The sequence below is a fragment of the Eubacterium sp. 1001713B170207_170306_E7 genome, from assembly GCF_015547515.1.
Taxonomy (GTDB): Bacteria; Bacillota; Clostridia; order Eubacteriales; family Eubacteriaceae; genus Eubacterium.
The window spans coordinates 288357-519042 of record NZ_JADMVE010000002.1; the positions used below are offsets into that span (position 1 = coordinate 288357).

Consider the following 230686-nt stretch of genomic DNA (forward strand, 5'->3'; position numbering starts at 1 on the left):
CGATTCGTCAGGAATATCATGACGAGTTCGGCATTGAGCTGGCGGAACGTGAGGTAACCAGCGCGGCCCTGTATCCTAAGGTGTTTAAGAATTATGTGAAATTTTACCAGGATTACGGCGATTTCATGCGTATGGATACACATGCTTTCTTCTATGGCCTGAAGGAGGGGGAAACCGCTGAGGTTGAGGTGGATAAAGGGAAACGCTTCATTATCCGTATGGTCAAGATGGGCCAGCCCAACGAAGAAGGCTACCGTCCTGTGCTCTTTGAAGTGGACGGTTTCCGGCGTGAAATCTATATCGAAGACAAACGAAGCCTCTTCTCCAAGGAAAAGAGCACCATGCTCAAGGCGGATAAAAATAATCCAAAGGAAATCGGCTCCGGTATTCCGGGTACAGTTCTGAAGGTATTGGTGAACGAGGGCGAAGAAGTGGCCGAAAATCAGCCGCTTATCATCGTCGAAGCCATGAAAATGGAAACCGAAATTGTGGCGCACGCCGCGGGAAAAATCAAAGAAATCTATGTCTCCGAAGGACAAAGTGTCCAGTCCGGCGAATTGATCATCACAATGGAATAAAAATAAAATCCGTTTCTGCCGTGAAATGGCGGGGACGGATTTTTAATTGGAGACGCTACCCTTCAAGGGAGGTGCCGGTCTCCTTGAGATAATTCAATAGCTCTTTAATCAGCTCCTGACGGCGCAAAATACCGATAAACACGTTCTGGTCATCGACCAGCGGGACAAAATTCTGGTGGGTGGCCATTTCAAGAATGGTCTCAAAGGAATCATCGACCCGTCCAGCCTCAGCCTTTGTTTTGAAATCAATGTCCTTAACGGTAAAGTCCTTCAGGGTGATCTCGGGGTGCTCCAGGCTCAGAGCCAGTGTGCGCAGAAGATCGCCCTCGGAAATGGTACCCACATACTGGCCGCGCCTGTTAATGACCGGCATGGCTGTGTAGCTGTTTTTCAGAAACAGGTCATAGGCTTCATCGAAGGATTGATGGTTATATAAAAAAATGACGTCACTTTTGGGGATCAGATAAAAAAGATGATTTTTCATAGAAGTGCTCCTTTGCTTCAATCAAAAAATTAAAACCGGTTCCATATCTTTGTACGATGGAACCGGTTTTAATTTTTTGGTTCAGTTTGCATTTCTGGTGGTCTCACCCCTTTCCTGTGGATTTTATCAATTCACTCGGATAGATTCTTTTTCAAATAAAGTATGATGAACTTACCAGTATACCTCGACTGCGAGATTGTGGCTTCTAATTCTTTTATTTGACGTTCGCTACAATACTGTAGAAACACTTAAAGTAATCTTCTCTGTAATTGATTATGATATTATTATACCACGTTTCCCAAATTTGTAAACGTTATTTTTGTAAAGAAGTGTATCAAAATTGTAAAATGAAAAAAACTTGTTCGAATGCGGTTATAACTTAAGATAAAATAGTGTATAATAAATGCATACTACATATGGGGATAACAACGGTATGGAAGAACTACGTTTATATATACAATCGAGAATAACAATCAGCAGCGTCATCGAAGTTATCATTATTACTTTTTTAATATACAAGGTTTTGATGTGGATACGCGGTACCCAGGCAGAGCAGGTGGCAAAGGGAATCATTATTTTATTGATTCTGTCCCCACTTAGCAACTGGCTGGGTTTTGCGACGTTGAACTACTTAATTAACAGCATGTTTACCTTTGCGTTCATTATTTTTGTGGTGGTGTTTCAGCCCGAACTGCGCTCCGCCCTCGAACAGCTGGGAAATAATAAAGCCTTTAAGCAGGTTTTCAGGAAAACCAAACGCGATAAGGACAGGATACTGAGCGATATTGGTGAGATCAGGCAGGCTGTGGGAAACCTCTCAAAGGAGCGGATCGGCGCGCTGATCGTCTGCGAGATGAACACCGGGCTCAACAACATTGTGGATACGGGCATCGAGCTGGACTCAGATATCAGCCAGGAGCTCATTGAGAATATTTTCACGCCGAACAGGCCGCTGCACGACGGTGCCATGGTGGTGAAGCTCTGGGCCAACCAGATCCGGGCCGCGGGCTGTCTGCTGCCTCTATCCGACAACCGTTATCTGGGCAGTGAGCTGGGAACCAGACACCGGGCTGGCCTTGGAATCTCGGAAAAATCCGATGCCATTACCATTATCGTTTCAGAAGAAACGGGCACCATTTCATATACGGAAAAAGGGACGCTGACCCGGAATATGACACCGGAGATGGTGGAGCAGCTCCTGACAGACCGTTTTATGGCAAAGGATGACGAAAATGACAGTGAAAAAGGATTCTTTAAATTCCGAGGGAAAAAAGATGGCAACGAAGAAGACAAAGAAACAGATATCGATCAATGAAAAAACCATAAGGCTGCTGAGCTCAGCGGTCCTGGCCATTATCCTCTGGCTGTTCATCAACGGGAACAGCAATGATATTGTGCCCCAGGATATCAACGCAATTCCAGTCACCTTTACAAATATTGAAACGCTGCAGGAAAAACACCTGGTGCTGGAGGATAACCGGAATTATTATGTGAATCTGCGCGTGCAGGGCACTGATCGGAGCCTCCAGGAAATCAATACCAATGAGATCACCGCAGAGGTCGATTTAAAGGACATTGATAAAAAAGGTGAGTACAACCCTGAGATTGTAATTAAGGGGCTGTCCAATTCCGTTATTCTGAAGGAGGTCAACCCAAGTACGCTTCATCTGGTGGTGGACAATGTTATCGAGTCTGAAAAAGATGTGGAGGTCGTTACCCAGGGTAAGCCGGGGAATGACAATGCGGTTATTTCAGCTACCAGCACGGATAAGGTTCAGGTAACCGGCGCGGAAGACCGCATCGCAGCCATTGATAAAATCGCGGTTACAGCCAATGTGAACGGCCTGACAGAGGATACCTCCAGAATGCTGGAGGTGACGCCCTACGATAAGGATGGAAACATCGTCAGTGGCGTTGAATGTGAACCGGATGTTGTCCGCGTCAATATCGAGGTGGGCAAGACAAAGTCTGTGAGCATCACCCCGCCGACAACGACAGGCAGTCCTCAGTCTGGCTACAAGGTAACCAGCGTGACCGTTGACCCGACCCAGAAGATGGTCGGCGCCAAGCAGGAGGTGCTGGACACCATTCAGAACATTCAGATTGATCCGGTAGATGTTTCAGGAGCCAATAAAGCTGTGACCAAGGAGGTCGCGCTGAAGCTGCCAGACGGCGCCTCTTTTCTGGATAACGGTGACAAGGCCACGGTCACTGTCAATATCGAGCCGATTATTGAAAAGAGCTTTACGATCAGCAGTATTGAAACCCGCAACGTGGGCCAGGGGTTCACTGCCGCCAAGGTAAAGGATTCTTCGGTGGTGGTAAAGCTGAGCGGTACGGCTACCGAGCTCAACAAGCTGACCGCAGATAATATTAAGGCCTTTGTCGATCTGAACGGTCTGGGAAAGGGCGACCAGGAGGTCGTTATTCAGATATCCCTCCCCACCGACCAGATTAAGAGTATTACGCCAGCCCGCACAACGGTCACCATTGAATAAAAAAAGTAAAAAGATCGGCGCCGATCAGCGCCGGTCTTTTTGGATTTTATAAGGATTAAAGCTTGTAAATCTGCAAAGGTTTTAATATGGATTTAACAGGAATATTGATTACTTTATCTTGAAAAAGGAGAGCGGTTAATTTATAATTAGTTAATGCACCTAAAATGATGCTAAAATCATACCAAATTTTTAGGAGGAATTTATAGTGGAAAGAGTTTACAATTTTTCTGCCGGTCCATCTGCTTTGCCGGTAGAAGTGCTTGAAAAAGCCGCAGCAGAAATGCTCAACTATGGTGGAACCGGAATGTCTGTCATGGAAATGAGCCACCGCTCTGCTGCATTTGCTCAAATTTTGGCTGACGCCAAAGCGTTGTATAAGGAATTGATGGGCGTGCCGGACAATTACGACATCCTGTTTTTACAGGGCGGCGGTTCTACACAGTTCGCCATGATCCCGTTAAACCTGATGACAAACACCGGCAAGGCGGACTTTGTGATCACGGGCAACTGGGCGAAAAAAGCCTTCCAGGAAGCCGGACGTTATGGTGACGCTCAGGCGGTTGCGTCCTCTGCGGATAAGACCTTTTCTTATATCCCGAAGCTGGACGCCTCAACCTTCAGAAAAGATGCGGATTACTTCTACATCTGCGTGAACAACACCATTTACGGAACGCGCTTCAGACCGGACAATCTGCCGGAAACAGGTGATGTGCCGTTGATCGCGGACATGTCTTCCAATATTTTGTCTGAAGTGTATGATGTGTCTAAGTTTGGCCTGATCTTTGCAGGCGCTCAGAAAAATATGGGACCGGCCGGCGTGGTTGCGGTGATTATCCGCAAAGACCTCGTTGGACACGCAATGGACATGACCCCAACCATGTTAAATTATCAGACACATGTGGACGCAGACTCCTGCTACAACACCCCGCCGTGCTATGGTATTTATATCTGCAAGCTCGTTTATGACTGGGTAAAAGCACAGGGCGGCGTTGCAGCCATGGAAGCCTTTAACAAAGAAAAATCCGCGAAATTATATGATTTCCTGGATAACAGCGCCATGTTCAAGGGGACGGTTGTTGCGGAAGACCGCTCGTTAATGAACGTGCCTTTTGTCACCGGCAACGAAGAACTGGACGCCAAATTTGTTAAGGAAGCCAAAGCGGCCGGCCTTGAAAACCTGAAGGGCCACCGTACAGTCGGCGGCATGCGCGCCAGCATTTACAACGCAATGCCAATGGCAGGCGTCGACGCACTCATCGACTTCATGAAGAAGTTTGAAATGGAAAACAAATAGGCAAAACAAAGCAAGGATATGGAATTTTTGAAAAATCGGCAATCCTTATAAGAACATTCATTGACAGCACGCTGAGCACCGGCGCCCGTTTTGCAGGCGCACCAAATACTGCGTGTAGTAAAGCCTGGGTAGTGTCGAAGTAGGCCAGGATTTGCTGCAGCTGAATTGAAAGGTAATTACAAATGAATTTTGAAGTACAAACCCTCAATAATATCTCTAAAAGAGGTCTTAAGTTATTAGATGAAAACTACACCGTTGCAGATGCTGTAGAAGCACCTGATGCCATTCTCGTGAGAAGTGCCAAAATGCACGATATGGACATTCCTGAGAGCGTTAAGTTTATCGGCCGCGCAGGCGCGGGCGTTAACAATATCCCAATCGATAAATGCTCTGAACAGGGGATTGTGGTCTGTAATTCTCCGGGAGCCAACGCCAACGCAGTTAAAGAGCTGGTGGCGCTGGGGATGCTGATGTCCTCCCGTAAGGTAGTGGACGGCGTCGAATGGACAAAGACACTGCTGGATGAAGCCGGCGATGTCGGAGCAGCGGTGGAAAAGGGAAAGAAGGCCTTTGTCGGGCCGGAATTGTACGGTAAAAAAATGGGCGTTGTCGGCCTGGGCGCTATCGGGGTACTGGTAGCCAACATGGCAGTAGATTTTGGTATGAAGGTCTACGGCTTCGACCCCTACTTATCCATTGAACACGCTTGGGGATTAAGCAGAAAAGTAAAAAGGTCCACAAGCAAGGAAGCAATCTTTAAAAATTGCGACTATATTTCCTTACATATACCCTTCATGGAAGAAACCAAGAACTTTGTGGACGCAGACATTTTAAAAGAAACGAAAAAAGGCCTGCGCCTCATGAATTTTGCCCGCGGTGGTCTGGTTGACGACGCAGCCATCAAAACTGCGCTTGAAGACGGAACCGTTGCCGCATATGTTGTGGATTTCCCAAATGAAGAAACCTTAAAGATGCCAAATGTGATCAACATTCCGCATCTCGGTGCCTCCACACCGGAAAGTGAAGAAAACTGCGCGGTTATGGCTGTAGAAGAACTGCGCGAATACCTCGAAAATGGTAACATTGTAAACTCTGTAAACTATCCAAACTGCAGCATGGGTGTATGCAGGAGCGTACACCGCATCACCGTCAATCACCGAAACATTCCGAACATGATCGGTCAGATCACTGCTGTGCTCGCGGGACACAACATTAATATTTCTGACATGACCAACAAAAACCGAGGTGAATGGGCGTATACCATGATCGACGTCGACAGCGAAGTGGGCGATAACGTGAAAGAAGCGTTAAAAACCATTGAAGGCGTCACCCGCGTCCGTGTTTTAAAATAAGGATAAGGAGAACGCGATATGGCAACTATCAGACCCTTTAAAGCCGTTCGTCCTGTTCCGGAAAAAGCCGCTGATGTGGCAGCTCTTCCTTACGATGTCTATAATCGTGAGGAAGCGGCTGCTGCCGTTTACGGCAAGTACGACTCTTTTCTGAGAGTTGACCGTCCGGAGAGTACCCTGGATCACCGCATGAATATGTACGATCCCTTTGTATATGAGCAGGCAGCCAAGAACCTTCAGAAGCTGTATGACCGTAAGGTCATTGCCCAGGATGAAACGCCGAGCCTTTATCTTTATGAGCTGGTTATGGACGGCAGAAGCCAGGCTGGCCTGGTCACCTGCACGGCCATCGACGAGTATCTGAACAACACCATTAAAAAACACGAGCTTACCCGTGAAGACAAGGAGCAGGACCGCATTAAGCATGTGGACGCCTGTAACGCCAACACGGGCCCTATCTTCCTGACCTACCGCGGACAGGAGGACATCAACGGCGTGATTGCCGAAACCATGAAAAACAAACCGGTAGTTGACTTTACAGCCGACGACGGCGTCATTCACCGAGTCTGGGTCATCGACGACGAGGAAACCATTAACCGTCTGGTTGAGGATTTCAAAAAAGTCGGTAATTTTTACATCGCCGACGGACACCACCGCTGCGCTTCTGCCGTGAAGGTGGGCCTTATGCGCCGCGAGGAGCACCCGGATTATACCGGTGACGAAGAATTTAATTATTTCCTGTCTGTACTGTTTCCGGATGAACAGCTTGCCATCATGGACTACAACCGTGTGGTGAAGGATCTGAACGGCATGACCGCTGATGCGTTCATCGCCGCGCTGGAAAATCAGTTTGACGTGGAGGATAAGGGGACAGAGCCGGTCCGCCCGCCTGCTAAGGGCACCTTTGGGATGTTCCTTGAGGGCAGATGGTATCTGCTGACCGCCAAAGAAGGCACTTATGCTGCCGACGACCCGGTTGGCAGCCTGGACGTGGCGATTTTACAGAATAATATTCTGGTACCCATTTTAGGCATTGAGGATATCCGTACCGATAAGCGCATTGACTTTGTCGGCGGTATCCGGGGCCTTGGCGAGCTTGAGCGCCGTGTGGGCGAGGATATGAAGGTGGCTTTTTCAATGTATCCCACCGCCATTTCTGAGCTCATGGCCATTGCGGACGCTGATCTGCTCATGCCACCAAAATCCACCTGGTTTGAACCCAAACTCCGCAGCGGGCTCTTTATCCATAACCTGGATTAGGAAAACGCTCGAGGAGGTTTATCAACCATTATGGGGAAAATCAATTTAGGCATCTTGCCGAAGCTTTTGCTGGGGATTCTGATCGGGATACTGGTCGGGTCCCTCGGCAATCTTTTTAATGTAAGCGGTGCGCCGGCCTTTCGCCTGGTCATCGAGCTTGCAGCGACATTTACCGCGCTGTTCAGCACCTTTTTACAATTTTTGATCCCGCTTCTGATCGTCTCCTTTGTGGCAGTCGGTCTGGCAGATCTTGGCCAGAAGGCCAACAAACTTTTTCTTGTTACGCTGCTTTTGGCTTACTGCTCTACGGTGCTTGCAGGCCTGCTGGCGTATTTTTTTGGATACGCCGTTCTCCCGCAGTGGATCAGTCCCATCAGCAGTATGAATACCAGCGGAACGGATTTTTCACCCTTGTTTACCATCAGCGTTGATCCGGTGTTTGGTGTTATGACCGCGCTGATCCTGGCCTTTGTGCTGGGAATCGGTCTGGCGAATATCAAGGGGGAGGGCTTGTTGGGCTGTCTGAAGGATTTACAGCAGATTATTACCCTCACGTTAAAAAAGATCATTATCCCGCTCATTCCGGTTTATATCGCCACGCAGTTTTCCGGTATCGCCGCGTCGGGAGAGCTTTTTTCAACCATCAGGATGTTTATTATGCTTTTTGTTATGATTCTTGTTTTCCAGTGGGTTTATCTTCTTGTCCAGTTTGGTCTCTCGTCGCTTTTGGCGGGAGAAAACCAGTTCAAAAAGATCAAAAATATCATTCCAGCCTATTTTACCGCGCTGGGGACCCAGTCGTCAGCGGCTACCATTCCGGTTAACCTGGAATGCGTCTATAAAAACAGGGTCACTAAGGACGTGGCGGATTTTTGTATTCCGCTGTGCGCCACCATTCACCTGGCGGGCGACACAGTCTGTCTGGTGCTGGGCACCATGGGCATTATGCTGGCCAGCGGAATGTCGCCGGATTTTGGCCTTTACCTGCCGTTTATTCTGATGCTGGGCGTTACCATGGTGGCGGCTCCGGGCGTTCCGGGCGGCGGTGTCATGGCGGCTCTTGGCATTATCGGCTCCATGCTTGGCTTTACTGAAAGCATGCAGTCGCTTATTATTTCACTGCACTTTTCCCAGGACAGCTTTGGAACAGCAGCGAACATTATGGGAGATCAGGCCATCGCCTTTGTGGTAGACGCTGTGGATCAGAAGCACAGTGAAAAGCAGGTGAAGACCTGAAAGCGAAAACCTGTGGGCGCATCGTCGGTGCGCCTGCGGGTTTTTTAGATTTTTGGAGAGACTTTGCCAAGATTTTCTTGAAACAGCCGCTCATATCCGCTATACTTACTAGGTTACTGAAACTTACAAGGAGAAATGAAATGAAGGAAAAAGAAAATGTAACGGCCAGTGTCGGCAATATCTTTAAGCTTGACGGCCGTGTACCGGTATCAAAGGCCATTCCCTTTGGCGTACAGCATGTACTGGCCATGTTTGTGGCCAATATCGCGCCAATCCTCATCGTGGCTAACGTGGCGGGGCTCAGCGAGGACCAGAAGGCCATGCTGGTGCAGAACGCCATGTTTATCGCCGGGATTGGAACCCTGGTGCAGCTTTATCCGCTGTGGCGGCTGGGAGCCCGCCTGCCCATTGTCATGGGCATCAGCTTTACTTTTGTCACCATTCTGAGCTATGTTTCGGCTACCTACGGCTATGCGGCCGCCATGGGGGCGGTGCTTGTCGGCGGCCTGATCGAGGGGACGCTGGGGATTTTCGCTAAATACTGGCGCCGGATTATCTCGCCCATCGTGGCGGCCTGTGTGGTCACCTCGATCGGGTTCTCTCTGCTGATTGTGGGCGCGACCTCCTTTGGCGGGGGCAGCGGCAGCGCGACCTTTGGCTCAGCCCAGAACCTGATCTTGGGAAGTGTGACACTGGTGTGCTGCCTGCTGTTCAATATTTTTGCGAAATCCTACTGGAAGCAGCTGTCTGTGCTGTTCGGCCTGGTGGTCGGCTATATTCTCGCGGTCTTTATGGGCGCGGTGGATTTTTCGGATATGAGCAGTGTGGGCGTGATCGCTCTGCCGCAGTTCATGCCCTTTGTGCCAGAGTTTAATCCGGGCGCCATCATCGCTGTGACGCTGATCTTTCTGGTTTCAGCGACTGAAACCATTGGCGATACCTCGGCCATGACAGTGACCGGACTGGGCAGAGATGTGACGGACCGTGAAATATCCGGCTCGCTGGCCTGCGATGGTTATATGAGCGCTATCTCTTCGCTGTTTGGCTGTATGCCCATTACCTCCTTCAGCCAGAATGTCGGCCTGATCGCCATGACGAGGGTGGTCAACCGCTTTACCATCATGACCGGCGCCTGTGTGATGATTCTGGCCGGGCTGGTGCCTGTGGTGGGCAAGCTTTTTGCCACCCTGCCCGAGGCGGTGCTGGGCGGCTGTACGATCATGATGTTTGGTACCATTGTGGTCAGCGGGATTCAGATGATTACCCGCTGCGGCTTTAACCAGCGCAATACCATCATTGTGGCCCTGTCCCTGAGTGTGGGCATCGGCTTTACCGAGGTGCCGGAGATTTTCAGTATCTTCCCTCAGATGGTTCAGCAGGTGTTTGCCAATAACTGCGTGGCCATTGTCTTTGTGGTCGCCATTGTCCTGAACCTGGTACTGCCAAAGGACATGGAGCTGAAAGCCCCTGTGGAAAACAGCGGAGAGAATCCGGAAACCGCAGCTGAATAGAAAAATCCCTCTGCCGGAGAATAAGGCGGAGGGATTTTTTTAATCTTTATCATTTCTTTAAACTTTATAAAAGCTAACCAAAAGGGTAGCGATTATAATAGGGATAACAAATCAAAAGGAGTGACCTGAAATGCTAAGGATTGACAATGTTTCAAAAACCTATGGCGACAAAAAAATAAAAGCCGTTGACAATATTCACTTTGAGGTGAAGCCGGGGGAAATTTTCGGCTTTGTGGGCCCCAATGGCGCGGGCAAGACCACGACCATCAAAATGATCGTGACCCTGCTGAGACCGGACAATGGCCGGATTTTTATCAATGGTGTGGACAACAGCCAGGATATTATGGGCGCTAAGCAGCAGTTCAGCTATGTGCCGGATAACCCGGAGCTTTTTGAAAAGATCAAGGGGATCGAGTATCTGAATTTTATGGCTGACGTTTACCAGGTATCGGAGGCGGACCGGGTGGCCCGGGCGGAACGGTACCTGAAAATTTTTGAGCTCGACAAAGCAGTGGGCGACCCCATCAGCTCCTACTCTCATGGAATGAAGCAGAAAATCGCCCTGATCGGTGCGCTGATCCACGACCCGAATCTCTTTGTGCTTGACGAGCCCATGGTTGGGCTGGACCCCAAGGCGTCCTTTGAGCTGAAAAAGATCATGCGGGAAATGTGTGACCGCGGAAAATCGGTGTTTTTCTCCACCCATGTGCTGGATGTCGCCGAAAAGCTCTGCGACCGGATCGCCATCATCAACAAAGGACAGATCATCGAGATCGGTACCATGGATGAAATCCGGGCGAAGGTGGGCAGCAGGGAATCACTGGAAAATATCTTCCTGGAGTTGACGGAAAAATGAAAGAAATCATCGGTTTAACCAAACTTTTTATCAATACCAATCTGGGCCTGTCCCTGATCCGGTATAACCGTAAAAACAATAAAAAGGCCTTTTTTAAGCAGGTTGGGCTGCCGGCCCTGGTCCTGGTGGCGATGCTGCCGCTTTACGGCTTATACGTGGCCTATATGGCCATGATGTACACGGGGATGGTCGCCATCGGCCAGGAATCAGTCCTGCTGCCCATGGCCTATACGCTCGTCTCAGTGGTCATCATTTTCTTTGGGCTCGCCTATATTATGGCGGAGTTTTATTTTTCCGGCGGGGTCGAAATGCTGCTGCCGCTGCCCATCAAGCCGAGGAACATCATCATTGGTAAATTCGGCAGTATTATTTTTATGGAGGTACTGCTGTCCGCGGCGATGATGCTGCCTCCGGCGGTGGTTTACGGCATGGGCCAGGGAATGGGGATCCTCTATTATATGCTGGCGCTGATCGTCATCATTATCCTGCCGATTCTGCCGCTGGCCCTTGAAACCCTGCTGATTATGCTGCTGATGCGCAGCAACAGCTTTAAAGGCAAGAAGGATGTTTTTCAGATTGTGGCTCTCTTTGCGGTGCTGGCCTTTTTCTTAGGCTTGCAGATGTACCTGTCGCGTGCGGCTGGCAGCAGCGACAATCCCATGGATATGGTCAACAGCATGCTGGCGGACAATGGTTATCTGCTCAAAAGTATTATCAGTGTATACCCGGTCAGCCTGCTGGTGGCTCAGAGCCTGAACAGCATAACGCTGACAGGCATGCTCAGCCTGCTGGGGCTGGTGGCCCTCACTGCGGCGGCCTTTGTCCTGATGGTTTTTGTGGGGGAACGGGTCTATGTGAAGGGGCTGATCTCGGGAAAGGAAAGCGGCAAGGGCAAAAAGGCCCTGTCTGCAACGAAGCTGCAAAAAGCTTTGGCTCACCGGTCGGCTCCGGCGCTGGCAGTGTTCAAAATGGATATGCGGCTTCTGCTGAGGACACCGATTTACTTTTTTAATAATGTATCGGTCGTGGTGGTGGTGCCGCTGGTATTTCTGATGTCCATGTTTTTCGGAAGATCCGGCGGTATGGATATTATGGCTCTGGCCTCAGGCTTTTATACGGCTGCGCCCGATGCCGTGAACCTGATTTTAATTGCGGTTTTCATGTTTTTCGGGAGCGTGGCCTGCACCACGGCCTCAACCTTTTCCAGGGAAGGCAAAAATATCTGGCTGACCTGTATTGTGCCGGTACGCCCGCTGGACCAGATGATCGGGCGCGGGCTGAGCGCGCTCTGTATCCAGCTTCTGGGCATTGTCTTTACGCTGATCCTGATGGCCTTTATCATGCCCCTGCCCCTTGGTACCGTGATCTTTTCGCTGGTGCTTGGAACCATTGGCTCCTTCCCGCTGCTGGCCTTTGGCCTGATCGTGGACATGATGCGTCCGCTGCTCAACTGGGACAACCCGCAGAAGGCGGTCAAGAACAACATGAATGTCATGATCGCCATGATGGTGGGCTGGGTCTATATGCTCCTGATCCTGGGAATCTCCGCCGCGGCTGGCCTTTTCATCGCGCCGGCTCTCGGCTATGGTATTTTCATGACGGTATCCATTGTTATCAGTGCTTTGCTGCTGCTGGTGGTTAAAAAGCACCTGGAAGAGCGTATGCAGATGATGGAGGTGGAATAAGGAGGATTATAAAAGCGCCTGACGTTTCTCAGGCGCTTTTTATTTACGCTTCTTCAGCTTTTAACCTTTTTACAATGGCGGTCCGGGCCACGCCGATCATGTAAAGAGAGCCGACAAAAACGTTGATGCGGTCCCTGGCGCTCAGGTCGATGCTGTCCACGGCGGCTTCGATGGTGTCGTAGAAATTGACGTTTTTGCCGTACTCACGGTGGATCAGTTCAGCCATTTTATCGGCCGGCAGGGCACGGTCGTTTTCCGGCGTCAGGGCGTGGACATCTCCGGTGACGGGCATGAGGTATTTGAGGGCCAGGTCGATATCTTTATCGGCCAGCATACCAAAATAAAGGTTGATTTTATTGCCCGGGAAATAGGTTTTGATATTTTTGACAAAATACTCAATGCCGTTGGGGTTGTGTGCGCCGTCGATCAGAATGATGGGATCGCGGTGAAGGATCTCAAAACGCCCGTGGAAGGTCACTTCCGCCAGCGCTGTGATGATCGCCTTAGTGGGAATGGCGTAGCCTTTTTTCAATAAAATTTCCAGGGTATCCAGCACGGTCAGGCAGTTTAAAACCTGGTGCTCACCCAGAAGCTTCAGCTCGAACGTATCCAGTCCGGCGATGCCGCCGGGCTTTTTATATTTCAAAAGCTGTCCGTCAAGGCTCTCAGAAACCCGGCAGATGTCCGCAGGGTTGACGACTGTATAGGGCGTTCCAAGAGATTCGGCATAGCCTGTGATGACGTCCTCGGCCTCTTTTTCCTGAGGATAGACCACCACAGAAGTGCCCTCCTTAATAATGGCGGCCTTTTCACCGGCGATTTTGCCGATGGTGTCCCCCAGATAATCGGTATGGTCCAGGCTGATGCTCATAATGACCACCGCCTCTGGAGCAGGAATGATGTTGGTGGCGTCCAGACGTCCGCCCATACCCACCTCGATGATACAGAGGTCCGCTTTTTTTTTGCAGAAATATTCAAAAGCCAGGGCGGTTTCGATCTCGAAGCCGGTGGGATGCGGCTCACCCTTTGCCACCAGAGTGTCGCAGGCGGCCTGGACTTTTTGGGTTACCTGCATCAGGTCGTCATCCGGAATGGGGACGTTGTTCAGCTGGACCCGCTCGTTAAAGGTTTCGAGGGCCGGAGAGGTGTAGAGCCCTGTGATGTACCCGGCGGTTTTGAGAATGGTGGAGAGCATGGTGCTCACCGAGCCCTTGCCGTTGGTGCCCGCCACATGGATACATTTCAGCTTTTCCTGCGGGTTGCCCAGCTCACCGAGCAGCAGGCCGATGCTTTCAAGGCCCAGCCGGATGCCGAACTTCCCGTTGGATTCTATAAAGTCAATGGTTTCCTGTACGTTCATGTTTTCGTCTTTTCTCCTTGGTTACCGGCAGGACTTGACCCGGTTCTCGGTAATGATGATGTCAACGCTCTTGTCGTGGGGCTCCATGGGGATCTCGTCATAGATAAAATCCTCGCGGATCAGGGCGACGGTTTTGCAGTCGGGCCGGATGGTTTCAAGAAAGCGGTCGTAGTAGCCGCCGCCAAAGCCCATGCGGTTGCCGGCTTCGGTAAAGGCCATGCCAGGCACCAGCACCAGGTCCAGTTTTTCGGGCGTGACCACACGGCGGCAGTCGTCCTTAACCTCCAGAATCCCATAATGCCCTTCCTCCAGATCGCCTGGGAAGTCCAGAATTTCGGACAGGATAATGGTGTGGTCGGCGGTGTTGCAGATCGGCACGACCACGTGCTTGCCTTCGCCCAGTGCCTTTTGGATCAGGCTGTGGGTGTGGATTTCAGTGCCGAAGCTCACGTAGAGCATCATCCAGTCCGCATCTTTGTAAGCGTCGGATTGAATGAAATTACCAATGATCTGCGCGTCGATTTCCTTTGAGTAAATGTCAGAACGTTTCTTTAAGGTTTCCTGACGAAAAGCTTTTTTATCCATAATTTCTCCTTTGTGGTTATAGCTGCGTTTTCTCCCATTATATCATCTCTTTTGCACGGTTGATAGAGAAAAATTTTTGCATCGCCGGGCTAAATGCGCTATACTTATTTATGAATGAGAAAAACGGAAAACGGGACTTGAAAAAGTAATGAGGGGATTGGAGAAATGAAAAAAAGAAAATTACTGGCCTGTGAGACGATTAGGGATGAAGTCGAGCTCATCAAGGAAAAATGCGGGGTTGATATTGAAACCGTCTGGATGGACAATACGCTGCATGCCTATCCCGAAAACCTGAGGGACGCCCTTCAGGCAGAGATCGACAAAATCGGGGAGGACGCCGACGAGCTTTTGTTTGCCTACGGCAACTGCGGCAATGGTCTGGTGGGGCTGAAAAGCAGCTACCCGACCATGATCATTCCCAGATACGGGGACTGCATCGACATGTTTTTGTCCAACCTTGATAACCTGGAGCGGGTGCGCACCACCACCTACTTTCTGACCAGGGGCTGGCTGGACGGCAAGCAGAGCCTGGAGTGGGAGATCGACTACAATTACAAGCGTTTTGGCGAAAAGCGGGCTCATAAGATCATGGATATGATCTACCGGCATTATAAACACCTGATGCTCATCGACACTGGCGCTTATGATCTGGAGGCCGCGAAGCCGAGGGTCGATAAGATCGCTGCTACCATCAAGCTGGAGCCGGTTGTCCGGCAGGGGGACATCAGTCCCATCGAAAAGCTACTGACCGGCGACTGGGATGAGGAACACTTCTGCGTGGTTCCGCCCGGGCGTGAGACCACCTATCATGATTTTGACGGCGCGAGCTTACGTTTGCCTTGCTAAATTTTGGCTTTTTTGTTACAATTTAAATATATCTGTTACAATACTTTCAGATTTCGATGTTTTTTAAAGTTTTTTATAAGTAAAATGACCTATAATAAGACAGCAGAAATAAATATATGTAAATTTTTATGAGGGCTGTGTAATAATTTGCACCCGGACAGGTGCAGATGAGAGGGAGAATGTTAATGGGAAAAAGAAAAAAGGAGCATCATTTTTTTTCGATGCTGAAAAGTATTTTCAGAGATACGGCTCAAAGCATTGAGCGGAACAATCTGATGAGTATCGCCTCCATTCTTTCAGTCGTCGCGGCTCTGATCATTCTGGGGATTTTTGTGATCTTCACGGTGAATCTTCAGCACATTACCGAAAATGTGGAATCGGCCATGGAGCTGCGCGTTTTTATGAAAACAGAATATACAGAGGACCAGAAAACCTCGGTTGAGACGGCCCTGCGCGGCAACAGCCAGGTGACGGGGATCTCTTTTGAAAGCAAGGATGAGGCCCTGGAAAAATTTTCCTCAAGCCTTGACGATTACTCGGGCCTTTTAAAGGGCTATGACAGCAATAACAACCCGATGGCCGCCTCCTTTATTGTACAGGTGCAGAACCCTGAGGATCTGGAGGGTGTCAAGAGCTTTGCCGAGGGATTGACGTCCCAGGGAGTCGATTATGTCAAATATGGTGAAGAATACGTCAATGCGCTGGTAAGCTTCAGCAAGTTCAGCAATACACTGTGTATTGTCATACTGGCGGTGCTCTCAGTCATTTCGATCTTCATTATCTATAACACCATCAAGCTGACCTGCTTTGCCAGAAGAAGGGAAATCGGGGTCATGAAATACGTGGGCGCAACCGACTGGTATATCCGCCTGCCCTTTATACTGGAGGGAACCTTTCTCGGATGTCTCGGGGCGCTGGTGGCCATGCTGATCATACGCACCGGCTATTACTACGCCATTGCCTATGTCACCAACGTGGTCAATATGCCGATGAACAGCGATCTGGTATCCCCGGCGCTGATCATGGGACCGATTTTTGTATTTTGCCTGGTGTATGGTATCATTATCGGCGCCTTTGGCAGCCTGTTTTCAATCAGAAAATTCTTAAAAGCTTAGAGCAAAGTGTGTAAAATTGAGTACAAAGAAGGAGAGATGAGTAAGATCTATGAAGAAAAAATTGTGTGGTTTTCTGGCAGGATTATTATGCGTTTTGATGTTATGTAACCCGGTTTTTGCTGAAGGAAATGACGCGCTGATGGCTCAGTTAAAAGACAGTGTGCAGCGCATTAAGGATATGTCGTCCCAGATGGAGGCGACAAAAACGACAATGGCTGAAATTGAAAAGCAGATCAATGAATCCAATGCGGCCATCGACGCTATCAACGCGCAGATCGCGGATCTGGACGCCCGCATGGCGGATCGGAAGGCACAGATCGCCGTGCTGCAGGAGCAGCAGAACAAACAGGAAAAGGAACTGGAGGAACGCCTCCGCGTAATGTATATGTACGGCAATGACGGCTACCTTCAGGTGTTGTTCTCCTCCAACAATTTCACGGACTTTATCGCCCGGGCCGACATGATGAAAAATGTCATGCAGGCGGATAAGGACGCGGTAACAGCCCTCGAAAATACCAAAAAAGAGCTGGAAGAAAAAAATGCCGGTCTGGAAGCCGATAAAGCGGCAGCCGAACAGGCAGCGGCTGTTCAGAATGAAGCCAAGGAACAGCAGAATCAGCTTTTAGCCAAGAATCAGGCGCTGATTGACGAATACAAGGCAGGCATCGCGGCCGAACAGGCGGCAGCCGACAGCATCGCCCAGCAGATGGGCGGCGAAAAGGCCAGCGATTTTGTGCAGACAGGCGAGTATTACTGGCCCATCTCACCGGACAACTCCCAGGCCTTTGACATCAGCAGTCCCTTTGCCGGGCGTATCCACCCCATTACCGGCGAATGGTCCAACCATCAGGGCGTCGACGTGGCGGTCAGCTACGGCACACCGATTCTGGCGGCTGGCGACGGTACGGTCTCCATCGCAGGTGTAAATGGCGGCTACGGCAACTGCGTGGTCATCAACATGGGGACGGACGGCAGCGGCAACAAGCTGGCCACCCTGTATGGACACATGTCTTCAATCGCCACCTCAGTGGGCGCGACAGTCTCCAAGGGCGACATCATCGGCTATGTGGGCAGCACCGGCAATTCCACTGGCCCGCACCTGCACTTTGGCTGGATGGTCAACGACAATTTTACCGATCCACTGGCCTATTATCCGGGTCAGAAATGGAATTATGTCGAGTAGGCGTCAGGCTTCATCAGACGTCATTTCGTCCAGAAGCTTTTCGGCCAGGCGTTTGTAATGAAGGCTCTGCTGAAACAGCAGCAGACACATCAGAATAGAATCCGTCGGCTCCATACCGGAGCCGGCGGTTTTTTCTTTGGCGTTTTCGGCGATGCGGCGCGTCTCATCCTTCAGAGCGCTGAGCTGTCCGGCCTGGCTGTCCAGAAATTTCTGATAAACGAACTGGAGCTTTTCGTGGTTTATGGCCTCCCCGTCCTTGAGGAAGCTGAAAAGCGTTTTGATATCCTCCATGGAGGTGACCTGCTTGAGCTGGTAGATTAAAAGCATGAGCAGGACATGATCCACCGTGTATTTTTTCTTCTGTGCCGGGCTTAAAAGCTTGTTTTTGGTGTAGTTGTTGATCATGGTTTTGGTCAGCAGCTTGTCGTCGGGCCTGCGCTTGGTCGGGGCCAGGTACTTTTCAAAGAGTGTGATGAGCTGGTCCATATAAAGATCCAGGTCTGGAATATCCTTTATAGGAACCTGACTGTCAAGCTGCAGGCTGTCGATCAAGTCAAAAATCTGTTCATCTGTCATGGGAGCGCCTCCTTATTCTTCCTGTTTATTTTACGCTAACGCCACCCAAAAAACAACATCAAAAACGTATTTGACATTGTATACAGGTTGTGATATATTTTATAGAACACAATACATAGTTTTTAAAACTACATAAGGAGTGACATAAAATGATTGAAAAATTCAGAGACCCGATGAGTGCGCTGACCCACCTGATCGGAGCCGTTTTATCCGTGGTCGGAACCATTGCCATGCTGATCCTTATCGTGGTGGAAAAGGAGGTTAATGCCCTGACGCTGACCTCAGTGCTGGCCTTTGGGCTTGGGCTGATCGCCCTGTACACCACCAGCTTTACCTACCACGCCATCCACGGCTCACCTGAAAAGATCATGCGGATGAAAAAGACAGACCATTCCATGATTTTTCTGCTCATTGCCGGCTCCTACACGCCCTTCTGCCTGCTGTGCCTGACCGGTGTGATCCGGGTGGCGCTGATGACCGCGATCTGGGCCGTCGCAGTGATCGGGGTGCTGATGATGGTGTTCTGGATCAATATGCCCAGATGGCTTAATACCGGGCTCTACATCTTTATGGGCTGGTTCGCGCTATTTGCCCTCAAGCCACTCTACGACGCGCTGCCCACCGGCGGTTTTGTCTTTTTGCTGCTCGGCGGCATCATGTACACGGTGGGCGGAGTCATGTATGGCCTTAAAAAGCCCAATATATGGCCGGAATTTGGCTTTCATGAGGTGTTCCATGTCTTTGTCATACTCGGCAGCCTCTGCCATTATTACGCGGTTTTCCGGTATATTTTGATGCCGGCCTGAAGGATATTGTAAAGCGTTCCGCACTGAATACTGTGTCCAAAATTTCCATAACAACGCATAACCACTAACTTCTCGAAGTAGGAATACTTATTTGAATGTGCAATAAGTATTTTATATAAACGAAGTTGAATAAAAATAAATATACATTTAAAAATGCCTAATCGGAGTTAATGCTTATGCAGGTTTTGGAGACTTACCTCCAGATGTTGGTGGCTATGCGTTGTTATGGGATGATTTTGGGAATAATTTTTGCTGATGATGAAAAAAACCGTTCTGCCGCGTTTTAAGACAGGGCGGTTTTTGTATTTCAGAAAAGGTTTTCTGGATTAAAAATGCTTGTTAAGGGTAAATAACTTATCTGTTTTGTGTTAAAATAATAACAGCATTGTAAAATCTTAGGAAAATCTTCATAATTTGGATTGTATTTTCTTAACTTTTATGGTGTATTATAAAGGTAAATCAAGTTTAATACAGGGGAGCTGAACATTAAATGAACAAACCAACACACCTGATATTTGGAGAAATTATCTGGAAATACCTTGACGAAAATTATGGAATCACATTAAACCGCGCCGGTTTCCTGCTTGGAAATATCGCGCCGGATCTGACCTTCAGCTTTGTTTTTCACCCCCATGAGAGGAAGTATGCCTCCGAGCATCTGAGAGTTGCCATCGACGCGGCCATCCAGGCCGGCGACATCATGGACTTTGACGCCGGGTTCTTTTTGGCAGAACGCCTTGGCAGCATCTGCCACTATTGCGCGGACTTTTTCTGCGAGGCTCACACCGAGCGCTATGAGGGAAATCTGAAGGAACATATTCTGTTTGAGAAAAGACTGTACCGCTACTGTATGCTCCACGAGAAGGAGCTGGGCGAGACCATGCGGCAGCCCCGGAGCTTTTCCGTTTCCGGTACCGGGGACATTTTCCGCAAAATCGAGGAAATGAACGATGCCTATCTGGCCGGAAGGCCTTCCTATCGTGCCCAGGCCGAGGGCGCCCTGTCGGCCTGCCTCCAGACCGTCGGCACCATAATGACCACGCGCTATTACACGGCCTTTAATGTGGAACCGGGCTTTTTAGTCCACTAAAAAAACCTGCGAGATGCATCGCAGGTTTTTTTGTTTGGTTGGGATTATTTCATGGCTTCTTCAATGGCAACCGCAACCGATACGGTGGCGCCGACCATTGGGTTGTTACCCATGCCGATGAGGCCCATCATTTCAACGTGGGCTGGAACAGAGGAGGAGCCGGCGAACTGTGCGTCGGAGTGCATACGTCCCATGGTATCGGTCATACCATAGGAAGCTGGGCCGGCGGCCATGTTATCCGGGTGGAGGGTACGTCCTGTACCGCCGCCGGAGGCAACGGAGAAGTATTTTTTACCCTGTTCGAGGGCTTCTTTTTTGTAGGTGCCGGCAACCGGGTGCTGGAAACGGGTCGGGTTGGTGGAGTTCCCGGTGATGGAAACATTCACGCCTTCGTGGTGCATGATGGCAACCCCTTCCTGAACGTCGTTGGAACCGTAGCAATTAACCGCGGCGCGTTCACCGTCGGAGTAAGCGGTCTTTTCCACGATGTTCAGCGTGCCGGTCGCATAGTCATAGTCGGTTTTAACATAGGTAAAGCCGTTGATGCGGGCGATGATCAGAGCAGCGTCTTTGCCCAGGCCGTTTAAAATAACGCGCAGTGGTTTTTTACGAACCTTGTTGGCGTTCCGGGCGATCCCGATGGCCCCTTCGGCAGCTGCGAAGGATTCGTGGCCGGCCAGGAAGGCAAAACAGTCGGTTTCTTCACGCAGCAGCATTGCGCCCAGGTTACCGTGGCCTAAACCAACCTTGCGCTGTTCGGCGACAGAGCCTGGAATACAGAAAGCCTGTAAGCCCTCGCCGACGATTTCAGCCGCGTCGGCAGCTGTTTTCGCACCGCGCTTGATGGCCAGTGCAGCGCCCAGCGTGTAAGCCCAGCAGGCATTTTCAAAACAGATTGGCTGAATGCCTTTAACGATACCCGCAACGTCAATGCCCTTTTCATCGCAGATGGCTTTGGCTTCTTCTAAAGAGGCAATGCCGTTTGCTTTTAAGACTTCGTTGATTTTGTCGATTCTTCTTTCATAACTTTCAAATAATGGCATCTCAGAACCTCCTATTCGTTTCTCGGGTCGATGTACTTAGCAGCACCATCGAACTGTCCATACTGGCCGGAAGCTGCGTCCATGGCTTCTTTCGGATCCATGCCCTTTTTGATGTTTTCCATCATTTTGCCGAGCTGTACGAAAGCGTAACCGATGATTTCGTCTTTTTCGTTTAAAGCGACCTTTGTGACATAGCCTTCTGCCATTTCCAGGTAACGCGGTCCTTTTGCCAGTGTACCGTACATGGTGCCAACCTGGCTTCTGAGGCCTTTGCCCAGGTCTTCAAGGCCAGCACCGACCGGAAGACCATCTTCAGAGAAAGCGGTCTGAGTACGGCCATAAACGATCTGTAAAAACAGCTCGCGCATGGCGGTATTGATGGCGTCGCAGACAAGGTCTGTATTCAGGGCTTCAAGAATTGTTTTACCCGGCAGGATTTCAGACGCCATCGCGGCGGAGTGTGTCATGCCAGAGCAGCCGATGGTTTCAATCAGGGCTTCCTGAATGATACCGTCCTTTACATTTAAGGTTAATTTACAGGCACCCTGCTGAGGGGCGCACCAGCCTACACCATGTGTTAAACCGGAAATGTCTTTAACTTCTTTTGCCTGTACCCATCTGCCTTCTTCAGGGATTGGGGCACAGCCGTGGTTTGCATTGCTGGCTACGCAGCACATACTATTTACTTCATGAGAATATTCCATTCGCTAAACTCCCTTCGAATTTTTCCTACAGTTATTATAATATGGGTGTCTCAAAAAAAATATGGTAATTTTTTGTCATTTCGCATTTTTTGTCCCAGCGGGACAAAAATGTAGAAAATGAAAACGGCTAATAGAGTAAAATCTAGCCATTCTTAGAAAATTGAAGTTTTTTTGTGAAAAGTTATCTGTAATAGACAAAAAGTTGGGTTGATGTTCGTTTAAAGGTAAGGTACAATAAATCTAAATGTAAATTTACTAAAATTTACCCGAAAATCGTGTTAAACAAGATGAAATTTGTATAGATGAAAAGAGGTAATGGGATGGATTATATTCACAAATTTAGCATCGGTCCGGTGGAAATGGACAAAATGCTCGAAGAGTATCATCAACTGCGAAAAACCCGCCGCTACTGCGCGGCTTGTCCCAACTACAACAAATATTGGTCCTGCCCGGACTATGCCTTCGACGAGGCTTTGTTTTTAAAGGAATTCAAATATATGTATCTGATCGCCAGAGAATATGAAATTCCGAGGGAAGACCGCCAGAAAATTTTTGGGATTCAGCCGGTGGCCGAGTACTGCAAGCAGGTCATGCAGGCCATGAAGGTTGAATCCTGGAAGGATCTTCTGGATCTGGAAGCCGAATTTCCGGGAACGTTGTCCTTAATGCCAGGCAACTGTCATGTCTGCGATATTTCCGGTGAGGGCTGCGCCAAGCCGAAGGGACAGAAGTGCCGCCATCCGGAGCTTATGCGTTTCTCGCTCGAATCCCTGGGCTTTGACGTGGACGCCATCTGTAAGTATGAAATCGGTGTGCTCCTGCTCTGGCCAAAGGAAGGCCATCTGCCGGAAAAACTGTGCGCGGTCATGGCGCTTATGAGCAATGAAAAGATTTCAATGGACGCGATTAAAGCCCATTTTCCGGACGCCAAAAAGAGCTGGCTGCGTTTTTCAGACACAGCGCCCGAAGCCCGGAACGAGGTGCGTCCAAGCGTTAAACGCCAGGAAAGCTGGATCGACAACATGAAAAAGCAGAATCTTGAAAAAGCAGAGGATCCTGCCTACAAGCCGCAGAAGAGCTGGATTGGCTTTAAAAGCGAAGCTCTGGACAGCGGTGAATATGTCAAGGAACGCCCCTGGCGGGAGGAAGCACCTGAGGAAGCCCCGGCAGCGCCTGAAGAAACCGCGGCGCTGGCCGAGGAAATGATTGAGTCCAGCGCAGAACCCGTGCCGGATGCCGAACCGGAGGCCGCCGCGGCGGAACCACTGGCTCAGCCCGACACTACATCCTCTGAGGACGAGGAGGACGCCAAATACAAATGGCTCGGTTTTAAACGGAGCGTCGAGGAAGCGGAGGAAGAACTAAAAAAACGTCCGATTCCCAAATTTAACGTGCCTGAGGAAGAAGAAAAAGAAGAAAAACCGGAAGAAAATGCTGCGGCAGAACCGGAAGCAGCAGCGGAGCCCCCGGTGGCAGAACCCGCCCCGCAGGCCGCGGAAGCTCCGGCAGCCGCAGTGCCAGAAGCGGAACCTGTTCAGCCAGCGGCAAAGCCGCAGCCTGAACCCGCCCAGGCACCCGAACCCGTTGAGGAAGAGATTGAGCTGCTGGATGCCTCCAGTGTGGCCAATGTGCTCAGCGCTGCCATCGAAATCGCCAAGGATGTTGTCGGCGACGATTTTATCCCGGATGAGGCGCCTGTATTTAATGACCCTGCGCCCGCTCCGCAGGCCTCGGACGCAGATTCGGCTCCGGCAGAGGAAGAGGATGACTCCAAGTACAAGTGGCTGGGCTTTAAGGCCACAAATCTGGACGAGGACGACGGCCTTAAAAAGGGCGGTTGGAAGAAAAACTATTAAGCTGAAGGAGTGGTAACATGGATCAGGCACTCATTCTGATTGATTATACCTATGATTTTGTAGCGCCCGACGGCAAGCTGACCGCCGGCGCGCCCGCCCAGGCCATTGATGATAATCTGGCCGCCGCCGTCTCTGAGACCCTTGAGGCCGGCGGCATGGTTTTTGTGGTGAACGATCTGCATCTGGAAAACGACGAGACGCATCCCGAAACCAGGCTGTTTCCGCCCCATAATCTTTTGGGAAGCCCCGGCAGAGCGGTGTATGGAAAGACCGCTGAGCGGCTGAGAAGCTATCAGGCGCTTGAAAACAGGCAGGTTTTTTACATGGACAAGCTCCGCTACTCGGCCTTTGCCGGGACCGCTCTGGATATCCTGCTCAGGCAGAACCAGATCTGGAACCTGGAGCTGGCTGGCGTGTGCACAGACATCTGTGTTCTGCACACGGCCATCAGCGCCTATAATCTGGGTTATGCGGTCACCGTTCACAGAAACCGTGTGGCGAGTTTTAATGCCGAGGGCCACAAGTGGGCGCTGGAGCATTTCAAGTCATCACTGGGATTTACAGTAGTATAAAGGAACAAGGAGATAAGCAATGTTATATTATAAAGCAGATATCGGCGTGATCGGCGGTTCCGGTCTCTATGAGCTGTATCCGGACGTTAAGAAGATTGAGGTGGATACACCCTACGGCAAAACCTCTGACGCCATCAGCCTGGTGACCGTTGGCGATAAAAAGGTGGCCTTTATGCCAAGACACGGCAAGGACCATACCCTGAACCCATCCGAGATCAACTATCGGGCCAACATCGATGCTTTTGCCCAGCTGGGAATCCGGGCGCTGATCTCACCCTGCTGCGTGGGCTCGCTGCGTCCGGAGATCGCACCCGGCGATTTTGTGGTCACCGACCAGTTTATCAACATGACCTCAGGCCGCAGGGATACCTTTAACGAGTCCCCCAATGTGGTGCATCTGAGCTCAGCCGATCCCTACGATTCCGGCCTGCGCCAGATTGCTCTCGAGGAAGCGGAAAAACTGGGCATCAAAACCCACGACGGCGGCACCATTGTCGTGATCAACGGACCGAGGTTCTCAACCCGTGCCGAAAGCCGCATGTTCGCCATGATGGGAGCTGACGTGGTCAATATGACCCAGTATCCGGAGGGGTACCTGTGTCTGGAAAAGGGCATTCCGGTTGTCAACATCGCCCTGATCACAGACTACGACGCCGGACTGGAGGGCCGCCCGGATATCAAGCCGGTACAGGCTGAGGATGTGGTGCGCGTGCTCGAGGATAACAACGACCGTGTAAAACAGCTGATTTTTAAGATGATTGAACGCATATAAAAAAAGATACCTCCCTTAAAATATAGGTGAGGCCAGATTGTCAAAGCGTTAGCGCAGCACGAGACTGCGCCTTTTATCCAGATAAGGAAAAAGGTCCAGGCGCTGCGGATAACGGTCAGGAATCGTGCCGTTTTACTGGAACAGCCGGACAATGGAGAGATCAGGCGTTAACTTCAGTGAAGAAAATGCAGATGTGAGTGCAGTACTCGCAGGACGCTTTTTCTTACTTAGGTAAAAGGCTTTGTCTCACAGTTTTTGACATTCTGCCCTCCCTTAACCAAGGGAGGCTTTTTCAGATACCGAGAAAGGAAGAATGATGAAACCTGTTTATTATGAAAACGGCGCTTTAAAAATGCTTGACCAGACTCTGCTGCCAACCGAGGAGGTAACGCACAGTTACACCGACTACCGTGAGATTGCCGTCGCCATTGTGGATATGATTGTCCGCGGCGCGCCGGCCATCGGCGTGACTGCCGGGTACGGCGTTTATTTTGGCGCGTTGGAATTTGAGAAGCTGCCGCAGCAGGCCTTTTTAAAAGAAATGGAGACTGTCTGCCAGGTGCTCCGTGCAACCCGGCCGACCGCGGTCAACCTGTTTTGGGCAGTGGACCGGATGGAAGGCGTGATCAAGGCCAACGCGGAAAAAACACCGGTGGCGATCACGGCGCTTTTGAAAGCCGAGGCGGACGCCATCTGCGCCGAGGATATCCAGATGTGCCGGGATATGGGCGCTTACGGCGCAGAGCTGATCCACCGCAAGGATACCATCCTGACCCACTGTAACGCAGGCGCCCTCGCCACAGCCGATTACGGGACAGCCCTCGGTGTTGTGCGCGCCGCCTGGGAGGCAGGGAAAGAAATTTCCGTCTACGCCGATGAGACAAGACCCTTTCTGCAGGGAGCCCGTCTGACCGCCTACGAGCTGCACAAGGACGGCATTCCGGTCACGCTGATCACAGACAATATGGCTGGCTGGATGATGAAGCAGGGAAAGATTGACTGTGTGGTGGTAGGTGCGGACCGCATTGCCCGAAATGGCGATGTGGCTAACAAGATCGGAACCTACAGCGTGTCCATTCTGGCAAAGGCTCACGGTATTCCCTTCTACGTGGCGGCGCCGACCTCAACCATTGATTTTAATATGTGGTCTGGCGAGGATATTGTCATTGAAGAGCGGGATACCCGTGAGATCAGCCATATCAAGGGACAGCAGATTGCCCCGGACGGCGTGCGCATGGAAAACCCGGCCTTTGACGTCACCCCGCATCAGAATGTTACGGCCATCATCACCGAGAAGGGCGTTGTGTATCCGCCCTTTGACCTGAGCATCCCCAGGCTTCAGAATGAATAGGAGAGACGAATGAAATACAGTATGTTTTCGTGGTTTGGCTACTTCATGCCCTTTGAGGAGCGCATTGACGTGATCAAAGCCGCCGGCTTTGACGAGGTCATGATTTCCTGGGAGGACGAGTGCGAGCCCTACCATCTGGAAAAAGAAAAATTTCCAGACATTGTGCGGAGCAAAGAGCTTGGGATCACCAATATTCACGCGCCCTTTATTGGTTATAACGACATTTGGGAAAAGGAGCCTGCACAAACCAGAGAGCTTTTAGAAACCTTTGTCAGCTTTGTGCGGGACTGCCGAACCTTTGAGATTCCGGCTGTGGTGGTGCACACCAATGATCTGGACCTCGGCCCCTATAAGTGGGAAAACGGCCTAGCCTTTTTCTCAGCGCTGGCGGAGGCCGGAGAGAAGTACGGAGTGGATATCGCAGTCGAAAATGTGTCGCGCCCGTTTTTGCTGAAAGGCCTGCTGGACGCCATTCATACCGACCATTTTGGCATGTGCTATGACAGTTCCCATGATTATATGCTGCACTGCGGCAGAGGAAAGATCCTCAAAACCTATAAAGACCGCATCAAGGCGCTGCACCTGTCCGATAACGACCTGCACATCGACCGGCACTGGATACCGGGCGAGGGAGAGATTCCCTTCGGTGAGGTCATGCCGGAGATTTTGAGTACGGGGATCGACTTTATCTCCTACGAGGTCATTGCCAGCGAAGAATGGAAAAAGCGGGAGCCCCTTGATTTCTGCCGTGCGGTTCGCAGCAGTCTGGACCTGGATAACAATAATTTCTAATTGCACAATTCGGGGATTTGTGCTAAACTTCAATTAACAACTTAATGATGCTGTTTTGTTAGAGGAAAGCGGTTGAAATCCGCTACAGCCCCCGCTACTGTAATTGCAGACAAGATCCTCATAGACCACTGTCAGGCGTATCCTGATGGGAAGGGAGGATGGAGAAGGAAGCAAGAGTCAGGACACTTGAAGCAAAGCAATATAATCACTTCGGAGGGAAGCAGAGGATTGTATGTCACAAATAATCCGGCCTTTCCTTTGGGGTCGGTTTTCTTTGTTTTAAGCAGTTTTAAATTTTTGGGAGGGACCAATGAAAAAGAGAGTATTGAAAAGTTTGCTGATGGCCCTGGCCTGTGCGGCGCTGTTATCTGGCGCGGCGGGCTGCAGTTCAAAGGATCAGGGGAGCGGCAGCGTGTCCGGCGCAGTGACCGGAGACACCGCTTATCCCGTTTCCATTACCGATGATCTGGGAAATAATGTGGAAATCGAAAAGGAACCCACAAAGATCGTTTCTCTGTCGCCCGCGAATACCGAAATCCTGTTCGCGCTGGGTGTGGGAGACAAGGTGGTCGGAAAGACAGATTACTGCAATTATCCGGAGGAAGCCGCCCAGGTGGCAACCATCGGTGATTACAATAACCCCAATGTGGAAAAGATTATTTCTTTGGCGCCGGACGTTATTCTGGCGGGTGATCTGATCAGCGATGACGTCCGCAGCCAGCTTGAAGCCACGGGCGCGAAGGTCATTACCTATACACCGATGTCAGTAGACGCGGTGGAAAGCACCATCATCAACACAGGTAAGGTGGTTAACACCAATGATAAGGCCAGGGAAATCACTGACAGCATGACGAAAAAATACGAAGAAATCAAGGAAAAGGCAGCGGCGGCTGACCCGCAGAAATCCGTTTTTATTGATATCGGTGGTTACTACAGCGCTGGGGACAACTCCCTGCTGGGCAACATGCTCAAGGATATTAACGCCAAAAACATTGCCTCCGACGCCGGCACAGACTGGCCGCAGCTGAGCGTTGAACAGATCATCGCAAAGAACCCGGATGTCTATGTGTCCTTCTTTACCACACCGGACGAAATTAAAAAGGTACCGGGCTTTGACCAGATCAATGCGGTTAAGAATAACGCCATTGTCTACTATGAAATGCTTTCTCCGGACAGCGACCTGATCCAGCGTCCAGGACCCCGTATTGTCGATGGACTGGAGCTTCTGGCTACAGCGGTCTACCCGGACCAATTTAAGTAAAAAGACTTCTCCGCAGGTGCCAGCCGCCTGCGGAGGTTTTAAACAGACGGTTAAGGAAGAGGACGGATGAAAATAAAGTTAAAAAAATACGCGATGCCCTTATCCATTGCAGGGTGCCTGATCTTAATTTATTTATGCACCATCGTAGGCATTACCTCCATTCCCTTTGGCGAGGCCAACCGGATTTTGCTGCATGAAGTCCTGCACCTGCCTGTGAATATGGATGGCATCTCTGCCGGCAACATTGCGATTATCTGGAATGTCCGGCTGCCACGGGTCATTCTGGGCTTTCTGACAGGTGGGGCGCTGGCGGTCTGCGGCGCAGCCTACCAGGGGATTTTTAAGAATCCCATGGCGGATCCTTTTATTCTGGGGGTTTCCTCCGGCGCTGCGCTGGGCGCTTCCATCGGCATTGTCATGCATTTTTCAACAGGCTTCCTGGGATTGAACGGAATCGCTGTTTTGGCCTTTGTAGGCGCCTTTCTGGCGATCTTTTTAGTGTACAACATTTCAAAGGTCGGGAGAAAAGTGCCGGTTGCGTCCCTTCTGCTGAGCGGGATCGCCGTGAGCCAGTCGCTGACGGCTTTTATGTCCCTGCTTATGATTTTCAATGTTCAGAGCATGAATCAGATTATGTTCTGGACCATGGGCAGTCTGAACGGTAAGGGATGGAGCCAGGTAATCACTGTTTTGCCTTACGTTATTATCGGGTGCCTGATTTTATTCACCACGGTCCGGGAGCTGGATATCATGCTTCTCGGTGAGGATGCTGCCACACAACTGGGTGTCAATACCGACCACCTGAAGAAAAAGGTGCTGGTTGTCTCATCGGTGATCACCGCGGCGGTGGTCTCTGTGACCGGGATTATCGGCTTTGTCGGCCTGGTGGTGCCGCACATTGTGCGGATTTTATCCGGGCCCAAGCACCGGATTCTGCTGCCCTTTTCACTGGTATTCGGCGGCACCTTCCTCATTATCTGTGACACGCTGGCCCGGACGGTTTCCTCACAGGAAATCCCCGTCGGGATCATCACCGCTGCCTTTGGCGGCCCCTTCTTTATTTACCTTCTGCGTAAATCGAAGAAAGGAGGCACCCGATAATGGAAAACTCAGTCATGCTGAAATTTGAAGGTGTCCATACCGGCTACGGGGATAAGGAAGTCATCAAGGGCTTTACAGCGGATATCCACAAGGGTGAGTTTGTCGGCCTTATCGGCTCAAACGGCACGGGTAAATCCACACTGCTCAAATGCCTGTCCGGCCTTCTGCCGATCACTGGCGGCAGGATTGTGGTCAAAGGTAAAGACAACGCCGGGCTCAAACAGCGTGAACGCTCTCAGATGGTGGCCGTAGTGCCCCAGTCCTTTGATATCGACTATGACTTTACGGTTGAGGACATTGTGCTCATGGGCAGGAACCCTTATCTGAGCTATAAGGACCGCGAGGGCGCAGAGGATTACCGCATTGTGGAGCAGGCCATGAAGATGACCAAGACGCTGGGCTTCAGAGGCCGCATGTTCAATGAGCTCAGCGGCGGCGAAAAGCAGCGTGTGATCATCGCGCGGGCCATTGCACAGGAGCCGGACATTATTCTGCTGGACGAGCCCACCTCCGCGCTGGATGTGCACCATCAGATTGAGGTGATGGAATTAATCGACCAGCTCAATAAAAATGACCATATGACTGTGGTGGCTGTGCTTCACGATATCAACCTGGCATCCCGGTACTGTAAACGCCTGATCATGATTCAGGACGGCCGGGTAGTGGCGGACGGGCCGCCGGCGGACGTGGTCATTGAGCGGAATTTAAAACAGCTTTATAATATGAAGATGCTGGTGCGGGAAAACGCGGTTTTTGAGAAGCCGGAGATCGTGCCCATCCGTGTGCTGGAGGGCGAGGAAGCCCGCAATCCGCTTCACATCCATGTGATCTGCGGCGGCAGCGGCGCCTCAAAGGTCATTGAGGAGTTGGACGACATGGGACACTGGGTAACCGCCGGCGTCATCAATGAGGGCAGCGACGACTGGCTGGTCTGTAAGTCGCTGAATCTTGATATTGTCGGGGAACGGCCTTTTACGACCATCTCCATGGAAAAGCAGCGGGAAAACTTAAAGCTGATGCAGGACGCCGACATCGTTCTGGTTGCAGATGTGCCCTTTGGACTTGGCAACGTCAATAATCTGGAGGGTCTGGAGACCCTGGACGCGGAGATTTACCTGCACGCAAACTGCCTGAATAACGATTTTACCGAGGGCAGGCTGGAAGCCTGTCTGAATAAGATACGCGCGAGAAAAACCGTGGTCGAAATCGGAGACCACGACGCGTTTTTAGAATTGCTTCAGCAACGTTAGAAATTGGGATAACCTGGGAGATTGTGCTATGAATACTTTTATGCTGGCAGGAGTCAGCAGTAATGTTGGGAAAACAACCGTGACCATGGGGGTGATGTCTGCCCTGTGCAAAAGGAACGGTTCAGTGGTTCCCTTTAAAACCGGACCGGATTACATTGATCCGATGTTCCACACCTTTGTCACTGGAAAGAAATCCACCAACCTGGACACCTGGATGGTGGATCGGGAGACCATCCGGTCCTTGTTTTACCACAAGCTGTCCGAGGATTCCATCGCGGTGATCGAAGGGGTCATGGGACTCTATGACGGCCACGGGCTGGAAACCGATGTGGGCAGCAGCGCTTACCTGTCAAAGGTGGTGGACGCGCCGGTTTTTCTGATCATCGACGGCCGGGGCATGTCCAAAAGCGCGGCGGCCATGGTCAAGGGTTATGTGGATTTTGACCCGGAAACCCGGATTGCCGGTGTGATCATCAATAAGATTGCTTCGGAATCTCACTATCAGCTTTTAAAGGAAATGATTGAGACCTGCACGGGGGTTCCTTGTGTTGGCTATTTTCCGAATTGTCCGGATATTGTCATGAACAGCCGGCATCTCGGCCTTATTCCGGTGGACGAGCTTCAGGGCCTCCGGGAGCAGGTGGAAAAGGCGGCGGCGCTGGCAGAGCAGCATATTGATCTCGACAGGATGTTAGCGCTCAGCCGCAGAGAAGCCATACCGGACGTTCGGGAGGACCCCTTTGACGCCTGTGCGGGCCGTTACGCAGATTTGACCGTAGGCTTCGCTAAGGACAAGGCCTTCAGCTTCTATTATGAGGATAATTTCAACGCGCTCAGAAAGCTGGGGGTCCGGCTGGTGCCCTTCAGTCCCCTTGAGGACAGCGGACTGCCCGAGGGTCTGGACGCCCTGTACATCGGCGGCGGTTTTCCGGAAATGTTCGGGCGAGACCTTGAGAAGAACCACGCCTTCAGGGAGAGTATAAAAAACGCTTTGGAAAACGGCCTTCCCTGTTTTGCGGAATGCGGCGGCCTGATGTATCTCACAGAGAGCATGGAAATGCTGGACGGCGAAAAATACCGGGCGGCAGGCTTTTTTAAGGCGGACACAAAGATGACCAAGCGGCTTCAGCGGTTTGGTTATATTGACATTGACACCGTGATCCACGGCACGCCCATACAGATTAAAGGGCATGAGTTTCATCACAGCCTGGTGCATGAGAGGGAGCCAATCCCCACGCGTTACCAGATTACCAAGGGAGACCGGAAATGGACCTGCGGCTTCTGCAGGAAAAATACCCTTGCCGGGTACCCGCACATTCATTTCTACAGCAACCCGCAGTTTTTGCTGGCGCTGTTAGACAAAGCCGAAAAAATCAAGAGGTTGGAGGAACAGGACAGTGAGAACAGTAACGGTTAAATCGCCGGGCTCCTGCGGAGAATTTATCCAGGGAATCTATCACGAACAGCCGTGCCTCGTATCCTGTCCCATTGATCTTTACTCCAATATCCGCATTGTGGAAGGGCCGGCCACCCGTATGCTCGACACCAAGGCGGTACAGATGCTGGAGCTGATCTTTTCAGAGTACAGCATTCCAAGGGAGGAGAAGCACCATATCAATATTCAGATGTCCTCGGAAATTCCCATTGAAAAGGGCATGGCCAGCAGCACCGCAGATATCGCCGGGATTGCCAGGGGCCTGAGCGCTTATTATGATCTGGGGCTCAGCGATAAAACCATTGCGGAGCTCTGCGTGTTCATCGAACCGACGGACAATATCATGTTTGAGCGGCTGAATCTTTTCAACCATGTGTGCGGCGACGTGCTGATCAATTTTGAGGCGCAGCTGGAAGCGCAGATATTGATCGTCGAGTTCAAGGGCGCTGTCAACACCATGAATTTTCACCGCCAGCAGGATGGCTACACACGTGAGGAGGTCGCGCGGTTCGGAGAGGTTCTGGAGCTTTTTAAACAGGGGCTGCGGGATAAAAGCCTTGACGCCATCGGACGCGCCTGCACCGAAAGCGCCAGGCTGAACCAGAAAATCCTATATAAACCCCATCTCGAGGCATTGGCGGCCTTGTCGGAGGCATTCGGCGGGCACGGGGTTATCACAGGCCACAGCGGCACGGTAATCGGCGTGCTGTACAGCGAGGAGGCCTTTGACTACACTGCTTTTATGCAGCGATTTTTGAACGTTGTCCCCAAACAGGACTACGACGCGCTGTTTTTGAAGAATATCATTCCCGGAGGCCTGAAGGTTTCCATAGAGGATTGAGCGGCGGCCTTTATTTTGGGCTTCAGCCATTTATGAAGCGGGTTTACCGCGCAAACAACGAAAGGAAAACTAAATGACAGCTTATATCAACAACCCGAAAGAAATTGAGAAAAGAAGCTTTGAGATTATTACCGAGGAGCTCGGCGGAAAGACCTTTCCGCCGGAGATCGCGGATATTGTAAAGCGTGTGATCCACACCACCGCTGATTTTGAGTACGCTGACCTGATTGAATTTAAGAACAACGCAGTCGAAAGCGGCCTGAAAGCCCTTGCGGCCGGCAAAAAAATCTATGCGGATACCAGCATGATCAAGGTAGCCGTCAACCGCAAAGCGCTGGCGGACCACCAGCTTGAAATTGTCAACTACGTTCACGACGAGGATGTGGCAAAGGCCGCCAAGGAACGGGGCGTTACCCGTTCAACCGTGGGCATGGAAAAAGCTCTGGACGACGACAGCGTCGGCATTTTTGCCATTGGCAACGCGCCGACTGCGCTGTATAAGCTCATTGAGTTCATCAAAGAAGGAAAAGCGAAGCCAGATTTAATCGTGGGCGCTCCCATCGGTTTTGTGGGCGCGGCAGAATCCAAGGAAGCCCTTGACGAGCTGGACGCCCTGGCGGTTCCATACATTCGCATTAACGGCAGAAAGGGCGGCAGCCCGGTGGTTGCGGCGATTTTAAACGCCATGCTCTATAAATTAGGACGGGATTGGTAAGAGGAAGAATGAAAGGTATATTTTATGGTTTGGGCGTCGGCCCTGGAGATCCGGATTTACTGACAGTAAAGGCACACAAAATTCTGCAGTCGGCAGATGTGATCATTACACCGACTAAAAAGATGGGAAAACCAAGCATCGCTTACCGTATTGTGGAAAGCCATATTACCGACCATACGCGTGTTGTGGAAATGTCTTTCCCAATGCTTTCCCTGAGCGCAGAACGTGAAACCCTGGAAAAGCAGTGGAAGGAAAACGCCGACGAGATTGAAAAAATTCTGGAAGAGGGAAAAAGCGTTGTCTTCTTGACCCTTGGCGATCCGATGGTGTTCAGCACCTATTCCTATGTGATGGAATACCTTCTGGAGCGGGGCGTTGAGGTGATCACCCTTTCCGGCGTGCCGTCCTTCTGCAACCTGGCGGCTCAGATCAATGTTCCGCTGACCCAGGGTGAGGAATCGCTCGGGATCGTGGCAATGACACAGCCCATTGAGGAAATACAGCAGATTCTGGACGCGCACCGCAACATTGTTATTATGAAGGTCAGCGCGGACAATAAACGTCTGGCTGAAGAGCTGGAAAAACGCGGACTGGAAAATTCCTTTGTGCTGGTATCCAATATCGGTATGGAAAATCAGACCATTATCCGCGATATTGAAGTGCTCAAGGGCGATATTCCTTATCTGTCCACTCTGCTGATCAAAAAGGATTACGACATCACACTATAAACAGGATTAAGAAAAAAGGAGGCCGATGCAGAAATCGGGGTGCCCGGGGCACAAACGGTGCTGCAAAGGCCTCTTTTAGCGAGGATAATATGCTGGAAAAATATATAGAAAAAGGCGGCAAGCGGCTGCGCTATGGCTACACCACAGGCTCCTGCGCCACAGCGGCGGCAAAGGGCGCGGTGTCCATGCTGCTGGGTGGTAAAAAGCTTGAAACCATTGGCATTGACACCCCAAAGGGGTGGCCGCTGACCATCGAGCTGTTTGACTGCGAAATCGGTGAGAACTGGGCTTCCTGCTCAGTGATCAAGGATGGCGGCGACGATCCGGATATTACAAACGGCGTTAAAATTTTTGTGAAGGTGACCCAAAAGGCCGAGCCCGGTATTGTTTTTAAAGGCGGCCGGGGCGTCGGTAAGGTTACCCTGAAGGGACTGAGCCTGCCAGTGGGAGAGCCGGCCATCAATCCGGTTCCCCGGGAGATGATCACCCGTGAAATCATGAAAGTGATGAAGGACTACGAAGCGGCGGGCGGCTATGAGGTAGAGGTCTCCATCCCGGACGGTGAGGTTCTGGCTAAACGGACCTTTAATCCCAAGCTTGGGATTGTCGGCGGCTTGTCCGTCGTGGGCACCTCCGGTATCGTTGAGCCCATGAGCGAGGATGCGCTGAAGGAATCCATGCGGCTGGAGCTGTCCATGCTCAAGGCGAAGGGCGTTGATGAGATCATCTTTGTTCCCGGTAATTATGGCAAGGATTTTGTGGAATCACTTCACCTGAATACCGAGGTACTTGTGAAAACCAGCAATTTTATTGGCTTTATGCTGGAGGAAGCAGAGCGGATGGGCTTTAAAAAGATTCTCTTTGTCGGGCATTTGGGAAAGCTGGTAAAGGTGGCAGGCGGCCTGTTCAACACGCACAGCGCTGTGGCGGACGGGCGGATGGAAATTCTGGCGGCGCACTGCGCGCTTCTTGGCGGCAGCCAGGCTTGCGTGGAAAAAATCATGAACAGCACCACCACCGACGAGGCCGTAGACTACCTGCTTGAGGAAAAACTTCCGGGTTATTTTGACCACCTGGCCGAAGCGGTTAAAAAACGTTGCGAGGCAAAGGTTTATGACAATATAGAAATTGAGACAATCATTTTCTCAAAGGCGCACGGACTTTTAGGAGAAAGCGCCAAAGCAAAGGACAGGGTGAAAGCGCTATGTATAAATTAAAAGTAGTGAGCCTGGGGCCGGGAAACCCCGATTATATTCTTCCCATCGCTAAAAAGGAAATTGCCGCGGCGGAGGTGATCCTGTGCGGAGAGCGTCATCTGGAAAGCTTTGACGCCACAGGCAAGGAAGTCATGATCATCGGCAGGGGAACGCCTTTATCCGAGCTGATGCAGCGTGTAAAGGAATATTATCCGGTCCGGAAAACAGCCGTTGTCGTGTCGGGTGACTGCGGCTTCTACAGTCTTTTGACCTACACGAAAAAGAATGTTCCGCCGGAGGATATTGAGGCTATTCCGGGGATTTCATCCTTACAGTACCTTTTTGCCAAAATCGGCATGACCTGGCAGGACGCCGAGATGATGAGCCTGCACGGCAGGGATCAGGATTTACTGAAACGGGTGGCAACCGGAAATAAGGTCGGTATTCTGACCGATGGTGAGCACAATACAGCCTATATTGCCAAAAAGCTGAGAGAAAACGGTTATGGGGAAAAATTCCTCTATGTTGGGGAGGATCTCTCCTATTCAGACGAACGGATTACAAGATTAACAGTGGAGGAGGGCCTTGGCTTTAAAGAAAAGGGCATGGCCGTAGTGGTGATTGCAGATGAGTAGAGTAGCAGGATATAAAGATGAGGATTACATCCGGGGCAAAGCGCCGATGACAAAGCGGGAGGTTCGGATTCTGACCATCTCTTTATTGGGTATTCAGGAAAAGGATATCGTGGTTGATATTGGCGCTGGTACCGGCGGCCTGACCATGGAGGCAGCTTACGCGGCAAATGAAGGCAGGGTTTACGCGGTTGAAGCCAAAGAGGCCGCGCTGGAGCTTGAGAAACAGAACATTGAGAAATTCGGCGCAGATAATGTGACCATCATTCCGGGAAAAGCGCCGGCTGTGCTTGAGAAAATCGAAGAAAAGGTCGATAAGGTCATCATCGGCGGTACCGGCGGACAGCTCGAGGAAATCTTTATCTGGTGCAGGGAGCATCTGAATCCGGGCGGCAGACTGGTAGCCAACTTTGTCACTATGGAAAACGCCTCTTTGGCCACAACCCTGATGCGCAAGTACTTTACCGACGTGGATATGATTCAGGTAGGCGTCAGCCGGGGCGAGTTTATCGGCGGCCTGACCATGCTCAAAGCCTCCAATCCGATTTTTATTATTACCGGGAGTAGGGCTTAAGGGCGGCTGCAGCTCCAAAAAGTATAAATTTTAATACACAAGAACAAAAGAATTTATGTTTACGGTGAAGCGTCAAAATGGTATGATATAATAAAGTATACAATATAATAAAGCATACGGCAGCTGCCGGCTGCTTAGAATAACAGAGAGGAATTGAAAATTATGGAGAACTATTTCCAGCCTGAAATCGAGTGTGCCTCGCGGGAACAGATCCGGGCCTGGCAGGATGAACGTTTGGTTGAGACGGTTAAGCATGTTTATGAAAACGTCCCCTATTACAAAAATCTGATGGACGAAAAAAAGGTGACCCCTGATGATATAAAGGGCGTGGATGATTTACACAAGCTGCCGTTTTTGACAAAGGATGACCTGAGAGAGGCGTATCCCTATGGCCTTCTGGCGGAGCCCCTTGAAAACTGTGTGCGTATCCAGTCTACCAGCGGCACCACCGGACGGCGGGTCGTCGCTTTTTATACCCAGGACGACATTGACCTCTGGGATGAATGCTGTGCCCGTGCCATTGTGGCGGCCGGCGGAACCAAGGAGGACGTGGTGCACGTCTCCTATGGCTACGGTCTGTTTACCGGCGGCCCCGGCTTAAACGGCGGTTCCCACAAGGTGGGCTGCCTGACGCTGCCCATGTCCTCAGGGAATACGGAACGACAGATTCAGTTTATGCGGGATCTGGGCTCCACGATTCTCTGCTGTACGCCATCCTATGCCGCATTTCTGGGCGAAACGGTTTGTGAAATGGGCCTGCAGGATGAAATCAAGCTGAAAGCCGGTATCTTTGGCGCAGAAGCCTGGAGTGAGGAAATGCGTCAGGATATTCAGAATAAGCTTGGCATTAAAGCCTATGACATTTACGGGCTCACTGAGATCTCCGGTCCGGGCGTATCCTTTGAGTGCTGTGAACAGACCGGCATGCACATCAATGAAGACCACTTTATCGCTGAAATCATCGACCCGAACACCGGTGAGGTGCTGCCGGACGGCGAAAAGGGCGAGCTGGTATTCACAAGCATTACCAAAAAAGCCTTCCCGCTGCTGCGCTACCGCACCCGTGACATCTGTGTCCTGAGCCGTGAAAAATGCTCCTGTGGCAGAACTCATGTCAAGATGACCAAGCCAATGGGCCGCAGCGATGATATGCTCATCGTAAAGGGCGTGAATGTGTTCCCATCCCAGATTGAAACAGTGCTCTTAAACAAGGGCTACCCGGCAAATTATCAGATCATTGTCAGCCGTGAAAACAACAGCGATAAGCTGGATGTTCAGGTGGAAATGACCCTTGAAATGTTCTCTGATAACCTGAGAGAGGTTTCTGCCAGAGAAAAAGAACTGGTGGATGCACTCAAGGCCATGCTTGGCATTTATGCCAATGTTCAGCTGGTTGCGCCGAAGTCCATTACCCGCAGCGAGGGCAAGGCAGTCCGCGTCATTGATAAACGTAATTTATATTAAACGAGGTGTAAGTGATGACTATTAAACAGATTTCTGTATTTGTGGAAAACAAAGCCGGCCAGTTGTCGAAATTTGTGGATGTTCTGTCCGAAAATGATATCGACATGCGCGCTCTTTCCCTTGCCGAAACCAAGGATTTTGGCATTGTCCGTGTCATTGTGGACGATTCCTATAAAGCGTCGACGGTCCTGAAAGAGGCAGGCTACATCTTTAAACTGACGCCGGTACTGGCAGCCGCTGTTCCGGATGAACCGGGCGCGCTGAAAAATATTCTGAAGATTCTGGGCGATAACAGTATTAATCTGGAATACACCTATGCTTTTATCACGCGCAAAAAGGATCTGGCCTACATGATCCTGAGAGTGGAAAACAATGAAAAAGCCATTGAGGCGCTTTCCAGAAGCGGCGTGAAGCTGCTGACCCAGGAAGACCTGGAAGAGCTTTAAAATTAAACAAAGCATTAAAAAACCGGGGCGTAACTAAAAGTTACGTCCCGGACTTTTTTTGCGCTGCTTAAGCGTCGGCCTTTCCGGTGGAACCGAAAAGATCCATTTTTACTTTTACGATATCTTTAATGGCCTGTGTGCCAGGAGCCAGTAATTTACGAGGATCAAAACCTTTGCCTTCAAGGTCTTTGCCGGTTTCGATGTATTTTCTGGTTGCTTCGGCAAATACGAGCTGGCATTCGGTGTTAACATTGATCTTGGCTACGCCTAAATCAATGGCTTTCCGAACCATTTCGTCCGGAATACCGGTACCACCGTGAAGTACGAGCGGCATTTCGCCGGTTTTTGCCTGGATTTGGGCTAAAACGTCGAAGTTTAAGCCCTGCCAGTTTTCCGGGTATTTTCCGTGGATATTGCCGATTCCGGCGGCTAACATGGTTACGCCTAAATCAGCGATTTTTTTACATTCTTCAGGATCAGCGAATTCGCCGGTTCCGATAACACCATCTTCTTCGCCGCCGATAGCACCGACTTCCGCTTCCAGAGATAAGCCCTTGCCGCGGCAGATTTCAACCAGTTCTTTTGTTTTTTCGATGTTTTCATCGAAAGGAAGATGAGAACCGTCAAACATGATGGATGAGAAGCCGGCTGCGATACAGGCCTTTGCACCTTCGTAGCTGCCGTGATCCAGATGCAGGGCAACCGGAACTGAAATATTTAATTCGTCCAGCATACCGTTAACCATGTTGGTGACTGTTTTATAGCCACACATATATTTTCCAGCACCTTCAGAAACCCCCAGGATAACAGGTGATCTCTGTTCGTTGGCCGTCTGAAGAACCGCTTTGGTCCATTCAAGGTTATTGATGTTGAACTGTCCCACACCATAATGGCCTGCTTTTGCTTTGTTAAGCATTTCTTTTGCTGATACTAACATAATCGAATGATCCTCCTAAAAATTTGAGTTTAACTAACTGTCTAAATTATATATTAAGTGCAAAAAAGTCTCAAGAGCTATACGAATTTTTCCAGTGCGAAAACCCGGGTTAATCATTTGCAGATTTTATTAAAGCGGTTTCATCGCAGAGGATCAGGACGTCTTTTCCTTAATTTCATCGGGCTGCTCTGAGTATAGAAGCTTCAATTTGTTCTCTGAATACTCATAGGTATGCCTGTAGGTATTTTCAATAATTTTTCCCAACAGGGCGGTGTCATTGTTTGTGACAGCTTTCGCAAGCTTATCCATATCGCCGTATAAAAGCCGGTCAACACGATCATAATCGTCGTTGCTGACAAAGGTTTTAAGGATAACGCCATAGGCCAGCTTAATCTTCAGATGCTCATAGATATTCTGCATGGCCGGGGACTGGATCGATGTGATCAGAGTATCGGTTAGGACGGTGGTGACGCCGCGGCTGTAACGTCTGCTTTCCAGAAAGTTGAGAATATATTTTTTATCCTCCTCAGTCATGGATTTGAAGGCGTCAAAAGCGATGGCCTTGCAGGAGTAGCGCAGAATCTGAAGGCTGCTCAGATATTCGTCAAGCTGACCGAGGACCTCTTGCGAATGGGGACGCTCAAAGACGATTTGTGTACCCTTTCCATTAAAGGTTCTGGTCAGACCGAGGGAGTTCAGGATCGACAGGGCCTTGCGAACCGTAACCGGCGATACGCTGTAAGTTCTGCGCAGCTCTGATTCGGAAGGAAGGAAATCGCCGGCCACGTTGCCGGATTTTTCGCTCTCCCACATAATGTCACTGGCAATCCTTAAATAGAGCGGTGTCGGCGCGTTGTCGATAAACCAGTTGAAATGCTCGGCCTCCGCGGGCGCAGGCGCGTTGGCTATATGGACAGCGTCAAAGCGTTTGCTGATTTCATTGAGCCCCTGGAGCAGCAGGTGGTGAAAATGTTTAAAATTCTGCTTAGCAGCGTAATCCAACAATTCTTTGTACCAGCCCTTAATGTCTTTTTCAGAAAGCCCCTCATGGAGCGTATGGCCGGTAAAGCTGCTGTGAATGGAATCAATCCGGACAAAATCACAAAGCTGCTCAAAAAGCTCGATGACAAAAGGATTGTCTGTTCGTCTCAGGATATTGCGGACAAACCGGCAATGAAAAGCGAACATTTCAATCGGGTTGGCAGAATCCAGGTTTTCGGCCATCTCATAAAGAGTCCTGTAATCCTCGCGGCTGCATCTTGAAACGCCATATGTCGTGATGCTGGGTAAGAGAATGGAAAGCATCCGGTATATGTCACTGATGCCATGACGCCGGTTTTCAAAGCGTTTTTCATAGGCGCCGCGGTGCTCCGGCAGGCGGCTGTCAAAAATTACCTGAGCGTTTTTACCATGGGAGCAGAATATAAGATTATTCTCCTGCAGCAGACGCAGGGCTTTTCGAACGGAATTGCGACTGGCACCCATTTGTTTGCTGATTTTAGGCTCAGATGGCAGGGGGTCACCCAGTTTTAATTTGCCGTTGTAAATATCATCCTCAATCTTTTTGCAAATAAATAGATACAATGGAATTTCTTTTTTCAAAACACAATCTCCTTTGGGGGTATTTTAACAGTATAACACCATTCAGTAAAACATACATCTAAATTGAGAAAAAATTATAAAGAAATCCCGTTTTATTTAACCTTTACCATATCGGCATTAGATGTATAAAGCTTCGGAATCAGGTATACCCTTTTTGAAGAGAATTAAACATAGAAAAAATATCTTTAAGGGAGCAAAAGTCTGAAAAGATTCTAAAACAGGTTTTTTACATTGAAAATCCGGGTAAAAATAAAAAAACAAATAAATAAGGATATAATTGGTTGAATTAAAATGATAACTTCAATTGCAGATAAAAAGTTTTTAAATAAAGAGATTGCTTTGACGGAAGATTCGATTTATAATAAAGTATATATATTGGGAAAACTAAATAGAAATTGCGGCATCCGGAAAGTGCTGGCACACTTATCCGGCTTGCGCAGGTGCACAACCACCATACACAACGGCCCTGGGGGGCACGTACCGCATTACTTATTATAGGCTATTTTTGTGCTAAAAACAAGAGGACAGCCTATAAATAAGTGGGCTTATTTGTGTTAGCATTTTATAAAAGTGTCATATAACTGTGCATGGTTGGTGTAATCCTGCACAGTTTTTTGTTTGGTTTTCCCTGAAATTATAGGAGAAGACAATGGAATCAAGGTTAGATCAAAAGGCAATCGGCCAGCGTATCCGGCAGCGTAGAACATTTTTAAATATGAGCCGTGAGGATCTGGCGCGCAAAATTGGGATTACACAGACTTTTTTAACAGACATCGAGTTGGGAACCAAAGGCTTTTCCTTAAAAAGCCTTGAGCGTTTCTGTGAGGCGTTAAAAATGTCTTCGGACAGCATCCTGTTTGGCAAGAGCTTGGATGAAAAAGAAAAACATACCGCACTGCTCGATATTCTGGAGCACTGCCCGGATGAAAAAAAGGAATACGCAGAAAGAATGATGATGCTCTTTTTAATGAGCCATGAAACAACAAACCAGTAAAGCGATATAAAACGACCGGAATCTGGGAAGAGACACCGGTTTTTTTATTGCCTGAAATCCGAGTACAGAAAATATGTGAATTATTCGGCAGAATTGGCAAAAAACTGCTTATTTCCCCTAAAAAGGGGTAGCGCCTGAGTCGGATTGGTGATATAATTGGAAACGAAAATCGAATAGGAAAGACTAATGTAAAATCTGTTTTGGATTCTTTCGTTTTTGCCCCGGTAAAAACAAAGGATAGAGGGAATCTGGTGAAAATCCAGAGCGATCCGGTCACTGTAATTCGTTAAGTCTCCTTATGATGCCACTGGAATGAAAACCGGGAAGGCGAGGAGAATATAATGCGATGAGTCAGGAAACCTACTGAACAGAGTGCTAATAATTACCTCCAGGGAAAAGGGAACTTAGTAACGTTAATTTAATTGTAATATCCGCAGTAAACAGCGTGGATAGATAATTCTGTTGACAAACCTCTTTTTTTTACGGAGACGTAATAAAAAAGAGGTTTTTTATTTTTTAAATGAATGAATTGATTGAAGGAGAAGGATTGAAATGAAGTTAGTTGTAGTTGGGATCAATCATAAAGACACACCTCTGGAAATCAGGGAAAAGGGTGCTTTTATCAAGCGGACCGTAAAGGAAGGCATCGCAGGCCTTCTGGAAGAAGCGTGCATCGAAGAGGTGATCATTCTTTCTACCTGTAATCGAAGCGAAATTTATGTGGCGACCCGCGACGTGGAAGCGGCAGGCCAGGTGCTGAAAAGTTTTTATACCGAGGAAAAATCCAGAGAGCTGGAAAATTACCTGTTCTGTGAAAAGGGGAGAGACGCCATCCTTCACCTTTACCGGGTGGTGACCGGACTGGATTCGATGATTCTTGGAGAGGACCAGATTCTGGGGCAGGTAAAGGATGCCCTTGAGCTGTCCCAGTCTGTGCACGGCTGCGGTAAATATTTAACCAAGGCTTTTCGGGAAGCCGTCACCTTTGCGAAGAAGGTCAAAACTGTTTATAAAATTTCAGAAACCCCGCTCTCTCTGAGCTCGACAGCGGTTAAGCATGTTAAAAGAACCTATGAGGACTACGCGGATAAAAAGGTGCTGATTATCGGTTCGGGAAAAATGGGACTTCTGGCGCTGCGTTATATGGCGGCAGAGGGCTTTAACAATGTCTATATGACCAACCGGACCTACCATCCGGGAGACGAGTACCGGGATATCTATGAGGGTGTCAACATGATCCGCTACGAGGACCGCTATGAGGCCATCGGGGAGATCGACGTCATTATCTCGGCGACGGCCTCGCCCCATGTTGTCTTAAAACGGGAGCTCATGCCAGCGCGCCAAAAACCGCTCATGGCCATTGATCTGGCGCTGCCCAGGGATATTGATGAAGGCATCTCGGAAATGGAGGCTGTCGAGCTGCTGACCATTGATAATTTCAAGGACATCATTGACGAAAAGATGCACTACCGCGAAAAAGTAGCGGAAAAGATCGCCCTTGAGATCGAAGAGGAAATCGACGGGCTCATGGTCTGGATCACCAAGTCTAAGGTGGACAACATGGTGGGGCATTTTAACCAGGTTTCTGGCCAGCTGGCAGACGAGACCATTGAAATCCTCAATAAGCGCTATCAGTTTGAGGGGAAGGATAAGGAATTTCTGGAAAAAATTGTCCATTCAAAATTCCGTGAGATGGTCATGCCGTCCATCAAGCAGCTTAAAACACTGGACAGCGAAGATGATATCCTGCGTTTTGAAAAAACGCTGGCTTTTCTGTTTTCCGGGGGTAATGCGGAGGCGCCCCAATGAGAGGGCCGGTTCTGCTTAACTTTACCGGAAAAAAGGCCCTTGTCATCGGCAGTGGAAAAGTAGGAATGCGCCGGGCCGAAACCCTAGCCGGGTATGGGTGTTTTGTGACCTGTGTGGATAAAAATATGGAGATACCAGAACACCCAGCAGAGAATATCCGCTATGTTAAAGCCTACTGCCGGATTGAGACAGCCCTTGACGGCATGGACCTGGTAGTGGCGGCGACAGACCAGCGCGACCTGAACGCGCAGATTCTTGAAAACTGTAAGCTGCGGGGCATCTGGTGCAATGTGGCGGATGACCCTGAGCGTTCTGATTTTATTTTTCCCTCAGTGGTAAGGCGCGGCGATTTGACAATTGCGGTCTGCACCGACGGCGCCAGCCCAACGCTGACCACCCAGATCAAAAAAGAGCTGGAGGAAAAATATGACGAAAGCTACGCTGAACGTCTCAGACTGCTGAAACAGCTGCGGCGGCATATCTTAAAAACAGCGCCTTCAGCGGCGGCTAAAAAGAGACAGCTTAAAGAACTGGCCGAATTGACCATTGAAGAATTGCAGAGAGAAGTGGAGAAAATATGAAAATAATTGTAGGCTCAAGAGGCAGCAAGCTGGCTGTAGTCCAGACAAACTGGCTTCTTGAGGAATTAAGAAAAGCCAACCCGGCGGTGGATTTTGAACTCAGGATCATCAAGACAAAGGGCGATAAAATCCAGCACAAAGCCCTTGATAAAATTGGAGATAAGGGCATTTTCACCAAGGAGCTGGAGGATGCCCTCATAAGCGGTAAAATCGATATGGCGGTTCACAGCATGAAGGATATGCCTTCCGCGCTACCGGAAGGGCTGATCCTCTCAGTACCGCCCATGCGTGAGGACCCGAGAGACGTTCTGCTGACGCCGCATAAAATAAAATCCGTCCAGGAGCTGCCCCAAAACGCCGTCATCGGCACTGGAAGCAAACGCCGGATTTACCAGCTGAAAAGTATCCGAAAGGATTTTGAGGTGGTAGGGATCCGCGGCAATATCGATACCCGTATCCGGAAAATGCAGGAGCAGAAGCTGGATGGAATCATTCTGGCGGCGGCAGGCCTTAAACGCATCGGCGCTTATGAAAGCGCGGATTACACCTGTGTTCCCCTTGACCCGTGCCAGTTTGTATCAGCGCCTGCCCAGGGAATTCTGGCCGTGGAAATCCGTGAGGATAACGAAACCGTCAAGGGATTGATGGAAACGGTCAGTAACCCGGTTACCAAAGCCCAGATGACGGCCGAACGCCAGTTTCTGATCAGCTTAAACGGCAGCTGCCATATCCCCATCGGCGCATACTGTGATGTGGAGGATGAAAAGCTGACCCTCTATGGCCTTTTCGGCAATGAGGACGGCACAATTTTATACAAAGGACAGACAGAGGGAACCCTTGGCGAGGAAGCCGATATGGGAGACCGTCTGGCAAAGGAGCTGAAAGCGATGGTAGAAGCAGAAATAAAGCCGGGAACAGTTTATCTGGCAGGCGGCGGCTGCGGCGACAAGGGGCTGATCACCGTCAAGGCCATGGAAAAATTAAAAACCTGCGACGCAGTGGTTTATGACGCGCTGGTCAATGAAGAATTTTTGAAGTGGACAAGACCGGAGTGTGAAAAGATTTATGTCGGCAAGAGAGCCGCCAACCACGCACTGCCCCAGGATGAGATCAACGCCCTGCTGATCCGGCTGGGCAAGGAAGGGAAAAATGTTGTCCGGCTGAAGGGCGGCGACCCTTACGTTTTCGGACGCGGCGGCGAGGAAGGCGAGGAGCTTTACGACGCAGGCGTTCCCTTTGAAGTGATTCCGGGCATTACCTCGGTTATCGGCGGTTTGGCTTACGCGGGTATTCCCATAACGCACAGAGACTGCGTTTCATCCTTCCAGGTGGTCACCGGCCATCTGAAATCTGAAGAATCTGAGCTGGACTGGCCGGTGCTGGCAAAATCCAAGGGAACCATCGTGTTTTTGATGGGCGTTAAGAACCTTGAGAAGATTACCGCAGAGCTGATGAAAAACGGCATGGATAAAAATACGCCGGCAGCGGTGGTGCACCGCGCCTCCACCCCTTACCAGCGGGTAGTGGAAGGCACGCTGGAAACCATCTACGGCATTGCTTCAGAAGCTAAGATCACCGCGCCCAGCCTGATCGTGGTGGGCGATGTGGTGACCAAGCGCGAAAAGCTGCGCTTCTTTGACAGCAAGCCGCTCTTTGGCAAAAACATCGTGGTAACCCGCTCCAGAGAGCAGAGCTCCAAAATGGTGGAACAGATTACAGAGCTCGGCGGCAATGCCATTGAGTACCCGACCATTAAAATTGAGCCGATTCCGGAAAATGTCACCGCTTTGGCCGAGAACTTCGGAAGCCTGGATGCCTACAGCCATATTATTTTTACCAGCACCAACGGCGTTGAGATTTTCTTCGACGCGCTGAAGGCCTCCGGCCGAGATACGAGAGCCCTTGGAAGCATCCATGTAACGGCCATCGGCTCCGCGACGGCGGCGCTGCTTGCAGAACAGGGCATCACCGCGGACTTTGTGCCGAAAAAATACGTTGGCGAGGAGCTGGTTGACGGCTTGATGCCGCTTTTGACAGAAGCATCGCGGGTATTGATTCCCCGCTCCAAAAACGCGCGGATTTACGTGGTTGAGGAGCTGCGCAGGGTGTGTCCGGTGGATGAGTTCCAGATTTACGAAACGGTCCGTGAGGACAATACCGACGTCGATGTGGCCGAAATGCTGAAAAATAAAGAGATTGATTACATCACCTTTACGAGCTCCACAACCGTACAGTATTTTGTGGAAAAAATTGGTGATGAAAATGTGGAATACACTAAAAACGCAAAATGCGTTTCGATTGGACCCGTGACCTCAGATAAAATGAGAGAGCTGGGTTTAACGGTCGATGTCCAGGCAGAGGTTTACACCATTGCCGGAATGATTGAAGCGATTCTGAATATGGAAAAATAAAGAGAGGAAGTTGATTATTATGTTACCAACCCGATTGAGAAAAAACGCAGCGGTTCGTGATCTGATCCGCGAAACAGAGTTATCCATGCGCGATGTGGTTTATCCTTTGTTTGTGGTTGACGGAGAAAACATCAAGCGTGAAATCCCATCCATGAAAGGACAATACCATCTGTCGCTCGATATGCTGCCAAAGGAACTGGAAGAGCTGAAAGCGCTGGGCGTCCGCTATATTATCCTGTTCGGCGTGCCCGATGAAAAGGACGCGGAGGCGACGCCCGCCTTTGTGGATGACGGCATCATCCAGAAAGCCATCCGTCTTGTCAAGGAAAAGGACCCGGAAATGTACGTTATCACCGATGTGTGTCTCTGCGAGTACAAGAGTGACGGCCATTGCTGTTTCTTCCACGACAACGGTGACATCAAGCGTGACAAATCACTGGAAACCCTGTGCAAGGTAACCGTGAGCCACGCAAAAGCCGGCGCGGATATGGTAGCACCCTCCGACATGATGGACGGCCATATCGAAGCCATGCGTAAAGCCCTGGATGACGCAGGCTTTGAGAGTATTCCGATCATGGGTTACTCTGCCAAGTTTGCCTCCACCTTCTACGGCCCGTTCCGCGACGCGGCAAATTCCGCTCCGGCCTTCGGCGACCGCAGAAGCTACCAGATGGACCCGGCCAACAGCGAGGAAGCGCTGAAGGAAGTGGTGCTGGATATTGATGAGGGCGCAGACATCGTTATGGTAAAGCCCGCGATGCCTTATCTGGATATCATCGCAAAGGCCAAGGAATTATCTTATCTGCCAATGGCCGCCTACCAGGTCAGCGGCGAATACGCCATGATCCGCAATGCGGTAGACGCCGGTCTGCTGGATGAAAAAGCCATTTATGAGAGCATGCTGTGCATTAAACGCGCGGGTGCTAAAATCATCATCACCTACTTCGCAAAAGATTTAAAAGCATTGATTGAAAAATATCAGTAAAGGACAGAATACAATGAAGCATACAAAGTCGATTGCACTTTTTGAAGAAGCGAACCGTGTGATTCCCGGCGGGGTCAACAGTCCCGTTCGCGCATTCCAGTCTGTAGGGATGCCGCCAGTCTTTATCGACCACGGAAAGGGATCAAAGATCTACGATGTGGACGGCAATGAATACACGGATTATATCTGCTCCTGGGGGCCGCTGATTCTCGGTCACGCCGCGGACGCGTATTATGACGGCATTGACGAAGCGCTGAGAAAGGGCAACACCTATGGCGCGCCCACCGAAATTGAGATCCGCGTGGCGGAAATGATCACAGACGCTTACCCGTCCATGGATATGGTGCGCATGGTCAACTCCGGCACGGAGGCTACCATGAGCGCGATCCGTCTGGCCAGAGGCTATACCGGACGTGAAAAATTTATCAAGTTTGAAGGCTGCTACCACGGCCACAGCGATTCCCTGCTGGTAAAATCCGGCTCCGGCACCCTGACCTACGGTGTACCCACAAGCCCCGGCGTTACCGCCGGCACAGCGAAGGATACCCTGGTGGCTGCCTACAACGACCTGGATTCCGTCAAAAAGCTTTTTGATGAAAATAAGGGAGAAATCGCCTGCGTCATCGTTGAGCCTGTTGCGGGCAACATGGGCGTTGTACCGCCGGACAGGGCCTTTATGAAAGGGCTGAGAAAGCTGACCGAGGAAGAAGGCGCCCTGCTGATCTTTGACGAAGTCATCACAGGCTTCAGGCTGGCCTTTGGCGGCGCACAGGAGGTGCTGGGCATTAAGCCGGATCTGACCACCCTTGGCAAGATCATCGGCGGCGGTATGCCGGTCGGCGCCTTTGGCGGACGGCGCGATATCATGGAAAAGCTCTCGCCGCTCGGTCCGGTTTACCAGGCAGGCACCCTGTCCGGGAACCCCATCGCCATGAAAATGGGCCTCAATACCTTAACCTATCTCAAGGAGCACCCGGAGGTTTACACCCATCTGGAAGCCTGTGCGAAGCAGCTGGAAGCGGGCTTTAACAAAAACATTGAAGAAACTGGCGTCAAGGCCAGGATGGTGCGCTTTGGCGGAATGAGCGCTCTGTTCTTCACCGATCAGGAAATCTGTGATTTTAACAGCGTCATGACCAGCGATACCGAAGCCTACGCGAAATATTTTGCCGAAATGCTGAACCGCGGCAACCTGATGCCGCCAGCGCAGTTTGAAGGGATTTTTGTCTCGGCTGCCCACACCGAAGCCGACATTGAAAAGACCATTGCCGACAATCTGGCCGCGCTCAAAGCGCTTGCTTAGAGAATAAAAAAACAAGGAGTGCAGAATGCCCAAAAAAGCTTTATTAGTAATAAGTTTCGGGACATCTTATCGTGAAACCCGGGAAAAAACCATCGGAGCCATCGAGAGAGACTTGCAGAAAGGCTTTCCGGATTATGATTTCAGACGCGCCTTTACCTCGCGGATGATCATCAAGAAACTCAGAGAGCGTGACAATGAATATGTGGACATTCCCCACGAAGCCCTTGAAAAGCTGAAAAATGAAGGCTATACCGAGGTTGTCTGCCAGACAACACACGTCATCAACGGCTACGAATACGATTTGACCATCAACGAGCTTAAAAAATTTGAAAATGACTTTGATGTGCTCACCATCGGAGCGCCGCTGCTGACAACCATCGACGATTATGAGCAGGTCGCCAGAACGGCCATCAGCGAGCTGCCGGAAATGAAGGAGGGCGAAGCCCTGCTTTATATGGGACACGGCAGTGAGCACCACGCCAACGCCACCTACCCGGCCATGGACTACACCTTCAAGCATTTAGGCTATAAAAACGCCTTTATGGGAACCGTGGAGGGCTTTCCGAGCCTGTCCGACATCATTCCACAGCTCAGGGAAAAGGGATACCACAAGCTTTATCTGGCGCCCTTTATGATCGTAGCCGGCGACCATGCCATCAACGATATGGCCAGCGACGATGCGGACTCTTGGAAAACACTGCTTGAGAATGAAGGCTTTGAAGTGGAATGTGTCTTAAAAGGACTCGGCCAGTTTAAAGGCATTCAGGATATGTTTTTAGACCATGCCAAAAATGGCACAAGCGTTAAAGAATTACTATAAATATTTAATTGAACGAGGAGTATACATTGAAAAATACAGTTTATTTAATCGGAGCGGGTCCTGGAGATCCAGAGTTAATCACCTTGAAGGGCAAGCGTCTGATTGGCGAAGCGGACATCATTATCTACGCGGGCTCTCTGGTCAACAAGGAAGTGCTGGCAGGCCACAAGGAAGACGCTGAAATTCACAACAGCGCCTCCATGACCTTAGACGACGTGATCGAGGTGATCACCAAAGGCGTTAACGACGGCAAAAAAGTCGTTCGTGTCCACACGGGCGACCCGGCGATCTACGGGGCGATCCGTGAACAGATGGACCGTCTGGAGGAAGAAGACATTCCCTTTGAAGTGGTGCCGGGCGTCAGCTCCTTTACCGCCTCCGCCTCTGTTCTGAAAAAAGAATTTACGCTGCCGGATGTCTCACAGACGGTTATCTGTACCCGCTTGGAAGGCCGCACGCCGGTGCCGGAAAAGGAAAAGCTGGAATCCCTGGCCGCGCATCACGCCTCCATGGCCATTTTTCTGTCCGTTCAGATGATCGACGAGGTAGCGAAGCGCCTGATGACCCAGTACGAGCCCACCACACCCATCGCGGTTATCCAGCGTGCGACCTGGGATGATCAGAAGGTTGTTTTGGGAACCCTTGAAACCATTGCGGACAAGGTAAAGGAAGCCGGAATCACCAAAACCGCTCAGATTTTGGTCGGGGATTTTCTGGGCGACAAGTACAGCCTTTCCAAGCTGTATGACCCGTCCTTTACCCACGAATACCGCACCGCTACAAAATAGCATATGAAGCGCACAGAGAGGTGGGCTGTTGTCGCTGTTTCCAGACAGGGGACCCAGAAAGCCCTTGAGGTAAAGGAGCACATTTCTGAAAAAGCGCCGGATATCTTTACCCTGGAGAAATACGCCGCTCCCGGCACACAGCTGATCCGCGGAAAGATCGGTGATTTTTTCGGAACGCTCATGGCAGATTACGATACGGTTTTGTGCATGATGGCCACGGGTATCGTGGTGCGCAGCATTGCGCCGCATCTTGGTCATAAGTCAAAGGATCCGGGTATCCTGGTCATGGACCCGGATGGGAAATACGTCATCAGCCTTTTATCCGGGCATCTCGGGTACGCCAATGAAAACGCCATATACCTGGCAAAGCGCATGGACGCCCAGCCGGTTATTACCACCGGAACCGATGTGAAGGGCAGCATGGCCGTGGATGTGCTGGCTGAAAAGCTGGGCTGTACCATAGCAGACTTCACCGCGGCCAAGGATGTCACTGCCTTGATTCTGGACGATGAGCCCATTGCCCTGATCAATGAAGCACGCTGTGACACCACCGGACTGGTGCTGCCGCCGAATCTGGTTTTTGCAGAAAGGCAGGAGGCCCTGGCGGGAGACTACCGTGGCTGCGTAGTGGCTTCGGCGGAGGATCCGCTGAAGTGGCCTGCTGAAAAGCCTGTTGTCCAGATCGTGCCGAAAAAAATCGTGATCGGTATTGGCTGCCGCAGGGACACCGAGGCAGCGCGGATTGAGGACGCTGTGAGGCAGGTGCTCGCAGCGCTTGAGCTGCACCCGCTGTCGGTCAGGGCTTTTGCCACCATTGGCCTGAAGGCTGATGAGAAGGGAATCCACGCGGCCTGCAAAACCTTTGACGCAGAGCTTAAGGTAGTGCCGGATGATTTTGTGAAAATGGTGCAGGCACGCTTTGAAGGCTCAGATTTTGTGTTTAAAACCACAGGCCTTTACGCAGTCAGCGAGCCGTGCGGCTATGTGGCGTCCGGCTTTGGCGAGTGCCTGCTGGAGAAACAGAAATGCGGGGGAATTACCCTGTCGGTCTGGCAGGTCGTCAATAAAGAATGAATTACGGCGTTGCGGTTTTCTTTCAAATTCAGTTGCATATATTAGAATATGCGCCTTCATTTGAAAGAAACCGCGCCTTGTACTTCATCCTTTCTTTTAGACCTGCAGATCAGGCACTAAAATGATTGAAGCTAAAAGATAAAGATTAAGAGGAGAAATAGAGTGAGTAAAAAAATATACGTGACAGGTCTGGGACCAGGGCTGTACGAACACATGACAGAAGCCGCGAAGAATTCTCTGAAGGACGCGGATGTGATTGTAGGCTATAAAACCTACATTGATTTGATTGAGGATTTAATCGGCGACAAAGAGGTGCTTTCCTCTGGAATGCGCAAGGAAATCGACCGCTGCCAGGATTGCCTGGATCTGGCGGAGCAGGGCAAAACCGTCACACTGGTAAGCTCCGGCGACGCAGGCGTGTACGGCATGGCCGGCATTATGCTGGAAATCGTTGAGAAACAGAAAAGCGACGTCGAGGTAGTGGTCGTACCCGGGATTTCCGCCGCCAACGCAGCCGCCTCGACCTTGGGTGCGCCTTTGATGCACGACTACTGTGTCATCAGCCTCAGCGACCTGATGACCGACTGGGAAATGATTAAAAAGCGTCTGCGCTGCGCCGGCGAAGGTGATTTTATCGTGACGCTCTACAATCCAAAGAGCAAGGGCCGCCCAGACAACATTGTGGAAGCCCAGAAGATTCTGCTGGAATACAAAGCGCCGGAAACACCCGTCGGCATTGTCAGAAACGCCAAGCGTGCCAATGAGAGCTATGTTATCACCACGCTCGAAAAAATGTGCGGTGAAGAAATTGACATGTTCTCCATGGTAGTTATTGGCAATTCCAAAACCTATATTACAGAAGACCATCTAAAAATGATTACACCACGGGGGTACCAGCTGTGATTCTGGTCCTCGGAGGAACGTATGACAGCCGCAAGCTGACAGAGGCGCTGCTCGGACAGGGTTGCGCCGTTCTTTATTCCTCCGTAACCGCCTATAATACCGGAAGCCTTCCGGAAAACCCGCGTCTGGAAATCCACACCGGGCCCCTTGAGGCAGACGGTCTGGCCGGCCTGATGGCCGAAAAGCGTATCGGGCTCTGTGTGGACGCCACCCACCCCTACGCGAAAGAGGTTTCGCTCAACGCCATTGCGGCCTCGAAAAAAGCAGGGGCCGCCTATGTGCGGCTGGAAAGGCCGCGGATGATGGATGACGGACAGCAGACCCTGGGCTTTCCAGATTATGAATCGGCCGTGAGCTACCTTCTGGAACAGGAAGGCAATGTGCTGCTGACAACAGGAAGCCGGCAGCTGGAGCTCTATGCGCCGCTGCCAAAGGAACGCGTGATCGTACGGGTGCTGCCGACCAGCAAGGTGCTTGAAAAGTGTGAGCGACTGGGCTACAAGCCGCAGCACATTATCGCCATGCAGGGGCCCTTCAGCTATGTGATGAACGTGGAGACCATCCGGCAGTTCGACATCCGTTTCCTGGTCACAAAGGACAGCGGCGATGTGGGCGGCGTCAGCGAGAAGCTGCGCGCCGCGGCCGATATGGGAGTGCGTGTCCTTTTTATCGAACGCCCCAAAATCGAATACCCTGTTGTCTTTAACACCGTGGAGGAAATACTCGGCTGGATGGCAGACAGGCAGTAGACCGCGGCCATCAGTGGACGCATAAAAATAAAGCTAGGAGTAAAAAATGAAAAAGGCAAAAAATATCATGTTTCAGGGGACGGGCTCATCCGTGGGAAAGAGCCTGCTGACCGCAGCAGTGTGCCGGATTCTGAACAATAAAGGTTACCGTGTAGCGCCCTATAAATCCCAAAATATGGCGCTTAATTCTTATATAACGCTGGACGGCAAGGAGATGGGCAGGGCCCAGGTGGTCCAGGCCGAATGCGCCAGAATTGAGCCGCAGGTAGAAATGAACCCTGTGCTGTTAAAACCAAACTCAGACGTGGGCTGCCAGGTCATCCTGAACGGAAAGGCAGAATTTAACATGAACGCGGTCGAGTACCACGCCCACAAGGCAAAGCTGACCGGCGTGGTCATGGACGCCTACAACCTGCTGGCCGAAAGCCATGATATCATCGCCATCGAAGGCGCGGGAAGCCCGGCGGAGATCAACCTCCGTGACAACGACATTGTGAACATGGGGCTTGCCGAAATGGTAGACGCGCCGGTCATTCTCATCGGCGATATTGACCGCGGCGGCGTTTTCGCCTCCATTTACGGTACCATCAAGCTGCTGGAGCCTGAGGAACAGGCAAGGATCAAGGGCTTTATCATCAACAAATTCCGCGGCGACGTCGAGCTGCTGAAGCCAGGTATTGAGATGATCGAGGAAAAGGTGGGCGTTCCGTGCCTGGGCGTTATCCCCTACCAGCGCCTTGTCATTGACGATGAAGACAGCGTAACCGAGCGGTGGGACGAGCAGCGCGAGGGTGTGATTACCATCGGCGTGGTACGCCTGCGTCATATTTCAAACTTTACCGACTGCACAGTCTTTGACATGTACCCCGATGTTAAGGTAGAATATTATGAGAACCAGCGGGAGCTGCACCGTGCCGATCCCGATCTCATTGTGATACCCGGCAGCAAAAATACCATTGATGACATTGTGAAGCTGCGGGAAAGCAGGCTGGAGGAAGAAATACTGGCCAAGCATACAGCAGGCGTGCCGGTAATCGGTATCTGCGGCGGCTACCAGATTCTCGGTCACGAGATCTGTGACCCGCACTGCGTCGAGTCCACAGTGGGCGACATCAAGGGACTGGGGCTTTTAAACATGCGCACTGTGCTGGAGGAAGAAAAAACCACCACACGGGTGGCAGGGAATATCAATGCGGATTTCCTGGATATGGGGCTGAGCGGCAGCGCCATCACCGGCTACGAGATCCATATGGGTGAAACCACGCCCATTGATGATACCAAGAGCTTTGCAACACTGGAGGACGGGCGCTTTGACGGCGCGGTATCCGCAGACGGCACAGTGATGGGAACCTACCTGCACGGCGTGTTCGACAACGACGCGTTCCGTGAAAAATTAATCGAAACCCTGAAAAAGAAAAAGAACATCGCGGCAGAGGGCGAAGCGGTTGATTTCAAAGCCTTTAAGGAAGAGCAGTACGACCTGCTGGCCGAAACCGTTGAAAATAATCTGGATATGCAAAAATTAATGGAAATTATTGGAGTATAAAATGCTTTTAGGAATGAGCGCAGGCATTTGGTTTTGTCTGATTGTGGGAGCAGTGGTGCTGGACCGCCTGATTGGCGATCCGGCATGGATTCCTCATCCCATTGTCTACATTGGAAAACTGGTTGGATTTTTAACCAAAAAATTAAATAAGGGCAAGGCCAGAAAGTTCAAGGGGCTCATTCTATGGGGGTTGACCATTGTGATTACCGGCGCTGTTATTCTGGCAGTGCAGTACATTGCGTACCGGCTCAATATCGTTTTGTTTTATGCGGTGAACCTTTACCTTTTATCCACCACCATTGCGGCGAAATGCCTGCAGGAGGAAGTCATGAAGGTCTACGACGCCCTGCGGGATAAGGATATTCCCAAGGCCCGCACCATGGTCGGCTATTTAGTGGGGCGCGATACCCAGGAGCTTCAGGAGGGCGGCATTGTCCGCGCGACAGTGGAGACCACTGCGGAAAACACCATTGACGGGGTGCTCGCACCGATTTTTTACATGATAATCGGCGTTGTGCTGTGGGTTTTTGTGCCCTTTATCAATCCGCTGCTGCTGGCCATGCTGTACAAAGCAGTCAACACCATGGATTCTATGGTCGGCTATGTCCAGGAGCCCTACAAGGACTTTGGCTATTTTTCGGCCAAAATTGACGATATCGCCAACTTTGCGATCGCGCGTATTGGAAGCTGGTTTATGCTCATTGGCGGCTTGTTTTTAGGATACAGGGTCAGTGAGGGGCAGCGGATTTACGGACGCGACCGAAAGAACCATAAAAGCCCCAATTCCGGGCATCCGGAATCCGTGGTGGCCGGGCTTTTGGGCGTCCAGCTGGGCGGCACCAACCTGTATTTCGGGCAGATGCTTGAAAAGCCAACCATCGGCGATGCCGGGCGGAGCCTGGCCTATGAGGACATCAAAGACACCATCAGCATCATGTTCTCCAGTGAGGTCGTGATGATGGTGCTGACGAGTCTGGTTTTCTTTGGAATTTATATTGTTTCATAGCGAGGAAAAGAATGAATAAACACGGTGGATACCGAGGCGATAAAAAAGATATATTGGATTTCAGCATCAATATCAACCCGCTTGGCATGCCCGGGGGGCTGAGAAAAAGGCTGGAGGCGGCTCTGGACGAGCTTGGCAAATATCCGGAGATTACCGGAGAGACAGCCCGGGCGAAAATCGCGGCGGATATTGAGATGGCTCCGGAAAATGTGATTCTGGGAAACGGCGCCATTGAGCTGATCTATCTTTTTGCCAGAGGCGTTCATCCAGAGCGGGCGCTCATCCCGGTGCCGACCTTTAACGAGTACCGGCGGGCCCTTGATATGAACGGCTGCGGCCCGGTCAGTGAGCTGGTGCTGTCGCCGGAGGAGCATTTTGAGCTGGATCCGGATGCGCTTATCCACAGGGCAAAGCAATGCCGCCCGAAAGCTGTGTACCTGTGTAATCCGACCAATCCGACAGGACGCCTTTACAGCAAAGCCTTTATCAAAGACCTGATGGACCGGATGGACCCGGAAATCATCTGGTTTATTGATGAATCCTTCATTGAATTTTCAGGCGTTGAAACCTGTCTGGAATATGTGAAGCATTCATACCATCGTATTTTTCTGCTGCGTTCCCTGACCAAGTTCTTTGGCGTGCCGGGGCTGCGGATCGGCTACGGCGTCGGCTCGGCAGAGCTTATCCGGGCCATGGAAGCCTACAAAGAGCCGTGGACCATCAATACCCTGGCCCTGGAAGCCGCCATGTGTATTTATGACGACAAGGCCTACATGCAGAAAACAAGGGACTATATCCAGACCGAGCGGCAGCGCGTTTTTGAGGCCCTGTCCGGTCTGCCTGCGCTGAGCGTGTATCCGAGCGGCGCCGATTTTCATCTGTACAGGGTGGAGGGAAGAAGCGCGCAGACACTTCAGAAAGAGCTGCTTGAGCAGCGGATCAATATCCGGACCTGTGAGGATTTCGCAGGACTGGAAACCCAGTTTTTCAGAGCGGCCATCAAGCGGCGTGAGGATAATGACCGGCTGATTGCAGCTTTAAATAATATTTTAAGGGGATAAAAAGAAAATGGGAAGCATAGTATTTGTAACCGGCGGCGCCCGGAGCGGCAAAAGCAGTTTTGCGGAAAAGGCAGTCAAGGAAGTTGGCAATAAGGTCGCCTATATTGCCACAGCCATTGCCTTTGACGACGGCATGAAGGACCGGATACGAAAGCACCGGGAACAGCGTCCGTCGGAGTGGGCCACCATTGAGCGCTATAAGGATTATGAAGTCATGGCTGAGGATCCGGCCTTTCAGGAGGCCGATACCATTCTGTTTGACTGCCTGACCGTCATGATCACCAACAATATGCTGGATTACGATGTGGATTACGACCACTGCGGCATGGACACCATCGCAGAGGTTGAGGATAAGATCAGGGAACAGGTTCAGACACTGCTTGAGGTGTGTAAGGACAAGCACCTGTTCATGGTCTCGAACGAAGTAGGGCTGGGGCTTGTGCCCTCCTATAAGCTCGGCAATTATTTCAGAGATATTTCCGGCAGAATGAACCAGTATGTGGCCTGCCGTGCTGATGAGGTCTACTTTACCGTGTCCGGGATCCCCATGAAATTGAAGTGAGGCTGCGTTTTATTGCAATTCAGGAATTGTAATAAAACCAAGAATGCGATATAATATTTTGAGCAAAACAGGAACAGAAGGAGAAAACCATGAGTTTATACGAAGAATGGAAAGAAGCCGCGTCAGTCGACCCTGAGGAGGATGAAAAAGGCTACAAAGAGCTGTGGAATGAATATCTGACTAAGGAAAAAGCCTTTTATGAAGATATTCTGGGCAAAAAACAGGATGTCGTAGAGGGGACCATCAGTGAGCTGGCAGAAAAATACAATGTCACCCCAATGATGATGGCAGGCTTTATGGACGGCATCAGCGAGAGCCTGAAATCCGATCTGGATAATCTTGAAGCGCTGGAAGCCGACACCCAGGTCCGCCTGGAAATTGACTTTGAAAAGCTGTACTACAACATGGTCGGCGTACCGGCAGAATGGCTTTATGAGCTGCCGCAGTGGGATGATATCCTGACAGCCCAGAGAAAAAGAGAGCTGATGAAAGCCTCCAGAGAAAGAAACACCGTTGTTAAAAAAGAAAAAATCGGACGTAATGATCCATGTCCATGCGGCAGCGGTAAGAAATATAAGAAATGCTGCGGCAGAAACGCGTAAGCATAAGCCCCGGGACGTAACGAAAAGTTATGTCCCTGTTTTTTTAGGGTTTAATACATATTTTCCTAAATAATTCTGTCCATTTCGCCCTTTTTATGGTATACTTCCATCGGAGGGTTATAACAATGACGATTAAACGAAAAGGAAACATTACAAAAGAGCGAATACTTTATTTTGCTAAAAAGGAATTTTATCAAAATGGTTATAACAAGACACAGTTAAAACGCATTGCTGAGCAGGCAGAGCTTAGTCTTGGCAATTTAAACTATTACTTTAAAAAGAAAGATGATCTGGTAAAAGAGATTTACAATCAGTTTTTTATAGAGGTTTACCAGTTTATTGAAGACCAGCATGTTCGTGACGCGTTACAGCAGCACTGCTGCTTTTTGTATATTATCTATAATATTGTCCTTACCGATGAAAATAACAAACGGTTTTATTATGAAATTATTCAGAATAAATCGAATTACCGGGTGATGCAGGAGCTGATGCACGCAAAATACCAGGATATTGTGGAGTCGTTACAGCTTTCGCTGTCCGATCTGGAATTTGAATTTATTATTTTAACGGAATTTGGGGCCAGACGTGAGATTTTTTTGAACTATTTTACCGGTCACCTGCCCCTGACCATTGACGCGCTGATTTATTATTTGATTAAGAATACCTGCAAAAAGCTCGATGTTTCCGGTGAAGCGTTTGAGGCTCTGATTGCGCGTTCCCACGAATTTATCGCGCAAAAAGATTTTTCCCAGCTAAAATTTCTTGTCTGAAAAAGCAGAGGCCCTGTCTGTCATACCGCGACAGTCAGGGCCTCTGCTTATTTAGAAAGCTACATTAACGATAAAAACAAAACAAATCCAGCGAGCAGGCCTTCTTTTGAAGCGTCATCGGGTAAAAAATCGAGCATTGGTTTTAAAGCTTCTACGCCTTCGGGATATTTGGTATAGTCTATTTCTTTTTTGTTTTCGTCCATTTTTATTTCTCCTTATTGATAATTATGAATAAATTCGCTGACGGCCAGTAAGTTTTCACGGTTACAATCGCTGGGATGTGATGTGAATTTATCGGTACAGAGGATTAAACCGCCGTCCCGGCCCACTTCATCAATGACCCGTTTCGCGTAGTCGATACATTCCTGCTTTGTGCCTCGGGAGATCAGCGAAACTGGCAGTCCGCCCCACAGGCATAAATTTGGCAGCCGTTTGCGCGTCTCAAAAATATCGTCCATTTCGACATAAAAGCAGAAGTGTCCCTTGGGCAGCTCCTGTAAATATTCGGTGACATGCTTAAAGGAGCCCTCGCTCAGTATAAACATGGTGGTGTCGGTTTCGATGATTTTATCGGCCAGCTCTTTAAACTGCGGCCAGAAGAATTTTTCAAACTGCTTTGGATTAATCATATTTTCGCTGAGCATGATCGTAAAAGCAGTAAAGGCGCTTGACGGAGACTCGGTGTGCTGAATGCCGTCGATGAGGTTTTTCACAAAGGTGTTGTGATAAACTTCGTTAAAAGCCAGAACCTTTTCTGGTATTTTTCTGAGATCACGGGATAAGCCCTTCATTCCCCTTAAGAAGTTGTACAGTGACTCGAAAGCGGGGTAGATGCGGGCGCCGTTGACTGGATCTAAGAGCGGGGGAACGCCGCATTCCTCGGCCAGCCGTTTATTGGTTTTCTGCATTGCCTGGTCGTAAGAAAGGAACTCGCCAAGTGTGTTTTGGATGGTCTGAAGCGGCATTTCACTTTTGAAATAGGTATACTTTCTCGGAATAATGTTTTCCCACAGTGTCTTGAGAGGATTCTCTATAAAAGGGTCATAATCGTCTTCATGAAAGTGATTTTGTTCCTCCAGCATTAAGGTGTTATTTTCATCGTTGATCTGGTACTCAAAATTTCCCAGGCTCCGTGTCATGATCAGCGGATTCCGATCTCCGATATCGAGCATTGCATCAAATTGATAGCGTTTTTGGAAATCAATATTAGCGTTTTCAATCTTTTGCTGATCTAAGAGCGCGTCGCTTAGTGTGTATCCCAGGTCATAATACCGCCAAAAAGCGTCATTCGTTACAAAAGGCACTCTTTTGGGTTTTCTTTCCATCCGGACAGCGTCGTCAAACAGTTTGATTCGTTCGTCTAAAGCTTTTTTTTGATCCATGTTTTCCACCTTCATTTTATATTTTATTTGAATTATACATTGATTTCCTAAAAAAATCAATACTTTTTAGGAAAAATATTTAATTTTCATATTTTTTAATTTGTTAATCTGTATTGAAATTATTGCAGGATTGCTGCGATGATGATATTTAGCAGGTAGGCCCCTGCGACCGGAATGATGTTTCTCTTGACCAGCGCGATGATATCGACCTCCACCATGCTCGCTACTGTGAGCACAGCCGACCCGATGGGTGAGAGCACCCGGCCGTAGCCCATGGAAAGCTGTATGGGCAGCAGGGCGATTTCCGGCATGATATGGTAGGTGTTGAGCAGATTTAAGATGGAGTCGGTAAAGGGGGCCATGCCGGCATTGGGTGAACCGGTGAAAATAATGATAAACATGCCCAGCAGCCCGATGATCGCAAAGACAATGATCCCATTTAAAGGGGTCTTTGAGATGAGTTCTGCCAGCACGGTTAAGCCGCCAATTTTTTGGAGTGCGCCGGCAAAGACGGAGGCGGCGGCAATCAATACAATCGTTACAGTGAAGCCATCGCCCATGCCTTCAAAAAAAGTTTTGGTTGCATCCATGGACTTTATGACGCTGCGCGACCGGATCATCTCAATGGCGGTGCAGATAAATAAAGAGATAAACACCGCGGCACAGACTGAGATCACAATGGATGAAATGACCAGTTTACTAAAGGTAATGATAAAAACAAGGGGAATCAGCGGAAAGAGGGCGTAAAATTTAGGAACGCCAATTTCGCTGGTGGGGAGCTCGGGTATTTCCTGCCGTTTGGCCGAATAGCCTGCTTTCTGATCCCATTTCCAGTTGACAACCGCGCACAGCACAGCAGACAGGAGGATCGGCAGCGTCGAGATGGGGATTTGAATACGGATAAAGTATTCGGCTGCCGTCATGCTGGAATGTATTTCGGATAAACCGTAAATGGGCATGGGGGCGGCAGGGCCGAGATCCATGGCGCCGCCGAGTAAAATGGCCGCCGCCGCGCTCAGCTTGCTGATGCCGCAGGAGCGCAGGACCGGGAACAGGGTAATAATCAGTAAAACGCTCAGGCCGGTGTGGGATGGGATTGCAATTTCCAGTAATGCCCCTAAAATAACAGTGCAGCCCACAATAATGTAGGGATTTTTAATTTTTTGAAGGGGCTTGGAACAAAGGCGGGTGAGCATTTCGGTGGCGTGGATATGGTTCATATACCTTGTAAAGCCCATCAGAGGCAGCAATATCATGCCCAGATCGATATACTGGGAGCAAAAATAGGATTTCATGAATTCAAAGATATCTAAAAACCAGTTACCGACGGATTCCTCTCCCATAATGCTTTGGCCTGTGAACAGTGACCAGAAAAAAAGGATGACAAAGCCCAGAGCGAGCAGGCTCATGGGCGCGTAAGCTTTTTTCATAATCATAAAAATCAGCAGGCCAATCGCAACAAAGGTGAGTAGTACTTGAATAAAGCCGATCATTTTTTTCCTCGTTATGAAATTATTTCAGCGCTGATCTATCTCTAATTTAGCATGCAATGATAAACGCGTCAATTATGCAGTTTTTTATGAGTAAATAGAAAAAAACTAATAAACTTAGAAAAAAAGGAGCAGGGGATAAAACCGTTTGCTAAAGGGGAAAAAATCATATATACTTTTTAATGTAAAGCGAAAAAGGTGGGGTTCATAAATGAAGGAAAAAGTTTTAACCGCAGAAGCGATCAATGAAAAGCTGGAGGAGCGAAAGGGCTTTATGGCGAACTGCCAGAGCTTGATTGATACAGAGGATGACGAAACGTTTTTATCGGTTTTCAGTACGATTCCGGATTTTCCGGTGGGCTATGCCTCGGCTGAAAAGGCCATGGCGCTGATCAGCGGCAAATGGAAATATGCCATTCTCCGCCGGATTTTTATACGCCGCTGCATGCGCTATTCTGAGCTGAAAAAATCGCTGGAGCCCGACGGCATTACGGATAACATGCTCGCATCCTCTTTAAAAGAGATGGTGCAGGCGGGATTGCTTACTAAAACCATTTATGCAGAGGTTCCGGCCAGAGTGGAATACGCCATCACGCCAAAGGCGATTGAGATGTACCGGATTATCCTCAGGCTGGCGATGTGGTATATTACCTATGAGAAAAAAGAGCTTCAGGAATTACTGGAGGCGGCTGAAACAGAAGCGCTGTGATAAAAAACCCCGGGACGTAACGAAAAGTGACGTCCCGGGGTTTTTGCGATCACACAAACGCGTTCATCAGCGTCGTGATGTTTTCTAAATTGGTCTCCCGGTCCACCAATGCCGGGCCTGCGGACAGCACGGAATGGGTTTCGGCAAAGGCCGGCTGGTTATTTTCATAGAAAACACCAATGGGAATCCGGTCGCTTTTGGTCATGGCCAGCGCCAGAGCGGCCATGCGGTCGTCTGTGGGGTGGCTTTCGTCCAGAATATCCACATGCTCCTTATAATATTTAAAGGTGTTGACCTTGTTGAAGCTGACGCAGGGCTGAAGAATGTCCAGGAGCGCATAGCCCTTGTGGCGGATGGCGCGCTTCATCATTGCGGCCAGATGCTCCTTATTGCCGCTGAAGCTGCGGGCCACAAAGGTGGCGCCAGCGGTCAGGGCAATGGCCAGCGGATTAAAAGGAGTGTTCAGGTTGCATACTTTGTTGACACTGTGCTCGGTACAGGCGTCTGTGGTGGGGGAAATCTGCCCCTTGGTCAGGCCGTAGATACGGTTGTCATGGACAAAGTGGGTGATGTCCACGTTGCGGCGGACGGCGTGGAGAAAATGGTTGCCGCCCTCGCCGTAGGAGTCGCCGTCACCGGTGTCGATGATGACCGTCAGCCTGTCATTGGCCATTTTTGCCGCCTGGGCGGCGGGGAGGGAACGGCCATGCAGCCCGCAGAAGGCATTGGCGTTCAGATACTGTGGTGTCTTGGCGGCCTGGCCGATGCCGGCAGCCAGGAGCACCTGGTCGTTGGGCAGATCCAGGTCTTCCAGGACGCTTTTTAAGGTGTCGAGGATCATAAAATTGCCGCAGCCGGGGCACCAGGCGGTTTCGTGCTTGATATAGGTACTCATTTGTTTTCTCCCTTCATGACAGCGTCGGCAATCTCCTCACCGGAGAGCTGGCGGCCGTCGTATTTTAATACGGAAGCGTCACAGCGCAGCAGGGCCTTTTCACGGAGTAAGGCGGCCAGCTGGCCGGTGGCGTTCTGTTCCACGTTCATGATGGTTTCTGCCTGCTTTGCGAAGCCGCGCAGCACCTGCAGCGGCAGCGGGAAGACATCGCCGAACACCAGGGCGCCGTAGCCGCCGGGGTTTTTTTCATTGAGGATTTCCACGGCTTCCTTTAGCGGCCCCCACATGGATCCAAAGCCGATGAGCAGGGTCTTAAAGTCTTTATCGCCCAAAAAGTCGGGCTCTTTAAGCTCATAGCGCAGGGCGGCCATTTTGCGGGCGCGTTTTTCGACCATGGCGTTCCGCATTTCGGCGGATTCGGTGATGGCGCCCATCTCGTCGTGCTCGTCGCTGTCGGTGGTGACAATGGCCTTGGTTTTGCCGGGGATAAGCCGCGGCGAGATGCCGTTTTCGGTGATCTCGTAACGGCGGTAATCCTCGGGGGCGCCAGTCAGGGATGCGCCTGCGGGTTCTATTTCCAATGTGTTCAGGTCAAAGGGAAGAACCGTGGCGGTGCCGTCGGCCAGGTACTGGTCGCTCAACAAAATGACGGGCATCTGGTATTTTTCGGCCAGGTTAAAGGCGCGCACGGTCTGGTAAAAGGCGTCCTCCTGGTTTTTGACGGCGATGACCATATGCGGGAAATCGCCGGCGCTGGCGGCGATGGCAAAGCGCAGGTCGGCCTGCTCGGTGCGGGTGGGCAGCCCGGTGGCCGGGCCGGGGCGCTGAATATCGCCGATGACCAGCGGGATTTCCGCAATGCCGCAGAAGCCGACCGCCTCGGTCATGAGCGCGAAGCCGCCGCCGACGGAGGCTGTCATGGCGCGCGCGCCGGCATAGGAGGCGCCAATGGCCATGTTGACGGCCGCGATTTCATCCTCTGCCTGCTCCACCATTACGCCGGTGGCCGGGCTGGTATCGGCGAGATAGTTGAGAATGGAGGTAGAGGGGGACATGGGATACGCGGAATAGAACCGGAGGCCTGCGGCCAGAGCGCCCAGTGCGATGGCGTCGTTGCCGCTTAGCAGCAGGTAATCGCTGTAGCTTGCGGGCCGGTGTTGGTAACGCGCTTCCATGCTGTCGTAGCCGAACAGCAGCCCCTGGCGGTTCATCTCCAGAAAAGCGGGCTTGATGGAGTCCGCGAGCACGGTCTCGGCGGATTCCAGGGTCTCGCCAAAAAGTTTGAGCACTGCGCCCATGGCGATGACGCCAGCGACCTTGGGGTTGCCCAGCTCGCTGGATTTTTTACGCATATCAATTTTTAACGCGTGGGGATGATCGGTTTTGAGGCCAATGTCACAGAGGATAAAGCCGCCGTCTGCCAGCTCGTCCTGGTGCCTGGAAATGGTCTCCTCGTCCATGGCGATAATGCCGTTTACCTCGAGGGAATGTGAGGTGATGGGCTCTGGGCCGAAGCGGACCAGGGTAAAATTGTGGCCGCCCCTTATACGGGACATGAAATCACGGGCTGAAAAGACAAAATAGCCGGACTTCTTCAGAACTTTTTCAAGCACAGCGACCATGGTGTCAATGCCGTCACCAGCTGCGCCGCCAACCAATAAATTGTACATGGATATTTTCCTTTCTGGATACTGATAGAATAGGTTATTTATACCCAAAAAAGAAAAAAGAAAAAGCCTGTTGAGAATTAATCACAGGCTTTTTCGGGAATCTCCCCCTCGGGCGTCTTTCTGCGCAGGAAGGAAAGCTTGGTTTCGGAGACGATGATGGCGATAAAGATCAGGACAAAGCCGATGATCAGTTTAGGGGTCAGGGCTTCGTCGTAAAAGATCACGGAGAACAAAACGCCAAAAACGGATTCCAGGCTCAGGATAATGGCAGCGGCAGAGGGGTGGGTGTATTTCTGCCCGACGTTTTGCAGCAGCAGGGCCACCGCGGTGGCAAAGACCGCCAGAAACAGCAGCCCGAGGACGCTGTCAAGGGTCCATACTGTGGGCAGGGACTCGGTGGCAAAGCCGGCGATCCAGGCAAAGATGGCCGCGTAGCCGAACTGAAGGATGGTGATGAGGATGGGGTCCCGGTCCCGGCCCAGCTTGGCCACTGCGACCATGTGTGCCGCGAAGCACAGCCCGCCCAGCAGGGTAAAGGCATCGCCAAAGCCAATGGTAAGCCCCTCGGTCAGTGAGACCAGGCCAATGCCCACAATGCAGATAACAGCGGCCAGATAGTTGTAAACATCCGGCTTGGATTTATCCACCGCCCAGAATAAAAAGGGGACGATAATGCAGTAAATCGCGGTTAGAAAGGCATTTTTCCCGGGTGTGGTATCGGTGATGCCGATGGTCTGGAGACTGTAGGCGGCAAAGAGGCAGAAGCCGATCACGGCGCCGCTGATAAAATAGCCCTTATCCAGAAGCTTAAGCTTTTTGCGGAAAATAACCGCCAGCAGAATACAGCCGATGGTAAACCGGAAGCCCAGCAGCATGTGTGGTGTAAAAATATCCACGGTATTTTTAACCACAAAGAAGGAGCTTCCCCAGATGATGGCAGCGCCAAACAGCGCGCACTTTGCCAGAAATTTTATTTTTTTCGAGTGTTCCATAAGATTTCCCTTCACGTATATTTATACAGTTATTCTTAATATTATACATGATAAATCGAGACAAGTAAAGGGAAGGTCTATACAAAAAACACGCGTTATATTATAATAAGGTTAAGAAAAAACAGAGGAGAGGATCATGGCATATTTAGCGTTATACAGACGGTACCGCCCGCAGGATTTCGACAGTGTTGTGGGGCAGGAATACGTTACGCGCATTTTAAAAAACCAGATATTATCGGGCCGTGTGGGGCATGCCTATTTGTTCTCCGGAATCCGTGGAACAGGAAAAACATCCATCGCCAAGATATTTGCCCGGGCCATCAACTGTGAACACAACGAGGACGGCAACCCCTGCAATGCCTGCAGCACCTGCCTGAATATTGAGAAGCCCGGTGTCATGGACATCATCGAAATCGACGGTGCGTCCAACCGCGGGGTTGATGAAATACGGGAAATCCGTGAAAAGGTGAAATATCCACCTACAATGGGTAAGTATAAGGTATATATCATTGATGAAGTGCACATGCTTACCAAGGAAGCCTTTAACGCACTGTTAAAAACCCTTGAGGAGCCGCCGGAGCACATTGTCTTTATTTTGGCCACCACAGAGCCCAACAAGCTGCCCATGACGATTCTGTCCAGATGCCAGCGCTTTGACATCAAGCCGATTTCCAGTGAGCTGATCGCCGGGCAGATCGGGCGTATTCTGAAGGACATCGGCGTGGACATGGATCAGGAGGCCATTGATTTTATCGCCTACCGGGGCGACAGCTCCATGCGTGACGCGCTGAGCCTGCTGGATCAGGTCATTGACATCCGTGAGGCGGATAAAACCATTACCTATGAGGATGTGCTGGCCTTTATGGGCATGGTGGACGAGGATCAGGTCGCCGGGCTGGTACAGGCCATGCTGGCCGGCGACAAGGGCGGCGTGCTGCTGAAATTTAAGGCAATGCGCGAAGCCGGACGCGACAGCGGGCTGGTGTTTGGCCAGCTGATTGACTACCTGCGCAAGGTGCTCATTGTTAAGACTACCGGCGCTGCCAGCCAGGAAATACTGGGCATTACCGAGAGTGCCTGCCGCACCCTGGCGGATATGGGGCAGAATGTGCCGGACCAGCGGTTTTACAGCATGATTGATTTTCTCATTGAGGAAAAAAACAAGCTGCGCTACAGCGGGCTGGCCGCCATTATTGTGGAGATGGCGCTGTTAAAACTCTGCGATCCTGAAAGCCTGGTGAAAACCATGGTACCGGAGCCGCCGGAAAGACTGGCCGGGCAGCTGGGGCGGCCAGCGGGCACGGGAACGCCAGTCAGGCAGGCCCAGGCAGCATCTCAGCGCCCCGATAACGCGGCGAAAAGCCGGGTTCAGGAAATGCGGGCAGCCGCACAGACAGCGGCCCGGGAGCCGGCGGCTGTCCAGGCCGCACCGGAGCCGGAAGCTTTACCGGCCGCCAGCGTGAGCGCGCCGGAGCCGCCGGCAGCGGAAGCTAAAACCGACGGAGGCGGCGTGAACACCGATACCCTGTACACCGGACTGGTGCGGAGCTGCCAGAAGCAGAAGCAGATGCTGGTTCATTCACTGATGAGCTGTAAGCTGGCGCATAAAGGGGACAAGAAGCTGGTGCTCCGTTTTACAGCGGACAAGGAGGGCCAGGCGGCAATGGGCATGTTAAAGCTTCCGGCCATGTTTGAGTTTGTGAAAAAGACTCTGTGTGACCTGGGCGGGGAGGCGTACGCGCTGGATCTTGAGCTGGTGGAAAAAAACTATGACGAAATGTCCATCCTTGAAAAGACAAAAACCATCATCAACGACGACCGTGTGGAGGTCGTGGAGGTAAAAGGGTAGGACTGTTTGAGAAATTATGTAAAATATCCTTCTGCTTTTATTAAATGTAAAAATTTATATGGAAATATTGAAATTTAATGATATAATATTTTGGTCTAAAACGATAAAAATTTTTAGGAGGTAAAAATGGGTCGTGGTAGAAGAATGCCCGGAGGAATGCCAGGAGGCGTGCCGGGAAACAAGAATAATATAATGAAGCAAATCCAGAAAATGCAGGACGAAATGTTAAAAGCCCAGGCAGAGCTGGAGGAGAAAGAGGTGGAAGCCACCGCTGGCGGCGGCGCTGTCAAAGTGACGGTCTCAGGAAAGAAGATGATTACATCTGTAAAAATAGATCCTGATGTTATAGATGAAGACGATGTTGAAATGCTGGAGGACCTGATCATGGCAGCCTGCAACGAAGCGCTGTCAAAGGTCGAAGAGATGACCGAAAGCCAGATGGGCAAGCTCACTGGTGGTATTCCAGGGTTATTTTAAGCTTAAACAGCAGAATATGAGGTGAATTATGGGTTTTTATCCAAAGGCCATTGAGAGATTAGTTACTGAGCTTGGAAAGCTTCCGGGTATTGGAGAAAAAACCGCTCAAAGGCTGGCCTTTCATCTGATCGACGCTCCGTCGGAAGAGATTGAAGGTCTGTCAAACGCCTTGTTAAATGTAAAAGATAAAATCCGGCTGTGTCCGGAGTGCTTCAGCATCACCGACGGTGAACGCTGTGATGTGTGCTCCGACCCCAACCGGAACCGTAAGCTGATCTGCGTTGTGCAGAGCACAAAGGATATTTTCGCCATCGAAAAGACCCGGGAGTATAACGGCCTTTACCATGTGCTGCACGGGGTTATCTCGCCGCTTGAGGGCATTGGCCCGCAGGATATCAAGGCCAAGGAGCTGCTTCTGCGCATTGGTGAAAATGACATTGAGGAAGTGATCATGGCCACAAACCCCACCCCGGAGGGCGAGGCGACAGCCATGTACCTGGGCAATCTCATCAGCCCCCTGGGCGTAAAGGTTACCCGCCTGGCCAAGGGCATTCCCATCGGCGCCGATGTGGAATACATTGACGAAATCACACTGATAAAAGCATTTGAAGGTAGAAATACAATTTAGAGAATCTTATAGAAAGTGGAGGATATTTTCATGTTAAAAGAAGGAATTATTGCGTCCCCTGGTATTGCCATTGCAAAGGCATTTGTATATGACAAGGTTGAAGTGGAAGTCAGCGAAAAAAAGGTTGACGATCCCGCGTCCGAAGTTGCCCGCCTTCAGGATGCCCTTGGAAAAAGCAAGGAACAGATCTTAAAAATCAAAGAAAAAGCGGCCCGAGACCTGGGAGAAGAGGAAGCAGAAATCTTTGAAGCCCACGCCATGGTTCTGGATGACCCGGAATTTGTGGACAGCATTACCGCGGAAATCAATACCAACGGCGTCAACGCTGAGTTTGCAGTTAAAACCGTGACCGACCGCTTTTTTGAAATGTTTGACATGATGGACGATCCTTATTTCAGCGCCCGCGCCGCCGATATCCGCGATGTGGGAACGCGCGTGCTCAACAATGTCATGGGGGTTGAAAATGTGGACATCTCCTCTCTGGATGAAGATACCATCATCGTGGCCGACGACCTGGCGCCTTCCGATACCGCGCAGATGGATAAAGCCCGTGTCAAGGGCTTTGCCACCAACATCGGCAGCCGTACCTCCCACACCGCCATCATGGCGAGAAGCCTGGAAATCCCGGCGGTTCTGGGTCTTGGCGACATCACCACCGCGGTCAAAAACGGCGACATCGTTGTGGTCGACGGCTTAAAGGGACAGGCGGTGATCAACCCGACGGACGATGAGCTGGCCGCCTATCAGAAACAGCAGGAAGACTACCAGGCGTACATCCGGGAGCTGGCTGAGCTCAAAGAGCTGGAAGCCGTGACCACCGACGGGCACAAGGTTGAGCTGGTCGGTAACATCGGCTCTCCCAACGATACCGACGGCGTGCATAAAAACGGCGGACGCGGTGTCGGCCTGTACCGTACCGAGTTCTTATACATGAACAGCGACACCATGCCGGATGAAGAAAAACAGTACGAGGCCTATAAGGCTGTGATCGAATCCTTTAACGGTGATCCGGTTATCATCCGTACGCTGGATATCGGTGGCGACAAGAAGCTGCCCTATCTGCCTTTGGAAGAAGAAATGAACCCGTTCCTGGGCTTCCGCGCCATCCGCTTATGCTTCCGCGAGGTGGACATGTTTAAAACCCAGCTGAGAGCCATCCTGAGAGCCTCTGCCTTTGGAAACGCGCTGATCATGTTCCCCATGATCTCCGGCGTATCGGAAGTGCGCCAGGCAAAGGGCATCCTGGAAGAATGTATGAAGGAGCTGGACGAAAAGGGACAGGCTTACGACAAGAACATCCGCGTGGGCGTGATGATCGAAATTCCATCGGCGGCGGTGACTTCGGACATCATTGCCAAAGAAGTGGATTTCTTCAGCATCGGCACCAATGACCTGTGCCAGTACACCCTGGCGGTGGACCGCATGAACCAGGAGGTTTCCTACCTGTACAATCCGCTGCACCCGGCCATCCTGCGCCTGGTTAAAACGGTGATTGACGCTTCCCATGCGCGTGAGGGCCTGTTTACCGGGATGTGCGGTGAAATGGCCGGCGACCCGATGGCAACCCTGATCCTTCTGGGGCTGGGCATGGACGAGTTTTCCATGAGCGCGTCCTCCATCCCGCAGGTTAAGAAGATCATCCGCAGTGTCAGCTATGAAGACGCAAAGGCCATTGCAGAAAAAGCCCTGAACCTGGAAACCGGCGACGAAGTCAAGGAAATGGTTCAGGCAAAAATCGCAGAATTAGGAATAAAAATCGTTTAGTAAGTAGGTGAATTTAAAAATGGTAAGTAAGGTTGTAACCATTACCAACGCTACCGGCCTGCATGCAAGACCGGCATCCATGTTTGTACAGACGGCTGGCAAGTACCGGTCCAAAATTGAAGTGGTCAGGGGCGACGCGCGCCTAAACGCCAAGAGCATCATGGGCATTATGTCCGGCGGCATCGCGCAGGGTACCACGGTCACCATCGAAGCCGATGGCGAAGACGAGCAGGAAGCCCTGGACGCGCTGGTCGGGCTGGTGCACAGTAATTTTGGTGAAAAGTAAATAAAAAAAGTAAAGAAATTTTCAATAATACCTCAAAGGGCTGTTCAATTTAAGCTTTTTGGGGTATTATTATATTATTGATAAAAACGATTTAAAACTAGGAGGACAAAGAATATGAGTTGTAACAAGGGTTATTTTGTAGGCGGATTGTTCGTCGGAACAATCATTGGCGGTGCATTAGGTATTCTGCTTGCCCCAAGCTCCGGCGAAGAAACACGCCGCAAGATTAAAGACGGTGCCCAGGACACCTTTGGTGATGCCTATGACCAGGCTGTGGAATACGGTGAAAACCTGAAGGAACAGCTTCAGGACATGACCGATTCTGTAACCGATAAGGTAAACCAGTACAAAAACCAGATTGAAAATAAAATCCAGGAAATCCAGGACGAAGTGAACCAGGATATCGAAGAGTTAAACGAAGAGCTGGAAGCCCTTCAGAAGGAAGACGGCGAAGCCGTTGCCGACGCTGCCAAGGATACCATGGACGCGGCAAAGGATGCGGTGGATAACGCCAAGGATGTAGCGGCTGACGCGGCCGACAAGGCCTCTGATGTTGCAGACGATGTAAAGGACGCAGCCAAAGACGTCATTAAAAATTAGGACGGGTGCCTGTTAAATGATGACTGTAAGCTTTAGTATCTGGGAATTGGCGGTTCTGATTATCGCCATTGCTTTTGTGTTTGGAACGGTCTACCTGATCAAGGTTTTCAAAAACCTGGGCTCGACCCTGGAAACCACAGCCAAGCTGATGGATGAAAACCGCGCGCAGATCCATAACATCATGGACAACGTGGATAATATCACGCAGAATGCCGATGACATGACCAACAAGGCCAACGCCATGCTGGGCGGTGTAGAGGATTCTGTCACCCATCTTAAATCCGACGTGGTAGACCCCTTGGTCGGCGCTTTTGCCAAAATCGCCAAGGTGATGCAGGTTATCAGCAAGGGTGAATCGCGGGTGGCCGGCAAAAAAGAAAAAAAGATTAAAAAAGTTTGATCAAATAAAGAGAAAGCCCCGGGACGTAACGTTTTGTTACCTGCCGGGGCTTTTTTAGCAGCCGGAAACCCAGAGGCGGCCGGCTTTAAAATAAGTTGTGAGATTATAAAGGGTATGTTACAATAGGGATACTGAATGAACCGCGCTGGCCGGCAGCGTGCTGAAAGCGAACAGGGGGTGTTGTGATCGAAACCGAAGGAAAAAAACGTGTGGTGTCGCTGAGTGTCCGCATTGGGCTGACGTTTTTGATCGCGCTGGGCATTTTGATATTTGCCGCCTATATCGTGCTGTTCCAGAATTTCCAGAATATGCTGACGGATTATACCATCAACCTGATGCAGTCCATGGGCGCCTCCGGAGTGACCACCGTAGAGTCTGAGCTGCGGGCCAACCGGGAGGAAGCTGTGGTGCTTTCCGACGCACTCACACTGTCGGCGGATCAGGGACAGGCAGTGGCCTTTCCCGAAGGGTTTACCCGGTCCGATATACTGCGCATGGTTTATGTGACGGCTACGGGATCCGCGGCGTCGGACGGGCGTGAGCGCGATGTGCGCGGCAGGGCCGATATTGCCCAGGCTTTTGAGGGTGCGTCCGGAATTTACGGGCCGTATTTCAACGAGGAGGGAGAGTATGTGATCTGCTACTCTGCCCCGGTGATCCGCGGCGACGTCATCGTCGGCGTATTGAGTGTGGAAAAGGATGGCTACCACCTCAGTGAGCTCATTGGAAACATTAAATTTGTCCAATCCGGCGAGTCTTACATGATTGACACAAGCGGTACAGACATAGCGGTCAGCAATCAGGAGCACATTGAATGGGTGCAGACCCGGTACAACGCCCGGGAGCTTCTGGCCGAAAAGGAGGACCCGGTTACCCGTTCTATCATGACGCTGGAGCAGAAGGGCCTCGATGGTGAGACCGGCGTGGGCAGTTATGAGTGGGAAGGCAGCCAGTGCTATGTAGCCTATGCACCCATCCCGTCCACGGGCTGGGTGCTGCTGACCGGTGTGCGCGAGGAGGAAATCGCCGCCATGACCCAGTCTACGCTGCACGCCTCCTTTGTCAGGGGACCGGCCTTTGGCGTCTGCATTGCGGTTTTTGCGGTGCTGACCGGTGTGATCATTTTCTGGATTGTCTCCAGCATGCGAAAGAGCGAGGCGATCAATGAGAAGCTGAATACCCTTGCCAGCTACGATGCGCTCACAGGCACCATGAACCGCAACAGCTTTCACGAGGCGCTGAGCCGGCTTGAGAGCGGAGTGGAACAGCCGGCCGCCTGTGTCTATGTCGATGCCAACGGGCTGCACGAGCTCAATAACCGTCTGGGGCACCAGGCAGGTGACGAGATGCTTAAGGCCGTGGCGGATGTATTGCAGGAGGTTTTCACACAATGGGACGTCTACCGTATCGGCGGGGATGAGTTTGTGGTTCTCTGCCTTGCCTGTGAGGAAGCTGACATCCAGAGGAAGGCCGCGCTGGCCAGAGAACGCCTGAGAACGCGTGGGTATGAAATATCCATCGGCTCCGAGTGGCGGGACAGCCCGGCGGATATCAACGCCATCATCAATCTGGCTGAGGCCGCCATGCAGCGCGATAAACGGCTCTATTACCAGAAAAACGGAAAGGAGCGGCAGATGCGTATGCTGAACCAGAAAATGGAACAGCTGGTGACGGAAAAGCAGGATACGGACACATTTCTGTCGGTGCTGGCCCCTGAGTTCAACGGCGTTTATTTTGTGGATCTGGGCAGGGATACGATCCGCCATTTATATATCCCGGTCTACTTTGAAGAAATGCTGAAGGCGTCCGGCGATGTGTTCAGCGCAGCCATGCGGCTGTATGCGCAGCGGATCGCCAGGCCGGAATACCGTCAGCAGCTGGAGCAGTTCTGCCGCTATGAGCTTCTGGAAAAACAGCTGAAGAACAGCGTTACACCAGAGCTGGTTTATCAGCGCATGGATGGCTCCTGGGTGAAGCTGCGGGTTTTGAAGTTTAAGACCTATACGGAAGAGAACCGTGAGACCCTGTGGATTTTCACCAACCTAGAAGGCCATTAAGGGTGCCGGGCGCAAAAGTACAAAAAATGAAAAGGCGATATGTGCACAGACATACCGCCTTTTTTATTTGAGTTGATTGAGCTTTTTAAACTGGTAGTTTCGGTAGTTCGCCACAATCTCCTGGTACACCGATTTGGAAATCGCGATTCTTTCGCCATTGCTCATGATGAAATCCCGGTCCTCCATAAAATCGACCTCGTCCAGATTGACCATGCAGTTGCGGTAACAGCAGATAAAATTGGGGTAGGGCAGGAGCTTTTCAGAAAATGCCTTAAAGGGCATGTAGGTTTTGACGGTTCCTGTTTTGGTATAGATGTAGATATAGTGATTGGAGTAATCGGTATAAAGAATGTTGCGGATCAGAATCTTGATGATTCGGCGGCTATGCTTTACTTCGATATAATGGTTTTTCTCAAGGACAGCGGCACCGCAGCACCGCATGGTTTCGGAGAAGGTGCTGTAATCATAGGGCTTAATGAGATAGTCGGATGCGCGTACCTTATAGCCTGCCAGCGCGTGGGTGTGTTCGGTGCTTGTGGTTGAAAAAATCAGGATGCAGTCCTGGTCGGTTTCCCGTATTTTTCGGGCCAGCTCAATGCCGTCCATACCGTCCATATAGATATCCACAAAAATAAGATCATAAACCTGCGGGATAAAACATGCCAGAAAGTCGCTGGCGCTTTCAAAATTTTTAATGTTTGCGAGGGTTTCGTTTTCGTCACAATACTGCTTCAGATAATCGCAGAGAAGCAGACCATCCTCTTTTAAATCTTCGATAATTGCAATGTTCAAATTGCTGCCTCCTCCTGTTGTGTTAAGATGCAACGCCTTATTATAAACTTTCTCCTGAGAACTGCGGGCTGTTTTCCAGCTCCAGCAGGATCAGCACCTTATAGGTGTTCTTTTCAATTTCCCTGCGGAGCGTGCCGTTATATTTTTTTACGATGCTGTCAATGGATAAAAGACCGATGCCGCCCTCCTGTGCGGCACTGGTAATGCGCTTGGAGGAAAGGCAGTTTCCGTTTTTGTCGTATTGAATTTCGTGGTCAAAGCTGTTTTCAACCATCATACAGAAATCCTTTTTGCTTGTAAAGCTGGCGGTGACATTGATAAAACGGACGCCGCTTTGCTGCCGCTCACAGGCCTCGACCGCGTTTTCAATAAGGTTGCCGAGTAAAACGCACAGGTCGTTTTCGGAATCGGGCAGGGTGTCTGGAATCAGCAGGGCGCTGGAAACCGCGGTGCCGCATTGTTTTGCGCGTTCAAAAAAATGGCAGGCAATGGCGTTGATGGCGCAGTTGTCGCAGAGGATGACATTCTCATCCGGCGCTGCCTCGCGCGTGATCTTTCGCAGGTATCCCCGTGCGCCGTCAGTGTCGTTCTTTTCCAGATAGCCCTCCAGTCCCATGAGATGGTGGCGCAGATCGTGGCGGAGCTTGGAGGTGGCTGCCATATCCCTTTTGATGCGGCGGTACTGGTCTTTTTCCTTTTCCACAAGGAGCGACGCCAGTTCAAGCTGCGCGTGATCCCTGGTCAGCTGGATGATTTCAAGGGCCATCCGGATCACCAGGATGTTGACCGCAAAGATGCCAATGACCCAGGCGATGGAAACCAGAATGCTGAGCTGTGTGAGCTCTTCCGGAAAGGCCTGTCTCTGGAAAACCTTCATGGTCGTGACGAGATAGAAAACAAAGGGAACGCCCCAGAGATAGTTCCAGAACACAGCGGGCATACCGGAGGCCGCCTCAATGAGCCGCTTGATAAACCGCTGCACAAAGAAAACCATGAGCGGCAGGGTGAATGCCAGCACAGACGCGCAGCACAAAAGGAGACGGCCGCTGGCGCCGATGTATGTGAGGGACGCGGACAGTTCACCTGCGAGAATATTGCTGAAAAAAGAAACAATGTGCACATAGCTCTCAAGTACGAAAAAAACAAAGGCGGTTTCGTAAATGGAGGGGCGGAAAACCAGATGGTAGTAAATGAAGATCAGTGCGATCAGCAGCGGCTCCGAAAGCAGTACGGTCGCATGGAGAAGGGTAACGGCCTTGTCCAGAATGATGCTGACGGCCACGGCTGCCACTGTCAGCAGGATTTCTCTTTTGTCGGACAGCCGCAGTTTTTTGTTAAACACATTAAAGCCCAGGCCTGCTATGACAGCAAAGGGAAGGGCAATATTATAAAATAAGTACATAGATACCTCTTATGATTTTGTTTTGCTGGGGTCTGGCTTACGATTGATTTTTTGAGCCAGAGCCCGGTAATCATAAATTCCTGTTGACTGCGCCACGTCGAACAGGGCGCGTTTGTCGAGGATACCGGCGGCGCTGTGAAGGCGGTATTGCTCGCCCGCGGCCAGCCTGTGTGCGGGCCGCGCCAGTTTTTTGTAGAGCCGCCGGATGTAATGGCCGCGCGCAGCCTCATAGTCAAAGCCCTCGGGCAGAACTGTCCACAGCGGTTCAGGGCTGCATTCGCCAATGATGCGCATAACCGCTTCGCTGTTGTCGATGACCGGTACCATGCGGAGCTCACCCGGCATTTCCAGACGGATGAAGTACTGGTGATTAAAACGCACCAGACAGTTCTTTTTCAGATAGAAAAGCTCTTGGCCGACCAGCCCGGTTGACATGCAGAAAATGCGCAGTGTGCCGGGGCTGGGGCTCTGGATATAAGGTGAATCCAGTATAAAGCACCGGCGGTCCTCATCGTAGAGCTTTGCCAGTGCGCTGGCATCCACCATGCGGGTATTTTTACTCAGCTTTGTCCGGCTTTGGAGCCACGGCATTACGTGCACTCTCGCCGCCGCAAGCGTGGTACACCCGTAGTTTTCAGCGATCCATTTGATAAAGCTGACGCAGTGAAGCCGGTAAGTGCGGTAGGTATTGCTGGTTCCGTGAGGATTCAGCCGCTTTTTTAAAATGTTTTCGGTTTCACTTATGAGTGCTTCAAAGCTTTCAGATTGGTTCATTTGATTTTGATTTACTCCATTCTCTATAAAAAGTATACGTTAGTTCTGAATTGACTTCAATCCGCATAACGGTAAAATTAAAAATATTTCAGTAAAAATTGACGATTTCGGTAAAAAAACAGGCGGTTTTGGTCGAAAACAGAGCTTTTTACGCTGCGGATAAAGAGATATTTTACCCTTACTATTGAGGTCGCGTTATTACTGTTAAATCCGTTGAGAAAAAAGAATTAAATGGCTATAATTAAACTATGTCAACGAAGGAGGCGTTATTAATGGAAGGGAAACAATTTTTAAAAATCTCAGGTATTATTTTAGTTATTATTGGTATTGCAGGGCTTGCGCTGGCCTGCTTTGCCTTTGCTGGCGGCGGACTGGCCGCGCTTACCGCAGATGCGAGCGGCGACAGCGCCATCTCAGCGAGTGGAACAACCGCGGTTTTGGGTGGTATTATCATGGTGGTCACCTCACTTTTTAATCTTATTTTTGGCATAATGGCGGTCAAGAACTGTGACAATCCTGCCAAGGCGAGCCTGCTGCGGGTCATGGGAGTCATCCTGTTAATTTTTTCAGTCGCAACCCTGATTATCTACATCAGCGCTGGCATGAGTATTGTGATTGGCTGCATCATTAACCTGATTATCAGCTTTCTCTATTTCTGGGGCGCCCAGAAGAATCTGAAGTCAGCGTAAAATAAGGAAAGATCACATTGGGACGCGGGAAGCGTCCCGCCGGAAACTGGAGACCTGAGTCTTCAGTTTCTTTTTGATTGGCGGGCAGAAAACGCGGCAGAGTCCGGGACGTCACAAAAAGGGCCCCCTGAACGGGCACAGCTTTACATTTAAGGCTTCTCTGTTAGAATTAAAAGCATTATACAGACGGCGTATAAATGTACCCTCAGCCAAAAAAAAGAATTTTTTTTACTTTTTATGTTTCAAAGGTGAGAAATTTGGGTATAATTAGAGCAGTGATGTAGAATGAATGCATTTTAGGGCTGGTGGACAGCCAAACGATGTTCGTTGAGGAGGATATAATGTTTGAAATAAGTGAATTGAAAAATGACCGAGATGGCGTATGTGTTACGGGAGAAGTTGACATCTATACCGCCACGCAGTTTAAGGAACCGATTGAAAAATTAATTCAGGCAGGCACAAAGGAAATCTTTCTGGATTTAACCAATCTGTCTTATATTGACAGCACAGGAATTGGCATTTTAATTGAGCTGCGCAAGGGCAGCATGAGTAAGGGTCTGGACATGACGCTGATCAACCCACAGAAAAATGTTGTTAAGCTGCTGCAGCTGACCGGTGTCGACCAAATATTCAATATTATAGAGGAGAAATAGCAATGAGTGATATGAGTTGCAGTACATGCAGAAGTTTGCAGGGAGAGACCGTTCACATCAGCCTGCCGAGTCTTCCGCAGTTTGTCAGCCTCGCACGCCTGACCGTCGCTTCTGTTGGAAACATCGTCGGCTTTTCGATTGATGTGGTAGAGGACCTGAAGGTGGCCGTTTCTGAGGCCTGCACAAACGCTCTGCGCCATGGCTGTTCAGGTGAACAGTGTTACGATCTGTATTATCAGCTGGAGCAGGACAAGCTTACCATTAAGGTCGAAGACACGGGCGAAGGCTATGAGCCCGAAAGCGTAAGCGAGCCGGAGCTGCCCGGCAACCAGGCAGGCGGTTTCGGCCTGTTTATTATTAAATCGTTGATGGATGAGGTAGAAATCATAAGTAATAAAGGAATGGGTACCAGTATCACGATGGTGAAATACCTGAGGACATGAGATGGAATATCCAAATCAAATGACAAAACAGGAATCAAAAGAGCTGTTTATCGAATACAAGAAAACAGGCGACAAGGAAATTCGTGATCGCCTCATCGAGAATTTCCTATATATTCCTAAATTACTGGTCAAAAAATACGCTTACCGCAGTAACGATGTGGAAGATATTTATCAGGTTGCCTGTCTGGGGCTGATGTACGCAGTCGAACGCTACGACCCGGACAGGGGATTTGAATTTGACACCTTTGCATCACCCACCATCATCGGAGAAATCAAAAAATATTATCGTGACAAGCAGTGGATTATCCGTGTGCCAAGAAGAATCCAGGAGCTTAACCGCGAGATCAACCGGGCGAAGACAACCCTGGAGCACAAGCTTATGAAAACACCGACCATCTCTGAGATTGCGGACTATCTGGAGGTAACTGAAGAAGCTGTGATCGAAGCCATGGAAGGCAATAACGTTTTTTATCCCAAGTCCCTGTCGACTGAATTTGAGAGCAACGCGGATGGTCAGGAAGCAACGCTTTTAGACCTGATCGGCGAAGAGGACGAGCGGATCGAAAACATCGGCAATGTCGAAGACCTCCGCCAGCGCCTGGAAAGCCTGAACCCAGTCGAGCGGATGATCATAGAGGAGCGTTATTATAACGGAAAGACCCAGAAGGAGGTGGCCGCCATTATCGGTAAATCACAGATGACGGTATCCCGTCTGGAAAAGAAGGTTATGGAGAAGCTGAGAGTTGGGCTGTAACCTTAAGAAAAACAAGGCCTGAAGGGGATTTCGGTCCCCTTTTAAAATTTTTTGTAATTCTTTACAAGTTTTAGTGGATAATTTCTGCAAAATATTATAAAATAGTAACATGCAACAAACCAAACGCATTTTCAGGAAAAATAACCTTTTAAAATAATGATTTCGAGAAAATGCAATCACTTAAGAATCTAGCAAGGGGGAAGAAGCATGAAAACGTATCCAACCAAAAACATCAGAAATATCCTTTTTTTAGGACATGGAGGAAGCGGCAAGACAACATTGACAGAGGCGATGGCATTTAACGCAGGTGCCATTGACCGAATGGGCAGAGTTGATGAAGGAAATACCTTATCCGATTTTGATCCGGAAGAAAAGAGAAGAATGTTCTCCATTTCTTCATCCATTATTCCAGTAGAATATGGTGGACACAAAATTAATATCATCGATGTACCCGGTTACTTTGATTTTATCGGGGACGCCTACGCAGCACTGAGAGTCGCAGATGCGGTTGTTATCGTAGTCGATGCTTTAGCCGGCGTACAGGTAGGTACCGAAAAAGCCATTGAGCTGTTGTCAAAGGTTGACGTACCCGCTTTCATTGTGGTCAACAAAATGGACCGCGAAAACGCGACCTTTGCCAAGGTTATGGATAACCTGAAGGAAGCCTTTGGCAATAAGGTCATTCCTTTTGAATTACCCATGGGCGAAGGCGAGGAAATGCGCGGCGTCGTCAACATTGTTGATATGACAGGAAGCGAAAGAAAAGACAACCGCTGCTTTGACGTGGAAGTTCCGGAAGATATGAAGGAAGAGCTGGAGCCTTTCCGTGAAATGATCATGGAATCCGTAGCCCAGACCAGTGAAGACCTGATGGAAAAATACTTTGACGGCGAAGAGCTGACCGAAGACGAAATCCACCACGGTATCCGCACCGGCGTGCTGGACGGCGACCTGATCCCGGTTCTGTGTACCTCCGCAGTACAGAACATCGGCGTTGAAACCCTGGAAAATATGATTATCGCTTATCTGCCGTCTCCGAAGGACGCAAAACCGGTTGTGGGCAAAGACCCAAGAGACGGAAAAGAAGTCGAACGTGCCTGCGGCGCCAGCGAAAGCTTCTCCGCATTGGTATTTAAGACCATTGTTGACCCGTTTGTCGGCAAGCTGTCCATCTTTAAGGTGATGTCCGGTGTGCTTGAGGCCACCACCGAGGTCTATAACTCCACCAAGGAAGCCAAGGAAAAGACCAACCATATATACGTGCTGCGCGGCAATAAGCAGATCGAAATCGAAGCCTTACTGGCAGGCGATATCGGCGCCTTCTCCAAGCTGGGCGTTACCGTTACCGGCGATACCCTGTGCGATCCGAAGGACCCCATCGTCTATGACAAGATCGAATTCCCGAAACCGGTGATCTCGATGGCCATTGAACCTAAAACCAAAGCGGACATCGACAAGCTGTCCACCGGCCTCCACCGTCTGATCGAGGAAGATCCGACCATGAGCTTTAACCGCAATAACGAAACCAAGCAGACACTGCTTTCAGGTCTTGGCGAAATGCACCTGGAAGTTATCTCCAATAAATTACAGCAGAAATTCGGCGTTGGCGTTAACCTGGAACCCATGAAGGTGCCATACCGTGAAACCATCCGTAAATCTGCCAGCGCCCAGGGACGTCATAAGAAACAGTCCGGCGGCAGCGGCCAGTTCGGTGACGTCTGGGTTACCTTTGAACCAGGCGATACCCCGAATGACGATTTTGTCTTTATCGACAAGGTTGTCGGCGGCGCTGTGCCGAGAAACTTTATCCCGCATGTCGAAAAAGGCCTTCAGGATTGTATGAGCGAAGGCGTGCTGGCCGGCTACCCAGTCACCGGCGTAAAGGCCACCCTGTACGACGGCTCTTACCATGCGGTCGACTCGGATGAAATGTCCTTTAAGATGGCGGCTACCCTGGCATACCGTAAAGGGATGAAGGAAGCCTCACCGGTTCTGCTCGAACCCATCTACAAGCTGACCATCACCGTGCCCGAAGAATACATGGGCGATATCATGGGCGACCTCAATAAAAAACGCGGCCGCATCATGGGCATGGAACCCATCGACGGCGGAAAACAGGTCATCACCGCAGAAGCGCCGCTGGCAGAGCTGTTTAAGTATGCCACCGAGCTCCGCTCCATGACCCAGGCCAGAGGCGAATTTGAAATGGAATATGTCCGCTACGAAGAAGCCCCGGCCGTCATCTCCGAAAAAGTCGTCGCCGAAGCCCAGGCAGCGAAGGAAAAGAAGTAAAATTGAAATTTAGATGCAGCGCTGAAAGATGCGCTGCTTTTTTGTTGGAACGAACAATCACCCCTTCACTCTTAGCGGCTTCTATTGTCAAGTATGAAAAAGATTGATATAATAGATAAATATGTAAAAAAGATTTGTTAATCGAGAAAGAGAAAAGGGTAAATGGAATTATTAAAGAATAAAATTTTGAACGATGGGTGCGCGCTTGGACAAGAGATATTGAAGGTGGATTCATTCCTTAATCATCAGCTGGATATCCGGCTTTTTGAAGCCATGGGCGCGGAATTCGCGCGCCGCTTTAAAGATGTCGAGGTCACTAAAATTTTAACCATCGAAACCTCCGGTATTGCCATTGCCGCTGTGGCCGCTAAATATTTTGACTACTGCCCCGTGGTGTTCGGCAAGAAAAACGCGTCCTTAAATTTAGATAAGGACATTTATACCAGTGAGGTTTACTCCTTTACCAAGCAGCAGACCTACCAGATCATGGTTTCAAAAAAATATCTGAATCCCGAGGATAAGGTACTGATCATTGACGATTTCCTGGCAAACGGCAAAGCCGTCGAGGCACTGGAGGAAATTGTAAAGCAGTCCTGCGCCCAGCTGATGGGCGTGGGCATCGCCATTGAAAAAGGCTTCCAGAACGGCGGAAAAGAAATCCGCGCGTCCGGCACACGGCTGGAATCACTGGCCATTGTGGATGAAATGGATGAGGATGGCACCATTATCTTTCGCGATTAATACTTGAATTGAAGGGATAAGCTTATGGGAAACAGCAGTCCAATTGGTTTAATCGACTCAGGAATCGGCGGTTTTACCGTCCTGCGGGAGCTGCAGCGCCAGCTGCCCAGAGAAAACATCGTCTACCTGGGCGATGCCAAACGCATGCCCTACGGAGAACGGGAAAATGAGGAAATCATCGCCTTTGGCAACAGCGATATCCGTTTTCTGGAGAATATGGGCGTTAAGGCCATTCTTCTGGCCTGCAATACCATTTCCTCGCTCATTGACCGGCTCACCGCAAGGGTGCCCTTATTCAGCATTGTGGAGGCTGGCTGCCTGGCCACCATCGACCACCAGCAGGAAGGATCCGTGGGGCTCATCGCCACCACCGCCACGGTCAAAAACGGTACCTATGAGCACATTCTGTCCGGACACACCCAGGCGGTCCGCTATATTACCCAGGGGACCCGCACCCTGGCCAACGTGATCAACAATCACCCGGGTGAGCTGGTGCTGCTGCGCCAGAATATTAAAGAGGCCATCGATCCTATTTTTGAAAGAGAACGGATCAGAGCCCTGCTCTTGGGGTGTACCCACTTTCCCATTGTGCGCAAAACCATTGAGGAGATGTACCCCTGCCTCAGCATCATCGACCCGGCCGACAAGCAGATCACCCTGCTGAAGGAATACCTGAAGAAAAACGACGCCTTTAACGAAAGCCAGTACGATGGCGTGACCCGCATCTGCGCCACCGGCGCGGCAAGGGACTATACGATCTTTGAGAACATGATCGACCAGCTGGCCCTTGGCTGCAATGAGCTGACCCTGGAAAAGCTGGATATTGACGAATAAAACTTTTGAATCCATTAGGAGGAGCATCTATGGAAACACCAGAAAAAAAAATTGTATACAGCGGCATACAGCCGTCCGGAACCTTTACCATCGGCAATTATTTCGGCGCCATGAAGAACTGGGTGCCCATGCAGGAGGCCTATGACTGCCTGTACTGCGTGGTCGATCTGCACGCCATTACCGTGCCGCAGGTTCCAGCGGATTTAAGACGCCGCACCTACGAATCCCTGGCCATTTTGATGGCTGTGGGCATCGATCCGGACAAATCCATCCTGTATGTGCAGTCCCACGTACCAGCCCACACCGAGCTGACCTGGATACTTAACTGCTTCAGCTACATGGGTGAGCTGAGCCGTATGACCCAGTATAAGGACAAATCCAAAAAGCAAGGCAACAACATCCGCGTCGGCCTTTTTGACTACCCGGTTCTGATGGCGGCCGATATCCTGCTGTACCAGTCCGATCTGGTACCAGTCGGCAACGACCAGAAGCAGCATGTCGAGCTGGCAAGAGACATCGCCTCACGGTTTAACCAGCAGTTCAGTCCAACCTTTAAGCTGCCCGAGCCCTATTTTGGCGAAACCGGCGCGCGCATCATGAGCCTACAGGAGCCCGGCAAAAAGATGTCCAAATCCGATGAGAATGTCAACGGCTTTGTGTCGCTTTTGGACGATCCGGACACGATTATCCGCAAATTCAAGCGCGCAGTCACCGATTCCGATACCGAGGTCCGCCACGACCGCGCCAATAAGCCCGGTGTCTCCAACCTGATGGAAATCTATAACTGCACCACTGGCCGCAGCCTCGAAGAAATCCAGAAGGAGTTCGAGGGCAGGGGCTATGGCGATTTCAAGCTGGCCGTTGGCGAAAGCGTGGCCGAAACCCTGCGCCCCATCCAGGCCGAATATAAACGTCTGCTGGCCGATAAGGGCTATCTGGAAAGCGTCATGAAGCAAAACGCCGAGAGAGCCTCAAGGATGGCCTATAAAACCCTCATGAAGGTCCGTAAAAAGGCCGGGTTTATTAATCTGTAAAATAAAAGGAACATACGCCAGAAGCGTATGTTCTTTTTTGTTTTGTATTATATTGGCTTGTATGTTAAAATAAGCAAGAGTAATCGCAATCGGGATAGTGTTGCCTTCGGCCTTTGAATTTAAGATTCGAAGAAAGGAGGCGTTGCTTATGAGTATTTACGAAATGCTATCACTATTGGTAGCAGGCTGTGGGCTCTTAGTAGCGGTTCTTTCTTATCTAAACGATAAAAAGAACAAAAAATAAAAACGACACTACCCCCAAGTTTTGACCGACGAAAGGGTAGTGAAGTCCATCATTACGAGGCAACCGCCTTGCTACGATTACTCTTCTACCCATATTATACCCCGCTGTGCCTGAAAATTCAAGCACAGCGGTTTTCTTTTTAAGGTTATTCCCACAATTCCACATGCACATAGCCGCTCTCGTAATAGGGCAGCACGCCCAGCCCGCAGTTTTCTGCCGTTTCGGCAAGCGTTGCCACCGAAACCCCCGGGCAGTAGAGGTCTGCGGCGTGTCCGCTCAGGTGCCAGGAGTGCGGGATACCGCCCACCTCGGCGTTGCGCTCGGGACAGCGGACGCCAGAGGTGATGATCACGGGCCGGTTAAGCTGGCAGCGCAGGGCCTCGATGCGTTCCAGCAGCTCGGGCGACATCTGCGCCGGCCATCCGTCACAGTAGCCGCCGCAGTCGCAGGCATACTCCGACATCCGAAAATGGCCGGAGGCCTGGGGTTCCCGGTTTTCTGGCGCGTGGGGGATTACGTCCGGCGGGGGATCGTCTGGCGCTGCCTCCTGAGACCCGGGCTCTGGCGTCTCTTCCGCTGTGGGGGGAGCAGCCGTCTGCGGCGGAGATACGTCCGGCGGAGTGACCGCTGCCGGAATGGGCAGTGAGGCGGTAAAGATCAGGCTGACCACGAGGGTGGTGAGGATCAGCGCGCCGCCTGTTTTTTTATAGCGCATACCAAACTCCTTTCAGTAAAAAAAGCGGCCGGCTGGCCGCTTGAAAACTATACTTCCGCATCCACGACGGGAACGTCGGTTTTGGTGGTTTCCACCTTCACGGCCCCGGCGACCTTGACCAGGCCCACGCCGTCCGGAAGAAAAATATCCTGAGCCAGAATAGCCGCTGCGCCGGTCTTGATTTCGGCGTCGGTAATATCCGCTCTGTAATCCGGGATGGTCATATTGTGGGTTTTACCATCGGCCCGTTCATAACTGAGAATTAAATCCTTACTGTTTGTTGCTGCCATGTACAGCACCTCCTTGTTCTTTTAATCTGCTGGCCAAAGTGTGGGTTACACTTCCATCAGTTCCTCAGAAGTAACCTTCTGCTTGCGTTCTATAATGGGCTCCTGCAGTGCCGCGATGGCCTTGGCCGTGGCGTAAAAGGCCTCGTCTGTGACATCCTGGCGCACATCACCGTAGGTTTTCGTCTTTTTCACAATTTTACCCTCGCCGTTATCACCGTAATTCAGGGTGGTTTTCATATCGACGTCAGTAATCTGTTTTTCAATTGCCATTTTCAGTCTCCTTTCGTTTGGGGGATACCTACATAATGCGAAAAAAGACAAACGCCGTTCAGATTTTTTAAAAAAAATAAAAAGCGGCCGAAACCGCTTTTACCTTTAAACAAAATGCGGGCTGTTGAACGCTTTTCTGAGCGCATGCAGCCCGCGCCGGTGCCAGGTGCTTACGGTATTGGGGCTCAGCCCGCGCTGCCTGGCAATTTCGGCCAGAGAGAGGCCCTCAAAGTAATGCGCCACAATAACCAGCCGGTATTGATCGGGCAGCGCCCTTACCAGGTGGCGGAGCTGGTCCGCTGCCTCCCGATGGATGAGTGTATCGTCCGCCTGGGGCGCGTCGTCTGCGATACCGTCGGCCAGAGTTCCGGCATCCGGCGCGTCGGACAAGGCAGCGTCAAGGCTGAGCGGCGTCTCCGGCGCCGGACCTTTATAAAAACGTCCCCTTTCCAGAAAGCAGTAGTTGACCTTCAGCTGCACATATTTGCTGAAATAAATCCCCAGGGAGGCGTCAAAACACCGGATGGCCTCCAGAACGGCCAGACAGCCGTCCTGGTAGGCGTCCTCATAGTGCTCCGGCGCGATGAGACGCTGCATGGATGACAGCACCAGCGCCCGGAAGCGCAGCACAATGGCCTCCTCGGCTCAGCGCTCGCCCTCCTGGGCGCGTTTTACCAGGCTGTTGAGCTCGGTGTATTTTTCGTTACTCACGATCTGCCTCACTTTCAAAAATCACTGCGTCCTCCAGATAAAGGCCGGCAAAATGTCCGGTTACCGCTTCACGAAAGGTGTTGTAGGCGTCCTCGGCCTCCTCCGGCGTGCGCGCCCAGATATCCATATCCACAAGGGCGCCTGCCTGGATGTTAAACAGGCGCCGGCCGGGGATCACTCCGGGTCCTTTGCCATATCGGTTTTGAATCATAAATCACCTCCAGGAATACATAAAAAAGAAAAGTATATTAATTAAGTTTATTATTAAAGGGCGACAAATCAGGGGTTGATTCGGCCTCCTGTTCTTGGATTTTGGCCAAAAGCCTGCCTAAGGTAAATGTCAAGTTTAATTGTCCGGTTTTTTAAAAAACTTATATAAAAATCGCTGAAAGGTATTCCATAAGCAATTCTTTTGAAGAGCGGTAGCCAAGTATCTTCCGGGGAAACTCATTTATTAGCTCTTGAATGTTCTGCAGTTGGGGTTCTGGTAAATGAGAGATACGATATTTTTTATTTACATACCTTCTGACAAAACGATTATAATTTTCGTTGCTTCCACGCTCCCAGGGACTGCCGGGGTGACAAAAGTATAAGGTTGTACGGCGTTTTCCCTGTGAATCAAATTCAATCAATTGATCTTTCAAAAACTCACTACCACAATCAACGGTAATTGTATTGAAGATAAATGGAAAAAGTCGGCCAAATTTTAATTGAAGCTCGTCCAATGCTTCCTTAACCGCTTTTGGTGACTTAGACTTGATTTTTCGGATGAACGAGAATCGGGTTAAACGCTCAGTCATAACTAAAAGGGCTGCGTTATCATCTCGCTTTGATTCGATACAATCCATCTCCCAATTAAAAGGCGTTATACGGGCATTCACAATGTCTGGGCGTTCCTCAATACTGCGGTAGCGTTCGGGTTTATATTTTTCTCGTTTTTCAGGGTCTGGCTTACGACGTTTGATGATGCGTTTAGATTTAATTAAAAGATTTTCGTTGGAGACGTTTTTAAAATAGTTCTTATCTAAAAGGTTATAAATGGTCGTGGTACAAACGCGACGATCAAAAAGTTTCTTGCGTTTCAAAGTTCCGGCAATAGCATCGGGTGACCAGCCATGCAGGATATACTTTTCAATGTATTTTTTTAGATTTTCATCACCGGATACTTTAATTTTGCGCCCCTTATGGTGTTGCCTGTTTTTATACTGTTCGTGTGCTTCTTTGGAAGAATAGTGTCCTTTTTCACAACGTGCCAATTCCCGGCGTATGGTTCTTTCAGATTTACCAAGCATTCCGGCAATACTCCGCTGTGTAAAGCCTGCTTTTGTGTAGGCTTCGATAAATTTACGCTCGTCTATATCTAAGTGTTTAAACATGTTTATCTCTCCTTTTAACCTCAAGATTAAAATTTTAACATAAAGCAGTATTCAAAACGTATCTTCTATATAGTATTGTTTGAAAAATTCATAATCGTTCACAAATTGAGACTTGCTATAGCGGCCTTCAAAATCCATCTGGAAATCAATGTAGTCTTTCAAACGGCCTTGTGAGACAAGTTCAGCCGTTTTAAGGTGCCGACTGCAATAGTAAAGTTTCTGGTCGAGCTCGGTCACCGATTTGTCTAAATCCTTTGTAATATATTTTGTGATGTACATTGAAACTTTGACGGGGTCTTTCACTGCGCCCAGCGAATTGAAGCCAAAACGTTTTTGGTAAGCTGACCAGTTTAGATAACCTTTTTCGGAAAGCTCTTTAACCGGATGCGGTTCCAAATCATCAAAGGGTAATTCTGAAAATAAACCGTGCATATGCCAATTCTTTTTATCGGCGTGAAGTTCTGGTATTAAAATGTATTTAATAGCGTAATTTGGGTATTTCCGGCGATAATTTCGGATAAACTGCCCTAAATCTTTAATAAACTTCTTAAGGTTATCCCGTTGATATTTTTGAGGGTCTAAAGTTAAAGTAACAAACCAATTCCACGGGTTACACAAAGCTTTTTCCAAAACCATTTTCTTTGATCGAGAAACGGAATTTTTAAGTTTTGTTTGATTCCCGGCTTTTCCTTTGGGGGTATGTTTCGTTGTTTTTTTACCTTTGGTGATGTTTTTGCAAATGGTAATTTTATAATAATTGTTAAACTGTTTGACCTGCACAGCGTTTTTGATTTTGTATTGCATTGAGTACAATGACCGTTAAGTGTTACTTATGTCAAGTAGGGGCTTGCGCCCCTATTCGATTTTAAACAACTCATCGACTAAATTTTCTGGTCTGGCGGGGCGGGCACGCCGGACGGAGGGGCCCCCCTGCGGTACCCTTCCGACCGATCGCGGCCGTCCCGCTTTTCCGGTTGATTTTAGTTTCTTTGGTGTTTTTTTCGGCTGTCGGTCTGTGGGGATAATTTCGGACTCTAGTATCTGTTTCTGAATAACCGCTGTAGGTTCAGCAACAATCTTGTGATTGAATTCAAAAAATGTATCATATAAACCTCCGTAGTATTTGCTATAAGTAAAAAAATAACTTGAGTTTTGGTCTTTGACGGCCAAATTCTTTTCAATGGCGATAAATAATGAAAAGGGAATCAATTTGTACACCCAAAAATTTTTAGCGTTTCGGTGATGCACTTCTATTTCTGAAAGGTCTCTAATCTGTCGGTCAATCTGATGCAGGTTCTGGATAATCATGATGATTTCATAGCCGTAGTGACGGTGTTGAGCGAAAAACGATAGAAAGTCAAGACGGTCTTCGTCCATGAAGGTTCTGGCATTGAACTTAACGCTGGCTTCGTCGATCACAATCAGGGTTTGATGTTCTTTGCGCTCTTCGTGCATGGTCTGGGCAAACTGCATCAGATATGGGACGGTAATTTTCTCGTTGGGCTGGTAAAAGAAACGACCGTTATTTTTCTTGATTTTATCCACGAGCATTGGAAAATTTGCGATCACATTTTTCCCCTCTTCAAGCCATGAACAAATGACTTTCGTGGCGTGCAGGGATTTTCCAGCGCCCGGGGTTCCGGTATAGACTTTGATCATATAAAAACCTCCTATTCCAATTTTAAAATGTGTAAAATCCATTTAAGGAACTTATAGCCGACCACAACCACCGCCCAGCCTAAAAGGACGGGTATGATTAAATTTAAGGGGATAATATAATTGATATAGCCTAAATATTGGGTTGGGATTTCCAGACTTAAATTTTTAAAAGGGCTGGTCGGCAGAATATTGACAATCCATGTGATCACACCGCATATCAATGTAATAAAGAAATTTATAATCATAATAAAGAAGTCGGCAATCAATCGTCTCCACCTCCAAAAAACATGTTAAAGGTTGACCATGCGAGCGAAAACAGAAAGATTAAAAAGATCAGGTTGCGTATCGCCGGCATGTAGTCATCCATGAAAGAAGTGTCCCCTTTTATTGGGATATCCTGATAACCAAAAATGTGGGTTGGGATATTGAAGCTAATTTCAATAGGGACAGGCTCGGCCTGAAATAGGGTCACCATACCGATAATATCACTTGGGAGTGAAAACGGAAATTTTTCACCGAGATTATCAGGGACGGCGCTTAGGGCATCGAGGTTAAGACTCAAGGTTGGAATGAAAGCCGCTTTCATAAATTTCAAAAGACCGTCAAAGAAATCTCCGATAGGGTTGACCCAGCGATCACCGTTGTATTCTCCTTCTGGTGTCGGTGTGGGTTCTACGGGTGTTGGCGTGGGATCGGGAGTGTCGGTTGGTTCCTGATCAGGGGTTACGTCCTGGTAGCCGGGGATGTCGGGGAGCTCGTCCGTGTTCGGGTTGTATCCATCTGGCAAAGTGGGAAGTTCTTCCGGGGTTGGAGCGATGGTTAAGTTTTCTGTTTCTCCGTTGTAATAATTGTTTATGTTGTTGATGACCGTTTGGGGGAGACGGGTTGGGAGTTTTACTTTGTTGGCGGTTTTGGCGGTGATATTAGAAACTAATTGTGCATTTAAGGTGCTTCCAGATACAGGAATACCATAAACGGCGCAAAGTACTTTTGCGTGTTGATCTAATTCAGGATAACAACTTGTAGAAAAAGTAACAGTGTAATAAGGCTCGGTCTTGCTTACAAAATAAGTAGAATTATATAATTTTGATATACCATCAGGATCCCAAACATAAAAAGAACCTGTGCGATAATAATTCGGACGTGGCTCAGCACCGTTTTTAAACACAAAAGAATACATTCGGTCATCCGCAATTGTAAAGCTCGAACGCGCAAAAGAAGAATGTGTATAGGGATAATCAAAGCCATGTTCGACTCTCCAACCATCAACAAAACCTACCGTTCTGTTAGTAAAGGTATAGGTATACGGCCAGACCACATCTACCACCCCTTTTAGGACGGCGTACAAGGCTTTCCCGCTGTATTTGCTCCAGTCCACTTCCTCGCCGTTAAGAAGCTTCTGGTTGAGGTTCTGGAGAACGTTCATCTGATCATTATAGTCTTTAGGGTCGGGGAAAGCTGTCTGGAGGTTCGCTGTCCATTTTTCATTTATTTGATTCATTTGCTCAGGCGTATATAAAACATTAGTTTGTACATAACGACCTGCTATCATCCCAGTTGTTAATAAAGCAGTAATACCAAGAAGCAAAGGTGATGCTTGTACTTTTTTAGGCTGAAAAAAGGGCATTATTGCAATAATAACCGCCAGTGCAACAGCCAATATTTTTAAATTAACAAATTTACTGATTTTAACATTCATTTTTAAACCTTCTAAATAACGATTTATTATCTTTACTTTATATACTATTAAATTTATAATTAATCTATACATATTATGAATAACAAGGGGGGCAAAATGATTTTATATGCCATTATATTTTTACTTCTTTTACCATTTTTAGTTCTGGCCGTTCAGCTTATTTTTGATAAAATTAAATACGATAAAACAGAATATTCAAAACAAACACACGCTTCTTTCCTATCAGTACGTTTCGACAAAGGTAAATATGGCGAATACTTAACATATAATGAATTAAAAAAGATAGATGGTTATAAAAAATTTCTTTTTAATTGTTATATTCCTAAAGATGATAATAAAACAACTGAAATTGATTTAATCATGATTCACAATACAGGTTTATATATTTTTGAATCTAAAAACTATAGTGGTTGGATTTTTGGAAGTGAATTTCAAAAAAATTGGACACAAACACTTCCAAATGGCGGGAAAGTTCAAAAGGAACATTTTTTTAATCCTATCATTCAAAATAAAGGACACATAAAATGGATAACAAAATATCTATCAAATGAAACCAATCTTATATACCATTCAATCATTGTTTTTAGCAACCGTTGCACTTTAAAAAAGATCGATTTAAAAACAAAAGAATCCATCGTTATAAAAAGAGAAGATGTTATAACCACAATAAAAAAAATAATAAATGACAGCCCAAACATACTTTCAAATAATACAATTGATCAACTATATCAAAAACTTTTCCCACTAACACAAAAAACAGAAATAGAAAAATTACAACATATTGAGAATATCAAAAACAACTACAATATACTCTAAATGATTATTGATCTAATGTAAAAAACCTGTCTGCCAACCCGATGAGGAAGGCCGACAGGCTTTTTCATTTCAACAATCTTAACCTCTTTTACTCTTTCTAACGCCTTTCCAAACAACATCATAGAGCAGGAATAAGAAAGAAATACCAGCTGCAGCAGCAAGTACAATTAAAATTTCAGGGTTCATACTTGCCAAACCATCGGTAAAGATTTTAGTAATAGCATTTACACTACCTTCAGCCATTTTGCCACCCCCTTTCAATGTCTAGACTTCCAAGCGGCTTTAAATAACGTATAAGCCCCAAAACCCAAAGCCCAAGCACCTAAACCGCTCGAAAAACCAATGAGCATATAATCTACAAAAATTTGCATTAATTCCGGTGTCATATTGCACCCCTACTTGAGTATCTTTGAGAGTTCCAAAGATACGATCAGGGCTAACAATGCACCAAAGATCAAACCTGCAGTTGAACATTCAGCTTGTATAATTTCCAGACCTGACATATTGACCTCCAGTCGTTCCAATCTGGCGAAACCGACGGTTTCGGGCAAATGAATAAATTAGAAAAGTACGCTTTGCCAAGCTTTTCTAATTTTTCATTTGTTCACTGTATGCCTTTAGAAAGGAATACTGACTTTCCATATCTTCGAGAATCTGACAACTTATATCCCAAAGGGCATAACAGATAACGGCATTTTCTAAAATAGCGTCATATTTTTCTTGAACAGCAACTTTCTTACGTTTATCCATTTTTTCACCTTATTAAGCTTGTTTTGCTTCTTTTTCTACGGGAATAATATTTACAATCTTGCCTTTCAAGTTGGTAACAATATTGACGGTTTTACGCACAAGAGTACGCAAATCAATACCAAATTTATCTACCTGTTCTTTGGTTAACCATTTTGAATCCGCAATAGCGCCAATAATGTTAGGGTTCGTATCATCAAGATAATTGAAATATAACCGGGTTCCCTGAATGCGCTTGCCTTTATCATCTGTGAAATCTACCTCGTTAATACCTACAATAAAATATTCCATGTTTTTTCTCCTATTTTCTATTATTTCTTTAATCCTGTAATCGCCACAGGGAATAAACAATCTAAAATTCTAGTATGAATATCATGCGCAGTCTTAGAATAACAACATTTCTTTTCAATATCGTTATGATACAGACCTGTCATATACTGGGCAATTCCATAATCAATAATTAAGTCCATTAGTTCTAATTTTTCTTTTGATTCCATTTTGAAATCTCCTATCTGCCGCTTGTATTCTTTTTGCTTTATCTTATTTAAGCGGTCAATTAATTATAGAACTTTCAAAAGCCTGCCTAAAATGTCCACCCGCTGTTCTATTTGTCCACAGCCTGTGGATAATCCACGTAGTCGTAGACCAGAATGCTCTGGCCGCCAAGGTTCTGGCGCGCTACCGGCGCCAGATTCCCGGCAAAGGGGAGAAGCGTATAGATGCCGCGGCTGTTTTTGACAGCAGGCTGATAGCGCAGGCGGCCCGCGTCCTCCAGCTGTGCGCGGGCACGGCTGAGGGTGCGGTAGCTGAGGCCAAGGTCCCGCTCCAGCTGGTGCGGGCTTACGACAAATTCTGCCCTTCATCTTCATTCACCGCCAAGGGTGGGCACCGCGCAGGCGTTATTGCGGTACATCAGGTAATGCCAGAGCATGTTGGCCGCTGCCGGCACCGGGTGGTCCCGGTGCCAGCCATAAAATTCCTTTACCTCGCGAATGTAGTTAATGGGCTGCCTCCTTTTCCATAAACAGATGCATAAAATAAACCTGGCCCGCACTGGTAATTCTGGGAACATGGAGCACCATGGGCCGCCGCCCCGGTAGGCGGTTGCCATGCTCGTCCCTTGGCCAGATCACCCGGATACACAGCTCGATGAGGCCGTCTGCCCTGGCCGTGGGGTGGTTCCAGCTGCCGGGCTGTACGCTCAGATACCCCAGCTGCCGCAGCTTTTCCATGAGCGCTTTGCGGCTCATGCCCTGGGATCCCGCGGTTTTTAAAAGGTTTGCCATACCGTACATGCTGATGGTGCGGCTGTCGCCGGTCACCGCGTCGGCAAAGAGGATTTTTGGCCCGGCCAGGGCCAGCTGCTTTTCCAGCGCCTGTTTTTCGGAAAGGGCGGCCCGCAGGGAGCAGAGCAGTCTTGCACAGGCGTCCGGGTCGTTTTCCACCTGCTCCAGCACCTCCAGATCCATGTACGCGCCGTATTTGCGGATGCTCGGCAGAATCTGGCTGGTTACATAGTGCTTGAAGCGCCTGGCGGCAGGCAGCCGGCTGCCAAAGATCAGGGCGTAGAGGCCCGACTCGTTGACCACTGTGGTGCGCTGGTAGCGCCCGTTGGAATCCAGGACGTAACGTTTGGTGACATCCCGGGGAGCCGTGTGGCGTTTGGCCGCCATGCGGGCGTTGGAATGGCCCAGCAGGACACAGATATCATTGAGGACAAAATAAACGGTGTGATCTTGGGCGTCGTACAGGGTGCGGAAGCTCTGATCGCCAAAGACCTGGGGCAGGCAGACCGGCGCGTAGCGTTTTTGTGACGTTGTCATTTAGGCTGCCTCCCTGGCGTTTTTGATGAGCATGGGAGCAATGCGGAGCAGCCAGCCCCTGTAAGCCCCCTGCTGGTCCTCCGTTAAATATGTTGCCGCGGCAATGAGCTTCCTGACGCTGTCTTTATTGATAAAGGCACGGAGCTGGTAACATTTAAGGTTATCCGGCTGCAGTACGGCTCTCAGGCTCACCGCGCCTGCCCCCAGCAGCCTGCGTACACGGTGCCTTGGCATGGAAAGCCCCAGCAGCCGCTCCACATCCCGCACGCCGTATAAAAGGCCCTCCGGCGTGTCAAGCAGCAGCACAGGCGCCATATGTGTATGAATGATCTGGTAGCACCGATCCTCCAGTGCGGTGCGTCCCCCGGTGCTGTTTAAAAGCCTTTCCAGCTCCTCAATGCGCTGTTCCGTTGTCTGCTTCGAATCCATTGTTTTTTTGAATGTGTTTGACATTTTAAAGTTCCTTCCGGAACACCGGTGTTCTGTTTGTTTTTTTAAGCTTGAACCCATTGTAAACCGGTTTTTTAAAAAGCGCAAAAGGGCTTATGACCCCAAAAAAGGGGTGAAAAGGTAAAAAATGGACGGGTTTGGGGGTGAAAAAGTATCAGAAAGGGTGGAAAAGGAGAGGGATTGGGGGGAATGAGGGAAAAAATCAAGGGGAATGAAAAAATCTTTTAATAATGGGTATAACTATATTATGCGTAAATGCTTATAAAAAAACAAAAAAACGTGACAAAATGTATCGAATAATGTATAATTAATTCGAGGAGGTGGATAAAATGTTTTCTGAATTATATTTAGAGAATTTTAAGTCGTTTGAAAAATTCAATGCTGATTTTACTAAAATCAAGAATTTTCCTAAAAAAGCGATTGTTATTTATGGAGAAAATGGAGCGGGTAAATCAAACATCGTCTATGCATTTCAATTTTTACAGGAATCTATCCAAACGCTGGATTTTCAGATTCAATTCAATGAGTTGATGGATAAAGAAACAATTTATAAAAGTAAAAAAAGTTTGTTAAGATTTTTGTCAGAAACGCGTCCGATGGATTTTTTATCATTAGCGGAAGATTGTGTCATGGTGGATGCAGAAGGTAAAAGTGTCGTAGAATACCATTTTGTCATTGATGGTGCTGAAGGGAATTATCGACTGACTTTTGACACAGAAGGTGTAAAAGAGGAAAGCCTGTACTATAAAATAAAGACTTCACGGGGGGAACTTTTTAAAATTACAAACGATAAGGTGATGCTCTCAAAAAGTGTATTTTATCATACAGAGTTAAGAGAAATGCTTGAGGAATTAATTCAGCAGTACTGGGGTAAGCACACCTTCTTATCTATTCTGAATAAAGAGTTTAAGGAAAAGAATAAATCCTATTTTTCAAAACGGATCAATCAAAATTTTTTTAAAGTATTTTACTTTTTTAAAAGTTTTATTACAAAATGCAAGAAATCTCATTCTATCTCACAGATTGGAGGTTTGCACTATCGGTTTTTAAATAGACTGGATGCTGGCAAAATACTTAAAAAAGAAGAAAAGACGCTGCAAACAAAAGAAGATGTTCTGAGAATTTTTTTAACAGCTTTAGTATCCGATATCAAAGATGTTTACTATAAAACGTGGCTTGCCGATGATCCAGAATATATTGAATATGAATTAATGCTCAAAAAAAGAATCGGTAATCAGTTGAGAGACATCAGTATTCGTCTGGAATCAACAGGGACCATTAATTTGATCGATCTGCTTGCGCCTGTTTTAGAAGCATATATTGGCAATACCGTCATTATTGATGAAGCCGATACCGGTATGCATGATCTTTTGTTTAATGAATTAATTAAGCATGAAGTAGAGTCCATGGAAGGACAGATGATTCTTACAACACATAATACGACACTCTTAAATGAAATCAGCCACGAATATATTTATATTTTGTTACTTGACGAAAATGGAAATAAAAAATTAGTAAGCTTAGGAGAATTTGAAAGAATTTATCCAAACCATAATGTTCAGACAAGATATTTAGAGGGACTCTATGGAGGCGTGCCTTTTATTGGATATTTTGACTTTGAGGAAATTAAGGATGTTTTAAATGGATAAAAACCGTCAAAAAAAACTATTTTATTCGGAAATAATGGTGATCGCCCATGGTAAAACAGAATTTCTTTTTTGCCAAAGTATAAAAGCTAATTTGCGAATACCAATGATCATCGAATCCAATAATAAAGGGAGAAGCAGTATCGAAATTACAGGAATATTAAAATATCTTGAAACAAATTATTATTTAAAAAACAAAAAGAATTTTTCTTCTTTTTATGAAACCATTGAATATGATAAAAAAACAAGAATGCCAGTAAATTTTTCGATTTATCCAATCATGGATTTAGAAGAAAATTATGATATGTCGCTCATAAAAAAATATAAAAATGGGCACCTGTTCGACAGTCATTGGTTAAAAACGTTTGTTCATCCAATTTATAATGACCATACATTTGAAGATGTTTTTAAAGAAGCAAATTTATCTTGCGCGCAAAATGATAAAGACAAGGGAAACTACAACGCTTATTTCAGGGAATTATTTTTAGAGCAAACGGGAAAAGAATGCATAGAAATGTTAATTGAAAAATTTAAAAAAACAGAGAAGACAAATATGGAATTGTTTTTGGAACATTGCCTAAAAATTCAAGAAAAACGAGCGTTATTATTTAGATAAAAAGTGAGCGTTTTGAGCAATTTTGGAATGTTAAAGAGCCTTCATAAATTGAGATGATCCCCCCTAAGTAGACAAGGTAAATAACCAAAATCTACTTAGGGGGGATTTTATGTATAGGAAACATATACTCGAAAAAAAATTAAATATTGTAAAAAGATACATGAATAGACTCTTTTCGCTGGAAGAAAAAGTCCATGAGTTAGGATACAAAACAGTAACAGGATGCTTTAAACGATGGGGGTGGCAATATTAGAAGCAAACAAAAGAAAGGCTTTTGCAGCTAACCGGTAAAAGAGCTTACACAGCCGAGTCCAAAACAATGGTGGTCGAGGCGTATCTTTGTGGAAAAGCCTCAACAATTGACCTTGCCGCAAAGCACAAAATCAGCACGGCAGATGTTTTGTTGTATAATGCCAATAGAATGCTTAGGGATTATGATCCTAAGAGGGAAGTCTATATGACAGAAGCACAGAGAAAAACAACCCTTGAAGAACGAAAAGAAAGCGATGAACACTGCATTTCCTATGATAGAGATTACAAGGAAGCCGCTTCTTGGCTTGATTTTTCATACAGTCAGGTTTATTCCTGTATTAAAAATATGATGCTGATGATGAAACAGTCTTGTTGGATAGGCATGGCGCATAAATCAGATGAAGAAGTGGATGAACTGGAACGGCTGCACCGGGGAAATATAAGGCTTAAACGCCAGCTTGAAAAAAAGATATGGTAGTAGAACTGCTAAAAAAGGTGAAAGCCTTTGAAAGGATGTGAGGCTTGAGAAATAACACCACGAATTGAAATTTATGGCGATTAAATATTTTAGTAAAGAAAAACAATGGCAGATCAGCTAGATGGGCAGGCAGTCGGGAATTTCCCGTGCGGCGACGGCGCTCAGTCCCTGAACAGGAGGCGGAGAACCTAAAATTGGCAGAACTGATAAAAGCATACGATGAACAATTTTATCATATATTAGGCTATCGGCGAATAACAAGCTGGATAAACCATTTCAATCATATGAGTTACAGCAAGAACTGGATTCACCGGATGATGAAAAAACTTGGAATCTATTCGATCATTCGGAAAAAGAAAAAATAGCACGCTTCCAATCCGGAAATGACTGCTGAAAATAAGCTTAAAAAAGATTTTAATGCAGCAAAGCCAAATGGTGTGCGTAATATAAATATCCGCTATATCTGTATGCTGATACATCAGATACCTGTAGTCCTATTTTAGATGTTTCACTTGTCGGCTTAACAAAGGGAAAGGGCTGATCAAATCAGGGCTCTTTTTTTTAAGGAGAATCCTAACAATTATTTTTTCTTTGCAACAAAAAATATTAAGAGTGCAAAAAGTAATGGCTTCGTATATAATTATAATAGATAAATTGTATTGTAGTATTCCTTAATTCTTTATAAGGAGAGGAAAACAATGTCTGTTTTTAGTGAACGATTAAAGGAACTGATCGAAAATAATGAAGAATCGGTTTACCAGCTGGCTAAAAAAGCAGAAGTCAATCGGACGGTAATCCACAAGGTTTTATCTGGGGAAAGAGTGCCGAAAAAAGAATTTGTTGATAAGATTACCAAGGCCATGTCGTTGACTCCCTTTGAGAAAAAGGAGATCACAGAACTATGGCTTCAGACAAAATTAGGCGATAAAATTTATTATCGGCGCAAAAAAGTAAAGGAAGTGATCGAAAGTCTTTCGGGCAATCCCTTAAGAAATTATGCTTACCAATTTGAAAAGCAGAGATTTACAAAGATTGAGCCAAGCCAGCAGGGATGGCGAATGATTCAAGGGAAGGAAAATGTCGAGAAAGCAGTACTGGCAGTTTTGGGGGATTCATTCAAACATTTTGAGGAACCGGAGATCAGCTTCTATCTGCCCAATGGATTTCCGTATTTCTTTGAGCTGCTTTATAATTTTTATATCGACTGTGAAAAAAGCGTTAGTATCAGACATCTTGTGTATATTGAGAAGGACAGCGGTAATAATGAAAAAGCCTGTTTGAATAATCTTGAAACTTTGGAGCCCTTATTAGCATTTGGGCTGAACTCGAATAAAGATTATGAGCCCCGCTATTTTTGTGGTGAAGGAGATCCCAGGGTATGGCTGGAGTTGATTCCGAACAACTTCATAATGACCAACCGCTGTGTCATGTGTTTTGAGCGGTCTTTGGAGACGGTCATTTATTTTGACACAATGGAAACGCTTGCTCATTTTAAAAAGCTCTTTAACAGAGCGTTTGAAAACGCACCTCATCTTCTGGAAAGAGGAAAGACTATTCCGGAGATGTATGGCTGGAGCGCGATTACAGAATATGAGTACATTATCGAGCCGACACCCTGTCTGGCAAAATATTTTAGCAGGGATTTTTTAAATGCGATTATCAAACAGGAGCTGCCAGAAAGAGAGGCGATTCTCAAAATGGCGGCCGATTTTTATGGTGATGTCAACAGGCGTGGTAAATATCCGCTTTCAATTTTTAATATCACCAGTCTTGGAGAGATGCTGGAAACCGGGATCGTTCGGTCATTGCCGCACTATTTTGTAAGGCCCTTTACCAGGAATGAGATATGTGCAGTTTTGGAAGATATCCGACAAGAACTGTTAAACCACAGCCAAAAATATATGGCCATTAATTCAGAAGCTTTTCATGTGCCGATGGACACAGAAATCATCAAAACCAATGAGAGTGAGATTGCCATCCGCAGTTTTAATGCTGACGGCAGCGAACTGACGACCGTTTTTCTTCGTGAAAACAGCATTGTCCGGGCTTTCAGCGATTTTTTCGATTATCTGAAAACCAGCCGGTATGTCTACAGCGATGAGGAATTAGCAGAGCTCATTGATAAAGCCATCCGACGTAAAAATTGAAAAAATAGATCTGCTATAGGTATAAATAACAAATAAAAACTTTCTGAATAAAGAGATTGCTTTAATCTGAAATTCGTTTTATAATAAGGTTTAAGGAAAACTAAATAGAAAATTGCGGCATCCGGCATTGTGCGGCAACACAATACCGGCTTGCGCAGGTGATGAGACCACCAACACAACGGCCCGACCGGGCACGTACCGCATTACTTATTATAGGCTATTTGCGCTCCAAAAACAAGAAAATAGTCTGTAATTCAGTAGGCTTTTTTGTGCTAACCTTTTTTGAGATAAAATCAAAGCTGTGTAGTGGTGATTTCACCCTGCATAGCTTTTTTATTTAGTTTTCCGTGACTGCCTGCAAAGATACCAGAGGGCATCAAAAATCTTAAGAAAGGGAGGATAAAAGAAAACACTTATAAAAGTGAGAGAATACAAACTTTAGTATCGGAGAAAAAAGTCCTGCCACAAAAAGTGCGACATATTGCACACAAAAGGGAACTTTGATAGAATGGAAATCAAGTTATATTACAATACAATTTGTCTAAGTATCAGTAAATAAAAGAAATGCTGGTATTGATTTTGTTAACGTTTTAATGAGGAGAGAAAATGAAAAGGACAAAACGATTAATCGCTTTAATTCTGGTGGTGCTACTGTGTTTATCAACCATACCGACAGGAATTTTTGCTGAAGGTAACACCCAAACAGTAACAGATGAGGCCACAATACAACTAGAAGAAAATCAAGTGGATGAAAAAAGCGCAGAAAATGCAGCCAATGATATATTTTCTGTTGAAAAAAATGAAAATGTGCTGGAAAGCCAGGAGGATTTGACGGAAGAGGAAATTATTCAAGAAGCCACCGAACCCGAAGCTTCTGGAGATAATAATGGACTTCCAGAAACAAGCCAGAACAAAACCCAGGAAAATGTGGCAGTTCCTGCATCAGACGAAGAAACCATTCCTGGTAAAGAAACAGCTGTTGCAGATTTTACCTATGACACAAAATACGATGGGACGCTCGTATTGACTGCTTATACTGGCAACGCTGCTGATGTGGTAGTTCCCAGTGAAATTAATGGTCTTAAGGTGACTGAGATTGGCCCATGGGGAGGAACAAGCTGGGCTACGACCTATAAAGAGGTAGTTAAAAGTGTGACAGTGCCAGAGGGTGTTACCAGTATTGGCAGCGGTGTTTTTAAGGACTGCCCGAATTTAACAACGGTTGATATGCCTTCGACCTTGATGGCTTGTGCAGGTTTTGAAAACTGTCCGATTAAGACGGCTGATGGATTTAAAAAAGCGACTAAGTTAAGTAATCTCAGCTTTAAAGGACAGCCCATTGAAGATGTCAGTGCTTTGGCAGGTTGTTCTAACTTAAACTATTTTGGAATAGAAAACACAAGTATGACGGATCTGAAAGGTGTCAAAGGAATTAAATCCCTTCAGCATATCTCAATTTTAACAGTCTCAAATAATAAACTAACATCTTTCGATGGAATTGAAGGCATGAATATTGGAACGATTTATGCTTCACATAATGCCATCCGTAATGTTTCGGCACTGAAGAATAGTAGGAATTTGAGCATATTATGGTTAGATAACAATGAATTAAAAAATATGTCGGATATTAAAGGGCTCGAAGACGTCGCATTTGTTCGGGAAATTATTTTCAGAGAAAATCGCCTCACCTCACTGAACGGCATTGAAAAAATAACCAGTCTGTACCGTGTTGAGTTAGGTGATAACCCGGATTTAAAAGATATTTCGCCCTTGAAAAAGCTCGATAACCTGTCTGAAGTAACCCTGTCTGGTACGAGTGTCAGTGCAGAAGATCAGTTTGATCTTATGCAGATCAAAGACCAAACTATCCGTCCGGGTTCAATCAGAACCTTTAAAGGAAAGCCCGAAACCATCTCTTATCAGCAATTACAGGTTTCTGTTGAAAACCCAGAAATAGCTGAGTTAAAAATAGCTTCCTATAACAATGGACTCGAAATTACAGGTAAAAAAATCGGACAGACTAAAGCAACGATTGCTTATGAAAATAGCGGTGTAACTTACAAAAAAGACCTGACTCTGACAGTGACTGATGGGGTAGTCCCCCAGGATTTTAATTATAAAGTGAATAATGATGGTCAGACTTTGACGATTACAGAATATCATGGCCCGGGGGGAATCGTGGTTTTCCCTGATAAAATTGATGGGAAATCAGTCACAGTAATTGATAGTTTAGGCTATAATTTTGATCGAAATATCATTACAGGTATTATTGTTCCAGAAGGAATCAAAGGGATTGGACTCAGCACTTTTTATGGATTTTCCAATTTATCCAGTGTTGAACTGCCATCTACTTTAGAAGGTCAAGTAGGATTTCAAAATTGTGCGCTGACAGATCTTAAGGGATTTGAGAAGTTAAAAAAGGTTACCTCTTTAGAGTTGTCTGGAAATAAGATAACGGATATTTCAGATATACCTAAGGAATCAAAAGATATTTATAGCGTTAATTTATCTGGGAACCCTGTTGAGGATATCACTGCATTGGCGCAGTTTAAAAATTTAAAAATCATTGATTTAAAAGATACTAATATAGCGGAAATATCCGCTTTGAAAGAACTATATAATCTGTTTAACGTTAATTTGACGAATACCCAGGTAAAGGACGTCAGTTTTTTTAAAGAATTTCCTAATCTTTATCAACTGGTGCTGGACGGCACGCTTGTCTCTGATGCTGATCGTTTGAATTTCGTGTCGCTCTCGGATATTTCGGTATTAGAGGGATATCATGCTTATTTAGAAACTTCCGCACCCTCAGGGGTTTTGGAAAGTCAAAAAATGCTTCTTGAAACATCGGATTCTGAGATTGTTCGTATTGAACGGGATGAATATAGCCAAAATTACAAAATGACAGGATTGAAAGCAGGTGAGACAACAGTTGTTTTCCATTATGGAAAGGAACAGGCGGCTCCTTTTAAAGTGATAGTAAAAGGAATCCAGGCAGTCCAGCCAGTAGGAAAACCCATCGGTGAATTGCCAACTGTTATGCCGGAAAGTCGTTTCGCGCTTTATGCGGATGGAAATCTGTGGAATTTTGGTGGGAAAACACCAGAACTGATTCATGATAAGGTAAAAGAGTATGTGCAACCTTATCAGATATTAGGAGAAAAAACCTATAATTACAGTGCGATTTTGGATTTTGATAATAATCTTTTGGTAAGAGATCTATCACAAGCAGAGAATAAGCATCCAAATATCAGCGCCACAGAATACACAAAGACGGTTGAAAACGTCAAGGAATACAGCCGCTTACACGCCCTGAATCATAAAAATGAGCTTTTTAGAATTACAGGTGAAAAAATAAGTGATCAAGTTGATGATTATTATGATATTATCCCAGGCGGATCGGTTGTATTAGGCGTTTGTTATTTAAAAGAAGGCAATCTGTATGAAAAAACGGATGCGGGAGAAAAGGTAGTAGCGTCTGATGTCAAAGCTTTAATAAAGCCGGAAGGATATAGTTTAGGCGGATATGGGATGTATGGATATATTACAGAGGATAATATTTATTATATCTGCCACTGGGAAAAACAGTCTGATAATCTTATGAGCTACGACTATGAGTTAAAAATTGAAAAATGCAGTGAGCAAATTGATGCAGTTTATGATAATTTCTTTATAAATGGCGAGGGAACCAGTTTTGTGGCACCTTATGGAACGAGCTGGTATAAACCGCCAACTGGAGGAACAGTTTTCAAAATCAGTGATCAGAAGATTAAGGTCACCGCGTACCAATTAACAATATCTGGGTCAGGCGACGTGTATGAATGCCATTTTGCGGATGATCGTAATCATTTATGGAAATGGCGCACGGACAATGGAGAGCTCGTTCTAGTTACCGATCAATTTGATACTTTTGTCGATTCTGGCTATAGCTATAAAACTAAAGATGGAAAAGTGTTTACTTTATCTGGCCAGGATGTAACCCCACCGGCCAATGTGCTTTTCCAAGGAAGAAACTTTACTTTAAAAACCGATCATATTGCCTATCGGGGAGATATCGCTGTCTTAGATAAAGTCAGCCAAATGGTTGGCGATAACAAATTTGAGGAAGCCTACGCTATTCGTGAAGACGGCACAATCTGGAGCCTCGAAAATGGACCAAAGCTTTATCTGGACGGCTCTCAAAAAGATGAGGACGTCGCCGTCTGGAACATGACACTCACAGACAAAGCCAGTATACCAAAAGGAGCCCTTCAAAGGTTAGTTCCGGTCTTTGAACCCGCAAACGCAACCAATCAGAAAGTGGACTGGAGCAGCGATAACGAAGCTGTCGCCGCCGTTGATAAAAGTGGTTTCGTGACTGGAATCACCACGGGTACGGCTGTGATCACAGCAAAATCAGAAGACGGTGAAAAAACAGCCTCCTGCCAGGTAACGGTTATCGAAACAGAAAAGCAGACCATTGTACAGGACGATGTTCAAATGGATGTTTTCATTCCACAGGGCGCAGTGCCGGAGGGCTACTCTGTAACGATGGATAATACTAAGATACCTGAAGAAGAGCAAAAAACCATTGAGGAATACTATAAGGATAATTATAAATCCATTGTGAAGTTTATGGATTTGAAAATGGCAGATAAAGACGGCAATACCATCAGCCAGTTTAATGAAGCGCTGACGATACGTATTAAAATTGATCAGAATATTGATAACCTGAAATGCCTGACCATTGTTTATATCATGGATGGAGGCTATCCACAAGTGATACCAACCACGATTACAGAGGATGGTTATGCGGTATTTACAACCGATCATTTTAGTCAATACGCATTGATTGAGACCAAAAACGAAAATTCAACAACGGATGTACAGGAAAATATACCGGTAAATATTTCAGTTGAAAGCGTTGAGTTAGACAAAACAGATGCCGCCTTAAAAATTGGTGAAACCACCATGCTAACAGCTACCATAACCCCAGAAAACGCCACCAACAAAAACGTGAGCTGGACAAGCAGTGACGAAAAAGTAGCGACGGTTAAAGGCGGTGTCGTTACCGCATTAGCCGAAGGAAGAGCAGCGATCACCGTTACTACCGAAGATGGCGAAAAAACAGATGTGTGCAATGTAACAGTCAGCGGAGAAAAACCCGTTACGGTTCCTGTGACAGGCGTAAGCTTAGACATAGGAAAGGCTGCGTTGAAAGTTAATGAAACCACTGCGCTAACAGCCAAAATAACCCCAGAAAACGCCACCAATAAAAACGTCAGCTGGTCAAGTAGTGATGAAAAAGTAGCGGCGGTTAAAGGCGGTGTGGTCACCGCTGTAGGTGAAGGTAAAGCGACGATTATCGTTACCACAGAAGACGGCAATAAAACCGCTGAATGTACCGTAACCGTCACGAAAAAAGAAGAACCAAAACCAACAGACCCAACAACGCCAACGGTGAAACCAGAAGACAATAACCCATCTGGAGGTAATGGCACAAAAACAGACACAACGGTCCAGACAGCGGCCCAAAACAACGGCTCAAATCCGGGTACAGCACTGACAAATCAGGAAAAAACCAGTACGCTGCTGGTAATGTGCACCGTCACAGCGCTCTGCGGGCTGGCCATTTTCAGCATCAAACGCAAACAAACTAAATAACGACCCATCGGGATACTAAGGCATTCCACCCGGAAACTGAAGGCTGTACACCTTCAGTTTCTTTTTTTATCGTCAATACTTTAACAATGCAAAGGAGTAAAGAATATGAAACCGGAACAGAGCTATGAAGCACGTGCAGCCATTCTGGAAAGACCCATCGCCTGCTATGAGGAGGTGGAAGGCTATCCGCAGAGCCGGGTGCGCGTCACCTTTACGGACGGCAGCCAGCTTTTCTTTGGCGGCCCGCTGGAAAGCTTTTATGAAATGATTTTAACCCATCTGGCAGTAAGCATCCCGCATTGCAAGCAGATGGCCCAGGAGGTCCTGGCCCTTAAAAATGAAACGAAAATTATGCTGCCGATTGTCATCCGGCCCTGGCTGTCGTTCATGGTATTTGAACGGACAGAAGGACCGTTGTTTGTCAATCGGTTTTCAGTCAATGAAAGAACCGGAAAGCGGGTGTTTTGACCATCAGATTGGCTATCACGGCGGCGCGGTTGTCAAAGTCCCCTATAGCGATGAAACCCTCCGCAGCCGGATGCGTGAAGCCCGTCTGGTCGAGCTTGAATGGCTGAAACGGAACGGCCGTTAAGAATAAAACCCAGGATGTCACTTTTTGTTACGTCCTGGGTTTTTTGTGTTCTTAAGAGTTGTTTTTTTAAAAACCTTCTTACGCGGAAAAAACAGAAAACAGTCAACCGTTGTTTATGCGCAAAAAACCGCTGTTTGTTCAGAAATCGTACAATAAGTAAAAAGGATGGTAAAGTTAAAGAAATATTTAAGATCTGACATTGAGATCTAAAACAATTTAAAAAGGAGGTAACATTATGGCAATTGGTGGAAATATTGGTATCAGTAGCGAAGTGTTACAGGAAAAAGCAAGTCAGTTTGGCGCAAAGGCTGAAGAATTTGAATCTTTAGTCGGTGAAATGAGAAACATGGTGAACTCATTGGAAGAAGGATGGGCAGGGAATGCCTTCCAGTCCTTTGTAACCCAGTTTGAAGGATTAGAACCCAGCTTTAATGCCACAAGAGATCTGATCACGCAGATTCAGCAGGCACTCATTAATGCAGAAGCCAGCTATACTGAATTTGACCAGCAGATGGCCAGCGCCGGAAGATAGAAGCTGTTATTTTTTATGCATGAGTTACGGGAATACTGTAACTCATGTTTGTTTTAAGATGGTTTTAGACACAAAGGAGAAGTATGGTGGGAGCGATTCAAAAATTTTTGAAAAAGGCGCCAGTAAAATATGGACTGTTGGCAGTCGTGCTTTTATTGGTCTGTCTTATGGGATTTGAAATAGGAAAGTTATCCAGTAAGCCGCAGGAAACAGGAGAGACAAGCCAGCCGGCGGCAACGCCTGATTCGCAGGATGAAGCAGAAATGATAAGCGATACGATTGCACTGGTAAATTTAGACAGTGGGACGCTTGAAAATGGAGAAATGAGCTACTATGCGCAAAAACTGCTGGAAGATGCCGGGAGGAATTTTGTGCAGACTGGTCTGGAAGATGCCAAAAGAGGTGTGGAAAATGGCATCTATGGAGGCTATGTTATCATCCCGGCCACATTCTCAGAGAGCGCAGTAAGTTTGAACACAACACCGGCAAAAGCCGAGTTAGAATATAAAATCAATACAAATCTGACGAAGGAAGCGATGGAATCCGTAATTTACGATATTGCGGCGCTCCAACGCACAATGAACAATGATTTAAGTTACATGTATATCAGTTCGATTTTAGACACCTTTCACAGTTCACAGGATGATGTTAAAAAGGTATTGGCCAATGACACCACGGACACAGAAGCGCTGCTGCGTATTCAGCCTTACGATCTTGTGACATTGGTGAAAACGCCTGAGATGAAAACAGAAAACACCGAGTATGAGCCTCTGGATATTAAGGAATATCTGGCGGGCAACCAGGAGCTTGTGTCAACCATCAACACAAAATACGCAGAATACATCGCGTTGAGCCAGGAGGATTTAGACGCGATTAAGACAGAGAGTACGGGTCTGGGTATAACCATCGGCGCTGCGACAGATGTTGTCAACAGCATTAATCTGGTACAGGATGAGGAAGGGAATATCATTTATCAGGCGGCGTTGAATGAGCTTAACACTTCTTTTTCAGAATACAATGATCAAGTGAATGTCAGGAATGAAGACATTAAAACCAAAGTTGAAAAGTATAAAGCAGCAATTGACATAATCCAAAAACATCAGGAGGCGTCAATTAAGCAATACAATGAGGACTTGAATACAACAGACAGCTCAAAAACGGTAGGGAGAGAGGCTGCGGCCAACGCCATCATGGTACTGATTCAGAAAGATAACAGTACAGAAGACCTGCCGGTTATTACCGCCTCCGCTTCAGGCAATGAGCTGATCGTATCCAGCAAGGGAAAATCCGTTGCGGTTGATCTTTCAGTCGATCCTGTGGACGGTACGCTGGATATTGCCACACTGGCCTCAGACCTTAATGTTGCCAGTGAAACAGTCTACTCAAAGGACAGCAAAGTCAGCAAAAATCAGCTGACAGCTATTTTGAATGCGTCAATACCAGATTATGAGGGCATTGCCATTGACCCGGATACCGAGCTTCCCATTGTCGATGAAAACAATGAGAAGGTAACAGTGAGCCATGAGCTGAAAGAGCTGAGCAAAAATATTCAGACCGATCTTGAAAGTGAAGCGGTAAAGATTCCGACTTTGGATACAGAAAGCATTGGAAACAAACTGAACGATGAAATCATCAAACCGCTTGTCGACCGGACCGATCTGTTAAAAACAAAGCTGCTCGAGCAGCTGGATTTATCGGACAAACAGCTGGCAGTATTCAGCCAGGTGGTTAATGACTACGATCCCTTTGCGAAAATTAACCAGGAAGAAATCAATGGATACGTCGGTGATATCTCTAAAAATGGCGAAAAAATCTCACAGACTTACACAGAAAACAGTACGAAACAGACAACCATTATGCAAAAAGTGCTTGAGACCTCACAGGAGAATGTGGCCAATCTGCAAAAAAGCGTAGCGGAAGCGTCCAGCGAATCAGAAAAAGCAATGACCGAAAAGCTGGAAGATGTAAAACGTGTTCGAAATGAAAACAGTGCCAGCAATCAGGGCCTGCTTACCGCGTTTACCGAAAAGCTGCCTTACACCCGGCTCGGAACGGTCGAGTATACCGACACCTATAAATTTATGGCAGAGCCACTTCGTTTTGTGGACAAAACACCCACGAAGGTAAAGGGAACCACAAAAAGCTTGGCGAGCGGCGACGAGGAGGTCAACCAGACGAAAAAGCAGAATGACACTTTCCGTTATGGCGTGGTGCTGTACTGTGCTTTTGGTGTGCTCGCCATCGTGTTGATTGTGATCATCGTCAGAATGCTGTTAAAGAAAGAAGAATAATAAATAATCCTATTTAAAAAGGATGCGCAGGAGGAAAAGATGGCTGCGAATTCGGAACTTGAGTTTAATACTGAGATACTAAAGCAAAAAAACGAAAGCTACTCCTCGTTAACCGATCTCAATGGAGTGGCACTGTTTACAGACGATTATGAAACGCTGATTGAAATAAAGCAACAGGAAAACGGCCGGAAAAACAGTGAGATACAGCAAAAACTGTTTGTCACAGAAATACGGCAGGAGGGAGCGGATGATGACGTGGTCAACACGCTTTTTCTGAACACCTCTCAGGAGGTTGTGAAGGTGAACACAACGCCTGCGGATCAGGATCTCTCGCTTGTTTTTCCGGCAATTGGCATTGTATTTTGCGTATTTTTACTGTTTATGGTTCAGTACTATAAAAAACGACGCAGGAAAAGTGAGGAAAAAATTGCTGCAATTAACGATAAAATTGACCAATAGTAGTATAAACCGGGATATTATGGTGAACCCCGATCAAAAAATAATGGATACCCTGAAAATTTTAAAAGAAAACAACGCGATTTCTTTGGGAGAGAATCTAAATAAAGTTCTAATAAAATCACAGCGAAGAAAACGGTATATCAATAGCCGGTTAAGCTACAGGCAGGCTGGAATCTTCAATGGTGACCTGCTTCAGATCGTTTGAAGGCATGGAAATGAAAGGAAGAAAGTATGAAAAAAGAAAATAAAAAAGAGCCGCTCCAGACAGACGCTCCAAAGACAGCCCTGACAGAGGTGATAAAAAAGTCGGCTTTGAATGCGCACACGGTCTTTGATTATAAAAAGCTTTTGTACTCCAGACCACGATTTTTAAAAATGTCATGGACAGAGAGTAAAGAAGACCTGAAGGTGGAATACACGATTTCAAGACTGAAAGCGGTAAGCGAAATACAAAGCGAAGAGAAAACAATGATCTTCTCAGTGTTGCTCAGTGTGGGTGAGTTAAAGAAAGAGGCCAGGGAACTCAAGTTTTCACTGGCTCCTGAAAATCTTTATTATAATGTCAATGGCCAGGCCTTCGTTAAACAGCGCGATACCTATAAAGAAGGAACCGGCTTTTCCGAAAAAGAATTTTTAGAGGCCTACAAGGCGCTGATCGGGTATGCCCTGCAAAAACAGTATACCTTTGAGGATTATCTGAAAGGCGGAATGCAGCTGCTTGAGAAAGACAAGCTGCTGGCGCCGCTGGGTGAAATGGCAACCATTGAGGAAATCATCGGCTATCTGGATCGGCAGCGAAACGACCTTGTGGAAAAAAACGCGAAAACAAAAAAAGTTGTCGAAAAATCGAAGTTCTCCAGAATGAAAATTGTCATGAACATCAGCCTTGTGCTGCTGGTATTATCTGTTGGCTGTATTGGTTATACCTATTTAAAGGTGCTGCCTTACCAGAAAGCTGTCATGGAGGCAGATAACGCCTATATTGAGAGCAACTATATCGAAGTTATCGAAAAGCTGGAAAAGGTCAAGGTCGACAACATGGATAAGCATCAGAAATTTATTCTGGCCAACGCTTATATCCGGAGCGAAAGTCTCAGCCAGGAGCAGAAAAACAATATTCTAGCCAATATGACCGTACGCGAAAATGAGAAAAAACTGGATTATTGGATTCATCTGGGACGCATGGAGACAGAGGAAGCAGAAAACATTGCCATGCAGCAGTCCGATGACCAGCTTTTACTGTATGCCTATTTAAAAGAGAAAAACAAAGTGGAAACCGATACAAAGCTCAGCGGTGCGGAAAAAACAGCGGCTTTAACGGCTCTTGAAGAAAAAATCCAGCCTCTGAAAGAAAAGTACAGTGAGGTAGAGCAGTAATGTATTACTTGATTGTAAAAAACAGAGTGAGCTATGAAGAATACCCTGTAATAAAAAAGCTTAAGTTAAAAGAAGCCCTCTGCGAAATTGAAGAAGGACAAATAAAGGTAACTGAAGGAGAAAAAACAACGCAGCTTCAGGCTTTTTCCTGGGGGCAGCTTGAAACAGGGGAGATTTTTTATTTTTACCGCGATTGGGAAAAGCGATTTGCGCGCAATGAACAGACAACCATTTCCTGTCAGAACGAGGATATTAATGTCGAGGGCTTTCAATATAAAATCATCATTGAGAATGATCAGGTGGTGATCAGTGCGCTGGAGAACTCAAAGGTAAAAGATATTTACCATAACGGTCAAAAAATTGATCCTCAAAACAGCATATTGACAGTGGAAGAAGGCGATGAGCTTTTCCTGGGAGGCATAAAGCTGATTGTTTTTCCTGATCAACTGGTCATCATTGGCAATCACGAAAAAATTACCACCAGTCTGCTCGAAGTGGCTGACCGCAAGACCCCCTTTGAAGGATTCCCGGTTTATAAGCGTTCGCCACGGATTATCAAGCGCATTCCAACAGACAGAATTGAAATCAGCAAACCGCCGCAGAAATCTAATATGAAAAAGGGAAGCCTGGTGCAGGCCATTCTGCCTTCGCTGGTGATGCTCTGCGTAACCATTGCGATCAGTATCCTCATGAAAAGAGGTCTTTTTATACTCATGTCTGTAGCGGGCATGGCGATGACCATGATTTTTTCAACGACAAAGTTCATCAATGACCGTAAAGAGCAAAAGGAGATCAATGCGAAGCGCGAGCAGATGTACGGCGCTTACCTGCTGCGAAAACGGCGGGAAATCTATGAGCAGTATATCGAAGAGTGTGAAGCCTACCGCTATAATTATCCGGAAATTGAAGAAATCGAAGCCATGGTCAACGGTTGCAGCGACAGAATATATGAACGCAGTGCCAATGACGACGACTTTTTACGGGTAAGCGTCGGGAAAGTGGTGGACAGTGTCAGCTTTGATGTGAAGATCGCCTACAATGAATTATCCATGGATGACGATGCGCTTGAAAAAGAAGCAAACGACATTAAAAAAGAATTTTCAACCATTGAGAACAAGCCGGTACTGGTAGATCTGAAAAGGGACCACCTCGGACTGGTAGGCGAGAAAGATGTTGTTCATGAGCAGCTGAAGCTACTGGTGGCGCAGATGACTTTTGAGCAGAGCTACCACGATTTGGAAATTATCACGGTTTATGATGAAAAATACGAGGAGGATTTTGCGTGGATGCGCTGGTATCCCCATCTGCGGCTGAGAGAAATCAACGTTGTGGGAAACATCAACACCGAGCGGAAAAGAGACCAGGTGCTGGGCAGTATCCATCAGATTATTAAAGAGCGGAAGCAGCGTGTGGATGAAAGCAAAAAATCCCATCGTTTTCTGCCGCACTTTCTGTTTATCATCGACGAGCCTAAGCTTATCATTGACCACTCCGTTATGGAATATTTAGACAAAGAAGGGGACGCCCTGGGCTTTTCAATTATCTATACCACCCATCTGAGGGCCAACCTGCCAGAAAATATCGGAACCATTGTGCTGCTGGAAAACTCCGAGCAGGGCGTGCTTCTGCTTGATGAAAAAGAAATCGCAGAAAAGCGTTTCCGCCTCAATCATGCGGCCCACGTTGATTTTGAAAAAATGGCACGAAATCTGTCTGTGTTGGAACATAAACAGGGAATTGTATCGCAGATACCTGAAAGCATCACCTTTTTTGAAATGTACAAGGTGTCAAAACCCGCAGAATTAAACATCGAAAAACGCTGGGCGGCCAACCAGTCCCACAAATCACTGGCTGTGCCTTTAGGGGTGAGGGCAGAGGAGGATTATGTCCGGCTGAATCTGCATGAAAAAGCTCATGGCCCGCACGGATTGGTCGCAGGGACTACCGGCTCCGGAAAGTCTGAAATTATACAATCCTATATTTTATCGCTGGCAGTGAATTTTCACCCTTATGAGGTTGGTTTTCTGCTCATCGACTATAAGGGCGGCGGAATGGCCGGCCTGTTCGAAAATCTGCCCCATCTGCTCGGCACCATTACCAATCTTGACGGCGCTGAGAGCATGCGTGCCATGGCCTCCATAAAGAGCGAGCTGGCCAGGCGTCAGCGCTATTTTCAGAAATACGGCGTCAACCATATTAACGCCTACAATATTCTGTTTAAAAACGGCGAGGCGGAAGAACCGATGCCGCACCTGTTTTTAATATCGGATGAGTTCGCGGAGTTAAAAAAAGAACAGCCTGAATTTATGAGCGAGCTTGTCAGCGCAGCGCGCATTGGCCGAAGCCTGGGCGTACACCTTATTCTGGCAACCCAAAAGCCAACCGGTGTGGTGGATGACCAGATATGGACCAACTCAAAATTCAAGCTGGCGTTAAAAGTGCAGAATGAAAGCGACAGTAAGGAAATCATTAAAACTCCGGATGCTGCCAGCATCACCCAGCCAGGGAGAGCCTATCTCCAGGTTGGCAACAATGAAATCTACGAGCTCTTCCAATCCGCGTGGAGCGGCGCCGCCTATAAAGAGGACGCGCAGGAGGAAGTGGTGGACGACCGTGTTTATGTCATCAATGACCTGGGACAGGGTGAGCTTGTCAATGAAGACCTGAGCGGTGACAGCGAGGAAATGCAGCTTCAGGAAACGCAGCTGGACGCAACCATTAATTACATCCACAGCATATTTGAAAGAGAAGGCTCACGGCAGGTTAAGCGGCCATGGCTGCCGCCACTAAAAGAACAGATCCTTACGCCTGCTTTAATCCAGAATGGCGAAGTCGCAGAAGAGATCACCCAAAAAGACACCTCAGAGCTTGATCTTAAAATTCCCCTTGGCCTCATGGATATTCCTGAAGAGCAGGACCAGCGCGAATATTGTATCGATCTTCAGAAAGACGGAAACTTCCTGTATATGGCCTCCTCTGGCTATGGGAAATCAGTTCTTCTGACAACCGCTGTTTTAAGTCTGGCACTTGTGAACCGTGTGTCCAATCTTAATTTCTACATCCTGGATTTTGGCAACAGCGCGCTCATTCCATTAAATGGACTGCCCCACACAGCAGACTACATCACCGTCGACGCACAGGAGCGTTTTAACAAATTTATCAATGTGATCAACGATGAAATTGCAGAGCGTAAAAAGCTGCTGGCCGACCTTGCAGTGCAGAACTTTTATGTTTACAACCAGGTCAGCGAAACACCTTTAAAAGCCATTGTCATTGCCATTGACAATTTTGATGTCATCAAGGAATTCGGCTTTGAGATTGAAGACTTTTTCTCAAAGATCAGCCGGGACGGCGCGGGCCTCGGCATTTACGTTATGGGCACCACCACCCGCAGCAACGGCGTAAAATACGCGACGTTGAACAATTTTAAGATTAAAATTGCAGGCTACACCTTTGAAGACCAGGAAAGCAATAACTTCATTGGCAGAAGCCAGCACAAGCCGTCCGAAATCAAGGGCAGGGTACTTGTAAAAGAAGACAGCCAGATCAATTTTATGCAGTGCTATGTCATGGCGCGCTTCAGCAGCGATGTCGAGTATACCAATGGCGTGAAGGCCCTTGTCAGTGAAATTAACCGGCTGTACCCAGACGAGCGTGCACCACGGATACCGGTGCTGCCCGAAGTCTTTGTCTCCACCATGATGGGCGATTACGCGGGAACCCCAAATCAGATCATGCTGGGGCTGGACAAAGAAAAGGTCGAGCTCATGGGCTTCGACCGGACCAGCAGCCCTTTTACCATTGTGGGCGAAGCGGCCAAAGGAAAAACCAATGCGCTTAAGATCATCATGAACCAGATAAAAGATCAGGGCGATATTTTCCTGTTCGATTCCAAATCAATGGAGCTGTACAGCTATAAGCCTAAAAATAATATCACCTATATGGATAATCCAGAAGAGCTGCCCCAGTTTATCGAAACCTTTAGCGCAGTCATCCAGGCACGGTCAGAAGCCTTTAGAAAAGCCATGGCGGAAAATACCACCCTCAAGCCAAAAGAAATATACGCGGCCATGGCGCCCTGCTACCTTGTCATTGACGACGTTGACGACTTTATCGATTTTACCAAAAGTAATACAGCTACAGTGGCTCAGCTGCTTAAAAATGCGGCCGGCGCAGGGGTCTCAGTCATTATGACCTGCCACAGCGGAAAGATGAAAGGCTTTGATGAAATTACAAAATATGTCAAGAGCTCAGTGGACGGCCTTGTGCTTGGCAACCAGGGCACCGTTAACATCTTTCCATTCGCCTCCCTTAAGGAGATACCAGAATTTAAAGACGGCTGCCTGTTCCGGGGAGGCGTGTACCGCCGCCTGAGAATACCGCGCTACACCGAATAAGACAGGGCGGCCAGGAGAAAGAAGGAATCAAAATGGCCAATAACATCGAAAGCAATCTGCGGCAGGCATCCGGAAATGCCCAGCGTCTGGCTGGAAGCGCCCAGACCCTGCAGCAGCAGACCATCACAGTGGACAGCCAGTCCACCATCACCGCCAAAGATAAATCAAAGGTGGCCTTTGAGAGCGCACAGGCGCAGAAAAGCAGCTACCAGAGTGTATTGACAGCCGATGCCAGCCATGTCGAAAGTCTTGGCGCCGCCTTCGAGGGGCTGGACCAGGCATTGTCCGGCATCCAGCTGGGCGGGCAGGCATAACACCGTAAAAACAGAGCGCGCAGAACAGGAGGAAATATCATGGGATTAGCACTCTATCCGGGAAGCATCAAAAGTCATGCAGAAAGCGCCGTCAACCTTTTGTCACAGGATAATGAAAGCCTGGGCAGCGCGCTGGAAGCCATCGCTCAGTTCAGCGGTGACGAAAGCTTAAAAGGCGCGGCGTGGGACAGCGTAAAGGCGCAGCTGAACAGCCACACAGCAGTAGTGCAGGGGCTTATCTGCGCCAACGAAATCCTCATACAGGAGCATACAACCCTTATTGGAGCAGTGGGGGACGAAGACCTGGTCGAGGATGAGCTGCGAAATAAAATTGAAAGCCTGCAGGCAGTCAATACAAATCTGCAGAACTGCGTAACCCATCTAAACAGCTGTCTGAACGATAAAGTTCTGGGTTTAAACTACGCCGGCGCCTATATGACCAGTATTTCCCTTTACCAGAACAGCATACAGTTAAATATCAGCCAGATACAGGAGCTGGAAGAAAAGCTTCAAAAGCTCTACGACATCGAAAACCAGACCAGCAGTCTGTTTGACAGTGCCGAGCCCCTGTACAGCGCCGCGGCAAGTGGTGTCTCAGCCATCAAAAGCGCGTGGAACCCGGCCACGGGCCAGTTCAGCACTGCTGGTATCGACATGAGCTGGATGGACGTCATTCAGGATTTCTGGATGAACGCCCAGGGCTGCGTGGTGGAAGGCGATGAAGCCATGATGCAGGAGCTTATGGAAGCCCTGTGGGGCGAAAAGATCGGCCTCGCGGCCTATCCCTTCGACCGGCACAAGAGCATCACCCTGCTGAAAGACGGCGTCCGTTTCAAAATGCAGAAAATTGGTAATCATTACCGCCTGCAGCTCACCGGGCCCATTGTAGAAAACCTGTCCAGAGCCGAGCTCACCGACTACCTTAAGAAAAATATCCTTGATGTGGACTGGAAAAAATACGACATAAAAGAATTTACGCGAAACGGTCTGAAAACAAACTCAAAATATTTTGATATTCTGGGAGAAGAAGAATTGTTCTTGGGTGAAAAAGGAAAGGTGGTGCGCAGCAGCGATTTTAAAGATTATTATAAAACTATAAAAGACCTACAAAACAAGGGTGGCAATCTCAGTAAAGGGAAAATCAGCCTGGAATACGGCAAACAGCAGTTTAAAGAAAGCCTGAACTACAAAAAAATGCTTGATCCGTCAGAGTTTAAAAAGCTGGACGGACTGGAAAAGGTTGGAAAAGGCATCGGCATTGCCGGCGATCTGCTGACCGTTGGGGCGAACGCCAGCGAGCATCTCTTCACCGACGGCGCCTTTACCCCCACCGCGGACGGCATTCAGGATACCATCACCGATTCCGCCGTTGACCTGGTGTCCAGCGCCGGAGCCACAGCGGCCGGCATGGCCATCGGCACCTTCCTTTTTCCAGGGGCGGGCACAGCTGTGGGCGCGGCCATCGGCATGGTCATCGACCTGAGCATTAATCTGGACATTGCCGACGTCGATAACGACGGTGAAAAGGACAGCCTGGTGGATATGGCCAAAATCGGCATCGACAATGTCTGCGATGCAATCGGAAGTTTGTTTTCATAGCAGGTAAAATGATGGAAAATATTAAAGCATTAAAAAGAAGCGAAAGGCGTCTGGGATATGGTGCTCAAAAAATATTTTGGTGGGCAGTTGAATGTTATTTGGGATGGATGATCTTAAAAGGGAGCAGAAAAATGTTATGGATCAGCCTGCCTGCTGGAAGAGTAGAAGAAGCTTTAAAGATACTGGGAATACTGGCAGGCTTTATATTTGTCTTTATCCTGGTTGGCCGCTATATCCAAAACAACATCTGGGACGCGTACCTGTGCGTGCCCCGGCTTGGGCAGTACCTCAGCCGGAAGGAGATACAGCAGCTCCTCGAGCAAGAGACCTTTGTGAAGGTGGAAGACTTCAGAGACGTCACCCTGCAGAATAAAGTCTTCGAGAGCGAGCACTGGCTGAAAATAAAGGACCGGTATATCGCCAAAAATCTGGTGATCGCCTTTTGGACTTGGGCCGACGGACCCAGCCCCAATGGCTATTTTACCCCGTATTTTATGTATATGACCGGAGACACTTTTAATGTATCAGTCGTTGACGGTGAGGAACTGGAACGGGATTTTTTAAACCGTTCTTTGAACGTGCCAAACTTTTATTGTAATGGGAAGGATAAAAAAATATACCGACAAGGGTATGAGGCCTATATCTTGGAGCACCCCAAAGCGGCAGTGGAAAACAAACAGTGTATCCTGGAGCCCAGCGAGCTGAGAACCACCATCATCAAAGAAATTTTGACAGCACCTGGAAATTTGATTCATAATCGGCGGTATTTCCTGCCGCCTAAAGAAAAGCGCAAACGGGCGCACATTAAAATGGAGCGCAACCAGAAGCGCAGAGACGCGCGGCGGAAATGATTATTGAAGGAGATTAAGATGGCAACCAGTCAGGAAGATCAGATAAAGGACTGCGTCGCGGCAGTTCAGACCCTGGAGGACAGCAGTCAGGAGCTTGAGTTTCAAGAAAGAATGGCCAGCCGTATTTTTGATGAGATGCTTTTTTATTACAAAAAGGACAGTGCTTTCTGTAAGGTGGTCTCACAGCTTCAACAGAGCCTGTGCGAAGCCCAGGCCTACAGAAATACACAGCAGGCAGAACAGCGGGAGGAAATAGAAAAGACGCTGTTTAAGCTAAAAAAAGAATACCGCACAAGGGAGGAAAGGCATGGACATTAAGGAGAAAACCATCCAGCTTTATAATGTGGTTTGCTTTAGAGATACAGTGAGTGAAGTCAATATCCGCCAGTATTTTAGGGCGCTTGAGACAATTTTGCTGGAGGAAGGCGTTTACGCCACAGGACCCAAAATTATATGGCGAAGCGTTCACGATCATCAGGCATCGCTAGAGCTGCTGCTGCCTGTCTCAGCAAAAATGGATTTCAGAGAGGATTCAAGGCTGAGCTTTGAAGATAAAATCGCCTATCACCATTGCCTGTATAAAAGGGTGCTCATGGAGGAGAACGCGGTTTCAAAGGCGGTAGCAGAGCTGGAGAAGGAAGCGGAGAACCGAGCGCTGACGATCTGCCCGGAAGGCTGCTACCAGATGATTTTTCCGATTCCGGACGGCCATGTGGTAGATGTTTACGCACCGGTGACAGGAGAAAAAAATGATTCACTATAATGACCATATCTATTATAAGGATGTCTACTCAGGAACATATACTTTTGCGGCCAGTGAAATCGGCAGCTGTATCCGGGAGTTTTGGAACACCGCGCTAAGCGAGGGACTGCGGCCCAGCGGCCATTTTTTCTTTTCCATGTATTGGCTTGGAAACAATAATGACATGCAGGCAGAGTTTTTTATCACGGCCAAATGTGATGGAATATACAAAGGCGATTTAAAGTACCAGAGTGTCTTCGTGATTGAGAATATGATCTCAACAGTGGTTTTTGACCATTTTGAAACCAATGTCAATAAAGCCTATAAAAATTTGATTGCTGAGGCAGAAGTAAAAAAACAACAAATTGTTTCTCCTTTTTACCATATCGTGTGCCGCCATGAAAAAGGGGCGTGCTGCATCATAAAAATGGCGGTAGATGATGAAGTAAAAGGAAAATTTGGAGGTTTTACCCAATGAAATCAAAAGAAAAAGAAAGAGAAGAAATGCTGAATACGATGCTGGAACCCGGTGAGAGCTACCAGCTTAAAATCTGGGGGAACTTTACTCTGACTACCTCTGGCGTGCTGCTGTTAGGAGGTGGGTCCGCTGCTGCGGGAGCGATGAGCAACAAGCCCTTTTACCTTGGAGTGACACAGAAGAACATGCATTTTGCGATGCTTGACCCCTTTCAGACCAGTATTGTGAATGATTATGTGACCATTGGGTTTGACACCATTACCCGCGTGAAAATAAAAAAAGGCTTTACGCCCGGAAGAAGAATCATTTTTCTGTATTTTGGCAAAAAAAAGATGCGTATGGCGTTGATGAGCCACAGTATGGGGACAGATTTGCAGGGGCAGAAGGAAGGTGTTCAGCGGCTTTGTGAGCTGTTGGAGAAATATCAGTAGTAAAATTCGGATCAGTCGTGTGATGCGTAATGAGGTGAACGATGAAAGAAAAAGTAAATGATTTAAAAATAATGCTGAACGAGCAGAAGTATGAAAATGGAAAAATTTACATGACCCTTGGCGTCGGTTTTGGTTTCTGTACAAAGTGGCTGAAGCTGGAGGATCAGGAGGAACCCGTGCGGATGAACCAGGCCTGTGGCAATCTTTTTCTAAGCTACATCCGTATTTTAATGCAGCGGCAAGGGCTGGCTGTAAAGAGCAGCGCTTTCCGCAATGCCATTGCCATGACCCTTGAGACAGAGGAGCAAAAGTTTAGCAAAAGCAGCGAAGCTTTTTTAAAAAGTATCTATGGTCTGGAAATCGATACGGATATTTTCAGGCAGGCTAAAGAGACCATGACGGCGCAGTTTGCTAAAAACTGTGAAGACAGTCAGTTTTTGGCCAGATACCGGATGATGGAAGCCACCGACTGGCAAAAGAGCTTTAACCTGCTGGAACTGGCCCAGGCGGTTGAAAGTGTGGAGGAAACAGATTTCAGATTCTTTTATGATACCTGTGTCACTTTAAAAAACAGCTGCCTTTTTATCAATGGAGAGGTATCCGTTTTAAGGGATGGCGTTTTGATCAAGGCCATTGAAAAAATCAAAAAAACCGGGGAGCTCATTTATCCGGTGGTACCTGAAAAAAATATTTATTTAAAGGACGATAGTCACACCTTTCAGACAGGCAGCCAAAACCTCGAGCTTGGCTGTATCCGGTTTGATTTTTTAAATCCAGAGGTAAGCGTTCCGCTGAAGCGCGCGCTGCTGTCCATCATCGGAGAGATTATGTTTGGCGGACAGGGAGAAATCAACAGCGATTATTTTGACAGCAGCATTCTTTATTTTAACAGCCCCTTAAAGGCCTATAAAAATGAGGTGTACGCAGTGTTGACCGAGGCTGCGGTCGAGAAAGCAAGCGAGCGTATTCTGGCCAGATATACAGAACTGCTGGAAAAGAAACCAGCCGAGTTTGGCGCCCTGATGGCCAGTCAGTATTTTGATCAGGGAGACCTGCTGCTCTTTCTCAAGCTGATCGCGTACAATGGCTGCACTGTGTTTCAAAATTTATTCCAAAAAGCCGATCTCAAAATTTCAGAAAATCAGCTTATTGTCGTAGGAGGTCAGAAAAATGAATGAAAACGCCAATATTATAATTAAACCGACAGAACTGCAGACAGAAATTGACCGCTATAAAAGCGCCAATGACACTATCAAAGGCCTGAAGTATGACGTATCCATATCCAATACCGTTTTGACCAGTATTGATAAGGTGCTGGAATGCGTTACCGAAATGAACGAGATCCTGACAAAGTTTTCAGTCCTGTCTGATGACGATATACACAATCTGGAAATGCTTCAGGCAAAATGGATGCAGCTGGATACCGCATTTGCGGGCAAAACCATTGGCGACCGTGTGATGGATGTGATCGCGCCGTCGTCAAACTGAGGCTGGAGGAGAACAAATGTCAAGATTAATTAACGAAGAAATCGCAACGATGGAAGAAACCATTAAAACCTACAAGACAACGGTTCAGGAGGCCTGCTATGAGCAGTTTAAAAATGCCTTTACCCTGACCCAAAGCAACAACTTCAGGGGGGCAGCGGCCGATTCCTACAAAGGTTATATCAGTACAGCTACCATCAATCTTTTAAACGGCCTCATTAATGTTTCCGAGGAGCTGGCCACCACCATGGAGAGCATTAAGACCACCTTTCTTGGCCTGGAATCGGAGGAATCCGGCAGTATTGATACCGATACGCTGAGTGAAGTCATGCAGAACCTTACAACCAAAAACACGAGCTACATCAGTCTGGACAGTGAAATCCAGACCACACTGTCCAGTGCCGGGGAGTATATTGCCGTTACCCCCTTGTCGACCGATACGGTGAACTCGGCCTACACACAGCTGAACACGGATGTCCAGCAGGTAGGTTTTGATTTGGAAACCTGCAATACAAGCGCCCTGGCATTGGCAGACGCCATGCTCACACGCTTAAGGGACCTAAAAACAAATATTGAGAATATCAGCGGACAATACCATGTGAATGGAGAGATCGATTATGATAAGCTGCCGAATATGGTGTCTGAAAAGTGGTACAAACACGAGGATGTCGATAATCTAGAGCGGTTCTATGAAGGGGATGCCTTTGCTTTTGCGGCAGGATCGGGTGCAGTAAGTGAAGATCAATGGGCTTACGGGCTGGCATCCGATGCCTATGCTTATGCCGGCTATCAGTTATTGGGCGGCTCTTATGAAGGTCAGGTCAGAGATGGTGTGGCATCTGGCAGTTTTAGCGGCTCCATGCTCTCAGCTAATGGGGCAATGCAGATTACTGAGTATCTTAACGCAAAAGGAAATCTAGATATTTTAGCTGTTTCGGGAAAAGTACAGGCTGGATTTTCGAAAGATTACATCGGTTTTTCGGCAGAAGGAAGTGTGGCTTACGCCAAAGCGTCGGGATCGGTGGTACTGGGAAATGATGACTTTAATCTTAAAGCAGATGCTTCAGCGCAGGTTCTGTCCGCAGACGGCTATGCTAAATGTGAGGCGGACAGCAACGGAAACTTTGCCTTTGGATTGGGAGGAGATGCTTCATTGGCCAGTGCGGAGGCATCAGTCGGAGGTACGTTTTTTAGTATACCAACGGATAGAGGGGATGAGCCCCTGTTTGGTGCTAAAGCAAGTGTTTCAGCGGGTGTTGAAGCCGGTGCGCACTTTCTTGTTGAAAGTAAAAATGTCATTGATGGTGATGGCATTAATCTTAATGCAACGCATATCAAGCTTGGCGGAAAGCTTGGTCTGGGGCTGGAGGTTGATCTGACCATTCCCACCATCTCGTTTGACTGGCCGTGGTAAGACGTGTACAATAGAATTACATAAAGAGAGGTATTTTATGAGCAGCAATGATGTGTTGGCTGTGATTGTTCCCCTTATTACAGGAGGAATAATCGCGTTGGCTATCTTTTTGGCAGCAGGCGTTTATCTTTTTCGAAGGACCAGTGAGAAAATCCGGCAGGAGGCAAGTGATAAGGGAATTACCGTTAAAATGTACTGTGAGGACTGCCGCAGCACCTTTGAAATGCCGGCTTCTGTGGTGCTGTCCTCCAGGTTCAGCCGTGCGCCCAGAAAACAATTGTTAGTAAAGAAGCCCTTTGTATCCACAAAAGGGATTCCAATGGCAGGATCAGTGGAACGGGCTGTGAAATACAAACATTATTATAAATGCCCGGTCTGCCATCTCAGAGCGTGGCTGAAAATTGTCGATCCGGATGAGTATTACAACCAGTTGCAGCCAATTTTTATTAAAAAAAATTTGATGATGTTTTGGCTGGTGCCCATCGGTTTTGGCTGTCTGATCGTTTTGGGTTTGGTCTACAAGCTGGTCTCCCTGTTTTTTTAAACGCATTATAAGAAAGAGGTAAAAATATGTCATTAGAAAGTTTACAGAATTCTCTGTATTCAAAGCAGAGTGAAATCAGCGCAGAACGCGCCAATTTAAGCAATTACCAGGCAAAAATCGCAGAGATTGACGCCATCTATCAAACGTTAAAAGGACAGAAAAAATCCATGAAGGAGCTTAAAAAAGATGTCAAATCCTTTGGTGAGCAAAGCTATCCTTACTGGCAGGGCAATGTTTTTAAAACTAAATATCAGGAAAAACTGGATTCCCAGATTATCGAAGGCGGATATGAGGCTGTGATTGGTGAAATTGATACGAATTTAGATGCCCTGAACACCGCGAAAACAGAATACGAGAATAAGGTTTTGGCTTCACAGGGGCTTATTGGTGTTTTGGCAGCTGGCATTAACAGTCTGATCAATGCCATCGAAAATTTTGTCAATTAGAAAGGAAAGAAAATGTCAATCAAAATTAGAGTACCAGAGATAAACAAAAAACAGCTTGAGAATCCTCAGATTAAAAATGAGCTGGAAGAAGTGCAGGATATTTTCAGAAAAGCAGATTTCCCCTTTGTGGCGGACACGGTCAATTTTGTTTTTTTAAAGGGCCAATACTACAATATCGAAAAAAAGATGATCATCATCGCTGTTTTTGTGAACAAAACTAAGGATGTCGTCAAAGGGATCAACGCGTCAATTCGATTGAAATTCAGAAAGCTGAACGCGGAAATCATGCCGATGTCCGTGGCTTTTCCAGAGGAATTTGTGGGACGGCTGGCGCCAGATGAAGGGCTTTTGTTTCATCTCAGTATTCCGGTAAAAGGATTGAAAGCGGACGCTGTTTTTGCTTCAAAAGATATTGCCGGGGGAATCGAAAATGTAATGCTCTTAAAATCGGAGGAGAAAGATAATGAAAAATAAAATTGGTAGATGGTTATTGCCGGCAGCACTGGCATTTGTACTGCTTGTCACGCTCACTGGATGCGGTAAAAAAGAAGCCGTAACCGCAGAAGCCTTTCAGTCTGCAATGGAAGGACAGGGCTATACAGTCACTGACCTGACAGACCAGGCAAAGAGCAGCGGTATTTCAAAAATACTGCTGGCCGAAAACAGCGAGAAGGATATCAATATCCGGCTGACAATAACCGAGTCGGATAGCATTGCGAAACAGCTGTATAAAGCCGATGTGGATGTCTATGAGTCGGCGGGTCCGCAGATCAAAACAACAGCAGATGTCGGCAATTATAATAACTTTAAAGCCAGCTTTAGTGGCGAGCAGGTATATGTCGTTGAATATCGGGTGGACAACACACTGATGTCGGGTGCCGGTGATCTGTCGAAAAAAGATCAGGTCGACGCTATCTACAGTGGATTTAATTATTGATTACAATTAAATAGGATAATAAGACCCAGGTGTTTTACAGGCTTCCTGGGTCTTTTTGATTTGGAAAGAAAATACCTGCGGTGTTTGTGCTCAAATAACTGCTGTTTGTGCGTACTTATTTTCTGAAAACATCCTTAATGTATAATAAAAAAGAACTTGGTAATTCATTGAGGAGGAGAAAAAGAAGTGAAAAAATTTAGAAAGCCAGGGAGCTTTTTGTGCGCGCTGATGCTGCTTTTGATGCTAATGGGGCCAGCATATGCGGAAAGCTCACAGGATAATATGGCGGAAGCGCCGCTGCCAACGCCGACATTGACGGCAGATGTGAGCGTATCAGAAAAAGTGGTTCCTGGAACCAATGATACTTACGATGTTACGGTAAGCATGACGCCCAAAAATGCGTCATATTCCAGTACAACAACGGATGAGAACAGTAAAGCAGATGTTATTTTTCTGGTAGATACCTCCTACAGCATGGAGGATGAAAAAATCGAAAAGCTGAGGGGAAGTGCCAGTCAGTTTGCATCCTTGCTGCTACAAGGTGGCAATGACGCTGTCCGAGTCAGTATTATTAATTTTGACAGCCAAGACCAATCCACGGTTCGGATTCCGCTTTCATCCAACCTGTCAGAAGTGCAGACAGCGATCAACGGTTTGGTGCCGCAGGGTACGACCTATCTTGAGCCCGGGCTGCTAAATGCGCAGACCCAGTTTGATGTAAACGGGCGGACCGAAGCTCAGAAAGTCCTTGTGGTATTGGGCGACGGCACCGTTTCAGACAAACAGGCCGCAAAAGACAGTATGGCGGCAATGAAGCTGGCGTATCCCAGTGTAACCATCAAAACCATTGGATACAAAATCAGCTCATACACTGAAACTTTTTTTCGGGAGCTCGCTCAGATAGACACCGAAAACGGGCAGTACTATAACGCGGATACTGACAATCTGGATGATGTTTTTTCCGATATCAGCCAGCAGGTAGTCACAGCCCAGGTGAATATTAAAAAGCTGACGGCCCTCTGCCAAAAACCCGAAAATTTCGATATTGTACCCGGTTCTCTGGTGAATCCGGATGGTCTGACTTTGGATATGGATCAGTTCGATGCGGGCATTATCCAGGCGGAGATCAGTACACCACAGAGCGGTGCGCCCCTGACCTTCAGCTATCAAATTAAGATCGACCCGGTAAAGGCTGCGCAGAACCGCGAAGAAATTGGAAATGAACTGAATTATGATTTCAAATATTTTTATGACCAGTCCGGCACTGAACAAACAGGCGCGGTAGCTGACCGTGATTTAGCACCGGTTTTCTACATCGATACCGAGGCTGACGAAAATGGCCTCATTGACGCTGATCAGATTGTTGGCAAAGGCGCTGATGTGAGTGTGGCCTGGTCACCGAATGAAGGATACAGCCTGAGCAGCGCGCTGCTGGATGGAACAGAGCTGGGAAATCTTTTCAGCAATGAATTTAGTGATGTGTCAGAAAATCATATTCTGAAGGTAACTTTTATTAAAACCGTGCCGCCTGTTGTGCCGACGGTAACCCCACAGGAGCCTGTGCCGTCACCGGAGACCCCGCAGCAGGAAGAAGTGTCAGACAATACACCAGTTACACCGGCCACAGGTCTTTCAAATCACTATTCCGTTCCGGCCATATCCGCTGTTTTTATATTAATAGTGACAGCTGTGATCGCAACCCGTTTAAAACATAAAGCAAATAGATAATTTAAGGAGGATTTTTATGTATACCGATTCTTATTACGACCCTACCACAGCAGCCATTCTGTCCATGCTGATGGCTTACCTGGTGGTCCTATTGATCATTGGCATTGTTCTTTATATTTTTTCGTCCATCAGCTTATATACGATGGCCAAAGGCCGTGGTATGAGCAAACCATGGCTGGCCTGGATTCCCATTGCGAATTCCTATCTAATGGGAAAACTGATCAACGAAAAGGTCGCCTTTGGCTCCTTTGTAATCCCATATGCCCATGTGCTGCTTCCGGTATTACCATTGGTCTGTGGCTTTCTTACCAGAATCCCATATATGGGCTGGTTGTTTTTGATTGTAAGTCTCGTTTACAGTTATGGAGCCTTATACCGTCTGTACAAAATGTACAAGCCGCAAGATGCCGTTTTGTATTTAGTGCTTAGTATTATTTTTGCTGTTACACAGCCTTTCTTCATGTTCTCGATGAGAAAAAATAAAGAGGAAGAGTACTTGTCTGAATAAAAAAGCCAATGGACCGTTGCCAAAACCAGGCTGCGGTCTTTTTTTTATGGCATAAATGTTATTCTTTCCGTATGTTTGAGTATAAAAAAATTTATAAAATCTGGTAAAATTTATAAAAAAATCAAAGGAGAAAATATGAAAACATACGGATATGTACGAGTATCGTCAAAGGATCAGAATGAGGACCGTCAATTATTGGCCATGGAACAGGCAGGAGTCGATATCAAAAATATTTATATTGACAAACAGAGCGGAGCGGATTTTAATCGTCCTAGATATAAGGCGTTACTAAAAAAACTGAAAAGAGACGATGTAGTCATCGTGAAATCCATTGACCGGCTTGGCAGGAATTACAAAGAAATTTTAGAACAATGGCAGATACTGACAAAACAAAAGGGAATCGGGGTAGTTGTATTGGATATGCCATTACTGAATACCAGAGCGGACAAAGACCTTATTGGCACACTGATTGCAGACATTGTGCTGCAGCTGCTTTCCTATGTGGCAGAGACAGAGCGCCAGTATATCCGGCAGCGGCAGGCGGAAGGGATTGCGGCTGCAAGAAAAAAAGGAAAACATCTGGGGCGAAAGCCGAAGCCCATTTCCTCCAGATTTAACGATGTCTGCAAAGAATGGCAGGCGGGTAAGATCAGCCGAAACAAAGCGGCGAAAATGCTGGATATCAGCGCGGAAACCTTTAAAAAATGGGTAGAGGTGACAGGAAATGAATCCGAAGACGCCATAGGGAAAAGAGGGAAAAAGAAAAAACCAAAAGCCTTTGTCAAGATATTCAATCAATGGAAAAATGGAGGGCTTACAACTCAAAAAGCAGCTGCGGCGTTGAATGTCAGCAGCCCAACTTTTTTAAAATGGGCTCAGGAAGCATCTGGAAAAAACGATTTAAAACAACGCTCAGAGAATATAAAAAGAGCCAACTACGATACAAGTTTGGTAAAAAAAGAACGAATATAGTAAAACTGGAGAAAAAGGTAGACTTTTTTATGCCAGTTTTTTTGTTTGCTTAAAGGCAGATAACGAAAGCTTTTGACTGTATTTAATGAAAAGATATAATTTAACACCACTTTTCAGAATATTCTTCACTATATCTTATATTGTAAAAAAAGTCTACTTTTAATGAATAGTTTTTTACTTTTAAAAATAAAGGAAAGAAGCGCTGATTAACAGTCGTTTGTGCAAAGATAACGGCTGTTTGTGTCGTTGATAAACATTCGAATATTGAGAGTGTTATAGTGATGGTGGCTAACATTTCCGAGCAAATTGTCGCAAAGGAGAAATCAATGAAAATTGTCATTTGTGATGACGAAAAAAACCAGATAGAAAAATACAGACAATGGATATTGGATGAAAACCAAACAAAGAAAATACCCATTCAATTGATGACCTGCTTAAGCGGTGAAGAGCTGCTTTTTAAAATAGAGGACGACATGCACGAGGTGGACATTATTTATCTGGATGTCAACATGACTGGCATTAATGGTTTGGAGGTTGCGCATAAATTACGCGAAAGAGGATACTTAGGCGAAATCATATTTTTAACAGTAATGTACGATAAGGTGTTTGAAGCTTTTGATGTAGATGCCATGCACTACATTCTCAAAGAAAGAACAAGCCGAAAAAAGTTTAATGAAATTTTTGATCGCGCGGTTACAAGATGCGTTAATCGAAGACAGGAGATCGCGGTTTTTACCTGTGCGGGAGAAACTCGTAGTGTGCCGGTTGCGAGCATTCGGTATTTTGAGGTATCACGGCATCTTATCACAATTTATTACGGTGGCAATGAAACCTTTGAGTTTTATTCGACATTGGGAAAAATTGAAGAAATGCTGTTCGCCAAAGGATTTATCCGCATACATAAAAGCATTCTGGTAGCAAAGCGCTACATCGCTAAAATCGCTTACTTAAAGGCTTATCTGATAACAGGTGAAGAATTGACCGTTGGACGGTCATACTATAAGGCGTTGAAGGAAGAAGTCGAAGCGACGGCATTGAAAGAGGGCGATTAACATAAATAGATTTTTTCAAAAAAGCATAGTACTGGTTTCGGTATTTTTTGTCATGCTTGTTTTGTGTGGAGCCAGTGCCCGCGGTATAATCGAACGCTATTGGGTCAACGGCCAGGGGGATGGTTTTTATCTTGCGGGCAAGTGCTTTGTGCTGACAGAAGAAGAAATAAAATCGCTGGAAGACAGGGATGCCTTCGAAAAACTTATTATGGAAAAAGCCTATATTGGTGTCCGCAGGATTAATCATCACGTGGTAGAAGAAGAAAACTGTCCTGAAAATTTTGCAAAGATAGAACTTTCAGATTACCAGAAAAATCCATGGAAATCGGGCCATTGGGCAAGACTTTGTCAATACGAAAACGCGGACGATACAAATTATATTGACATCTGGATCTATACCGATACACCCATTCCTCCGCGATTGACAGAAGAAAGCGGTTCAGGAAATGGAGATAGTAGCAATAACGGCGGACAGAATTCTGCGGAAAATAGACCTGTTGGCACGCTTCCCGATGGTATTACAGGTGGACAACAGAATTTATCACAAATGCTGCCGGCTGCAGTCACGAGTGTTATTTCCAATTTGAGCGATACAACCCTTACGCTTCAGAATGACACTGAAAATAAGCCTCAAATCATGCAGACTGCAGAGCGAACGGCAAATAAAAATGCGCAGCTCAGTGCGGCGGACAAAACAGCCGGCAGAGATTTACCGCTGTTTGAAAAGGCCATGTATGGGATGTTTGGCGCTGTTGTGCTGGCAAATCTTTGTCTGGGACTCAATCTTATCAAAGATTTTAGAATATTACATTGGTACAAACGAAAGAAAAAAGAACGTTTGAGAAAGGAGATAGGCGCTGATGACAATAATAATACTTACTTGTTTGCTGGTAGGTACTTTAAGTATTGGAATCATAGTGAAACGCTATACGTCAAAAAGGTTAACCGAGATTGATGGAATGCGGGGCATTTACATGTATGACAACAGTAGGTTGGTATACGGTAGGAAAACTTAGAGGATATTGTTTTTTATTAAAAACAGACAATTAAAGGAGAATTAATAATGAAGAAAAAACTATTTGGAGTTTTAACGGTATTAATCATTTTATTTTCAATGGTGATGCCCGGAGCCTTTGCGGAAGAAAGCAAAACGGATAGTATCCAGAACCAAAATATTATTGAAAACAGTGCAGCCCTTTCTGTGATTGAGAATAATGGGATCGAGCAGGAGAAGGAAATCACTGACGAACAAGAAAATGAAGAAAATATACAAGAGGAAGCTTCTCCATTGAGCATAATGAGAAATGCGCCTTACTACATGGTGAAGCATCTAACAAGTTCTGAAGATTGTAAAGGGGTAGTTGTTGGACCAGGGATAAATACAGGCATACTTCGTCAGCAATATGTCTACACGATGAATGGTATACCTGCATTCTGTACTGAGGTAGAAAAACCAGCGAGAGTATATGAATTTGATGGATGGATTGATAATGAAAGCCTTGCTAATCTTCCATTTTATTCTTATTGTGCAGAATATATAAAAAACGGAGATGAATTTTATACTTTAGCGGTTCAATGGCTGGTATGGGAACAGGTGCACAATGCGACCTCTTATCCAGAGAATGATACAGTTGCTGAAAATATGGAGATATTAAAAAAAGCAGCTGAGAAAGCTTATAAAAAGCCAAGTTTTGACAATCAAACCTTTGATATTGAAGTCGGAAAATCCATTACGATCGAAGACACCAACGGTGTCCTTGGCAGTGAGTTTAATGATTTTGTTGGAAAAATAACAACTGCTGATGGAATCAGCATCTCTAAAAATGGCAACAAAATTACTATTTCAGTTGCGGCGGATACAGTTAGTGGTGATCATAATGTGAAAATCGAAAAATATCCTGACGAATACATTGGTGATTCCATGTACTATCAGCCAATTGATACTAACGGCAATCATGATTTTAGCGCACAAGCTATGCGCAGCTTTAAATTCAAAGACCAGTTAAGCTGTAATTTCAAGGTCAATGTAAAAAGCGGAAGACTTCAGATTCAGAAAAAAGATAATGTAGATTCGAACGTTGTGGTTAAGGATGCCAAATTTAAGGTTTCTAAAAATGCTGATATGAGCAATCCGGTTGGGATCTACAGTACCTTAGATGATGGAAAAACTCAGGTTATTGAAAATTTGTTACCTGGAAAATATTATGTACAAGAAATTTATGTTCCCGGAGCATGGGTCATTGACAACACCATAAAAGAAGTTCAGGTCGATGTGAGTAGCGATGCTACACCATTAACAGTTTTTGAACAGACCAACAATCGGAAAGAGGGCTATGTAGAAATCGGAAAGAATGACGCGGATACTCCGAATTCGGATAATACAAAGCCTTTTACTAACACTACAGAGAGTGTAAATGGTGGACAATTTGCTGTTTTTTACGCAGACGGTCCCATGAAGGATCAGGAAGCGCCAATTTCGCACCTGATTTCTAAACGCGGTGAAAAAGTCAAATCTGAGGTTCTGTACTATTATGGCGACAACTTCCAGTATAACACTTACTATGTCCAGGAAATTCAGGCGCCGAACGGTTATTTCCACAGTGACGAAAAATATTACTTCACACTGACTAAGCCGACTGAGACCTTCAGCTATACCTTTAAGAACCTGGAAAGCCTTGGCAGCTGCGTTATTTCAAAGCAGGATACCGTAACTGGAGAGGAAAACCTCGGAGATGCGACCTTTGAAGGAGCAGAATACACTCTGTACGCAAAGGAAGACATCAAGGCGCCGTGGGATCCAAACACTGTTTTGATCAAAGCGGGCACCCCAGTTCATACTTTTATTATGGACAAGGACGGGAAGACTGATGCAAAAGACCGATTGTTTTTAGGTGAATACTATATTAAGGAAACGAAAGCGCCTAATGGCCAGACAGCCGCACAGGAAGGCAGTCTTGAGAACCTTACAGACCAGATAAAGGAGTCACCTTCCTACAATTTAGATACGACCGAATACCCGGTCAGCTTAAAATACAACGGACAGCATGAAGCGGTAGAGCTGGTCGACAATCTTTCAAAGGATCGTGTGGTCAGTCAGGCCTTCCAGGTCATAAAAATTAACGAAAATGATGACAGCACTACTAACCTGTTGGAAAAAGCTGAGTTTGAAGTTAAGCTGAAAAGTGAGTTCGACAAATATTATGTAGAACCGGCAGATACCAGTGACGTTGCAGCTATGAAAAAAGCCTTTGCCGAAGCATGGGCAAAAACGCCCATCGCCAAAGATAAGGATAATAATGATGTTCCAACCCTGGTTACCGATTCAAAGGGCTGGGCGATGACACCACGACTGCCCTACGGAACCTATATTCTTCATGAAACAGTCGTGCCGCAATGGCAGCTTCAAACTATGGATCCTTATGTCTTTGTTGTTGACAAGGACTCTGAAGATCCAAAACAATGGGCGGTTCAAACAGATGAAACTTTTGAAGGTCGTGTGAAAATTGTTAAAAAAGATGCAGAATACGGTAATGTCGTACTGAAAAATACCAAGTTTAAGATTTATGATACTGATAAAAAGGAATATGTCCGACAAAAAATCGGTGGTCAGTGGACCGAAGTATTCCAGACAGAAGCAGATGGTTATACTGGATTTTTTGAAACACCACAGGCATTGACCGCAGGCCACTATCAGATTCAAGAAGTGGAACCACCTATTGATTATATCCAATATCTTGGTCCGACTGATGCTTTAAATGTTGCTATACAGGAAAGAGATGGTAGTAGCTTTGAATACGATCCTGTAGACAAAGTAGGTGTATTCACAATAAATGTTGTTAATAAACCTACTTATGGAGAGATTGTTCTTGATAAAGAAGATATTGATGATCCGTCCATTAAGGTAGGAAATGCTACTTTTCAGTTGATTGCTAACAAGGATATTTACAAGCCATATCAATATATTACTGATGAAAACAGAGAAGAAATGATCATCTATCATAAAGGGGATGTCATTACAGATCGACCCAATCAATGGGGGGGAGCAAATGGTCTTTATACAACAGATATAAACGGACATCTTGAAATTTCAAACCTTCCAATGGGCACTTTGGATACAAACGGGGCGGAATATAAGCTTGTTGAAGTTGAGGTACCGGATGGTTATTTAAATACAGATATTGATGAAAATGGAAAAGTTAAAGAACCTATATCATATGGAAACTTTGAAAAAATTATTACCTTTCTAAAAGATAAAGACGACATTGAAACAGAAAAGTATACTTATAATTTAAAGGTTCTTGAAGATTATACAAAGATTCAGATTCACAAAGTAGATGCCAATGGTTATGAAGCCGAGCATGAACAGCTGCTTGGCGGCGCTGAGTTGGCAATTTATAAAGCAGATGGCAGCGGTCAGCCAACAGGCGACCCAATTGCGAAATGGACCAGTAAGGAAGGCGAGGTAGAAAAAATATACCGTGTGCTGGCGCCAGGCAACTATATCCTAAGAGAAGAAAAAGCACCGGACGGCTATGTGAAAGCACCGGACGTGGCCTTTGAGGTCAAAGAAACAGGCGCTGTACAGGATGTAACCATTAAAAATGACTACACCAAGCTGAACATCAATAAATATGAAGCTGGTACTCAAGACCAGCTCGCAGGTGCAAAACTGCAGATTATCCAGGTGACCGATGGCGTGGAAACTGTCATGCGGGAATGGGTAACAGATGGTAAAATCCATCAGGAAATTAAGCTGGCGCCAGGTGACTACATTCTGCGTGAAGTGGAAGCCCCGGCAGGCTATATGAAAGCAGCAGATATGCCCTTTACCTTAAAAGGTGACTGGGTAGATGGAGTGATACCAGAACAGAATATCCAGCTTGAGGATGATTATACCCTGGTAGAAATTTCCAAAGTGGACTTAACCGGTGACGACACCGCAGCCGAGCTTAAAGGCGCCGGACTGGCCCTTTACAAAGCGACCGAGGATGGACAGGCTGGAGAGATTGCGAAAATTTATAACCGTGAGACAAAGCAGTATGAAGATGCTCGATGGACAACGGATGGCAGTGTAAAACAGCTGATGGGATTAGAACCTGGAAACTACATACTGCGTGAGGAAAAAACCCCAGATGACCGCTATGTGAAAGCAGAAGATAGGCTCATCACCGTTGATGATAAAGGCTATATTGCGTCAGGAAACCAGGCGCAGCAAGTCGATCCCATGACAAACTACTGGACAGAGGTATCGGTGACCAAGAAAAATGCTTATGACGGCAGCAATCTGGCAGGTGCTACCCTGTCAATCTATCCCGTTGACGAAAATAACCAGATCACCGGAGATGCCCTGCGCACCTGGATCACTACCACAGAGACTCAGGTACAGAAAGGTATACCAGCAGGCAGATACGTTTTAAGAGAAGACGCTGCGCCGGCAGGCTATCTGAAGGCGGCCGATGTGCCCTTTACTCTGACAGCCTTCAAAGGACAGAATACGGTTACCCTTGAAATGACGGACGAACCCTTTAACATGGATTTCCTGAAGTACAGCGATATGGACGATGTCATCAAAAGGCCGGTTGTCAAGTCAATTGACGGCAAGCTGGTAGGCGCCACAATGGGAATCTATGACGTGGATAGTTTTACCTATGATCCGGATACCGGAACAAGCGATATCCCATTGATCAGCTGGAATACGTCTAATAGAGAATTAATCAAATATACTGGTATCTTTCCGACTATCAGCACGGCAATTGCCCAGGCTAAGGTGGTCAGCAGTGTTGATGGCCCAGGCCTGGAAGTGGGGAAAACCTATGTGTATGCCGAAGCTGATAGACCAAGTTTTGTGCTTATATTGCCTGAACCGGTGTATTTTAAGGTAGATGTGGATGCAGCCGGCGCGCCGAAATTCTATTACTGGACCGCCGGAAATGAAGCTAATCCCACCGTGGTCGATGCTACACAGGTACAGGAAAAGGATGCCGATGGCAATGTTACAGGTACCTATCAGAGCTTCTGCGATGACCAGGACGGCAACAACAACTATAACGACGGTACTGTTGAGGTGCTCAATCGGGTTGAAAAGGACTGGGCTAATGCCCGAATCAGTGTTTCCGCTGTAGACGCTGACAGCAATAACAACGTGCCTGGCGCCAAGTTAGAGCTTTACTTAAAAACCGTGAAGCAGGATGTGAGCCCTGTCAGCCGCCTGATGCTGCGTGCTACCAGCTTTACACCGTTTGCCGACAAGGTTGAAGAAGCCTTGGACGCTGTGGAATATGTATTGATCTCCGAATGGACCTCTGGTGAGCAACCACAGATCGAAGCAGCCTGGTGGCTGTCTGAGGGATCAGAGCTTCAGATACGCGAGGCCGCGCCGCCGGAAGGCTATTATCAGGCTGATAATATCGACTTTGTGCTTGAAAACAAAAATCCAGAGGAACCGGCAGATATGGTGGCTGAAATTAAAGTACCCCATAAAAAAATACCGGTATTGCCTTCAGATAATAATGGAGGAACCACTGAGGAAAATAGTGGGTCAAAAGTAAATGACAACGCCAAAACTGGTTTTAGCAGCGAAGGAGGAATGGCAATGACACTGCTGGTAATGGCTGGAGCAGCCCTTGCCGGAACAGTAATTTACCGAAAAAAAGCAAAATAAACAGAAGATAGACGGAAAACAGAATACAGGGGAGCGCTTTTGGTTAAAAAGGCGCTCCAGCAAGAGAGGATAATTATGAAAGAAAAGCGAAAACGAGCAAAACTTTGGCCGTTGCTCCTGATATTAAGTATGTTGCTGACCAGCATGCCTGTATCGGCCAAAACGGTTAACATCGAAAGTGCCAAGGAGACGGGCTTCCGTATTGCAATCCGCCTGGATGGCAATCAAGTAGGGTACTGTTTTGATGGAGAGTTAAGTGCGCCGAAAGGTAATTATGATCTGGTTGAAACCACTCACGGTATTCCACGGGATATTATTACAGAAAAAAATTTAACAGCAGATGATGTCAGCAAAATCAATGCGGCCCTGTACTCTGGCTATGGCGGCCCAGCACAGGATACTCTTTTATCCCGGCTTAAAACAGCTATGGCAGGCTTAGATATTGAGAACAGTTATCCAGAAATTTATAAATACGGACAGGATTTTACAGCGAATACCATATCACCTGTAGCCGTTGATTTCACAGGCTTTACAGAAGAGCAAATCGAAACCATGGCAGAGGGGGTCACTCAGATTGCCATCTGGAACCTCAATAAAGATGTTGAACGTGTGGCCAGGTTGGAGCATTTAAAAAGCAGCAATGCCTTAGATATGAGTCGGGCTGGCGGCAATAATGTTGCATATTCTACTAATTTTTATAAATGGACCAGTGAAACAACAGCATTGTCCCAATCGTCTGCTCCAGTAGATCAAGCTGAAAGTATTTTATTATGGCTGATTGGCGATCCGGATAAAGTTTATAGCTATGACACCTCTCCGGATGGCACTCATCTCTTTAAAGTAGAGCCGTCTGATCAGTTTAAAACAGAAGCAGAAAGCCTGCGCAACGAGCTTGGCACAGTTCTGAAGGACTATTATCAAAAATTGATAACAACACCTGAACTGAAGGCATCCCCTTCTGTCAGTTTTACACCGGACAATGGATCTTTTGTGGCAAACACTAATCCTCAGATTAGTGAGAGCTATGTTTTAAAAGACAGCATTACCCTTGCTGCCAACGATATAAAAGATGATCTGGGCCAGTCAGGAGCAACCTTTCAATTAGGCGTGCCAGCAGGTTATACTTTGTATATTGACAATAGCGGCGTTCTGGAGAAAGTCACCCCCTATACTCAATTCAGCGGCAATGAAAAGCTGTGGATGGCTACCGACAATGCAAATAATGACAACAGAACCTTTACCTTTGGCACAACAGGATTGTTCACTAACACGGATATTCTGTTTTACCGTTCAAGCGACAGCACAAGACAGAATGTCGTGCGCCCAACAGCTGTGTCTGAACAGCTTGAGTTCAACTTTACAACCGCACAGAAATACCCTGTAACCATCACAAAAACCGATTTAGGCGGTAAAGAGGTTGAGGGCGCAACCATTGCGGTTTATAAAAAGGGTGAAACAGAGCCATTATACACCGCGGTATCGCAGGCGAATGGACAGGTAGTATTTGAGCTTCAGCCCGGGGATTATACCTTCAAAGAAACCATTACCGCGCCGGGATACAGTGTCAACCCGATCGAAAAAGATTTTACAGTAAATACGGATGGGACAGTTACCGCAGAAAAGGGTATGACCATTGAGAATACACCATTAAAGTTGTCTGTCTCTAAAAAAGCAATAACTGGAGATGATGAACTTAAAGGTGCGGATTTTACACTTACTAAATTAAATGATGATGGAACAAAAGAAATCGTTGATTTGTGGACCTCGGATGGTACACCACATGAAATCAGCGTAAGTGTTCAGAATATTTCGGGTACACACTATCTGGAAGTTGGGAAAACCTATGAATTGACAGAAAATGCAGCACCAGTTGGATATGAATTAACAAACACAATCAAATTTACAATTAATGATGATGGAAAAGTACAGATTATTGGAACTGGTGAAGTAGATGAAAACAACCAGATTACCGTGAAGGATAATCCGATTGAGGTTAGCTTTTCTAAATACAGTCTTACTGGAAGGGAAGAATTGCCGGGTGCTAAACTGACGTTAAAAGACAGTGCTGGAAATATAATCGACAGCTGGACATCTGGAACAGATTCTCATGTTATTACAGGAAAACTGACTGCCACCAAAGAATATATTTTAGTGGAAGAAACGGCGCCTGAAGGCTACACCATCGCTGAATCCATCAGCTTTACTGTTAACCAGGACGGAACGGTAACCATTACCGGACAATCTGGTTCGAGCACTGAGGTTATCATGCGGGATGACTACACAAAAGTCAATTTCTCCAAACAGTCTTTATTTGGAAGCAATGAACTTCCAGGCGCAAGTTTGAAAGTTGAAGAACTGGATGAAAATGGAAAAGTCGTAAAGACTATTGATGAGTGGACATCAACCGATGCAGTTCATCAGATTGTAGGAAAACTGGTGGTTGGTAAAACCTACCAGATGACCGAAGTTACAGCCCCACAAGGCTATGAAGTGGCAGAAAGCATTAAGTTTACAATTGATGAAAAGGGAAAAGCGGTTGTCAACGGAACAGCAGGGGATACCGTTACCATGAAAGATTCCCCGATTGGGATCAGCTTTTCTAAGAAAACCATTGCGGGCTCCGATGAACTCCCGGGCGCTGTATTAAAGATTACAGATGTTGATGGTAATTTCATTGATGGCTGGACATCCGGCACAGAGCCACATAACATCAAAACGCTTGAAGCAGGAAAAACCTATTTTATGATTGAAGAGACAGCTCCAAACGGTTATATTGTGGCAGAAAAAATTGAATTTACAGTCAATGACGATGGAACTGCAACCATTAAAGGTCAGGAAGAAAGCACCGGAACCATTGTCATGCGGGATGCCCAGGAGGGTACCGTATCCTTTTCTAAAAAAGCCGTCAATGGTACAGAGGAGCTGCCGGGCGCCAAGCTTACCGTAAAGGATAAAGATGGAAATGTTATCCGTTCGTGGACTTCGCAGGAAGGAAAAGCTGAAGTTATCGAAGGCATGCAGCCTGGCGAGTACACCATGGTTGAAGAGACAGCTCCAGCCGGTTACATTAAGGCTGAAAGCATCACCTTTACTGTACATGGAGATGGTTCGGTTTCAGTAAATGGTCAGACAGCTGAAGGCAATGTTGTTACCATGCTGGATGATTATACAAAAACAACTATCAGCAAGCAGGATATTACAAATAATCAAGAGCTGCCAGGTGCAACACTTCAGATTTTAGATGCAAATGGCAAGATTGTTGAAGAATGGGTGTCAGGAGCAGAACCCCATACCTTTAACGCGCTGCCGGTTGGTGACTATACTTTGGTAGAGATCACCGCGCCAAACGGATACTCTAAAGCAGAGAGCATTCCGTTTAAAGTAACAGAAACAGGGATTGAGCAGGTTGTTACCATGCTTGACGCCCCTAACGGCGTATCCTTTTCCAAAAAAGCCGTCAATGGCACAGATGAGCTGGCCGGCGCGAAGCTGAAGGTTTTGGATAAGGATGGCAAGGTTGTTGACAGCTGGACCTCAACCGATACACCGCATATCATTGAAAAAATGACAGCGGGCGAATATACCATGGTTGAGGAAACTGCACCGGATGGCTATGTGAAAGCAGAAAGCATTACCTTTACGGTGAATGAAGACGGCAGTGTTATTGTCAACGGGACCACTGGTTCCGGCGTGACCATGCTGGATGATTACACCAAAGTACAGATCAGCAAAAAAGATATTGCAGGCAGCGATGAATTGCCCGGAGCAACTTTGATCATAAAAGACAAGGATGGCAAGGAGATCGAACGCTGGGTATCTACAGACAAACCATATGTTATTGAAAAATTGCCAGTTGGAGATTACACACTGGTCGAAGAAACCGCACCGGACGGATACACAGTTGCGGAAGAGGTGCCTTTTACTGTCACTGAGACAGGAGAAATCCAAACCGTTGAAATGACGGATAAACCGACGGAAGTTTATCTGACAAAAAAAGATATTACAACCGGCGATGAACTGCCTGGAGCAACTTTGATTGTAAAAGACAAAGATGGCAATGAAATTGATCGCTGGGTATCCACCGATGAACCCCATAAGATCGAAAAATTAACAGAAGGGGAGACTTATACTCTCATCGAAGAAACCCATCCGTTTGGGTACGTTACGGCCGAAGAAATTACCTTTGTTGTCGGAAAAGATGGTGTCACCATTGAAAATCCAATTATCATGGTTGATGATTACACAAAATTTGAATTTTCCAAGTTCTCCATCACGGGGAGCCAGGAAATTCCAGGCGCTAAATTAACCATAAAGGATAAGGATGGTAAAGTGGTTGACAGCTGGACCTCAACCGATACCCCTCATATTGTTACAAAATTGAATCCAGGTGATGAGTACACCTTAATTGAAGAAGCCCCACCGGAAGGATATTACACCGCGGCAGCTGTCAAGTTTACAGTCAGCGATACCGGTGAAGTACAAAAAGTAGCTATGCGTGACGAACCTGTTGTGGATTTTGAAGTGGTTCTGACAAAAACAGATCTTACGACCGCAGAACCAGTTCCAGGCGCTACCGTGGTCATTAAAGACAGTGATGGCAAAGTGGTATTTGAGGGTGTCACCGATGAAAAGGGACAGATTAAAACAACAAAGCTTGCACCGGGTAACTATACCTTCGAGGAAACCATTGCGCCAGTCGGCTATGACCGCAGAACAGACAGCTTCCCCTTCACAATTGATAAGGATGGCAAAGTAACTGGAACGACGACCTTTACGGATGCACCATTACAGGTTGACATCAGCAAGGTCGCCATTACCGGAGGACCCGAGCTCCCAGGAGCAGAGCTGTCCATTATCGATAAAGAGACAGGTGAAGTCATTGAGAGCTGGACATCAACAAGTGAAGTTCACCGTGTATCCAAAGGAAAACTGAAAGAAAGCCACACCTATATCCTTCACGAAAATCTCGCACCTATCGGGTATGAATTAGCGCAGGATATTGAGTTTACTGTAGCGAATACCGGCGAAGTGCAGAAAGTTGAAATGATTGATGAAATCAAACCAGAACTGGAAGTTGGATTCTCTAAGAAAGACATCACGACTGGTGAAGAAATCCCTGGCGCTAAGCTGTCTGTCTACAAAAAAAATCCCGACGGCACCAGAGGCGAACTAATTGAAACATGGATTTCAGGAAACACACCTCATATCATTAAAGGTCTGGAAAAAGGAGAAACCTACACAATGGTTGAAGAAATTCATCCAGATGGGTTTGTGCCGGCAGAAGCCATTGACTTTGTGGCTGGTGTTGGAAATCTGGTAGAAATGTTTGATGATTACACAAAAGTCGACATTTCGAAACAGGATGCGACGACCGGACAGGAACTGGCAGGAGCTAAGCTGACCCTGACCGATGATTTTACAGGTAAAGTTGTTGCCAGCTGGACCTCCGGCACCACACCATACAGAATTAATTATCTGGTAGCGGGAAGAACATACACCTTGCATGAAGACCTTTCGCCGCTTGGCTACCATGTCGCCTCTGACGTGAAGTTCACAGTATCCCTCACGGGTGAGGTGCAGAAAGTAGTCATGAAGGATGAAGTCATTAAAGTAACGAATATTGTGGAAAATGTCAACACGGGCATTATGCGCAACTCAACCTTCATGCTTATTGCCATTACATTGATCGTGGCAGGATTGTCAGGAATTGCTGTGATGGTGCTGATTAAAAATAAGAGAAGCTCAATCAAAAACAAATAATAATCAGAAAATAAAGTATATATTTGGCTAATGTTAACCGGGGCGCAGACTTTGCATTTGTGCTTAGGGTGCCCCGGTTAATAATTTTTAAAACGCGCGCTGTTTTAAGAAAACAGGCGGAATCATGGAAATTATTATGGGAAAGAACTTCATAATTGATATAAATAAAGAAGAAAGCGGAGAATGTAAAGGTAAATTAACAAAGATAGAGGAACAAGAAATTTTAGATGATTTTAACTTACTGGAAATGATTAAAATGATCGATAATAGTTTGGAAAAAGATAAAACGGAAGGTGGTTAAAATGAAGTGCTCGTTTTGTGGCGGTCATATGCTGCGCGGGATAAAAGTTAGGGTTGATTCAGGTATCTGGTTGGACAAACAATATATTACGCAATTTGATAATGCGAATGACAATGATAAGCTGAAATTGCTGGGAAAATGTGGAAAGCTAAACAATCAATTAAAGATAAAAAGGCAAGTGACATATTATTGTGAACAATGCGGTCATTGTGTTGAAATAAATACGAAAAGACCTGAAGATGCAGAATTGGCATCAATCAAGATGCCCAAGTATATTTTTAATTCTTTGTTCCGAGCACAAATTTATACATTGGAAGAATTATTCGCAATAAAGGAAGATGAATTGAAGCGCATTCGTGGAATTGGTAATAAAGGAAGTAAATACATACAGAAGATACTGGAATATCAGTCTAATAGGGATTAGGTATTAAGGAAATCCATCAACCAGGGTATTGGCGAGAATACAAGTCGAATGTATTGCCGCGAATACCTCGATTAACAATATTAGAAGGTATTTGAACCATCAAATATAGCTGTTATATGATTATTACACATTCATCACATAGCTCCCATACACGGAATTATGAAAAGATATCGATGATCTTTTCAGACAGGTCATTAACAGCTAACATGGAAAGGAGAAGGTAGAAGTAAATGCACGTTGGCATCTGTGCTTTTGTTTAAGAGCACAGATGCGGGTGTGCGGGTAAATATCAATATTTTTGCGATTTTTAAACACACCTTAGACACTTCTCTTTTGTAATCAGGGAATCATCAGATTTCCGGAGGTCTACACCTCCATGACCGGGGAATACACCAGCTCCCCGGTCATACATTTTTATTGAGTAAAAAATGATTTTAGATGAAATAATTGATATTATCAGGTACGTACCTGTTAATATATCCTACCTTATTTTTGCGGCCAAGCGCCGTGTATACTGCGGAAAAGCGCCAAATTTTTCGCAGTATTTTTTTTCGTAATAAAAATAGAATAAGTTTAATTTTCAGAGAACTGTTATTTATGCTCAAAAAACTGTCGTTTGTGCAATAAATGATTTTTCAGCCACGAGTTTGATATAATTAAAATAAGATAAATAATATGTTCTGAACGGGATGCTGAGTCATTCCACCTGGAAACTGGAGGCTGCGCACCTTCAGTTTCTTTTTTTATCGTCAATCAATACAAAGAGGTAAAATATGAAGCGCGAGCAGCCATTCTGGAAAGGGCCATCGCCAGCTATAAGGAGGTGCGCGTTATCCATCCAGACGGATGCGTGAAGCCCGTCTGGTCGAGCTTGAATGGCTGAAACGGAACGGCCGTTAACCGGGAGGATGCTGTCAAACGCTTCAACCAGCTGTAAAAAACCGTAAATAATGTTCGATAATGGTAAAACGCGGGGGCCTGTATTGATTTGAGTGTGCTTCTATTATAGAATGAAAAAAACATGGCTTAAGGGGGCAAAAGCATGCGGAAAAAACAGATGGTTCTGCTTGTCACGGCACTATTTTTCATGGTGACGATCGGAGGCTGCGGCGGCGGGGCTGAGACGCAGAGTGACCTGGAGAAGATGGCGGAAAGCCTTTACGCCTCTCCGGCAGATAGTAATAAAACCTATACCTTTACGACTGGCGGCGTTGTTAAGCTTGGCGAGATGGAGGACGTGAGCGGGCAGAAATCCGGCCGCAATATCTATGACGACTGTCTGAGAATTACAATGGCGTGCGACCTGGAGCAGGCGCGGGTTTTCTTTGATTTGGCTGAAATCACAGCAGTCAATGAGGACGGCCAGACTTATAACGACAGCACTTTTTTTATCAATGGGGATGAAAAGTCGTGCGCGCTGACCATTGAATGTCCAACAGAAGAAAAGGTAAAATATATTACCATTGATTCGTTTAAACCGAACTTTGACGGTGATAAAACAAAGCTTATCTTTGAGAGAAAGAATGCCGGGACGTAACCTTTTGTTACCTCCCGGCATTTTTCGGTAGTTATCGTTTCAGCCAGCCGCCTGCGCGTTCAATGGCGCGGTTCCAGTTAAAGCAGCGTTCCTCACGCGCTTCTTCTGAGATCGCCGGCTCAAAGCTGCGGTCGATTTTCCAGAATTTGGAAATTTCTTCGATGGAATCCCAATAGCCAACCGCCAGTCCGGCGGAGTAGGCAGCGCCGAGACAGGTGGTTTCTGTAATGACGGGCCGTTCAACGGGAATCCCCAAAATGTCAGCCTGGAACTGAAGCATAAAATCGCTTTTGGCGCCGCCGCCGTCGGCTCGGAGCTTTTTAAGCGGAATGCCGGCTTTGCGTTCCATGACCTTAAAGGCGTCTCTTACCTGGAAAGCCATGGATTCCAGAGCGGCTCTGGCAATGTGGTGCTTGGTGGTGCCGCGGGAAATGCCGATGATGGTGCCCCGGGCATAGGAATCAAAATAAGGTGCGCCCAGGCCCACAAAAGCCGGAACGAAGTAAACGCCGGCTGTGTCGTTCACCTGTCTGGCAAGCGCTTCAGCTTCGCCGCTCTTTTCGATAATATTGAGGCCGTCCCGCAGCCACTGGATCGCGGCGCCGGAGACATCCACCAGGCCCTCCAGCCCATAATCAACCTTTCCGCCAATGGACCACAGGACAGGGGAGAAGATCCCATCGGAAGGCGGGATATACTCATCGCCGGTATTCATGAGAATAAAGGAACCGGTGCCGTAGGTGTTTTTGGCCATGCCTTTTTCAAAGCAGGCCTGGCCCAGCGTGGCGCCCTGCTGGTCGCCGATGAGCCCGGCAATGGGGATTTCAACGCCGTCGAACAGCTCTGGGGCGGTGGTGGTATAGATTTCGCTGGTACTGCGGATTTCCGGAAGAATGCTTCGTGGGATTTCCAGTTCGTTCAGGATGCTTTCGTCATAATTGAGGGTTCTGGCGTTTTGAAGCAGGGTGACCGCGCTGTTTGACGGGTCGGTGACATGCACCCTGCCGCCGGACAGCTTCCAGGTGAGCCAGGTATCAATGGTTCCGTAAAGCAGACGACCTTCGTCCACACCCTTGCGGATTTCAGCGTTGTTTTTCAGCTGCCAGTGGATTTTGGTGGCGGAGTCGTTGGGGATGATGGTAACACCCGTGCGGTCTTCGATGGCCGGCCCGTCCTTTTCGATCAGGGCCTCGCAGATCGGCAGGGTGCGGCGGTCCTGCCAGACGATGGCACGGTCTGCGGGGATTCCGGTGTTCTTATCCCAGAATACGGTGGTTTCACGTTGGTTGGTAATACCGATGCCTGCAATGTTTTCGGGTTTGAGGTGCGCTTCCGCTATGGCCTGACGCATCATTTTCAGGGTGATTTCATAAATCTCCATGGCGTCATGCTCTACCCAGCCAGGCTGTGGAAAATACTGTGTAAATTCGCTGTAGGCCGAGGAAACGATATTGACATCCTGGTCAAAAATGATGGCACGGGTGCCGGTGGTGCCCTGGTCAATGCCTAAAATATATTTTTTCATTAGAATCTCCTTTATTTTTGATAGACAATTTTTCCGTTTTTAATGGTCATGCACACCTCAAGCGCTTTGAGCTTATCAGGGGCTGTGGTGTAAGGGTCTCCAGACAGAACGGTGAGATCCCCCAGTTTTCCGGGCGTGATGCTGCCCTTTTGATTTTCCTCAAAGGCGCAGTAGGCGGCGTCGAGGGTAAACATCCGAAGTGCGGCCTGAATGTCCACACTGTTTTCGGGATAGGACTGGTTAACCGCCGCGTGGAGGCCTAAGACAGGGTCCATGGGGGTGACGCCGGAATCTGAGCCGCCCCCTACGGGAATGCCGGCCTTCACAAAGGTGGAAAGCGGGTATCCCCGGCGTTCCCGATCATCGCCGAGCCGGAGGTTATACACGCTGCCCGGGCCGCCCCGCAGATAGGTAAAAGAGGGCTGGGTTGAGATCACAACGCCAAGACGGGCGGCGCGCTCGATATCGCGGGCGTCTGGAAATCCAAAATGCTCGATTCGGAAGCGGTGGTCTGTACACGGGCAGAGTGCCAGCGATTTTTCCAGGCAGTCCAGCACAAAGGTGACAGCGCGCTGGCCGATGGCGTGAAAACCTGCCTGGAGGTGGTTTTGATGGGCGTTTGTGATGTGGTTGACCACAAAGTCCTCTGTAAAATAGATCTCGCCGCAGGTATCCGGCCCATCGGTGTAAGGCGCTTTAAAAGCGGCAGTCCTTGAGCCGATGGAGCCGTCGAGCAGCAGATCGGTTCCGACAGCGGGCAGGCCGTAATCCAGAATATTCTGAAGGTTTTCGGTATCCCAGTAGAGGCGGATATCGAGGGGGAAGCGGCGCTGGTTTTCCAGAAAAACAGGAATATCCTTGTCCGAAAACATATCGCCGCCCTCCATGGCGTGAATGGTGGTAATTCCCTTTTTAACCGCTTCTGAGGCCGTGTAGTTCAACATATCGGCCCGCTGGGCGTCAGTCATTTTCTCATAGAAATAAGAGCGGGCCCTGCCGTTGGCCTTGTCGTGCAGCCGTCCGGTAACCTGGCCGGAGGCATCCTTTACCAGGCCGTGCTCGGTTCCGTCAAAGCCGATCTCGTTAAAGGCCAGGGTATTGACCAGCGTGTAGTGCAGTCCGCGGTCCACAATGTAGACGCCGCGGTCTGGGACAACAGCGTCAATTTCCGCCGCTGCCGGCGGCCGTTTTTCAGCCAGACGGGATTCGTCGAGCCGGGTGCAGTAAACCCACCCGGAAGCCCTGTCCTTTGAGGCTTCCCGGATTTTATCAAGCACGTCGGCGATGGAAGCGCAGTCGTACAGATCGACGCCAATGGCGTTGAGTCCGGTGCCCATGACGTGCACATGGCAGTCGTGGAGCCCAGGTATCACGGTTTTTCCCTTTAGGTCAATGCAGTAAATCTGCCGTTCCCCGGCCAGCCGCCTGATATCCTCGGATCGGCCGATTGCGGTAATCCTTCCATTTTCAATGAGAACCGCGTCACAGAAAGAAAAATGATCGTCCATGGTGATGAGGTTTCCGTGTATAAGGGCCAGATTGCCCATTTGTTAATCCTCCTTTGATTTTATATGCCACAGTGCTTTTTCACTGGTGGTAACGCCTTCCAGCCCAGCCATTAAGAGCAGGTCCAGCTCCTCTGTGCTGGCGCAGAGGCCTCCGCCGAGTAAAGGGCAGCCCGTTTCGGATTTTATCTGCCGGATAATGCGGTGTGGCAGAGAGGAAGGCATGAGCAGAGCGAAATCGGGTGTGTTTTCATTTACGGCGCGCACCGCGCTGGCAACTGCGCTGCTGTCAATGATAAAAAGCCCTAAAACAGCCAGCATTTTTTCGTTTTGTATGGTGCTGATACAATGAAGCCGGGTCGTGTTGACAGCGTCGACACCCATGTTGGCAAGGTAACGGATGCCGCTGCGGTCAGCACTCAGGCCGCTGATGGAATCGTGGTGCACCATGATTTTTTTACGCTTTTCATGGACTCGGCGGACAATATTGGGCAGGGTATTGATATCGCCAAGCTTTACCATGACCCAGGGATCCGCGTAGCTGTCCAGAAAGGCCACAAGATCAGCGGTGTTGGTAATGGCCGGAATAACAGCCGGCAGGGGTATTTGCAGGTTTGACACTTTTAACGCCTCCATAAAATGAATACAAAAAATCCGCATCACACCCTGCTGTCTCTTGAGCAAGGCTGCAATACGGATTTATCTCATCTGCACAATCCTAACGTATTCTTTTTTTCATTGTAGCGGATTTTTTAAACGTTGTCAAGCCTTTTGGAAATGGACCGCCGCAGGATGGCGCTTTGGGCTAAAAACTTAAGTTATCTTGACAAATATCAGTAATCGTAATACAATGTATTACATGAAAGGGGTGAAGCACAATGGCGGTATCATTAAGACTAAACAAAGAGGATGAGGCGTTGATTCGAAACTATGCGGAGATGAAAAATCTGTCGGTTTCCGAGGCCATTCGTCAGGCGGTCATGGAAAAAATCGAGGACGAGTTTGATTTAAAGGTTTATTATGAGGCCATGGCGGAATATAAAGAAAATCCGGTGACCTACACCCTGGACGAAGTCGAAAGAGAGCTGGAAATTGGCTGAGAAATATCATGTTGTTTTAACTGAAAAGGCGAAAAAAAGCCTGAAAAAGCTTGACAGGCATACCGCGCTTTTAATTACGGGCTGGTTAAGAAAGAATCTTGAAGGCTGCACCAACCCTTATCAGTACGGCAAGGGTCTCACTGCGAACCGGAGCGGGCAGTGGCATTATCGCATCGGCGGTTACCGTCTGGTCTGCGAGATTTCAGAGCAGACGATCACTATTCTTGTTTTAAATGTGGGACACCGAAAAGAAATTTATAAACGTTAGAAAATCAAAAGAAATCCCGGGGTGTAACCAGAAGTTACCTCCCGGGATTTTTTAGGACATCCCTAATCTTAAAATGGTATAATAAGGCTGCCTGTAAAATTGACTGCGCGGAGGTGCAAAGTGCGAATCAGATTAATTGTCGGCCGTAAAGGCCGCTGTCATATTAATAAAAGCGACTATATTTATGAGGAGATCGGAGCCCGGCTGCAGCGCGGCCGAAGTAAAATGTACCTGCTGGTGCCGGAGCAGTTTACCCTGGGGGCGGAGCGGGAGCTCATGGCCTACAACCGGCTGCCGGGGCTTTTGGGCGCGGACGTGCTCAGCTTTAAGCGTCTGGAATACCGGATTCTCAGCGAGGTGGGCGGCATTGCCAAAACCTTTGTGGATGAGCACGGCAAACAGATGCTTTTGCAGAAGAGCATCCGTGAGGTGCAGAAGGACCTGACGGTTTACGGTAAAAGCGCGGGCAAGCTGGGATTTCTGGAAAATATCTGTGAATTTATCAGTGAGCTTAAACAGAGTGAGATCATGCCTGAGGATCTGGAAAAGGCTGAGGCCGATGTGGGCGAAGGGCGGATTCTCAGCCAGAAGCTAAAGGATATTCGGAAGATCTACGCTGCCTATGCCGGGCTTTTGTCTGAGGAGCGCATTGACGATGACGACCGGGCAAAGCTTTTGTGCGCCCAGATTCCAAAATCCGATTATCTGGACCGGTCCCTGATCTGGATCGATGGGTTTCACACCTTCTCCAATCAGGATTTTCGGATCATCGAGGCGCTGGCGGCCAAGGTGGACTGTATTACCATGACGTTGACCCTGGATCCGGATCAAAACGCGCCGGATGCCTCAGCCTTTTATGTGCCGGGGGAAACCATGAAGCGCATCGAGAAAATCGCCAATGATCTGGGCTTTGAGGCGGAGATTGTCAATCTGGAAAAGGCGGTCCGCCCGGTATCCTCGGGTCTGGATTATCTGGAGCGCAGTCTCTTCGCCCTGCGGCCCCGGCCCTATGAGCAGAAGCCCGGGGATTTGGCCGTGGTGCAGTGCAAAAACATCTGGAACGAGGTGGAAAAGGGCGCCCAGAAAATTGTGGAGCTGGTGCGGGAGCGCGGCTACCGCTATCAGGACATCGTGGTGCTGGCAGGCGATATGGAAACCTACGGCGGGCCCATTAAACGGGCCTTTTCGGAGTACGGCATTCCCTTTTTTATGGACGATGTGAAAAAGGTCACGGAGAATAACTTTCTGGAAGCTGTACTGGCCGCCCTTGAGACCAACCGGAGCCATTACGCCTACGAGGATATGTTCACCTTTGTCAAAACCGGCTTTGCGCCCATTACGCCAGCGGAGGCTCAGGAGCTTGAGAATTATGTGATCGAGTTCGGTATCCGCGGCAGCGGCTGGGAAAAGCCCTTTGAGCGTGTGAGCGCCAATGCGGCCGTGGAGCTGGAGACGCTGAATGCGAGCCGTGAGCGGCTTATGGCCCCGTTTATGGCGCTGCGCAAAAGCCTGAGAAAAGCCAGAACCTATGCGGATAAAACCAGAAGCCTGGTGCGCTTTCTGGAGGATATCAAGGCGTCCGCAACCATCGACAGCCTGAGCGAGGCGCTGCGGGAGCGGGGCGACTTTGACAGCATGGGCCTGTACAACCAGATATGGAACATCCTGATGGAGGTGTTTGATCAGATCAACAGCACCATGGGCGATGAAAGCGCCACTTTGGAGGCATATATTTCTGTGCTGAGCGGCGGCTTCCAGTCCTACACAGTAGGCGTGATTCCCAGCCGCCAGGATGTGGTCAGCATCACCGACCTGATGCGCAGCCGCCATTCGGAGATGAGAGCCCTGCTGGTCTTTGGCATGAACGAGGGCGTGATTCCCAAAAACAACCTTTCCTTTAACCTTTTATCAGAGCGTGAGCGCAATCAGCTGCGCCAGAAGGAGATGGAGCTTCAGAATAACAGCGATTTCAGACGGGCGCAGGAGGATTTTGCCATCTACAGCCTTTTCGCCGCACCGGGCGATTATTTGTATCTTTCCTATGCCATGGCCGACGCCGAGGGCAGCACCATACCGGTATCGCCGCTTATCCCAAGGATACAGGCGGTTTTTCCAAAGCTGACGGTTCAGAGCGCGCTGGAAAACAGGCCGGAAAGAGAATGGGAGGCTGTGGCCACCCCGAGGGGGACCATGAGCAGCCTTATCGGCCATCTGCGCGAGCTGCGTTATGGTAAGGGCGGGGCAGTGCCTGAGGCGACAAAGCGCCTCTGGCAGACCGTTGGTAAATGGTATGACCAGGACGCCCATTATCACACCGCCTTCCGGCAGATCCAGGAGGCGCTGGATTACGACGGGGTGGATGACCGGCTGAGCCAGGGGCAGGCCGTTAAGCTCTTCGAGCCGCCCATCCAGGCCAGTGTATCGCGTCTGGAGCTCTACCGCAAGTGCCCCTTTTCTCATTACGTGGAATACGGTTTAAAGCCGGTGCCCCGGCAGGCGTATGAGGTGGAGCCGCCGGACATCGGCACGGTACTGCACCACCTCATAGATGAAATCTATAAGGAGGCTGAGCGTGAGCAGGTTTCCGTCAAGGAGCTGAGCTCAGAAAAAACCGATGCCATGGTGGACGCCATTCTGGACGAAACCCTGCCGCAGGTAAGGCATCAGGTGTTTAACAGCACGGGGCAGTACCAGTACCTCGGCCGCAAGCTGCGCCGGGTAAGCAAGCGCACCGTCCGTGTGCTGGTGGATCATATGCGCCGCGGCGCCTTTGATTTTAAATACAGCGAGCAGCAGTTCAGTCAGATTTTAAGGCTGCCGAGCTTTGACGAGACCGTCAGGGTGCGCGGCGTCATCGACCGCATTGATGTGTACCAGCGCGAGGGCGATGCCTTTGTGAAGGTCATTGACTACAAATCCGGTAACAAGACGCTGAACCTGGCGGAAATCTACTATGGCCTGTCCTTGCAGCTGGCTGTGTACATGGAGGCCGGGCTGGAGATTCTGGAGGGAGACAACCTGATACCGGGCGGCACCTTCTATTTTCACGTGGACGATCCCATGCTCCAGGTGAATAAGCTGGACCCTGAGACGCTGACCGCCGCCCTCAACGATTCCTTTAAGCTCAACGGTATCTATCTGGATGATCCCCGTTTTACCAAGGCCATGGACGCAGAGGCTGACAAGGATTCGGAGGTCATCAGCCTGAAATCCCGGAACTCCAAGCTGAGCCGCGATGAGTTTGAGGATTTGCTGGGCTATGTGAAGCGTGTGATCATCGAGATGACTGAGCGGATACTGGGCGGCGATATTGCTGTAAGGCCCTATAAGAAAGGAAAGGAAACGGGCTGTGAGTATTGCCCTTACAAGGGCATCTGCCAGTTCGATGAGAGCATCGGCAAGGCATCTTATGATGTGTTGCGCACCAGTATCCCGAGGGATGAGTTTATCGATAAAATAAAGGAAGGAGGAAACAGCCATGAAGTGGACTGAGGATCAGCTGAAAGCCATTGAGACACGCGGGAAAAACCTGCTGGTATCCGCGGCGGCCGGTTCAGGCAAGACGGCGCTGCTCATCGAGCGTATCCGCCGTATTGTGGTGGAGGAAAAGACCAGCGTGGACGCCCTGCTGGTGCTTACCTTTACCCGGTCTGCGGCGGCAGAAATGAAAGAACGGCTGAGTGCCGCGCTCATGGCAGAGCTTGAGAAGGAAGGCGTGGACTCGGATTTTGTCATCGCGCAGATCAGCCGTCTGGGCGCTGCCGCCATCTCGACCCTGCACGCCTTTTGCAGCCGCCTGGTCAAGGATTATTTTCAGGAGGGCGGCATTGACCCAGACTTTAAGCTGGGCAATGAGACCGAGCTGTCCATCATGGTTCAGGAAGCCCTGGAGGCCCTTTTTGAGGAAAAATACCAGGAAATACCAGAGGGTGGGGAAACGCCCTTCAGCCGTCTGGTGGATATGTTTACCGGCAACCGGGACGACCGGGAGCTTAAGAGTCTGGTGGAGAATTTTCATTATTTCCTTGTGACACAGCCGGATTCCGAAAAATGGTGTGTGCGCGCCCTGTCCTATTTTGGAATGGACGCCGAGAGCTTTTGGAAAAGCCCCTGGGGCGGGGAGCTGGACAGCCTGATCCGCACCGATATGGAGGGAGCCTATGAGCTGCTGGAAAACGCTTATGCCCTGTGCAGAGACCATGAAGGCTTTGAGAAAACCGCGGCTCAGCTTCAGGAGGACTTCTTCGCAGTGGGGCTTGCCATCGACGCGCTGGAGGAGGGTTATGATGATTTCCGGCATGCCCTTTCCGGCATCCGCTTTGCCCGCTACAGCGGCAATAAAAAGGCGAACGCCGAGACCAGTGACCACATCAAGGAGCTCAGGAACGAAGCCAAGGGCATTATTCAGGGGCTGCAAAAACGCCTGAATCTGGACCTTTCAGAGGCATTGGCGCAGCTTTCAGAAATGCAGGAGCCCATGGCCGACCTGGTGGAACTCACACGGGATTTTCAGAAAAAATATCAGCTTAAAAAGGCGGAGAAAGGCCTGCTGGATTTTAACGATCTGGAGCAGAGCACCCTGCGCATTTTAAACAATCCCGCCATTGCCGCCGAGGTGCGGGAGCAGTACGAGTACGTGTTTCTGGATGAGTACCAGGACACCAACGATATGCAGGAGGCCATCATCAGGCGGATCGTGCGGGACGACAACTATTTTATGGTTGGGGATGTCAAGCAGAGCATTTACCGTTTCCGTCTGGCCGACCCGACGATTTTTATTGGAAAATACCATGCTTTCAGCCAGGAAACTGACGCGCTGAACGACCTCATTACCCTGAGCCAGAACTTCAGAAGCTGTCAGGGCGTGGTGGACGGCGTCAACGGTGTGTTCGAGGCCATTATGAGCCCGGCGCTGGGCGAGATTGAGTACGACGACCGTGCGCGGCTTTATAAAGGACTGGATAACGAGGGCCCCTATGTCAAAACCCAGGTGCACGTCATCGAGAATAAAACGGACGAGGATACCGACCCGGTCGTGGGTGAGATGCCCGCAGTGGAGATGGAAGCCCGCTTTATTGCAAGAGAAATACAAAGCCGGGTAGGCAAGCCGGTCTTTGACACCAAAACCGGCGAAGAACGCCTGCTCCAGTACCGTGACATCGGGGTGCTCATGCGGTCTGTGGCCGGACGTGGCGATGTCTACGCCAAAATCTTTTCAGAGCTGGGGATACCCGCCTATTTTGACGGCGGCGAGCAGTATTACGAATCCATGGAGATCGGTGTGGTCATGAATCTTTTAGACCTCATTGACAACCACCATCAGGATCTGCCGCTGCTCAGCGTAATGACCTCGCCCATCGGGGATTTTAACACCGAAGAATGTACCGAGATCCGCCTGTTTCAAAAGGAGGGCAGCTACTACGCGGCCGTGGAAAAATACCGCGACATGCGGCAGGACGCTCTGGCCGCCAAGCTGGACGCCTTTTATAAAAAGCTGGACGCGTGGCAGTGGGATTCACGGGTCATGGACATCGAGGATTTTCTGTGGAAGCTGTATCTGGACACGGGCTATTACTATTTTGTGGGTGCTCTGCCAGGCGGCGAGCAGCGGCAGAACAATCTGCGGGTGCTCCTGAAGCGCGCCGGAGACTATAAGCGCTCCACGCTGCGCGGTTTGTTCTACTTTATCCGCTTTATCGAGCGTATGAAAAAGCACAAGTACGATATGTCGCCGCCGGGAGTGCTCAGCGAGAGCGAAAATGTGGTGCGTATTATGACGATCCACAAGAGCAAGGGGCTGGAATTTCCAGTGGTTTTCCTGTCCGGCACCGGCAAGCTGTTCAACAAGCGCATCCGGAACCGGGATATCCTGTTCCACAAGGACCTGGGGATCTGCCCGGACTACATTAATCTGGAGCTGCGGGCCAAAATGCCCACACTGGCCAAAAACATCTGCCTTGAAAAGAACGAGCTGGAAACCCTGTCCGAGGAAATGCGCCTGCTCTACGTTGCCATGACCCGGGCCCGTGAAAGTCTGGTGGTGGTGGGCATGGTCAAAAACCTGGAGTCCAAACTGACAGCCTGGTCAGGACCGGGGGATCTGTATCACCTGAAAAAAGCGGGCGGGCTTCTGGACTGGATCATGCAGGCGCTTTTTAAAAACAGCGTACCGGAAATTGTCGAGGAAGAAAAACGTCGGAGTCTGAGCCTGCCAAACTACGCAGTGTATTTTTACACCGCGGAGCAGAGTCTGAAGCACCATATCTCAGAGGACACAGTGGAGGAGCTCATCGAGGAGCCGCCAGCACCCTCGGAGGCCCTGTGGCAGGAGGTCTGCCGACGTCTGAGCTACCGCTATCCCTTTGCCGGCCAGCAGGAGCTGCCAGGCAAAATGACCGTCACCGAGGTCAAACGGCTGAGAAACCAGGCCGAGGCACTGGGGGTGCCGGAAATTCCGGAACGTGTGGCGCTGCCCTCCTTTATGATGGCCGACGCCAGGGAAATTACCGGCGCCGAAAAGGGCACGGCCCTGCATTTTATGATGCAGAGCCTGCCTCTTGATAAGCTGCGCACTGTGGCAGAGGATACCGGAGCCTTTGAGCAGCTGCTGAAAGATGAGCAGCAAAGGCTTGTCACCGAACAGCTGCTGCTGCCGGAGCTGGCAGAAACCATTGACCTTGGGGTGATCCGCGGGTTTTTCCAGTCTGAGCTGGGAAAACGCATGCTGGCTGCCAAGCGTGTGCGGCGGGAGGTGCCCTTTAATTACCAGTACGATCCCAGAAAGGTTCTGCCAGACTGGCAGGACGCCGGCGCGCCGCTGGTGGTGCAGGGGATGATTGACTGCTGCTTTGAGGAAAATGGAAAATGGATTCTGTTAGACTATAAGACCGACCGCTACTTTAACGAAGCCGGCCGGCAGCAGCTCATCGACCAGTACCGTCTCCAGATCAATTTCTACGCCGAAGCTTTGGCCAACCTGACCGGCATGCCCGTGGCCGAGCGGATTCTCTGCCTGGTGGCCATGGGTGAGCAGATAAAGGTGGAGCGGTAAAAGACAGGGCGTAAAAAAACGTTACGTCCTCAAACTGTCAAAAAAGCGGCGCAGTCCGAGGCTGCGCCTTTTATCCAGATAAGAAAAAAGCCCAGGCGCTGCGGCAAACGGCTGGGAATCGTGTCGCTTTTAAAGGAAAAACCGGACACTGGAGAGATCAGGCGACTGCTTTATTGAGGAAGATGCAGATGTAAGGACGGTGTCCGCAGGACATTTTTTCTTCCTTAGGTAAAAGGCTCCGTCTCTTGAATTTTTGTGACACGCTGAGGGCGTCACGAAACGTTACGTCCTCAAACTGTCAAAAAAGTGGCGCAGTCTGAGGCTGCGCCTTTTATCCAGAATAAGAAAAAAGCCCAGGCGCTGCGGCAAACGGCTGGGAATCGTGCCACTTTTAAAGGAAAAACCGGACACTGGAGAGATCAGGCGACTGCTTTATTGAGGAAGATGCAGGTGTAAGGAAGGTGCCCGCAGGACATTTTTTCTTCCTTAGGTAAAAGGCTCCGTCTCTTGAATTTTTGTGACACGCTGAGGGCGTCACGAAACGTTACGTCCTCAAAAAACAACCCGTATCGCCATGATACAGGTTGTTTTTTATTGTTCCGCAGAGCTCAAAGATAGCGCCGGACCTTTTTTATATACTGGCGGTAGGCTTCGCCGAAATGCGCCAGGCACCACCGTTCCTCGGAGCGGATAATTGAATGGGAGGACACCTGAAAGACGATGGTAAAGCCCAGCAGCAAAAGGGACTGGGTGAGCAGCAAGCACCCCACAAAAAAGATAAAATACGCCACGTACATCGGGTTGCGCGACAGGCGGTAGAGGCCGTTCTGGTTGACTCCGCTTTCAGATGGAGCCGCGAAATTAACCATGGACACGGCCAGCAGGAGAGTGCCGGCAGCGTAAACCGCCGCGCCGGCATAAAACAGTGTTGCCGGCGTGAATTTAATTTTCAAAAAGAACAGGTCAAGAAAAATGGCGGCGTTAGCGATCTGGTAAATCCAATAGGCTGGTTTTTCCTTCTTTAAAAGCGGCGCAAAGTGGGCGGCCCGCGCCACAGCGCCTTTATCCAGGAAAGCCAAAAGGCCAAAACGTATGAGGAAAAAGGGGACTAACAATAAAAATCCCATGTTGCACATTAGTCCTCAGCCATCAGAAACGCGTGGGCTTCCCGGAGCAGCGCCTGAATCTCCAGGTTCTGGGGGCAGTGCTGCTCACACTGGCCGCATTGTGCGCACTGGTCAGCCTTGAACTTGTTTTTGATATTGGTTCGGTATTTCTTCCGGGAGGCGGCCACATCGCCATACATAAAGGCTTCATTATAGTATTTAAAGATGGTGGGAATCGGGATGATCTGGGGGCAGCCGTTGCAATAGCGGCAGCCAGTGCAGTCAGCCTTCATACGGCTTCTGTAAAAGTCTCGGAGCCGTTCGATCATTGCTTTGTCCTGCGCTGTGAGGCAGCCGGAGGTATATTTTTCGGCGGTGGCGATGTTTTCCTGCACCTGCCCGAGGTCGGACATGCCGCTGAGCACACAGGTGACCTCGGGCATATTGTATAAATATTTAAACCCGAGCTCCGGCGGGGTAAGGGCAGTGTCAAAGCTCTGCCAGAGGTCTGCCAGATCGCCTTCGGGCTGTGCCGCCAGCTGGCCGCCGCGCAGAGGTTCCATGATCATGCCCCCCATGCCGCGCTCATGGGCGGCCTTCAGGCCGGCGAGACCCGCCTGAAAGCTTTCGTCCATGTAATTGAGCTGGATCTGGACAAAATCAAAGGGATAAGCGTCCAAAATCGGCTCGAATTCAGCGCTGAGGTCGTGAAAGGAAAAGCCGAGGTAGCGCACCTTGCCCGAGGCCTTTGCCCGGTCCATAAAGTCGATGATCCCGAGCTCCAGAAGCTTTTTGAAGCGGTAGCTGTCCAGAGCGTGGAGCAGGTAGAAATCAATATGGTCGGTTTGAAGCCGCTCCAGCTGCTCCTCCAGATAGCGGTCGGCGTCGGCCGGGTCATGGCACTGCCAGCAGGGCAGTTTGGTGGCAAGCTGCACCTTGTCCCGCTGTCCTGTTTCTGCCAGGAATTTTCCTAAAAAAGGCTCGCTGGCCTGCTTGTGGTAAGGCCAGGCTGTGTCAAAATAGTTGACGCCATTGTCGATGGCGGTCTGAAGGCACTGGCCCGCTGCCTTTTCGTCGATCAGCTTTTCGTTGTTGTATTTAATGGGAAAACGCATGGCGCCAAAGCCCAGCTGGGAGAGTTCGAGGTCTTTAAATGGTCGGTATTGCATTTTTCGCTCCTTCATTTTATTCTTTTTGCATTATTTTTTACTTTTTCGCTTAAATTTGGGTATAGATTACATTATAACATGACTTTACAATTTTTACATCGAAAGACATTACATATCGAATGAAAGCGAGGTTTTACAATGTACCGTTTTGATGAAATAAAGGATCGGCTGACCGAAATGGCCAGAGTGCGTAAAAAAGTAGTTGCGGTTGCGGCCGCAGGTGATAAGGTGGTGCTGGAGACCATCAAGATCATGAACGGCCACGGCTTTGGCCGGGCGATTCTGGTGGGCGACGCGGATAAGATCAAGCAATACGCCGGCGAGGTTGGCTGTGATCTTAGCGAGAACACCATTGTGGACGAAAAGGACGAAAAGCGCGCGGCGGCGCTGGCAGTGGCCAGGGTAAGGGACGGCGAAGCGGATATCCTGATGAAGGGACTGCTTCAGACCAAAACCTATTTGCAGGCGATCCTGAACCGTGACCACGGACTGCGGACCGGCAAGCTCCTAAACGCCGTAACCGCCTTTGAGGCGCCGAACCTGGACCGGATGATTCTGGCAACGGACTGCGGCATGATTGTAGAGCCGGGCTTAAAGGAAAAGATCGAGATGATCGGCAACGCCACCCGGCTGGCAAACGCGCTGGGCTGCCGCCACCCCAAGGTATCCTGCGTGAGCGCGGTGGAAACTGTCAACGACAATATGCCCGACGGCATCGACGCGGCGGTTCTGTCAAAAATGAATGAGCGCGGCCAGATCAAGGGCTGTGTGATCGACGGCCCCCTGTCCATGGATCTTTCCATCTCCGAGCATTCGGTTAAGCATAAGGGCGTAATCAGCCCAGTGGCCGGACACGCGGATATCCTGCTCATGCCCAATCTGCAGGCGGGAAATATTTTCTGGAAAACCATGACCTATATGGCCGGCGCCCAGAGCGGCGCGGTTATCATGGGAACCGCCAAGCCGGCGGTGCTCACCTCCAGAGCCGACTCTGCCGACGCAAAGGTCAACTCCATGGCTTTGGCCATGATGCTGGGAACGCTGCACGACTGAGCCGCTTTTTGAAGTCTCCCCAACCGGGAGGCTTTTTTAATATAAAGTGAAGCCGGGCCGCGCCAGAGGCCGAGCTAAGGAAATGGCGCGGAAATTTGCCTTTAAACCCGCTTTATTTTATAATAGTACGAGAATAACATGGGAAACCTCGGCAATTTTGAACTTTTTCGTTTTCAATTGCCTTGAATCATGATATAATTTAAGAACAAATATTCGCATTGGAGGCAACTTAGATGAAGGTATCTTTCATACATACAGGTGATTTGCACATGGGCCGCCAGTTCCATTTTAACCGGCGTGGTGACATATACGGGAAAAATAAACGGCTGGACCTGTGGGAGACCTTTGAAAAAATACTCAACACCGCTGAAAAGAACCAGATCGACCTGCTGCTGATCGCCGGGGATCTTTTCGACTCCGATGAAGTGGACATTATGGAAATTGAGCGGGTGGCAGAAAAGTTCTCACACCTCACCACCACCCGGGTGGTCATCTGCGCGGGCAACCATGACTGCTACAGCAGCGTGTCCCTTTTTGGCCTGGTGGACTGGCCGGACAACGTGACCCTGTTTAAAACCGGCAAGCTGGAGTCCGTCTATTTTCCAGACCTTAAGACGGAGGTCTACGGTATGTCCTGGGTGAAAAAGGCTTACACCGACCTGCCCTTTCCGCGGGGCATTGCCGTCAATCCGGAGTGCAACAACATCCTGATGCTGCACGGCGACGCCTACAACCGGCAGACCGATTATCTGCCCATCGACGTATCGGACTTTTCCAATTTTGACTACGTGGCCCTTGGCCATATCCACAAGCCGGAGTATCTGAACGAGACCGCTGCCTACTGCGGCAGCCCGGAGGGGCTGAGCTTTGGCGAGAGCGGCGACCATGGCGTCATTGTCGGCAAGATCGACACGCACAAATGTGTCAGTGAGTTTGTACCCATCCAGAAGCGCCGCTACGTGGACCTGGCGCTTGAGGTGACGCCGGAAATGACCTTTGATCAGATCAAGGACCGGATCCTCGCCTGCGACACAGAGGAAAACCGGATGAAAAACTATTACCGGGTCAGCCTGAAGGGCTATGTGGATCCGGAGGTTTCCGTAGACTGGCTGGGGGATGAATTACGGCCATCCTTTTACTATTTTGAACTGAACGACAAGGCCCTTGAAATCGACCTGGACATCGACCTGCTGCTCAAGGAAAACAGGGACAACATGATCGGCAAATTCATACAGGAGATGCTTCTTGAGGAAGTGTCCCCCATCACGAAAAAGGCCCTGTACTACGGTCTGGAAGGGATCTTGAAGGAAAAGGTAATTCTATGAAAATAAAAACACTGATACTGACATCTTTTGGAAAATTTAAGGACCGGGTCATTGAGGTTGACGATGGGTTTAACCTGGTCTATGGTGAAAACGAAGCGGGTAAATCCACGGTGCAGCACTTCATCGAGGGCATGCTGTTCGGCTTTTACAAACCTTATCGCAAAAAACGGACCTACTCCGAGGATTTTGAACGCTTCAAACCCTGGGGCAGCGATACCTACTGCGGGGCCATGGTCATGGAGCAGGACGATGGCCGGGAAATCCGCATCGAGCGCGATTTTCTGAAAAAGCAGGATGGAGTGAAAATCTACGACAACGTCACCGGGGAGGACATCACCGCCCTTTATCCCTATGACAACGTCACCCGGCAGAATCTGCCGCTGGGCGATCAGAAGATCAACTCCGTGGTGTACAATAACACCGTGAACATCAAGCAGATGGCCTCCGCCTCCGACGCCGACCTGGCAAAGGAAGTGAACGACCGCCTCATCGAGCTGGGAACCGCCCAGAAGGAGGAGGTTTCCCTGAACCGTGTCATGGGTTATCTGGAAAACAAGAAAAAATCCATCGGCAACTACGGCCAGAGCAAGTCCAACTACGGCATGGCCGTGCGGGAGCTTAAGGATCTGGAACGGGCGCTGGACGAGGGCGAGCGCGTCTACAACGTGATCCAGAAAAACCAGAAGCGCATCCAGCAGTATAAGAAAAAAATCGAGGCGGCCCAGAGCAAATGCCGGAACCAGTCTGAAAAAACACAGGCCAAGACCCGTGAGGAGCTTAAAAACATGCGGGAAAAGGTCCGTGAGATCAGAAGCGAGGGCGAGGCACTCAGCAGCCGTCTGGCAGAGCTTGAAAAATACGAGGACTTCGACACCCGCACCTACGGGCGGCTTAAAATTTTACAGAGTAACCTGGAGGGCGCAGAGGAGCGCATCAAAACCCTGTCCCGTGAGATTGAGACACTGGAGGGCAAATGCCGGGACATCACCGGCCGGTGCAACCGCATCAAGCGCAGCCTGAAGGGACTGAGCCGCAGCGAGGTGCAGATGGATTACCAGAAGTACCAGTACGCGCTGGAAAACCCCAGCGTGATCGAGCGGGAGCAGGAGCACATTGAGGTTCAGGTCTCTACCCTGAACCGCGTGTCCAACGGCATGCTCATTCTGCTCATGGTGCTGGGCGCCATTCTGGTGCTGGTCACAGCCATTAATCCCGGGAACTTTCTCGCCGGCGCAGTGCTGGTGTTTGTGAACTTCCTGGGCTGGTTTTTGGGACTGGGCGGCGCGGCCCTGATGATTTACAAAATGAAATCACCGGGCGGGCTGGAGCCGGAAACCGCAGAGGACGAGCTGGAAGAATATGACGAGGTGCCGCTGACCGCGGTGGAAGCCATTTTGCAGAAATATGGCAAAAACACTTCGGAGGAATACGAAGCCTTTGTTGAGAAGGCTGAGGAAATCTTCAACCGCCTCGACAAGCTCACCATGGATGAAAATGTGTTCCTCACACAGGTCGAGAACAAGAAAAAGGAACTGGAGGAGGTCACCCACAACCAGACAAGCTTTGAAACCGAGCTGAACGAGGAGCTGGAAAAGGCAGGCGTGGAAGACATCGAAGCCTACAACGAGGGCTGCCAGTATAAAAACGAGCTGGAAAAGGTCCGGGCAGAGCTCGCGGCCAACAAACGCCTTTACGATGAGCTGGGCGGCGGCAACATGATCAAGGTTGACCCTGACGCCGGGGAGGAGGACAATCCGGTCATTATGGTGGCTCCGGACGGCGAAAAGATCCGCGCCCGCGAAGCGCTGCTGGCCTTTAACCAGGAGGTTTCCAGACTTCAAGGTGAAAACAGCATGCTCATCAGCAGTGTGAGCAATCCGGTGGAAACCCGGGAAAAAATTGAGACCCTTAAAAATCAGATCAGCGAGTATGAGGAAGACCTCAAGGCCTGCGACATGGCCCTGGATATTTTTGGCCGGCTCTCCAAGGAAACGCATTATGACTGCGCGCCGGTGCTCAATGACAAAATCGGCGATGCGCTGTACAGCATCACCCACAAATATAAAGAAGTCAAAATTGACGACAAGCTTCAGGTAAAAGTCGTGAGTCCGGAAAACGGCGATCTGCTGGATATTGAGAAGCTGAGCGGCGGCACCATCGACCAGATATACTTTGCGCTGCGCTTTGGCGTGGGCAATGTGCTTGCCTTTGACAAATCCCTGCCCTTTGTGCTGGACGATCCGTTTGTGCAGTACGATCTGGCGAGAAAGACCGAGGCAGTACGCTTCCTCTGGAGCATCAGCAAGGGACAGCAGGTTCTGCTGTTTACCTGCAGCGGCGATGAAAAACGGATTCTGGACCACAATGAGCTGAGCTACAGCGGTATTATTTTATGATGCCAGGGTCAAAAGGTCATGTGCGTGAAAACACATGACTTTGAGACCCGTTAAATATGAAAAATGAGCGGATTTCGAATATTTTTCAGATTTCGGGAATGTGAAACACGGAGAATTCCGAAGGCATCACACACCCAAACATCTTTAAGTAATTTTTGAGGGGAGAACAAAAATGAAGTTACAGGAAGTCAAGGAACTACTGAACGCACGGGTTTTAACAGGAGAAGAACACCTGAATGAGGATGTCTATGTGGCCTGCGGCTGCGACCTCATGAGCGATGTGCTGCGGTATGCCAAGGAGGACGGCATTCTGCTCACCGGGCTTGTGAACAAGCAGGTTTTTAACACGGTGGACATGGCCAACATGCACAGCATTGTTTTTGTCAGGAGCAAGGTGCCGGGTGAGGAACTGCTGGAAATGGCCGAGGACATTGACATGCTGATCATGACCACGGATTATCCGCTGTTTGAATCCTGCGGAATCTTATACCACAACGGACTTAAGGGGGCAATACCGAAAAATGAGCTATGAACTGGTATTTGATGTAGAAAAGGGAGATTTTGAAAAGGCCGGCGAGGCTTCGCGCAAGATAAAGCGGAGCCTCCAGCAGCTGGGCATTAACAGCAAGGTGATCCGCCATATCGCCATTGCCGGATACGAGGGCGAGATGAATATCGCCATCCATTCCGACGGCGGGCAGATCATTTTAGAGGTGGATGAAAACGCTGTAACCCTGCGCTTAGAGGACGTGGGGCCAGGGATACCCAACGTGGATCTGGCAATGACCGAGGGATGGTCAACCGCCAGTGACAAGGTCCGGGAGATGGGCTTTGGCGCGGGGATGGGTCTGCCGAATATGGAAAAAAATGCAGATGACTTTGAGATACATTCAAAAGTGGGAGAAGGAACAAAAATAAGGATGTGTTTCAAACTGTAAAATCTGGGGGATGAGGTGAAACTGATGGATAAATTAATGCATTCGGTGTATCTGGACAAGGACAAGTGCCTGGGGTGCACAACTTGTCTGAGATCCTGTCCGACCGGCGCTATCCGCGTGCGGGAGGGCAAGGCCAAGATCATCGAGTCAAAGTGCATTGACTGCGGCGAGTGTATCCGGGTCTGCCCGCACCACGCGAAGATGGCAAAAACCGATCCGCTCTCCAAAATCAAGAATTATAAGTACACGGTCGCCATTCCGGCGCCGACACTGCTTGGCCAGTTTAAGATGAAGTACTCCATTGACCGCATTTTATCAGCGCTCAAATCACTGGGCTTTGATGAGGTGGTGGAGGTGGCTTTTGGCGCCGAGATCATCGGCCGGGCCATTAAGTACGAGTTTACAGCCAAGCACTACCCGAAGCCGATGATCTCATCGGCCTGTCCGGCGGTGGCGAAGCTGATTCAGGTGCGTTTTCCGGAGCTGACCGGCAACATTAACCGGCTGAAGGCCCCCATGGGTCTGACCGCGCGGATTACGCGAAAACGTTTGATTGAAAGTAAAAAACTCAAGAGTGAGGATATTGGTATCTTTTTTATAACGCCCTGTGCCGCCAAGGCCACAGAGGTAAGCAATCCGCTGCCGAGCGACGACCTGTTTTCAACCATTGATGGCGCCATTGCCATCAAGGATATTTACGCGCCGCTGATGGGCGCCATGAAAACCGTCGAGGCGGAGGATGGGATTCACAATTCATCGGCTGAGGGCTTCAGCTGGGCAGTGTCCGGCGGGGAGAGCAGCTATCTGAAGAATAAAAAAGTACTGCATGTGGACGGGATCTCCAATGTGATTAAAGTACTGGAGGAGATCGAGAACGGCAAGCTTGACAACATCGACTTTTTCGAGGGGCTCGCCTGTCTGGGCGGCTGTGTTGGCGGCTGCCTGACCGTTGAGAATAATTTTGTGGCTAAAATGTACATTGAGGAGCGGGCCAAGCTGGAGCGCATGGACACCCAGAAGCATCTGGAGGAAGCCTATATCAAAAACCTGTACAACACCGGTATGATGCATCAGAAGGAAAAGCTGATGCCGCGCGGCCCTAAGCCTCTGGATGAGGACATGGGAGAGGCCATCAAAAAAATGCGTGCCATCGAGGAGCTGGAAGCCAAGCTTCCAGGGCTCGACTGCGGCTCCTGCGGCGCACCGGGCTGCCGGGCGCTGGCCGAGGACATCGTCATGGGCAATGCCCGCGAGATCGACTGTGTCTTTGTTCTGAAGGACCGCGTGTTAGAGCTTTCAAAGCTCACCAGTGAACTGCTTCAGGTGGGGCATCCCATGAAGAATAAAAATGAAAATAATGAGGAAACCGAGGAGGAAAAATGAACGTAAAAGAACTGCTGGCAGACGAACGCTTTGTCTGCGCCAACAATACTGTATCCCTGGACCGTGAGATTGAGAGCGGCTACGTGGGCGACCTGCTGAGCTGGGTGATGGCCAATGCGGACAGTAGCTGCGTGTGGGTGACCATCCAGACACACATGAACATCATCGCTGTAGCGACACTTTTAGAAATGGCCTGCATTATTATTCCTGAGGGCGCGGAAATAGAAGAAGACACCCTGGCCAAAGCCACGGAAGAAAACATTCCGATCATTACCACTGAAATGAACGCCTATCAGGTCTGCACCTTTTTAGGAGAAAAAGGCATCTAAAGATGAGCACCGTAGCCATTGATCTGCACATGCACTCTGTTCTCTCACCCTGCGGCGATGCGGGCATGACCCCCAACAACATCGTGGGCATGGCGCTGCTGAAAGAGGTTGACTACATTGCGCTGACCGATCATAACACTGCTAAAAACCTGCCCGCCCTTTTTGAAGTGGCAAAGGGCGAAGGCCTGTGCGTGCTGCCGGGCATCGAGGTCACCACCAAGGAGGAAGCCCATATTCTGGCGTATTTTGATACACTGGAGGGGGCCATGGAGCTGGACGCTGTCCTGTATGAGCATCTGCCGGACATCCCCAATAAACCGGATTATTTTGGTCCGCAGTACATACTGGACGCTGAGGACGAGATTACCGGCGAGGTGGACAAGCTGCTGATCTCAGCAACCGACATCGGCATCGACGAGCTGGCCGAAATCGTGAGGCCGCTGGGCGGTATTATCGTGCCGGCCCATATCGACAGGAAATCCTACAGCATTATGGTGTCGCTGGGGTTTATCCCACCGGATCTGCCGGTAAAGACTGTGGAGCTGTCCAGGGCCACCACGGTGGAGGAAGCAAAAAAGAAGTTTCGTTTTTTCAGAGAATACCAGTTTATTCACGGCTCCGACGCCCACCAGCTGGAGGACATGGCCGAGCGTGAATATTTCATTGATCTGCCGGATTTAAGAAAATCCACTTTAATCGAGTATTTAGGCGGCGCAACTGAATAAAGATAAAAAATTGCCATTTTTACAGCGCCTGAAAAAAACACGTCTGTTTTTGAAGCGTCAAAAATGGGGAAGAGTAATATTTTAACTTGTATATACTGGTATTTTCTTGTTTGAACGTGTTCTTTAGTCAGTCTTTAAGGTAAAAGTTTACATTCAAAAATGTTAAGTAAATAACGAAGACTGTGCTATAATAGAATAGTAAAAATTGAGCAATAAATGAGGATTGCGAAATCAAGAGGAGGATTTAAGTTGGCTGAATTAGTACCTATTGACAATTTGGATGTTGTAAAGGAAATCGTTGCTGAACACCGTGACGTTCCAGGCTGTCTGATGCAGATTCTGCAGGAAACACAGGAAAAGTACGGTTATCTGCCCATCGAGCTGCAGCAGACCATTGCAGACGAACTCGATATTCCTTTAACAGAAGTGTATGGGGTAGCAACATTTTACTCCCAGTTTACCTTGAAGCCGAAGGGCAAGTACAAGATTGGCGTTTGTTTGGGGACAGCGTGCTATGTAAAAGGCTCTCAGGCTATTCTGGACAAGGTTACCGATACCCTTGGCCTGGCTGTTGGCGACACCACAGAGGACGGCAAGTTCTCAGTCGATGCAACGCGCTGCGTAGGCGCCTGCGGTCTGGCTCCGGTTATGAGCATCAATGAAGATGTCTACGGACGCCTGAGTGTAAACGAAGTAAAAGATATTCTCGAAAAATACTGATCAGGGCTTAACCATGAAAGAGTTATCGCTGCATATACTGGATATTACACAGAATTCCATTCGGGCGGGCGCAAGTCTGGTAAAATTAACCATCAATGAAAACGTAGACGGTAATCTGCTTGAGATTATCATTGAGGATAACGGCAAGGGGATACCAGCCGATAAGCTGCCAAGTATCACGGATCCTTTTGTGACGACACGCACCACACGGCGCGTGGGCCTTGGGCTTTCATTGTTTAAAGACGCGGCCGAGGGCTGTGACGGCCGGTTTGAAATCCAGTCAGAGGAAAATGTGGGGACGCGGGTTTACGCATCCTTCGCCTACGACCATATCGACCGGATGCCGCTGGGAAACATGCCCGACAGTGTGATCACCATGCTCATGTCCTTTGGGGAGGCGGAGCTTGTATATGTACAGAGGTATAACGAGCGCGAATTTGTATTTGACTCGAGAGAGATCAAAGAGATTCTCGGGGAAGACAGCCTTATGAATGATCCGGATATTTTAAACTGGATCCGGGGCTATGTTGAAGAAGGACTCGAAGAAATTACGGAGGAGTAAAATGAAGAAATCCTTAGAAGAATTAAAGGCGATCAGAAGTAAGAAGCTTGAAGAAATTAATCTGAGAAAAGGCAAGGACGGCTACCGTGTGGTTGTTGGGATGGCAACCTGTGGGATCGCTGCCGGCGCAAGACCTGTAATGGTCAAATTAATGGAAGAAGTGGAAACCCAGGGCTTAAAGGACGTTACCGTTGCCCAGACTGGCTGTATTGGTGTCTGCCGTCTCGAACCCATTGTCGAAGTTTACAATCCGGAAGGTGAAAAGGTTACCTATGTCAAAATGACGCCGGAAAAGGTACAGCGCATTGTGGACGAACATTTGAAAAACGGCAAAGTAGTGGAAGAGTACACCATGACTATCGTTGACGGAAAAGTCATCGAACCCGTCAAACAGGCATAAGGAGGAAGGTAAATGGCTTTTAAACGTTCGCAGATTTTGCTTTGTGGTGGGACCGGCTGTACATCTTCCGGCTCTCAGACATTGGTAAAAGAATTTAAAAAAGAACTGATCAAACATGAATTGATGGACGAAGTTGAACTTGTCTTAACCGGCTGTTTTGGCCTGTGTGAACTTGGTCCAGTCGTAATCGTATATCCCGAAGGCACATTCTACAGCCGTGTCGAACCGAGTGATATCCCGGAACTGGTTGAAGAACATCTGGTAAAGGGCCGTCCACTGGAAAGACTGATCTATTCTGAAAAGAAAGAGGGAGAACACCCGCTTTCCATCAATGAGCTCGGTTTTTATAAAAAACAGAAACGTATCGCACTGGCTAACTGCGGTGTCATCGACCCTGAAGACATCGAAGAATACATTGCCTTTGATGGCTACATGGCCCTTGAAAAGGTACTGTTCAAAATGACCCCTCAGGAAGTTATCGACGAAGTCAAGGCTTCCGGACTCCGCGGCCGTGGGGGCGGCGGTTTCCCAACTGGCTTAAAATGGCAGTTTGCCTACAACGCCGATTCACCGGACGGGGTTAAATATGTGGCATGTAACGCCGATGAAGGTGACCCGGGCGCGTTTATGGACCGTTCCGTTCTGGAAGGCGATCCGCACCGCCTCATTGAAGCCATGGCCATTGCCGCTTACGCCATCGGCGCACAGAAGGGGTATGTTTACGTTCGTGCCGAGTACCCGATCGCGGTTAAGCGTCTCCAGATCGCCATCGACCAGGCAAAGGACTACGGCCTGCTGGGCGACAACGTCTTTGATACAGACTTCAGCTTTGATCTGGAAATCCGTTTAGGCGCCGGTGCTTTTGTCTGCGGTGAAGAAACCGCGCTCATGAATTCGGTCGAAGGCAAGCGTGGCGAACCGAGACCAAGACCGCCGTTCCCGGCCAATAAGGGTCTTTTTGAACGCCCGACCGTTCTGAACAACGTTGAAACCTACGCGAATATTCCGACCATTATCTTAGAAGGCGCGGAATCCTTTGCTTCCGTTGGTACCGAAAAATCCAAGGGGACCAAGGTATTTGCCCTCGGCGGTAAGATCAACAATACCGGTCTTCTGGAAATCCCGATGGGCACCACCCTGAGAGAAGTTATCTATGAAATCGGCGGCGGTATCCCGAACGGCAAGGCCTTTAAGGCAGCCCAGACAGGCGGCCCCTCCGGCGGCTGTATCCCCACCTCCGAGCTGGATATTCCAATCGATTATGACAACCTCATCAGCATCGGCGCCATGATGGGCTCCGGCGGTCTCATTGTTATGGATGAAGACAACTGTATGGTTGACGTTGCCCGTTTCTTCTTAGACTTCACCCAGGACGAATCCTGTGGGAAGTGCCCGCCATGCCGTATCGGGACCAAGCGTATGCTTGAAATCCTCGAACGTATTTGTGACGGTAAGGGCGAGGAAGGCGACATCGAGCGTCTTGAAGAACTGGCAGAAGGCATTAAGGCCTCCGCGCTCTGCGGTCTGGGCCAGACAGCGCCGAACCCGGTATTATCCACCATCAAATACTTCAGAGATGAGTACGAAGCCCACATCTACGAAAAGAGATGTCCGGCCGGCGTCTGCCGTAACCTGCTGAACTATGTCATCGATGAAGAAAAATGTAAAGGCTGCGGTATCTGCGCCAAGAAATGTCCTGGCGACGCCATCACCGGCGAAAAGAAAAAACCGCATGTTATCGACGCAGCGAAGTGCGTAAAATGTGGCGCTTGTATCGAAGCCTGCCCATTTGGCGCCATTGCAAAAGCCTGATCGGAGGATAAATGACTATGAGCGATGTAACATTTAAAATCAATAATATGGAAATCACCGTTCCCGAAGGGATTACGGTTTTAGAAGCAGCCAGAAGACACAATATTGATATTCCGACATTATGTAATTTAAAGGACATCAATGAAATCGGCGCCTGCCGTATGTGTCTGGTGGAAGTTGTCGGCGCGAAAGCGCTCCAGGCAGCCTGCGTTTATCCGGTCGCACCGGGAATCGAAGTACTGACCAACACACCGAGAGCCAGAAAGGCAAGACGTGTTAATCTGGAGCTGATCTTATCCAACCACAACCGTGAATGCACCACCTGTATCCGCAGCGAAAACTGTGAGCTGCAGAGTCTGGCCAAGGATCTGGGTATCAGCGACATTCCCTTTGAGGGTGAAAAATCCGGCCACCATATCGACGATCTGTCACCGTCCATCGTACGTGACGAGTCCAAGTGTGTGCTGTGCAAGCGCTGTCTGGCAATCTGTAACAAGGTGCAGAAGATCGGCGTTTTGGGCGCGGTAGGCCGCGGCTTTACCTCCCAGGTACAGCCGGTATTCAATAAATCCATTGCGGAAGTCGGCTGTATCAACTGCGGCCAGTGTATTGTCAACTGCCCGGTTGGCGCTCTGAAGGAAAAAAGCGACATCAATAAGGTATGGGACGCTCTGGGCGATCCGACCAAAAAGGTCGTGGTTCAGTCCGCACCGGCCGTAAGAGCCGCGCTCGGCGAAGAATTTGGCCTGCCGATGGGCACCAACGTGACCGGGAAACTGGCGGCGGCCCTGAGAAGATTAAACTTTGACGGCGTGTTCGACACTGATTTCGGCGCTGACGTCACCATCATGGAGGAAGGCACCGAGCTGATCAACCGTGTGAAAAATGGCGGTGTTCTGCCAATGATCACCTCCTGCTCACCGGGTTGGATCAAAATGATTGAAACCTACTATCCAGAAATGATCCCGCATCTTTCCAGCTGTAAATCACCTCAGAATATGACTGGCGCGCTCTTAAAGAGCCACTATGCTGAAATGAACGGCATTGATCCCAAGGATCTGATCGTCGTTTCGGTCATGCCGTGTACCGCGAAGAAATATGAGGTACAGCGTGACGAGCTGAGTGTTGACGGCAACCAGGATGTGGACATCTCCATTACCACCCGCGAGCTGGCCAGAATGATCAAGGAAGCCCGTCTGGACTTCCCGGCACTGCCGGACGAAGAATTTGACCCGTACTACGGCGATTATTCCGGCGCGGCAGTCATCTTCGGCGCGACCGGCGGTGTTATGGAAGCGGCGGTTCGTACAGTGGCTGATGTCTTAAACGACAAGGATATTCAGGAAATTGACTATGAAGCTGTACGCGGCGTCGATGGCCTGAAAACCGCGGAAGTGGCAGTAACCCCTGACCTGACCGTTAAGGTAGCGGTTGCCAGCGGTGGCTCCAATATCCGCAAGGTGATGGAAGGCATTAAGAACGGCGAATTCAAGGATTATCATTTCATCGAGCTGATGGCCTGTCCGGGCGGCTGTGTCAACGGCGGCGGACAGCCGATTATCTCCGCAAAACGGAAAATGGAAGTGGATATCCGCGCCGAGAGAGCCAAAGCCCTTTACAGCGAAGACGCCGGAAAGAAATACCGGAAGTCTCATCAGAATCCATCCGTTGTCAGAATTTATGAAGAATTCCTCGGCGAACCGGGCGGACACAAGGCGCACGAGCTGCTCCACACCACCTACTCGCAGAAAGCAAAGGTCTGATTGTACCACTAATTCAGGTCCCCCATTAATTAAGATAAATATAGATACAAACCTGCCGGACGGCAATGCCCGGCAGGCTGTATCTTTTTTTTGTTTCAAGGGGGATCGTGGCAATACCCCTTGTTTTTGTTTTGAAGTGCCGTTTGTTTGTGATAGAATAAGATCATATTATATTAGAAAAGAGTGTGACAATGACAGACAATCTACCAGAGCTGGTTATTTTTGATATGGACGGACTCATGTTCGATACTGAGCGGCTGAGCCATGAGGCCTGGACCCGGACAGGGCAGGAAAATGGCTTTCGCTATACCATGGAGATTACAAGGAAAAAGCTGGGACTGGGTAAAAAAGGCGTGCGCGCGCTTTTTGCCCGGTATTTTGGTGCGGACGCGCCCATTGAGCGGTGGCACCACCGGTCCCATGAGATCAAGCGTCAGCTTGTCAACGAGCAGGGAACCAAAATCATTAAGCCCGGACTTATCGGTCTGTTGAAATATCTGGATGAGCGGCAGGTTAAAACCGCCATTGCCTCTTCCAGCGACCGTGAGATGATCGACCATTACCTCCGGATTACCGGGCTGCCCCACCACTTCGACCACATTACCTCCGGCGAGGAGGTGGCGAAAAGCAAGCCCAACCCGGAAATCTTTTTAAAGACCTGCGCGGCTCTGGACACAGCGCCAGAAAAAGCCCTGGTGCTGGAGGACGCCTACTCCGGATTTGAGGCGGCGCGCTCTGGCGGCATACCGGTATTTTTTGTGGAGGACCTTCGGGAGCCGGATGCCCATATTTACGGGGAGGCCGACGGTGTTTTTAAGAATCTGGCCGAAGTGCAGCATTTCCTTGAAAACAGAGAGACGGCCGCGTATAATTAAAGTAAACATTTGCAAAAGCTGAGAGGAGAGGAAAAATGATTAAAAAGAAGAAGCATGGCCTGGGACAGCGGACCGCCGCCCTCCTGCTGGCCTTCCTGCTAGCCTTTGGCGCGCTGCTGGCCGCACCGGCCTTTGCGCAGACAGATGGAGGCATTGCCGTACCGCAGGAAAATACAGAGCCTGCTGTGCCGGATAACCAGGCGGCAACAGAAGCGGCGTTTCCGGCGGAAGAAAAGGCAGAGGCCGCGGCGCAGCCGGACGGAACGGACACGACGGCCGGTCAGGCGGCCAAAGCCCTGACGGTGCTCCACACCAATGACATGCACGGCGCGCTGGTCAGCAGCGGCACCAGCACCATCGGGGCGGACGAGACCGCCGGCATCCGCGAGACCACCGAAAAGGCTGAGAACACCCTGCTGGTGGACGCCGGAGACGCCACTCAGGGCGGGACTCTGGCGGCGCTGAGCCAGGGCGCGGATGTCATTACCCTGATGAACGCGGCAAAATATGACGCCATGGCACTGGGCAACCATGAGTTTGACTACGGACAGGAGGTTCTGCTTGCCAATGTCCGGAACGCAGATTTTCCGGTGCTGTCAGCCAATACGGTTTACAAGGATACCGGACGGCCCATTCTGGAGGGTGTTGCCTACGCGGGCGGCACCCAGACCAATAACGGCCAGTATACCCTGATCGAAAAAAACGGCATAAAGGTCGGGATTTTCGGCGTCACCACACCGGAGACCGCTACCAAAACCAACCCGAAAGGGATTGAGGGGATTGAATTCAGGCCAGTCGCGCCTGCGGCAGAGGAGATGATCACAGTCCTGAAAGCCCAGGGCGCAGAGGTGATTATCTGCCTGGCCCATCTGGGCGTAGATCCGTCCACCATCGCGGAAAACAGCAGCGTGGGCCTGGCCAAAGCCCTGGGGCCGAACAGCGGTCTGGACATGATCATCGACGGCCACAGCCACACAGTTTACTCGGAAACGGTTAATGGCATTTTGATTGAGCAGACGGGCAGCAGCTCCAAAAACATTGGGAAGATCAATGTAACGATGGACAACGGCACAAATACCGTATCCGGTAAGCTGATCGACGCCGAGACCGCCTTTAAGGATTATCGCCCCGACCCGGCAGTAACCTCTCTGGCAGACCAGCTTGTGGCCGTCAATGAGGAAAAGCTGAAGCCCGTTATCGGCAATACCCGCACCGCCCTGTGGGGCGGCTGGGCTGGTAGCGGCAATATTGCACGGATCGGAGAGATCAACATGGGGAACCTCATTGCGGATTCCATGGTCGAGGAGGCAAAGGCGCTGCTGGCAAGCGACGCCTACAAGGACAGCCCTTACAAAGACCGGCCCGTCGTGGCGCTGGAAAACGGCGGCGGTGTGCGGGCTACCATCAGGCGGGGCGATATTACCGTGGGCGACAGCATCAACGTGCTGCCCTTTGGCAATACCCTGGCCTTTAAGGCCGTCACCCCGGCCATCCTTTACGCAGCGCTGGAAAACGGCGTGAGCAAGGTGGTTTCACAGGATCCGGCAACCGGGCAGATCACCGGACAGGGCGGCTGCTTCCCGCAGATCAGCGGCATGTCCTTTACCTATGATCCCCGGAATCCTGCGCGCGACAGCCAGACCGGTGAGGCCGGCAGCCGCGTAACCGCCATTTACCTGGCCGGCAGCAGCGAGCCCCTGAGACGGGACGACACCACCACGGCAATCGTGCTCTGCTCCAACGATTACGAGCTCGCAGGCGGCGACGGTTATGATATGCTGGTAGGCCTGACCAGCGTCGGCGAGGGCGGAAGCCTTGAGGAGGTGTTCAGAAATCATTTGACCCGGCTGACCGAAGCGGGCGGCGGCAGCTTTCTGGCACCTACGGCCCAGGGAAGAATCCGAACCGTGGGCGCTTACGAGCCAAAGCCCTACGCGGCTTCGATCACAGTGACAGGACCCGGTACACTGGGCAGCCTGGCCGGGAAGGCCGTTGAGTATCAGATTGACGGCGGCGCAGTCCAGGCCGGTGCACTGGACGAAAACGGGGTATTGAGCTTTGACCTTCTGCCCGACGGCCCCCACAGCATCCGCATCGGGGATGCTGATGACGTGCTGGTCAATAATTACAGCGGCGATACCGCTGTGACGGCGGCGGTCAGGGAAAGGCTGACCATCAGCGAGACCCCGCAGCCAAAACCGGAGCCAGAGCCTGTAAAGCCCGAAGCGCAGGAGGAACCAGAGACCCTCAATCCGCATACTGGGACGGCGGACAGAGCCGGACAGGCTGGCGGTACGGCTCTGGGCCTGGCGCTTGTGACCGCTGCAATGGCAGCCGGCGTACGGAAACAGCGGAAACAGAAAGCCGGCTGAGACCGTGAGCCGAAATCCAAGCCGTATCCCGGCGATACGGCTTGATCCTTCCGGGGCGTCACAAAACGTTACGTCCCGGCCTTGTATCAAACTTGACACTTGAAAAAAACTGTGCTATCTTATTAAGCAGAGTGAGCAGAAAAAGCCTCACGAAGGGGTACACCACCGCGGGTGTAGAACTTCGTGAGGCTTTTTTTGCTTTTTATTTTAAGGAGGAAAAGCATGATCACAGTAAATGGCAAGGCCTTCCCTGGCGCCGACGGCGTCTGTCTGTCCGCCTTTTTAGATCAGGCGGGCTACGAGCCCAGCCGGGTGGCCGTGGAGCTCAACGGCGAAATCATGCCGAGGGCCGCTTACGACACCACCCTGCTCGGAGACGGAGACCAGATGGAGATCGTCTGCTTTGTGGGCGGTGGCTGAGATGTGGATAAGGCTGAACGGAAAGGACTATGAAACCAGGACGGAGAGCCTGTGGGCGCTCTGCGGAGAGCTGGGCCAGGCGCGTGAAAACCGGGTGGTGATCCTGGATGGCTACCAGACCGAGGAGGATCTGCCCCTGCACGAGAGGGCGGTGGCAGCGGTTATCGAGAAAGGAAAGCTGCCGCCGGAGGACTGCCTGGAGGAGCAGCTCTGCGCCCGCCATACGCCCGGCGTGTATCAAAAGGTCCGGAAAGCCCGGGTGGCGGTGGCCGGCCTTGGCGGGCTCGGCTCCAGCATTGCCCTGAGCCTGGCGCGCACCGGGGTGGGTACCCTGCACCTGGTGGATTTTGACGTGGTGGAGCCCAGCAACCTGAACCGGCAGCAGTACCGGATCAGCCACCTGGGTATGCCCAAGGCCGAGGCCCTGAAGCAGGAGATCGCCGAAATCAACCCCTTTGTGCGGGTGGAGGCCGAGACCCTGCGGGTAACCGAAGAGAATGCCCCGGCACTTTTTAAAGAGGATCCCATTGTCTGCGAGGCCTTTGACAGCCCAGAGGTCAAGGCGATGCTGGTGAGCACCCTGCTGTCCCAATATCCCGAAAAGGCCTTAGTGGCCGCGTCGGGCATGGCGGGCTATGGCAGCGGCAACACCATCAGAACACGCCGTGTCATGGGGAATTTTTACCTCTGCGGTGACGGGGAAACAGCCGCGCAGACAGGCTGCGGGCTCATGGCGCCGCGGGTATCCATCTGCGCCGGACATCAGGCCAATATGATTCTGAGATTAATTTTAGGCTGCGAAACAGTATAAAGGAGACAAACAACATGGAAAACAAAGACCAGCTGATGATTGGCGGACACGCCTTTACATCCCGTTTTATTCTGGGCTCAGGGAAGTATTCACTGGAGCTCATCAATGCCGCGGTGGAGAGGGCCGGGGCGGAGATTATCACCCTGGCGCTGCGCCGGGCCAGCACGGGGGGAACCGATAATATCCTCGATTTTATTCCCAAGGGCGTGACCCTGCTGCCCAACACCTCAGGGGCCAGAAACGCCGGGGAGGCCGTGCGGATCGCCCGGCTGGCCAGGGAGATCGGCTGCGGCGATTTTGTGAAAGTCGAGGTTATCCACGATACCAAATACCTGCTGCCAGACAATTATGAAACCGCCCGGGCCACAGAAACCCTGGCCCGGGAGGGCTTTGTGGTCATGCCCTACATGTATCCCGACCTCAACGCCGCCCGGGATATGGTAAACGCCGGAGCGGCGGCGGTCATGCCCCTGGGCGCGCCCATCGGCTCCAACAAGGGCATCTGCACCCGTGAGTTTATTCAGATTCTCATCGACGAGATCGATCTGCCCGTCATCGTAGACGCGGGCATCGGCAGGCCCTCACAGGCCTGCGAGGCCATGGAGATGGGCGCGGCTGCAGTCATGGCCAACACAGCCATCGCCACAGCCGGAGATATTCCAGCCATGGCAGAGGCCTTTAAAAAGGCCATTGAAGCTGGACGGGCCGCTTATCTCTCCGGCATGGGGCGTGTTCTGGAAACCGGCAGCGCGGCCTCATCACCCCTGACTGGGTTTCTACAGGAATAGGAGGCTCAGATGAGAGAACGAACCGACCATATGACCTGCCTGCCCGGCATGGAGGACATCGGCACAGAGCTGATGGACCAGGTGCTGGCAGCGGCGGACGCCTTTGATTATGAGGCCTTTACCGGGGCGGAGGTGCGCCGGGCGCTGGAGAAGCAGACACTGAAGCCGGAGGATTTCGCGGCGCTGCTGTCGCCGGCGGCCATGCCTTATCTGGAGGAAATGGCCCGGCGGGCCCAGCTTGAGACCCGCAGGCATTTCGGCAATTCCATCTACCTGTTCACCCCCCTGTACATCGCCAATTACTGTGAGAATTACTGTATCTACTGCGGCTTTAACTGCCACAATAAAATCCACCGCGCGCGGCTGAACGCAGAGGAGATCGAGCGGGAAATGCAGACCATCGCGGCCACCGGCCTCGAGGAAATTCTGCTGCTGACCGGTGAGAGCCCGAAGATGTCCAATGTGGAATACATCGGGCAGGCCTGCCGGATCGCGCGGAAATATTTTAAGGTGGTGGGCCTGGAGGTTTATCCAATGAACACGGAGGATTACAGGTATCTGCACGAATGCGGCGCGGATTTTGTCACGGTTTTCCAGGAAACCTACAACTCAGACAAATACGAAACCCTGCATCTGGCAGGGCCAAAGCGGGTATTCCCCTACCGGTTTAACACCCAGGAGCGGGCGCTGCGCGGCGGTATCCGCGGTGTGGGATTCGCCGCCCTGCTGGGGCTTGACGACTTCCGCAGGGACGCCTTTGCCACTGGCATGCACGCTTACCTGCTTCAGCGCAGATACCCCCATGCGGAGATCGCTTTTTCCTGTCCGCGGCTCCGCCCCATCATCAACAATGACAAGATTAATCCAAAGGACGTGCATGAGCCTCAGCTTCTGCAGATCATCACCGCCTACCGGCTGTTCATGCCCTTTGCCAGCATCACCATCTCAAGCCGTGAATGCGCGCGGTTCCGGGACAACATTATCCAGATCGCCGCGACCAAGATCTCGGCAGGGGTCGATGTGGGCATTGGCGGCCACTCCGGTGAGGCCCGGGGTGACGAACAGTTTGAGATCGACGACGGCCGCACCGTGGACGAGATTTACAGCATGATCCTGTCCGAAAAGCTTCAGCCCGTCATGAGCGAATACGTCTATGTTTGAGATCATCGCTGTGACGAACCGGGGCTGCTGCCCGGAGGGGCGTGGGTTCGCCGAACAGGTGGCGCGGATCGCCGCGGCAGGCGTGGACAAGGTTATCCTGCGGGAGAAGGACCTGACGCCGGAGGCCTATGAAAAACTGGCACGGCAGATTCTAAAGGCCTGCGAGGACAGCGGGGCAGAGCTTTTGCTCCACCGCTTCACGGCAGTGGCCGACGCGATGGGACACGCCAAAATTCACCTTCCGCTGCCGGTTCTGGAGGAGGCGCCCGGCCTCCGGCGGCAGTTTGAGACCATCGGTGTGTCGGTCCACTCTTTGGAGCAGGCCAGGCGCGCGCTGAGCCTGGGCGCGGACTACCTGAGCGCCGGGCATGTGTTTGCCACGGACTGTAAAAAAGGGCTGCCGCCCAGAGGGCTTGGCTTTTTATCAGAAATCTGTAGCGAGATGCCCATTCCGGTCTACGCCATCGGCGGTATTTCGGCGGCGAATATCCAGCGCGTACAGGAGGCCGGAGCCGCTGGAGCTTGTGTGATGTCCGGGATCATGGAGAGTGAGTCGCCAGAGGCGTATGTGAGTGCGCTTCTTCAAAAAATCGGATGAACCAATATAACTGCCGTTTGTAGGAACGGCGGTTTTTTAATTCGGGCAAAGCCTTTTGGAAAATGGTATAATAGGGGCAGATCAAAAACAGGGAGATGAGGAAAAGTGGAAGAGGACAACGCACAGCAGCAGAAATACAAGAAAATGACAGAGACGCCTGTGGAGCCGCTGATCTGCCGGATGGCGGTGCCTACCATCATCAGCATGCTGATCACGTCGATTTACAATATGGCGGATACCTTTTTTGTGGGGCGCATTGGCACCAGCGCCACGGCGGCAGTGGGCATTGTGTTTTCACTGATGGCCATTATCCAGGCCATTGGCTTTTTCTTCGGGCAGGGCTCAGGCAATTATATTTCCAGAAAGCTGGGCGCCCGGGAGGTGGAGGAGGCCTCGCGCATGGCGGCGACGGGATTTTTCAGCGCGCTTTTGACAGGGGCGGCGGTCATGCTTCTGGGCTTCTGCTTTTCAGAGCCGTTCTGCAGGCTGCTGGGCGCCACCGAGACCATCATGCCCTATGCCCAGGATTATATGCGCCTGATCCTGATCGGAGCGCCCTACATGACGGCGGCGCTGGTGCTTAACAACCAGCTCAGACTGCAGGGCAATGCCTTTTACGCCATGATCGGCCTGGTCAGCGGCGGGCTCCTGAACATTGCGCTGGATCCTCTGTTTATCTTTGGTTTCGGGCTTGGTATCAGCGGCGCGGCCCTGGCGACGATTCTCAGCCAGCTCGTGAGTTTTTCGCTGTTGCTTCTGGGCTGTAACCATGTATCCGGGAACCTGCCTGTCCGTTTCCGGCATTTTTCGCCCAGCCTTGCCCGGTACCGCGCCATTGTGAACGGCGGCCTGCCAAGCCTGTGCCGACAGGGGCTTGCCAGTGTGGCGACCATCTGCCTGAACACCGCGGCCGGCCCCTTTGGCGACGCGGCCATTGCGGCCATGTCCATCGTTACCCGGCTCACACAGTTTGCCGCCTCGGCAGTGCTGGGCTTTGGTCAGGGCTTTCAGCCGGTGTGTGGTTTTAACTATGGGGCCGGGCGCTATGACCGCGTGCTCCGGGGATTTTGGTTCTGTGTGGCAGTGGCATCAGTGGTGCTGGTGGTGCTCTCAACCCTCGGAGAGATTTTCGCTCCTGGGCTCATTGCGCTGTTCAGAGCGGACGACGCCCAGGTCATTGCCATCGGCGCAAAGGCTCTGCGCTTTCAGTGCATTACCTTTCCGTTGCTGGGCTGGGTAACCCTGTGCAACATGCTGCTTCAGAATATCGGAAGGGTTACGCAGGCCAGTATTCTTTCAGTGGCGCGCCAGGGGCTGTTTTTCCTGCCGCTGATCCTGCTTCTGCCTGTGGGGCTGGGGTTATTGGGCGTTCAGCTGTGCCAGCCCATCGCCGATGTTCTGACCTTTGCTGCCGCGATTCCTTTAGCGCTGCCGACACTGCGGTTTTTGCGCCGGGGAGAGGGTATAAAGGTTGAATAATGCCTGTTACAGGAAAGGAAGTGAACCCTATGCTCGAGAGGCTGAAAACACTGCTGCTGTCCACGCAGGACTTCAGGGAAATTGAGTTTGACGGTGAGGATTTCAGAGAGCTGCTGGCCCTGCGGGGCATTGCCCAGAATCCGAAATACCACCCGGAGGGGGACGCCTTCACCCACACCATTCTGGTGATGAACCAGGCGGCAAGGCTCCGGACTCAGGCGCAAAACCCCTTTGCCTTTATGCTGGCAGCGCTCTGCCACGATTATGGAAAGGCGGTCTGCACCGCGGAAAAGGATGGGCGGATTGTGTCCTATGGCCATGAGAAAAGGGGACTGCCCTTAGCCAGAGGCTTTATGAAACGTTTTGGTGTCGACGGCATGACCATGGGTCTTGTGCTGAACCATGTGGAGTACCATATGCGCCCGAACGGCCTGTATCTTCAGTCCTCCTCGGAAAAAGCGACCCGGCGGCTGTTTGGAAAATCGCTGTGCCCGGAGGATTTGCTGCTTCTGGCAAAGGCGGATTCATCGGGACGGGGCGCGGGCACTCCGATGCGTGATTATGAGGAGAATGAGCAGTGGCTGAGGGAGCGGCTGGCGGATTACCGCCGCTGGCAGAGAGAGAACAAAATGCAGTAGAAATGGTCAACCCGTATCACCGTGATACGGGTTCTTCTTTCGGGCGGCTGACGGTGCCGCCACAGCCCTTTATCCAGACGGATAAAAGAGGCCAGGCGCTGGGGTTCAGTGGCAGGCTTAAGAAAAAAATCTGAGGGAGAAAACGGCGTAGAATCAAGCGTTTTCAGCTGGGGATGAAGACGGGCGTCAAAAAAAGATTGACAAGGTAAAAAAACGGGTCTATACTTAAAACCATCAAGAGTACAAAAAAATATACATTAATTCCGGCGGATTGACATAAGGGGTATGGCGTAAGAAATGCCGGACAGGGGGAGGTATCATTAAATATACAAAAAAATGTACAATTAAATATCGTTGATTTATGGAGATTTGGAGAAAAATGAACGAAACTGATTTGGGGGAAAACATGAAAAACTATATTTTGGTAATTGATGAGGGAACCACTGGGGTTCGTGCGCTGATTTATGACCGCGATATGCGCATGGTGGATTTTGTTTACGAGGCGCTGGAGCTGCTCTATCCCGGGCCGGACGAGGCAGAGACAGATGCTAATGAGATTTATGACAAGACCGTGAAGGCCTGCCGGGCGGTGGTGGAAAAATGCGGGATCGCGGCGGAGGATATTGCCGGTGTGGGCATTACGACGCAGCGCGCCTCCTGGGTGATGTGGAACAAAGAAACCGGACAGCCACTGCACAACGCGGTGCTGTGGTTTGACAACCGCGGACGCCACCAGAAGCAGAAATTTATGGACGATCCTTTTTTCAGCACGAACTTCCCTGGGCTGGCCGAAGCGCTGCCGGGCTTTTACGTGCCGCTGGTTCTGGATAAGATCTGCGATGACGCGCCGGAATTTGCCGGGGAAATGAAAAAGGAAACCACACTCTTTGGCAACGTGGATACCTGGCTGATCTGGAAGCTTACCAAGGGGGCGGTTCACGCTACCACGGGCAGCATGACCAGCGCGGGCATGATCTACGACAACGCGGCCTGCTGCTATAATCTGCCCTTTGTCGGGTATTTTGGCTTCCGGGAGGAAATGCTGCCGGAGGTATGCGAGGAGACGGGCTTCTTTGGGAATATGAGCGCGGACATTCTGGGGGTGGAAATCCCGATCTGCAGCGCTTTTGCGGATCAGCAGTCCGCCATGTTCAGCCAGGGGTGCCTGAGCCCCAACACCATCAAGTGCACCATGGGCACGGGAACCTTTGTGGACATTAACGTGGGCCCTGAGATCAAGTCGGTGCCGGGCCTGAACACCATGATCAGCTGGAACATCGGCGGTGAAAGGCTTTATCTGCTAGAGGGGCAGTCCTCCACTGCGGGCACCTGTCTGGAATGGGCCAAGAACAAGCTGAAATTCTTTGATGATTTTCCGGAGATGGATGTTCTGGCCGAGTCGGTAACGGACAGCAACGGCGTTTATTTCATCCCGGCGCTGGCCGGTATGGCCTTCGCGCCCTACAACGATGATACCGCCAAGGGGGCCTTTATGGGCATTGGACCCGGCGCGACCAGAGAGCACTTTGTGAGAGCCATGCTGGAGGGCATCGCTTTTGCGGGCGTGCTGTTCATGGAGGAGGCTGCCAAAATGGGTGCGGGCATTGATGAGATCAAGGTGTCCGGCGGCGTGAGCAAGAGCCACTCGGTGCTGCAGGCCATGGCAGACGTGACAGGCGCCAGGGTCGTCCGGCCCAAGTCGGTGGAAGCCACCGCGCTGGGAGCCGCTGAAGCTGCGGCCATTCAGCTGGGCTGGATGCAGCTGGCCGATGTGGAAAAATATTTGGAAATCGAACAGGTCGTAGAGCCTGGTGAAAACAGTGAAAAGCTGAGAGAGACCTATCGGAACTGGAAAAAGGTTGTGGAACGGACCTTGGACTGGAACTTCTGACCGGTCACAGCTGAAAGGAAGACAAAATGCTGGAGACAATCGAACAAGAACTTAAAAAAGCCTTTCCTGAAATCCCATTATCCCTGTCGGTGGACGCGCGCAGGATCGTGACGGTCACTGGCGTGTGCGGCACCTGGGACCAGGTGGTGGACATCGGACATCTGATCGCTAAGCAGGAGGGTGTGCGGAATGTGGTCAACGAGCTGACCGTAAAGGGCATGGAGATCCCCAAAAAGGATTATTCCGCTTTTCGGAAGCAGGGAGAAGCCATCGGCGTCATCGACGATGTGGACGTGGTCATCATCGGTGCGGGCATCAGCGGCTGCGGCATTGCCCGGGAGCTGTCCAAGTACCAGCTTAATATTCTGGTGACGGAAATGTCCGACGACGTGGCCACCGGCGCGACCAAGGCCAACAACGGCAACATCCACCCCGGGCACGCGGCCAAGCCGGGCACACTCAAGGCCAGGCTGAACGTGAAAGGAAACCGGATGTATACCCGGTGGGCTGAGGAGCTGGGCTTTGAGCTCCAGCGCTGCGGTTCCATGGGGGTCATCACCGAGGAGGCGCTGAGATCTGCGCTGAAGGCCGCCTACGATGTGGCGGTGCTCAACGGTGTGGACGGCGTGGAGCTGGTGGACGGGACCCGGGCCCTTGAAATTGAGCCTAAGCTGGCGGACGCTGGCGTGACCCGGCCCCTTGAGGCGCTCTGGCTGCCGAGCATGGGGCTGGTGGAGCCCTACGAGGTGGCGGTCGCTCTGGCGGAAAACGCCGCGGACAACGGTGTCCGCTTCCTGTTTAACTGCACAGTGGCCGACATTCTCACAGAAAACGGCCAGGCCAAGGGTGTGGTAAGCTCCAAAGGCATTATCCGCGCGAAATATGTGATTAACTGCGCGGGGGTATATGCCGATGAGCTGTCTGCCATGGCCGGGGATAAATCCTACACCATTCATCCCAGAAAGGGCACCATTGCCATTCTGGATAAAAACAAGAAGCCGGAGTTTGACGTGATCACGGAGATCACGACCCTGGAGCGCATCCAGCGTGAGAAGAACGCGGAATCCAAGGGCGGTGGCATGTGCCGGACGCCGGAGTGGAATATCTTGCTGGGGCCGTCGGCCACCGAGACCCCGGACAAGGAGGACAACGCCACCACCGAGGCGGATCTGCGCTACGCCATGGGCATCAACCAAAACGAGCAGACCGGCTACGGCGACATCATCCGGATTTTCGCGGGCACCCGTCCGGCGGATTATAAGGAGGATTTTGTCATCGAAATGTCTGATGTGACCCACGGCTTTATCAACGTGGGGGCCATTCAGTCGCCGGGGCTGGCCTCAGCGCCGGCCATTGCGGAGCTGGTGGAAAAGATCCTGCTTGAGGATATGCAGGCCTGCGGCCGTCCGGCGCGGGAAAATCAAGCCTATAACCCCAGACATCAAAAGCGCCGGAACTTCCGCCATATGAGCCGTGAGGAACAGGATGCCCTGATCGCCAGGGACCCGCGTTACGGCCGCATTATCTGCCGCTGCGAGTCCATCACCGAGGGTGAGATACTGGACGCCATCCATTCGCCGGTCATTCCACAGTCCATCGACGCCATCAAGCGCCGGACCCGGGCGGGTATGGGGCGCTGCCAGGGCGGCTTCTGCCAGCCCCGGGTGCTGGAAATTCTGGCCCGGGAGCTGGGCAGGGAATGGACAGACATCAACTTAAGAGACGAGGGCACCAATGTCCTGATTGAGACAAGCCGCCCCGCCGGGCAGGAAGAGGGTGAAAGATAATGAAAGAGATCAAGATTGATATCGCGGTTATCGGCGGCGGCCCTGCCGGCATGGCGGCGGCGCTGGAAGCCAGACGGCAGGGCGCCAGAAGGGTGATGATCATCGAGCGGGATATTGAGCAGGGAGGCATCCTCCAGCAGTGTATCCATGATGGCTTCGGCCTGCACCGGTTTAAGAAACGGCTGTCCGGCACCGATTACGCCCAGCGCTTCATCGATGAGGTGGAGGCCAGCGACATTGAGGTACTCTTAGACACCATGGTGCTGGAGATCACAGAGGACAAGGTGGTTTACGCCTGCAATAACCGCGACGGCATGATGAAAATCGACTGCGGCGCGGTGATCCTGGCCATGGGCTGCCGTGAGCGGACGGCCAGCCAGGTGCTGCTATACGGCTACCGCCCGGCCGGGGTCATGACAGCCGGCTCGGTTCAGCGCTACATTAACATGGAGGGCTACCTGCCGGGCAAAGAGGCTGTGATCCTGGGCTCGGGCGACATCGGGCTGATCATGGCCCGGCGCATGACCCTGGAGCACATTAAGGTCAAGGGCGTTTATGAGGTCATGCAGGACCCGGGCGGACTGACCCGCAACATCGTGCAGTGTCTGGATGATTACGACATTCCCTTGCACCTTGCCACCACGGTTACCTGGATTCACGGCAAGGACCGCATTGAGGGCGTGACCGTGGCAAAGGTGGATGAAAACCGGCAGGTGATCCCAGGAACGGAGGAATATATTTCCTGTGACCTGCTGGTGCTGGCCGTGGGCCTGATTCCAGAAAATGAGCTGTCCGTCAAGGCCGGTATCGCAATGGACCCCCGGACGCGCGGCCCGGTGCTGGACAACCATTTTATGACCAGTATTCCCGGTATTTTCGCGGCAGGCAATGTGGCCGTGGTCTTTGACCTGGTGGATTATGTGTCCGAATCCGGCGAAATCGCCGGCCGGGGGGCGGTTGCCTACCTGAACGGCACTCTGGATACCGGGGCGGCCGTCGTGGACACGGTTCCGGGAGAGAACGTGAATTTCATCGTGCCTCAGCGCATGCGCGTGGGCAGCCGCGGCGAGACCACCCTCTTTATGCGGGTGAAAAAGCCCGGAAAGGGCGTGCGGCTCACCTGTGAAAACGGCGGCGAGACGCTGGCGTCTAAAAAGCTGAAAACCGTGGCTCCGCCGGAGATGGTGGCCTGCACGGTGACGCCGAGGCAGGACGCACCGCTGGTAATTGATGTGAAGGAGGCGTAAGCATGGTTAAAAAAGAATACATCTGTATTGTGTGCCCGAACAGCTGCCGCCTGGAGGTTACGGACGATAACGGGAGACTGTCCGTAGAGGGTGCGGGCTGCAAGCTGGGCATCGCCCACGGCGAAAAGGAATATACCAATCCGGAGCGCATGCTGACCACAACGGTGAGCATCACCGGCGGCACTCACCGGCGTCTGCCGGTCATCAGCGCCGGCGAGCTGCCGAGAGATAAAATGGAAGACTGCCTGAAGGTGCTTTACAGCCGGACGCTTAAAGCGCCGGTGGCCTGCGGGCAGGTCATCGAACAGAACATCTGCGGGACAGGGGTGGACATCGTCGCTTCCCGATCAATGAAGGAGAGAGGTTAAATTATGAATAAAGAAGCACTGGTACAGGAACTGGGGAAAATTGTGGGAGCGGACAGAGTCTCAGACAGCGAGCAGGCTGTTCTGGACGCCGCCAAGGATTATATCGGCTACCGCCGCTATGAACGCGACGATCAGAAATACTGGGTGCCCCGGGCGGCCTGCGTGGTTCGCCCTCAGAGCACCGAACAGGTGGCTGAGGTGCTGAAATACTTAAACGATGAAAAAATCGACGTGGTGCCCAGAACCGGCGGCTCCAGCGTTACCCGCGGTATCGAGCCCCGTCAGGACGGCGTGATTCTGGATGGCTCAGATATGAATGAGATCATCGAGGTCAATGAGAAGGATATGTTCGTGACCGCCAAGTGCGGAACCCCTCTGGAATACCTCGAGGGCTGCCTGAACAAGATGGGCTACACCACCGGGCATTTCCCCCAGTCCCTGCCCATGGCGCAGGTGGGCGGCCTGCTGGCTACACGCAGTATCGGCCAGTTCTCAACCCTTTACGGCGGCATTGAGGACCTGGTCGTGGGGCTGGAGGCTGTGCTGGCCGACGGCAGTGTGGTTCGGATTAAAAACGTGCCGAGACGCTCGGTCGGGCCGGATCTGCGCCATTTGTTCATCGGCAGCGAGGGACTTCTGGGCTTTATCACCGAGGCGTCTTTGAAAATTTTCAAATATATGCCTGAAAACCGCTGGATGAAGGCCTACGGCATCAAGGGCATGAAGAACGGCCTGGACCTGATCCGCGATATCATGACAGCCGGCTACAAGCCTGCCGTTGTGCGCCTGCACGATCCGCTGGAAGTCGCGGACCAGATGGGCGGCGTAGCGCCGGAGGGACACTGCATGCTGATTCTGCTGGCCGAGGGCCCGGCCGGCGTTACCAAAGCCATCGGCGAGGGCATCGAAGCCCTGGTAGCCAAATACAGCCCTGTGGATCTGGGCACCAAGCCGGTTGAGAACTGGCTCGTACACCGCAACGATGTGTGCGATGACCTGGATAAGCCAAAATACTATGACATGGGCGTCGTGGCCGACACCTGCGAAATTTCCGGCAACTGGTCGGTAATCGGCGATATCTACGACGCAGTGCTGGAACGCCTGCCCCGGGAAATGGAAAACGTGGTCTTTCTGGGCGGACATTCCTCCCACAGCTACATGCAGGGCACTAATATCTACTTCCAGTTCGCCTTTACCGTATCCGACGGGGCCGAAAGTGTGGAAAAAGACTATATGAACCTGATCCGCATTATTCTGGAGGAAACCCTGAAGCGTGGCGGCAGCATTGCCCACCACCACGGCTCCGGCAAATACCGCACCCAGTTCATGCCGCAGGAGCACGGCTCGTCCTACCAGCTGATGTACCGGCTGAAGGAAGCCATGGATCCTGCCCATATTTTAAACAAAGGCGTGCTTTTAGTTGAGGAAAACTGAGCCAGAATTTGTTATAATTAAATAAAACTGCATTCAGAACTGCACCCTGCTCCAACAGACGGCCCCAAAGGCCCGGAGAGAGGGTGCGGTTTGATCTGGTTTTAGGGCAGAAGCCTGAAAGCAGGAATAACAACAACACCAAAGGGGACAAAATGAAAATTTGCGTATGCTTTAAAATCGTACCAGACCTCGACCAGGTTCTGGAGTCGGACTGGGCGGCTGTTTCCCAGGGGCTGGACACCAGCTATGTCAAGAAGATGATCAACTGCTTTGACGAGACCGCGCTGGAGATGGCCCTGCGGCTTAAGGATACAGCGGCGGACGGGGCAGTGTCGTGCACTGCCGTGACCGTGGGCGGCGGCCTGACAGGCCTTATGAAAGGGCTGTACGCGGTGGGCTATGACCGGGTGGTCAGCATTCCGCTCGAGAACCGGGAGTTCTGCCCCGAGACGGTGGCGTCCCTGCTGGCCGGTTTTATAAAGGACGGGGACTTCGATTTGGTGCTGGCCGGCAAGCAGGCCGGTATGGCCGACAGCGGTGTGGTGCCGCCGACTCTGGCCGGACTGCTGGGGCGGCCCTTTATCGGAGACACCGTGGCGGCAGGGCTGGAGGACGGGCAGCTTGTGCTGGAGCACGAGACCCCCGGAGGGCTCGAGGTTCTGAGGCTCAGGGGCCCCGTGGCCGCCTCGGTGGGCGACGCGGTGTATGCCTACCTGCGGGTGGCGACCCTGCGGGAAAAAATGGCCGCCTCCAAGCGGGATATTGAGACGTGGGCTGCGCCCCCGGTGCGGCCGGCCGAGCGGCCGGACTTTATCCGGGAGACCAGCGCAAAGGAATGTGTGATGATCGAGGGTGAAAGCGCCGGGGCCAAGGCGGACGAAGTGTATAAAAAATGGATTGAGGGGATAACCGCATGAAGACAGTCTTTATTTTTACAAACGATGACGACCGCCAGAAGGCAACCGGACGGCTGAATGCCTTTGCGGAGCCCCTTGTGGCGGATGGGAACACAGCTGAAGTCTGGGACCTGGGCAGCACGGCGGCGGACACGGCAGAGACCGCCTGCAGCCTGGCCGGCGTCACCGGGGCGGTGTCCTGTCCCCTGGACAGTGAAGCCCTGCCGGAGAACCTGCTGGATATTCTGGAAGCCCTGTACCGGGAGTGGGAGCCCGGGCTCCTGATCCTGACGGCGGAGTCCGGCCCGCTGGCGGCGCGGCTGGCCCTGCGGCTCGGCGGCGTCTGCCTGACAGGCTGCCGGAGCATGGGCACAGACGGAGAGGGCTTATGGGTCCGGCGTCCTGTGTACAATTCCCACGCCGACGCGGTCTGCCGTCCTCAGGCCCGCCCTCTGGTGCTGACGGTCTCCAAGGCCGGCCCGGTGGCGGCGGTCCCCCAGGCGGCAGCGCCGACGGCCATTACCGGGTACAGCCCGGAGCTCAGGCGTTATGACTACTGTCTGGACAGGCAGCTTAAGGCCGGCCGGGAGAAGAACCCGCTGGAGGAGGCGAAGCTGGTGCTGGTGGGCGGCAGGGGCCTAGGTTCCAGAGAGAACTACGAGCGCCTGAAGTCGCTGGCCCGGGCCTGGGGCGGCGCCTGCGGCTGTACCCGGGCAGCGGCCATAAACGGCTGGGCCGACGTGGGCGATATCATCGGCCAGTCCGGCCATGTGCTCAGGGCAGAGCTGTGTGTGACACTGGGCGTGTCGGGGGCCGCCCCCTTTATGGCTGGGGTCGAGAGCGTTAAAACCCTGGTGGCGGTCAATAACGACCCGGATGCGCCGGTTTTTGCCGGGGCGGATTACGGCCTTGTGGAGGACGCCCTGGAGGTTTTAGAGGCCTGGGAAAAGCAGGCAGAGGAGCAGAGACATGAAGATTGAGACAATGGAAGACAAATACGGACAGTGGCTTCGGGATGAGTCCCGCATCAGCGGCAGCGCCGGCGCGGTCTGCTTTCCCGAAAGCTTTGAGCAGGCGCAGGAGGCCGTGGCCTATGCCCGCACCGGGGGACTGCGTATCACCCTCCAGGGCGCGCGGACCGGCCTGACCGGCGCGGCCGTACCCCAGGGCGGCCTGATCGTGGACTGCCAGGGCATGAAGGGTCTGGAGCGGCGGGAAGGGCCGGTCCTGTATGCGGAGGCGGGCGTCACACTGGAGCAGCTGCACGCTTTTTTGAGAAAGGAGGCTCTGGAATTTCCGCCAAACCCCACCGAGGAGACCGCAACCCTTGGCGGCATGTTCGGCTGCAACGCCATGGGCATCGACGGCCAGCGCACCGCCCCCTGGGTGCGAAAGCTCTGGTGGCTCACCGCCTCCGGCGGGGTCTGGGAAATTGAACGGGGCAGCTGTGTTTTTGATGACACGGGCTGCGATCTGCCGGACGGCAGCCGCCTGAGCTGTGAGACCTTTGACCGCTCCGGGGTGCTGAACGGACTGGTGGCCGTCCCGCAGACTGATCTGATCGACTATCTTGCCGGGAGTGAGGGGCAGCTGGGCATGGCTTTGGCCTTTGAGCTGGAGCTTGCGAAAAAACCGGACTGCGCCTGGGGTGTGCTGTACTTTCTGCCCGCGGATCAGGAGGCGCTGGCCCTGTGCCGGGCGCTGGCCCAGACTGAGAACAGCGGCAGTGTGACCGTGATGGAATATTACGACCGGGCCGCCCTCAGCCTGCTCACGGAGGGGCGGCAGAGCAGCGCCGCCCTGCAGGAGCTGCCCGGGTTTCCCCAGGACGCCGGGGCGGCGGTTTACATCGAGCTGGCCGGGGATGACCCCGACACGCTGGAGGGCGCGCTGTTTGAGCAGCTGGATATTTTTGAGGGACTGGGCGGCAGTGAGGAGCAGACCTGGGCGGCCAGCGAGCGTTACGAGATCGAGCGCTTCAGAAAGCTGCGCCATGTGGTGACCGAGCTGGCCAACGGGAAGCTCGACGCCCTCGTCGCGGCTGTGCCCGGGCTCACACGCCTGTCCTCAGACCTGAAGGGGCCGGCGGAAAAGGCAGAGGACTATCTGGAAATGTACCATCAGGGCATGACCCGGAGCGGCGTGCACGCCGTAATATACGGCGCGGCCGCGGAGAACCGCTTTCACGTCAATTTCCTGCCGGAGACCCCCGGGGAATGGGAGAAATGCCAGGCACTGACGGCAGAATGGGCCGCCCGGGCTGCCGGGGACAGGGGGCAGATTGTCACCGAGAACGGCGCAGGCCTGATGAAGCGGGAGCTGGCCTGGAAATTTGTGCCGGAGGCGGTGCGGAACCAGATAAAGGCCGTGAAGCAGGCATTTGATCCGGAGGGAATTTTTAAATGAAGATAATCGTGTGTATCAAGCAGGTTCCGGCGCTCTCAGAGGCTGGCATGGACAGGGAAAAGGGCCTGCTGGTGCGGACCGGCGAAAACAAGATCAATCCCTATGACCTGCCCGCCATCGAGACCGCCCTGCGGCTGAGAGAGGCTCTGGGCGGCGAGGTCACAGCGTTGAGCATGGGGCCGGAGAGCGCCGGGCAGGCTCTGCGCACCGCTCTGGCCATGACTGCGGACCATGCCTGTCTCATGTGTGACCGGGCCTTTGCAGGGGCCGATGTGCTCATGACAGCCCGCACACTGGCCCAGGGAATCCGGGCCTTGGGCGGTGCAGACCTGATTATCTGCGGACAGCAGACCACCGACGGCGACACGGCCCAGGTGCCCTTTTCGCTGGCAGAGCAGCTGGGCATTCCGGTTATGGGCTGGGTGCGCGAGATCACCGGCGCGGACGAGCAAAGGCTGGCGGTCCGCCAGGAGCTGACCGGCAGAACCTGCCAGGTCAGCGGCGGCCTGCCCCTGGTGCTGGCCGTCAACCCGACCATCTGCGAAGCCCGGATACCGGGACTGCGGGCAAAGCTGAAGGCCGGAAAGCAGGAGATCCAGAGACTGGCTCTGGACGATCTGGAAGAGCGGGACAGCACCACCTACGGGCTGGCAGGCTCGCCCACCCGGGTGGTGCGCCTGTTCCAGCCTGAGACAGCGGCCCGGCAGCCCGTTCTGGAGCTGAGCGACAGCCAGGGCGCGGCGCTCCTGCTAGAGGTGTGGAGAAGCACAAGGGAGGCAGCAAAATGAGCACAGCGTTAATCTATTTACAGGAGGGCCTCGGCGGCCTGCACCCCGTGTGCGCCGAACTGGCCGCAAAGGCCGGAGAGCTGGCCGGTGAAACGGCCGGCGTGCTCATCTGCGCGGGACTGACCCCGGAGCTCAGGCAGGCCCTGCGGCGCAGCGGCCTGCGCCGGGTATACCTTTATAGCGCTCCGGACGCCGGGATGTTCTGCCTGGAGAGACATAGGGCGGCCGTGACCGACTGTGTGCGGCGTCTGGAGCCGGAGATCCTGCTCTTTGGCGCGACCCTTGAGGGGCGTTCCCTTGCGCCCACGGTGGGGGCGGCCTTTCGGACCGGGGTGACAGCCGACTGTACCGGGCTGGAGCTCAACCGTGAGGGGCAGCTGGTGCAGACCCGCCCGGCCTTTGGCGGGCGCATCATGGCCAGCATTCTCACAAAAACCGCCCGGCCCCAGATCGCCACAGTCCGCCAGGGCGTGTTTAAAGCGTCCTCCGGCGCCGCGGCAGACTGCGAGATCATCCCCTGCGGGCTGCCCGAAGCCCCGGGGCCCCGGCTCGCAATCGAGGCCGGCTCCGACGCGCCTTTGCCAGAGCAGGAGCGCCGGCCTGTGGTGGTGGCTGTGGGCGGTGGCCTGAGGGATAAAGCCGACCTGGCCTTGTTTGAGCACCTGGCCGAAAGGCTGGACGCGGATCTGATGTGTTCCCGGGTGCTGGTGGAGCGGGGCTTTCTGCCCCAGAGCCGCCAGATCGGCCTCAGCGGCAGCGCCATCTCGGCAGAACTGCTGCTGTGCTTTGGCATCTCTGGCTCGGTCCAGTTTTTATCCGGCGTAAAGAGCGTCGGGCGGCTCTGTGCCGTCAATGAGGACCGGGACGCCGAGATCATGAAAAACGCGGATTACCCGGTGCTGGGCGACCTGTACGGCGTGGCCCGGGCCATGCTGGAGGCGGCCGGTTGACAAAAGTGGAAAGCCGTGCTATTGTAAAATGATATTGAAAGCATGAGGAATAACCAATGAAGCCAACCTTTTATAAAAAAACAGGGCTCGCCACCATTAACATCGCCCGGGATTTTTACACCATGCAGCCCGGCGACCGGGTGCCCACCATCGCGGAGTACACCCAGCGCTTTGACGTGTCCCGGGGCATTGTCCAGAAAGCCATCGCCACTCTGGAGCAGGACGCCTGTATCCAAACCCGGAAGAACGGGGTCAAGGGAACCTTTGTCACAGAGATTGACTACGAGAAGCTTTACCCCTATACCAACTGGGGATCGCTGACCGGCACCATGCCCGTGCCCATGACACTCTCCTTCTCAAGCCTGACCACAGCCATCTGCGAGGAGATGGAAAAAAGCCCCTTTCCGTTCTCCTTTGCCTATGTCACAGGCTCTGAGAAGCGTCTGGCGGCCCTTAAGGAGATGATTTATGACTTTATCATTGTGTCTAAAAGCTCGGCGGAGCGCTATCTGAGTGAAAATGATTTTCTGGAAAAGGCCATCGAGCTGACCGGCAGCGTCTATTCTGAGCCCTATGTGCTGTATTTTCTGGATAAGGACAAAACAGAGATCGAGGACGGCATGCGCATGGCCGTGGACCGGAACAGCATTGACCAGTACGCCATTTCCCAGAAGCTCTGCGAGGGAAAGGACGTGGAGCTGGTCCAGACGCCCTACGCCAGTTTCAGCGAGCTGCTGGTCAAGAAAAATGTGGACTGCTTTATCTACCGCCGGGACGGCTGGTACAACCATTACCAGCCTGACCTCAACCAGCGGGTGGTGGAGCTGCCCGGCTATCCGTTGGAGGAAGTGACCACTCCGGTGATCCTGATCAACCGGGAAAATTATGGCTTTAAGAAGCTTCTCTGCCAGTACATCACAGCCGAAAGGACCCATGAAATCCAGGAAAAGGTCATCTCCGGCGAATGTGCCGTCAAGTTTTTTTAAGAAGAGTGAAAAAGAAGCGGCGCAGCCCAGGACTGCGCCTTTTAAAGAGTTTGACATTTTGAGAACCCGTATCGTGGCGATACGGGTTCTTTTTGGTTACTGTTCCGCGGGTACGGTATGCTGCGGTGAGACGGCTAAATAATAAAAATTAAATAATATACTTTACAAAATGATATTATACGTTGTATAATATCATTAACGATATAAAGAAAGGAGATGCGAGGATGATTTTTCAATTAGGCTCTGCACTTCTGGACGCCTGTGTGCTGGCTGTGCTCTCGGAGGAGGACGCTTACGGCTACAGCCTGACACAGCGGGTCAAAAGTGTGCTGGATATTTCGGAATCCACCCTTTACCCGGTGCTCAGGCGTCTGCAAAAGGAAAAGTACCTGGCCACCTACGATAAGCCCTTTCAGGGGCGGAACCGCCGCTATTACGCCATTACGGAGAGCGGAAGGGCCAGGCTGACAGAATACCGGGAAGAATGGGATATTTACAAGGAAAAAATAGATTCGCTTCTGATAGGAGGTGGCGTGAATGAATCGTGAAGAGTATATGGCGGCGCTGGAAAAGCACTTGAGAAAGCTGCCAAAGGATGAAAAGATGAGTGCGATGGTATATTACAATGAGTATTTTGACGACGCCGGGCCGGAAAATGAGGACCGGGTCATCGGGGAGCTGGGCTCGCCGGCCAAGCTGGCCGCACAGCTGCGCAGCGAGTACGCCCTGAAGGACAGCGGGGAGGACAAAAAGAAAATGCCGGTGGTGCTGGTGGTCATCTTATCCATTTTCGCCGCGCCCATCGCCCTGCCGCTGGTCATCGTGGCCGCGGCCCTGGTCTTCGTCGTGATGGTGGTGGTCTTCGCTTTTCTGTTCGCCTTTGTGGTGACCGCGGCGGCATTGGTTCTTAGCGGTTTCCTCTGGATGCTGATCGGGCTGATCCTGATCTTCCAGAGCCCGGCAGCCACCCTGTTTTACGTGGGCGGCGGCGCCTTTGCCCTTGGGCTCGGCATCCTGCTGGGCGTGGGAATGTACCGCCTGATCCCCTGGGTGATCAACGGCTTTAAGCGTATGGCGGAAGCGATTTTGGAATGGAGGAAAAACGCATGAAATTTGAATCGAAAAAGCTTTTGAAAATCGGCGGGATTCTGGCCGCCGGCGGGCTTTTGCTCACCGGGGTGGGCATGCTGCTGGGCGGCATGACCTCCACCTATATTGACAGCAAGGGCATCCACGTGATGAAGTATGAGGAAAAAAAGCTGGAATATCAGAAGATCCCCGGTAAAATAGAGAACCTTGACATTGATTTCTCACTGGCCGATCTGGAAATCATCCTGGCCGACGAAAACGCCATCGAGGCGGTTTATTATGAGGATTCGGCAAAGCCGGAGGTCCATCAGGATGGAAACACGACCACCATCACCAGCAAGAGCCAGGAGGAACACCGCATGGTATTTATGGGCGTCGGCAACATTTACGGCAACTCAAAAATCAAGGTCTACCTGGATAAAAAGGAAACCGGCCAGTCGCTGGACGCCAGGGTGGACAATGGTAAGCTCCAGTTTAACGGCCCCAGGGCCTTTAAGGCGCTGTCGATCCAGAACCATCTGGGCAATATAGATATGGCCACCGTCAAAGCAGACAGCGTGTACATAAAGCTGGACAACGGCGATCTGGACGCGAGCGATGTTGAGACCAAAAGCTTTACGGTGGAGAACCATCTTGGGAAAATCAGGACATCGAATATCCGCGCCGATGAGGGAAGCCTCAAGAATGACAATGGCAAGATCACCTTGGCGGACAGTGCCTACACAATGCTGACCGCAGAGGACCACCTGGGCGATATTATCGGCGAGGGGCTGAACCTCAAGGGCGGCCAGTTCAAGAACGACAACGGCAAGATCAGCCTGAGCGGGGCCATCGAGGGCCAGATCAACGTGACGGCCCATCTGGGTGATGTGAGCATTAAGACCAATATTCCCCGGGAGACAGCCGGCTACCAGCTGAGCACCAGCCTGGGCAAGGTGGTGGTTGACGGCGAAAAATACGAGGAAGCCGTCCGGGATGAAAACCAGAGCGCCACCAGCCGCTTTGTCATCAACAACAACAATGGCGATATCCGCCTGGATTTCGGACAGCAGTAGGCAGCCCAGTCACTTCAATCAACCCGTACCGCCACGGTACGGGTTGAATTTTGCGTTTTGGCCGGAATTCAGGGTACATGCTATATGAAAAGCTTAAAAGAAGTCAAAAATGATCCATATTCTGACAGAATTGATCATCGAAACCTCAGCCGTGAAATGGTATAATCTTAACATCAAAGACAGGAGTGAATAAGCATGGTCATTACCTATGAAACAGAGAGTACGGCCTATAAGGATAAAAAAGCATTGTATGTGAACGCCACCAACCGCTGCAATAACCGCTGCGTGTTCTGCCACCGGTTTAACCGGGAGGAGGAGGCCAGCCGCATGGACGAGCTGTGGCTGGAGCATGAGCCGTCAGTGGAGGAGATACTGGACGATATCCGGGGCCGGGATATGGCAAAGTATGACGAGGTGGTCTTTTGCGGCTACGGAGAACCCACCTGCCGCCTGAAGGATATTCTGGAGGTCGCCCGGGTGCTGAAGCGTGAGTACGGCGTGGCGGTTCGGCTGAACACCAACGGCCTGGCCGACACCCTGTACGGCGAGGATGTCACCCCCTGGCTGGACGGCCTGGTGGACGTGGTGTCCGTGAGCCTGAACGCGCCGGACGCAGCAGAATACGAGGCTCTGTGCCGCCCCCAGGCAGCGCACGCCTTTGAGCACATGCTCCGCTTCGCGGAAAACGCCGCGCGGTTTGCCAGGGTCTATATGACCATCATCGACACCATGAGCCCGGAGGGGCAGGCCGCTTGCCGCCAGATCGCGGAGGCATCCGGGGCAGTGCTTAAGGTACGCCACTACCTGCGGTGAGATGATGATGGGACAAAAGGGGCTGCCCGCGGGCGGCTTTTTTTGATTGGGCAAATTTGTTAAGAGATCCAGAACAGACAGAAGTAAGCAAGGGCATGAATATCGGCTAAAAGAAGAACAATAAAATATTATTTTTATAAAAAAGTATTGACAACCCTTATTGTATACGATATACTTAATAAAAATAGTAAAAATAAAATATTTTATTTTTTTAAAGAGCCGTTGAAGCTCTTTAAACCCCTGAAAACAGGAAAAAACGAAAATTTAATAGACGGACTGTCGAATGGGGAATTGCTGTCACCCACTGGAACAGAAGGCTTGAGTGCTTTCTGTTTTTTTTATGATCAAAATTTAAAGGAGAAAAACCATGAAGAAGACAAATGTGCCAGAAAATAAAACTTTGAGGAGTAAAAATATTCTTTTTATAGAAGCGGTTTATGACGAGTACGGCAGTAACAGCCGTGTTCACTACCTGGAGGACGGCAGAATCCACAGCGGTCTGGCCGACGGCACCGGCCCGCGGGACTATATCCGGCGGATGATGCGGACGCACTGTCTGAGCGAGGGCCAGTACCGCCGGTACATGGCAGAATGGCTGGGGCTGGAAAAGGGCTACCCCTATCTGGCAGGCGCAGGCGCGCTGATGGTGCCGGTAAAAACACGCGTGAGCGTCAGGCTCGCAGACAACCGACGAAATTATGACGACACCTGTAGTTTTTATAATTTCCATTTTTTTGATGAAGACCTGGACCTGCAGACCCGGCGCAGCTGTATCTATCTCGCCCATGATTTTGTAATCGAAACGCACCAGAGCGGAGCGCAGAACGAGCAGGGCTATGAACGGGCCAAAACCGTGCTGGCGGGCATGCGGGCGCTCTGGGGAGATTAGGGCGGAGAACCCCCAAGCCGTACCGTGGCGGTACGGCTTGGCCGGGGTCAGCTGTCCGGACCGTTTTTGAGCGGGTCCTCCTGAAAAAGAAAAATACCGGGGTCTAAAAGATGAGGGTATTTCCGGATCACTGCCTCGGCCGCTTTGTCCGACCGCTCCTTAAGGTCATTCACAGCAGCATCGGTGCAGGCCAGGCCCAAGCCCCAGAAAAAAGCGCGGATGGTGTAAATAAAGAGGTCATCATAGGTGATTTCCGGTAAAACCTGAGATCTTCTAAAAAGATTGCGCACCGTGCCCTGTAACACGGATTGGAAGATCGAAAAGTTCTTTTCGGGCGAGCTGCCATTGCCGCCCATGTAGGTATCGACCAGCTTCCGGTAAAGGGCCGTCTGGTTATTGCCTGTATAGATCGATTCCTCGATGAGATCCTCCTCGAACATCTGCGTGAAAAAAAGCTGTCCATTTTCGCTGTGGTGGGCCCGGTAGCAGATATTCAGGTAGGTGATAAGATAGAGCAGCAGGTCTTCGCCGGGATCGATGACATATTTCAGGTGCGCCCCGATGATCTCATAGGTTTCCTTCATGATCATCAGGGCAATGTTGTTTTTGGTTTTAAAATAATAGGTGATGAGGCCCAGATTGACGCCGGCCTGGCAGGCGATTTTGCGGCTGCTGACACCGAAGCCCTCCTGTATAAAGAGTTTTTTAGCGGCCTCGTAGATTTTTTGTTTTGTACTTGGATCGTAAGCCATATCTGTTCTCCCAATTTAGTCTTGTCTAATATTAAACCATATTCAATAAAAAAATGCAATCTTAAGGAATTAGACATGTATAAAAAATACTTGACAACAATTACATTAGACGCGTATAATTTAGACATGTATAAAACATATTCGCGAATAAATTAAATTTCTGGAGGAAAAAATGGAATTTTCACAGGAAACCTTAAAGAGAAATAAGCTCTTTGAAAATGTATATGATCTGGAGCCGCCTGAACGTGTACCGATGATGGTCAACGGGGATAATGCGTTTTGCCTCGAATACGCGGGATTCAGTTTAAAGGCCGAGCAATACAGCGTGGCCAAAAATCTGGAGGCCATCGAGACGGCCAGCCGGGATTTTGATTCGGACGTGGTCTTCGGCGCGATTTTGCGGCAGCCGCAGATTTACAGCGTGCTCAGGGCCCGTAACTTTATGCCTGGAACCGACGGCTTTATTCAGCACCCCGAGGTACACGGCATGGAGGTGGAGGATTACGACGCTTTTATCGCCGATCCCTATAAAACCATCTGCGATACGGTTCTCCCGAGAATTTACGGTGCGTTGGAGGAAGGGGGCTTTAAGGCAAACAAAGCCTTTGCCAGAGCTTTCTCCAATTTTATCACGGGCTTTCTTCAGCCGGCGGGTGAATGCGCGGCCATCGCGGCCCGGACCGGGCGCTCGGTTTATAATCTGGCAACGACCTGCAGCCCGACCTCCTTTGATTCGCTGGCAGACCAGCTGCGCTCCTTTACAGGCATCAGCAAGGATATACGCCGTGTGCCGGATAAGGTAGAGGCCGCCTGCGAAGCGATGCTGCCCCTGACCATTAAGGCAGGGATCACCCCCATGTCGGACCGCTACCGCCGGACCTTTATTCCGCTTCATATGGCGCCTTATATGCGTGAGAAAGACTTCAAACGGTTTTACTGGCCCACCTTCAAGGCCTATGTCGAGGCTCTGGACAAGGCCGGCATAGGCGCGAACATCATGGTTGAGCAGGACTGGAGCCGCTATCTGGACTACCTCAACGAGCTGCCGGAAGGAACTGCGCTGTTCTTTGAATACGGTGACCCGGAGGAAATCAAGCAGAAGGTTGGCGGCCGGCAGATTATCAGCGGCCTGTATCCGCTCAACCTGCTGAAAACAGGAACGGTGCAGGAATGTGTTGATAAAGCGAAACAGCTTTTGGATATTCTGGCTCCGGGCGGAAAGTATATCTTCAGCTTTGACAAATCACTCCTGAGGCTGAAGGATGTAAGGGTTGATAACCTGAAAGCGGTTCTGAGCTGTGTTAAAGAGTACGGAAAGTACTGAGGAGGACAAAATGAACACTGAATTCAAATCAGAATACTATGATTCTTTTCCCGAAACCATGGAAAATAACCGGCTGTCGGCAGAAGCCGCACCCTATTGCGGCGAGGGATTCCAGTCGACCGAGGAACTGATTTTTACTTTTGTGATGTTCCTTGTGTGCTGAAAAAACAGCGGAATGAGAATAATCCATAACGGGGAGATAAGAATATGTTTACAAAAAAAGCCTTTGGCCTGGTTTTGAATTTCTGGTTTGCGCTTTTCCTGGCCATTGCCATGTCGTTGGTTATGACCTATGCCAACGCAGGATTCATACCTTTCCCAGGTATTTTAATCAAGATTCTGGAGGGACTGGTCATCGGGTTTGCGGCCGGGGCCATCCTGCCCATTAACAGCTGGGCGGTAAAGCTGGCGCTGAAATGCGGCGCACCCGAGGGCAGTATTCCCTTTAAGCTGATTTCAACACTGGTCAACACAGTGTATTTCTGTACGATCCTGTCCTTTGCCTTTACAGCGCTTGAAATCGGTTTTCCGCCTTATTTTTTCATGGCCTTCCTGGCGGGGATGCCCCTTGCGCTGGCATCGGGCTATCTGACGGCGCTGCTGGTAACGCCGCTGGCTGTCAGGCTTGCGGATAAAATGACCAATAAACCATTTTTAGAAAGTGAGAATATAAAATGAACGAACCCTTAAAACTTTATGATGAACGTGTACGGCGCATGTCCAATGCCATCGAGCACAGAGAAAACGACCGGGTGCCGATTTTCAGCCTGGTGGACAGCTGGGCCTTTGCCTATGCGGGGACAAGGCTGAACGACGCAAAGCAGGACCCGGAGCTGGAATATCAGACCTACAGTAAGGCCCTGTCCGATTTTCCTTTTGACGCTGCGCTGACCGCCGGGATTTCCAATCCGATTCAGTTTGTCGAAGCGCTGGGCGGCGGTATTTATGACAACAGCGAATCCACTGAAACCATCCAGGTGGCCTCCAGCAAGTCGGAGCTCATGACTGCCGCAGATTACGACAAGCTGATCGCCGACCCCATGGGCTTTATCCTCAATGAGATTATCCCGCAAAAAGCCGCTATTTTTCAGAGCGGTACCTTGGAGGAAAAATTCCAGCGGTTCGCTTTTGCCCTGTCCGAGAGCGCGAAATTCGGCGAGAACAAGGCAAAAGGGGCTGAAAGAATGAAGCAGGAGCATGGACTGCCCGTCATTTTTGCCATGGCGCCCTTTATGCCGACCGACCTGATCTTAGACTATCTGCGGGATTTCAAGGGGATTATGATGGATGTCAAGCGCTGCCCGGACAAAGTGAACGCGGCCAGTATGGCCCTGGTGGAGCCATCCATCCGGTACACCCTGGGCATGTCGCCCGAACCTCAGCCCGACCGCTACCTGAGCCTGTTTCTGCACCTGCCGCAGTTTTTACGTGCGAAGGAGTTTGAGCGGGTTTACTGGCCATCCTTCAAGGCCTATGTCGAGTTCTTCGCACAGCGGGGCTACAAGCTGCTCATTTACTTTGAAAAAAACTGGGAGCACCTTTACGAATACATTAATGCGCTGCCCAAAAATTGTATTATCGGTCTTTTCGAGGATGACGACCTGCGCAAGGCGAAAAAGGCTGTGGGCGGCACCATCTGCGTGGCAGGCGGCATGAAGGTCAACGATCTGATCTACAAAAAGCCACAGGAATGTGTGGATATTGCCAAGCAGCTCATCGACGAGCTGGCGCCAGGCGGCGGCTACGTGTTTACCACGAACAAGGTGATGTTGACAGAAGCGGACGGCAAGGCGGAAAACCTGAAAGCTGTGACCGAGTTTGTGGCGGATTATGGAAAATATTGAGGAGGAAACAGCCATGAGTGAAATGGAACAATTAATGGAAATGGCAAAGGAAAATATCTTTTCCAGCTTTTTAGACAGCGATGAAGCCATAGAAAATATGGAGATTATCACGATTATTAATATGCTGATGGCATAAATAAAAAAACAGCGGATCGCAAAGACCGCTGTTTTTTTGTTGAAGGGGTTTCCCCAAGCCGTACCGCCGCAATACCCCTTGAACCGCCTGGGCTCATATTGCGCTTTTGGTGTTCATCTGATATAATGGGGAAATGAGATTTTGAAAAGTCCGGTGGGCTGGGGATGCCTGAAAGCGTTATATGGGAACGACTGGCAGGCCAGGAAGAATCGCTGTGGAAGTGAGTACATTTATTTAGAGGGGATCGAATGATTATGGCACAGTCAGATAATTTTTTTGAAAGATTTACGGTTGACCCTGCCCTTTTTTACAGCGCGATCATCCGGAGTACCGATGATTACGTCTATATTGTGGACATGAAGACCGACATGGCCCTGGTTTCTCCAAACATGGAAAGGGACTTTGAGCTGCCGGGCCGGCAGTTTGAAGGCCTGGTGCCCATGTGGGGCGGGCTGGTTCATGAAAAGGACCGCGCCCGCTATATTGAGAGCATTGACGAAATGCTGCGGGGCGGTACCGACATACACCATGTGGAATACCAGGTGCGCAACCGCAAAGGCGAGTACGTATGGGTACTCTGCCGGGGTGTTTTGCAGAAAGACGACCAGAACCAGCCGGCCATGTTTGCCGGGGTGGTGACAGACCTTGGAAAAATGGGCAAGATCGATTACACCACCGGGCTTTTTACCTACCGGGAATGTGAGAAGGAGATCAGCGCCCTGCTCGACCAGCAAACCGAAAATCCAGGCGGGCTGATCCTGCTGGGGCTGGACGATTTCGTACGGATCAACGACCTTAACAGCCATCTTTTCGGCGACGGCGTGCTGCGCCAGTTCGCCCAGACCGTGCAGCAGCTGCTGCCTGAGGAGGCCAGCATGTACCGGTTTGACGGCGACGAGTTTGCCGTGGTCTGCCCCGGCGCGGGCGTGGAGGAGCTGGAGGAGATCTACAAGCGGCTCCATGTCTATAGCAACCGGGTGCACACCCTGGACGGCCAGGAATATTTCTGTACCGTATCCGCAGGCATGACCCTGCTGGGACAGGACAGCCAGAACTATCCGGACCTGATCAAATGTGCGTCCAGCGCGCTGGAAGCCTCCAAAAACAAGGGAAAGAATACCATGACGGCCTATGCCCCAACGCTGATGCGCTCAAAGCTGCGGGCCCTGGAGCTGACCAGCCGGCTGCAGCTGAGCGTGGTGAACGGCATGGAGGGGTTCCGGCTGGTTTACCAGCCCTTTGCAAACTCAAAGGACCTGGGCCTGGCCGGCGCCGAGGCGCTGCTGCGGTGGTCCGGCACGCCCTTTGGCGAGGTGACTCCGGTTGAGTTTATCCCGCTTCTGGAATCCAGCGGCCTCATCGTGCCTGTGGGCAAATGGGTGCTGGAGCAGGCAATCCGGACCTGCAAAAAATGGTCCGCCATCGAGCCGGATTTTATCATGAACGTGAATATTTCCTATCTCCAGATGCTGGACGAATCCTTTGCCGAGCATGTGGAGAGAACCCTGGCCGAAAACGAGCTGGATTCCCGGCACATTGTGCTGGAGCTCACAGAGAGCTGTTTTGTCACGGACATGGGCGGCCTGAAGGAGATCTTCAAGCATCTGCGGGGCATGCGCATCCAGATCGCCATGGACGACTTTGGCACAGGCTATTCCTCACTGGGGATGCTGTCCCAGTCGCCGGCGGATATTGTCAAGATCGACCGGCTGTTTATCGAGGCCATCGACCGGGACGAGAACGTGTTTAACCGTTCCTTTATCGCATCGGTGATCAAGCTGTGCCACAGCGTGGGCATAACCGTGTGCGTGGAGGGCGTCGAGGAGCAGGACGAGCTGCGGGCCGTCTGTGACCTGGAGGTGGACAGCATTCAAGGCTACTATATCTCAAAGCCCATCTCGCCCGCGGATTTTGAGCAAAAGTACTGGGACAAAAACTGAGCAAAGGACACTGGTGCACCAGTGTCCTTTTTGGATGGGACCGGCCTTTCTCTGCCGTGGCGGGGGGGCAAGAAAGCCAACCCGTAGCGCCGCGATACGGGTTGGCTTTCTTTGTCATTCTCAGTAACCGCAGGGCGCGCCCGCAAACAGGGTGCCCACCGGCTCACCCTGGACGATGCGGTACAGGGCGGCCGGATTTTTGCCGTTGGTGATGATGGTGTCTACGCCCTGCCGGGTGGCCAGTCTGGCGGCCTGGAGCTTTGTTTTCATGCCGCCGGTGCCGCGGCGCGAGCCGGCGCCTCCGGCGGCGTTCTCGAGCTCGGGCGTGATTGCTTTTACCTGCTCGATGAGCCGCGCGTCCGGATGCAGGCGGGGATCGCGGTCGTAAAGGCCGTCGATGTCGGACAGGATGACGAGCCGCTGGGCCCGGCACAGCACGGCCACCACTGCGGAGAGCATGTCATTGTCGCCAAAGAGCCGGTCCCCGGACTCGATCTCTGTATAGCTGACCGAGTCATTTTCGTTGACCACAGGGAGGATACCCAGGTCCAGCAGGGTGTCAAAGGTGTTGATCAGGTTTTCCTTTTTTTCCTCCAGCTCCATATCCTCGGCGTTCAGCAGGATCTGGGCTGTGATCTTGTCATAGTCGCCAAAAAATTTGTCGTACAGGTGCATGATGCGGCACTGGCCTACCGCGGCGGCGGCCTGCTTGAGGCGCATGCTGGCAGGGCGTGCTTTCATCTGCAGCTTGTTGGCGCCCACGGCGATGGCGCCCGAGGACACCAGCACCACCTCATAGCCCATGTTCTGGATGTCGGCCAGCACACAGGCCAGGCGGTCAAAGGCCCGCAGGTCGTTCTGGCCCAGGTCGTTTGTGAGGGTAGAGGTGCCCACCTTGACCACGATCCGGTTCGGATACAGGCTCATGCTACACCTCGATCAGCGCTGGTGTGTGGGCGGCCCAGGGCAGGAAATCCTGAAGAATTCGCCTGGTTTCCAGCTTCATGTAGCCCGTGGTGGTGCCGTCGCTGCACCCGTACCAGGCCCCGGCGGCCACGTCCCGGTCGACGACCACCCGGATCTGCTGCCCGGGGTCGAGCAGGGTGCTGAAAACTGTGGCCGCTCCGATTTTGGTGCCCAGCATAGCGGCCATCCGCTCCGGAGGTGCGAAGGAGACCCGGGGCACCCCCAAGGCGGCGCTGAAGTCCCGGGCCTTAAAGGGCTTGTCCCCGGTCGTGATAAAGAGGTAAAAGGCTGTCTGCTGGCGGTTGCACAGAAACAGCGTTTTGACCATCTGCATGTCCAGCTTCTGATTGATCTGGACACAGTCCTCCATGGTGATGGCCTCATCGGTCTCGACCCGCTCATAGGGGACGGCCAGCGCCTCGAGGGTCTGGTAGACCTTTTCCTGAAGCGGGGTCTGAAAGGACGCCGGTGCTGTGGTGTAAATATCGCTGATAAAAAACATGGTTTGTTCCTTTCCCTTGAAAACTTTGTGGCTATAGTGTATCATGAAGCTATGAATCACAAAAGCGAATCTTTAGCATGATCAGCATGATAAAAACAGATATTAGGAGGCAAACCGGTATGGACATGAACCTGCAGAAATATATGGCGTTTATCAGAACCGTCGAGTACGGCAGCTTTACCCGGGCAGCGGAGGTTTTAAACTACTCCCAGTCCGGCATCAGCCGCATGATCGCCGACCTGGAGCGGGAGTGGGGCGTATCCCTGCTGGAACGGGGGCGCTCCGGCGTGCGGCTGACCTCTGACGGTCTGAGGCTGCTGCCCTGCGCCCGGAGGGTGTGCGAAGAGTACCAGAAGCTCCAGAACCAGATCGAGGAGCTGAACGGCCTGCAGTCCGGGCTCATCCGCATTGGCACCTTTTCCAGCGTGGCGACCCACTGGCTGCCCAACATTATCCGGGCCTTTCAGCGGGATTACCCTAACATCGACTACGAGCTGCTCCTGGGCGACTACACCGAGATCGAGGCCTGGATACAGGAGGGGCGGGTGGACTGCGGCTTTCTGAGACTGCCGACCCACCCGGATTTCGAGACCCGGTTTCTGGTGCAGGACAAGCTGATGGTGGTCCTGCCGGAGGCTCACCCCCTGGCGGGGTGTGAGCGCTTTCCGGTCCGGGCGCTGTGCGACGATCCTTTCATGCTGCTGGAAAAAGGCGCGAAGGCGGAAATCTCTGAGATCTTTGAGCGGTGCGGCATCACGCCCAGAGTCCATTTTACCACCTGGGACGATTATGCCATCATGTCCATGGTGGAGAGCGGACTGGGCATCAGCATCCTGCCCCAGCTCATTCTGCGGCGGATTCCCTACCGCATTGTGGCAAAGGAGCTGGAGGTGCCCGCCTACCGGCGCATCGGTCTGGCGCTCAGGGATAAAAAAAGCGCGTCGCTGGCCGTCCGGCGTTTTTTAGATTATGTGGCGTACCGGGAGGGCGTGGAGTCAAACGCGCAGGCAACATAAAAAGGGGGGCTTTGAAAAGTGAAATGCACCCCATTTCCGGGGCAAGATTAACCGTGACAGTGCCACAAGGTTGGTATCCCTGTCCGGCTAGTATAGCATCATTCTTACCAGAAAGCCATAACGCCCCAGTGGCGTTTTTTTAATGTCCAAAATCCCTTCTCAGTTCACCCGCCATCCCAAAAATTAAATTAAGCTCAAAATTTTCCATTCAGGGGCTTTCCCGGTATTGTGGCAGTGCTTTTGATCCGAAAACCCCCGTTTTTGGCATAAAAGGCCGCTTTTGCGGAAAGCGCGGTTTTTTAAAATGCGGTATCATGGGATCAAGCTTAAAAAAACAAACGAACACCGGTGTTCCGAAAGGAACTTTACAATGCAGAAATCAAACAAAACCCAAACCGCCGAGAGCCGCCTGATTCAGAAAGTCTTTGAGAGTGAGGAATTTGCCAGCGTGCGCACCCTGGTCAGCCAGGAGGGGGGCAATGCCCTCTCGCCAACCGTCTATTTTGTGGCCAAGGACGTCTGTGAGGCCATGGATTACCAGAATCACCGCCAGGCCATCAAACGCCATGTGGAGCCAGAGGATATACTGCGGCGCGCGGTCCGCGATAAAAACGGCCGCAGCCGCACCACCCTGGTCATCAGCGAGAGCGGCCTCTTTGCCCTCATTCTGGCAAGCCGCCAGGACAAGGCCCGCCGCTTCCGCCACTATGTGACCAGCGTGATCCTGCCCGCCATCCTGCACTACGGGGCCTACATCGAGCCCGGACAGCTGGAGGCCCTGAAAAAGGACCCGCGGGGCATCGACATCCTGGCCCGGAACCTGGAGCGCATGTTCCGCCGCTGCGACGTCGTGGAATACCAGCTGGAAAAAGCCCGGACCGATTACCAGCGAATCCTGCCCGACGCCCTGTTCGGCCAGACCATACAGGTAGCCGAGGACTGTATCAGCGTCGGGGCACTGGCCAAGCTCCTTTACCCGGGCAGCCAGAAGAAGCTGGGACAGAACCGCCTGTACGCCTGGCTGCGGGAGCAGGGCTACCTGTGCCGGCGCACCGGCTGCTGGAACCATCCCACCCAGCGGGCCACAGCCCTGGGCGTGCTCGTCCTGCGGGAAAACAGCGTTCGGGACAGGCATGGGCGCTGGCACCTTTACCAGAAGACCCTGGTCACCCCCAAGGGACAGCGTTATTTTATGGAAAAGCTGTGCCCGGACACCGCGGAGATGGTCTGATGAACTACCTGACCGAGCTGCTGGCCTTTTACAGGTGGCTGGGGGAGCAGCGGCTCAGCCCGCTGCTCCAGGCCTACTGGCATCTGCTCATGTACTATAACAACAGGGCCGCCATTCTGGCAGAGGACGGGCGCTGGTACTGGCCCGCTGCTTTCAGGGTTGCCAACTCCGTGGTGGGACAGGCCCTGGGCCTTAAGGACCGCTTTAAAATCAATCACCAGCGCCAGCACCTGGTGAAGCGCGGGCGCATTGACTACACCCCGCACACCGGGCAGCAGGCTGGCGACTACCGCCTGATCCCCTTTGATTCCGGCCTTGCCCAGATCTGGGTGACCGCCGAAAAGAGTGGAGCCCGCACCCTGGTGTGGACGCAGACCCGCACCGGAGACGCACCAGAGACGGCACCATTCATAAATACTGTAAATCATAAACCGTGTTCTCTATATGGTTCTACTCAGGGGGGCGGCGATAACATCATGGGCTTCAATCTTCTGCCGCCGCTCACCGACGAGGAGAAAGCCGCTGTTCGGGCCCAGTATCCCGATAACGACGTGGCCCGCTTTAACGCGGAGTGGGCCCTGAGAGAAAAGAAAGGAGGATTGCGATGAACCGTTTAGGCAGCGGCAGGCCTATCCTGCGAAGAAAACGCCCCTACACCGTCCGGGCAGACTGCATCCTGGAGCTGGAGCTCTGGGCAAGCGACGAGGAGGCGGCAGAGGACCAGTTTAACGAATACTGTGAGGCCGTTCAGTACCATCACCCCGAGCTGGTGCTCACCCTGCGCGGCATCCGTGAGGATTGAGAAAGGAGCTGTGATTGAAAGGCCAAAATTACGAGCTGATCAACACCTGGGCCGACGAAGCCCGAAAGGGGAATAAGCGGGCCGCGGAGCTGCTGCTCCAGACCTTCCGCCCCCTGATTTTGAAGATGGCTGGCAGCTGTATGGAGGACGGCGGCTTTGAGGACGCTTACCAGGACGGCGCGGTCGCCTTTCTGGAGGCCCTGAAGCGTTACGACCCAGAGCGCAACCACCTCTTTCCCGGCTATATCCGGAATTATCTGGACTTCTATTTCAGAAAAAGGCGCGAGGGGCGTTTTGATAAATCCGTCGGGGCGTTAGTGTCCCTGGACGCCCCGTCCGCCGGGGACGGCAGCCCCCTGGGGCAGCGCGTGCCCGATCCGGTACAGCCCATCCAGACCTGCCACGAGGAGCACGAGAAAGAAAGGCGCTTAAAAAAGCTGAAGCAGGCCCTGAGACAGCTGCCCGGCGACCAGCGCAATGCCGTTACCGCCTATTACCTGAAAGGCCAGAGCCAGAAAGCCATCGCCGCCGGCAGCCAGATCAGCCAGTCGGCCGTCAAAATGCGGATACACCGCGGCCTGCGGCGGCTCAGAGTGCTGATGGAGGACTAAAAAAACATAAAGAAGCAAAAATTTTTTAAAGCCACCTGTGACCCCAGACGCTTTTTGCGGATATATAAGCGTACCCCAAAAGCGGGACAGAAAGCGAGGTCAGAAAATGGCAGTTGTAAAGTACACAAAGGCAGTGGCACTGAAGGTGGTCTCCAATTATGGAGAGCAAAAGGGAAAAATCGTGAAGAAAACAAAAACCTACGGCGACGTCAAGCCCGCCGCCACCGACGAGGCGCTCTACGCCACCTACAAGCACATCAAGGCATTGCAGGAGCCCATCGGTGAAGCCTGTATGCGGGTCACCACCGACGATTTAGTGGAAAATGTGTAAGCAGTTAATTCAGGAAAGAGAGGAAAAAACAAATGGCAGCAGAAACAAGTAAGGATTTAGTATTGTATTTTGAACGCAGCGACGGCAAGAGCTACAGCTTGAGCATTCCAGACTACCTGGCGGACATCACCGACGAGCAGATCAAGACAGGTGCCCAGGGCATTTTGGCCGAGGGGATCTTTGAGCCCGAGGGCTTTGCCCTGGTCAAGGCCACCAACGCCGTCAAGATCGAAACCACAAAAACCGACGTGCCGCTGGAGACAGAATAGACAAAGAAATCCCCGGCATTTCAACGGGCAGGCAGGAGACGCCTGCCCGTTTTTGATTGAAGTAAAAGGAGAGAGAATGAAATATAAAAAAACCGCCCTCGGCGTTTTTCTGGCAGCCGGCAGCGCCGGACTGGTGTTCATCTTCGGGGCTCTGCCGCCAGAGCCTGCACCGGCGCCGCCCACGGCCGCCCTTCAGCCCACGACGGAGCAGCCCACCCAGCCGCCAGAAGCCCCGGCAGACCCTATGCCGCCAGAAGCCCCGGAAGCCCCTGCGCCCGATCCCGATCCCGGGCCTGAGATGGCCAGCGAACACTTCGAGATGGATGAGTACCGCTGCGACTGCGCGGGCCTCTGTGACGGCTGGCCGGCCCGGATGAACCCCGTTCTGCTGGACAGAATCGAGGCCCTGCGCCAGTATTACGGCCAGCCTGTCATCATCACCTCCGGCGTGCGCTGCGCGCCGCGCAACGACGAGGTGGGCGGCGTAGCATGGTCCTTTCACAAGCGGGGCGACGCCGCGGACCTGTACTGCCCGGGCGTGGCCGTGGGCGATCTGGCCCAGACCGCCAAAGCCCTGGGCATGAACGTCCTGCCCTATTACGCCAGCGGCTATATTCATGTCGAGGTGTAAAAGCCAGAGTAAAGAATACTGTGATAAAGTATCCGGTAAAGATCGAGGAGTGAAAGAGATGAAACACAAGATTTTAACCCGCTACTTTATCACCGCCATGACCGCCGCTGTGGTTATCCTTTTGTTCGCAGGCTGTCAGGCAGAAGCACCAGCGTCCAGCGAAACGTCATTCACGCACAGTGGTGTGCTGACTCAGATTTATGCCGCGGAGTTTGAAGGTCAGGAAGGCATCAGCCGTAGCTGGATTAGCGACGCTAAGGGAAACGAACAGCTCGTCCTCAGGGAATCCACCGATGACCAGGGACGCCAGGTGCGCCTGATGCTGGTCTACGACCGGAAATCCCAGAATGACGCCTGCGACCTGGCGGTTCTTGAGCAGGTTACCTATGAGCAGAAGGGACAGGAATACAGTGCGGTGGATACATCCATTCTTGACATGTACGCCGTGGTCCGGAAAACCGGCGAGGTCATTGCCTCGGGCAAGACAGACTGGGGAGATATTGGGAGCAAGGAGTATCAAGCCGCGACAGGAGAGTAGGCGCCCGGCAAAGAAATGAATGCCTCATTAAAACAACCCGTATCATGGCGATACGGGTTGTTTTTTACTGCCGTTCGATGGCCGCGCAGCAGCGCAGGAACGCGTTGAATTCGTCGATGTTCTGGAAGGTGTCGGTCATGAGCAGGGTGTACTCCGCGATCTCCAGCGAACGCTTCTGGACAAAGCCCAGGGCAGGCTTCTCAATGCGCTTGAGGTCGCAGGTCAGGGCCATATCGGAGGAGATACGGGTGATCAGGCTGATGACCGCGTATTGCAGAGCGTCCTGAAAGATGCCGTCGCAGACATCCTGACAGCTCAGAACCTTCAGGCGGTAGCTGACCCCGCGGTTTTCTTCCCAGAGCTTTTCCATGGTGCGGTTAAAGCTGTGGTACATGTCCGAAATAAAGTCCAGGTCATAGGCCTGCATGGCCAGGCGTTTGTCCTCCGGCACGCCCTTATAGCCCAGCCAGGACACATAGTTGATGATCATGCTGCCGGTCAGGCGGCCGATGTCGATGGCCTTTGGCCCGTAGCCGGAAAACTCCGTGTCGATGATCTTGACCTTACCCTGCCCCACCATGATGTTGGAGCTGTGCAGGTCGTTATGGATCAGGCACTCGTCGTTATTCAGATACTTATAGCCCAGGGCGCGGATACGCGCCTGGATTTTTTCATTGGCCAGGATACGCTGCCGGGTTTCTTCGGCCTCGGGCTCCAGGGGCTTATCGGCGCACAGCAGGACATTACTCACAAAGAGAATGTCGTACAGCCGCTTGGATTCGTCGTTGTAGAAGAAGTGCTTCACGCCCTCCAGCCTGCGTCCGGTCATCAGCAGATCCGAGGTGTGGAAGAACAGCAGGGCCAGGAAAATGCCCATTTTCTTGCCCACGTCCGGGCATGGAACGCCCGCGGTCAGCTCGAAGCGCAGCAGCTCCAGGTCCATGAGATCCTCCATGACAATGACGCCCGCGGCCTCGTCAAAGAGGTAGATGTCCGGGGCGATGTCCGGATACAGGGTTCCCATGAAGGTGAGCACCGCGATCTCGGTGCGCAGGCGCTCCATGAGCACCGGGTGGTCGCCGCCGTCGGCCTCCTTAAAGGCCCGGATGTAGGGCAACAGCTGCTTGACCACCACCGAGCAGTTGGTGTTTAAGTCCCTGACCGCGAAGATCAGGTTCACATAGCCCTCGATGTTTTCAATCTCCTCGTGCAGGTCGATGACATGCAGGCTGGCGCCCTCCGGAAAAATCTTTTTCCGGATCAGGTAATCCTGGATGGTTTCTCGGTTTAAGGGTTCCATAGGCTACTCCTGGTTCAGGGCCTGGGCCGGGTGCTTTCCGGCCAGCCCCCTGAGGAAATCGGTGAGGTCGGTGACGCTGTGGTACGCGCCTGTGTTTAAGAACAGCTCGATGCACAAGAGCAGGACCAGCTGTTCGGGATAGATCCGGCAGGCGCTGGGCAGGCGCTCGAAGTCGTAGCAGATGCCCCGGTCGCCGATGCGCGACGCGGCGTTGAGCGCTGTGTAGCACAGGGTATCCCTGAAAAGGGACAGCAGGTAGGCGTCCACGTCCAGGTGTCTCAGCTTGTAGCTGTCGGCCTGGTTCTTGCGGCACAGCTCCCGGAATTCGGCCTCAAAGGTCTGGTACAGGGCGTTGATGGAATCCAGAAGATAGGCCCTGAAAACCGCCTTTTCCCCTTCTGTGTGCGTCTCGTCGCCGTACCAGGAGAAGAAGTTGAGGCAGAAGCTGGCAATGAGCCGCCCCAGATCCTGGGCAATGGGGCCAAAACCCGCGAACTCGGTGTCGATGATCTTAATGCTGTGGTCGTTGACCATGACGTTGGAGGCATGCAGGTCGGTGTGGATCAGGCACTCCTTGTGGGTCAGGAACTGGTGCCGCATCTGGCGGATACGGTTCTGGATGGTCTCGTTGCCGATGATGGCCTTGCGCAGGGGCCAGGTGGCCTCCGGCATGAAGCGGTTATCCGACACGATGGTGCAGTCCTCGAACAGAAAAAAGTCGAGGGCGGTGTATTCCGGATTCTCGAAGAACTTTTCCAGCTCCTGCTTTTTGTAGCGGGTCAGGTGCAGGTCGGAGGAATAGAACAGGTTGCGGGCCAGAAAGCTGCCCAGGGTAGCCGGAAAATCCGGGTATTTCTTCATGCGGCTGTGCTCATAGCGCAGCAGGCTGTGGTCGGTCAGGTCCTCCATGACAATGATGCCGTCCTGCTCGTCGAACAGGTAGATCTCCGGACAGATGCCCGGGTACACCGAATCCCAGAAAATAAGGACGGCGATCTCGCTGCGCAGCCGCCCGATGTCCAGGCTCCAGTCGTGCATGAATTTGCTGTTTTTGCTGCCCGCGGCCTCGTCCATTTTGCTGCGGGGCTCGTTTACAATCTGCTTGAGCACCATGGATTTGCCGTTTTGGTCATATATATGGTAGATGAGGTTGACGTAGCCGTCGATGCTTTCCTTGATGGCGTGGAGATCCTCCACCACCAGCTCAGCGTCCTCTGGGTAAAGCTTTTTGGCTTTGAGATAGGCGGCCACCTGGTCTTCGGTCAGGTAATTGTCGGCCCGGAAGGGGATTGCTGCCTGAGACATATCATCACTTCTTTCTGTTAAATTTGTATAATCGAATCAAAGGGTATCGCGGCGATACCCCTTGACTGGCTGGTGATCTGTTTATTTTTTATTCCGGTGCTTGTCCATATAGCCGTGGATGGCTTCCTCAAGCGCCTCGATGCCCTCGCCGGTAAAGGCGCTGACCTCGTAGATTTTCTTTTTGTTCACGCCGGCGAAGTTCATGAAACGGTAGCTTCTTTTCATATCGGCGTCCTCGCGGTCGATCTTGGTGATAACGCCGATGGCCGGAATGTTAAAGGTAAAGACAAAGTTGGGCGGGATGGTGTTCTGGGTATCCACGCTGGAGATCACCACAATGACCAGCCCGGCGTCGCAGGACACGTTGATGGCCTGGCGGCAGAAAAAGGGCATCTCGATAAATTCACCGGGTGTATCAATAAAATCCTCGGTATAGGTGACCTGCTGGGTTTTGGCGTAGTGGATTTCCTGCTGGGTCAGGCGCTGCATCAGGGTTGTCTTGCCGCAGCCGATTTTGCCGACGAGCGCCACACGGTTTCGGTTACTCGCCATCTTTTAGGAATAGGTGATTTTGGGAATATCGAAGCCCAAAACGGAATGCAGGGTGTTTAAGATCTCCTGTACGGCGGCTTTGACGTCACTCACGCGGCCGGTGATGACAAGGGAACCGCTGAAGCGGTCCAGAAAGCCGATTTCCACCGGCGCGGCCTTGGTGCCCGCGTCGGCCGAGATGATGGCTGCCTCGCTGGGGGTGATGGTTAAAATGCCGATGGCGTCGCAGTTTTCGTCGTCGAGCCCTAATTTAATATAGACATCGCTTTTCGGTTTGGCGATTATATGCGCTAAAGTGACCTGTTTGCCAGGAACGTATTCCTGGATGGACCGGGGTGTTTTTTTCTCTTCTGACATGGTCGATCTCTCCTTCTGTTGGGTATAAATAGTAACCTTATTATAACATTAATCTGAATACCGTTACAGGTTGAAACGATATTTTACTTACAACCGCCAAAATAGTGCGGGTTTTATTGACGTCCGGGAACGGCCGCCCCGGGGGCATTCTTAAATTTTCACTTCCATTTTAAAGGAAATTCGGTTAAAATAAAATCTTATGGTAGATTCTTTGCGGGAAGCATATTATAATAATTCTTAGATAAATAAGGACTTGGGAGGTAATACATGACTTGGTTAGAAGTTCAAATCACGACGACGCTGGAAGCAGAGGAAGCAATCGTCAATCTGTTTTATGAGGTCGGCGCCAAGGGCGTTGTCATCGAATCCGGCGAAAACCTGATGATGATCCAGGAGGACCCCACCATCAACTACATTGACGAGAGCATCCTGAACATGGACCCGGATGTGTCCATCGTGCGCGGCTACTTCAATGAAAAGCTGGACTGTGACGAGTGTATCCACCAGCTGCTGACCGGTATCAAGCGGCTGCCCGCTTGCGGACTGAACCCCGGCGAGTGCGAGCTGTCCATCACCGAGGTGGAGGAGGATGACTGGGCCAACTCATGGAAAAAATACTACAAGCCCACCCGCGTCGGCAAGAGCATTATCATCAAGCCCACCTGGGAGGAGTACACCCCCGAGGCGGACGAGATCGTCGTCAATATGGACCCGGGCATGGCCTTCGGCACCGGCACCCATGAGACCACCCAGCTCTGCGTGACCAGGCTGGAGGAATACATCCGCCCCGGTGACCTGGCCTTAGACATCGGCTGCGGCACCGGCATTCTCTCCATCATCGCCGGAGAGCTGGGCTGTGCGCGCGTCATCGGCGTGGATTTTGACCCGGTGGCCGTCAAAGTGGCCAGGGAGAACATTGCCCTCAACCATATGGAGGATAAAATCGAAATCCGCGAGGGCAACCTTCTGGACGTCATCGCAGAGGACGAAAAGGCCGAGATCATCGTGGCCAACATTCTGGCCGAGGCCATCATCGAACTGGCCCGGATCATCAAGCCTTGTTTAAAGGAGGGCGGCGTGTTTATCTCCTCCGGCATCATCAACGACCGGCTGGAGGCAGTCCTGAAGACCTTGAACGACGAGGGCTTCGAGGTGCTCAACATCGAGCAGATGGGCGAGTGGAACAGTGTATCCGCCCGGATTAAGGCATAAAGGAGTTTTGCGGAATGCATCGTTTTTTTGTATCTCCCGGACAGATTAAGGACGGACAAATCACCATTGAAGGGGAGGACTTCAAGCATATCACCAAGGTGCTGCGCCTGAGAGACGATGAGACCATCGAGGTGTGCGACGGCCGCGGCACCGACCATATCGCGGTGGTGGAGCAGGTGGGAAGGGACAGCCTGACCGGGCGTATCCTGGAAAGCCGGCCCTCAAGAGGTGAGACAGCCGGCCTGCGCGTCACCCTGTTCCAGGGTGTGCCCAAGGGGCAGAAAATGGAGTCGGTGATCCAGAAATGCGTGGAGGCCGGCGCAGCGTCCATCGTGCCCTTTATTTCGGCGCGCACCGTGGTAAAGCTGGGCGATAAGGAAGAGAAAAAGACCCGCCGCTGGCAGCGGGTGGCCTATGAGGCCGCCAAGCAGTCCAAGCGCGGCATTGTGCCCGACGTGGCGGAGGTGACCACTCTGTCTGCGGTGGCGGACACGCTGGACAATTATGACCTGGTGCTCATCGCCTACGAGGGCGAGGAAAAAAGCAGCCTGAAAAGCGTCATCTCCTCTCTGGAGTTTGACCCTGGGCGCATCGCGGTCATCATCGGTCCCGAGGGCGGCTTTGCCCCCGAGGAGGTCGCCATGATCGAGGAGGCCGGCGGCTACTCCGTCAGCCTCGGACGCCGAATACTGCGCACCGAAACCGCCGGCGTGGTGCTGCTGGCCCAGCTGAACTTTTTTTATGAAGACTAGCGAAGAAGAATGGAGCTGTAAATTTTGAACAATCAAAAAACTGTCGCTTTCCACACCCTCGGCTGTAAGGTGAACGCCTACGACACCGAGGCCATGATGGAAATTTTTGAAAAAGCGGGCTACCGTGTGGCCGCCTTCACGGAGTATGCCGACGTGTATGTGATCAACACCTGCACCGTCACGCACCTGGGCGACCGGAAATCCCGCAACATGATGCGCAAGGCAAGGCGCATGAACCCGGACGCAGTCATCGTGGCGGTGGGCTGCTACGTACAGGTAGCCCCCGGAGAGGTGGCGGCCATCGAGGAGGTCGATCTGATCATCGGCACCAAAAACCGGGCCGATATTGTGGACGATATCGAGGCCTACCGCCGCGATAAAACCCAGAACAGCTTTGTCTCCGACATCATGCGGGAGCACGATTATGAGGATCTGAACATCACCGAGACCAAGGGCAGGACCCGGGCCTTTTTAAAGGTTCAGGAGGGCTGCAGCCAGTTCTGCACCTACTGCATCGTGCCCTTTGCCAGAGGCCCGGTGCGCAGCCGCCCGGTGGCCTCAGTGCTGGAGGAGGTCAAGCGGGTGGCGGCCCGCGGCTACGCCGAGGTGGTGCTTACCGGCATCCACATCGCCTCCTACGGCATCGACCTGGAGGACGGCGTGGACCTGCTGAGTCTGATTCGGGCTGTCAGCAAAATTGAAGGGGTGAAGCGTATCCGACTCGGTTCCCTCGAGCCCCTGCTGCTCACCGAGGAATTTGTGCGCGGGCTGGCAGAGATCAAGGCTTTCTGCCCCCACTTCCACCTGTCGCTGCAGAGCGGCTGCGACACGGTTTTAAGCCGCATGGGGCGCAGGTACACCACCGGCCAGTACGCCCAGATCGTGGCGCGGGTGCGCCGTTACTTCGATTATCCGGCCATCACCACGGATATTATGGTGGGTTTCCCCGGTGAAACAGAGGCGGAATTTGAGACGACCCTGGCCTTTGTAAAGCAGATCGGTTTTTACCAGGTACATGTCTTTAAGTACTCCCGGCGCAGGGGCACCAAGGCCGACCTTTTCCCCGACCAGGTGCCCGAGGACACCAAGACTGAGAGAAGCCACCGCCTGACCCGGATAGCCCGGGCCTGCGAGCAGGACTTCCTCGCGGCCAACGCAGGCAGAACCGTTCCGGTGCTCTTTGAGCGCGCCAAAGAGGAGGGGGTCTACGAGGGCCACACCGACAACTACATTCCAGTGGTTCTTAAAGCAACCGAAAAAATTAATGGTAAAATTATTGAAACTGAGTTATTATATAAGGAGTCAGAGTTCCATATGACGGGGCTCCTGAATTAGAAGGGAGAAAGATTATGTCTGAAGATTGTATCTTTTGTAAAATCATAAACGGCGAAATCCCATCGACAGTTGTTTTTGAAGATGACCAGGTCCTTGCCTTTAGCGACATCGACCCGCAGGCGCCGGTGCATGTCGTGATTATTCCAAAGGAACATTACGAATCCATTTTGTCGGTTCCGGCAGGGGATGATATCATCAGCCACATCCACACAGTGGCCAACCGCCTGGTGCTCAAGCTGGGCATCGCGGACAGCGGTTTCAGACTGGTTAACAACTGCGGCGCTGACGGCGGACAGACCGTGCCGCACCTGCACTACCATCTGCTGGGCGGCAGAAGCATGCAGTGGCCGCCAGGCTGACAGACCGTTGGGAAAGCCCGGACGGCTGCGCTGCGGTCCTGGCGCGGGGTGTGAATAACAGAGATTATTCGGTAGAGCTTGTTTTTTGACAGGCTCTCTTTTTTTATGCCCGGTTTTGGGTATATAGACAGTAATATGAAAATAACCAGATAAAAAGGAGTGATTTTTTATGAAAAATATATATGACTTCAGCGTTGAAAAAATGGACGGCGAAAAGCAGCCGCTCAGCGATTACAGGGGCAAGGTGCTCCTAGTGGTCAATACTGCCAGCAAATGCGGCTTCACCCCGCAGTTTGACGGCCTCGAAGCCCTTTATGAAAAGTATAAGGACCAGGGCCTCATGATCCTGGGCTTCCCCTGCACCCAGTTCGCCAACCAGGACCCGGGCAGCAACGAGGAGATCGAAAGCTTCTGCCGCCTGACCTACGGCGTGTCCTTCCCCATGATGGCAAAGATCGAGGTGAACGGCGACAACGCCGAGCCGCTTTTTGTTTTTCTTAAGGAACAGCAGGGCTTTAAAGGCTTTGACCTGAACACCGAAAAGGGCAAGGCCTTTGATGAACGCCTGTCCAAGGACGACCCGGATTACGCTCAGAAAAGTGATATCAAATGGAACTTTACCAAGTTCCTCATCGACCGCGACGGCAACGTGATGGCCCGTTACGAATCCATGGTAGAGCCCGCAGCCCTGGAAGAGGACATCGAGCGGCTTCTGTAAAAGTAAAGATATGACCTGCAGCCAGAGCCTGTCTCTGGCTTTTTTACTGCCCGCACGGGCGGCCCTCGGTTCGGCCATCTGGATGGCCCGCGAAAGCAGAAAAAAATCTTAAAAATAAAAACATGGGTATAAAAACGTCATAAATCCATACTTTTGGATTGACAATTAAAAAGTTTTTAAATATAATATAAGTTAGCTCATACCATGTCAAAAAAAGTTCCGTAAATAAAGTTATGGATTAGAGGGGGGGGTTAAGAATGTCTGAAGTAAAAATCAAAGAAAATGAAACACTTGAAAGTGCATTACGCAGATTTAAAAGAAAAACTGCAATGGCAGGTGTTATGTCTGAGATTCGCAAAAGAGAACACTATGAAAAACCAAGTGTAAAAAGAAAAAGAAAATCAGAAGCTGCCAGAAAAAGAAAAATGAAAAAAAGATAGGATGTGGCATTAGTTGGCATTAAAGGAACAACTGCTGGCTGACTTAAAGGCTTCCATGAAGGCCAAGGATACGGTGAAGAAATCAACGGTTACGATGATTCGCGCCGCCATCTTACAGGTCGAAAAGGACGATAAGGTTGAGCTGGGCGATGCTGAGATTCAGGAAATCATCGCCAAGCAAATGAAACAGCGTCGGGATGCCTTAGACGAATTTAAAAAAGCCGAACGAGACGATTTAATCGCACAAACAGAAGCAGAGATGCGTGTCATCGAAGCTTACCTTCCTAAACAATTAACTCAAGAAGAGATTGAAGCGATTGTTGACGAAACCATTAAAGAAACCGGAGCTGAAAGTGCAAAGGACATGGGCAAAATTATGGGTGCATTAATGCCGAAGGTCAAAGGACTGGCCGACGGAAAACTGGTTAATCAGATCGTACGGGAAAAACTACAATAATAAAATACCGCTCAGCCTGCGAAAGCAGGTTCAGCGGTTTTTTATTTGCCCCAACGTTTGATAACCTGACTTTCTTTTAAGAAAAAGGTGTTACTATTAACCTATTACAAAACAAGAGAGGTTCGCAATGGAAATGAACGCCTTTAACCCATCGTCAGCTACCGGCCTCACCGAACAGCAGGTAGCTGAGCTTCGAGAAAAGGGTCTCAATAATCAGCAGCCTGAATCCCAGACAAAAACCGTGGGCCAGATCGTAAAGGACAATACGCTGACCCTTTTTAATTTACTCAATATTGTGCTGGCGGTAATGGTTATTGCGGTGGGATCCTACAAAAATGCGCTGTTTATCAATATTGTGGTCATTAATACTGTCATCGGCATTATCCAGGAGGTCAAGGCCAAACGGACCATCGACAAGCTCTCGCTCATTTCCCAGCCCCATGTGCGGGTGCTTCGGGAGGGAAAGGAGAAGGAGATCACCGTGGAGGAGATCGTCCTCGGCGATATCCTGATCCTGAGCTCCGGCAAGCAGATTCCCTCGGATTCCACGGTGCTGAGCGGTGAAATTGAGGTCAATGAGTCCCTGCTCACAGGAGAATCCGACGCCATTGTCAAAAAGGCGGGCGACACCCTGCTGTCCGGCAGCTTTGTGGTGGCCGGACAGGCCTACGTGCAGGTGGATAAGGTGGGCGAGGACAACTACGCCACCAAAATCGCCGCCCAGGCCAAGCAGATGCGCAGGCCCAACTCAGAGATCATGCGGGCTTTAAACCTGATCATGAAGGTGATCGGGATCACCATTGTGCCCATCGGCGTCCTGCTTCTGCTGCGGCAGATCTTCGGGCTGAACCTGGGCGTCAATCACGCCATTGTCACCACCGTAGCGGCTTTGATCGGCATGATCCCCGAGGGGCTGGTGCTTCTGACAAGCGTGGCCCTGGCGGTGGGGGTTATCCGGCTCGGGCATTACAAGACCCTGGTTCAGGAGCTGTACTGCATCGAGACCCTGGCCCGGGTCGATGTGCTCTGCCTGGATAAAACCGGCACCATCACCGAGGGCAGCATGGAGGTCAAATCCATTGATCTGGTCAATAACGCCAAGGATCCGGCCAAGGCCCTGCGCGCCATGGTGAATACCCTGACCGATGACAACTCCACCTTCCAGGCTCTGAAGGACAGCTTTAACGGCGAGGCCCCCAAATGGCGGGCAGTGAAAACCGTGCCCTTTTCCTCGGCCCGCAAGTGGAGCGGTGTCAGCTTTGAGGCGCAGGGAACCTACGTGATTGGCGCGCCGGAGTTTGTCCTGAAAGACGGCTATGACACCTACCGGGATAAGGTCGAGGGCTACGCCGCGGAGGGCAACCGCGTGCTGGTGCTCGTCCATTCCGACAGCCCCTTCACCGGCGACAGCGGCCTGCCCGGGGATGTGCAGGTCATTGCGTTTTTGCTGCTGGGGGATAAAATCCGCAAGGAGGCCAAAAAAACCCTGGAATACTTTGCGGGCCAGGGCGTCGCCATCAAGGTGATCTCGGGCGACAACCCGCTGACCGTGTCCGAGGTGGCCTGCCGGGCAGGATTGATGGATGCTAAGAACTGCGTGGACGCCACCACCCTCGAGACCGATGAGGCCGTGGCGGCGGCAGCCCTCAAATACACGGTTTTCGGCCGCGTAACTCCGGGTCAGAAGCGGGTGCTGGTCAACGCCCTCAAGGCGGCGGGCCATACGGTGGCCATGACCGGCGACGGCGTCAACGATGTGCTGGCCCTGCGCGACGCGGACTGCAGCATCGCCATGGCCGCAGGGAGCGACGCTGCCCGCCAGGTGTCACAGCTGGTGCTGCTGGATTCCAATTTCTCCAGCCTGACCAAGGTGCTCATGGAGGGTCGCCGGGTCATCAACAATATCAGCCGCGCGGCATCGCTGTTCCTGGTCAAAACCATCTACTCCTTCCTGCTGGCCATCATCGTGATCGTGGCCAGCGAGGCCTACCCCTTTGTTCCGATCCAGCTCACCCTGATCAGCACCGTGACCATCGGAGTGCCGGCCTTTTTCCTGGCTCTGGAGCCCAATAAAAACCGGCTCTCCGGCAATTTCCTGGAGACTGTGCTTAGAAAGGCTCTGCCGGGCGCGCTGACCATTGTGGTGAACATCGTGGTGGTCATGATCATTGGCAATATCCTGCAGTTCAGCGTCAGCGAGCTGTCCACCATGGCCTGTCTGCTGACCGGTGTGACCGGGCTCATTATCCTTTACGGGGTCTGCCAGCCCCTCAACGTCCAGCGGACCATCCTGTTCTGGACCATGACAGTCGCCTATGTGGGCGCGGTGCTGTTCTTCCCGACGTTCTTCGCGGTGATCCCCTTTTACCCGACGAACTGGCAGGTTGTGCTGGTACTGCTGCCCATGCTGTTCCTTATTTATCCCATTATGCTGGTGCTCAAGGCCGCCATCAATAAAATTGAGCGATGGCTGGTGGCGCATAAAATACTGGATTTAAAACAGACGTCCCTGTAAATATTCTTCAACCCGTATCGCCATAATACGGGTTGTTTTTTTATTTTAAATTTTTGTTAAAAACGCTTGACGAAAGCTTAAGAATTATGCTAGAATAAGCAAGTCGTCAAGTGAGGCGGCGGCTGTCAGCGCGGTTTAGAAAACAAGTTTTAAAAAGTGCTTGACATTAAGTCTTAAAGATCATATAATGTAAGAGTTCTGTTTCGAGGTGTAGCGCAGTTTGGTAGCGCACATGGTTTGGGACCATGGGGCCGGAGGTTCGAATCCTCTCACCTCGACCATTTTTTTATCTGAACGATTATCAAGGGCCTTTAGCTCAGTTGGTCAGAGCATCCGGCTCATAACCGGCAGGTCCAGGGTTCAAGTCCCTGAGGGCCCACCAGTTTCTTTTTAAAATCAATAAGCCCAGATAGCTCAGTCGGTAGAGCAGAGGACTGAAAATCCTCGTGTCGGTGGTTCGATTCCGCCTCTGGGCACCACTCAGGAATATGTTTTAAGTCAGACAGCAGGTCTGGCGTTTTTTATTTGTTGGGAAAGACAGACCATATAGGCCGCTCAGACGAAAAAGCGAGAGCGTGTAACAGGCATCCGCCAGAAAAGAAGGCCTGTCGGTGGTTCGATTCCGCCTCTGGGCACCACTTAGGAATTTGTATTAAGTCAGACAACAGGTCTGGCATTTTTTATTTTTTGGAAAGTGCCGGAGCGGTGTTCAGAGTTGTATTTTTAAAGCCAATCAGTTATACTAGGCGTAAAGGTGATTTAAAATGAATACAGATATTTCGAGAGAAAAAATAAAAACAAACATCATTAAAAGCGTCACAGACCTGAATGAAAAAAAGACCATCCGCCTGGTAGAAAAAGCCCTCGGCGCAGGCGTGCCCATGAGCGACATCGCGGAGTACCTCCAGAATGGAATGGACAACGTGGGCGAGCTGTTTGAAAAAGAGGAGTACTTCATCGGTGATCTGATCATGGCCGGCATTATTTTTAAAGAGGTCATGAAGCTGGACAAGCGCAGCGCGGCGGATCAGAAGGAGGCCCCCGGCAGCCGGGGAACCATTCTGATCGGGACCATCCACGGCGATCTGCACGATATCGGCAAGGATATTTTCATCGGCCTGGCCTGTGTTAACGGCTTTAACGTCATCGACCTGGGCGTGGACGTGCTGCCTGAGGTTTTTATCGAAAAAATAAAAGAAGCCCGCCCCGAGATCCTGGGCTTCAGCGGCCTGCTGACCACGGCCGCCGCGGAGGTTAAAAAAACACTGAAGATGATTGATGACGCGGGCCTGCGCGACGGGCTCAAGATTATCGTCGGGGGCGGACTCATGCAGAAAGAGCAGGAGAGCGCCGGGGCCTACGCGGACGCCTATGTCAAAAACTCAGGAAGAGGTCTGGAATATTGCCTCGAATGGGCGGAGAATGGTTATAAATAATGGATATACCGATTTATGAAAAAATAGCAAATGATATAAAGGAAAAGATCAGCCTGGAGGTTTTAAAGCCCAACGACCCCATTCCCTCAGAGGCCGCCCTGTGCGAAACTTACAATGTGAGCCGGCTGACCGTGCGAAAGTCTTTGGAAATGCTGGTGCGTGACGGCCTGGTCTATCTGGTTCAGGGAAAGGGACACTTTGTCCGGAAAACAAACGGCAGCGACTACCGCCTGACTTTTAACGAGGTCAGCTTTGAGACCGCAGCGATCGACCAGATCCGCATTGTGGATGTCGATGTGATCGAATCGACAAAGGACCTGGTCTATACCCTGAAGATCCACCCCAACACGCGCGTGCTCAGAATCAGGCGTGTGCTCTATGAAAAGAAACAGCCCATCGGTTATGATATAAAATACATTCCCTACTACCCGGGCTTTCCGCTGATCGAGAAAGAGCTGGAGGCCAGAGACTTTGTCGAGATTCTGGCAGACCGTGTCTCGCCCTACTCGGTTCAGATTGATTTGAAGGTCACGCCGCAGACCGCGGGGCAGGAGACCGCCGGGCAGCTTGGAATGGACGAGGGCGGCGGAATCCTCATGGTTTCTCAGCTCCTGACCGATATTGAGCTTGGGGTGGTGGGCTATTGCGAAACCTTTTATAACGCGAAGCATGTAAAACTCAGTGCAGAATGGAGCAGATAATGGAAACAAAGCTTTATAAGGGCGTACAGAATGATCTCAAGAAGAAGATCGAGCGGGGCGTTTACCCCGAGGGCTATAAGCTGGAAAGCGAGAACAGCCTGTGTGCACAGTACAATGTCAGCAAGGTAACGCTGCGCAAGGCGCTGTCGAACCTTATTGAGGAAAACTATATCGAGTCCAGACCGCGGGTGGGATATTTTGTAAAGGCGGCAGAGCGGGGCGTATACCATTTCAGCTACAGCCTGTCCAATGTGCTCAATACCTACATTTCGGCGGAGGAGATTCTGGACGCGGCCTTCGGCGAGAGAGACGGCGTCAATGTATTTGAGATGACCAGGCGCTACGCCAACGATGACGACGAGTGGATCGCCCTCGAGCAGGTGCGGATCGCCTTCCGGCACACCCTGCCCGGTGAAAAGAATACGGAAAAGACCCGCGCCTATTACCGGACCCACGCCGAGGATATCCTGTCGCTCGCGGAGACGAAGAAAATGACCCTCGAGGTGTCTGTTGACAACGAGGCGGTCTGTGACGCCCTGGAGATTTTTTCGGACGAGGTGCTGCTAAAGGTGTCCGAGCAGTATTATGATGAGTACGGAAAACTGTTTGCCGAGGTGCGGGTGTATGTGCCGTCGGACTTCGCCGAGGTGCGGGCATGCAACAAGAGAAAGGAATCGAATATTTAAGGATTTTCTTTTTTGTTGACAATCTAATATTATCATGATAATATTAGATTAGTTAATTGATATTATCACGATAATATCAAACGGAAAAGGCGCTTTTCAAAATAATAGGAGGAGAAAAATGGACGTTAAGGAAAAATTGTATCAGAAAAATCTTTCCATTGCAAAAAAGGGACTGCTCTGGGGACTCATGGGGGGGCTTCTGTACGGTATCAGCCCGATGTTCCAGACGCTGGGTATGGGCACCGAGCCACTGAGCAGCGGTGCGGTGCTGGGCCTGTGTGCGATCCCGATGATCGTAGGCTGCCTTCAGGACTTTTCATCCGGGGTATGGGTTTTAATCCCGAACCTGAAAAACGGAAAGGGTAAGGAGTATATCCGCTCTGTCAAAACAAAACCCGGCCGTTTTATTCTGCTGGCCTCACTCTTTGGAGGGCTCATCGCCATGGCAGGCTTTACGCTGGGCGTTTACTTTGCCGGCCCGGTATATCCGGTAGCCATCAGCGCGACCTTCCCGGCCATCGGCGCAGTGCTGTCCCGTATCTTTTTAAAGGAAAAGATTTCTCGGCGTGGCTGGTGCGGTATTCTGCTGTGCGTCGCCGGGGCCATTACGGTCAGCTGGGCGCCGCCGTCGGGGGATGCCTACCCGAACTTTTATCTGGGCATCGCCTGTGCGGTCATCGCCTCTGTGGGCTGGTCGCTTGAAGGCATTATCTCCTGCTCCGGAATGGATTTTGTCGATCCTGAAATCGCCCTTGGTATCCGCCAGTTTGCGTCAGGCACCATGTTTTTGTTCGTGCTGCCCTTTGTCGCCAGCGGCTTTAATCTGAAAGCCTTTGGCTTATTGTTTTCCACACTGCCCAGCATGGCCTTTGTGTTTATCGCCATCGCCGGATTTGGCGCAGGGATCGGATATTTTTACTATTACAAGTGTAATAACGTCTGCGGCGCGTCGCGGGGCATGTCGCTCAATATTATCTACACGCTGGTTTCGGCAGTGCTGTCCGTGATTTTCCTCGGGAGCTCAATCACCGCGACCTTTATCATTGGAATCATTGTTCTGCTCTCCGGTGCGATCATGGTCGTCGGCAAGCCGTCAGAGCTGCTTTCATTAAGAGATATCAGTTAGGGGGAAATAGAAATGGCAATTATTATGCCCATGCGCTTTAATATTATCAAGCAGGTTATTGATAGCCCAGAGGGGCTGAATCCACAGCAGGTTTACGAGCGGATCGCACCCATTTACGAGGGTGAGAAGCAGTGTAACGAAAAGGAAATCGACGCTCAGCTCATGTCTCTTAAGGGGACGGGCCTTGTGGAGATTACAAACACAGTGGAACGCCCGGACGGCTTTCTGGAATCGACCTATGTCATCACAGAATACGGCAGGGCGCGCTCGAAAAAATACATTGGTGAATACCTATAAGGAGTTATAAAAATGAGTCACATTCTCGAAAAAAAGGATTTGGAAACAATTTATGAAAAGGTCATTGAGATTTTAGAAAAAATCGGCATCACCTTCGGAACAGAAAAAGCGTTGAAGCTCCTTGAGGAAAACGGCGCGAAGATCGAGGGCGACAAGGCCTATATCCCCCAGACGCTTCTGGAACGCTGTCTGGAAAGCCTTCCGAAATATGATTACGAAAACCAGGGGCCAAAGCGGATCACGGCGACCTCGCCCTTCGGCATGGTGCCCACCATCCTGGATGACGAGACCGGCGCGTACCGGAGCGGCACAGTGGATGACGTTGTGAAAATGTATAAGCTCACCCAGACCTCAGACCTTTACGAGTGCGCGAGCCCCTGTGTCATTGACCCTGTGGACAACGACGCCGATGACCTGTACGTTGGCCAGATCGCCATGCTGCTCCGCTACAGCGACAAATGGCCTTCTGTTGGAATCCGGGCCACGGCGCAGAACTCAAAGGACGGAAACCTGTACCAGAGCGCGCGCAAATCCATCCACCTTATCCGTGAGTTTTATGACGTATGGGACGAGCCTGTCATGGGACAGTCCATCTGCCCGATGTCACCCCTTGCCTACGACTGGGAATGTCTTGACAACTTAACCGCCGCCATCGAGGAAAAGCAGAACATTATCCTCTGCCCCTGCAGCCTGACCGGGCTGACCGGGCCGGCAAGCCTGCTGGGTCTGGTGATCCACGATGTGGCCATCTCACTGGCCGGCATCGTGTACGCGCAGTTGCTCTCACCGGGGATCGACGTCTCCATCTGCTCCTGCTCAGGCGCGACCGACATGCGCAGCATCCAGCCGGCCTACGGGACCGTGGAATGTGTCTATATTGAGGGGATGCTCTATGAGTTCGCCAAATACATGCAGATCGGCTGCACAATCTGCGGCGCCCTGTCCGACTCCGCCAAGGTGGATTACCAGGCCGGAGCAGAGAGCATGCTGACTACGCTGCTGCCCTATTACGCCTCCGAAATCAATGAGGTTTGGTGCTATCCGGGCCTTATGTCCGCCTGGTACTGCGGCAGCTTTGAAAAGCTCATCCTGGACGAGGAAATGATGCGCAATGTCAACCGCGCCCTGAAGGGCGTCAATCTGAAGCTTGATCCCAAGCTGATGAAAAGCCTGACAGATGCCCAGGAAAAGAATACCTTCCTCCAGGGCAAGACCCCGTCCGCCTACAGAAAAGACCACTACCTCACCAAAATCTTCAGCAAATACGGTGTTTCCCAGGACATCAGCCCAGAGAAAACCGATATCCGCCTCAAGGTAAAGCGGGAGATCGAGGACCGTCTGGGCCAGTACCAGACCCCGGAAATCACAGAAGCCCAGAAGAAAATTCTGGCGCCGCATCTTCCCTCGAAGTGTTCCTTCTAATGCTGAATATAAAACCCCGAATGGAGAACCCGTATCACCGTGATACGGGTTCTCTGATTTTTTGAGCCGCTGCCCTCCTGGGGGAGCGGCTTTTTTACAGGCTTGCCATCAAAGTGCCGGGATGCTATAATGTATACAAACAAAGTTAGATGAATATAACTAAAGGCAGGTGAAAGGATGAAGCTAGAGTGCGAAAAACCATACTGTGAATATATCGAGGTTCTCCAGCGGGACGCTGAAAAAACCATCTACCGCATGAACTGCGGCGACGGTGACGGGATCATGGTCTGTTACCCGGTTTTTGACGGGGTGGAGCTTTATTACAATGATTTTCAGGCTTTTCGGTGCAGCGAGCCCGGCAACCGGCCCGGCTCCAATTTCCTGGAGATAAACCACTGCCGCAAGGGCCGTTACGAATGCCAGTTCGGCCGGAACCATTTCGCCTATCTCAGCGAGGGGGACCTGGCCATCACAGGCTGGGATTTTCCCTGCGACGCCTCCCGCTTTCCCCTGGGCTATTACAACGGCATCGAGATTCTCATCGACATCGCCCATGCCCAGCAGCACCTCTCCTGCGTGCTGGAGGGCATCGAGATCGACCTGAACCGGCTGAGGCAGAAGCTCTCGGGAAACGAGGGCTGCTTTGTGCTGCGGGCCACCAAGGAGATCGAGCACATTTTCGATGAGCTCTACCACGTCGACCCGAGGATACAGAAGGGCTATTTCAGGATCAAGGTGTTGGAGCTGCTGCTGTTTCTGAGCATTACGCCCTTTGACAGCAGCGCGGACCGGCGGCAGTACCTGTCCGCCAGGCAGGCCCGGGTGGTCGAGCAGATACACGATGTCCTCACCCAAAAACTGGACCGCAGCATTACCCTTGAGGAGCTGTCAAAACGTTTTGACATTGGCATGACCACCATGAAGAACTGCTTCCGGGCTGTGTACGGCAAACCCATCAACACCTGGCGCAGGGAGTACCGTCTCCATGTGGCCGCCCGGATGCTCAGAGAGACGGATAAGAGCGTCCTGGAAATCGCCAACAGCGTGGGCTATGAGAACCCCAGCAAATTCTCCGACGCTTTCAGAAAACAGCTGGGCGCCCTGCCCCTCGAGTACCGGAAAAATAATTGACCGGATGGAGCATTCCGCCTGCCCGGGGTAGAGACAAAGGCGGGTAAGGGGTAAACTGTTTCTTACAGTTAGCTAAAACTAACTAAAAAAGAGAAACAGAGGTGATATGATGCAACCACAAAAAGAGGCCCGGCGGGGGCTGTTTTCCTACGCGGGAAAATATAAGGCCCTGTCCGTCTGCGCCTGTATTTTATCCGGAATCAGCGCGGTTCTGGTGCTGATGCCCTTTATCTGTATCTGGCAGGTGGTAAGGGAAATCTTTGCGGTGCTGCCCGATGTGGGGCAGGCCCAGAATCTGAGCTACTATGGCTGGATGGCCGTGGGTTTTGCCCTGGCGGGAATCATTGTCTATTTTGCAGCCCTGATGTGCTCGCACCTGGCCGCGTTCAGAACCGCGCGCAACATGCGCAGCGAGGCGCTGCACCACATTGTCCGCCTGCCCCTGGGCTATTTTAACCAGAACAGCAGTGGCAGGCTCCGCCGTATCATTGACGAGAGCGCAGGGCAGACCGAGGGCTTCCTGGCCCACATGCTGCCCGACCTGGCGGGCGCCATTGTCACGCCCTTTGCCATGCTGGCCATTTTGCTCGTTTTTGACTGGCGTCTGGGCCTGGTGAGCCTGGTGCCCATGGTCATCGGCTTCATTATCCTGACGCGGATGATGGGCACCAGCATGAACACGTCCATGCAGCAGTACCAGAACGCCCTTGAGGACATGAACTCAGAGGCGGTGGAGTACGTGCGGGGGATCCCGGTGGTCAAGACCTTCCAGCAGAGCGTCTACTCCTTTAAGAATTTTCACGCCGCCATCAAGCGCTACAGCGCCTGGGCGGTGGACTATACCCTCAAATGCCGTATTCCCATGTGCGGCTTTACCGTATCGGTCAACGGTGTTTTCGCTTTTCTGATCCCGGCAGGCATTCTGCTGATCGCCAGCGCTGTGGATTACAAGACCTTTTTACTGAATTTCATTTTTTACATCCTGTTTACCCCCATCGTGACCGTGATGATGACGCGGATCATGTTCTCCGGGGAAAACGCCCTGATGGCCCGCGATGCGGCAAGGCGTATTGAGACGATACTCCTTGAAAAGCCCCTCGAGGAGCCTGAAACGCCGGTCAAACCAAGAGGAGCCGGCATTGTCTTTGATCAGGTGCGTTTCACCTATTCCGGCAGTGACAGCCCGGCCATCGACGGCGTCAGCTTTGAGATACCCGAAGGGGCTACTGTGGCTCTGGTGGGCCCCTCCGGCGGCGGAAAGACCACTGCGGCCAGCCTGATTCCCCGCTTCTGGGATGTGCAGGAGGGGCGTGTCTGCGTCGGAGGCGTGGACGTGCGCCAGATCGCGACTGCGAACCTCATGGACCAGGTGTCCTTTGTCTTCCAGAACACAAGGCTGCAAAAGGCCAGCCTGCTCGAGAACATCCGCAGTGCCCGGCCCGACGCGCCGGCAGAGGCTGTGCTGGCCGCCGCCCGCGCGGCCCAGTGCGAGGATATTTTTGAAAAGCTGCCCCAGGGCATCGACACCGTTGTGGGCACCAAAGGCGTCTACCTGTCCGGCGGCGAGGCCCAGCGCATCGCTCTGGCGCGCGCGATTCTGAAGGACGCGCCCATCGTGCTCCTGGACGAGGCCACCGCCTTTGCCGATCCCGAGAACGAGTACCAGATCCAGAAAGCCTTTGAGGCGCTGACAAGGGGAAAAACCGTCCTCATGATTGCCCACAGGCTGACCACCGTGCGGCATGCCGACTGCATTCTGGTCATGGAAAATGGCCGGATAACCGAGCAGGGCACCCATGAAGAGCTGCTTGAGCAGGGCGGCACCTACGCTGCCATGTGGAAGGAATACCAGAGCACAGAAGCCTGGAAGATAACCGGAAAGGAGGCGGCCTGATGACCGCATATTTTCAGAAAAAGTTTGCCCTGAGCCAGCAGGGCGCAAGGGATCTTGTCAAGGCGGTATTCGCCTGTACCCTCACCGATGTGGTTCTCATGCTGCCCATCGGCCTTTTATACCTGGTTGCCACAGAGCTGATCTCACCGCTGATCGGGGGGAGCGCTCCGGCGCCCAGCCTGTGGTTTTATATCGGCGGCTCAGTGATCATTCTGGCTTTGATCTTTATCTTTGAGTACATCCAGTACAACAAGACCTTCCTGGCCTCCTACGCCGAGAGCGCGAATATGCGTATCCGCCTGGCCGAGAAGCTGCGCCGCCTGCCCCTGTCCTTTTTTGGCAGGCGTGACCTGTC

The 230686-nt window shown here is 50.4% G+C and carries 223 protein-coding genes, 3 tRNA genes and 2 riboswitches (2 of these 228 only partly in view); of the genes, 181 read left to right on the forward strand and 45 right to left on the reverse strand.

The window, feature by feature from the left end; genetic code table 11:
• Positions 1–578, forward strand: partial view of a pyruvate carboxylase gene (locus I2B62_RS06660; protein ID WP_195268208.1) — the 3' end only. The gene continues 2851 nt to the left of window position 1, outside the view; 578 of the gene's 3429 nt are visible here — the last part of the coding sequence; its start codon lies off the left edge, out of view; its stop codon occupies positions 576–578.
• Between the two features lie 55 nt (positions 579–633).
• On the opposite strand, the gene I2B62_RS06665 is transcribed toward I2B62_RS06660, so the two are convergent.
• Positions 634–1062 carry a CBS domain-containing protein gene (locus tag I2B62_RS06665; RefSeq protein WP_195268209.1) on the reverse strand — a complete coding sequence of 143 codons (429 nt, stop codon included), beginning with the start codon at positions 1060–1062 and terminating at the stop codon, positions 634–636.
• Between the two features lie 433 nt (positions 1063–1495).
• Here I2B62_RS06665 and cdaA point away from each other — a divergent pair, with 433 nt between their 5' ends.
• From cdaA to I2B62_RS06710, 9 genes are all read left to right on the forward strand, one after another.
• Entirely contained in the window at positions 1496–2377 is an 882-nt protein-coding gene (gene cdaA, locus I2B62_RS06670) for a diadenylate cyclase CdaA (protein ID WP_195268210.1), read from the forward strand.
• Positions 2337–3560, forward strand: a complete 1224-nt coding sequence (locus tag I2B62_RS06675) for a CdaR family protein (protein WP_243259442.1) — start codon at positions 2337–2339, stop codon at positions 3558–3560. The genes cdaA and I2B62_RS06675 overlap by 41 nt, the downstream gene beginning before the upstream one ends.
• A gap of 205 nt (positions 3561–3765) precedes the next feature.
• On the forward strand, positions 3766–4854 hold the full coding sequence (serC, locus tag I2B62_RS06680; protein WP_195268212.1) for a 3-phosphoserine/phosphohydroxythreonine transaminase: 1089 nt from the start codon (positions 3766–3768) through the stop codon (positions 4852–4854).
• A gap of 182 nt (positions 4855–5036) precedes the next feature.
• Positions 5037–6206: a phosphoglycerate dehydrogenase gene (locus I2B62_RS06685; protein WP_195268213.1), complete on the forward strand. Its 1170-nt coding sequence runs from the start codon at positions 5037–5039 to the stop codon at positions 6204–6206.
• Between the two features lie 18 nt (positions 6207–6224).
• Complete coding sequence (locus tag I2B62_RS06690) at positions 6225–7466, forward strand: DUF1015 family protein (protein WP_195268214.1); 1242 nt, start codon at positions 6225–6227, stop codon at positions 7464–7466.
• Between the two features lie 30 nt (positions 7467–7496).
• Positions 7497–8702, forward strand: a complete 1206-nt coding sequence (locus I2B62_RS06695; RefSeq protein ID WP_195268215.1) for a cation:dicarboxylase symporter family transporter — start codon at positions 7497–7499, stop codon at positions 8700–8702.
• Between the two features lie 140 nt (positions 8703–8842).
• Positions 8843–10213: a nucleobase:cation symporter-2 family protein gene (locus I2B62_RS06700; RefSeq protein ID WP_195268216.1), complete on the forward strand. Its 1371-nt coding sequence runs from the start codon at positions 8843–8845 to the stop codon at positions 10211–10213.
• 130 nt (positions 10214–10343) lie between these two features.
• Complete coding sequence (locus tag I2B62_RS06705) at positions 10344–11069, forward strand: ABC transporter ATP-binding protein (RefSeq protein WP_195268217.1); 726 nt, start codon at positions 10344–10346, stop codon at positions 11067–11069.
• Positions 11066–12754, forward strand: coding sequence for a hypothetical protein (locus I2B62_RS06710; protein ID WP_195268218.1), 1689 nt, complete (start codon positions 11066–11068; stop codon positions 12752–12754). Before I2B62_RS06705 ends, I2B62_RS06710 begins: the two co-directional genes overlap by 4 nt.
• 43 nt (positions 12755–12797) lie before the next feature.
• Here I2B62_RS06710 and I2B62_RS06715 read toward each other — a convergent pair whose 3' ends face one another.
• Together I2B62_RS06715 and I2B62_RS06720 are read right to left on the reverse strand one after the other, a co-directional pair.
• On the reverse strand, positions 12798–14114 hold the full coding sequence (locus I2B62_RS06715) for a folylpolyglutamate synthase/dihydrofolate synthase family protein (protein WP_195268219.1): 1317 nt from the start codon (positions 14112–14114) through the stop codon (positions 12798–12800).
• Between the two features lie 21 nt (positions 14115–14135).
• Positions 14136–14699 carry a 5-formyltetrahydrofolate cyclo-ligase gene (locus I2B62_RS06720; RefSeq protein ID WP_195268220.1) on the reverse strand — a complete coding sequence of 188 codons (564 nt, stop codon included), beginning with the start codon at positions 14697–14699 and terminating at the stop codon, positions 14136–14138.
• Between the two features lie 165 nt (positions 14700–14864).
• Between I2B62_RS06720 and I2B62_RS06725 the strand changes: the two genes are divergently transcribed.
• The 3 genes from I2B62_RS06725 (at position 14865) to I2B62_RS06735 (ending at position 17843) form a co-directional block, all read left to right on the forward strand.
• Positions 14865–15545, forward strand: a complete 681-nt coding sequence (locus tag I2B62_RS06725; protein ID WP_195268221.1) for a DUF1638 domain-containing protein — start codon at positions 14865–14867, stop codon at positions 15543–15545.
• A gap of 185 nt (positions 15546–15730) precedes the next feature.
• Positions 15731–16660, forward strand: a complete 930-nt coding sequence (gene ftsX / locus I2B62_RS06730) for a permease-like cell division protein FtsX (RefSeq protein WP_243259443.1) — start codon at positions 15731–15733, stop codon at positions 16658–16660.
• Positions 16661–16709: 49 nt separating this feature from the next.
• Positions 16710–17843 (forward strand): M23 family metallopeptidase, encoded by a 1134-nt coding sequence (locus I2B62_RS06735; protein WP_195268223.1) that lies wholly within the window; start codon positions 16710–16712, stop codon positions 17841–17843.
• Between the two features lie 3 nt (positions 17844–17846).
• Here I2B62_RS06735 and I2B62_RS06740 read toward each other — a convergent pair whose 3' ends face one another.
• Entirely contained in the window at positions 17847–18419 is a 573-nt protein-coding gene (locus I2B62_RS06740) for a DUF1836 domain-containing protein (RefSeq protein ID WP_195268224.1), read from the reverse strand.
• A gap of 149 nt (positions 18420–18568) precedes the next feature.
• Between I2B62_RS06740 and I2B62_RS06745 the strand changes: the two genes are divergently transcribed.
• Together I2B62_RS06745 and I2B62_RS06750 are read left to right on the forward strand one after the other, a co-directional pair.
• Positions 18569–19225, forward strand: a complete 657-nt coding sequence (locus tag I2B62_RS06745; protein WP_195268225.1) for a hemolysin III family protein — start codon at positions 18569–18571, stop codon at positions 19223–19225.
• A 490-nt stretch (positions 19226–19715) separates the two neighbouring features.
• On the forward strand, positions 19716–20315 hold the full coding sequence (locus I2B62_RS06750; protein WP_195268226.1) for a zinc dependent phospholipase C family protein: 600 nt from the start codon (positions 19716–19718) through the stop codon (positions 20313–20315).
• Between the two features lie 44 nt (positions 20316–20359).
• Here I2B62_RS06750 and I2B62_RS06755 read toward each other — a convergent pair whose 3' ends face one another.
• Together I2B62_RS06755 and I2B62_RS06760 are read right to left on the reverse strand one after the other, a co-directional pair.
• Positions 20360–21358: a GGGtGRT protein gene (locus I2B62_RS06755; RefSeq protein ID WP_013379081.1), complete on the reverse strand. Its 999-nt coding sequence runs from the start codon at positions 21356–21358 to the stop codon at positions 20360–20362.
• A gap of 11 nt (positions 21359–21369) precedes the next feature.
• Positions 21370–22062 (reverse strand): nitrogen-fixing protein NifU, encoded by a 693-nt coding sequence (locus tag I2B62_RS06760; RefSeq protein WP_013379082.1) that lies wholly within the window; start codon positions 22060–22062, stop codon positions 21370–21372.
• 320 nt (positions 22063–22382) lie between these two features.
• Between I2B62_RS06760 and I2B62_RS06765 the strand changes: the two genes are divergently transcribed.
• From I2B62_RS06765 to I2B62_RS06845, 17 genes are all read left to right on the forward strand, one after another.
• Positions 22383–23918: a DUF2284 domain-containing protein gene (locus tag I2B62_RS06765; protein ID WP_195268227.1), complete on the forward strand. Its 1536-nt coding sequence runs from the start codon at positions 22383–22385 to the stop codon at positions 23916–23918.
• A 17-nt stretch (positions 23919–23935) separates the two neighbouring features.
• A complete protein-coding gene (locus I2B62_RS06770) occupies positions 23936–24490 on the forward strand; it encodes an isochorismatase family cysteine hydrolase (protein WP_195268228.1) in 555 nt (184 codons plus the stop codon).
• 19 nt (positions 24491–24509) lie between these two features.
• A complete protein-coding gene (locus tag I2B62_RS06775) occupies positions 24510–25262 on the forward strand; it encodes an MTAP family purine nucleoside phosphorylase (protein WP_195268229.1) in 753 nt (250 codons plus the stop codon).
• A 316-nt stretch (positions 25263–25578) separates the two neighbouring features.
• A complete protein-coding gene (mtnA, locus tag I2B62_RS06780) occupies positions 25579–26613 on the forward strand; it encodes an S-methyl-5-thioribose-1-phosphate isomerase (protein ID WP_195268454.1) in 1035 nt (344 codons plus the stop codon).
• 9 nt (positions 26614–26622) lie between these two features.
• The gene (locus tag I2B62_RS06785) at positions 26623–27405 is read left to right on the forward strand and encodes a sugar phosphate isomerase/epimerase (protein ID WP_195268230.1); all 783 of its coding nucleotides are present in this window, start codon (positions 26623–26625) and stop codon (positions 27403–27405) included.
• A 33-nt stretch (positions 27406–27438) separates the two neighbouring features.
• Positions 27439–27614, forward strand: a riboswitch (cobalamin riboswitch).
• Between the two features lie 101 nt (positions 27615–27715).
• A complete protein-coding gene (locus I2B62_RS06790) occupies positions 27716–28666 on the forward strand; it encodes an ABC transporter substrate-binding protein (RefSeq protein WP_195268231.1) in 951 nt (316 codons plus the stop codon).
• 66 nt (positions 28667–28732) lie between these two features.
• Positions 28733–29767, forward strand: coding sequence for an iron chelate uptake ABC transporter family permease subunit (locus tag I2B62_RS06795; RefSeq protein ID WP_195268232.1), 1035 nt, complete (start codon positions 28733–28735; stop codon positions 29765–29767).
• A complete protein-coding gene (locus I2B62_RS06800) occupies positions 29767–31017 on the forward strand; it encodes an ABC transporter ATP-binding protein (protein WP_195268233.1) in 1251 nt (416 codons plus the stop codon). Before I2B62_RS06795 ends, I2B62_RS06800 begins: the two co-directional genes overlap by 1 nt.
• 28 nt (positions 31018–31045) lie before the next feature.
• Positions 31046–32434 carry a cobyrinate a,c-diamide synthase gene (locus tag I2B62_RS06805; RefSeq protein ID WP_195268234.1) on the forward strand — a complete coding sequence of 463 codons (1389 nt, stop codon included), beginning with the start codon at positions 31046–31048 and terminating at the stop codon, positions 32432–32434.
• Entirely contained in the window at positions 32415–33293 is an 879-nt protein-coding gene (locus I2B62_RS06810; protein WP_195268235.1) for a GHMP kinase, read from the forward strand. Before I2B62_RS06805 ends, I2B62_RS06810 begins: the two co-directional genes overlap by 20 nt.
• 73 nt (positions 33294–33366) lie before the next feature.
• On the forward strand, positions 33367–34008 hold the full coding sequence (locus I2B62_RS06815; RefSeq protein ID WP_195268236.1) for a precorrin-8X methylmutase: 642 nt from the start codon (positions 33367–33369) through the stop codon (positions 34006–34008).
• An 8-nt stretch (positions 34009–34016) separates the two neighbouring features.
• Positions 34017–34736 (forward strand): precorrin-2 C(20)-methyltransferase, encoded by a 720-nt coding sequence (gene cobI / locus I2B62_RS06820; RefSeq protein WP_195268237.1) that lies wholly within the window; start codon positions 34017–34019, stop codon positions 34734–34736.
• 89 nt (positions 34737–34825) lie between these two features.
• On the forward strand, positions 34826–35953 hold the full coding sequence (cbiD, locus tag I2B62_RS06825) for a cobalt-precorrin-5B (C(1))-methyltransferase CbiD (RefSeq protein ID WP_207735962.1): 1128 nt from the start codon (positions 34826–34828) through the stop codon (positions 35951–35953).
• Entirely contained in the window at positions 35941–36567 is a 627-nt protein-coding gene (gene cbiE / locus I2B62_RS06830) for a precorrin-6y C5,15-methyltransferase (decarboxylating) subunit CbiE (RefSeq protein WP_195268238.1), read from the forward strand. Before cbiD ends, cbiE begins: the two co-directional genes overlap by 13 nt.
• Entirely contained in the window at positions 36560–37138 is a 579-nt protein-coding gene (cbiT, locus tag I2B62_RS06835; protein WP_195268239.1) for a precorrin-6Y C5,15-methyltransferase (decarboxylating) subunit CbiT, read from the forward strand. Before cbiE ends, cbiT begins: the two co-directional genes overlap by 8 nt.
• A 162-nt stretch (positions 37139–37300) precedes the next feature.
• Positions 37301–38602, forward strand: a complete 1302-nt coding sequence (locus tag I2B62_RS06840; RefSeq protein ID WP_195268240.1) for a phenylacetate--CoA ligase — start codon at positions 37301–37303, stop codon at positions 38600–38602.
• Between the two features lie 14 nt (positions 38603–38616).
• Complete coding sequence (locus I2B62_RS06845; RefSeq protein ID WP_195268241.1) at positions 38617–39048, forward strand: acetolactate synthase; 432 nt, start codon at positions 38617–38619, stop codon at positions 39046–39048.
• A gap of 67 nt (positions 39049–39115) precedes the next feature.
• Here the strand turns inward: I2B62_RS06845 and fba are convergent, their stop codons facing one another.
• Positions 39116–39985 (reverse strand): class II fructose-1,6-bisphosphate aldolase, encoded by an 870-nt coding sequence (fba, locus tag I2B62_RS06850; protein ID WP_195268242.1) that lies wholly within the window; start codon positions 39983–39985, stop codon positions 39116–39118.
• Between the two features lie 153 nt (positions 39986–40138).
• Entirely contained in the window at positions 40139–41587 is a 1449-nt protein-coding gene (locus tag I2B62_RS06855) for a GntR family transcriptional regulator (protein WP_195268243.1), read from the reverse strand.
• A gap of 649 nt (positions 41588–42236) precedes the next feature.
• On the opposite strand from I2B62_RS06855, the gene I2B62_RS06860 reads away from it, so the two are divergent.
• The 17 genes from I2B62_RS06860 to I2B62_RS06940 all read left to right on the forward strand — a co-directional run bounded on the left by I2B62_RS06860 (position 42237) and on the right by I2B62_RS06940 (position 59551).
• Positions 42237–42581 (forward strand): helix-turn-helix transcriptional regulator, encoded by a 345-nt coding sequence (locus I2B62_RS06860; RefSeq protein WP_195268244.1) that lies wholly within the window; start codon positions 42237–42239, stop codon positions 42579–42581.
• Positions 42582–42775: 194 nt separating this feature from the next.
• A riboswitch (cobalamin riboswitch) is annotated at positions 42776–42964 on the forward strand.
• A 169-nt stretch (positions 42965–43133) separates the two neighbouring features.
• Complete coding sequence (gene hemA / locus I2B62_RS06865) at positions 43134–44390, forward strand: glutamyl-tRNA reductase (RefSeq protein ID WP_195268245.1); 1257 nt, start codon at positions 43134–43136, stop codon at positions 44388–44390.
• The gene (locus tag I2B62_RS06870) at positions 44387–44971 is read left to right on the forward strand and encodes a bifunctional precorrin-2 dehydrogenase/sirohydrochlorin ferrochelatase (RefSeq protein ID WP_195268246.1); all 585 of its coding nucleotides are present in this window, start codon (positions 44387–44389) and stop codon (positions 44969–44971) included. Before hemA ends, I2B62_RS06870 begins: the two co-directional genes overlap by 4 nt.
• Positions 44968–47382 (forward strand): hydroxymethylbilane synthase, encoded by a 2415-nt coding sequence (hemC, locus tag I2B62_RS06875; protein ID WP_195268247.1) that lies wholly within the window; start codon positions 44968–44970, stop codon positions 47380–47382. Before I2B62_RS06870 ends, hemC begins: the two co-directional genes overlap by 4 nt.
• Positions 47383–47401: 19 nt before the next feature.
• Positions 47402–48367: a porphobilinogen synthase gene (gene hemB, locus I2B62_RS06880; protein ID WP_195268248.1), complete on the forward strand. Its 966-nt coding sequence runs from the start codon at positions 47402–47404 to the stop codon at positions 48365–48367.
• Positions 48368–48380: 13 nt separating this feature from the next.
• Positions 48381–49670 carry a glutamate-1-semialdehyde 2,1-aminomutase gene (gene hemL / locus I2B62_RS06885; protein WP_195268249.1) on the forward strand — a complete coding sequence of 430 codons (1290 nt, stop codon included), beginning with the start codon at positions 48381–48383 and terminating at the stop codon, positions 49668–49670.
• 25 nt (positions 49671–49695) lie between these two features.
• Positions 49696–50490, forward strand: coding sequence for a sirohydrochlorin cobaltochelatase (locus I2B62_RS06890; RefSeq protein ID WP_195268250.1), 795 nt, complete (start codon positions 49696–49698; stop codon positions 50488–50490).
• A 26-nt stretch (positions 50491–50516) separates the two neighbouring features.
• Complete coding sequence (gene cobM, locus I2B62_RS06895; RefSeq protein WP_207735963.1) at positions 50517–51278, forward strand: precorrin-4 C(11)-methyltransferase; 762 nt, start codon at positions 50517–50519, stop codon at positions 51276–51278.
• A gap of 3 nt (positions 51279–51281) precedes the next feature.
• Positions 51282–52352 carry a cobalt-precorrin 5A hydrolase gene (locus I2B62_RS06900; RefSeq protein WP_195268252.1) on the forward strand — a complete coding sequence of 357 codons (1071 nt, stop codon included), beginning with the start codon at positions 51282–51284 and terminating at the stop codon, positions 52350–52352.
• Positions 52353–52514: 162 nt separating this feature from the next.
• The gene (gene cobJ / locus I2B62_RS06905; RefSeq protein WP_195268253.1) at positions 52515–53255 is read left to right on the forward strand and encodes a precorrin-3B C(17)-methyltransferase; all 741 of its coding nucleotides are present in this window, start codon (positions 52515–52517) and stop codon (positions 53253–53255) included.
• Positions 53252–54004: a precorrin-6A reductase gene (gene cobK / locus I2B62_RS06910; protein WP_195268254.1), complete on the forward strand. Its 753-nt coding sequence runs from the start codon at positions 53252–53254 to the stop codon at positions 54002–54004. The genes cobJ and cobK overlap by 4 nt, the downstream gene beginning before the upstream one ends.
• A 46-nt stretch (positions 54005–54050) precedes the next feature.
• Positions 54051–55550 carry a cobyric acid synthase gene (locus I2B62_RS06915; protein ID WP_195268255.1) on the forward strand — a complete coding sequence of 500 codons (1500 nt, stop codon included), beginning with the start codon at positions 54051–54053 and terminating at the stop codon, positions 55548–55550.
• A 1-nt stretch (position 55551) separates the two neighbouring features.
• Positions 55552–56556 carry an adenosylcobinamide-phosphate synthase CbiB gene (gene cbiB / locus I2B62_RS06920; RefSeq protein ID WP_195268256.1) on the forward strand — a complete coding sequence of 335 codons (1005 nt, stop codon included), beginning with the start codon at positions 55552–55554 and terminating at the stop codon, positions 56554–56556.
• 11 nt (positions 56557–56567) lie between these two features.
• Positions 56568–57617, forward strand: coding sequence for a threonine-phosphate decarboxylase CobD (gene cobD / locus I2B62_RS06925; RefSeq protein ID WP_195268257.1), 1050 nt, complete (start codon positions 56568–56570; stop codon positions 57615–57617).
• Positions 57618–57624: 7 nt separating this feature from the next.
• Positions 57625–58179 (forward strand): bifunctional adenosylcobinamide kinase/adenosylcobinamide-phosphate guanylyltransferase, encoded by a 555-nt coding sequence (cobU, locus tag I2B62_RS06930; RefSeq protein ID WP_195268258.1) that lies wholly within the window; start codon positions 57625–57627, stop codon positions 58177–58179.
• Between the two features lie 89 nt (positions 58180–58268).
• Positions 58269–58781: an SEC-C metal-binding domain-containing protein gene (locus I2B62_RS06935; protein ID WP_195268259.1), complete on the forward strand. Its 513-nt coding sequence runs from the start codon at positions 58269–58271 to the stop codon at positions 58779–58781.
• 125 nt (positions 58782–58906) lie between these two features.
• A complete protein-coding gene (locus tag I2B62_RS06940; RefSeq protein WP_195268260.1) occupies positions 58907–59551 on the forward strand; it encodes a TetR/AcrR family transcriptional regulator in 645 nt (214 codons plus the stop codon).
• A gap of 59 nt (positions 59552–59610) precedes the next feature.
• Here I2B62_RS06940 and I2B62_RS06945 read toward each other — a convergent pair whose 3' ends face one another.
• The 3 genes from I2B62_RS06945 to dcuC all read right to left on the reverse strand — a co-directional run bounded on the left by I2B62_RS06945 (position 59611) and on the right by dcuC (position 62426).
• Positions 59611–59754, reverse strand: a complete 144-nt coding sequence (locus tag I2B62_RS06945) for a hypothetical protein (protein WP_195268261.1) — start codon at positions 59752–59754, stop codon at positions 59611–59613.
• A 12-nt stretch (positions 59755–59766) separates the two neighbouring features.
• Complete coding sequence (locus tag I2B62_RS06950; RefSeq protein WP_195268262.1) at positions 59767–60933, reverse strand: uroporphyrinogen decarboxylase family protein; 1167 nt, start codon at positions 60931–60933, stop codon at positions 59767–59769.
• Positions 60934–61052: 119 nt separating this feature from the next.
• Entirely contained in the window at positions 61053–62426 is a 1374-nt protein-coding gene (gene dcuC / locus I2B62_RS06955; protein WP_195268263.1) for a C4-dicarboxylate transporter DcuC, read from the reverse strand.
• Positions 62427–62634: 208 nt separating this feature from the next.
• On the opposite strand from dcuC, the gene I2B62_RS06960 reads away from it, so the two are divergent.
• The gene (locus I2B62_RS06960) at positions 62635–63132 is read left to right on the forward strand and encodes a helix-turn-helix domain-containing protein (protein WP_195268264.1); all 498 of its coding nucleotides are present in this window, start codon (positions 62635–62637) and stop codon (positions 63130–63132) included.
• Between the two features lie 49 nt (positions 63133–63181).
• Here the strand turns inward: I2B62_RS06960 and I2B62_RS06965 are convergent, their stop codons facing one another.
• From I2B62_RS06965 to I2B62_RS06975, 3 genes are all read right to left on the reverse strand, one after another.
• Positions 63182–64027 carry a 2-oxoacid:ferredoxin oxidoreductase subunit beta gene (locus I2B62_RS06965; RefSeq protein ID WP_195268265.1) on the reverse strand — a complete coding sequence of 282 codons (846 nt, stop codon included), beginning with the start codon at positions 64025–64027 and terminating at the stop codon, positions 63182–63184.
• Entirely contained in the window at positions 64024–65697 is a 1674-nt protein-coding gene (locus I2B62_RS06970; RefSeq protein WP_195268266.1) for a 2-oxoacid:acceptor oxidoreductase subunit alpha, read from the reverse strand. The genes I2B62_RS06965 and I2B62_RS06970 overlap by 4 nt, the downstream gene beginning before the upstream one ends.
• A 77-nt stretch (positions 65698–65774) precedes the next feature.
• On the reverse strand, positions 65775–66689 hold the full coding sequence (locus tag I2B62_RS06975; RefSeq protein ID WP_195268267.1) for a DMT family transporter: 915 nt from the start codon (positions 66687–66689) through the stop codon (positions 65775–65777).
• Between the two features lie 136 nt (positions 66690–66825).
• Here I2B62_RS06975 and dnaX point away from each other — a divergent pair, with 136 nt between their 5' ends.
• The 8 genes from dnaX (at position 66826) to I2B62_RS20785 (ending at position 74750) form a co-directional block, all read left to right on the forward strand.
• Positions 66826–68538: a DNA polymerase III subunit gamma/tau gene (gene dnaX / locus I2B62_RS06980; protein ID WP_195268268.1), complete on the forward strand. Its 1713-nt coding sequence runs from the start codon at positions 66826–66828 to the stop codon at positions 68536–68538.
• Positions 68539–68682: 144 nt separating this feature from the next.
• Positions 68683–69015, forward strand: a complete 333-nt coding sequence (locus I2B62_RS06985) for a YbaB/EbfC family nucleoid-associated protein (RefSeq protein ID WP_347707801.1) — start codon at positions 68683–68685, stop codon at positions 69013–69015.
• Between the two features lie 28 nt (positions 69016–69043).
• On the forward strand, positions 69044–69643 hold the full coding sequence (recR, locus tag I2B62_RS06990) for a recombination mediator RecR (RefSeq protein ID WP_195268270.1): 600 nt from the start codon (positions 69044–69046) through the stop codon (positions 69641–69643).
• A 30-nt stretch (positions 69644–69673) separates the two neighbouring features.
• The gene (gene ptsP / locus I2B62_RS06995) at positions 69674–71407 is read left to right on the forward strand and encodes a phosphoenolpyruvate--protein phosphotransferase (RefSeq protein ID WP_195268271.1); all 1734 of its coding nucleotides are present in this window, start codon (positions 69674–69676) and stop codon (positions 71405–71407) included.
• Between the two features lie 19 nt (positions 71408–71426).
• A complete protein-coding gene (locus I2B62_RS07000; RefSeq protein ID WP_195268272.1) occupies positions 71427–71693 on the forward strand; it encodes an HPr family phosphocarrier protein in 267 nt (88 codons plus the stop codon).
• A 114-nt stretch (positions 71694–71807) separates the two neighbouring features.
• Positions 71808–72293 carry a YtxH domain-containing protein gene (locus I2B62_RS07005; protein WP_195268273.1) on the forward strand — a complete coding sequence of 162 codons (486 nt, stop codon included), beginning with the start codon at positions 71808–71810 and terminating at the stop codon, positions 72291–72293.
• A gap of 16 nt (positions 72294–72309) precedes the next feature.
• Positions 72310–72693 (forward strand): DUF948 domain-containing protein, encoded by a 384-nt coding sequence (locus I2B62_RS07010; protein WP_195268274.1) that lies wholly within the window; start codon positions 72310–72312, stop codon positions 72691–72693.
• Between the two features lie 182 nt (positions 72694–72875).
• On the forward strand, positions 72876–74750 hold the full coding sequence (locus I2B62_RS20785) for a diguanylate cyclase (protein ID WP_195268275.1): 1875 nt from the start codon (positions 72876–72878) through the stop codon (positions 74748–74750).
• Between the two features lie 63 nt (positions 74751–74813).
• Here I2B62_RS20785 and I2B62_RS07020 read toward each other — a convergent pair whose 3' ends face one another.
• Genes I2B62_RS07020 through I2B62_RS07030 form a run of 3 tightly spaced genes read right to left on the reverse strand, consistent with a single transcriptional unit; the run spans position 74814 to position 77718 of the window.
• The gene (locus I2B62_RS07020) at positions 74814–75542 is read right to left on the reverse strand and encodes a LytTR family DNA-binding domain-containing protein (RefSeq protein ID WP_195268276.1); all 729 of its coding nucleotides are present in this window, start codon (positions 75540–75542) and stop codon (positions 74814–74816) included.
• Between the two features lie 40 nt (positions 75543–75582).
• Entirely contained in the window at positions 75583–76944 is a 1362-nt protein-coding gene (locus tag I2B62_RS07025; protein WP_195268277.1) for a sensor histidine kinase, read from the reverse strand.
• Positions 76945–76953: 9 nt separating this feature from the next.
• A complete protein-coding gene (locus I2B62_RS07030) occupies positions 76954–77718 on the reverse strand; it encodes a hypothetical protein (protein ID WP_195268278.1) in 765 nt (254 codons plus the stop codon).
• Between the two features lie 272 nt (positions 77719–77990).
• On the opposite strand from I2B62_RS07030, the gene I2B62_RS07035 reads away from it, so the two are divergent.
• The 9 genes from I2B62_RS07035 (at position 77991) to I2B62_RS20495 (ending at position 85402) form a co-directional block, all read left to right on the forward strand.
• A complete protein-coding gene (locus I2B62_RS07035) occupies positions 77991–78407 on the forward strand; it encodes a hypothetical protein (protein ID WP_195268279.1) in 417 nt (138 codons plus the stop codon).
• 341 nt (positions 78408–78748) lie between these two features.
• On the forward strand, positions 78749–79060 hold the full coding sequence (locus tag I2B62_RS07040; RefSeq protein WP_195268280.1) for an STAS domain-containing protein: 312 nt from the start codon (positions 78749–78751) through the stop codon (positions 79058–79060).
• A 2-nt stretch (positions 79061–79062) separates the two neighbouring features.
• Positions 79063–79503 carry an ATP-binding protein gene (locus tag I2B62_RS07045; protein ID WP_195268281.1) on the forward strand — a complete coding sequence of 147 codons (441 nt, stop codon included), beginning with the start codon at positions 79063–79065 and terminating at the stop codon, positions 79501–79503.
• A 1-nt stretch (position 79504) separates the two neighbouring features.
• On the forward strand, positions 79505–80257 hold the full coding sequence (locus tag I2B62_RS07050) for a SigB/SigF/SigG family RNA polymerase sigma factor (RefSeq protein ID WP_058695728.1): 753 nt from the start codon (positions 79505–79507) through the stop codon (positions 80255–80257).
• Between the two features lie 207 nt (positions 80258–80464).
• Positions 80465–82549: an elongation factor G gene (fusA, locus tag I2B62_RS07055; protein WP_195268282.1), complete on the forward strand. Its 2085-nt coding sequence runs from the start codon at positions 80465–80467 to the stop codon at positions 82547–82549.
• 162 nt (positions 82550–82711) lie between these two features.
• A complete protein-coding gene (locus I2B62_RS07060) occupies positions 82712–83290 on the forward strand; it encodes a xanthine phosphoribosyltransferase (protein ID WP_195268283.1) in 579 nt (192 codons plus the stop codon).
• Between the two features lie 24 nt (positions 83291–83314).
• The gene (gene murI / locus I2B62_RS07065; RefSeq protein ID WP_195268284.1) at positions 83315–84124 is read left to right on the forward strand and encodes a glutamate racemase; all 810 of its coding nucleotides are present in this window, start codon (positions 83315–83317) and stop codon (positions 84122–84124) included.
• Positions 84125–84153: 29 nt separating this feature from the next.
• Entirely contained in the window at positions 84154–85158 is a 1005-nt protein-coding gene (trpS, locus tag I2B62_RS07070) for a tryptophan--tRNA ligase (protein WP_195268285.1), read from the forward strand.
• 148 nt (positions 85159–85306) lie between these two features.
• Positions 85307–85402 carry a putative holin-like toxin gene (locus I2B62_RS20495; protein WP_224168789.1) on the forward strand — a complete coding sequence of 32 codons (96 nt, stop codon included), beginning with the start codon at positions 85307–85309 and terminating at the stop codon, positions 85400–85402.
• A 145-nt stretch (positions 85403–85547) separates the two neighbouring features.
• On the opposite strand, the gene I2B62_RS07075 is transcribed toward I2B62_RS20495, so the two are convergent.
• The 9 genes from I2B62_RS07075 to I2B62_RS07115 form a co-directional block, all read right to left on the reverse strand.
• The gene (locus I2B62_RS07075) at positions 85548–86117 is read right to left on the reverse strand and encodes a D-Ala-D-Ala carboxypeptidase family metallohydrolase (protein WP_195268286.1); all 570 of its coding nucleotides are present in this window, start codon (positions 86115–86117) and stop codon (positions 85548–85550) included.
• A 47-nt stretch (positions 86118–86164) separates the two neighbouring features.
• A complete protein-coding gene (locus I2B62_RS07080; protein WP_195268287.1) occupies positions 86165–86407 on the reverse strand; it encodes a DUF2922 domain-containing protein in 243 nt (80 codons plus the stop codon).
• Between the two features lie 45 nt (positions 86408–86452).
• Positions 86453–86677 carry a DUF1659 domain-containing protein gene (locus I2B62_RS07085; RefSeq protein ID WP_195268288.1) on the reverse strand — a complete coding sequence of 75 codons (225 nt, stop codon included), beginning with the start codon at positions 86675–86677 and terminating at the stop codon, positions 86453–86455.
• Positions 86678–86782: 105 nt separating this feature from the next.
• Positions 86783–87307, reverse strand: a complete 525-nt coding sequence (locus tag I2B62_RS07090) for a sigma-70 family RNA polymerase sigma factor (protein WP_195268289.1) — start codon at positions 87305–87307, stop codon at positions 86783–86785.
• Positions 87308–87380: 73 nt separating this feature from the next.
• On the reverse strand, positions 87381–87599 hold the full coding sequence (locus I2B62_RS07095; RefSeq protein ID WP_195268290.1) for a hypothetical protein: 219 nt from the start codon (positions 87597–87599) through the stop codon (positions 87381–87383).
• Positions 87600–87759: 160 nt separating this feature from the next.
• Positions 87760–88764 carry an IS30 family transposase gene (locus tag I2B62_RS07100; RefSeq protein ID WP_195268291.1) on the reverse strand — a complete coding sequence of 335 codons (1005 nt, stop codon included), beginning with the start codon at positions 88762–88764 and terminating at the stop codon, positions 87760–87762.
• A gap of 51 nt (positions 88765–88815) precedes the next feature.
• Positions 88816–89568: a hypothetical protein gene (locus I2B62_RS07105; RefSeq protein ID WP_195268292.1), complete on the reverse strand. Its 753-nt coding sequence runs from the start codon at positions 89566–89568 to the stop codon at positions 88816–88818.
• A 51-nt stretch (positions 89569–89619) separates the two neighbouring features.
• Complete coding sequence (locus I2B62_RS07110; protein ID WP_195268293.1) at positions 89620–90423, reverse strand: zonular occludens toxin domain-containing protein; 804 nt, start codon at positions 90421–90423, stop codon at positions 89620–89622.
• A 262-nt stretch (positions 90424–90685) separates the two neighbouring features.
• Entirely contained in the window at positions 90686–92122 is a 1437-nt protein-coding gene (locus I2B62_RS07115) for a hypothetical protein (RefSeq protein ID WP_195268294.1), read from the reverse strand.
• 96 nt (positions 92123–92218) lie between these two features.
• Here I2B62_RS07115 and I2B62_RS07120 point away from each other — a divergent pair, with 96 nt between their 5' ends.
• Complete coding sequence (locus I2B62_RS07120) at positions 92219–92938, forward strand: nuclease-related domain-containing protein (protein ID WP_195268295.1); 720 nt, start codon at positions 92219–92221, stop codon at positions 92936–92938.
• A 78-nt stretch (positions 92939–93016) separates the two neighbouring features.
• On the opposite strand, the gene I2B62_RS07125 is transcribed toward I2B62_RS07120, so the two are convergent.
• The 7 genes from I2B62_RS07125 to I2B62_RS07150 all read right to left on the reverse strand — a co-directional run bounded on the left by I2B62_RS07125 (position 93017) and on the right by I2B62_RS07150 (position 95961).
• Positions 93017–93181, reverse strand: coding sequence for a hypothetical protein (locus tag I2B62_RS07125; RefSeq protein ID WP_195268296.1), 165 nt, complete (start codon positions 93179–93181; stop codon positions 93017–93019).
• A 14-nt stretch (positions 93182–93195) separates the two neighbouring features.
• Complete coding sequence (locus I2B62_RS20635) at positions 93196–93324, reverse strand: hypothetical protein (RefSeq protein ID WP_279354779.1); 129 nt, start codon at positions 93322–93324, stop codon at positions 93196–93198.
• A gap of 202 nt (positions 93325–93526) precedes the next feature.
• Positions 93527–93688 carry a hypothetical protein gene (locus I2B62_RS07130; protein WP_195268297.1) on the reverse strand — a complete coding sequence of 54 codons (162 nt, stop codon included), beginning with the start codon at positions 93686–93688 and terminating at the stop codon, positions 93527–93529.
• 12 nt (positions 93689–93700) lie between these two features.
• A complete protein-coding gene (locus tag I2B62_RS07135) occupies positions 93701–93976 on the reverse strand; it encodes a hypothetical protein (RefSeq protein WP_195268298.1) in 276 nt (91 codons plus the stop codon).
• A 20-nt stretch (positions 93977–93996) separates the two neighbouring features.
• Positions 93997–94182, reverse strand: a complete 186-nt coding sequence (locus I2B62_RS07140; protein ID WP_195268299.1) for a hypothetical protein — start codon at positions 94180–94182, stop codon at positions 93997–93999.
• Between the two features lie 501 nt (positions 94183–94683).
• Positions 94684–95508: a phage antirepressor KilAC domain-containing protein gene (locus I2B62_RS07145; RefSeq protein ID WP_195268300.1), complete on the reverse strand. Its 825-nt coding sequence runs from the start codon at positions 95506–95508 to the stop codon at positions 94684–94686.
• Complete coding sequence (locus I2B62_RS07150; RefSeq protein WP_195268301.1) at positions 95509–95961, reverse strand: hypothetical protein; 453 nt, start codon at positions 95959–95961, stop codon at positions 95509–95511.
• Between the two features lie 326 nt (positions 95962–96287).
• On the opposite strand from I2B62_RS07150, the gene I2B62_RS07155 reads away from it, so the two are divergent.
• From I2B62_RS07155 to I2B62_RS07335, 36 genes are all read left to right on the forward strand, one after another.
• A complete protein-coding gene (locus tag I2B62_RS07155; protein WP_195268302.1) occupies positions 96288–97607 on the forward strand; it encodes an AAA family ATPase in 1320 nt (439 codons plus the stop codon).
• Positions 97600–98220 carry a hypothetical protein gene (locus tag I2B62_RS07160; protein ID WP_195268303.1) on the forward strand — a complete coding sequence of 207 codons (621 nt, stop codon included), beginning with the start codon at positions 97600–97602 and terminating at the stop codon, positions 98218–98220. The genes I2B62_RS07155 and I2B62_RS07160 overlap by 8 nt, the downstream gene beginning before the upstream one ends.
• A 274-nt stretch (positions 98221–98494) precedes the next feature.
• Positions 98495–98950, forward strand: coding sequence for a hypothetical protein (locus I2B62_RS07165; RefSeq protein WP_243259444.1), 456 nt, complete (start codon positions 98495–98497; stop codon positions 98948–98950).
• A 698-nt stretch (positions 98951–99648) separates the two neighbouring features.
• Entirely contained in the window at positions 99649–101097 is a 1449-nt protein-coding gene (locus I2B62_RS07175; RefSeq protein WP_195268305.1) for a helix-turn-helix transcriptional regulator, read from the forward strand.
• Between the two features lie 606 nt (positions 101098–101703).
• Positions 101704–106740, forward strand: coding sequence for an Ig-like domain-containing protein (locus I2B62_RS07180; protein ID WP_195268306.1), 5037 nt, complete (start codon positions 101704–101706; stop codon positions 106738–106740).
• A 105-nt stretch (positions 106741–106845) separates the two neighbouring features.
• A complete protein-coding gene (locus tag I2B62_RS07185; RefSeq protein ID WP_195268307.1) occupies positions 106846–107208 on the forward strand; it encodes a hypothetical protein in 363 nt (120 codons plus the stop codon).
• Positions 107180–107332: a hypothetical protein gene (locus I2B62_RS07190; RefSeq protein WP_195268308.1), complete on the forward strand. Its 153-nt coding sequence runs from the start codon at positions 107180–107182 to the stop codon at positions 107330–107332. The genes I2B62_RS07185 and I2B62_RS07190 overlap by 29 nt, the downstream gene beginning before the upstream one ends.
• A 235-nt stretch (positions 107333–107567) precedes the next feature.
• Positions 107568–107864, forward strand: a complete 297-nt coding sequence (locus I2B62_RS07195; RefSeq protein WP_195268309.1) for a WXG100 family type VII secretion target — start codon at positions 107568–107570, stop codon at positions 107862–107864.
• 83 nt (positions 107865–107947) lie between these two features.
• Complete coding sequence (locus tag I2B62_RS07200) at positions 107948–110155, forward strand: hypothetical protein (protein WP_207735964.1); 2208 nt, start codon at positions 107948–107950, stop codon at positions 110153–110155.
• Positions 110156–110194: 39 nt separating this feature from the next.
• Entirely contained in the window at positions 110195–110614 is a 420-nt protein-coding gene (locus I2B62_RS07205) for a hypothetical protein (protein ID WP_195268311.1), read from the forward strand.
• 231 nt (positions 110615–110845) lie between these two features.
• Positions 110846–111991 (forward strand): type VII secretion protein EssB/YukC, encoded by a 1146-nt coding sequence (locus I2B62_RS07210; RefSeq protein WP_195268312.1) that lies wholly within the window; start codon positions 110846–110848, stop codon positions 111989–111991.
• Complete coding sequence (gene essC, locus I2B62_RS07215; protein ID WP_195268313.1) at positions 111991–116388, forward strand: type VII secretion protein EssC; 4398 nt, start codon at positions 111991–111993, stop codon at positions 116386–116388. Before I2B62_RS07210 ends, essC begins: the two co-directional genes overlap by 1 nt.
• Before the next feature lie 32 nt (positions 116389–116420).
• Positions 116421–116702 carry a TIGR04197 family type VII secretion effector gene (locus tag I2B62_RS07220; protein ID WP_195268314.1) on the forward strand — a complete coding sequence of 94 codons (282 nt, stop codon included), beginning with the start codon at positions 116421–116423 and terminating at the stop codon, positions 116700–116702.
• A 39-nt stretch (positions 116703–116741) separates the two neighbouring features.
• Positions 116742–118301 carry a T7SS effector LXG polymorphic toxin gene (locus I2B62_RS07225; protein WP_195268315.1) on the forward strand — a complete coding sequence of 520 codons (1560 nt, stop codon included), beginning with the start codon at positions 116742–116744 and terminating at the stop codon, positions 118299–118301.
• Positions 118302–118432: 131 nt separating this feature from the next.
• Entirely contained in the window at positions 118433–119152 is a 720-nt protein-coding gene (locus tag I2B62_RS07230) for a hypothetical protein (RefSeq protein ID WP_195268316.1), read from the forward strand.
• A gap of 18 nt (positions 119153–119170) precedes the next feature.
• Positions 119171–119470, forward strand: coding sequence for a hypothetical protein (locus I2B62_RS07235; RefSeq protein ID WP_195268317.1), 300 nt, complete (start codon positions 119171–119173; stop codon positions 119468–119470).
• The gene (locus I2B62_RS07240; RefSeq protein WP_195268318.1) at positions 119460–119915 is read left to right on the forward strand and encodes a hypothetical protein; all 456 of its coding nucleotides are present in this window, start codon (positions 119460–119462) and stop codon (positions 119913–119915) included. The genes I2B62_RS07235 and I2B62_RS07240 overlap by 11 nt, the downstream gene beginning before the upstream one ends.
• The gene (locus tag I2B62_RS07245; RefSeq protein WP_195268319.1) at positions 119902–120372 is read left to right on the forward strand and encodes a DUF5085 family protein; all 471 of its coding nucleotides are present in this window, start codon (positions 119902–119904) and stop codon (positions 120370–120372) included. Before I2B62_RS07240 ends, I2B62_RS07245 begins: the two co-directional genes overlap by 14 nt.
• Positions 120369–120803 (forward strand): hypothetical protein, encoded by a 435-nt coding sequence (locus tag I2B62_RS07250; protein ID WP_195268320.1) that lies wholly within the window; start codon positions 120369–120371, stop codon positions 120801–120803. The genes I2B62_RS07245 and I2B62_RS07250 overlap by 4 nt, the downstream gene beginning before the upstream one ends.
• A 41-nt stretch (positions 120804–120844) precedes the next feature.
• The gene (locus I2B62_RS07255) at positions 120845–121981 is read left to right on the forward strand and encodes a hypothetical protein (protein WP_195268321.1); all 1137 of its coding nucleotides are present in this window, start codon (positions 120845–120847) and stop codon (positions 121979–121981) included.
• Positions 121974–122291, forward strand: a complete 318-nt coding sequence (locus I2B62_RS07260; RefSeq protein WP_195268322.1) for a hypothetical protein — start codon at positions 121974–121976, stop codon at positions 122289–122291. Before I2B62_RS07255 ends, I2B62_RS07260 begins: the two co-directional genes overlap by 8 nt.
• 16 nt (positions 122292–122307) lie before the next feature.
• Positions 122308–123702, forward strand: coding sequence for a T7SS effector LXG polymorphic toxin (locus I2B62_RS07265; RefSeq protein ID WP_195268323.1), 1395 nt, complete (start codon positions 122308–122310; stop codon positions 123700–123702).
• A 37-nt stretch (positions 123703–123739) separates the two neighbouring features.
• Positions 123740–124246: a hypothetical protein gene (locus I2B62_RS07270; protein ID WP_195268324.1), complete on the forward strand. Its 507-nt coding sequence runs from the start codon at positions 123740–123742 to the stop codon at positions 124244–124246.
• Positions 124247–124272: 26 nt separating this feature from the next.
• Positions 124273–124692, forward strand: a complete 420-nt coding sequence (locus tag I2B62_RS07275) for a DUF5082 family protein (protein WP_195268325.1) — start codon at positions 124273–124275, stop codon at positions 124690–124692.
• A gap of 12 nt (positions 124693–124704) precedes the next feature.
• Positions 124705–125166 carry a hypothetical protein gene (locus I2B62_RS07280; RefSeq protein WP_195268326.1) on the forward strand — a complete coding sequence of 154 codons (462 nt, stop codon included), beginning with the start codon at positions 124705–124707 and terminating at the stop codon, positions 125164–125166.
• Positions 125156–125629, forward strand: coding sequence for a hypothetical protein (locus I2B62_RS07285; RefSeq protein WP_195268327.1), 474 nt, complete (start codon positions 125156–125158; stop codon positions 125627–125629). The genes I2B62_RS07280 and I2B62_RS07285 overlap by 11 nt, the downstream gene beginning before the upstream one ends.
• A gap of 186 nt (positions 125630–125815) precedes the next feature.
• Complete coding sequence (locus tag I2B62_RS07290; RefSeq protein ID WP_195268328.1) at positions 125816–127357, forward strand: vWA domain-containing protein; 1542 nt, start codon at positions 125816–125818, stop codon at positions 127355–127357.
• A 16-nt stretch (positions 127358–127373) separates the two neighbouring features.
• Positions 127374–127865, forward strand: a complete 492-nt coding sequence (locus I2B62_RS07295) for a hypothetical protein (RefSeq protein ID WP_195268329.1) — start codon at positions 127374–127376, stop codon at positions 127863–127865.
• Between the two features lie 135 nt (positions 127866–128000).
• Positions 128001–128837, forward strand: a complete 837-nt coding sequence (locus I2B62_RS07300) for a recombinase family protein (protein ID WP_195268330.1) — start codon at positions 128001–128003, stop codon at positions 128835–128837.
• 326 nt (positions 128838–129163) lie between these two features.
• Positions 129164–129889 (forward strand): LytTR family DNA-binding domain-containing protein, encoded by a 726-nt coding sequence (locus tag I2B62_RS07305; protein WP_195268331.1) that lies wholly within the window; start codon positions 129164–129166, stop codon positions 129887–129889.
• 148 nt (positions 129890–130037) lie between these two features.
• Entirely contained in the window at positions 130038–130844 is an 807-nt protein-coding gene (locus I2B62_RS07310; RefSeq protein ID WP_195268332.1) for a hypothetical protein, read from the forward strand.
• 108 nt (positions 130845–130952) lie between these two features.
• Positions 130953–136550: a SpaA isopeptide-forming pilin-related protein gene (locus I2B62_RS07315; RefSeq protein WP_195268333.1), complete on the forward strand. Its 5598-nt coding sequence runs from the start codon at positions 130953–130955 to the stop codon at positions 136548–136550.
• Positions 136551–136625: 75 nt separating this feature from the next.
• Positions 136626–142310, forward strand: a complete 5685-nt coding sequence (locus tag I2B62_RS07320) for a SpaA isopeptide-forming pilin-related protein (RefSeq protein ID WP_195268334.1) — start codon at positions 136626–136628, stop codon at positions 142308–142310.
• A gap of 124 nt (positions 142311–142434) precedes the next feature.
• The gene (locus I2B62_RS07325; RefSeq protein WP_195268335.1) at positions 142435–142611 is read left to right on the forward strand and encodes a hypothetical protein; all 177 of its coding nucleotides are present in this window, start codon (positions 142435–142437) and stop codon (positions 142609–142611) included.
• Between the two features lies 1 nt (position 142612).
• On the forward strand, positions 142613–143035 hold the full coding sequence (locus tag I2B62_RS07330; protein WP_195268336.1) for a DNA-directed RNA polymerase subunit alpha C-terminal domain-containing protein: 423 nt from the start codon (positions 142613–142615) through the stop codon (positions 143033–143035).
• 1042 nt (positions 143036–144077) lie between these two features.
• Positions 144078–144572 (forward strand): hypothetical protein, encoded by a 495-nt coding sequence (locus tag I2B62_RS07335; protein WP_195268337.1) that lies wholly within the window; start codon positions 144078–144080, stop codon positions 144570–144572.
• Between the two features lie 31 nt (positions 144573–144603).
• On the opposite strand, the gene glpK is transcribed toward I2B62_RS07335, so the two are convergent.
• The 3 genes from glpK to I2B62_RS07350 are packed head-to-tail and all read right to left on the reverse strand — an operon-like array spanning position 144604 to position 148223.
• Complete coding sequence (gene glpK, locus I2B62_RS07340; RefSeq protein WP_195268338.1) at positions 144604–146097, reverse strand: glycerol kinase GlpK; 1494 nt, start codon at positions 146095–146097, stop codon at positions 144604–144606.
• Positions 146098–146108: 11 nt separating this feature from the next.
• Entirely contained in the window at positions 146109–147644 is a 1536-nt protein-coding gene (locus I2B62_RS07345; RefSeq protein WP_195268339.1) for an amidohydrolase, read from the reverse strand.
• 3 nt (positions 147645–147647) lie between these two features.
• Positions 147648–148223: a glycerol-3-phosphate responsive antiterminator gene (locus I2B62_RS07350; protein ID WP_195268340.1), complete on the reverse strand. Its 576-nt coding sequence runs from the start codon at positions 148221–148223 to the stop codon at positions 147648–147650.
• Between the two features lie 257 nt (positions 148224–148480).
• Here I2B62_RS07350 and I2B62_RS07355 point away from each other — a divergent pair, with 257 nt between their 5' ends.
• From I2B62_RS07355 to addA, 4 genes are all read left to right on the forward strand, one after another.
• Positions 148481–148702, forward strand: a complete 222-nt coding sequence (locus I2B62_RS07355; RefSeq protein WP_195268341.1) for a DUF6290 family protein — start codon at positions 148481–148483, stop codon at positions 148700–148702.
• On the forward strand, positions 148695–148970 hold the full coding sequence (locus I2B62_RS07360; protein ID WP_195268342.1) for a type II toxin-antitoxin system RelE/ParE family toxin: 276 nt from the start codon (positions 148695–148697) through the stop codon (positions 148968–148970). The genes I2B62_RS07355 and I2B62_RS07360 overlap by 8 nt, the downstream gene beginning before the upstream one ends.
• A gap of 120 nt (positions 148971–149090) precedes the next feature.
• Positions 149091–152462, forward strand: coding sequence for a PD-(D/E)XK nuclease family protein (locus I2B62_RS07365; RefSeq protein WP_195268343.1), 3372 nt, complete (start codon positions 149091–149093; stop codon positions 152460–152462).
• Complete coding sequence (gene addA / locus I2B62_RS07370; protein ID WP_195268344.1) at positions 152449–156021, forward strand: helicase-exonuclease AddAB subunit AddA; 3573 nt, start codon at positions 152449–152451, stop codon at positions 156019–156021. Before I2B62_RS07365 ends, addA begins: the two co-directional genes overlap by 14 nt.
• Positions 156022–156629: 608 nt before the next feature.
• Here the strand turns inward: addA and I2B62_RS07375 are convergent.
• Both I2B62_RS07375 and I2B62_RS07380 read right to left on the reverse strand, forming a co-directional pair.
• Positions 156630–157148 (reverse strand): methyltransferase, encoded by a 519-nt coding sequence (locus I2B62_RS07375; protein ID WP_195268345.1) that lies wholly within the window; start codon positions 157146–157148, stop codon positions 156630–156632.
• Positions 157149–157156: 8 nt separating this feature from the next.
• The gene (locus tag I2B62_RS07380) at positions 157157–158296 is read right to left on the reverse strand and encodes an aldo/keto reductase (protein WP_195268346.1); all 1140 of its coding nucleotides are present in this window, start codon (positions 158294–158296) and stop codon (positions 157157–157159) included.
• 138 nt (positions 158297–158434) lie between these two features.
• Between I2B62_RS07380 and I2B62_RS07385 the strand changes: the two genes are divergently transcribed.
• The 38 genes from I2B62_RS07385 (at position 158435) to I2B62_RS07570 (ending at position 197443) form a co-directional block, all read left to right on the forward strand.
• On the forward strand, positions 158435–159349 hold the full coding sequence (locus I2B62_RS07385) for a bifunctional enoyl-CoA hydratase/phosphate acetyltransferase (RefSeq protein WP_195268347.1): 915 nt from the start codon (positions 158435–158437) through the stop codon (positions 159347–159349).
• A 233-nt stretch (positions 159350–159582) separates the two neighbouring features.
• Positions 159583–160674, forward strand: a complete 1092-nt coding sequence (locus tag I2B62_RS07390) for a DNA repair exonuclease (protein ID WP_195268348.1) — start codon at positions 159583–159585, stop codon at positions 160672–160674.
• Positions 160671–163070 carry an AAA family ATPase gene (locus tag I2B62_RS07395; protein WP_195268349.1) on the forward strand — a complete coding sequence of 800 codons (2400 nt, stop codon included), beginning with the start codon at positions 160671–160673 and terminating at the stop codon, positions 163068–163070. Before I2B62_RS07390 ends, I2B62_RS07395 begins: the two co-directional genes overlap by 4 nt.
• Before the next feature lie 172 nt (positions 163071–163242).
• A complete protein-coding gene (locus I2B62_RS07400) occupies positions 163243–163602 on the forward strand; it encodes a hypothetical protein (RefSeq protein WP_133964522.1) in 360 nt (119 codons plus the stop codon).
• A complete protein-coding gene (locus tag I2B62_RS07405) occupies positions 163592–164008 on the forward strand; it encodes an ATP-binding protein (protein ID WP_195268350.1) in 417 nt (138 codons plus the stop codon). Before I2B62_RS07400 ends, I2B62_RS07405 begins: the two co-directional genes overlap by 11 nt.
• Before the next feature lie 24 nt (positions 164009–164032).
• Complete coding sequence (locus I2B62_RS07410) at positions 164033–165391, forward strand: [Fe-Fe] hydrogenase large subunit C-terminal domain-containing protein (RefSeq protein ID WP_195268351.1); 1359 nt, start codon at positions 164033–164035, stop codon at positions 165389–165391.
• On the forward strand, positions 165388–165720 hold the full coding sequence (locus I2B62_RS07415; RefSeq protein ID WP_195268352.1) for a DRTGG domain-containing protein: 333 nt from the start codon (positions 165388–165390) through the stop codon (positions 165718–165720). Before I2B62_RS07410 ends, I2B62_RS07415 begins: the two co-directional genes overlap by 4 nt.
• Positions 165721–165722: 2 nt before the next feature.
• The gene (locus tag I2B62_RS07420) at positions 165723–166445 is read left to right on the forward strand and encodes a PHP domain-containing protein (RefSeq protein ID WP_195268353.1); all 723 of its coding nucleotides are present in this window, start codon (positions 165723–165725) and stop codon (positions 166443–166445) included.
• A 249-nt stretch (positions 166446–166694) separates the two neighbouring features.
• On the forward strand, positions 166695–167165 hold the full coding sequence (gene nuoE / locus I2B62_RS07425) for an NADH-quinone oxidoreductase subunit NuoE (protein ID WP_013379179.1): 471 nt from the start codon (positions 166695–166697) through the stop codon (positions 167163–167165).
• Positions 167166–167178: 13 nt separating this feature from the next.
• Positions 167179–167727, forward strand: a complete 549-nt coding sequence (locus I2B62_RS07430) for an ATP-binding protein (protein ID WP_195268354.1) — start codon at positions 167179–167181, stop codon at positions 167725–167727.
• Position 167728: 1 nt separating this feature from the next.
• A complete protein-coding gene (locus I2B62_RS07435) occupies positions 167729–168127 on the forward strand; it encodes a (2Fe-2S) ferredoxin domain-containing protein (protein WP_038352188.1) in 399 nt (132 codons plus the stop codon).
• Positions 168128–168139: 12 nt separating this feature from the next.
• On the forward strand, positions 168140–169939 hold the full coding sequence (nuoF, locus tag I2B62_RS07440) for an NADH-quinone oxidoreductase subunit NuoF (protein WP_195268355.1): 1800 nt from the start codon (positions 168140–168142) through the stop codon (positions 169937–169939).
• 11 nt (positions 169940–169950) lie between these two features.
• Complete coding sequence (locus I2B62_RS07445) at positions 169951–171702, forward strand: NADH-dependent [FeFe] hydrogenase, group A6 (RefSeq protein WP_195268356.1); 1752 nt, start codon at positions 169951–169953, stop codon at positions 171700–171702.
• 191 nt (positions 171703–171893) lie between these two features.
• Positions 171894–172577 carry an HAD family phosphatase gene (locus tag I2B62_RS07450; RefSeq protein ID WP_195268357.1) on the forward strand — a complete coding sequence of 228 codons (684 nt, stop codon included), beginning with the start codon at positions 171894–171896 and terminating at the stop codon, positions 172575–172577.
• 35 nt (positions 172578–172612) lie between these two features.
• Positions 172613–174949 carry a 5'-nucleotidase C-terminal domain-containing protein gene (locus I2B62_RS07455; RefSeq protein WP_195268358.1) on the forward strand — a complete coding sequence of 779 codons (2337 nt, stop codon included), beginning with the start codon at positions 172613–172615 and terminating at the stop codon, positions 174947–174949.
• A gap of 222 nt (positions 174950–175171) precedes the next feature.
• Positions 175172–175369, forward strand: a complete 198-nt coding sequence (gene thiS, locus I2B62_RS07460; RefSeq protein WP_195268359.1) for a sulfur carrier protein ThiS — start codon at positions 175172–175174, stop codon at positions 175367–175369.
• A gap of 1 nt (position 175370) precedes the next feature.
• Entirely contained in the window at positions 175371–176180 is an 810-nt protein-coding gene (gene thiF / locus I2B62_RS07465; RefSeq protein ID WP_195268360.1) for a sulfur carrier protein ThiS adenylyltransferase ThiF, read from the forward strand.
• A gap of 14 nt (positions 176181–176194) precedes the next feature.
• The gene (locus I2B62_RS07470) at positions 176195–176968 is read left to right on the forward strand and encodes a thiazole synthase (protein WP_195268361.1); all 774 of its coding nucleotides are present in this window, start codon (positions 176195–176197) and stop codon (positions 176966–176968) included.
• A gap of 9 nt (positions 176969–176977) precedes the next feature.
• A complete protein-coding gene (gene thiH / locus I2B62_RS07475; RefSeq protein WP_195268362.1) occupies positions 176978–178129 on the forward strand; it encodes a 2-iminoacetate synthase ThiH in 1152 nt (383 codons plus the stop codon).
• On the forward strand, positions 178122–178727 hold the full coding sequence (locus I2B62_RS07480; protein ID WP_195268363.1) for a thiamine phosphate synthase: 606 nt from the start codon (positions 178122–178124) through the stop codon (positions 178725–178727). Before thiH ends, I2B62_RS07480 begins: the two co-directional genes overlap by 8 nt.
• Before the next feature lie 105 nt (positions 178728–178832).
• Complete coding sequence (locus tag I2B62_RS07485) at positions 178833–180206, forward strand: MATE family efflux transporter (RefSeq protein WP_347707795.1); 1374 nt, start codon at positions 178833–178835, stop codon at positions 180204–180206.
• 29 nt (positions 180207–180235) lie between these two features.
• Positions 180236–180844 carry an HD domain-containing protein gene (locus tag I2B62_RS07490; protein ID WP_195268364.1) on the forward strand — a complete coding sequence of 203 codons (609 nt, stop codon included), beginning with the start codon at positions 180236–180238 and terminating at the stop codon, positions 180842–180844.
• A 379-nt stretch (positions 180845–181223) separates the two neighbouring features.
• Positions 181224–182735: an FGGY family carbohydrate kinase gene (locus I2B62_RS07495; RefSeq protein WP_195268365.1), complete on the forward strand. Its 1512-nt coding sequence runs from the start codon at positions 181224–181226 to the stop codon at positions 182733–182735.
• Positions 182736–182761: 26 nt separating this feature from the next.
• On the forward strand, positions 182762–184522 hold the full coding sequence (locus I2B62_RS07500; RefSeq protein ID WP_195268366.1) for an FAD-dependent oxidoreductase: 1761 nt from the start codon (positions 182762–182764) through the stop codon (positions 184520–184522).
• Complete coding sequence (locus I2B62_RS07505) at positions 184522–185769, forward strand: FAD-dependent oxidoreductase (protein ID WP_195268367.1); 1248 nt, start codon at positions 184522–184524, stop codon at positions 185767–185769. Before I2B62_RS07500 ends, I2B62_RS07505 begins: the two co-directional genes overlap by 1 nt.
• 2 nt (positions 185770–185771) lie before the next feature.
• Entirely contained in the window at positions 185772–186137 is a 366-nt protein-coding gene (locus I2B62_RS07510) for a DUF1667 domain-containing protein (RefSeq protein WP_195268368.1), read from the forward strand.
• Positions 186138–186140: 3 nt separating this feature from the next.
• Positions 186141–187571, forward strand: coding sequence for an FAD-binding oxidoreductase (locus I2B62_RS07515; RefSeq protein ID WP_195268369.1), 1431 nt, complete (start codon positions 186141–186143; stop codon positions 187569–187571).
• A gap of 152 nt (positions 187572–187723) precedes the next feature.
• Positions 187724–188488, forward strand: a complete 765-nt coding sequence (locus tag I2B62_RS07520) for a hypothetical protein (protein ID WP_195268370.1) — start codon at positions 187724–187726, stop codon at positions 188486–188488.
• Positions 188485–189447, forward strand: coding sequence for an electron transfer flavoprotein subunit alpha/FixB family protein (locus tag I2B62_RS07525; protein ID WP_195268371.1), 963 nt, complete (start codon positions 188485–188487; stop codon positions 189445–189447). Before I2B62_RS07520 ends, I2B62_RS07525 begins: the two co-directional genes overlap by 4 nt.
• Positions 189437–190873, forward strand: a complete 1437-nt coding sequence (locus I2B62_RS07530; RefSeq protein ID WP_195268372.1) for an FAD-binding oxidoreductase — start codon at positions 189437–189439, stop codon at positions 190871–190873. Before I2B62_RS07525 ends, I2B62_RS07530 begins: the two co-directional genes overlap by 11 nt.
• Positions 190870–191661, forward strand: coding sequence for an electron transfer flavoprotein subunit beta/FixA family protein (locus I2B62_RS07535; RefSeq protein WP_195268373.1), 792 nt, complete (start codon positions 190870–190872; stop codon positions 191659–191661). The genes I2B62_RS07530 and I2B62_RS07535 overlap by 4 nt, the downstream gene beginning before the upstream one ends.
• The gene (locus tag I2B62_RS07540; RefSeq protein ID WP_195268374.1) at positions 191658–192611 is read left to right on the forward strand and encodes an electron transfer flavoprotein subunit alpha/FixB family protein; all 954 of its coding nucleotides are present in this window, start codon (positions 191658–191660) and stop codon (positions 192609–192611) included. The genes I2B62_RS07535 and I2B62_RS07540 overlap by 4 nt, the downstream gene beginning before the upstream one ends.
• A gap of 56 nt (positions 192612–192667) precedes the next feature.
• Entirely contained in the window at positions 192668–193597 is a 930-nt protein-coding gene (locus tag I2B62_RS07545) for a YhfZ family protein (protein WP_195268375.1), read from the forward strand.
• A gap of 224 nt (positions 193598–193821) precedes the next feature.
• Entirely contained in the window at positions 193822–194145 is a 324-nt protein-coding gene (locus I2B62_RS07550; protein ID WP_195268376.1) for a PadR family transcriptional regulator, read from the forward strand.
• Positions 194135–194707, forward strand: coding sequence for a DUF1700 domain-containing protein (locus tag I2B62_RS07555; RefSeq protein WP_195268377.1), 573 nt, complete (start codon positions 194135–194137; stop codon positions 194705–194707). Before I2B62_RS07550 ends, I2B62_RS07555 begins: the two co-directional genes overlap by 11 nt.
• Positions 194704–195741, forward strand: coding sequence for a DUF4097 family beta strand repeat-containing protein (locus I2B62_RS07560; RefSeq protein WP_195268378.1), 1038 nt, complete (start codon positions 194704–194706; stop codon positions 195739–195741). The genes I2B62_RS07555 and I2B62_RS07560 overlap by 4 nt, the downstream gene beginning before the upstream one ends.
• Positions 195742–195936: 195 nt before the next feature.
• Positions 195937–196554, forward strand: a complete 618-nt coding sequence (locus I2B62_RS07565) for a TatD family nuclease-associated radical SAM protein (protein WP_195268379.1) — start codon at positions 195937–195939, stop codon at positions 196552–196554.
• Positions 196555–196921: 367 nt separating this feature from the next.
• Positions 196922–197443 carry a hypothetical protein gene (locus tag I2B62_RS07570; protein WP_195268380.1) on the forward strand — a complete coding sequence of 174 codons (522 nt, stop codon included), beginning with the start codon at positions 196922–196924 and terminating at the stop codon, positions 197441–197443.
• 47 nt (positions 197444–197490) lie between these two features.
• On the opposite strand, the gene I2B62_RS07575 is transcribed toward I2B62_RS07570, so the two are convergent.
• A complete protein-coding gene (locus I2B62_RS07575; protein ID WP_195268381.1) occupies positions 197491–198195 on the reverse strand; it encodes a TetR/AcrR family transcriptional regulator in 705 nt (234 codons plus the stop codon).
• A 172-nt stretch (positions 198196–198367) separates the two neighbouring features.
• Between I2B62_RS07575 and I2B62_RS07580 the strand changes: the two genes are divergently transcribed.
• The 6 genes from I2B62_RS07580 (at position 198368) to I2B62_RS07600 (ending at position 203439) form a co-directional block, all read left to right on the forward strand.
• A complete protein-coding gene (locus I2B62_RS07580) occupies positions 198368–199519 on the forward strand; it encodes a uroporphyrinogen decarboxylase family protein (RefSeq protein ID WP_195268382.1) in 1152 nt (383 codons plus the stop codon).
• 10 nt (positions 199520–199529) lie between these two features.
• Entirely contained in the window at positions 199530–199682 is a 153-nt protein-coding gene (locus I2B62_RS07585; RefSeq protein ID WP_195268383.1) for a hypothetical protein, read from the forward strand.
• A 44-nt stretch (positions 199683–199726) separates the two neighbouring features.
• Entirely contained in the window at positions 199727–200197 is a 471-nt protein-coding gene (locus tag I2B62_RS07590) for a DUF2798 domain-containing protein (protein ID WP_195268384.1), read from the forward strand.
• On the forward strand, positions 200194–201363 hold the full coding sequence (locus I2B62_RS07595) for a uroporphyrinogen decarboxylase family protein (RefSeq protein WP_195268385.1): 1170 nt from the start codon (positions 200194–200196) through the stop codon (positions 201361–201363). The genes I2B62_RS07590 and I2B62_RS07595 overlap by 4 nt, the downstream gene beginning before the upstream one ends.
• A 13-nt stretch (positions 201364–201376) precedes the next feature.
• A complete protein-coding gene (locus tag I2B62_RS20640) occupies positions 201377–201499 on the forward strand; it encodes a hypothetical protein (RefSeq protein WP_279354780.1) in 123 nt (40 codons plus the stop codon).
• A 248-nt stretch (positions 201500–201747) separates the two neighbouring features.
• Complete coding sequence (locus tag I2B62_RS07600) at positions 201748–203439, forward strand: GGDEF and EAL domain-containing protein (protein WP_347707796.1); 1692 nt, start codon at positions 201748–201750, stop codon at positions 203437–203439.
• Between the two features lie 120 nt (positions 203440–203559).
• On the opposite strand, the gene proB is transcribed toward I2B62_RS07600, so the two are convergent.
• The gene (gene proB / locus I2B62_RS07605) at positions 203560–204366 is read right to left on the reverse strand and encodes a glutamate 5-kinase (protein ID WP_195268386.1); all 807 of its coding nucleotides are present in this window, start codon (positions 204364–204366) and stop codon (positions 203560–203562) included.
• A gap of 1 nt (position 204367) precedes the next feature.
• Positions 204368–204907 carry a YbaK/EbsC family protein gene (locus I2B62_RS07610; RefSeq protein WP_195268387.1) on the reverse strand — a complete coding sequence of 180 codons (540 nt, stop codon included), beginning with the start codon at positions 204905–204907 and terminating at the stop codon, positions 204368–204370.
• A gap of 119 nt (positions 204908–205026) precedes the next feature.
• Between I2B62_RS07610 and I2B62_RS07615 the strand changes: the two genes are divergently transcribed.
• From I2B62_RS07615 to I2B62_RS07655, 9 genes are all read left to right on the forward strand, one after another.
• The gene (locus tag I2B62_RS07615) at positions 205027–205923 is read left to right on the forward strand and encodes a LysR family transcriptional regulator (RefSeq protein WP_195268388.1); all 897 of its coding nucleotides are present in this window, start codon (positions 205027–205029) and stop codon (positions 205921–205923) included.
• A 370-nt stretch (positions 205924–206293) separates the two neighbouring features.
• Positions 206294–207154 (forward strand): phage antirepressor KilAC domain-containing protein, encoded by an 861-nt coding sequence (locus I2B62_RS07620; protein WP_195268389.1) that lies wholly within the window; start codon positions 206294–206296, stop codon positions 207152–207154.
• A complete protein-coding gene (locus I2B62_RS07625; RefSeq protein ID WP_195268390.1) occupies positions 207154–207762 on the forward strand; it encodes a restriction endonuclease subunit S in 609 nt (202 codons plus the stop codon). The genes I2B62_RS07620 and I2B62_RS07625 overlap by 1 nt, the downstream gene beginning before the upstream one ends.
• Complete coding sequence (locus I2B62_RS07630; RefSeq protein WP_195268391.1) at positions 207759–207956, forward strand: hypothetical protein; 198 nt, start codon at positions 207759–207761, stop codon at positions 207954–207956. The genes I2B62_RS07625 and I2B62_RS07630 overlap by 4 nt, the downstream gene beginning before the upstream one ends.
• A gap of 14 nt (positions 207957–207970) precedes the next feature.
• On the forward strand, positions 207971–208567 hold the full coding sequence (locus I2B62_RS07635) for a sigma-70 family RNA polymerase sigma factor (protein WP_195268392.1): 597 nt from the start codon (positions 207971–207973) through the stop codon (positions 208565–208567).
• Positions 208568–208673: 106 nt separating this feature from the next.
• Positions 208674–208898, forward strand: coding sequence for a DUF1659 domain-containing protein (locus I2B62_RS07640; RefSeq protein ID WP_195268393.1), 225 nt, complete (start codon positions 208674–208676; stop codon positions 208896–208898).
• A gap of 32 nt (positions 208899–208930) precedes the next feature.
• A complete protein-coding gene (locus tag I2B62_RS07645) occupies positions 208931–209167 on the forward strand; it encodes a DUF2922 domain-containing protein (RefSeq protein WP_195268394.1) in 237 nt (78 codons plus the stop codon).
• Positions 209168–209243: 76 nt separating this feature from the next.
• The gene (locus I2B62_RS07650; RefSeq protein ID WP_195268395.1) at positions 209244–209798 is read left to right on the forward strand and encodes a D-Ala-D-Ala carboxypeptidase family metallohydrolase; all 555 of its coding nucleotides are present in this window, start codon (positions 209244–209246) and stop codon (positions 209796–209798) included.
• 58 nt (positions 209799–209856) lie between these two features.
• On the forward strand, positions 209857–210336 hold the full coding sequence (locus tag I2B62_RS07655; RefSeq protein ID WP_195268396.1) for a hypothetical protein: 480 nt from the start codon (positions 209857–209859) through the stop codon (positions 210334–210336).
• A 64-nt stretch (positions 210337–210400) separates the two neighbouring features.
• Here the strand turns inward: I2B62_RS07655 and I2B62_RS07660 are convergent, their stop codons facing one another.
• The 4 genes from I2B62_RS07660 to I2B62_RS07675 form a co-directional block, all read right to left on the reverse strand.
• Complete coding sequence (locus I2B62_RS07660; protein ID WP_195268397.1) at positions 210401–211636, reverse strand: phosphotransferase; 1236 nt, start codon at positions 211634–211636, stop codon at positions 210401–210403.
• 3 nt (positions 211637–211639) lie between these two features.
• Positions 211640–212941: a phosphotransferase gene (locus I2B62_RS07665; RefSeq protein WP_195268398.1), complete on the reverse strand. Its 1302-nt coding sequence runs from the start codon at positions 212939–212941 to the stop codon at positions 211640–211642.
• 81 nt (positions 212942–213022) lie between these two features.
• Entirely contained in the window at positions 213023–213493 is a 471-nt protein-coding gene (locus I2B62_RS07670) for a EutP/PduV family microcompartment system protein (protein WP_195268399.1), read from the reverse strand.
• Positions 213494–213496: 3 nt separating this feature from the next.
• Positions 213497–213850 carry a BMC domain-containing protein gene (locus I2B62_RS07675; protein ID WP_013379239.1) on the reverse strand — a complete coding sequence of 118 codons (354 nt, stop codon included), beginning with the start codon at positions 213848–213850 and terminating at the stop codon, positions 213497–213499.
• A gap of 267 nt (positions 213851–214117) precedes the next feature.
• On the opposite strand from I2B62_RS07675, the gene prmA reads away from it, so the two are divergent.
• The 20 genes from prmA to I2B62_RS07775 form a co-directional block, all read left to right on the forward strand.
• Entirely contained in the window at positions 214118–215062 is a 945-nt protein-coding gene (prmA, locus tag I2B62_RS07680) for a 50S ribosomal protein L11 methyltransferase (RefSeq protein WP_195268400.1), read from the forward strand.
• A 14-nt stretch (positions 215063–215076) separates the two neighbouring features.
• Positions 215077–215814, forward strand: a complete 738-nt coding sequence (locus I2B62_RS07685; RefSeq protein ID WP_195268401.1) for a 16S rRNA (uracil(1498)-N(3))-methyltransferase — start codon at positions 215077–215079, stop codon at positions 215812–215814.
• A gap of 24 nt (positions 215815–215838) precedes the next feature.
• Complete coding sequence (gene mtaB / locus I2B62_RS07690) at positions 215839–217149, forward strand: tRNA (N(6)-L-threonylcarbamoyladenosine(37)-C(2))-methylthiotransferase MtaB (protein WP_207735965.1); 1311 nt, start codon at positions 215839–215841, stop codon at positions 217147–217149.
• 14 nt (positions 217150–217163) lie between these two features.
• On the forward strand, positions 217164–217508 hold the full coding sequence (locus I2B62_RS07695; RefSeq protein ID WP_195268402.1) for a histidine triad nucleotide-binding protein: 345 nt from the start codon (positions 217164–217166) through the stop codon (positions 217506–217508).
• 169 nt (positions 217509–217677) lie between these two features.
• Positions 217678–218226: a glutathione peroxidase gene (locus tag I2B62_RS07700; protein ID WP_195268403.1), complete on the forward strand. Its 549-nt coding sequence runs from the start codon at positions 217678–217680 to the stop codon at positions 218224–218226.
• 257 nt (positions 218227–218483) lie between these two features.
• Entirely contained in the window at positions 218484–218666 is a 183-nt protein-coding gene (rpsU, locus tag I2B62_RS07705; protein ID WP_013379247.1) for a 30S ribosomal protein S21, read from the forward strand.
• Positions 218667–218679: 13 nt separating this feature from the next.
• A complete protein-coding gene (locus I2B62_RS07710) occupies positions 218680–219123 on the forward strand; it encodes a GatB/YqeY domain-containing protein (protein WP_195268404.1) in 444 nt (147 codons plus the stop codon).
• 127 nt (positions 219124–219250) lie between these two features.
• Positions 219251–221638, forward strand: coding sequence for a cation-translocating P-type ATPase (locus I2B62_RS07715; protein ID WP_195268405.1), 2388 nt, complete (start codon positions 219251–219253; stop codon positions 221636–221638).
• A 204-nt stretch (positions 221639–221842) separates the two neighbouring features.
• Positions 221843–221919, forward strand: a tRNA-Pro gene (locus I2B62_RS07720).
• Positions 221920–221943: 24 nt separating this feature from the next.
• Positions 221944–222020: transfer RNA gene (locus tag I2B62_RS07725), tRNA-Ile, on the forward strand.
• Between the two features lie 21 nt (positions 222021–222041).
• A tRNA-Phe gene (locus I2B62_RS07730) sits at positions 222042–222117 on the forward strand.
• Between the two features lie 285 nt (positions 222118–222402).
• Positions 222403–223074 (forward strand): cobalamin-dependent protein, encoded by a 672-nt coding sequence (locus I2B62_RS07735; protein ID WP_195268406.1) that lies wholly within the window; start codon positions 222403–222405, stop codon positions 223072–223074.
• The gene (locus tag I2B62_RS07740; protein ID WP_195268407.1) at positions 223074–223775 is read left to right on the forward strand and encodes a GntR family transcriptional regulator; all 702 of its coding nucleotides are present in this window, start codon (positions 223074–223076) and stop codon (positions 223773–223775) included. The genes I2B62_RS07735 and I2B62_RS07740 overlap by 1 nt, the downstream gene beginning before the upstream one ends.
• Positions 223775–224461 carry a GntR family transcriptional regulator gene (locus tag I2B62_RS07745; RefSeq protein WP_195268408.1) on the forward strand — a complete coding sequence of 229 codons (687 nt, stop codon included), beginning with the start codon at positions 223775–223777 and terminating at the stop codon, positions 224459–224461. Before I2B62_RS07740 ends, I2B62_RS07745 begins: the two co-directional genes overlap by 1 nt.
• A gap of 118 nt (positions 224462–224579) precedes the next feature.
• A complete protein-coding gene (locus I2B62_RS07750; RefSeq protein WP_195268409.1) occupies positions 224580–225587 on the forward strand; it encodes a DMT family transporter in 1008 nt (335 codons plus the stop codon).
• A gap of 12 nt (positions 225588–225599) precedes the next feature.
• Complete coding sequence (locus tag I2B62_RS07755; protein ID WP_195268410.1) at positions 225600–225884, forward strand: hypothetical protein; 285 nt, start codon at positions 225600–225602, stop codon at positions 225882–225884.
• A gap of 12 nt (positions 225885–225896) precedes the next feature.
• Entirely contained in the window at positions 225897–227306 is a 1410-nt protein-coding gene (locus I2B62_RS07760; RefSeq protein ID WP_195268411.1) for a trimethylamine methyltransferase family protein, read from the forward strand.
• A 177-nt stretch (positions 227307–227483) separates the two neighbouring features.
• Complete coding sequence (locus I2B62_RS07765; protein WP_195268412.1) at positions 227484–228437, forward strand: AraC family transcriptional regulator; 954 nt, start codon at positions 227484–227486, stop codon at positions 228435–228437.
• Positions 228438–228543: 106 nt separating this feature from the next.
• Positions 228544–230331 carry an ABC transporter ATP-binding protein gene (locus I2B62_RS07770; protein WP_243259445.1) on the forward strand — a complete coding sequence of 596 codons (1788 nt, stop codon included), beginning with the start codon at positions 228544–228546 and terminating at the stop codon, positions 230329–230331.
• Positions 230331–230686, forward strand: the start of a protein-coding gene (locus I2B62_RS07775; protein ID WP_195268413.1) for an ABC transporter ATP-binding protein. Its footprint extends 1387 nt past the window's final position; 356 of the gene's 1743 nt are visible here — the first part of the coding sequence; the start codon lies at positions 230331–230333; the stop codon falls past the right edge of the window. Before I2B62_RS07770 ends, I2B62_RS07775 begins: the two co-directional genes overlap by 1 nt.

Coding starts and splice junctions, on each gene's coding strand:
- I2B62_RS06665 (WP_195268209.1), bottom strand. CDS start 1,062: ATGAAAAATCATCTTTTTTATCTGATCCCCAAAAGTGACGTCATTTTT.
- cdaA (WP_195268210.1), top strand. CDS start 1,496: ATGGAAGAACTACGTTTATATATACAATCGAGAATAACAATCAGCAGC.
- I2B62_RS06675 (WP_243259442.1), top strand. CDS start 2,337: ATGGCAACGAAGAAGACAAAGAAACAGATATCGATCAATGAAAAAACC.
- I2B62_RS06685 (WP_195268213.1), top strand. CDS start 5,037: ATGAATTTTGAAGTACAAACCCTCAATAATATCTCTAAAAGAGGTCTT.
- I2B62_RS06690 (WP_195268214.1), top strand. CDS start 6,225: ATGGCAACTATCAGACCCTTTAAAGCCGTTCGTCCTGTTCCGGAAAAA.
- I2B62_RS06695 (WP_195268215.1), top strand. CDS start 7,497: ATGGGGAAAATCAATTTAGGCATCTTGCCGAAGCTTTTGCTGGGGATT.
- I2B62_RS06700 (WP_195268216.1), top strand. CDS start 8,843: ATGAAGGAAAAAGAAAATGTAACGGCCAGTGTCGGCAATATCTTTAAG.
- I2B62_RS06705 (WP_195268217.1), top strand. CDS start 10,344: ATGCTAAGGATTGACAATGTTTCAAAAACCTATGGCGACAAAAAAATA.
- I2B62_RS06710 (WP_195268218.1), top strand. CDS start 11,066: ATGAAAGAAATCATCGGTTTAACCAAACTTTTTATCAATACCAATCTG.
- I2B62_RS06715 (WP_195268219.1), bottom strand. CDS start 14,114: ATGAACGTACAGGAAACCATTGACTTTATAGAATCCAACGGGAAGTTC.
- I2B62_RS06720 (WP_195268220.1), bottom strand. CDS start 14,699: ATGGATAAAAAAGCTTTTCGTCAGGAAACCTTAAAGAAACGTTCTGAC.
- I2B62_RS06725 (WP_195268221.1), top strand. CDS start 14,865: ATGAAAAAAAGAAAATTACTGGCCTGTGAGACGATTAGGGATGAAGTC.
- ftsX (WP_243259443.1), top strand. CDS start 15,731: ATGGGAAAAAGAAAAAAGGAGCATCATTTTTTTTCGATGCTGAAAAGT.
- I2B62_RS06735 (WP_195268223.1), top strand. CDS start 16,710: ATGAAGAAAAAATTGTGTGGTTTTCTGGCAGGATTATTATGCGTTTTG.
- I2B62_RS06740 (WP_195268224.1), bottom strand. CDS start 18,419: ATGACAGATGAACAGATTTTTGACTTGATCGACAGCCTGCAGCTTGAC.
- I2B62_RS06745 (WP_195268225.1), top strand. CDS start 18,569: ATGATTGAAAAATTCAGAGACCCGATGAGTGCGCTGACCCACCTGATC.
- I2B62_RS06750 (WP_195268226.1), top strand. CDS start 19,716: ATGAACAAACCAACACACCTGATATTTGGAGAAATTATCTGGAAATAC.
- I2B62_RS06755 (WP_013379081.1), bottom strand. CDS start 21,358: ATGCCATTATTTGAAAGTTATGAAAGAAGAATCGACAAAATCAACGAA.
- I2B62_RS06760 (WP_013379082.1), bottom strand. CDS start 22,062: ATGGAATATTCTCATGAAGTAAATAGTATGTGCTGCGTAGCCAGCAAT.
- I2B62_RS06765 (WP_195268227.1), top strand. CDS start 22,383: ATGGATTATATTCACAAATTTAGCATCGGTCCGGTGGAAATGGACAAA.
- I2B62_RS06770 (WP_195268228.1), top strand. CDS start 23,936: ATGGATCAGGCACTCATTCTGATTGATTATACCTATGATTTTGTAGCG.
- I2B62_RS06775 (WP_195268229.1), top strand. CDS start 24,510: ATGTTATATTATAAAGCAGATATCGGCGTGATCGGCGGTTCCGGTCTC.
- mtnA (WP_195268454.1), top strand. CDS start 25,579: ATGAAACCTGTTTATTATGAAAACGGCGCTTTAAAAATGCTTGACCAG.
- I2B62_RS06785 (WP_195268230.1), top strand. CDS start 26,623: ATGAAATACAGTATGTTTTCGTGGTTTGGCTACTTCATGCCCTTTGAG.
- I2B62_RS06790 (WP_195268231.1), top strand. CDS start 27,716: ATGAAAAAGAGAGTATTGAAAAGTTTGCTGATGGCCCTGGCCTGTGCG.
- I2B62_RS06795 (WP_195268232.1), top strand. CDS start 28,733: ATGAAAATAAAGTTAAAAAAATACGCGATGCCCTTATCCATTGCAGGG.
- I2B62_RS06800 (WP_195268233.1), top strand. CDS start 29,767: ATGGAAAACTCAGTCATGCTGAAATTTGAAGGTGTCCATACCGGCTAC.
- I2B62_RS06805 (WP_195268234.1), top strand. CDS start 31,046: ATGAATACTTTTATGCTGGCAGGAGTCAGCAGTAATGTTGGGAAAACA.
- I2B62_RS06815 (WP_195268236.1), top strand. CDS start 33,367: ATGACAGCTTATATCAACAACCCGAAAGAAATTGAGAAAAGAAGCTTT.
- cobI (WP_195268237.1), top strand. CDS start 34,017: ATGAAAGGTATATTTTATGGTTTGGGCGTCGGCCCTGGAGATCCGGAT.
- cbiD (WP_207735962.1), top strand. CDS start 34,826: ATGCTGGAAAAATATATAGAAAAAGGCGGCAAGCGGCTGCGCTATGGC.
- cbiE (WP_195268238.1), top strand. CDS start 35,941: ATGTATAAATTAAAAGTAGTGAGCCTGGGGCCGGGAAACCCCGATTAT.
- cbiT (WP_195268239.1), top strand. CDS start 36,560: ATGAGTAGAGTAGCAGGATATAAAGATGAGGATTACATCCGGGGCAAA.
- I2B62_RS06840 (WP_195268240.1), top strand. CDS start 37,301: ATGGAGAACTATTTCCAGCCTGAAATCGAGTGTGCCTCGCGGGAACAG.
- I2B62_RS06845 (WP_195268241.1), top strand. CDS start 38,617: ATGACTATTAAACAGATTTCTGTATTTGTGGAAAACAAAGCCGGCCAG.
- fba (WP_195268242.1), bottom strand. CDS start 39,985: ATGTTAGTATCAGCAAAAGAAATGCTTAACAAAGCAAAAGCAGGCCAT.
- I2B62_RS06860 (WP_195268244.1), top strand. CDS start 42,237: ATGGAATCAAGGTTAGATCAAAAGGCAATCGGCCAGCGTATCCGGCAG.
- hemA (WP_195268245.1), top strand. CDS start 43,134: ATGAAGTTAGTTGTAGTTGGGATCAATCATAAAGACACACCTCTGGAA.
- I2B62_RS06870 (WP_195268246.1), top strand. CDS start 44,387: ATGAGAGGGCCGGTTCTGCTTAACTTTACCGGAAAAAAGGCCCTTGTC.
- hemC (WP_195268247.1), top strand. CDS start 44,968: ATGAAAATAATTGTAGGCTCAAGAGGCAGCAAGCTGGCTGTAGTCCAG.
- hemB (WP_195268248.1), top strand. CDS start 47,402: ATGTTACCAACCCGATTGAGAAAAAACGCAGCGGTTCGTGATCTGATC.
- hemL (WP_195268249.1), top strand. CDS start 48,381: ATGAAGCATACAAAGTCGATTGCACTTTTTGAAGAAGCGAACCGTGTG.
- I2B62_RS06890 (WP_195268250.1), top strand. CDS start 49,696: ATGCCCAAAAAAGCTTTATTAGTAATAAGTTTCGGGACATCTTATCGT.
- I2B62_RS06900 (WP_195268252.1), top strand. CDS start 51,282: ATGAAGCGCACAGAGAGGTGGGCTGTTGTCGCTGTTTCCAGACAGGGG.
- I2B62_RS06915 (WP_195268255.1), top strand. CDS start 54,051: ATGAAAAAGGCAAAAAATATCATGTTTCAGGGGACGGGCTCATCCGTG.
- cbiB (WP_195268256.1), top strand. CDS start 55,552: ATGCTTTTAGGAATGAGCGCAGGCATTTGGTTTTGTCTGATTGTGGGA.
- cobD (WP_195268257.1), top strand. CDS start 56,568: ATGAATAAACACGGTGGATACCGAGGCGATAAAAAAGATATATTGGAT.
- cobU (WP_195268258.1), top strand. CDS start 57,625: ATGGGAAGCATAGTATTTGTAACCGGCGGCGCCCGGAGCGGCAAAAGC.
- I2B62_RS06935 (WP_195268259.1), top strand. CDS start 58,269: ATGAGTTTATACGAAGAATGGAAAGAAGCCGCGTCAGTCGACCCTGAG.
- I2B62_RS06940 (WP_195268260.1), top strand. CDS start 58,907: ATGACGATTAAACGAAAAGGAAACATTACAAAAGAGCGAATACTTTAT.
- I2B62_RS06945 (WP_195268261.1), bottom strand. CDS start 59,754: ATGGACGAAAACAAAAAAGAAATAGACTATACCAAATATCCCGAAGGC.
- I2B62_RS06950 (WP_195268262.1), bottom strand. CDS start 60,933: ATGGATCAAAAAAAAGCTTTAGACGAACGAATCAAACTGTTTGACGAC.
- dcuC (WP_195268263.1), bottom strand. CDS start 62,426: ATGATCGGCTTTATTCAAGTACTACTCACCTTTGTTGCGATTGGCCTG.
- I2B62_RS06960 (WP_195268264.1), top strand. CDS start 62,635: ATGAAGGAAAAAGTTTTAACCGCAGAAGCGATCAATGAAAAGCTGGAG.
- I2B62_RS06965 (WP_195268265.1), bottom strand. CDS start 64,027: ATGAGTACCTATATCAAGCACGAAACCGCCTGGTGCCCCGGCTGCGGC.
- I2B62_RS06970 (WP_195268266.1), bottom strand. CDS start 65,697: ATGTACAATTTATTGGTTGGCGGCGCAGCTGGTGACGGCATTGACACC.
- I2B62_RS06975 (WP_195268267.1), bottom strand. CDS start 66,689: ATGGAACACTCGAAAAAAATAAAATTTCTGGCAAAGTGCGCGCTGTTT.
- dnaX (WP_195268268.1), top strand. CDS start 66,826: ATGGCATATTTAGCGTTATACAGACGGTACCGCCCGCAGGATTTCGAC.
- I2B62_RS06985 (WP_347707801.1), top strand. CDS start 68,683: ATGCCCGGAGGAATGCCAGGAGGCGTGCCGGGAAACAAGAATAATATA.
- recR (WP_195268270.1), top strand. CDS start 69,044: ATGGGTTTTTATCCAAAGGCCATTGAGAGATTAGTTACTGAGCTTGGA.
- ptsP (WP_195268271.1), top strand. CDS start 69,674: ATGTTAAAAGAAGGAATTATTGCGTCCCCTGGTATTGCCATTGCAAAG.
- I2B62_RS07000 (WP_195268272.1), top strand. CDS start 71,427: ATGGTAAGTAAGGTTGTAACCATTACCAACGCTACCGGCCTGCATGCA.
- I2B62_RS07005 (WP_195268273.1), top strand. CDS start 71,808: ATGAGTTGTAACAAGGGTTATTTTGTAGGCGGATTGTTCGTCGGAACA.
- I2B62_RS07010 (WP_195268274.1), top strand. CDS start 72,310: ATGATGACTGTAAGCTTTAGTATCTGGGAATTGGCGGTTCTGATTATC.
- I2B62_RS07025 (WP_195268277.1), bottom strand. CDS start 76,944: ATGTACTTATTTTATAATATTGCCCTTCCCTTTGCTGTCATAGCAGGC.
- I2B62_RS07030 (WP_195268278.1), bottom strand. CDS start 77,718: ATGAACCAATCTGAAAGCTTTGAAGCACTCATAAGTGAAACCGAAAAC.
- I2B62_RS07035 (WP_195268279.1), top strand. CDS start 77,991: ATGGAAGGGAAACAATTTTTAAAAATCTCAGGTATTATTTTAGTTATT.
- I2B62_RS07040 (WP_195268280.1), top strand. CDS start 78,749: ATGTTTGAAATAAGTGAATTGAAAAATGACCGAGATGGCGTATGTGTT.
- I2B62_RS07045 (WP_195268281.1), top strand. CDS start 79,063: ATGAGTGATATGAGTTGCAGTACATGCAGAAGTTTGCAGGGAGAGACC.
- I2B62_RS07050 (WP_058695728.1), top strand. CDS start 79,505: ATGGAATATCCAAATCAAATGACAAAACAGGAATCAAAAGAGCTGTTT.
- fusA (WP_195268282.1), top strand. CDS start 80,465: ATGAAAACGTATCCAACCAAAAACATCAGAAATATCCTTTTTTTAGGA.
- I2B62_RS07060 (WP_195268283.1), top strand. CDS start 82,712: ATGGAATTATTAAAGAATAAAATTTTGAACGATGGGTGCGCGCTTGGA.
- murI (WP_195268284.1), top strand. CDS start 83,315: ATGGGAAACAGCAGTCCAATTGGTTTAATCGACTCAGGAATCGGCGGT.
- trpS (WP_195268285.1), top strand. CDS start 84,154: ATGGAAACACCAGAAAAAAAAATTGTATACAGCGGCATACAGCCGTCC.
- I2B62_RS20495 (WP_224168789.1), top strand. CDS start 85,307: ATGAGTATTTACGAAATGCTATCACTATTGGTAGCAGGCTGTGGGCTC.
- I2B62_RS07075 (WP_195268286.1), bottom strand. CDS start 86,117: ATGCGCTATAAAAAAACAGGCGGCGCGCTGATCCTCACCACCCTCGTG.
- I2B62_RS07080 (WP_195268287.1), bottom strand. CDS start 86,407: ATGGCAGCAACAAACAGTAAGGATTTAATTCTCAGTTATGAACGGGCC.
- I2B62_RS07085 (WP_195268288.1), bottom strand. CDS start 86,677: ATGGCAATTGAAAAACAGATTACTGACGTCGATATGAAAACCACCCTG.
- I2B62_RS07095 (WP_195268290.1), bottom strand. CDS start 87,599: ATGATTCAAAACCGATATGGCAAAGGACCCGGAGTGATCCCCGGCCGG.
- I2B62_RS07100 (WP_195268291.1), bottom strand. CDS start 88,764: ATGTTTAAACACTTAGATATAGACGAGCGTAAATTTATCGAAGCCTAC.
- I2B62_RS07105 (WP_195268292.1), bottom strand. CDS start 89,568: ATGCAATACAAAATCAAAAACGCTGTGCAGGTCAAACAGTTTAACAAT.
- I2B62_RS07110 (WP_195268293.1), bottom strand. CDS start 90,423: ATGATCAAAGTCTATACCGGAACCCCGGGCGCTGGAAAATCCCTGCAC.
- I2B62_RS07115 (WP_195268294.1), bottom strand. CDS start 92,122: ATGAATGTTAAAATCAGTAAATTTGTTAATTTAAAAATATTGGCTGTT.
- I2B62_RS07120 (WP_195268295.1), top strand. CDS start 92,219: ATGATTTTATATGCCATTATATTTTTACTTCTTTTACCATTTTTAGTT.
- I2B62_RS07125 (WP_195268296.1), bottom strand. CDS start 93,181: ATGGCTGAAGGTAGTGTAAATGCTATTACTAAAATCTTTACCGATGGT.
- I2B62_RS20635 (WP_279354779.1), bottom strand. CDS start 93,324: ATGACACCGGAATTAATGCAAATTTTTGTAGATTATATGCTCATTGGT.
- I2B62_RS07130 (WP_195268297.1), bottom strand. CDS start 93,688: ATGGATAAACGTAAGAAAGTTGCTGTTCAAGAAAAATATGACGCTATT.
- I2B62_RS07135 (WP_195268298.1), bottom strand. CDS start 93,976: ATGGAATATTTTATTGTAGGTATTAACGAGGTAGATTTCACAGATGAT.
- I2B62_RS07140 (WP_195268299.1), bottom strand. CDS start 94,182: ATGGAATCAAAAGAAAAATTAGAACTAATGGACTTAATTATTGATTAT.
- I2B62_RS07145 (WP_195268300.1), bottom strand. CDS start 95,508: ATGACAACGTCACAAAAACGCTACGCGCCGGTCTGCCTGCCCCAGGTC.
- I2B62_RS07150 (WP_195268301.1), bottom strand. CDS start 95,961: ATGTCAAACACATTCAAAAAAACAATGGATTCGAAGCAGACAACGGAA.
- I2B62_RS07155 (WP_195268302.1), top strand. CDS start 96,288: ATGTTTTCTGAATTATATTTAGAGAATTTTAAGTCGTTTGAAAAATTC.
- I2B62_RS07160 (WP_195268303.1), top strand. CDS start 97,600: ATGGATAAAAACCGTCAAAAAAAACTATTTTATTCGGAAATAATGGTG.
- I2B62_RS07175 (WP_195268305.1), top strand. CDS start 99,649: ATGTCTGTTTTTAGTGAACGATTAAAGGAACTGATCGAAAATAATGAA.
- I2B62_RS07180 (WP_195268306.1), top strand. CDS start 101,704: ATGAAAAGGACAAAACGATTAATCGCTTTAATTCTGGTGGTGCTACTG.
- I2B62_RS07185 (WP_195268307.1), top strand. CDS start 106,846: ATGAAACCGGAACAGAGCTATGAAGCACGTGCAGCCATTCTGGAAAGA.
- I2B62_RS07190 (WP_195268308.1), top strand. CDS start 107,180: ATGAAAGAACCGGAAAGCGGGTGTTTTGACCATCAGATTGGCTATCAC.
- I2B62_RS07195 (WP_195268309.1), top strand. CDS start 107,568: ATGGCAATTGGTGGAAATATTGGTATCAGTAGCGAAGTGTTACAGGAA.
- I2B62_RS07200 (WP_207735964.1), top strand. CDS start 107,948: ATGGTGGGAGCGATTCAAAAATTTTTGAAAAAGGCGCCAGTAAAATAT.
- I2B62_RS07205 (WP_195268311.1), top strand. CDS start 110,195: ATGGCTGCGAATTCGGAACTTGAGTTTAATACTGAGATACTAAAGCAA.
- I2B62_RS07210 (WP_195268312.1), top strand. CDS start 110,846: ATGAAAAAAGAAAATAAAAAAGAGCCGCTCCAGACAGACGCTCCAAAG.
- essC (WP_195268313.1), top strand. CDS start 111,991: ATGTATTACTTGATTGTAAAAAACAGAGTGAGCTATGAAGAATACCCT.
- I2B62_RS07220 (WP_195268314.1), top strand. CDS start 116,421: ATGGCCAATAACATCGAAAGCAATCTGCGGCAGGCATCCGGAAATGCC.
- I2B62_RS07225 (WP_195268315.1), top strand. CDS start 116,742: ATGGGATTAGCACTCTATCCGGGAAGCATCAAAAGTCATGCAGAAAGC.
- I2B62_RS07230 (WP_195268316.1), top strand. CDS start 118,433: ATGTTATGGATCAGCCTGCCTGCTGGAAGAGTAGAAGAAGCTTTAAAG.
- I2B62_RS07235 (WP_195268317.1), top strand. CDS start 119,171: ATGGCAACCAGTCAGGAAGATCAGATAAAGGACTGCGTCGCGGCAGTT.
- I2B62_RS07240 (WP_195268318.1), top strand. CDS start 119,460: ATGGACATTAAGGAGAAAACCATCCAGCTTTATAATGTGGTTTGCTTT.
- I2B62_RS07245 (WP_195268319.1), top strand. CDS start 119,902: ATGATTCACTATAATGACCATATCTATTATAAGGATGTCTACTCAGGA.
- I2B62_RS07250 (WP_195268320.1), top strand. CDS start 120,369: ATGAAATCAAAAGAAAAAGAAAGAGAAGAAATGCTGAATACGATGCTG.
- I2B62_RS07255 (WP_195268321.1), top strand. CDS start 120,845: ATGAAAGAAAAAGTAAATGATTTAAAAATAATGCTGAACGAGCAGAAG.
- I2B62_RS07260 (WP_195268322.1), top strand. CDS start 121,974: ATGAATGAAAACGCCAATATTATAATTAAACCGACAGAACTGCAGACA.
- I2B62_RS07265 (WP_195268323.1), top strand. CDS start 122,308: ATGTCAAGATTAATTAACGAAGAAATCGCAACGATGGAAGAAACCATT.
- I2B62_RS07270 (WP_195268324.1), top strand. CDS start 123,740: ATGAGCAGCAATGATGTGTTGGCTGTGATTGTTCCCCTTATTACAGGA.
- I2B62_RS07275 (WP_195268325.1), top strand. CDS start 124,273: ATGTCATTAGAAAGTTTACAGAATTCTCTGTATTCAAAGCAGAGTGAA.
- I2B62_RS07280 (WP_195268326.1), top strand. CDS start 124,705: ATGTCAATCAAAATTAGAGTACCAGAGATAAACAAAAAACAGCTTGAG.
- I2B62_RS07285 (WP_195268327.1), top strand. CDS start 125,156: ATGAAAAATAAAATTGGTAGATGGTTATTGCCGGCAGCACTGGCATTT.
- I2B62_RS07295 (WP_195268329.1), top strand. CDS start 127,374: ATGTATACCGATTCTTATTACGACCCTACCACAGCAGCCATTCTGTCC.
- I2B62_RS07300 (WP_195268330.1), top strand. CDS start 128,001: ATGAAAACATACGGATATGTACGAGTATCGTCAAAGGATCAGAATGAG.
- I2B62_RS07305 (WP_195268331.1), top strand. CDS start 129,164: ATGAAAATTGTCATTTGTGATGACGAAAAAAACCAGATAGAAAAATAC.
- I2B62_RS07315 (WP_195268333.1), top strand. CDS start 130,953: ATGAAGAAAAAACTATTTGGAGTTTTAACGGTATTAATCATTTTATTT.
- I2B62_RS07320 (WP_195268334.1), top strand. CDS start 136,626: ATGAAAGAAAAGCGAAAACGAGCAAAACTTTGGCCGTTGCTCCTGATA.
- I2B62_RS07325 (WP_195268335.1), top strand. CDS start 142,435: ATGGAAATTATTATGGGAAAGAACTTCATAATTGATATAAATAAAGAA.
- I2B62_RS07330 (WP_195268336.1), top strand. CDS start 142,613: ATGAAGTGCTCGTTTTGTGGCGGTCATATGCTGCGCGGGATAAAAGTT.
- I2B62_RS07335 (WP_195268337.1), top strand. CDS start 144,078: ATGCGGAAAAAACAGATGGTTCTGCTTGTCACGGCACTATTTTTCATG.
- glpK (WP_195268338.1), bottom strand. CDS start 146,097: ATGAAAAAATATATTTTAGGCATTGACCAGGGCACCACCGGCACCCGT.
- I2B62_RS07345 (WP_195268339.1), bottom strand. CDS start 147,644: ATGGGCAATCTGGCCCTTATACACGGAAACCTCATCACCATGGACGAT.
- I2B62_RS07355 (WP_195268341.1), top strand. CDS start 148,481: ATGGCGGTATCATTAAGACTAAACAAAGAGGATGAGGCGTTGATTCGA.
- addA (WP_195268344.1), top strand. CDS start 152,449: ATGAAGTGGACTGAGGATCAGCTGAAAGCCATTGAGACACGCGGGAAA.
- I2B62_RS07375 (WP_195268345.1), bottom strand. CDS start 157,148: ATGGGATTTTTATTGTTAGTCCCCTTTTTCCTCATACGTTTTGGCCTT.
- I2B62_RS07380 (WP_195268346.1), bottom strand. CDS start 158,296: ATGCAATACCGACCATTTAAAGACCTCGAACTCTCCCAGCTGGGCTTT.
- I2B62_RS07385 (WP_195268347.1), top strand. CDS start 158,435: ATGTACCGTTTTGATGAAATAAAGGATCGGCTGACCGAAATGGCCAGA.
- I2B62_RS07390 (WP_195268348.1), top strand. CDS start 159,583: ATGAAGGTATCTTTCATACATACAGGTGATTTGCACATGGGCCGCCAG.
- I2B62_RS07395 (WP_195268349.1), top strand. CDS start 160,671: ATGAAAATAAAAACACTGATACTGACATCTTTTGGAAAATTTAAGGAC.
- I2B62_RS07400 (WP_133964522.1), top strand. CDS start 163,243: ATGAAGTTACAGGAAGTCAAGGAACTACTGAACGCACGGGTTTTAACA.
- I2B62_RS07405 (WP_195268350.1), top strand. CDS start 163,592: ATGAGCTATGAACTGGTATTTGATGTAGAAAAGGGAGATTTTGAAAAG.
- I2B62_RS07410 (WP_195268351.1), top strand. CDS start 164,033: ATGGATAAATTAATGCATTCGGTGTATCTGGACAAGGACAAGTGCCTG.
- I2B62_RS07415 (WP_195268352.1), top strand. CDS start 165,388: ATGAACGTAAAAGAACTGCTGGCAGACGAACGCTTTGTCTGCGCCAAC.
- I2B62_RS07420 (WP_195268353.1), top strand. CDS start 165,723: ATGAGCACCGTAGCCATTGATCTGCACATGCACTCTGTTCTCTCACCC.
- I2B62_RS07430 (WP_195268354.1), top strand. CDS start 167,179: ATGAAAGAGTTATCGCTGCATATACTGGATATTACACAGAATTCCATT.
- I2B62_RS07435 (WP_038352188.1), top strand. CDS start 167,729: ATGAAGAAATCCTTAGAAGAATTAAAGGCGATCAGAAGTAAGAAGCTT.
- nuoF (WP_195268355.1), top strand. CDS start 168,140: ATGGCTTTTAAACGTTCGCAGATTTTGCTTTGTGGTGGGACCGGCTGT.
- I2B62_RS07445 (WP_195268356.1), top strand. CDS start 169,951: ATGACTATGAGCGATGTAACATTTAAAATCAATAATATGGAAATCACC.
- I2B62_RS07450 (WP_195268357.1), top strand. CDS start 171,894: ATGACAGACAATCTACCAGAGCTGGTTATTTTTGATATGGACGGACTC.
- I2B62_RS07455 (WP_195268358.1), top strand. CDS start 172,613: ATGATTAAAAAGAAGAAGCATGGCCTGGGACAGCGGACCGCCGCCCTC.
- thiS (WP_195268359.1), top strand. CDS start 175,172: ATGATCACAGTAAATGGCAAGGCCTTCCCTGGCGCCGACGGCGTCTGT.
- thiF (WP_195268360.1), top strand. CDS start 175,371: ATGTGGATAAGGCTGAACGGAAAGGACTATGAAACCAGGACGGAGAGC.
- I2B62_RS07470 (WP_195268361.1), top strand. CDS start 176,195: ATGGAAAACAAAGACCAGCTGATGATTGGCGGACACGCCTTTACATCC.
- thiH (WP_195268362.1), top strand. CDS start 176,978: ATGAGAGAACGAACCGACCATATGACCTGCCTGCCCGGCATGGAGGAC.
- I2B62_RS07480 (WP_195268363.1), top strand. CDS start 178,122: ATGTTTGAGATCATCGCTGTGACGAACCGGGGCTGCTGCCCGGAGGGG.
- I2B62_RS07490 (WP_195268364.1), top strand. CDS start 180,236: ATGCTCGAGAGGCTGAAAACACTGCTGCTGTCCACGCAGGACTTCAGG.
- I2B62_RS07495 (WP_195268365.1), top strand. CDS start 181,224: ATGAACGAAACTGATTTGGGGGAAAACATGAAAAACTATATTTTGGTA.
- I2B62_RS07500 (WP_195268366.1), top strand. CDS start 182,762: ATGCTGGAGACAATCGAACAAGAACTTAAAAAAGCCTTTCCTGAAATC.
- I2B62_RS07505 (WP_195268367.1), top strand. CDS start 184,522: ATGAAAGAGATCAAGATTGATATCGCGGTTATCGGCGGCGGCCCTGCC.
- I2B62_RS07510 (WP_195268368.1), top strand. CDS start 185,772: ATGGTTAAAAAAGAATACATCTGTATTGTGTGCCCGAACAGCTGCCGC.
- I2B62_RS07515 (WP_195268369.1), top strand. CDS start 186,141: ATGAATAAAGAAGCACTGGTACAGGAACTGGGGAAAATTGTGGGAGCG.
- I2B62_RS07520 (WP_195268370.1), top strand. CDS start 187,724: ATGAAAATTTGCGTATGCTTTAAAATCGTACCAGACCTCGACCAGGTT.
- I2B62_RS07525 (WP_195268371.1), top strand. CDS start 188,485: ATGAAGACAGTCTTTATTTTTACAAACGATGACGACCGCCAGAAGGCA.
- I2B62_RS07530 (WP_195268372.1), top strand. CDS start 189,437: ATGAAGATTGAGACAATGGAAGACAAATACGGACAGTGGCTTCGGGAT.
- I2B62_RS07535 (WP_195268373.1), top strand. CDS start 190,870: ATGAAGATAATCGTGTGTATCAAGCAGGTTCCGGCGCTCTCAGAGGCT.
- I2B62_RS07540 (WP_195268374.1), top strand. CDS start 191,658: ATGAGCACAGCGTTAATCTATTTACAGGAGGGCCTCGGCGGCCTGCAC.
- I2B62_RS07545 (WP_195268375.1), top strand. CDS start 192,668: ATGAAGCCAACCTTTTATAAAAAAACAGGGCTCGCCACCATTAACATC.
- I2B62_RS07550 (WP_195268376.1), top strand. CDS start 193,822: ATGATTTTTCAATTAGGCTCTGCACTTCTGGACGCCTGTGTGCTGGCT.
- I2B62_RS07555 (WP_195268377.1), top strand. CDS start 194,135: ATGAATCGTGAAGAGTATATGGCGGCGCTGGAAAAGCACTTGAGAAAG.
- I2B62_RS07560 (WP_195268378.1), top strand. CDS start 194,704: ATGAAATTTGAATCGAAAAAGCTTTTGAAAATCGGCGGGATTCTGGCC.
- I2B62_RS07565 (WP_195268379.1), top strand. CDS start 195,937: ATGGTCATTACCTATGAAACAGAGAGTACGGCCTATAAGGATAAAAAA.
- I2B62_RS07570 (WP_195268380.1), top strand. CDS start 196,922: ATGAAGAAGACAAATGTGCCAGAAAATAAAACTTTGAGGAGTAAAAAT.
- I2B62_RS07575 (WP_195268381.1), bottom strand. CDS start 198,195: ATGGCTTACGATCCAAGTACAAAACAAAAAATCTACGAGGCCGCTAAA.
- I2B62_RS07580 (WP_195268382.1), top strand. CDS start 198,368: ATGGAATTTTCACAGGAAACCTTAAAGAGAAATAAGCTCTTTGAAAAT.
- I2B62_RS07585 (WP_195268383.1), top strand. CDS start 199,530: ATGAACACTGAATTCAAATCAGAATACTATGATTCTTTTCCCGAAACC.
- I2B62_RS07590 (WP_195268384.1), top strand. CDS start 199,727: ATGTTTACAAAAAAAGCCTTTGGCCTGGTTTTGAATTTCTGGTTTGCG.
- I2B62_RS07595 (WP_195268385.1), top strand. CDS start 200,194: ATGAACGAACCCTTAAAACTTTATGATGAACGTGTACGGCGCATGTCC.
- I2B62_RS20640 (WP_279354780.1), top strand. CDS start 201,377: ATGAGTGAAATGGAACAATTAATGGAAATGGCAAAGGAAAATATCTTT.
- I2B62_RS07600 (WP_347707796.1), top strand. CDS start 201,748: ATGATTATGGCACAGTCAGATAATTTTTTTGAAAGATTTACGGTTGAC.
- proB (WP_195268386.1), bottom strand. CDS start 204,366: ATGAGCCTGTATCCGAACCGGATCGTGGTCAAGGTGGGCACCTCTACC.
- I2B62_RS07610 (WP_195268387.1), bottom strand. CDS start 204,907: ATGTTTTTTATCAGCGATATTTACACCACAGCACCGGCGTCCTTTCAG.
- I2B62_RS07615 (WP_195268388.1), top strand. CDS start 205,027: ATGGACATGAACCTGCAGAAATATATGGCGTTTATCAGAACCGTCGAG.
- I2B62_RS07620 (WP_195268389.1), top strand. CDS start 206,294: ATGCAGAAATCAAACAAAACCCAAACCGCCGAGAGCCGCCTGATTCAG.
- I2B62_RS07625 (WP_195268390.1), top strand. CDS start 207,154: ATGAACTACCTGACCGAGCTGCTGGCCTTTTACAGGTGGCTGGGGGAG.
- I2B62_RS07630 (WP_195268391.1), top strand. CDS start 207,759: ATGAACCGTTTAGGCAGCGGCAGGCCTATCCTGCGAAGAAAACGCCCC.
- I2B62_RS07640 (WP_195268393.1), top strand. CDS start 208,674: ATGGCAGTTGTAAAGTACACAAAGGCAGTGGCACTGAAGGTGGTCTCC.
- I2B62_RS07645 (WP_195268394.1), top strand. CDS start 208,931: ATGGCAGCAGAAACAAGTAAGGATTTAGTATTGTATTTTGAACGCAGC.
- I2B62_RS07650 (WP_195268395.1), top strand. CDS start 209,244: ATGAAATATAAAAAAACCGCCCTCGGCGTTTTTCTGGCAGCCGGCAGC.
- I2B62_RS07655 (WP_195268396.1), top strand. CDS start 209,857: ATGAAACACAAGATTTTAACCCGCTACTTTATCACCGCCATGACCGCC.
- I2B62_RS07660 (WP_195268397.1), bottom strand. CDS start 211,636: ATGGAACCCTTAAACCGAGAAACCATCCAGGATTACCTGATCCGGAAA.
- I2B62_RS07665 (WP_195268398.1), bottom strand. CDS start 212,941: ATGTCTCAGGCAGCAATCCCCTTCCGGGCCGACAATTACCTGACCGAA.
- I2B62_RS07670 (WP_195268399.1), bottom strand. CDS start 213,493: ATGGCGAGTAACCGAAACCGTGTGGCGCTCGTCGGCAAAATCGGCTGC.
- I2B62_RS07675 (WP_013379239.1), bottom strand. CDS start 213,850: ATGTCAGAAGAGAAAAAAACACCCCGGTCCATCCAGGAATACGTTCCT.
- prmA (WP_195268400.1), top strand. CDS start 214,118: ATGACTTGGTTAGAAGTTCAAATCACGACGACGCTGGAAGCAGAGGAA.
- I2B62_RS07685 (WP_195268401.1), top strand. CDS start 215,077: ATGCATCGTTTTTTTGTATCTCCCGGACAGATTAAGGACGGACAAATC.
- I2B62_RS07695 (WP_195268402.1), top strand. CDS start 217,164: ATGTCTGAAGATTGTATCTTTTGTAAAATCATAAACGGCGAAATCCCA.
- I2B62_RS07700 (WP_195268403.1), top strand. CDS start 217,678: ATGAAAAATATATATGACTTCAGCGTTGAAAAAATGGACGGCGAAAAG.
- rpsU (WP_013379247.1), top strand. CDS start 218,484: ATGTCTGAAGTAAAAATCAAAGAAAATGAAACACTTGAAAGTGCATTA.
- I2B62_RS07715 (WP_195268405.1), top strand. CDS start 219,251: ATGGAAATGAACGCCTTTAACCCATCGTCAGCTACCGGCCTCACCGAA.
- I2B62_RS07735 (WP_195268406.1), top strand. CDS start 222,403: ATGAATACAGATATTTCGAGAGAAAAAATAAAAACAAACATCATTAAA.
- I2B62_RS07740 (WP_195268407.1), top strand. CDS start 223,074: ATGGATATACCGATTTATGAAAAAATAGCAAATGATATAAAGGAAAAG.
- I2B62_RS07745 (WP_195268408.1), top strand. CDS start 223,775: ATGGAAACAAAGCTTTATAAGGGCGTACAGAATGATCTCAAGAAGAAG.
- I2B62_RS07750 (WP_195268409.1), top strand. CDS start 224,580: ATGGACGTTAAGGAAAAATTGTATCAGAAAAATCTTTCCATTGCAAAA.
- I2B62_RS07755 (WP_195268410.1), top strand. CDS start 225,600: ATGGCAATTATTATGCCCATGCGCTTTAATATTATCAAGCAGGTTATT.
- I2B62_RS07760 (WP_195268411.1), top strand. CDS start 225,897: ATGAGTCACATTCTCGAAAAAAAGGATTTGGAAACAATTTATGAAAAG.
- I2B62_RS07765 (WP_195268412.1), top strand. CDS start 227,484: ATGAAGCTAGAGTGCGAAAAACCATACTGTGAATATATCGAGGTTCTC.
- I2B62_RS07770 (WP_243259445.1), top strand. CDS start 228,544: ATGATGCAACCACAAAAAGAGGCCCGGCGGGGGCTGTTTTCCTACGCG.